Raw genomic sequence first — 230,686 nt, forward strand, 5'->3', positions numbered from 1 at the left:
CCCTCGTTGACGGCCTCGCTCGCCGCGAACCACCGCACCGTGGTGCTGTCCGAACAGGACGATCCGGCCGCCTTCCTCGCCGAGCGCGGCGCCGAGGTGGTCGCGGTCGTCACCACCGCTCGGATCGGGGTCAGCCACGAACTGATGGACGCGCTGCCCAACCTCGGCGCGATCGTGCACTTCGGCGTGGGCTACGAGACCACCGACGTCGCCCGCGCCCGCAGCAGGGGCATCGACGTCTCCAACACCCCCGACGTCCTCACCGACTGCGTCGCCGACCTCGCCGTCGGCGCGCTGATCGACGTGATGCGCAAACTCAGCGCCGCCGACCGCTATGTGCGCCGAGGCGACTGGAAACCCGGCGCCTATCCGCTCACCACCAAGGTGAGCGGCAAGCGGATCGGCATCCTCGGCCTGGGCCGGATCGGCCAGGCCGTCGCCCGCCGACTGACCGGCTTCGACGCCGAGATCGTCTACCACTCCCGCCGCCCGGTGGCCGAGGCCTCCTACCGGTACGTCGATTCGGCGACCACGCTGGCCGCCGAGTCCGACGTCGTGGTGGTGACCGCGGCAGGCGGGGCGAGCACCCGTGGTCTGGTCTCCGAAGAGGTGCTGACCGCCCTCGGGCCGCAGGGCTTCCTGGTCAACGTCGCCCGAGGCAGCGTCGTCGACGAACCGGCCCTGGTGGCAGCGCTGGTGGCGGGCCGCATCGCGGGCGCGGCACTGGACGTCTTCGTCGACGAACCCAACGTTCCCGCCGAGTTGCTCGGGCTCGATTCGGTCGTGCTGCTGCCACACATCGCCAGCGGCACCACCGAGACCCGCGAGGCCATGGGCGATCTGGCCTTCCGCAACCTGCACCACTTCATGGCCGAGGGCACCCTGCTGACTCCGGTGCCGACCAGCTGACCGGGCGACCTCGGCGGCTCGGCGGCGTTCGCGCGGTCAGTCGCCGTGGTCGTGGCCGCCGTGCTGCGGCACCCGACCGATCTCCTCATCCTCGCCCAGCACCACGAACTGCCCCATCATCCCCTCGTCCTCGTGCGTCAGAAGATGGCAGTGGAACATGTAGGGCACATTCGGATCGGTGTGGTCGCTGAACCGCATCGCCAACCGATAGCGCAGATCCGGCACCAACAGCACGGTGTCCTTCCACCCGCGCAGCTGCGGCGGCGGCTCGACGCCATCGACGTCCACCACCTGGAACTGCACGTCATGCACGTGGAAGTTGTGCAGATAGCCGTTGTGGTTGGTGACCTCCCAGACCTCGGTGTCTCCCTCGCGAACCCCGAAGTCGATGCGGTCCATCTGCATCTGCTGTCCGTTGATGCTGCGTCCCTCCAGATCGAAGGTGCGCACCTCGGCGACGTTCTCGGTACCGAGATCGGGCGCGGGCGCCAACGTCTCGGGGATCTCGGTCTCATCGGCCAGGGCATCGGCGGCCCGGAACTGGACGATGTCGAGCTCGTCCTGCTCCCCACTGAGCCGATCGGCTGTCTGGTCGCCGAGGTCGAACTCGGCCGCATACGACCGCAGCTCGACGGTATCGCCCGGTTCGAAGGCCACCACGATCTCCGCGCGTTCACCCGCCGACAACTGGATTCGATCGGTCTCCCATGCTTCGGGGAGCAGCCCGCCGTCGGTACCGATGAGCTGGAATGGTCGATCATCGGAGAAACCGAAGTTGTACATCCGCGCATTCGAGGCATTGAGTAACCGCAAGCGCACCAGTCGGGTCGTCACCTCCCGATAGGGGCCATGGGAACCATTGACCAGAATCTCGTCGCCGAGAGTTCCCGAGGTGCTGCCCAACGGAATGGAGTCGTCGAACTGATTGTCCGCATCGAACTTTCGGTCCTGCACGATCAGCGGGATATCGTCGACGCCATAGTCCGCAGGAAGATTCAGGCTCGCGGTGTTCTCGTCGTCGAGAATGAACATGCCCGCCACCCCGCGATAGGTGTGCGCCGCGGTCTTGCCGTGCACGTGCGGGTGATACCAGAGCGTCGAGGCGGGCTGGTCCACCGTCCAATGCGGACGCCAGGTCTCGCCCGGCATGATCGGTTGGTGCGGGCCGCCGTCCATCTCGGCAGGCAGCCGCATCCCATGCCAGTGGATCGAGGTCTCCTCGTCGACATCGTTGGTGACGGCGAACTCGACCCGTTCCCCACGTTGCGCGCGGATCGTCGGGCCCAGGAACGTGCCGTTGACGCCCCAGGTGTCGGTCGCACCGCCCGCCACGAACTCGGTCGCACCGGACTGAATGGTCAGGTCGAACACCCGCGCACCGGAATCGTCCTGCTCCGATTCGGCCAGCGGCGGAATCGTCAGCTCGGTATCGAAATCGACAGCGCCGACCGTATCGATTCTAGCCTGGAGAAAATAGATCCCGGCGGCGCCGAGCGTCCCGGCGAACAGTGCCGCCATCGTGATTAGACTCCATCGCGCCCAGCGCCTACGGGGACGCTCGGATCTCGTTTTCGGGGTCACGGAATTCCTTTCCATGCCAAGGATTCATCGCACGGAGAAACGCGTGCGGGAGAAGGGAGAAGGGCAGGCTCGACCAGGGCGGGTCGCCCGGGGATCGCGGTCGATCGTGCGAGAGGAGCTACCCGGCCCGAAGAACGGGCCGACGCGGCCGGTCGGCTCGACAGCGGCTACGCAGCGAGCCGACCGGGTGTCGCAAGAACAGGTGTTCGGTCAGCGGTGGATATTCTCGGTCCGAGTCCTAACGCGAGCCGGCCGTCAGGGTCGCGACGATCTCGGCGGGCGTGGGTCGAAGCTCGTTGTCCGCCGCCACCTGCGCGGCCCTGGTGTGCAGCTGCTCATCCTGTAGGGCACGGGCCACCGCCTCGCTGGTCTCGTCCGCCGAGCCCGCCACCAACGCCACGCCCGCCGCAGCCGCCCGGGCCGCGTTGATCGGCTGGTCGGCGCCCTGCGGCCACAACACCAGCGGGATGCCACGGCTCAGCGTGCCCAGCACCGTCCCGGAACCACCGGCGGCCACCACCAACGTGACGTCCTTCAGCAGCTCCTCCAACGGCGCGAACGGCACGAACCGAACCTCACCACGACCGGTGACCTCCGGCGACTCCTCCAGAACGACCCCGAGCGTGGCCAGCACGTTGACATCGGCCTGCGCGACCGCCGAGCAGAGCGCAGCCAAGGTCGACGCCTCGGAGAACACCGTCCCCAGGGTGAGCAACACGGTGGGCTTCGACGGATCGGTGAAGCGGGGGAGCTCGATGCCCGAAGGGTTCGGCCTGCGATGGGCGCCCACCCGAACCGGGAGCACCGGAATCTCGCTGACCCACTCCGGGTCCTGCAACGCAGCCGGACAGGTATCGAGGTAGCCGGCGGCGGGTACGGGCTTCACGCCCGCGCGCTCGTAGTGCGGCAGCACGGATCGGTCGATCTCACCGGCCAGCACTGCGGGGAGCGCGGGCCCGATGCCGACCTGGTACCAGGGCAGTTCCATTCGCGCGGCGATCATCGGTCCGACGGTGTCGAAGAGTTCGGCGACGATCAGATCCGGTGCCCACGTCGAGGCCGCCGAGAGGCCGTTCTCCGCGTCGAGGATCAGGCGGGTGTTACCGAAGACCTCGCCGATCACCTCGGGGGTCGGGTGGAAGGGATCGCCGCCGGACCGGCGGGCCGCCTCGGCGATATGGTCCTCCGCTTCGGCGCAGACCCCCAGGAGTTCGACCTCGGCGGCCAGTTCGTTCGCCGCCAGCGGCCGGACGCCCTCGCTGGTTAAGAGGGCAACGTCGTGACCTGCATCGACAGCCGCCTGCATCAGCGGCGCCAACGGCAGGATGTGCCCGTAGGCGGAGACGGCACTGAAGAGCATTCGCATGTGTTGGGCTCCGGGTTCGGAATTCGAGCATCATCGGCTGCGAACGTGGTGAGTCCACCAGTCCGCAAGATCAAGTGTCCTGATCTTTGCTCGCGTCTGCATCGCGCCGCCGTACCGACTGCCTTCGGGGGTCGGCTACGCGACGATGACGACCTTGCCCGCGACGGTGCGCGACTCGGCCAGCTGCAGCGCGGACGCGGCCTGGTTCAAGGGGAACTCCGCGGCGATCTGCGGGGTGAGCACCCCCTCGGCCACCAGCCGGAGCACCGTGGTGAGGTCGCCGCGCAGCCGAGCTCGGAAGGTATCCAGGTCCCGCCTACCCGCCCAGAAGTTGTAGAAGTAGGCGTTCTTGCCGTTGGGCAGCGCGTTCCACATCCCCAGCCGGGCGAAGGACTGCAACACCGGGAGCTGCGAATTGCCGGCGACGTCCTTGGTCGCCGCCGTGCCGTAGGAGACCAGCGTCCCGCCCCTGCGCACCAGCTTCCATGATTCGGTGAGGCCGGGTCCGCCGACGTGGTCGAACACGGCGTCCACGCCTTCGGGGGCGAGCGCCCGAATCCGCTGGTACATGTCCGGTTCCCGATAGTCCACGGGCGTCGCACCCAGCTCGCGCAGCAGGTCGTGATGCCGTGTCGACGCCGTCCCGATCACCGTGATTCCCGCCTGCCGGGCCAACTGCACGAGCAGTGAACCGACACCGCCGTTGGCGCCGAGCACCACGATCGCGCCGCCTTCGGCGACCTTGGCGGTGCGATGCAACATCTGCCACGCCGTGACCCCGTTGACCGCGACGGCCTCGGCGGCGGCCGAGCCCACCTCGTCCGGTACCGCGACCAGATCGGCGGCGTCGAGCAGCAGATGGCTGGCCCAACCGCCGATCTTGGTGACGGCGGCGTATCGGTGGCCGACCATCGCGGCGTCGCCCCGCGCTCCGACGGCCGTCACCGTGCCGACGACGTCGTAGCCGAGGACGAAGGGATACGGCGGCTGGTCGTAGTACTTGCCGCGTCGCATCTGCTGCTCGGCGAACGACACCCCGGTCGCCTCCATCCGCAGGGCGACCTGACCGGCGGCGGGTGCGGGCAGATCGCGTTCGGTGACCTGCAGTCCGGTCGGCTCGACTTCACCGGGCAACACGATCTCGGTGGTGCGGGTAAGCGCGGTGCTGGTCATGACGGACGCTCCTGGGTCGGACTCGAATGCTTACAGGCGTAAGGCTACGACCGTAAGGTCACGTACCGCAAGAGCTAACGGCTATAAGCTTTCAGGTGTAACCTCAGGGGATGGCTGATGACTCGGGCACGACTCCGACGCGGACCCGCAACCGTCGAGGTGAGGGGGGCCGACTGCGCGACGAGATCGTCGCCGCAGCCACGGAACTGCTCGACGAGACCGGCGATGAAAGTGCCATCACCCTGCGCTCGGTCGCCCGCCGCGCCGGGATCGCCGCCCCGTCGATCTACCGACACTTCCCCGATCAGCCGAACATCATGCTCGCCGTGGTCCAACAGATCTTCGCCGAACTCGCCGCGAAACTGCACGTCGCGGCGGCCGAAGCAGGCGACGACCCCCGCCGCCGCCTGTTCGCCGTCTGCGATTGCTACCTGGATTACGCCCAGCAGCGGCCCGGCCGCTACCGCGTCATGTTCGGCGGCGTATGGATGCCCGCCCTGAGCGAGACCTCCGTGACCGCCGACGACATGGCCGCCCTCGGCGACGAATGCATGGGCCTACTCGGCACGGTGCTCGGCGAATGCGTCGCCGCAGGCTATTCCACGAGCAACGACCTGGCCGTCGACACCGTCGCGCTGTGGTTGGGACTGCACGGCCTCGCCCACCAACGCGCGGTGACCGTCGCCTTCCCCTGGCCCCAGGACATCGCCGAACGCGTCATCACGTCCCTGGCCCACCTGGAGTGAGGGGTGGGTACGTCGGACCGGGGAGTTATGTGCGGCCAGACGTGTCTGCTAAGCCGCAGAATGAAGGAACGAGTGAATCCGTTGCCGTAGTTCGATGATCTCCGGGGCGGGGGCGAAAGGGGCGGCTACGGCATCGAGTACTCGTAGGCGAGCACGGCCACGGGTCGAGGAGAGCTCAGCGATTGCGCTCACTGCCTGATGACCGGTGGCGACTGCCGCCGTCAGATCGCCGTTCCGAAAATGTGTGCATGCCAACGGTGCCAGCACCATGGCACGACTTCGTTCGTGGTCGGCGCTGTACTCGTCCACGGCGAAGGTCAGCTGATCTGCGGCTTCGGCCGCGAACTCGGGGCGGTTCAACGAGAGTAGATAAAGGGCGTGGCCCTGCTGCGCAGTGATCTCTGCGTCCGTGACGAACGAGGCCCACGGCGGCACCGCGCCGGGTTCGGTGCGCCCGTATAGCTCCTGTGATTGGCTGATCGCGCGAACTGCGGCCTGCGGCTCGTCCAGTGAAGCCCGGCACCACCCGAGCACGGTTGATATGTATCCCTCGGTGATCACGTTGACCGGAAACTGTCGATTCGAGGCCGTCGCCGAAGCGAGCTGCGTCAACCGAAGGGCCTCGTCTGGGCGTTGGAGATGCAGGGCTTGATGCGCCATGTCGAGCAGAAGCCCGACAGCAAGGTCCGCAGCCCGAGGGTGGTTCGCGCTGTGCTGAGCTTCGGCAAGCGCAAAGGCCCACAAACGACGCGCCGTGTTGTGATCATCGACGTCGTAGGCCATCCAACCTGCCGTCGAGGCGAGTTCCGCCGTGGCTACGACGAGGCGTGTCTGAACCGCAGGGGAGCAGATGGCATCTCTCAGTCGTCGAACCTGCTGAAGTTGGGCGATCGCTGCTGCTCGACAGAACCCACCGCCATGGGCGAGGTCGAGGCGACGGAAACCGTCGGTCATGGCTTCGATCGCATCGACATCGGCTGCCCCGATGCGTGATCGGGGAACCGGTTCGGTACTCCAAGGGAGCAGTTCGCCAAGCCGCGAGATCTCCGGATGCAGGTTTGATCCGAGCGCGGCCGCTGTGACCAGGTTGAGGAAGTCTCGGCGTTCCAACCAACTCGCCTCCTTGACATGAGCATTATCGAGTTCATCGGGTCGGCTTGGGAATCCGAAACGCTGAGCTGGGATACGCAGGGCAGTGGCCATCCGGGCAGCCAGCTTCACATGCGTGAGTCTGCGTTCACCACGCTCGACGGCGGAAACTCGAGACTGAGAGAGTCCGAGCAAATCGGCGAGTTCCAGTTGCGACATCCCGGTGTGGCTCCGCACGGCGAGGAACACAGCCCCGAAGTCGTAGTGGGCCAGCGCTGTGCGCATACCCGGATCATCGAAGAACCCCGGGGGAATCGGCTTGCACACGCTCAACTCGGCCACGTACGTGCTGCACGCCGTACTGGTGTGTGTCGATGCTCCACAGAACTGGCAGTGCTTTCGTCGGCTGCTCACGGTCTACCGCCGTTGCTTAGTCGAGACGCGGGAATTCATACCGTATCGGCTGTGGCCGCCCAACGTCCGCACTGTACGAGCAAATCCCGTTCTCGAAGGTTGGACGCTCGGAGAAGCCCCGATGGGGCTAGACCCAATGGGCGTCGAAACTCCCGTATCCAACGGTGATCATGGAGTGCATGGCTGGATCTCGATTACTTAGGCTTGTTCTCCGACCTATCGACGATGGGCACCCTGTGCGTCGATGAGTTGTGACCACACGCAACTTATCCGTGATTCAACCAGAATGGAGGTGAAACCACATGGCCGAGATGGAAGACCTCTTCGACAGTCCGCCTATCATCGAGACCGTTGAGGCAGTCGAGCGTTACCTGCGCAAGCCTGCTGGAAGCGAAGACCAGGGGTACAAGGACGAGGATTGACGGACCGGGGGTGAGTCGGCAGTACCGGCTCGCCCCCGAACCTGGAGGTTGTGTGCTCAAGCTTCAGCTGGCGATCGTGCCCGATCGGCCGCTCTGGTCGTGGTCGTCCGGACGATGGACGGCTCGATGTGGCTGGATAGAGCCGCTCAGTAACCCAGCCCTCGAATCGCTGCTCGTGACGGATGGGGTCCGAACAGCCGTGATAGTTCGGGAGCGAATGCCGGATACGGCGCCATGGCAAGGACCGATCAGCCGCATCAAGCCTGAAAACTGGGTGAACGCTCTCGACCAACTGCGGCGTACCTCGGTCGAGTTCGTCGTGGTCGAATTCGAATGGCCTGCTATTCGGTTGCATGCCGGAGCGTGGGGCACCGCTCCGCTGTATCTGGCTGCTCGCGACAGCCGCCTGCATGCATCATGGGATTTCGACGATCTGCGGCCACATATTGTCTCGTCCGAACTTGATTTCCGCGAACTCAGTCGACTCTTGACACGGCGGCACCGCTACACCCGGAACACCATAGCCCGATCGGTCGTTCAACTCACAGAACGATCTTCTGTCGAGTTTCGAGCGGGCAGCCTGGAATCCTGCTATCCGCAAGCTGCTCCTCGATATCGGGCACGGAGTGTCGGTCCTGACGCTCCGGTTCTCGATGCGTTCGACTCACTGCTCGGTCAGGCGGTGCGCCGCCGTGAAGTGACCAGCGAGAGTGCGGTCGCGGAACTCTCGGGCGGACTGGACTCGGCTTTGGTCGCGTTGACCTTGGCTGCGGGAAGTCCTGGTCTAGCAAGCTATGGCCTGAGTATCGAGGGAGAAGCAGCAGCCCAGCAACGCCGTCGACGCGCTGAACTCGTCCGGTTTCGCTCATTGCGTGATGTGTCGATCCCGGCGTGCCGGCCATTCGATCCAGCTGGTCCCAGGGCTGCGAACCCAGGCGAAGAGCCCTATGCCGAGGCCCTACATCGGATTCTCATGACGTCGTCGGAGCCCGTTGTGTTCACCGGCATCGGCGGCGACGAGATGCTTGCGTTACGGAGTGCCGAACGGTCCGATTTCGGCCGCCGGTGTGCGCAGAAACCACCACGCTGGCTAGGACACCGAGCACGAGAACAGCTTCCGTCGATCGACGAGGATCTAGCGCCGGTCAGCGTCCTTCACGAGACATCCTTGTTGGCCTTCGCCTGCCGCAACCCGATCTTTCTCCGCGCCGGTAGGTGGCCGGTCTCCCCGTTGTGCGATCCGGAGCTGGTCTTGTTCGGGCAATGGTTGCCTATGGATTGGCGGGTTTCGAAGCGGTTGGCGCGGGTCTGGCTCGAGCGACTCGGCCTGAGTAATGACGTGGTCTATCCGGCGCTGCGGGAGAACTTCGCGGGTGTGATGCAGCGTGGATTACGTCTCGGTGGACTGTCGTTAGCGAAGCAGGTGATCGAGGAGTCGGTATTGGTGGACTTGGGTCTCGTCGACGGCGACGCGATGCGCGCCGCCGTCGACGAAGCCGAGATCGAGGCGGTGATCGATACCTCGTTGTACGATTTCCTCGCGGTGGAGCGAGGCCTACGCAGTCTGCTCGGTGCCTGAGCTTCCCGGAGAGCGGCTCACGACACCACCGTCAGACCGGGGATCGCCTTCAGCTCGGCGGCGAAGGCGCCGCTGAACTCGACCGGGTACTTCTCGACCTCGTAGGTCTCCTCGGCGTCGTTGTGCACCAGGACCAACCGCAACGGGGCATCGCCCCGGTGGGCCAGCAGGGTGCTGCGCAGTTCGCCGACGACGTCGCGGGTCAGTCGGTGGGCCTCGGCCCGCAACATCACGGCAGGTGCCACCCCGGGATTGGTCTCGGCCGCGCTGATGTCGAGCTGGACCACACCCGAGCCGAAGATCGACATCTTGTCCTCGCGCCAGTTCACCCGGCCCTTGACCGCGACCGAGGAGTCGGGGATCAGATCCTCGTGCAGGACGCTGTAACTCTTGTGGAAGAACAGCACCTCGATTGCGGAATCCAGGTCCTCGATGGTGACGATCGCCCACGGCTCGCCCTGCTTGTTCACCCGGCGATCGACGCTGGAGATCATCCCGGCGACGACGACCTCACCCTCCTTCGGCGCCTCGTTCACAATGGTCGCGATCGCCTTCGGCGCGTGCTTGCGCAGGATGCGTTCCGCACCGTCCAAGGGATGCGCCGACACGTAGAGGCCCAACATCTCCCGTTCGTAGGCGAGTAGCTGCTTACGCGGCCATTCGTCCGAGGAGAAGTTGAGGTGGGCCAACGGCGAGGCCTCGGCGGACGCACCGCCGTCCTCGTCTCCGCCACCGAACAGGTCGAACTGGCCGAGCGCCTCCTGGCGCTTGAGCCCGATCACGGCATCGACCGCCGCCTCGTGATGTTCGAAAAGGGAGCGACGCGAGGTATCGAAGGAGTCGAAGGCACCTGCCTTGACCAGTGATTCGATAACCCGCTTGTTACAGGCCACGATCTCGGCCTTATCCAGGAAATCGGTGAACGAGGTGTATCGGCCCTTTTCCTTGCGGCGAGAGACGATCGATTGCACGACGTTGGCGCCCACGTTCCGTACCGCGCCCAAGCCGAAGCGGATGTCCTTGCCGACGGCGGCGAAGTGCAACCCGGAGTCGTTCACATCCGGTGCGAGGACCTTGATGCCCAAGCGCCTGCACTCCGCCAGGTACACGGCGGACTTGTCCTTGTCGCCGCCGATGGACGTGAGTTGAGCTGCCATGAACTCAGTCGGGTAGTTGGCTTTGAGGAAAGCGGTCCAGTACGCCACGAGCCCGTAACCGGCGGTATGGGACTTGTTGAACGCATAGCCCGCGAAGGGCAACATGACGTCCCAGAGCGTCTGGATCGACTCCTCCGAGTAGCCGTTGCCGAGCATCCCCTTGTTGAACTTCTCGAACTCCTGCTCCAAGACCTCTTTCTTCTTCTTACCCATGGCCCGTCGCAGCAGGTCCGCGCCACCCAGGGTGTATCCGGCGAGCTGCTGGGCGATGGCCATGACCTGCTCTTGGTAGACCAACAGGTGGTAGGTCTCACCCAGAATCGGCTCCAGAGCGTCCTTCAGCTCCGGGTGGATGGGCGTGATCTTCTGCCTGCCGTTCGAGCGCTCGGCGTAGTTGATGTGCGCGTTCGCGGCCATCGGACCGGGTCGGTACAGGGCGATCACAGCGGCAATGTCACCGAAGTGTTTGGGTTGCATACGGCGCAGCAGGTCCCGCATCGCGGCACCGTCGAGCTGGAACACGCCCAGGGTGTCGCCCCGACTCAGCAGCTCATAGGACGCCTTGTCGTCGAGTCCCAGGGTCTCGAGGTCGATCTGGATCCCGTGGTTGCGTTCGACTTCCTTGATCGTGTCGTCGATGACCGTCAGGGTGCGCAGCCCGAGGAAGTCCATCTTCAACAGGCCGATGTCCTCGCAAGCCGGGTAATCCCAGCCGGTGATGATCGACCCGTCATCGCGCTTCCACAGCGGGATGACGTCGAGCAGCGGCTGCGAGGAGAGGATCACCGCACAGGCGTGCACGCCCGCGTTACGGGTGAGACCCTCCAAACCTCGGGCGGTCTCGAAAATGGTCGAGACCTCCTGATCGCTCTGGATCAGAGAACGGATCTCACTGGCTTCCGCATATCGCTCGTGACTGGGGTCGACAATGCCTGCCAGCGGGATGTCCTTGGCTGCTACCGGCGGGGGGAGCGCCTTGGAGATCCGGTCGGCGATGCTGAATCCGGGCTGGCCGTAGTGGACGCGGGCGGCATCCTTGATGGCGGCCTTGGTCTTGATGGTGCCGTAGGTGATGACCTGTGCGACGTTCTCCGCGCCCCATTTCTCGACCGTGTAGTCCATGACCTCGCCGCGCCTGCGCTCGTCGAAGTCGAGGTCGATGTCGGGCATCGAGATGCGCTCGGGGTTCAGGAACCGTTCGAACAGTAGAGAGTGCTCGATCGGGTCGAGGTCGGTGATCCGCAGGATGTAGGCCACGAGCGATCCGGTGGCAGAACCCCGGCCCGGACCCACGGCGATCTTCTGGTCCTTGGCCCACCGGACAAGGTCGCCGACCACCAGGAAGTAGGCCGGGAATCCCATCTGGGCGATGACGCCGAGTTCCCGCTCGATGCGGTCCTGGTACTCCTGGGTCAATCCGTTCGGAAAGCGGGCTGGCGTGAACTGTTCGACCTCGGCCCGTAGAACGCTGTTCTCCGTCTCTCCCTCAGCGAGCGGGAACCGGGGCATTCGGTCGACATGGGCGTAGACCTCGTCGTAGGACTCGACACGCTCGGCGATGAGCAGCGTGCTATCCGTGGCGCCGGGTACCTCGGTGTCCCAGTAGGCCCGCATCTCATCGGCGGACTTCAGGTAGTAGCCGTCGCCGTCGAACTTGAAGCGGGTCGGGTCGGTGAGGGTTTTACCCGACTGGACGCAGAGCAACGCGCCGTGGGTATCGGCTTGATCTTGCGTGACATAGTGCGAGTCGTTGGTTGCCAACGGCTTCAGTCCGAGTTCGCGACCGATGTGCAACAGGCCCTCGCGCACCGATCGCTCGATGGGCAGCCCGTGGTCCATCAACTCCAGAAAGAAGTTCTCGGCGCCGAAGATGTCCCGATAGTCCGACGCCGCCTGCATCGCCTCGCGCGGCTGGCCCAGCCGCAGCCGGGTCTGCACCTCGCCGGAGGGACAGCCGGTGGTGGCGATGATCCCCTCGGCGTGCTCTGAGATGAGTTCCCGGTCCATTCGGGGCTTGCGGTAGTAGCCCTCGTAAGAAGCCAGACTCGAAAGCTTGAACAGGTTGCGCAGCCCGGTGGCGTTGCCCGCGAGCATCGTCATGTGTGTGTAGGCGCCCGCGCCGGAGACGTCGCCGCCCTCACCGGATTGGTCGCTGGAGCGCTGGTTGCTCTCACCCCAGAACACCGGCTTTTTGTGAAAGCGGCTCACCGGGGCGATGTAGGCCTCGATACCGATGATCGGCTTGATGTCCCGCTTCTTCGCCTGCCGGTAAAACTCGGCCGATCCGTACATGTTGCCGTGGTCGGTCATACCGACGGCGGGCATACCCAGCCGCTCGGCCTCGGCGAACAGCGGCGCTACCTTGGCGGCTCCGTCCAGCATCGAGTACTCGGTGTGGACGTGTAGATGGACGAACGAGTCGGACACAACTCTCCCTGGCGGCGAGGAACGGGCGAGGCTGTACCGCCGCGCGTGCGGGAAGAGAGGTCGGCCGAGGGGTCCCCGCGTGCGCGGGGGCAGACGTGTAGACGGCTGGGGGCGGGCACCGATTCCTCCCCGCGTGCGCGGGGCTAACGGTTCATCCTGTCTTACGACGTCGAGCCTCCGCATAAGGGCCCGGCATTTTCCTCAAAGGGTGCGCTGACCTGTGATGACGTCTGTCTCGGCGTGTTGCGCTCAGGTCCCCGAGCACGGGTTCGTGGCGTGCGGGGAACCCTGGGGTTCTTGGCCACATGCTCCACGGCGTGCCGGTGGTGCCGTGCTCTGGCCGGTAACCATGCAGCTGGACGAGGGGATATCTCGCCGACGCCCTACCCCGCTCCGACCACTCCCCGCAGAATCTCCCCCGCTCGCTTCCACAGCAGCGATCCGCCCTCGTCGGGTAGTTCGCTGCGCTGGGCGTTGGGCAGTCGCTCGGCGAGGGTGCGGCCGAGGTCGGGGGAGTGGGTGGGGTTGGTGTCGTGGGCGCCGAACCAGAGCGTCACGGGGACGGTGATCTCGGCCGGGTCGAATGGCCAGCGGGACATGGAGAGCAGGGTGTCGCGGGCGTATCCCGCCGGGCCTTGGGCGAAGCCCTCGGCCAGCGCCCGGCGGTAGGCGGCGTCGAATTCGGGGGCGGTGTAGACGGCGCGGTCCACCGGACCGCTCATCTGAGTCACCATCTCGCGCATCGACGTCGCATCGGCGAAACCGGCGAAGGAGGCCTCGGCCGCAGCCGGGTCGGTGGTCGCCATGGTGATCAGGTCACGGACCTGCGGCGGGAGCAGTTCGACGATCGCGGGCGCGGCGAGTTCGTCGGTGGGGGAGACCAGTGCGACGGCCGAGACGAGTCCCGCTGCCGCGCAGGCCAACGCGAAGGGCGCACCCTGGGAGAAGCCCACCATCGAAGGCCTACCGCCGGAAGCCGTGGTCAGCTCCAATGCCTCGATCACCTCGGAAACATCCGAGGCCCAATCGGTCAGAGTCCTACCTGGCGCGGGATCGGAGGCGCCGAGACCGGGCCGGTCCAGCGATACCAGCCGCACGCCCAGGGTGTCGACGTCGTCGCCGCCGAATCCGAGGGAACGCCCGGTCGCCGCGCCGGGACACAACAGCACGGGACCACCATCGCTCGGACCCCACTCGGCCCATGCCAGCCGACGGCCATCGCGCAAGGTATGCGATCCCAATCGATCAGGCTCTCGAACCCCGCTCACGCTGATCCTCCCCAACCTGCGCCCACCGACCCCATACGGGCGCAGACGTTCGCAGATTGCTCCAATCGGAGCAACCGAATTTCCCGAGTCCGCAGGCAGCAGGCGCCCGTCAACCGAGCCCCCGCAACCGTTCCGCCCGTCAAGCCATCGGCTCAGCACTCGTCCCCAACCCGACCCGCCGGAACCCCGCCGTCGCCAGCTCGGCCGCATCGAGCACGTTGCGCATGTCGACCACCACCGGATGCCGCACCGCCCTGGCCAGCGCCGTCCAATCCAGGGTGCGGAACTCGGGCCATTCGGTGAGCACGACCAACGCTGCCGCATCCTCCGCGACGAGGTACGGGTCCGAGACCACGCCGACCCCGTGGATGCCGAGACCGACAGCCGCCCCCACCGCCGGGTCGTAGGCGGTGAGGATCGCACCCTGGCGGGCCAACGCCTCGACGATCGCGATTGCAGGGGAGTCGCGGAGGTCCCCCGTGCCCGCTTTGAAGGCCAGGCCGAGGATGCCGATCCGCGCCCCGACCAGTGAACCGTCGGCCGAGCCGGTGACCGCGCAGCGCACCTTGCGCACCACCGTCGCCTGCTGCCGCGCATTGGCCTTCACCGCATCGCGCACCAGCGCGAAGTCCACGCCTGCCTCCTCGGCGGCCCGCAGCAGCGCGCTGGTGTCCTTGGGCAGGCAGGACCCGCCCCAACCCGGCCCGGCGGTGAGGAAATCCGGTGCGATCCGATCGTCGAGGCCCATGGCATGGGTGACCTCGGTGACGTCGGCGCCGACGCGTTCGCACAGCTCGGCGAGCACGTTGACATAGGACGCCTTGATCGCGAGGAAGGCGTTGCTGGCGTACTTGGTCACCTCGGCGGTCGCGGGGTCGGTGTGCAGCACGGGGGCCCCGGTTTCGGCATACAACGCGGCGACCTCCTCGGCGGCGTCCCGATACGCGGCGTCGGCGCCGATCACGACCCGGTCGGGATGCAGGAAGTCCTCGACCGCGTGCCCCTCGCGCAGGAACTCGGGATTGCTCACCACCGGCAGATCCGCGCGGCCGAGCAACCGGGGCACCCGGCCTGCGGTGCCCAGCGGCACGGTGGACTTGGTGACGATCACGCAGCCGGGGCGCAGTACGCCGCCGAGGATCGCCAGGGTCGATTCGAAGACGTCCAGATTGCAGGCGCCGTCCGGGCCCATCGGGGTGGGTAGACACAGCAGAACCAGGTCGACGCCGGCGAGCGTGGTGATGTCGGTGGTGAAATCGAGACGGCTCCGGGTCCGTCCGGCCACCACGAGATCGGCCAGTCCCGGCTCGGCGATCGTGACCTCGCCCGCGCACAGTCGGTCGACCTTGGCGACGTCGTTGTCCACACAGGTCACTCGGAAACCGAGGTGGGCCAGGCATGCGGCACTGGTGAGTCCCACATACCCTGCGCCGACCACGCCGAGATGGCTAACCATGGTGCACCCGGTCGGGCAGCAGCTCGTGTGCGGCGGCCAGGACCCGGTTCGGCAGCAGCATGAGCAGCCCCGAATGCGGCCGGTCCGCGTGCGGGTCGCCGACGTCGCCCACCCACAGGGCGATGTGCTGCTCGGCGGTGGCCGGCGGGCCCCACAGCTTCGGCGGCGTCGGGCCGAACAGCAACACCGAGGGCGTGCTGAAGGCGGTGGCGAGGTGGCCGACTCCGGTGTCGCCGCAGATGACCAGCGTGGCGTCGGCGACGAGCCTGGCGAGTCCGGCGAGGTCGGTCCGTCCGGCCAGTACCGCCGAATCCGGTAGTCCGGCGGCGCGGGCGATGTCCGTGGCCGAGTCCTGTTCGGCCGGGCTCCCGGTGATGACGACCTCGTGTCCCTCGGATCGCAGGGCGCGGGCCACCTCGACATAGCGATCCGGCGGCCAGCGGCGGGCCGGATACGCCGCGCCGGGATGGATGACGACGGCTCCCGGCCGGGGGCTCGAACCGGCCGGTCGCGGCAGGTGGAGGTCGGCGCGATCGGCATCCATCCCGCCGAAATCCAGCAGTCTGCACCAGCGGTCGACCTCGTGGACGTCGTCCCGCCATTCCAGGCCGGGCACCCCCCGATAGTCGGGGTGGCGATGGGTGAGCAGGGTGCCGGGACGCACCTTGCGTAGATCGCGAATGCTCTGCGGACCCTGGCCGTGCAGGTTCACCGCCACCGCAGGCGGGGCCTCCGACCAGTGCAGGGCGCCGAGTCCGGCGGTCGGCAACAGTTCGTCCACCGCGTCGATGAGGTCGACGAGGGCACGCAGGTTCTCCGGCGCCGCCAGCACGAGGCGGGCGTCGGGATGGTGGCGGCGCAGCGCGCGCAGCGCGGGAATCCCGGTCAGCAGGTCCCCGATGCCCAGCGCCCGCAACACCAGAACGGAGTCGCTCACGGCCACGAGGACTCTTCCGACGAGCAGACGACGAGTTCCCTGATCTCGCATCCCGGCGGCTGGCTGAGGACGAAGGCCACGGTGCGGGCGACGTCCTCCGGCTGGTTCAGCTTCGCGTCCGGCGGCGGTTTGTACTGCTCGGTGCGGTTGTCGAAGAACGCGGTGTGCATGCCGCCCGGAATCAGCAGGGTCACCCCGATCTGGCCTGCGGTCTCCGTGGCCAGCGCTCTGGTGAAGCCGACGACGCCGAACTTCGCGGCGCAGTAGGCGGTCGCATCGGAAACGGCCTTGATGCCCAGGGTGGATCCGCAGGTCACCACGGTTCCCTTGCTCTGTTTGAGAAAGGGCAGGGCGGCGCGGACGACGGCGACGGTGCCGAGCAGGTTGACGTGCACGACGCGTTCCCAGTCCGCGACCGAGACCTCGTCGAGCGTGCCACACGCGTCGGTGCCCGCTGCGGTGAAGACGCCGTCGATGCGGCCGCCTGCGCGGCGGGCCAGTTCGTTGACGGCGGCTTCGGCCGAGGCGGTGTCGGACAGGTCGGCTTCGACGAACTCGACGTCGGATTTGGGTTTGGCACGGTCGATGACCAGGGGCGTGCCGCCGTTCTCCCGCACGACCTCGACGGTTGCCGCGCCGAGTCCGGACGCGCCGCCGGTGATCACGATATTGCCGAGGGTGGACATGGGATGCTCCTGTCTCCGTCGGGTTTCAGCTCCTCGCATGTGCTGCGGCCACCAACCGGGAGGTCGAGTAGCCCGCGACCGTCGGGATCAGCACGGTCTCGCCGCCGTAGCCGTGCACGACCCGGCTCTCGGGTAGCTCGGCGTTGGCGTAGTCGCCGCCCTTGACCCACACATCGGGGCAGAGCCGCTCCAGCAGGGCGGCGGGCGACGGTTCGTCGAACACGGCGACCGCGTCCACCGAGGACAGCTCGGTGAGTAGCCGTGCGCGGTCTTGCGCGGGAACGATCGGACGTCCCTCGCCCTTGAGCAACCGCACCGACTCGTCGGAGTTCAGGCAGACCACCAGGGCATCGCCCAGTGCTCGGGATTGCCGGAGCAGGCTCACATGGCCGGGATGGAGCAGGTCGAAGCAGCCGCCGGTGGCGACGAGTCTGCCGCCGGTGGCGCGGATGCGGGCCGCGATTTCGAAGGCGGAATCCAGTTTCCGCGATGCGGCGGCCGTCAACCTCGGCTCCACGCTGATGGACAGGGCTCCCGCGCCGCCTGCTCCGATGAACCGGGCGGCGGTCTCGACGGCTCCGGCCACGGCGGCGGCGACGTCCTGGCCGAGGATCAGGCCGGCGGCGACGGCGGCGGCGAAACAGTCCCCCGCGCCGCAGGCGTCCGCCTCCACCGAGGCCAACAGCCGCGCGTCCTCCGGCACCGACACCGTCGTGGTTCGCCCGCCGTGGGCGAGCATGCCGCCGTCGGCCCCGGTGGTCACCACCACGGCGCCCGCCGCCCATTCGGCGCACAGCACACTGGCCAGTTCGGTGTCCTGCCCGCAGGCCGGGGCGAAGCGGCGTGCCTCCTCGAGGTTCGGCGAGATGAGCCAGGCGCCCGGGGTGGGCGCGGGGCCACGGGGATGCGGGTCCCAGACGATGGGCACGGTCGCGGCGAGTTCGGCGAGCAGCCGTCGGATGTCGGGGTGCGCGGCGACTCCTCGGCCGTAGTCGGCGACCACGATCGCGCCCGCTCCGCGCAGCACGCTCTGCACCCGTTGGGCCACGGGTGCCGTGGAGGCCATGCCATCGCCGGTGTCCAGTCGCAGCAGCGATTGGTTTCCGACACGCACCCGTGCCTTGCGCACGGTCTCGCCCTGTAGGGGCAGTGGGAGCACCTCGACCACCGGATCCAGCAGGCCGATGAGGGTTCGTCCCGCGTCGTCGTCGCCGATCGCCGTGACCAGCACGACCTCGGCGGTCGATCGGGATGCCAGCAATGCCGCCAGACCCGCCCCGCCGGGTCGACGCAGCTCCCCGCCGACGTCGACCACCGCTGCGGGGGTGCCGGGGCAGAATCGCTCCACGGTGCCCTCGATGTCGACGTCGAGTAGTGCGTCACCGAGTACGACCAGCGGTTTCACGTCGTCACCCCCAATTCCCCGTCGAGTGCCGCGCAGAGTGCGTGGACGAGGGCGAGATGCACCTCTTGCACGGTGGCGACGTCGGGTGCATCGACGGTGATGGCGTCATCGCAGAGGGCGGCCAGCGGATTGGGTGCCGGGCCGGTCAACGCCCAGGTGGTGACGCCGATGTCGTGTGCCGATTTCGCCGCGGCGACCACGTTCTCGCTTGAACCGCTGGTGGACAGTGCGACCAGCACGTCGCCGCGCCTGCCGTGGGCCCGGACCTGGCGGGCGTACAGCTCGCTTCCGCCGTAGTCGTTGATGATCGCCGTTCCCGCCGAGGTGTCGGCGTGCAGCGCGATCGCCGAGAGGGGTTGGCGTTCGTCGCGGAAGCGGCCGACGAGTTCGCCGGTCAGGTGTTGTGCCTCGGCGGCGCTGCCACCGTTGCCGCAGGCCAGTAGTCGGGCCCCGGCGGGCAGGATCCGGGCCAGCTGGGCGGCCCACTGCCGTAGTACGGGCGCCGCCGAGTCGGTCCGCCGCAATGCTTCGCACAGTGCCGCGAAATGCTCCTCGATCACGAGACACCTCCCGTCGTCAGGCGGCACTGCGGCGCACCTGTGGTGGGCTCCGCGAGTCGTGCGACCGCGGTGACCACCTCGTCAGGCTGAATGGACTCCAGGCAGGGATGTCCGACGATGGGGCATTCCCGGACCCGGGTTCCCCGGCAGGGGGCGGATTGGTCGCCGAGCAGGACGGTGGGCACGCCGTGTGGCGCCCACCGCTGCGCGGGGACGACCGGCGCGAACAGGGAGATCACCGGGGTGCCGACGGCGGCGGCGAGGTGTGCGGGTCCGGTGTTGGGCACCACCACCGCACTGGCCCGGTCGAGCACCGAGGCCAGCTGCGCGAGCGTGGTGGTGCCGCCGAGGTCGAGAGCTCGGTCCGTCGCGACCTCGGCGGTCAGTGCGCGGTCGGCGGTGCCGCCGGTGACCACGACTCGATGTCCGGCGGCGAGCAGTGCCTCGACGATCGCGGCGGATCGCGCGGCCGATGGCTGTCGGGCGGGCACCGAGGCACTCGGATGCACCACCACATAGCCGGGCGGGCCGGTCAGCGCGGCGACCTCGGGCAGTGGCCGCCGCACGGCGAGTGCCCCGCGATCCCCGGCGGGTAGCGGGAAGCCCGCCGCCTCGGCCAGCGAGAGGGCTCGTTCGCTCTCCGGCGGATCACCGTCGACGCTGTGGCGCAGATCCAGCAGCGATCCCGGATAGTCCTCGCAGATCGCCCCGATCCACGGCACCCCGGCCAGCCGGAGCAGCAGCGCCAACGGCAGCGGGGACTGGTGGAAGGAGGTCAACACCAGGGCGCGGTCGAAGCGACCCGCCCGGATTCGTTCGACGAGTTCGGCCACCGCTGCGGGGCCGACCGGTTCGGGTTGCGGGTCGATCCAGGGCGCCCGCCAGATCAGGACCTCGTCGAGGTCGGGCAGCAGCGGGCCTGCCGCCGCGCCGAGCGGGCCCGCCAACAGCGTGACGGAGTCGGCGCCTGCGGCGACGGCTCGAATGCAGGGCCCGGCCAGCAGGACGTCTCCGAGGCTGTCCAGGCGCGCGATGAGTACTCGCTGCGTCATCGGACACCTGCCAGGGCCAGTGCCACGGCCTCGGCGAGATCCCGGGCGACCCGCGCGTGGCGGTGTGCGTCGTCGATCTCGTTCTGTCGGGTGGCGGCCGTGGGCACCAGGATCGCGCGGGCCCCTGCGGCTCGTGCCGCCGCGACGTCGGCCCCGGTGTCGCCGATCACGACGCAGCGGGCGACGTCGACGCCGAGGGCCCTGGCGGCCTGTTCGACCATGCCGGGCGCCGGTTTCCGGCAGACACAGTGTTCCGCCGTGTCGTGCACGCAGATCTGCCAGGTCTCGATCGGGCCGAGCAGTTCCTCGACGCGGGCGTTGACCGCCGCGAGCTGTGTCTGGCTGATCAGGCCGCGCGCGACGCCGGATTGGTTGCTGACCACGCCGATGCGGATGCCTTCGCGGCGCAACCAGTGCAGGGCGTCCCGAGCTCCGGGCATCGGGCGCACCGCCTCGGGGTCGGCAAGGTAGGGGACGTTGACGATCAGCGTGTCGTCCCGGTCGAACAGCAGCGCCAGTGGCGGCGGGTCGCCCCTGTGCCGTCGGGTTCGGTAGCGGAGTTCGCCGCGTAGGCGTTGCCAGCAGGCGACCGGTGGGATGAGGACGCTGGTCAGCAGCATCCGGCCGATCTCGTCGGCGGTGCGGGGGCCGGGTGCGATGCGGCTGGCGGCGAACCGACCGGTCAGGGCCGCCCATCCCGCGCCGCAGGCCGCTGCGGCCCGTCGATGGCCGAGGGCGAACAGGATGCCTGCCGCCGCACCGGCGGCGGTGGTGACCGCGTGCCAGCCCAGTCGGCCGTGTCCCTCGCCGATGCGGGAGCGCCAGCGGACGCCGTGTTTGCGGCGCATCAGCACGTCATCGGCGTTGCCGCGCTGCGCCCGAACACTGGCCAGCACGCCCGATCGGCGGGCCGGATGCGTGGTGACGCGATGCCCGGAGACGATGGCGTAGCCGTCCTCGATCACGCGCAGCGCGAGGTCGGCGTCCTCCCGGTAGGCGCGGGTGAAGCGTTCGTCGAAGCCGCCGACCACGGCCAACGCGGTTCGCCGGTAGGCCATGTCGGCGGTGATCCAGCGGGCGCCTGCCAGTCCGGCGGTGCCGCGTTCGTCGTCGGTGGGGCGTCGATCGTCCGGCAGCGGGACCTCGATGCGCGCCTGCGAGGCGCCGACCGTTGCGTCCAGACCGGTCAGGTCGGCCGCCAGCCGGGCGGGCCACCGGGCGTCGGTGATGACGTCGTCGTCGAGGAAGGCGATCCACTCGGCGGTGGCCTGTCGCCAGCCCACGTTGCGGGCGGCGGCGGGGCCGCGTCCGCCGGAGCGCAGCAGGGTGATCTGGGCTGCCGACGCGGGCAGCGCGAGGTCTTCGAAGGCCTCGGCTCGGTCGTCGACCACGATGATCTCGCGCGGCGGCGGCCCGTCGGCTTTCCGCAACGCGGTGAGCAGCCGCCACAGGTTGTCCCGGCCGGTCGTGGGGATCACGATGCTGTAGTCGATCATGATCGACGCACCACGAACGGTCCGATGGCCAGCAGGTCGACCGGCGCCGAGCCGAAACACTCCAACGCGTCCCTCGGCGAGTCGACCATCGGCCTGCCTGCCGTGTTGAGACTGGTGTTGACCACCACCGGCAGCCCGGTCCGGGCCTCGAACTCCCGGAGCATCCTGGCCAACAGCGGGGTGTGCTGCGGGGCGACCGTCTGTACGCGGGCCGTGCCGTCGACATGGGTCACCGTGGGGATGCGGTCTCGCCAGTCGGCCGCGACATCGTGCACGAACAGCATGTACGGGCTGGGCAGCGGTCCTCGGGTGAAGATCTCGGCGGCCCGGTCGGCGAGGACCATCGGGGCGACGGGTCGGAACTGCTCGCGCCCCTTCACATCGTTGAGCCGCCCGAGGTTCGCGGTCGGCCCGGGGTGGGCGAGCAGCGAGCGGTGTCCGAGGGCGCGCGGCCCGAATTCGGCGCGGCCCTGGAACCAGGCCACCACCTGATCGTCCGCCAAGGCCTGCGCGACCTCGACGGCGACGTCCGCCGGCCGTTCGTAGCGGACCCGTGCGACCCGCAGGATCTCCTCGATCTCGTCGTCCGACCACTCCCGGCCCAGATCGGCGCCGGGCATGGGGCCGGTGGGCTCGCCGAGATCGGCCGAGAGCTGCAAGGCCGCGCCCAGCGCGGTTCCCGCGTCGCCGGAGGCGGGTTGCACCCACACCTGGTCGAAGGGGCCCTCGGCGTACAGGCGGGTGTTGGCGACACAGTTCAACGCGATGCCGCCCGCCAACGCGAGGTTCTTCGCGCCGGTCCGGTCGTGCAGCCAGGTCGCCAGATCGAGCCACACCTCCTCGATGCGGCGCTGCACGCTGGCCGCCAGGTCGGCGTGCGCGGAGTCGAGTTCGGTGTCCGAGCCGTGCCGGGCGGGGGCGAATTCCGTCCAGGACACGGGATCGGTGTGGAAGCCGCCGTCTCCGGTGGGATAGGCGAGTTCACGGAAGCGGTCGAGAAACCGTGGCTTTCCGTACGAGGCCAAGGCCATGATCTTGTACTCGTCGCTGGATCGGGCGAAGCCGAGGTGTTCGGTGAGGTCCTCGTACAGCAGGCCGAGGGAATGCGGGAGCTGTTGCGCGGCGTGTTCGGTGAACTTGCCGTCACGATATTCGCCCGCCACATACGAGGTGCTCTCGCCGCGCCCGTCCGCGACCAACACCGCGCAATCCCCGAAGGGCGCGGCCAACGCGGCCGAGGCGGCGTGTGCGACGTGGTGTCGGACGAAGCGCACGATCGACGGGTCCAGCCCGGGCATCGCGCTGCGTAGAAAGGCGGGTGCTCGCCGGACATAGTCGGTGCGCAGTTCCTCACTGCCGGGGTCCAGGCCGCCGAGGGAGTGGTCGACGAGGTCGGGATCGTAGGAATAGCCGACGGCGTCCAGCTGATCGGGACGCAGCCCCGCGCGGTGCAGACACCAGGCGATCGCCTGCTCGGGCAGTTCCCAGGTGGAGAACGGCACCGGGCTCTTGCCGTGTTTCCGACGGCTGAACCGCTCTTCCTCTGCGGCGGCGACGATGTGGCCGTCCACCACGAGCGCGGCAGCGGGATCGTGGAAGACCGCGTTGACCCCGAGGATGCGCATCGTCTCGCCCCTCTCGTCGGCGCCGCTGTGGTCGGTGGTCGAACCAGTCGCGATGTGCCTCTACAGCGTTGCCCGATCGGGTCACCGGTAAACGGTCCTGCGGCCCGCCCGGATCGCGGTCATGCGGGGTGAGCAGCGCGAATACCGGTGTTTTCCTCGAACCAGTCGATGGTTCTGCGGAGCCCGTCGGCCAGTGCGACCTCGGGTCGCCAGCTCAGCTGCCGCCGGGCCAGGGTGATGTCCGGACAGCGGCGGCGCGGGTCGTCCTCGGCTGCTTCGACGAAGGTCACCGGGGATTCACTGCCCGCCGCCGACCGCACCTCGGCGGCCAGGTCGCCGACCGAGAGTTCCACCGGATTTCCAAGGTTGATCGGGCCTGGATGGTCGGACCTGCCCAGTGCCAACAGGCCTCGGGCGGTGTCGGCGACGTAGCAGAGCGACCGGGTCTGGGCCCCGTCTCCTGTGACGGTCATCGGCAGCCCGGCCAGGGCCTGGCGGATGAAGGTGGGCACCATCCGGCCGTCGTCGGGGCGCATGCGGGGGCCGTAGGTGTTGAAGATGCGGGCGATCCCGGTGTTGGCCCCGCGATGACCGCGATAGGCGTTGGTCAGCGCCTCGGCATAGCGTTTGGCCTCGTCGTAGACGCTGCGCGGGCCGATCGGATTGACGTGGCCCCAATAGCTTTCGCGCTGTGGATGCTCTGCGGGGTCGCCGTAGACCTCGCTGGTGGAGGCGAGTACGAAGCGCGCGCCATCGCGCAGGGCGACGTCGAGGGCGTGGGTGGTGCCGAGTGATCCCGCCCGCAGGGTCTCGATCGGTAGCCGCAGATAGTCCTGCGGTGAGGCGGCCGAGGCGAGGTGGAACACGACGTCGAAGGGTCCGGGCGTGGTGATCGGTTCGGTGACGTCCTGCCTGTCGACTCGCAGGTTCGGCCGGTTGCCGAACTCGGCGACGGTGCCGGGGGCGGCGGTGACGAGGTTGTCGAGTATCAGCACCTCGCTGCCCTCGGCCAACAACAGTTCGCACAGGTGGGAACCGACGAAACCCATGCCCCCGGTCACCAGGGCCCGTTCGATGCGTCGAGTCACACCAGCGATTACCCGACCCCATAGCGGTCCACACGCCGGTACTTCCATGTCGCCCAGGAGGTTCGGCGAGGTGGCGTGCGGGGTATGCGGCTGGATATGGCTGCCTTCTCCGGGATGCGACGGGCTACGGCGTTCTGCGGGTGGTCGTCGAATTGCCCCGCAGGTCGGCCGGTTGCCTGGTGCGATGGGGGCGCCCCGAGGGCGACGGCGGGCTTCTCATGAGCGAGCCCAGGACCACGGTGGTCATCGCCACCCGTAACCGAGCCGGGGAGCTGCGACACACGCTCGCCCGACTGCGCGCGCTGCGGCCGACCCCGCCGATCATCGTCGTGGACAACGCATCCACCGATGCGACGGCCGCCGCTGTCGCCGAGGTGGCGGGCGTACGACTGATCAGGCTGCCCGCCAACCGTGCTGCGGCGGCCCGGAATCTGGGCGTGGTCGCCGCCACGACCCCGTACGTCGCGTTCAGCGACGACGACTCCTGGTGGGCGGCCGATGCGCTGCCCGCCGCCGAACGCCTGTTGGACGCCCATCCCAGCGTGGGATTGTTGGCCGCCCGAACACTGGTCGGACCCGGTGACACCGAGGACCCGATCAACACCCTGTTGGCAACGAGCCCGCTGGGCCACCAGAGCGAGCTGCCGGGGCCGTCGGTGTTGGGTTTCCTGGCCTGTGCCGCGATCGTCCGCCGGACGGCGTTCCTGCGGGTCAATGGGTTCAGTCGGCTACTGCACTTCGGCGCCGAGGAACGACTGCTGGCCTTGGACTTGGCCGCCGACGGCTGGGATCTCTGTTACGCGGCCGAACTCCGTGCGCACCACCATCCCTCGACGAACCGCCCGCCTTCGGCGTGGCGCAAAGATCTGGAACGTCGGAACAACACGCTGATCGCGTGGATGCGCCGGCCGCTGCCCCGCGTTGCCGCCGAGACCCGCCTGCTGCTGCGCGAAGGCGATCGGCGACAGCGTTCCCGGATCGTGGCAGGCCTGCTGCGGCGGTTGCCCTCGGCGCTGTGGCAGCGGCATCGGTTGCCCGCCGAGGTCGAGCGGCGGGTGCGGGTGCTCGAACGTGCCGAGGAGAGGAGCAGGCAGCCATGGGCGGCGACCGCATCACCCTCGTGATCATCACCTGTGACCGGCGCGAACAGCTGTTGGAGACCCTCGCGCAGGTGACCGCGCTGCCCGATGCCGCGCCGATCGTGCTGGTGGACAACGCCTCCTCGGATGGCACCGCGGATGCCGTCGCGGCGGCCTATCCGCAGGTCGAGTTGATTCGCGCCGACCGCAATCTCGGCTCGTTGGCCCGCAATGTCGCGGTGCGGCGAATCGACACCCCTTATGTGGCGTTCTGCGATGACGACACCCGATGGCAGCCGGGCGCGTTGACCCGCGCGGTCACCCTGCTCGACCGGCATCCCGGCCTGGCCTCGGTCACCGGGAGATGCCTGGTCGAACCGGAGCTGGCGGAGGACCCGCTGACCCCGGAACTGCGGGCGTCCCCGGTGCGCGGCCCGAAGTGGCTGCCGGGCCCGGCCCTGCTCGGGGTGATGGCTGGTTTGTCGGCGTTCCGCGTCTCGGCCTTCCGGCAGGTGGGCGGGTTCTCGTCGCGCATGTGGCTCGGCGGCGAGGAGGAACTGCTGGCCCTGGACCTGGCGGCGCGCGGCTGGTGGATGTGTTGGGTGGAGGACATGGTGATCCACCATGCGCCCTCGCGGGTGCGCAATGCGCGGCGTCGGCGCCAGCTCGGCATCCGCAACACCCTGTGGACGCTGTGGTTGCGCCGCCCGCTGCGCAGCGTGCTGCGTCGAAGTCTCGTCGTCCTGCGCTCCGCCCCGGCCGACCGTGCGACGCTGAAAGCCGTGTTGGAGGCACTGCGTGGGCTTCCGTGGGTGCTGCGCGAACGACAGGTGGTGCCGGTGTCGGTGGAACTGGGGCTGATGCGGTTGGAGGCGCAGCAACGCCGTTCCTCGGCCCGGCGATATGTGGGTTGAGTCAGGGTGCTCCCGACTTCGGCCCCGAGGGTTCAGACCACCGCCTGGCCGCCGCCGATGCCTTCCGTAGAGGGCGCGCAGACCAGCCGATAGGCGCGCAGAGTCTCCTCGGCGACCCGATCCCAGCAGTAGCCTTCGCGCACCCGCTGCCGACCGGCGAGCCCGTATCGCCGTCGACGTGACGGATCGGCCAGCAGGTCCCACACCGCGGCAGCCAACTCGGCGGGGTCGCGGGGTTTCACCAGGGTGCCGGTGACCCCGTCGACGACGGTGTCCATCAACCCGCCGACCGAGGCCGAGACCACCGGAACACCGCAGGCCATCGCCTCCAACGGGGTGATGCCGAACGGCTCGTACCACGGCGTGCACACCACGACGTCGGCCGAGCGAAACAGGCCGGGCATGTCGCCTCGGGGCACCTGCCCGAGCATTCGCAATCGGTCTCCCACGCCGAGTTCCGTCGCCAGGCCACGGAGTCGGCCTGCCTCGGGGTCCTCGTCGAGTCGGCCGTCATCGGGACCACCTGCGAGCACCAGTTCGGTGTTGGGCAGCTCGGCCAACGCTGCCACGGCGATGTCGAACCCCTTGCGCGGCACCAACCTGCCGACGCTGACAATCCGATGCGCCTCGGTGAGGCGCGCGCGCGGCCCGATCGGGCTGAAGCGGTCCACGTCCACGCCGCAGGGCACGACGGAGGCCCGCGACCCGTCGACGCTCAGGTCCGCCAGCTCCAACACCTCGTCCGAGCAGGTCGCGATGATGTGCGCCACCTGCTGGGCAAGCAGCTTCTCCACCGGGATGCGTTCCGGGGGACTGGTGTCCTCCGCACCCTGATAGCGCCGTTTCACCGCGCCGAGCGCATGAAAGGTCTGCACGACGGGGATCTCGGTCCCGACCACGGCCAACATCGCGGCGAGGCCGGACATCCAGAAGTGCCCGTGCACCACATCGGGCGGCTCGACGGACCACTGCGCGCGCAGGAACGCCGCGAACTCGCCCATATAGGGCAGCAGCAGGTCCTTGGGCAGTGGTCGGGCCGGACCGGCCGGTACGTGCACCACTCGACAGTTCGGTTGGGTGACGACGACCTCGGGCACCAGCGGATCCTCGCGGCGGGTGTACACCGTGACCTGGTGGCCCTGCCTGCACAACGCAGCCGACAACTCCGCGACGTGCACGTTCTGCCCGCCCGCGTCCACCCCGCCGAGGGCGGCCAACGGGCTGGCGTGCTCGGAGATCATCGCGATGCGCAGCCGGTCTCCGCCGCCGACGCCGTGCGCGCGACTCACCGGACGACCTCGTCGAGTAGCGCCGACCAGTCGCGCAGGAATCGATCGAGCCCGTATCGGGTGAGGGCGTATTCGCGGGCCGCTTTCCCCGCCAGCACCGCGAGATCGGGTTCGTGCAGCAGTTCATGGAAGGCGCGGACCAGTACCGAGATGTCGGTGGACACCGCCCCCGCCTCGGCGGGCACGGCCATCGGGGCCTCGGTGGCAGCCAGGGACACCACCGGCATCCCGAGGTGCATGGCCTCCAACAGCGACAGCCCGAGCGAGGTCCACCGTGCGGTATGCAGGTAGACCCGCCGCCGGGCCATCTCGGGATGCAGCCGGTGATGGGGAAGATCGTCGATGCCGTGCACCGGATGGGTGCCGCGTTGCCGGGTGTCGAACTCCCGCGCCCCGATGCCGTACAGGTCGATCGGACCCGCCTCGGCGAACATCGGCAGCAGGTCGCTGCCCGTCACCCGGGCCCGCCGGGTCGGTTCGTTGATCAGGGCAACGCCATGCGGCAGTTCACCGGTGTAGTGGTCGCCGGGGTCGACGATGCCGTGGTCGATGACTCGGGTGGGTGCGCGCCCGTTGTCCCACATGAGGTCGTTGAAGTGGGTGACGTGCACGATCGGGATGTCCGGTCGGTCGGCCATCGGATGCCGGGCGGACACCGGGTCGGCGCGGGGCACGTTGTGCTCGACGTAGACGGCGGGGATGTCCTTGCCGGGACGTCGACCGAGCCACTGTTCGACGAGGTCGAGTTCCTGCGGGCGTTGCAGGATCACCACGTCCGGTTGCGATTCGCGGATCTCGGTCACGGGGACCTCGACGGCAGAGCGCCAGTCCCGGCCGCAGCGGCCTCGACCCCATTCGCCGCCGCCTTCCACGGTCGGCAACAGGCATCGATGCGGGCCGCGCACGAAGCTGTCGGTCCACGAGCCGTGCACATGCCACAGCAGCACGCGCAGGCCCCGGGTCGCGGTCACGTCCTAGCAGTTACCGCTGGGCACCGGCCCGAAACGTCTGCAGGTGGGTACTGGTTTTCCCAGCGCAACACGGGTTTGGGGCAGATAACGCACCGTCCCACCAGCCCCCTGGCTCACAGCGGTATCGGCGACGAACAGCGGCCCCATCGGCAGTCGATGCCCGCGGCCGGAGGCGGTTCGGCGGGTCCGCAGCGGGTAGCCATGCCGCATGGGCAGCGATGACCAGACGACTCCGGCGGTATCCCGGCTGTTGGCCGAGTTCGACTTCGATCCGAGGCTCCGCAGGCCGCTGGCCGCACTCGGGATCTCCCCGAGCACCGCCGTGCTGCTGTTGGACGAGACCGGGCTGAAGGTGCGCTTCGGACTCTGGCGGTTGCAGACACCGCTGGCGAATCTGCGCTCCGCCACGGTTGGCGGGCCGTTTCAGCTGTTCAAGGTCGCCGGTGTCCGGCTGTCGGCGGCGGATCGCGGCCTCACCTTCGGCACGGGCCCCGGTCCCGGGGTGTGTATCCGATTCCACCGACCGGTCTCCGCCATCGAACCCTTCGGCATCGTCCGTCACCCCGGCCTCACCGTGACCGTCGTCGATCCGGCCGCGCTCGCGGACCGGGTGAATCGACTTCATGAACCGACCTCGAAACGGAGTGCCTCATGAGCGATATCCACGCACTGGCCCTGGTGTGCAGCCTGAAGGCATCCCCGGCGCCCTCCAGCAGCGAGCTACTGGCCAAGCAGGTGTTGGAGCAGCTCGCGACCCACAAGGTGACCGGCGAGTCGATCCGCGTCGCCGATCATGACGTGCGGCCGGGCGTGGAGACCGACATGGGCGAGGGCGATGCCTGGCCCGAGATCCGACGGAAGATCGCCAAGGCCGACATCCTGCTGCTAGCCACCCCGACCTGGCTCGGCCACCCATCCAGCATCGCGCAGCGAGTCCTGGAACGTCTCGACGCCGCGCTGTCCGATACCGACGACCAGAGCAGGCCCGCCATGTTCGGCAAGGTCGCCCTCGCTGCGGTCGTCGGCAACGAGGACGGCGCGCACAAGATCATCGCGGACGTGTTCCAGGCGTTGAACGACATCGGGTTCAGCATCCCCGCGCAGGGCTCCACCTACTGGAACAGCGAGGCCATGAAGCCGGTCGACTACCAGGACCTCGACTCCACTCCCGCCGCGGTGGCCTCCACCAACGCGACCGCCGCGCGCAACGCCGCCCATCTGGCCCGCTTGCTGAAGACGAACCAGTACCCGGCCGGATAGCTCGCTGGCGGCCGATGCCGAGCGCGCACCCGAAGAATCGTCCGCGCGCTCGGCGTCGGGTCAGCCGGGGGTGGTCTCACCGCCGAGCGCGGCGATGACCTCGCCGCTGTAATAACCCGAGAGTCGGTTCGAGGCGAGGAACACATAGGACGGCGCGAGGTCGGCGGGGTGCGCGGCCTCGGCGAACGGAACCTGTAGACCGAACTCCTTGACCTTCTCCGGCGGGAAGGTGGACGGGATCAACGGCGTCCACACCGGACCGGGCGCCACGCAGTTCACGCGGATCCGTCGGCTCGCCAACGCCTGCGCCATCGAGAAGGTCCAGGCGTGGATCGCGCCCTTGGTCGCCGAGTAATCGATCAGGGATTTGTTGCCACGCAGGCCGTTCACCGAACCGGTGTTCACGATGACCGCGCCGTCACCGAGGTGCGGCAATGCGGCGCTGGTGACGCGGAAGTAGCTGTGAATGTTGACGTCGAAGGTGTGCAGCCACTGTTCCTCGGTGAGGTCCTCCGGCGCGTCGAGCGGCCATTGCGTCGCAACATTGTTGACGAGGATCTCCAGCCCGCCGAGCTGCTGGACGGTGTTCGCCACGATGTCACGGCAGTGCGCGGCGCCCGCTAGGTCACCCGGCAGCAGCACGCAGCGTTTTCCCTCCGCGCGAACGAGTTCGGCCGTCCGCTCGGCGTCGTCGTGTTCGTTGAGATAGGCGATGGCGATGTCGGCGCCCTCTTTGGCGAACGCCACCGCGACGGCCCGGCCGATGCCGGAGTCGCCGCCGGTGATCAATGCGCGTTTGTCGGTCAGTAGCCCGCGACCCTCGTAGTCGGCCATGGAATCACGGGGCTGCGGATCCATGTCCTTGGTGACACCCGGCGGCCGTTGCTGCTGCCGAGGTTGTTCCCCGCCTGGACCAGTCATCGGGGGTTCTCCTCTCCGGCTCGGTTGCGCTGCCTGGAAGACATCGCGCCGCGCGATCACCTCGGCGTCGGTTGCAGTCGCTCGGTGCCGAAATCACGCGGACCCAACTGCCCAGATACCCGGTGCAGGCAGGGGAGAAACGAGTCACGAGCGGTTGCCGCAGCGGCATAACGGGTGGTCGCCGTGGGAATCCGGTGCTCACGCGGGCCCGGAGGCGGTGGTAGTGCCGAGAGCCAACGCGCTGGTCTGCGGAGTCGGTGCCCCGAGGCAGGTGCCACACAGCAGCACCTCGCTGACGCTCGCCAGGTCCACATCGGACTGCGACAGCGCCAGCCCGCATCGGTGCGCGCCGAACTATCGAACCACAGCCAGCCGAATGGTTCCTGTGTAGAGATCGGGATCGGGCTAGAGGCTGCGGACTGGCGGAAATCCAGCCGTAGTACCGGCACCAACGGCGGTTGCGTCGAGATCGGTCACGCCTCCGGACTCGTCGGCATCCGCGACACTAAGAACCGTGCGGGTGGCACGCTCTCCGTGAGCGGGACAGCGTTCGGCTCTCTAATCCTCGCCATCAAGGAAGGCAACCTTCGCTAGGCCTGCGTGAGTGCGTTGCCGGACCGTCGATGTCTAGTGGTTCGAGCGTGTTGCTCGTCCTCTTGGTCGAGAGTTCGATGGGCTTCAATTCTCAGGGCAGGGCTCAGAACCTAGTGGACGAAAAACCTGTTACCCGCCAGTAGAACACCAGGTCAGGAAGTGTCTGCCCCGCGCACGCGGGGGTGTTCCCGGGCGCGGGTGAGCCGTCCGACGCAGCGCGGGGTCTGCCCCGCGCACGCGGGGGTGTTCCTCACCACGGGAGCCGAGTTGTCCCTGCAGAGCGGTCTGCCCCGCGCACGCGGGGTGTTCCTGCGCTTCATGTCGACCTTGCCGACGTTGGAGTGTCTGCCCCGCGCACGCGGGGGTGTTCCGACACTCCGGCTCCGGCCGCGAGCACGCATCACGTCTGCCCCGCGCACGCGGGGCACCCATACACAACCACAAAGTCCGCCAAGCAAGATCATCGGGATCTGTGCCCCACGTCACTTCCATCTCTGTCAGGTTTCGCCGGGCCACCTGGTCAACACGGTGTATCCAGCAAGAACGGCAAGGGAGTGCATCGTGGAACATCGTTTCGATCTCTTGAAGAATCAGGGTTCCGCCAAGTCGTTGCGGCACCTGGTTGCGGCGGGGAAGGCGACCCTTGAGTCGACCGTGCCCCCTGAGACGCAGGAGTTGGTGCGCATTCGGGTCAGCCAGATCAACTCCTGCGCCTTCTGCACCGACATGCACATCAAAGAGGCGCTCCACGCAGGGGAGGACGCCCAGCGGCTCCACCTGGTCTCGGTGTGGCGGGACGCCAACGTGTTCACCGAGGCCGAGCGGGCGGCGCTGGAACTGGCCGAGCAGGGCACCCGCATCGCCGACGCGGCGGGCGGCATCACCGACGACGCCTGGGCGAACGCCGCCAAGCATTACGACGAGGAACAGTTGGCGGCCCTCGCTGCGCTCATCGCCGTGATGAACGCCTTCAACCGGATGAACGTCATCGCCGGGAACCCGGGCGGCGATTACCAGGTCGGCCAGTTCCGCTGACGCGACCTGCGTCGGCCAGCCGCTGGAATGTCTGAATCAGCCCTGATCACGGGATGACGTGATCTCGCCCGCAACGACGTCGGCCGGTCCGGTCGCGACGTTGCGGGCCTGGCGGTTCGGGGTGCTCGATCTGCTCGCCTGCGAGCGTGCGATCCCCACCGTCAACGTGCGACAGACCGTTCGATCATCTGCACGGCGGCGGTCTTGACCCGACGTAGTTCGGCCTCGTCGATCCCCGATTTGTGCAGGGCCTCGATGCCGAATCGGATGGAGATCAGCGTCCGGGCGGCCTGTTCGGCGTCCAAGTCGTCGTTGACCTCGCCGCACTCCTGGGCACGGATGATCTGCCGGGTGAACAGTGCGAGGGCCTGGTCGAATGACTCGATCGCGCGCTGGCGGACCTGCTCGTCCTTGGCGCTCAGCGCGGAGACGCTGCTGGCCATCAGGCAGCCCTGGGGCGGCAGTGCAAGGCTCTCGCTGCTGTCGAAGGTGACCGCCTGGAGCAGGCCGTTCCACGGGCTCGGATTCGCGGCGAGTGCCGCTTCCAACTCGCTGGACTGCCAGGCCCGGTAGTCGTCCAGGATCCGCAGGAACAGTTCGTGTTTGTTGCCGAATGCCCCGTACAGGCTCTGCGGCCGGAGTCCCGTCGCCTCGGTGAGGTCCTGGATCGAGGTGTCGGCGTAGCCCTTGCGCCAGAAGAGGGCTTGGGCGGCGGCGAGCACGGCCTGCTCGTCGAACTTCCGAGGCCGGGGCACGGGCGCGACCCTATCGATTGTTGAGCGAGCCCTCAAGTTTGACAAGCGGACCCCGTGATGGCATTTATTGAGTGATCACTCAAAAATATTGGGGGCGACAGAACATGACCGCAAGAACGCTGGAAGGCAAGACCGCACTGGTGACCGGGGGTTCCCGTGGAATCGGCGCGGGCATCGTCGCTCGGCTGGCCGCCGAGGGGGCGAACGTGGCGTTCACCTACGCGAGCTCGAAGCAACGCGCGGAGTCCGTGGCCTCGGCGGCCATCGAGGCGGGCGGCATCGCACACGCGATCCACGCCGACAGCATGCGTGAACAGGATGTGGCAGACGCCGTCACGGCGACCGTCGACCGATTCGGCGGACTGGACATCCTGGTCAACAACGCGGGCGGCGGCGTCTTCAAGGCGATCGAAGACCTGACGATGGCGGAGATCGACACCATGCTCACCGTCAACGTGCGGTCCGTCGTGGTCGCCATCCGCGAATCCCTGCCCCACCTGGGCGAGGGCGGCCGAATCATCAACATCGGCAGCGTCAACGCGGTCCGCAATCCGTTCCCGGGCCTGTCGGTCTACGCCATGACCAAGGGCGCGATCGCGAGCCTGACCAACGGACTCGCGAAGGAACTAGGCGCGCGTGGCATCACCATCAACAACCTTCAGCCCGGCCCGGTGGACACCGAGGCCAACCCGGCCGACGGGCCCAACGCGTCGAACCTGCTGACAGCCATGTCGACGGACCGCTTCGGCACCGTGGCGGAGATCAGCGCCTTCGTGTCCTACCTCGCCGGGCCCGACGCCGGCTATATCACCGGTGCCAACCTGAACATCGACGGTGGATTCGTGTGACCAGGGGAGATCACGTCGCCCGTCGGTGCGAGTAGGAGATGACGGCACGCCAGGACAGCGACCGCGGCATTGCGTAGTCGGTGTCCTGGCGCGTCCGATTCGCGGCGGCTGCGCGGATCAGGAGAAGTCCAACACCACCCGACCGCGCAGCCCGCCCGCCTCCACCAGTCGATGCGCCGTGGCCGCCTCCTCGGCGGGCAACACCTCGGCGACCCGCAGCGTCAGGGTGCCGTCGTCGACCTGGCGCCGCAGCGCATCCAGCTTCGCGGTGTCCTCCATCCCTGCGGTCACCATCAAGGGACGCACCCGGATACCGCGTTCCGCCGGACCCGACCAGCCACGCAACTCGACCAGCGTTCCACCATCGGTGAGTGCGGGAAGCAGCTCGGCGGTCTGCAACGAGCCGTCCACCACGCCGCGAACACCCTCGGGCACCAGTGCACGAATACCGGCGGCCACCTCGGGACCACGTTCGACGACCCGGTCGGCCCCGAACCCACGGACCAGGTCGACATCACGTTCGGCGGCGTCGGCGATCACCGACAACCCATCACTGCGCGCCAATTCCACGGCGTAGCCGCCGACGGCGCCGGCCGCCCCGGTCACCGCGACGGTATCGCCGGGGGACAACGACAGTTCGTCCAAGGCCAGCCGTGCCGTCAAAGCATTCATCAGCACAGTGGACGCGGCCGGGAAATCGGCGTCCTTCGGAGCGGGGACCACCGATGCGGCAGGCACCACGACCTGCTCGGCATAGGCACCGCCATGCGGGCCCACGAACAAGACCATCGCGATCACCCGCTGCCCCACCCAGAGCCGTCCATCGACCTCCGGCCCCAGCTGGTCGATGATGCCAGCGGCATCCATCCCCGGCACGAACGGCGGTTGCCGATCCGGCATGCGAACCGCATGACCTCCGGTGCGCAACAGCACATCGGTGGCGCTCACTGCCGCCGCATGCACCCGGATGCGAACCTCACCTGGTCCCGCCTGCGGTTCGGGTAGATCGAGAACGTGTAGCGCTTCCGGCCCGCCGTAGCGGTAAACCCCAATCGCCTTCACATGCCGATACAAAGCGCCGCGATCCGACGCTATTCCGGCGACGTGCGTGGGTCCGGGGTGTCTCGCTGGGTGGGAACCGGCCGCATCGGCTGGCACCGCTGCACCCCCGGAACCCCGCGCCAACGAGGACAGCACTGCCCGCCCCGGTTCGGATACTCGGACGCCCTGCGCACCGTGGTTCGAGGCTCGGCACACCGTCTGCGGCGGTTAGATCCCGCCCGCGATTCCCATGGCCACCGAGGTCGCCGAGCGTTCCATCTCCTCGCGGGCCCGGCGCATGGCGGCGATGATGTCGGCCTCGCGGGCCGGGGTCAGCCGGGCCAACGGCACCGAACAGCTGATCGCGTCCAAGGCAGGCGTGGCGTAGCGCATCGGTAGGGCGACGCAGTGCAGGCCGACGCTGTTCTCCTGCTGGTCCACGGCGTAGCCGCGTTCCCGGACCTTCGTCAGTTCCTCGGTGAGTGCGGCGCGGTCGGTCAGGGTGTGTGGGGTCAGCGGGGTCATGACCTCGGGTAGATGCTCGCCGAGTTCGTGCTCGTCGCGTTCGGCGAGCAGCGCCTTGCCCAGCGACGTCGAATACGCCGGAAGCCTGCGCCCGACCCGGCTGTAGGGGCGCAGATACTGGCCGGACTCGCGGGTGGCGAGGTAGACGACGTCGGTGCCGTCGAGCCTGCCGAAGTGGAAGGTCTCGTCGAGCTGCTCACCCAGGTGGTCGAGCACCGGTTTTGCGATACGCAGGTACGGATCGGTGTCCAGGTAGCTGGTGCCCGCGATCAACGCCCGGATTCCGATCCCGTACATCGTGCCGGAGGTGTCGGTGCGCACCCAGCCGTATTTCGCCAGGGTGCGCAGCAGCGCGTAGCAACTGCTCCTGGGCATGCCGAGCGCCTCGCTCAGCTCGCGGAGTCGGGCGGGGCGGTTCTGCCGGGCGGCCAGAAGTTCGAGCAGTTCCAGGGTTCGGGCCGCCGACTTCACATCGCGGACCCCGCCGGGGCGCTCCTCGGGCTTGGCTTCGGCCGCGCCATCCGCCTGCCGTGCCTCGTCTGGACGGTCGGCCGATGCAGCCATGAAGTGAGCCTCCTGGTCGAACGCTGATCCGTCCGGGGTCGGCGCGGACCCGGGCGAACTGCCGAACGGTTGTCCCACGTTACCTCTGAAGCCCGTTGGCTCACTCAAGACCGCCGAATGGACCAGAGATCAACGCCCGCCCGAATCAGCCGAGCAACCGAGCCACACCGCCGCTGACCTGTTCGATCAACCGGCGGGAAGCAACCACCCGGCCGCCTCCCGCCTCGGCACGACGACGAGACGCCTATTCGGCTGCCTTGCGTGCGATCAGCTTCTCGCCTGCCTCCACCGACACCGCGATCCGATGTCCGGACGGCGGCAGCGGGCAGTTGTAATGCGCGGAGAACGCACACGGCGGCAGGTAGGCACGGTTGAAGTCGATGGTCACGGGCACCGCCTCGCCCGGCGTGGAAGCAGGCAGGTCGAGCAGCACGAAGCGGCCCGGCTGGTAGCTGCTCACGCCGGTCGTGGCGTCGGCGAACACCAGCATCAGCCGGCCGCCGGAGATCATCGGCGTGGTGACGTATTCCTGTCCGGCCACGGTGAAGCGGAGTTCGCCGGGCACGGCGGTCTCGACGGGTTCGTCCTCCAGCATCTTCTCGTAGTTGACCGTGGTGTCCGTCGCGAACTTCGTGAAGGTCGCGGGGATGTGCCACGCGGCCGCGAAATCGAAGGCCTCGATGGCTTCGAACTCGTCGATCGCGACTGCCTGCGGGTCGAAGCGTCGGATGCCGAACTGCTCGCCCCGCCGGACCACCGTGGCGCTCCCGCCGGCGAAACGCAGCATCGGCGCGGGCTTCTCACCGGCGGAAACCTGGAGTTCACCGATCACCGGCTTGCCATCGCGGGTGTGGATCCCGTCCTGCTCGGTGGCCGTCAGCCACACCGCGTCGTCCCGCACGCTCCAGGCGCCGGGCAGTTCGGCGAATCGCGAGTCGGTCTCGGGCCAATGGGTGTCCACCAGCGCCAGATCCCCCTCGGCACCGATGACCCGCCGCCGCCGGGCCTCCCGCCACGCGTTCCACGCCTCGCGCTCGGCCGTCTCGTCGCGGACCGTCTGCGTCATATCCAAGCTCCTTGTCGTCGGCTGCCATTCCAACAGGCGCGCCACGGCGGAGGCGAACCCGCCGCAGCACCAAGCGCTCCGGCCGGGCCGCTACGCCGTGCTGCGATCGGCCGCACCGGACAGCGTGCCCTCGGGCAGCCTCGGCACGGCCGCCAACAACCGCCGGGTGTAGTCCTGCGTCGGCGTCGAATAGACCTGCTCGGTCGGGCCCGTCTCCACCACCCGGCCCTGATTCAGCACCAGCACCCTCGGACACAATCGGCCGACCACCGCCAGATCGTGCGAGACCAGCACCAGCGTCATGGCGTGTTGATCGGCCAGGGTGCCTAACAGGTCGAGGATCTGAGCCCGCACAGACACATCCAGCGCACTCACCGGTTCATCGCCGACCAGCACCTTCGGCCGGGGCGCCAAGGCCCTGGCGATCGCGATGCGTTGGCGTTGTCCGCCGGAGAACTCGTGCGGAAAGCGGGTGGCCGCGTCGGCGCCCAACCCGACCTCCGCCAACACCTCGCGCACCCGCGCCTGGTGATCGCCGGGAATCCGCAGGCTGCGCAGCGGCTCCGCCACGATCGACGACACCCGCATCCGAGGGTTCAGCGAACCGCGCGGGTCCTGGAACACCACCTGCACGTCCCGGCGGAAGTCCCGCAGCGCGCGGCGACTCGTGCCCAGCGGGGCCCCTCGGTAGTGCAGCTCGCCCGCGTCGGGCCGGTCCAGTCCCAGCAACAGGCGAAGCAGGGTCGACTTGCCCGCCCCGGACTCGCCGACGATGCCCAGCGCCTCGCCCTCGCGCACCGTCAGATCCACCTCGGACAGCGCGGTGCGCAGGCCCGCCCCACCCCGACGATTGCCGCTCGGCGCGCGGAACCGCCTGGTCAGGCCGCGCGCCTCCCAGAGCGGTGCCGCAGGTTCGGTGTGCTCGGTCATCGTGCCTCCCCAGACGAATCGTCGGGCACCGGATCGCCGGGCAGTCTGCCCGCCGCCAGCGCCGCCGTCAGCAGCTCACGGGTGTACGGATGCTCCGGATCGGCCAACACCGGGTGCAGATCGCCGTGCTCGACGATCCCGCCGTCGCGCATCACCGCGATCCGATCGGCGACGGTGGCGATGACCGGCAGGTCATGGCTGATGAACAGCAGACCGGCGCCCTCGGCCGCCACCGACTCGGTGATCAGATCCAGGATCTCGGCCTGCACGGTGACATCCAGCGCGGTCGTCGGTTCGTCGGCGATCAACAACCTCGGCCCGCAGGCCAAGGCGATCGCCAACCCGACGCGCTGCCGCTGCCCGCCGGACAGCTGATGCGGATAGGCCCGCGCCGACTCCTCGGGATCGGGCAATCGAACCCGCCTGCACAGCTCGACCGCCTCGGCCTCGGCCTGCCGTCCGGTCAGCCCGCGATGCCGCCGCAGACCGCTCGCGATCTGCCTTCCCACCCGCATCAGCGGGTCCAACGCGGTCAGCGGCTCCTGGAACACCATCGCCACGCCGCTGCCGCGCACCTTCGCCAGCTCCGCTTCGGCCAATCCCAGCAGTTCGACCCCGTCGAGCTGCACGGAACCGGTGGCGGTCATCCCCTCGGGCAGCAGCCCCGCCACCGCCAAGGCCGTCAGCGACTTGCCGGAACCGGATTCGCCGACCAGACCGAGCCGGTCGCCCGCCGCGAGATCCAGATCGATGTCCTCGACCAGCGGGTGACCGTCGCGCCGCCGCACCGTGAGGCCGCGTACCCGCAACAAACCCATGTCCCGCTCCTTCCCGAGTTCCGTCGGCCCGCTCATCGGGACAGCTCCGGGTCGGCGTACTCGCGCAGGCCATCGCCCAACAGATTCAGGCCCAACACGGTGATCACGATCGCCAACCCGGGGAAGAGCGCCGGCCACAACTGCACGCCGAGCACCGCCTGGGCGTCGCGCAACATCTGCCCCCAGGACGGATTCGGCGGCGGCGAACCCAGGCCCAGATAGGACAACGAGGCCTCGGCGACCACCGCCAGCCCGAATTCCAGGGACAGCTGCACCAGCAGAATCGGATAGATGTTGGGCAACACGTGCCGCAGCAGGATGCCGAGCCTGCCGGTGCCGGATGCCGTCGCCGCCAACACGTAGTCCTGCACCAGGACCCGGCGGGCCGCGATCCGGGTCAGTCTGGCCACCACCGCCGAGGTGGCCAGGCCGATCGCCAACACCGCGGTGAACGTCGACGCTCCCCGGACGGCGACCAGCACCATCGCCAACAGCAGCGTCGGGAAGGCGATGAGCACGTCGATGCCGTGCACCACCGCGTCATCGGCCTTGCGCGGCGCCAACGCGGCCAGCAGACCCAGCGAGACGCCCACCACGGCGGCGATCAACACCGACGCCGCGCCGATGCCCAGCGCTAGCCGAGCGCCCACCAGGAATTGGCTGAACACGTCCCGGCCCAACCGGTCGGTGCCCATCCAATGCGTGCCGCTGGGCGTCTCCAACCGGCCGCCCGCGCCCGTCGCGTCATAGTCGAACGGCGTCCACACCAAGGACACCAGCGCCGCCAACACCACCAGTCCGACCAACACGGCCCCCGCGATCAACGAGGGACCGCGTCGACGACTCGTCCTGGCCCGCACCCGAGCCGCCGCCGTACTCGCCGTCGGTTCCGCGCCGCCCGGCTTCGATCGCAACGCCGGGCTCATCGGGCCGCTCGCAATCGCGGGTCCACGGCGCGCTGCGCCACATCCACGGCGAAGCCCACGATGAGCACGACCGAGGTCATCAGGAACACGGTGGCCTGCACCTTCACCAGATCTCGGTTACCGACATCGGTCAACAGCATCCTGCCCAGCCCGGGCAGGGTGAACACGCTCTCCACGATCACGGCGCCGAGCAGCGAACCCGCCAGCTGGACGCCCAGGATCGACAGCACCGGCACGCTCGCGTTGCGCAACCCGTGCCGCCACAGGGCCTGCGAACGGGTCAGCCCCACCGACCGGGCGGTGCGCAGGAAGTCCTGGTTGACGACGTCCAGCGTCGCCGAGCGGACATACCGCAGCAGCGAGGACGCCTGCGCCACGGCGAGCGTGATCACCGGCAACACCAGGGATTGCAGCGCGGCCACCGGCTCGGCCCACCCCGCGACCGGGAAGCCGCCCGGCGGCGCCCAGCCCAGGTTCAACGCGAACACCGCGACGAGCATGATGCCGACCCAGAAGATCGGCACCGCCACCCCGAGCTGGCTGATCGCCGATACGACCAGGCCGACGACACTGCGATGCCGCAGCGCCGCCCACACGCCCAGCGGCACCGCGATCAGCACCGACAGCACGAAGGCCGACAGTCCCAGCGGCAACGTCACCGCCATCCGGGACAGGATCTCCGGCCCGACCGGCTGTCCGCTGGCATAGGACTGACCGAGATCGCCGGTCAGCAGATCGCCCAACCAGTTCAGGTAGCGGATCGGGGTGGGCTGGTCGGTGCCGAGCTGCCTGCTCAACTCGGCGACCTGTTCCTCGGTGGCCTCGACGCCGAGCATGGTCCGCGCCGGGTTGCCGGGCAGCGTCGAGAGCAGCAGGAAGGTCAACGCGCTCGCCGCGAGCAGCGAGGCCGCCAACAACAGCACCCGCCGCAGCACATAGCGGATCATCGGCGTCCCCCGGCGCGGGTCTCGGCGATCGAGGTCATGTTCAACCCGCCTTGGTGATCTCGGGTAGGTACAGGCTGTCGGCCAACGCGGTCTGCGGGTAGCCCTCGATGCCCTGGCGGGCCACTCGGACCAGCGGGTTCAGGAACAGCCAGTCGCTGGCCGCCTCCTCGGAGATGCGTTCGCCGACCTGCCGCAGCAGCTCGACGCGCTCCTGTTCGGTCTCGGCCACGTCGGCCTGCGCGACCCACTCCTGCACCTGCGGGTCGTCGTAGCGCCAGTAGAAGTCGGGGTTGGCGTACCAGAAGACGTCGTGCGGGTTGACGTGGTTCTGAATCGTCAGGTCGTAGTCGACCTGGGTGAAGACCTTGTCGTACCAGGTGGCGCTCTCGATGGTGTTGAGCTCCACCGTCACGTCGACCGCCGCCAACTGGTCCTGCACCAGCTGCGCCACCGTCAGCAGCTTGTCCTCCGACGGCACGTCCAGGCTCAGCGTGAGGCCGTCCTCGAAACCCGCGTCCGCCAGTAGTTCCCTGGCCTGCTCCGGGTCGTGCTCGATATTGGCGGTCAGATCCTCGTACCAGGGGTCGGTGGGCGGGATACCGCTGCCGATCAGCTCGCCGTAGCCGTCCCACACCGCGTCCAGCACGGCCTGGTGATCGATGGCGGCACGCAACCCGCGCCGAACGCGGGGATCGGTCAGCGGCTCGCGCTCGTTGTTGAACGCCAACAGGGTCTTGGTGTTGGACGCGCCCTCGGTGACCTGGTACTGCGGATTGCCCTCGAAGGCGGCGAGCAGTTCCGGCGAGGGCACCGAGGCCAGCAGATCGACCTGGCCGCCCTGAAGGGCGTTGCTCATCGCGGTGGCGTCATCGAAGTAGCGGAACACCACGCCCGCGGAGGCAGCCGGTTCTCCCCAGTACTCGGCATAGCGGGACAGCGTGATGCTGTCGCCGCGCTTCCACTCGTCGAGGGTGAAGGGGCCGGTGCCGACGGCCTGCTCGGCCACGTCGGTCGCATCCTCGGGGAAGATCAGCCCCGCCGAGGTGGTCAGGCCGAACAGGAACTCGTTGCTGCGGTCGGCCAGGCTGATCTCGACGGTGTTCTCGTCGGGCGCGGTCACCGAGGTGATGCCCGCGAGGCTCTGCTTCTTCGGGTTGACCGAGTCCGGGGCGATGGTGCGCTCGATGCTCCACACGGCGTCGGTGGCGTCGAACTCGCTGCCGTCGTGGAAGGTCACGTCGGTGGCGAGGTGGAAGGTGTAGTCGCGGCCGTCCTCGGAGATGTCCCAGGACTCGGCCAACGCGGGCACGATCTCGCCCTCGTCGTCCAGCGCGACCAGGCCCTCGTAGACGTTGCGCAGCAGCACCTCGGACAGGCCGGAGGAACCCCCGACGTTGTTGTCCAGGCTGGTCGGCTCGTTCTGCGAACCGATCACCACGATCGCCTCGGGGTCGGGCTCGCCCGTCGACGCGGTGGTGCCGCCACCGCACGCGGCGGCCAGCAACAGGGGTGGCAGGGCCAGGGCGAGATACAGCGCGCTGCGGCGCATGGAGCGCTCCTTCAAGCGGGTGGAAACCGGATTCGGCCAAGCCGGATTGGTCGGCCGGGGTTGATCAGCACAGGACGCGGCGATGTGACGGTTCATCGCGCGACGTGGAGTGCGTCGCGGCGGGGAACGGACACCAGAGATCGGGTGGCTCGTCGGCGAGGGCGATCGCGACGCGACAGGCGGGCGGCCCAGAAGTGGGCGCATCCCGAGGGAGCGGTGTGGTCAGCTCCGGTCGGCGGCGGGCGACGCGGTCATCGGGCGACACGCCATGCTGCACACCCGCAGCAGGTCTACGTGTCGCCGTGAGACGGCATAGAAGTGTTCACCCACACGCGCGAGTATGCCCGCCCGGCCCGGCGTCGGTCGCTCCCTGTAATGCGAATGACATCAGTGCTGCGTGTCGGTGGTCCTGAGAATGGCTAACAGTCTCGAATGCGATACGGACAGTGAGATTCAGCGGGTGTCCGGCAACTCCAACAGTCGATCCAGCAGCGCCCGCTGACCGCCGACGATCCGCTCCCGCGCCGACGCCACCGTGCACCACTCGACCCGATCCAGCTCCGGGAACCGCGCGATGCGCCCGGAGCCACGCGGCCATTCCAACTCGAAGGTGCCCGGAATGATCGAACTCGGATCGAGATCGGCCTCCAACGCCCACGCCGTGACGACCTTGCCGCCCGACTGACGGACCTCCCCGAGCGGCCGCAGCTCGCCGGCGGGCACCGGCAGCCCCAACTCCTCCCGGAACTCCCGTCGCGCCGCCGCCTCGGGGGTCTCGTCGTCGGAATACTCGCCCTTGGGAATCGACCAGGCGCCCGCCTCGCGCCGCGCCCAGAACGGCCCGCCGAGATGCCCCAGCAGTACCTCGATGGTCGAGTCCGTTCTGCGGAACAGCAGGAGTCCGGCGCTGCGTCGTGGTGCCACCGGGCCAGTCTGCGCGGCGAAGTCGGCCGAGGCGGCCACACTCGCCGTTGACCCTCACACCGTGTGAGGCCGTATCCCTGAGGTCGTCATGTTCGGAATCGGAGACTTCGCCCGACTCGGCCGCGTGTCGGTGCGCATGCTGCGTCACTACGACGCGATCGGTCTGCTGCGCCCCGCACACGTCGACGAGTCCACCGGCTACCGCCGCTATCACGCGGCGCAGCTCGCAGTGCTCAACCGCATCATCGCCCTGAAGGATCTCGGCTTCACGCTGCAACAGGTGGGGGCGATCCTCGACGAGAACGTCGAGGTCGCGGAGTTCCACGGGATGTTGCGGTTGCGACGTGCCGAGTTGGCGGCCGGGTTGGCTGCGGATCTGGCACGGCTGGCCAGGGTCGAGGCGAGGCTCTCGTTGATCGAGAAGGAGGGACTCATGTCCATCGACGAGGTTGTGGTGAAACGCGTTCCGGCGGTGCGGGTGGCCGAGTTGACGGCGGTCGCGGCCAGCTATCAGTCGCAGGACATCACCCCGGTCGCGCAGCCGTTGTTCGCCGAGCTGTACCGCAGATTCACGGCGGAGGGCCTCACCCCCACCGGCCCGGGCATCGCCTATTACGAGCCCACCGAGGGCGGCGTGCTGATGCACGCGGGCTGTCCGGTCGCCGCAGAACTGCGGCCGGGATCCGAGGACGCACTCGCCATCGTCGATCTGCCCGCGATCGAGGCCGCGACGGTCCTGCACCGAGGCTCGATGGACCAGTCGGATGACGCGGTGCAGAAGATCGCCCGATGGATCGAATCCGAGGGGCGGACCAGCGCGGGCTACTCCCGAGAGGTCTACCTGGAGGCGATGGGCGATCAGGTCGACTGGGTGACGGAGTTCCAGGAGCCGCTGGCCTGATGAGGGCGTGGGGTCGTCGTTCGGCGGCCCCACGTCGTGCTCTGTTCCTTTCGACCATTCAAGGTGCGGCTGGAAGAGCACCTAGGCCCGATCTCCGTGGAGAGTTGAGGGATGAACTCGATGACTGTTGGGATGGCGAGCCCGCGCAGGTCTGCGGAACCGAGGCGGCTCGCCGCCGAAGCACAACATCCTGAGTGGACTCGGCCCGGGCTCCCCGTCGCCGTCTCGATGACTCGGGGTGGTTACTGATGCGCCGCGTGCTGTTGCTGGCCACCGGGGACACCATCGCGTTCCGCCACCACTACGGCCCGCCGAGTGTGGCCCCGGGCGCGGAACTGGTGGCCGCCCTCGGTTCGATCACGCTGTCGGTCGAGGTGGTCGCCGAGGACGTCATCGCCGAGCCGAGTTGGGATACCTCCGAGGCCACCCAGAACGCGCTGGCCCGCCGGGTGCGCGGCGCGATCCTGGACGGCGGATTCGACGGCGTCGTGGTCACCCATGGCGTCGACACGATCGTCGAGACGGCCTTCCTCACCGACCTGGTCGCGGGCCGCGCCGCCACCCGAGGCGCCATCGTGTTCACCGGTTCCGTCCGCTGCCTCGACGACCCGGCGGGCGACGGACCGGCGGATCTGGACGCCGCCATCTGCGCGGCGGCCGACCCGGCGCTGCGTGGCATCGGTGCGGTGATCTGCCTCGGCGAGGAACTCCACGCGGCCCGCTGGGCGCGCCTGACCGACGTCACCCGACGCTCGTCGTTGTCCTCGGCGCCGCATCCCACGCTGGGCCGGGTCAGCGGCGGCGAGGTCGTCGTCCGGGCCGCCCCGCCCGTGCGTCCGCCGCGATCCGTCGACGCCGAGAACAAGCCGGCCGCCGAGGTGGCCTTGATCAAGACCTATCCGGGAATGCCGCCGACGCTGCTCGACGCGGTGGTCGATGCGGGGGCCCGGGGCATCGTCCTGGAGGGCACCGGTTTGGGCAACGTGCCGGTCGAGTTGTTCGCCACCATCAACGGACTCAGCTCGGCGGGCATCCCGGTGGTGGTGGCCTCGCGGGCGGTCACCACCGACACCGTCCCGGACCTGGACTGCGCGATGGGAATGGCCGCGCAGCTGGGGGCCATCCACGCACGGGGGCTCGCCCCGGAGCAGGCCCGAATCGCCGTGTCGGTCGTGTTGCGCGGTGGTGGTGACGTGGAGGACGTGCGCGGCTGGTTCGACCGGATCTGATCGGAGGCTTGGTCAGGTCGTCTCGCCGGGTAGCGGCGGCGCGTCCTGACCGAGCACGGCGGTCAACCGGTCCCGGTCGGCGCGGCGCAAGCCGGCGATGACGCGCTGGTAGGAGTGCACCGTCATCTCCACCAGCTCGTCGTCGGGCACGGTGCCATCGAGGACGATCGTGTTCCAGTGTCGCTTGTCGGTGTGATAGCCGGGGGTGATGCTCGGGAACTGCGCCCGCAGCTCCAAGGCCAGATCGGGTTCGCATTTGAGGGTGATCCGGGCAGGCTCGGTCTCCTCGTCCTCGGCGGCGTCGGCGCCCGCGAGGATCGCGAAGGATTTCCCGGCCACCTTGTAGACCAGGGCATCGGGCCCGTAGGGCTGGTCCTCGGTCGCCTCGGGGAACCAGAGCGCGATGTCGATGAACTCCTGCGGGGTCATGGGTGCGAACCTTCCTCCGGCGACTTGATCATCTGCGACGGTAGCCGGCCCGATGCCCCGCAGCCCATCAACCCTTGGCTTCGCTGCGCAGCCGAATCAGCTGCGCCAGCTGGTGCGGCCTCAGGTGCGGGAGGTGGGCATGGCCGATGGCATAGGCGACGGCGGGCAGCGCCGCCGCTTCCGGGTAGGCCAGGTACAGCGGGTGATAGTCCGGCTGGAACTTCGCTTTGAACGCCAGCAGGGAGCGGAATCCGTAGACCGGTTCCAGTTCGTCGGCCAGCCGATCCAGCAGCCGCAGCAGCGCGGCGGAGTCCTCCGCGCGTTCCGAGGAACCCCGGTGCGCCAGCGGCACCGCGGACAAGCTGAGGAACTCCAGGCCGTCGCCCTTGAACCGCAAGGCCGCCGAGGCGATGAGGAACTCCATGACCCCCGGCATCGCGTCATCGGCCCGGCGCATGAAATCCAACGTCCACCCCACCGGCCGCTCATCGCGGTACACCGGCAGCCAGCTGGTCACGCCGTGCACCCGCCGATCGCCGTCCACCGCGATCAACAACCGGGTGCCCGGATCGGCCAGTTCGTCGAAGCCGCCGAGGGTGAATCCCATCTCCGGCAGTCCTTTGCTCGCGACCCATTCCTCGGAGATCGCCCGGATCTGGGTGCGCAGGGTCGAGGGCAGCTCGGCGAAGGAGCTGTACTCGGCGATCACACCGAAGCGCTCGGCCCGGTGCAGGGCGCTGCGAACGTGCTGCCACCGCTTGCCGGTGAACGACAACTCGCGCAGCGGCAACACGGTCTCCTCCGCGATGCGCACGGTGTCGAAACCCGCGGCCGCGCAGTGCCGCTCGACCGGCCCGGTGATGGTGTAGAAGCAGGGCACCAGCCCCTGGTCCCGGCAGAAGGCGGTGAAACCGCCGATTGCGGCGGCATCGGTGCCCGACGCACCGAACGGACCACCCAGCGTCAGCGCCACCGAGCCGACCACCCGATAGGCCACGGCGGTATCCCCGGCCGGGGTGAACCAGTAGTCGTTGCCCGGCCAACCCACCATCTGCGCCAGATTCGACCTCGGGTCGATCCGCACCAGCTCGCGTGCCCGCTCGCCCCGCTGCCCGCCGACATGCGGACGACCGAGGAACAGCCGGGCCAACAGCACCGCGACCGCCAGCCAGCACAACACCCCGATCCACTCGGTCACCACCACCGCAGCCCAACTCGCGGGCAGCATGCGCGGCGACACCGCCACCAGATAACCCGGCGGCACGAATCGGGCGGGCAACTCGATGAGCAGATCGAGGAAATTCGGCGGCGGCACGAAGCCGTTGCGGCTGATCAGCCCGCCGATCAGCCACACCGCCGAGGTCGCGAGCAGCACGTCGACCACGGCGTCCACCGTGCGGCGAACCCCGGCCTGCCGGACCTCGAAGCGGTGCCGATTCGCCACCAGCACCACCGCGACCAGCGCGGGCACCACGGCGGGCACCCACACCATCGGCATCGACGGCCAGAGCGGCGCCAGCTGCACCTGGCGCTCGACGGGATCACGCAGCACCAGGACGGCCAGCAGCACCCCGAGCACGGCCAACGAGACCTGCAACACCACCGCGCACACCCACGCCGCCCGCCGACCCCGCCGCAGTCCCGCCGCGATGACCAGCGACAACAACGCCGGAACCGCGTCCAACAGGGCCGAACCGAAGCCCGAGATCCGCCCACTGGTCGCCAACTGTCGACAACGAGCCTGCTGATCCGGTGCCGCGCAGACCCGCCGCCACTCGTTCAGATCGGGCAACGCCGGATCCACCACCTCCCGCAGCACCGACAGCGGGCCGATCGGGGCATGGGTGAGCGCCGCCAGGAGCGGGCCCAGCGCCGTCACCGTCACCAGCAACGCGATCAGCGCGCGAGCCTCCGGGGTGGACGGTGCGCGGGGCCGGGGCCGGCGGTCGACATCGGGCCACAACAGCATTCCGAGCAGCACACCGGCGACCCCGACCACCAGGCGCAGGACATCGCCGAACAGGCCGGAATACAGCGCGGCCATCACCAACCAGCCCAACAGCAACAGGCGCAGCCGTCGGCGCCACAACGCCCCGAAGCGCGCCGTGCCCGCCAACGCCGCCCCGAGGATCGCCGCCCCGGCGCTCACCGAGGTGTCCCGGGACAACTGCTGCGCCCACGAGCTGCCCAGCTCGGCGCCGAGGGTCACCACGCCCACCGCCAACAGCGAACCGACCACCGGGGCCAGGACCAGCAACGACGCGGTGCGAACGCTGCCGTTGCGGCGCTCGACAGCGGGCAGCAACAGCAGCGCCAACACGGTCGCCAACAGATAGCCGCCGATCCCGGGCGCGAAGAACATCGACGTCAGGGGAGTCCACCACCGGCCTGCCTCGAAGGCGGGCACTCCGGTGGCCACCATGTCCCGCAGTGCCTCGGACGGACCCGAGACGACCGAGCCGGTGAGGATGGCGATTGCCCAGACCGGCAGGACCGTGGCGATGGTGACCGGATAGTCGGACACCCGGCCGAGACCTCGCCTCACGGGGCGACCCCGAGCCCGATGAGCTCCCCGGGGCGCGGAGCCGTCGAGCAACGACCAGTCGAGCACGGAATCATTCTGACCAGCACAGACGTCTGGTGCCCGGTGATAATCACCTGGTCGATGACCGCCGCCGAGGGGCGGCACGTCGGCGTCGAAGGCGGAGGTCGTCCATGCCCGGTCCGGCACCGCGCCACGGCGAGTGGTGGTTCCGACTCGCCATGGTCGTCAAGGCCCTCGACGGCGTGCTCGAACTGCTGGCCGCCGGTCTGCTGATCGTCGTTCCCGGAGCGACGGTGCGCCGATGGGTCGCGGAGATCCTCGCCCACGATCTGCTCGGGCCGCCCGATGATTCGCTGGCCCGGCTTCGCGACCGGGGCCGACACCTTGACCTCGGGCTCGCGGGCCTTCGTGGTCGTGCTGCTGATCGTGCACGGCGTTCCCAAGATCATCTTGGTGGTGGCCCTGCTGAGGAGGTGGCTGCCGGCGTACCCGATCTCGGTTTTGGTCCTGGGTGCCTTCGTGGTCTACCAGGTAGTTCGGGCCGCGCACACAGGTTCGGTGGCGTTGATCGTGCTCACCGTGATCGATCTCGTCGTCATCGCCCTGATCGTCCGCGAATACCGGTATCTGCGGGCCAGGCGAGCGGCGAGCCGATTGCGCCGGCGAGACCGGAAATAAGTTGGCGTATGGCAGCCGGGTCCGATCGGATGCGGGGATGGACGACCATCAGTTCGCCGACGCCGATCTCGCCGCGCTATACGACGTGCTGCACCCCTGGGACCCACGGGGTGACTTCGGCTTCTACCTGCCGCTGGTGATGGCCGCCGAGTCGGTGCTGGACGTCGGTTGCGGCACGGGCGCGTTGCTGCACCGGGCTCGGGCGGAGGGCCACACCGGCCGGTTGTGCGGGCTCGATCCGGCCGCCGGGATGCTCCAACAGGCGCGAACCCGCACCGACATCGAGTGGGTGCAGGGCGAGCTGTCCTCGGTCGATTGGGCCGATGAGTTCGACCTGGTGGTGATGTCCGGCCATGCCTTCCAGGTGTTCGCGACCGACGACGAGCTGCGATCCTCGTTGGCCGCGATCTCCGCCGCGCTCACCGAGGACGGCTGTTTCGCCTTCGAGACCCGCAATCCGGCCGCCCGCGCCTGGCAGCGCTGGACGCCGGAGCATGTCCGAGAGGTCACCGATCAGCAGGGCGCCGTGGTGCGGAGCTGGCATGAGCTGGAGGAGCCGGTGACCGGCGACGTCGTCAGCTTCGTCACCACCTACAGCAGCCCGCTGTGGCCGCAACCGCAGCGCAGCCGCTCCACGCTGCGTTTTCTCGGTGCGGTCGAGCTGGCCAAATTCCTGACGGACGCCGGTTTGCGCGTGGTCGAGCAGTTCGGCGACTGGGATCGGACACCGGTGACCCAGGACAGCCTGGAGATCATCACGCTGGCCAAGCCCAGCTAGGCCCCCTGGCGGTGGCAGCGGGACGGCACGCCGACGTCGCCGTGTCCCCGGCGTTCCGTTCACGCGGGGACCGCACTCGCCGGGAAGGCGAGGCCGAGAAGCATGGCCAGGGTCGCCGCCGACAACGCGGCCGCCCGTCGCATCGAGGTCGTCGTCGTGGAGTCGTGCGCTGCTCGACGAGAGGACGATCGAGCGGGGCGGGCCGCGTCGACAACGGATCACGATGTCCGCGACCATCCGGAGCCGTCCCGCACAGGGTCCTGAGCTGTGCAGATTCCCGAGGGAATCGACCCGGTCAGAGCGTCACGGCCAACGACATCAGCCGCCAGGTGCCCGGGTCGGGGCTGCGCTGTGGGTTGCCTGCGATCGCCAGATCGGGGAAGCGACGCAGTAATCCGGCCAGCGCCACCTCGGTCTGCACCCGGGCGATCGCCGCGCCGAGACAGAAATGCGGTCCGTGGGCGAAACCGAGATGGCTCGCCGAACCGGCCGGGCGCCGGGAGAGGTCGAGGCGATGGGGATCGTCGAACACGCGCGGATCCCGGTTGGCGGCGACCAACACCGAGGTGACCCGCTCGCCCTTGCCGATCCGCACGCCCTCGACCTCGACGTCCTGTGTGGTCTCCCTCGGAAACGCCAACAACTGCGGCCCGGCCCACCGGGTCAGCTCCTCGACGGCACCCGGCATCAGCCCCGGATCGGCGCGCAACGCAGCCAGTTGTTCGGGATGCTCGAACAAGGCCGCGACGGAGTTGGCGATCAGATTCGTCGGCGTCTGCCCCGCCAACACGATGTTCCAGACCAGGGTGACCAGCTCGACGTCGGAGACCCGGTCGCCGTCCTCGGCCTGGGCTCGGATCAGATCGGACAGTAGATCGTCGGCGGGCTCGGCGCGCCGCCGGGCGACCGCCTCCCGGGCGCCCTCGATGATGCCCGGAATGGCCTTCAACAGGCCCGGCCCGGAGCCGGTCTGGACGGCGACGCCGTACTCCCGCCACTGCGGCCGGTCGGAGTCGGGGATGCCGACGATCTCGCAGATCGTCTCCATCGGCATCGGCCGGGCGAAATGGTGGAGCAGGTCGATGGTGCCGTCCGCTTCGACGTGACCGGGGAGTTCGTCCAGCAGGCTCTCGGTGAGCCGGGTGAAACGAGGACGGAACTCGTTGGCGCGGCGAGGGGAGAACGCGGGCCCGACCAGCTTGCGGAGCCGATGGTGTTCCGGCCCGTTCATCTCCTGCATGGTGTTGAGGTAGGGCTGTAGGTCGGCGGCGACCTCCGGCTTGAACGCGAAGGTGCCCGCATTGAGTTCGAATCGCGCATCGCCCAGCATCGCCTTGGCGCTGGCGTAACGCAGTAAGCCCCACATCGGCGCGAGCCCCGGAACCATGAGCTTGGCGACCGGGAACCTCTCCTGCAGCCGCCCGTAGACGCCGACCGGATCGCGGATCAGCTCCGGATCGGTCATGTCGATCTCCGGTACCTCGATCGTTAACGGGTTATCGCTGGTCATAGCCACTCCAGATTTCAGATGTTCAGATCAGATGTTCTCATCATATGCATGATGACAGTATCTTGAATCGAGGTGGGGTGAGGCGTCGAAGGCGGAGGAAGCGCGAGTGGCCAGGCTCAGCAGGGCAGAGATGCAGGTGCGCAACCGGTCAGGCGTGTTGGCGGCCGCCAAGGAGGAATTCGCCGAACGCGGCTTCCGCGACGCCAAGATCGACGCCATCGCGGAGCGCGCCGAACTGACCAGGGGCGCGGTCTACTCCAACTTCCCCGGCAAGCGCGCCCTCTACTTCGCCGTGCTGGCCGAGCTGGCCGAACGCCCGCTGGAACCGCCGCATCCCGCCCCCGGACACACCCCACGGGAAGCCCTGGGCGCGCTGGCCCGAGCCTGGGTCGCAGGTCTACCGCTGGCCGACACCGACGAGCCCGCCAACGCCGCAAGGCTGGCCATGGACCTGATGCCCGAGATCCTGGCCGATCGCCGCACCAGGCAACCCTTCGCGCAGCTCATGCAGCTCGACGCGACCCTGCTGGGGCTTGCCCTGGAACGCCTGGAATCGGGCCGCAGCCGTTCGAAACGCCGGGTTCGACTGGCCGAGACCGTGCTCACCACTCTGCACGGCGCCAGCGGACTGGCCGCCGCCGCACCGGGGTTTTTGGAGCCCTTCAACGTGGTGCGAGCCTGCGAACACCTGGCCGCCCTCGAACTCGACGACGGCTGGACCGTGCCGCCCTTCCTCACCCAGCCGCAGCCGGTGGACGAGCCGTGGTCGCCACCCGCCGCCACCGACGCCGTCCGAGGTGAACCGGCCCAGCTCGACCGGGACGGCGTGGTCGCAGTCCTGGGCCTGCACCGACTCGCCGCCGCCGAGGACGCCGTGCGCGCACTGCCACCGGGCGGCCGGGTCACCGCCGTGCTGGTCACCGGCGACCCCGGCGAACTGGTGCCGCTGGCCCGACTGGCCATCGCCGACTTCTCCCGCTGCCTACGGCAGGCGTTCCCGCGTTCGGCCTGGCCGGAGGTGCAGGTCGTGGTGGGCGACTCCGACGCGGTGGCCGCCGCCGCAGGCGTGCCCTCGGTCAGTGACGGAACCGAGGTGGCCGTCCGCATCGAAGCCGGACGAATCGTGGCCCGCGCCGATGGCCGAGGCGCCTGCCATGTGGTCGCCGCGGACCCGGCCGTACCCGCCCCAACAGAGTGGCCCTCGCACCGGGGATGGTCCTGACCGACGCCCGGCACCGGCCCGGCCGTGACGGGGGCGAAAACCGGTCGAACCGACCGCAGGCCTCTTGGCAAGATCGAGTCGACGCGTCCCCGGCCGCGACCAGCCGCCGACCCCGAACCAGGAGGGCATCTTCATGATCAATCCCGGTCTCGAAGGCAGGACCGCGATCGTCACCGGGTCGAACAGCCCGCTCGGCATCGGCGCGGGGATCGCCCGGTCGTTGGCCGCCCAGGGCGTTCGGATCGCACTGGTGTTCTGGCCGACTCCGCAGCCCGCCTCCGGCGCGTCGGCGGTCGATGAGGCGGCGGAGCCCGGCGAAGAGCTCTACGCCGCCGCAACCGCCTCCGATGGTGCCGAGGTACTGGCCGAACTACGGGCCAGCGGTGCGCAGGCAGAGATCATCACCGCCGATCTCGCCGATCCCACCGCCTGCCGCGAGGTCTTCGACCGAGTGGAAGCAGCCCTCGGCCCCGTCGAGATCCTGGTCAACAACGCCGCCTACTGCACGGTCGACTCCTTCGTGCCGGACAGCGGACCGTTGTTCTACTTCGAGTCCACGACGGTCGACGAGACGAGCCTCGATCGGCATTTCGCGGTGAACACCCGAGGACCCGCGATCCTGATGGCCGAGTTCTACCGACGACACCTGGCCCGCGAGGCGTCCTGGGGGCGGGTCGTCAACATCTCCACCGACGCCGCCCCACAGTTCCCAGGCGAGGTGTCCTACGGGGCCAGCAAGTACGCGCTGGAAAGCCTCAGCAGGTCCGCCGCCCAGGAGATGGCGCCCGCCGGGGTCACCGTCAACATCGTCTCGCCGGGCCCCATCCAGACCGGGTGGATCAACGCTGAGATGCAGCCGACGGTGAACGCGCTCAGTCCCTTCGGGCGGACCGGCGAGCCCGAGGACATCGCCGACGTCGTCGTCTTCCTCGCGTCCGAGCAGGCCCGCTGGCTCTCGGGGCAGATCCTCTACGTCGGCGGCGGCAAGCGGACCTACTAAGGCACGGCTGGCAGCGCGTCGACCAGCGGATTCCTCGGCGATGGGTGAGGATTCGGCGGTGCCCGAGGCTTCCGGTAGCAGCCGCCGCGACCACGGCGAGCAGCGCAGATCCCCGATTCGGCCCATGCTCGCCAGCGGCGGGCAGCCGATGCCGCAGGCGGGCCCGAGGTGGAGCTGGGAGTTCAAATTCGACGGCGTCCGCGCGATCGCGGTCGTCGAGAAATCCGGCCGCACCCGGTTGATCAGCCGCAATGGCCTCGACGTCACCTCGCACTATCCCGAACTCACCGTCGTCGGCGAGGTGCTCGATGGCCGGGCGGCCATGCTCGACGGCGAGATCGTCGCCCTGGACGAGCAGGGCAGGCCGTCGTTTCCGCTGCTGCAACGGCGGATGCACGTCGCGCACCCGAAGGCCGGCCTGACCGCCGAGATCCCGGTGTTCTACTACCTCTTCGACCTGCTGAGCCTGGACGGCACCGAGCTGACGGCCGAGACCTACCTGCGGCGCCGCGAACTACTCGACGATCTAGGTGTGGAGGGCCGATCCAAGCTGGTCCGGGTGCCGCCGAGGCAGCAGGACGTCGACCCGAACCTGCTGCTGGACGTGGCCAGGGACAACGGCCTGGAAGGCATCATCGCCAAGCTGAACTCCTCGCGATACCGGATGGGGGAGCGCAGCCGAGACTGGCTGAAATTCCCGCTGCTCAACACCCAGGAGGTGGTGGTGGGCGGCTGGAAACCCGGTTCGGGCAGCCGAGCCGACTCGGTGGGCTCCCTCATCCTCGGTGCCTACGACTCGCCCGGCGTCGGACTGCACTACATCGGCCACGTCGGCACCGGCTTCACCCAACGGATGCTCGCCGACCTGCTGGACCGACTGCGCCCGCTGGAACGCCTGACCAGCCCCTTCGCCGCCCCGGTGCCCCGCGAACACGCCCGGCACGCTCGTTGGGTCGAACCGAGGCTGGTGGGCGAGGTCGTGTTCCGCACCTGGAGCCCGGACAGGCGGCTGCGGCACTCAGCGTGGCGCGGGCTGCGGCCGGATCGCGACGCCGCCGAGATCGTCGTGCCCGCTGCGCAGTAGACACGTCTGCGCTGGTCGCCGACGGTGCTTGCGTGTCATCGACGGCGTACGCTCGTCGGTTGTGCAATTCTGCTGACCCGGGTACCCCTCGACCACGAAAACGTTCCACCAAGCGCCCCCGGACACCTGCCGGGCTCGGATTCGCCAGACCCACCCCGTCGACCACTGGGGGAATCATGACCGACCCCGCGAACCCACAGATCCCGTTCCCCTCGGCGCCCGACGCGACGGTGACCGGGGTCGGCGGCACCGAGTTCACGGCCCCCGTGCGACACACCGTCCGCCGGGGACCCGTGGACATCTCGCTCTGGGTGTCCGGCCCGGTCGATGCGCCGCTCGCGTGCCTGCTGCATCCCCTCGGGTTGGACCATCGCGTCTACGACGAGGTGGTGGCCAAGCTCAACGACCGTTTCCGGCTGGTGGTGCCCGATCTGCGCGGCCATGGCGAGACGCGGGCTTCGGCGGGCGAGGTGCGATTGCCCGCGATGGCCAGGGACGTCCTGGCCGTCCTGGACGCCTTGGACCTGCTCCAGCGCAGCGGGTCCCGAGACCTACCGAGACAGGCGCCCTCAACTCCTCCGCCGCCACCGCCGGGGGCGTCCGGTGCGGCCAGGCCCGTCCACCTCGTCGGGCACGCGATGGGCGCGATCGTCGCCGCCCTGACCGCCGCCAGCGATCCGGGGCGTTTCCCGTCGCTGCACCTGCTCGCCTCGCCCGCGCAGGGCGCGCCGGTCTTCCGCGATCGCGCGCAGGCGGCCGTGCGCTCCGGGATGAAGGGCGTGCTGCAACCCACGTTGGAACGGTGGTTCACCCAGCAGAGCCTGGCCGAGGAACTGCCCGTGGTCGACTACGTCCGCCGCTGCCTGCTGGCCATGCCGGTGGAGAACTGGACGGCGGTCTGGGAGTCGATGGCCGAGTTCCCCGGCTACGAGCCGCTCGCCGAGCGCCTACCCCGTACCTACTGCATCTCCGCAGGCCAGGATGTGTTCACCCCGCCGTCGGTCCTGGCGCAGATCAGCCACACCATCCCCAGCGCCGTCGCGCACCGGGTGATCCCCGGCGCGGGCCATCTGTTGACTCTGGAGCGGCCCGCGGCACTGGCCGAACTGCTCGGCGACGACTGGGAGGAGTCCGGCCAACCGGTCAGACGCAGCCACGACCTGGCCTGATTCTGGCCGCCTTCGCACCCCGGCGCCGGTGCGGGACACTGCCCGGACCCGTTCGACGATGGAACGCGAGAATGAGGCGTGGACATCGAGGAAGAGATGCACGGCATCGTCGAACAGCGGGAACGCTTTCGCGACTTCATGCTGGGCTACAAGTTCGCGATCGACGAGATGATCACCAAGATCAACATCCTTCGCGAGGACTTCAATAACACCAACGAGTACAACCCGATCGAGCACATCGGCTCCCGGCTGAAGTCACCGGAGAGCATCATCCGGAAGGCTCGCCGGAAGAACCTGCCGGTGAACTTCGAGAGCCTGCGGGACAACTTCCTCGACATCGCGGGCGTGCGGGTGACGTGCAGTTTCATCTCCGACATCTACAAGATTCGCGACATGATCTCCGACCAGGAGGATGTCAAGATCGTCGAGGAGCGGGACTACATCGCCAAGCCCAAGGCCAGCGGCTATCAGAGCCTGCACCTGCTCATCGAGGTCCCGGTGTTCCGCGCCCGAGGCACCCAACGGGTGCCGGTGGAGCTGCAGATCCGCACCATCGCCATGGACTTCTGGGCCAGCCTCGAACACAAGATCTTCTACAAGTACGACCGCCACGTCCCGCTGGCCCTGCGCCAAGAACTGACCCAGGCCGCCGAGGCCGCCTCCAGCCTGGACCGGACCATGGAGAAGCTGCATGAGTCCGTCCGCGCAGGCGCCTCGCCGCAGGACGTGATGGACCGAACCAACGAGAATTTGTTGCCGAAGGCGTGAGAGTGCGGCGTGGGCGGCCGTCATCCTAGTCGCATGCAAGGGCCCCGGATCGTTCGTCTTCGATGCCCATTCGAGGCGGATGGCCGGGGTCCCGCTGCGCGGGGCCGGTGGGGAATCTTGTCCTCAATGGCTAAGGCGCTCCCTGCGGGCGTGCCCGCCGCCGCTGGTGCACGTGATGAATCGACTGCAAACCCTTAGTGTGGAATACTCGGATGGAGTAGTCTCCGTCCGGAAAACATACCGAGAGTCACGTGGTGGGTCTCTCCTTCTCGGGGTGTTCCCGAGAATTCTTAATGCTGATAAAGGTCGGTTAGTTTCCCCTTATTCTCCGATATTGAAAGTATCGGCTATGGTTCGGCGGGTACTCGATTCCGTAGCGAGCAATCGCAATGCTCGCTACGGCCACGCTCATGTTCGGCGCTACTCCGCTGGTCGCTACCAGTGCCGGAGCGCAGGAGACGCCGTTGCTGCGCTGTAGCACCACTGCTCAAGTATTCGATGTCAATCAGGCGGGTGAGCTCAGGCGATATCCCCATCGTGACCCAGTCAATGGCGCTGATAGCTGGGAAGTGTCGCACTATCTTGGCGATGGATTCCTTGGTCGGACGTTGGCTGGCCCGGCCGGAAAGATTCATGAACTCGAAGCCGATGGTCTGCTGAGAAACTATGAATTGAGGGGAGGCGCCTGGATACGGTACGGCGAGGACCAGGCATATTCTCGTGATATCCAGACCGACTGGGCCGACTATACGACAGAAGATCGCCGCCATAAGATCACGGTGGACGCCGAGGGTGACATCTATCTGATTCAGGATGATGGTCAGCTCGTTCGCGCCACCGTCAATGTGGATGCGTCGGCGCTCCGGACTGAAGTTATCGATACCGGCTGGGATCGCTACGATCTTATCGTTGCGGCTGGCGACGGAGTCATCTACGGCCGCACGCCGGACGGCACTCTTTACCGCAATCACTACAATTTCGGCGGGCAACGTTGGCTTGAGCTGGGTGTCGAGGTCGGAACGGGATGGGAACGCTACAGCCGAATCACTTCGACGGGCGCCGATGTCCTCTATGGGACCGATCGTAGTTCCGGACATCTTCGATGGCATCGTTTCGTGCCGCATAGTGGCGAGATGGTCGAGGACCGAACAGTCTCGACCGAGGGACATTGGGCTGAAGGCCTCGACACTTCGATCAGGTCCGATACTTGCGATTGGTCATTTACGCCGCGACCAAATCGACCTGGCGTGACCCAGGATCCAGACGGCAGGCCGGTACTGTTCGAGAGTGCCGATTCGCACGTCCAGATCGCCGCCCTGACCCCGGAAGGGGAACTGCAGCACGGTCGAATGTCCGACCCGCTTCTCCCTGACAGGGTGAGCTGGAGCACCTTCCCCAGCACTGTGAAGTTCCGCGGCAGTCCCGCGATCGGACAGAGCCTCGGGGACAGCCGCCTGTTGATCGCCGCTCACGATCGACACAGTGAGATTTGGAGCAGTCGGGAGATCTTTCGGCTACAAGGCTGGATCCCGCTGGAACCGGAAGGTGGCTTCATGGTCGCCGCGCCGAGCCTGCTCCAAGGCCCGGACGGCACCATGGTCGCCTTCGCCGTCGATGAGGATGGTGGGCTGTGGACAGCGGACCAGATGGGCGCCGGTCATCTCGGCGGATGGAGACAGCTCGCCGGTACGCCAGCCCTGGCACCGGAACCCCCTACCGTGATCAGTACCGAGTCCGAACTGCACTTCGTGGTGCGAACGGAGACCGGAGAGCTAGTCGAGAATCGACTTCAGGGCGGCGGCTGGGTCGACACGACGTGGCAGTCGTTGGACCTGACGGCGGACCATCCGGCGGCTGCGGTTCTCCGTGCTGATGGCACTGTGGCCATCGCTGCGGTTCATGAAGGCGCCGTGCACCTTCGCGAAACGGGTCAGGGCTGGTCTGTGCTCGACGGAGTGACGGCGACCGGACCTGCGGCTATGGCAGAGAGTGTGTGGGGAACGCTGGAGCTCCTGGTTCGAGGGTCGGACGGTTATCTGTTCGCCACGGGCGAGGTCGAGTCCGACAGCGTGGAACTGCGTCCTTGGGAAACCGTCAGCTTGCAGCCATCGGCGACGGATCCGGCACTCATCAGTTCCGACACGGGACGGCTCATCGGTGCATACCGCTCGACCGAATCGATCATGCACATCCTCTATCGCCGTCCTCCCGAGGTAAGAACGACCTCCGTCGTGGGCCAAGACGCAGAGTTCGTTGACGTGCCCGTTAACAATCCGCACAACGGATAGCCGGAGTTCCGTAGCGACGCGGCCGTTCACGGTTACCGTGAACGGCCGCGCATCGTTGACCGCAGTACTCACAGCGAGCGGTTCGCCGATGGAGGAACCCGTGTCGGATTGGATGCCCGATGAAGTGGCCGGATGACACTCTCAACGCGATACGCACCAGGGATGACTTAGCTCGATTCCTGAGCGACCTAGCGGAGGACATCCGCGATGGGCGTCTGTCGCCGGAGAACACGACGACAGACGCCTTCATCGACGCAGCCGGGCGCTGGACCGGGTCGATGGACGGGTTCTTCCAGAACGTGATGAAGGAACCCGTGCCCGAGACTCCGGATTGGGCGCTGGTCGCCGCGATCTTCCGAGCCGCACTGGTCTACGAGTAGATCGAGCCGCTCCTGGACCCCACGAACACCGCATTGCACTCTCGCTGCAACGCCACATCGCTCCACATCGGATGCTGGGGCGCCGCATTCGAGCACACCAGGGTGCCTCGGGCGCCGACCCGCGCCGACTCCGCCACCGCGAAGCGGCTGAAACCGGCACCGATCGGACCTTCCTCGAAGGTGCCGTACAGCGGCGTGTAGCCGATCCAGCCTTCCCCGAAGACCAGCGGGATGCCGCGTTCCGCCGCCCAATCCGCCGCAGCCTCGATCCACACCGTCAGCTTCTGGCGCATTGCCAGCCGGTGCGGGCCGTAATGCTCGTACAGCCACGCATCGAACTTGGTCGGATCACACCAGTCGTGCAGGTAGACCTCGCGGTCGCCGACGACCGTCGCCTCGTTTCGCCAGCTTTCCGACTCCACCGGCCCCCAGTCGGCCAGATCTGGGGCTCCGGGGCGCAACAGTTCGCGGCGGGCGCGCTCTTGCGGGAACGGGCGGGACGCATCGCGCAGGGCATACGCGTCGATCAACTCGTCCAGAACGCCATAGACGTACGGGTGGAACACGGCGACATCCACCGCTCGCGGCACCCCGCGCAGCGAGCCCACCGGGACCTCCGCGTAGTTCACCGTGACCGGGCGGTCCGGGTGGCGCTCTTTGAAGCGTGCGATGCCGCGTTCCAGTCTCGGGCGCAGGGCGACCACGACGTCGTCACCGGCCAAGCCCTCCGTGAGGTGACCGGCCTGGACCTCGTTGTGCAGTTCGGTGAAGGCGATGCGGTCGTCTAGGCCATGCTCGGCGAGGTAGTCGACGAGGTCGGCGAGCGCGGAAGCCAAGGCATCGGCCCGCCGCTCCGGGTCGATCGCGTTCACCGCGTCCAGCCAGGCGCGGTCGGCTGCGAAGGCCGGGCTCTGCTGGTACTCCCAACTGGACAGGATCACGTAGCAGTCATGCTTTCGGGCCGCCTCGAAGAGCGCGAGCAGGTGCGCCCGGCCGTCGATCTCCGTCGCTGCTTTGACGTCGTACCACCGCACCCGCTGGCCGTAGCCGCCGCCTTCGCCATCACGCGGGCCCAACGGTCCTAAGCGCAGCCTGCTGGTGTCCAGGCCCGAGCCGAACAGCAGCAGCGGCATCGCGCAGATCCGAATGGTGTTGTAGCCACGGTCGACGGCCTCGGCGAAGGCGACGTCGAGATCGGCGAACGGCTCGCCGGGGCCCGTACGGGTGTACCAGCTGAAGTCCCACAGCGAGATCGTCAGTTTCGCGGGCAGCGAATCGGGCAGCGGCGTCGGCACGGTCGGAAGTCTCCTTCGGAAGAAGTGGGAACACGAATCTGCATCGCACGGGCGCCGCGAGGCGGCTCAGCTCTTCACCGCCCCCGCCGTCAACCCTTCCAACAACTGTTTGCGCAGCAGGAAGAACACCAACAGGCTCGGCACGGCCGCCAGCACCGACGCCGCCAACACCAGGTCGTACTGCCTGCCGGTCGCACCGAACAACGCTTGGATGCCCAGCGGCAATGTGTAGTCGCCGGGCTCGCTGATCACGATCAGCGGCCAGATCAGGCTGTTGTAGCTGTTGAGGAACGACCACACCGCCAACGCCCCCAGCGCGGGCCGCAGCAGCGGCAGCACCACCCGGCGGAACAGGCCGAACTCGGTGCAGCCGTCCATTCTGGCCGCGTCCAACAGCGCATCGGGGATGGCCTGTTCGGCGAACTGGCGCATCATGAAGATCCCGAACGCGGGCGCCACCCATGGCACCACCAGCGCGAAGTACGGTTCGGTCAGTCTGGCCTTGGCGATCATGATGAACAGCGGCACGACGATCACGGCGAACGGCACGGCCAGCGAGCTGAACATGATGTTGAACAGCACATTCTTGCCCCGGAACCGGTATTTGGCGAAGGCGAAGCCCGCCAGCGCGCACAGGCCCACCGCGATCGTCGTCGACAGCAGCGCCACCAGGGTGCTGGTCACGAACCAACTCCAGAACGGCTGTTCGGCCAGCAACGTCCGGTAGTTGTCGAGCACCGCGGGGATCGGCAGCGGTTGTGGGGGATAGCTGAAGATGTCGGCCCGGTCCTTGAACGACGCAGACAGCGCCCACAGCAGCGGCAGCGCGAACACCAGCAGCAGGCTGATCAGGAACCCGTACAGCAGCACCCGGCCGCCGGTGACCCGAGTGGTGGCCTTCATCGGTGGTCCCTTCCCACGCCGAACGCGCGATTGGCGAGCAGCCCGAGGACGAGGACCACGGCGAACAACAACACCCCGGCGGCAGCGGCATAACCGAGTTGTTGGCGCTGGAAACCGGCGCGGTAGATGAACATCGCCACCGACAGCGTCGACTCGCCGGGCCCACCCTGGGTGAGCAGGAAGGGCTCTTCGAAGATCTGCGCGGAGTTGACCAGCACGGTGACGCCGATGAACGCGGTCACCGGGCGCAGCGAGGGCAGCGTGACGTCGACGAACCGGCGCACCGGCCCGGCGCCGTCGATGGCCGCCGCCTCGTACAGCTCGCGCGGCACGTTCTGCAAGCCCGCGAGGAAGAAGATGGTCAGATAGCCGGTCCACCGCCAGATGACCAGCAACGCCACGCTGACCTTCGCCCACAGCGGATCGCCGAGCCAGTCGATGCCGCCGAAGCCGAACGTCGCCCGCAGCACACCGTTGACGATGCCGAACTCGCGCTCGAAGAACAGCCCGAACACCAGGGTGATGACGATGGGCGAGATGACCACCGGCATGAAGTAGGCCAGCCGGAACATGTCGCGACCACGCAGGCCCCGCGCGTTCAACGCCTGTGCGATGAGCAGCGCCACCGGCACCACGACACACATGGTGAACACCACGTAGATCCCGGTGTTGCCGACCGCCGTCCAGAAACTGCGGTCGGCGAGCAGATCCTGATAGTTGCGCAGGCCCACCCACTGCGGGGCGCCCAGCCCGGCCCACTCGGTGCCGCTCAAATAGAGCCCGACCAGGATCGGCACCACGAAGAACAGGCCGTACAGCAGGAAGAACGGCGACACGAACACATACGGCGCCAACCGCACCTGATGGCGGGACCACCAGGACTCGGTGCTGCTCGACGTGCGGGTCATCGTTTCACCTGCTGTCGGTAGGCGGTGATGCCTGCGTCGATCGCGGCGGCCGGGCTGGTGCGACCTCGTAGCGCGTCCAGCACCGGGCCGCCGAGGACGTCGGTGAGGATCTGCATGGAAGGCGCCTGGTGGAACAGCGGCAGGTCCTCCGCCGCCGGGGCGTAGACGTCGAACACCCGCTGGTCACCCAGGTATTCGTCCCGTTCCTCGACGAGTTCGGGGTCGCGATACAGCGAACGCAGCGTCGGCAGGAAGCCGCCGGAGCGATACCGCAGCAGTTGCCCCTCTCGGGTGAGGAAGACCCGACTCAGCAGGTCCAATGCCGCCGCCGTGCCTGCCTGGTCCTTGAGCACGGTGAACCCGGTGCCGCCGAGGGTGGAGGCGATGTGTCCGCCGCCCGCGAAGGGCGGCAGGGTGCGCATCCGCCACCGGCCCTGTTGATCGGGGACGTTGGCCTGCAACCCGTAGGCGTTGTACCAGTTCGGCATGGCCGTGGCCGCCAGCCTGCCGGACTTCAACGCCGCAGCGCACGCGCTGCTGTAGGGATCGGGCAGGCCCAGCAGGAAACCGGTGCGCACCCCGGTGGCCATGAATTCGAGGACTTCGACGGCTTCGACCGAGTCCAACCGCAGTTCGCCCGCCGCGTCGAACACCTGGCCGCCGCGTTGCAGGAAGAACTGGAAGAAGCTGTTGGACACCGCCAGGTTGTCGCCGGTGGAGACCATGCCGAGGCTGATCTCGTGATCCCGCGCCAGCCGTTCGCCGTGCTCGGCCAGCTCCTCCCAGGTGGCGACCTCCTCGGGGACGCCGTGTTCGGCGAACAGGTCCTGCCGGTAGTAGAGGACGGTGATCGAGTTGTCGGCGTCCAGGCTGTAGGGCTTGCCCTCGACGGTGTAGGGCGCCAGTTTCAGCAGCTCGTCGCCGAGCGGGGCCACCGTGTCGGTGAGGTCGACGAACAGGTTCTCGGCGATCGAGGAGCCCATCACCCTGGCGAACTGGTCGATCACCAGCCCGGCCAGGTCCGGGGTGTTCCCGTCGGCGATGGCCTGGGCCATCATCCGGGTGATGAGGTCGGTGGGTGCCACGTTGGTGATGTCGAGCCGGAACTCGAAACCGGAGTCGCCCATCAGCGCCGGGTCGGCGATCGCGGTCTGGAAGGTCGTGACATAGCCGGGATCGTGCGTCCACAGCCGGACCCCCACCGGACCCGAGGTGATGGGTGAACGGTCGGAGGTGGCGCAGGCGCCCAACAGTCGACCGCCGAGCAGCCCGAGCCCGGCGACTCCCATGCCGCGCAGCAGGGTGCGTCGTCCCAGATCAGACATCGGTTTCGCCTCCGCCGATGGCTAATGCGGTTCGATACACGCGCGCCAGGCGGGCCGAGTGGATCGCGGCGGAGCCGTCGAAGTCCGCGCGCACGGCCGGGTCGACGTAGACGGGGCTGGCCGGGTCGCGGGGGAGCACCCGGATCTCCAGGCCGTGCGCCACGACCTCGGCGGCGTGCTGGCGCAGGCCGATCTCCCACTCGGGGCCGAACCAGAAGTGATCGGCCAGCAGCCGACCGGCGAGGTAGGCGCGGGCGACGTCTCCGGTGTAGCGCAGGCGCAGGAGGACTTCGGCTGCGTCGTCGAAAGCGTGCTCGTCGATGGTGAGGTGGAAGCGGGCGGCGTGTTCGAAGTCCTCGTCGGTCGGTGCCGACGCGCGGCCGTGCGGGCCGCCGGTGCGCGGGACGGCCGGACGAGGATCACCACCCAACGGGGACACCCGCACCGACACCGATGACTCGGCGGGCCCGGCGAAGCGCCACCGGGAGAACACGCCGTCGGTGCCTACCTGGCGCGCGCCGACCAGAGCCTCGGGCGCGGGCAACAACGCGAGTGTGTCGACGTCCGAGGCGCCCTCGACCCGGAGCTCGGCGCCTTCGGCGGTGACCAGGCCGTCCGACAGGGCGAGGGTCGTCGATCCGGCGACCTCCACCACGTACAACCGGTGGGCGCTGGCTTCGTCGAGCACGAGGACGTGCTCGGTTCGGCCGTTCTGACCCGTCACCGCGAAACGAGCCTCGGTGCCGGGATTCGCCACGCTCACCACCGTCGTCCCGTCGACCGACGTGCTCGCGGCGGTGCCCTCGACCGTCACCGGCTCGGCGAAGGCGAACTGCGCGACGATCCCGGCCGTGGCCAGGAAGACGGAGGTGGGCACGCCGTCGATCGGCAGCCGAGCCAGCGGTTGCGCACTGGCCCACTCCACCCGCAGGCCGCCCGCGAGGCGGTAGCCGATCGGCCAGACGAAATGCGCCCCCGAGGGGATCGTCACGGCCTGGGCGGGCAGCTGCACGCGGGTTCCGGACAGGGCGACGTCGAAGCGGACGTCGGGCTGGGCGGGCAGCGACTCGTGCGGTTGATGGTTGTTGACGAACAGGAATCCGAGGTCGCCCGCCCCGCGCACCGACCAGCGCAACGTCTGGCGGTCGTCCAAGCCGGCGGGCTGCCGGTCCGGTAGGTGCAGCGGCAGCTCGGCCAACGCGGCACCGGAGTCCCGGACGAAAAGATGCTGCACCCGCAACGCATGGAAGACCGGGCGGACCTGTCCGAACTCGCCGAGCGGCGCCTGGAAGTCGTAGTTCGTGACAGGCAGATCGTTGGGATAGCCGGTGGCCTGCGACTCCTGGTTCGGCGTCGGGAGGTCCTGCCGCTGGGTGCAGCCGTGGTAGAGGTAGTAGCCCTGCCACACCGAGCCGCTGCCGAGTTTGGCCAGCGCCAACGCCGAGACGTCGGCGGCCGGGATCAGCGGCCTGCGGTGATAGGCGATGGCCATTCCGCCGCCGAGTTCGCAGGTGGCATAGGGATAGCGGCGGTCATCGGGCGGATCCGGGGTGGCACCGACGGCGGCCGGCCGCAGGTCGGCGCCGATGGCGTGGTCGTCGCGGATCGGGGTGAAGAAATAGTGCCTGCGCATTCCCCGCGCCCAGCCCTGGCTCGCGTCCTCCCAGAACGCCTCCGGGTAGCCGCCGTACAGCGGAAGCACCTGGTCGGCGGGCAGCTGCGCCCCGCCCCAGGCGGTCGCCGTCCACAGAGGCGCCGTGATGCCCGCGGCCTCGGCCATCGTGCGCAGTGTGGCGAGGTGCCCCGGCTGGTCGTAGAGCTCGTTCTCCACCTGGGCCGCGACGATCGGCCCGCCTTCGGCCCAGGTCAGGCCCGCTAACTCCGCACCGATCCGGTGGTAGTAGGGCTCGACCAGCGCCAGGTAGTCGGGGTCGTCGGTGCGGGGGACGCAGTCGATCTCGGCCAACCAGTCGGGGAAGCCGCCGTTGCGGCACTCGCCGTGCGCCCACGGGCCCAACCGCACGGCCACCGCTAGATCCAGCTCCGCACACAACCGGACGAATGCGGCGATGTCCCGGGAGCCGTCGAAGCGGTAGTCACCGCGCGCGGGTTCGTGGTGGTTCCAGAACAGATAGGTGGCGACGACGTCGATCCCGCCCGCCCGGATCTTGGCCAGCTCGGCCCGCCAGTCCGCCGCCGGATACCGGCTGAAGTGGAACTCGCCCATCACCGGCAGCCAGGGGCGTCCGTCTCGGCGGATGACCCGGCTATCGACGGAGATCTGCCGCCTGTCGCCGGCCGGGGTGCCCATCGGTAGATGGCCGGCCAGCGGTGTGACGGGATCGTGGGCCTGCAACGACAGCATGTCGGCTCCTGAACAGCGACGGTCAGCGGCCGGCTCATCGTGGGCAGCGTCACACCCACTGTCAAGATGTATTCATAATTAATGATCAGGGCTGCGGGTGGGCTGATCCGCTGCGTCGTCCTTTCGGATTCGGGGTGCGGGCCGGCGTCCACGCTGCCCTCCGACTGCCCGTTTACCTGGAACGTGCGCGATCGACGGGTGCATATCGCCTGATAGCGGCCGGTGCCTCGGGCGAAATCGGAGCGGGCGGCACCCCGGCCGGACTAACGCGCGGCCGCCGCCGACCTTCCCGAAACGGAACTATCGGAATCGGTTCGGGCCACCGGCGTACTCGGTGGCCCGAACCGGCCGCGCCCACCACCGTCAGCGCCGCCGCCGGATATCGCGAACCTTGCGTGCCAGCTGATGCGTCGCACTCAGATCCCGGCCCAGTTGCGTGCGCAGCCGGTCCGGGATGTCGTCGAGGTTTCGGTACAGCACCAACAGCCGTTGCAGGAAGCCCATCAGCGCGGCGAGTTCGTCGCAGAGTCGATCCGGCCCGCCATTGGCGGCCACGGCAAGCGGCAACGGATAGTCCGCGACCACCCGTTGCAGCGTGCTGTGGTGCTCGGCGAGTTGGTGGAGTACCGAGGGCAGCGGATAAGCCTGGCCGCCCAGGACCGGATGGCGGTCGAGGATTTCGGCGATCCGGCCTGCGGCCGCCACCGAGGCGGTGGTGAAACGGGTTCGGTCGTCGCTCATCGATCCTGCCTTTCCGGCCCGCGCGCACCCCGATCCGGGAGCGCGCGGGCCGCGTAGTCGCCTCAGCCGCGCAGCGAGCGCCGCAGATGCTGCGCAGTCAGCGAACCGGGCACATCGAGCAGCGCCTGAGGGGTGCCGCCGAACAGCAGGTTGCCGCCCGCGCTGCCGCCACCCGGGCCGATGTCGATCACCCAGTCGGCGTGCGCGACGACTTCGAGGCTGTGCTCGATGACGACCACCGTGGCGCCCCGGTCGTCCACGAGACCATCGAGCACGCCCAGCAGCCGGGCGGCATCGGACATGTGCAGACCGGTCGTCGGCTCGTCCAACACATACACCGCACCCCGTTTGTGCAGTTGGGTGGCGAGTTTGATCCGTTGGCACTCGCCGCCGGACAGGCTGGTCAGCGGTTGACCCAACCGCAGGTAGTCCAAGCCGACGTCCACCACGGACTTAAGGATCGGCGCCAGCTTGCGATTCTTGGCGAAGAACTCCGCCGCCTGCCCGATCGACATCGCCAGCACATCGGAGATCGACGCCCCATCGAGCCGATGCGCCAACACGTCCTTGTTGAACCGGCGGCCCTCGCAGCTCTCACACGGCGTGGTGACCCCGTCCAGGAAACCGAGATCCGTGTGGATGACGCCGGTGCCCTCGCAGGTCTCGCAGGCGCCCGCCGAGTTCGCGCTGAACAGGGCCGGACTCACCCCGTTGGCCTTGGCGAAGGCCTGTCGGATCGGGTCGAGCGCGCCGGTGTAGGTGGCGGTGCTGGAGCGCCTGTTGGCCGTCGGCGCCGACTGGTCGACCACCACCGCCTCGGGATGCTGCGCGCAGAACACGCCATGGATCAGCGAGGACTTCCCGGAGCCTGCGACCCCGGTGACCACGGTGAGCACCCCGGTGGGGACGTCGACGTCGAAACCACGCAGGTTATGGATCTTCGCGTCGGTCACCGGCAGCCACCCGGTGGGGGTGCGCACGCGATCCTTCAACGTCGGCTCGATGCGCAGATACCTGCCGGTTCGGGTTTCCGAGTCGGTCAGCGCGGCGACATCGCCCGCGAACACGACCCGTCCACCGTCGCTGCCCGCGCCAGGACCCACATCGATCACATGGTCGGCGGCGACGATCACATCGCGATCGTGCTCGACCACCAACACCGTGTTCCCGTTGTCCCGCAGCGTCTGTAAGAGGTCGGTGACCCGGCCGACATCGTGGGCATGCAGGCCGATGCTGGGCTCGTCGAAGACATACAGCAGATCGGTGAGGGTACTGCCGAGCTGCCGGACGATCTTGATGCGCTGCGACTCGCCGCCGGAGAGGGTGTCGGTGCGCCGCCCCAACGTGAGGTAGCCCAGGCCGATGTCGACCAGGTGGCCGACGCGGGTGATCAGTGCCTCCAACACCGGGGCAACGGCGGGCAACTCCATGCCGAGCAGGACCGTCAACAGTTCCTTGCTCTCCAACGCCGACAGCTCCGCGATGCCATACCCGGCGACGCGCACGGATCGGGCCGCCGGACCGAAGCGACTGCCGCCGCAGTCCGAACACGGCATCGAGGTGGTGAACCGCGCCGCCATCTGGCGGGTCCGTTCGGCCATCTCGGCGCTGTCCTTCTGGATATAGAGTCTTCTGAACTTCGCCGCAGCACCCTCGTAGGTGGCGTTGATCGCGCCGTAAGGCGTGTCCACCGGCACCGAGCCCACGGTCTTGTGCAGCAACAGCTCGCGTTCGGCGTCGGTGTAGTCGCAGATCTTCTTGTCCGCGTCGAACAGCTCCGAGTTCCCGTAGATCTGCCAGTTCCACGTCCCGACCTTGAACGCCGGAGCCAGCAGCGCACCCTCGTTCAACGAGCGCTGCGGGTCGAGGAACCGATCCATCTCGATATCGACGACCTCGCCGATGCCCTCGCACCTCGGGCACATCCCGGCGGGCAGATTGAACGAGAAGGCATCGGCCTGACCGATGGACGGGGTGCCAGCGCGGGAGAACAGCATCCGCAACATCGGGGCGATGTCGGTGATCGTGCCGACCGTCGAGCGTGACCCGCCGCCGAGTCGTCGTTGGTCGACCAGGACCACGGCGGACAGGTTCTCGATCAGGTCGACATCGGGTCGGCCCCGGCCGGGCAGGAATCCCCGGACGAAGGCGGGCAGCGTCTCGTGGAACTGCCGTTGGCCCTCGGCGGCGACCGTGTCGAACACGAGCGAGGACTTGCCGGAACCCGACACCCCGGTCACCACGGTCAGCTTGCGCTTGGGGATCTCGACGTCGACATCGACGAGGTTGTTCGCCCGGGCGCCGAGCACGCAGATGTTCTCGCCCGCGCCGGAAGTCGAGGCGGCGGTGTCGTGTTCCTGCGCCGTCGGCTGGGCGAGGTTGTGCTCCGGCACTACCGCTAGTTGATCTCTTCTCGATTTCTCCGCGACATCCATGCTTAAAGCTTCTCATTGAATAACATATCTAGACTTTTTCTCAAAACTCCTGCGGATATAGTGGATACAATGTGAAAAGTCTCAAACCCCACGTAGAGCTGCGGGAAGGCTGAGCACTGATGAGTACCCGGAGCGGGCGGCTGCGGCCCATCGATCTGGCGCGGGCGGCGGGCCTCTCCACCCAGCAGGTCCGCAATTACGCGGAAGCGGGCATCCTGCCGCCGAACGACTGGACCGAGAGCGGCTACCGCGTCTTCGAGGAGCGACACCGTCGTGCGCTGCTCACCTACCGGGCGCTGCTGCGAGGTCATCACCTCGCCGAGGCGCAGGCGATCATGCTCGCGATCCACGCGGGAGACGTTCCCGGCGCGCTCACCCTCATCGACGCGGGCCATGCCGCGTTGCACCAACAACGCGCTGCCCTGGTGGCAACCGGCCGGGCATTGGAGACGACCGCTGAACGCGGCCCGGACGCCGCCGAACTCCCGAAAGGCGATTTGCGGATCGGCGAGGTGGCCGCGTTTCTCGGTGTCCGAACCTCCGCGCTGCGGGTCTGGGAGGCGGCGGGCCTGCTGATTCCGCAGCGCGCGCCGGGAACCGGATACCGCAGCTACACCCCGATCGACGTCCGTGACGCCCGCATGATCGCCATGCTGCGGCAGAGCCACTATCCGCTGTTGCAGATCAAGCCCGTCCTCGACGACCTCCGGCACGCGGGCAGCAGCGAGGCGCTGCGGGCGGCGATCGCGAACCGGCATGAGGTGCTGACCGCGCGCGGCCGCGCCATGCTCGCGGCGGCCGCGCTGCTGCATGAGTACCTCGGGGCGGCAGGGGGCGTTGCGTTCGAGGAATCAGGGGAGCAGGAGCGACGCTGCTGAGCGGAGCGGTGAGCAGCCCCGCTCAGCGCGACCGCTGGTTTCTCGGTCGGATGGTGGTGATCAGGGGAGGGCTCGGTTTCTGGAGCTTCACTGGACGTTTCCTCGACCTATCAACCGTGTTTCGGTAGTGCGCCCAGCGGGCGCGATCCTTACGGCGAATCCTGGTACGTGCCGCCATGATGGCGCTGATCACTGTTGTCGCCAGGCAGCTGAACACGAATGGATTCAGCCAGGGCGGAATCAGGTCGGTTGATGTTCCATCATTCCAGTAGCAGATGTAGTTGCGCGGAAGAATCGTGTCTGTGACGCTGAGCAGTATGTCTTCATTGCGCCCAGCGCGAAGCGAGCAAAACCACGCCTGGGTTCGTAAACCATCAGTGTACAAACTGTATCCGTGTGCGGCATGAGCTGCCAAGAAGGTCAATGACCCTAGTTCCAGTCATTGGAAATGGAGTCGGGAAGAGAATAAGAGACTACCGCTGGCAAACACTCCGACGAACTTGAAAAGGAGAATCATCACCGCGACAGTGGGTGTAATGAAGTACAGAATACCGAGCACCTCGTATACCCATGAGCTAGTCGCGAGTTCCATTAGGCAGAGTATCCTACGGTGAACCGGGTCCATTCTTGGGTAGCGTTCGCCTGAATGGACGCGCGTCTTAGCCCAATCGCGGTTGTGCGTTACCCGGGTGGGTTCCTACGGTCGATAGGTGTCGGCGCGTTCCGAGCCAAGGGACGAGGTGCATCGTTGTGGAAGGTTAAGAATCCTACACTGTCGCCGGTGTTCCGATGCGAATGATCGACGGTTATTGGGCCGTCAATGCCGGACAAAGCGTATGGAATTTTCACGTTTTTCCGATCTTTGTTACTCCCTTCGAGTGGCGCGGGATCCTTCTTGCCTCTGGAACGAGTCGTCCTCGCTTCAATGGGCGAGTCCGCAAAAAACTCCAAGGGGGAGTTCGTATGTCTGTTTTACGAAAGTTCGCCACAGCGGCGATGGTGGTGTTTCTGATGGTCGCAGGAGGGGTTACGGCCAGCGCCGACACCGAGTCGACCAACCCGCAGGCGGTTCAGACCTGCTACGGCGGCGCGGTGCAGGTCAGTGGCTCGGGTACCCGCTTTCCGTCCAGCGGGTATTACCGAACGACCTCGCGATGTGCCGATATCAATTTCCGTTACGGCCTAGGTCCTTCCTTCGTGATGGCGCGGGTCTGCTTCCGTTCGACCGGAGCCTGTAACAAGTACCGGCAGATCCCGCGCGGCACCGATTGGCGATTGGTCGCCACCGACGTGCTCGACGGCACGGACTTCTACATGCAGTTCAACAGGAGCTACAACATGAGGGTCGGGCGGCTGGCTTTCTGAGTCGGCTATGCGGTGTACGCCGGTACCTTCGGGGGAAGGTACCGGCGTACACCGCGAGTAATGCGGCGCAACCGAAATCAGTCGGCCACGATCCCGTAAGCCCGAATCATGGTCTGTTCGGCGGTGTTGCCGTCGGTGTCGGTGACGGTGGTGCGCAGTGCGGCGAACTCGGCACCCTCGGGGTGGGTGACCTCGACGGTGGCGCGGCCCTCGGCGAGTTCCACCGGGACCGATTCCCAGGTTTCGCCATCGTCGTAGGAGATCTCGAGGGTGACCTCGGCGGCGGTTCCACCGGTGAGGTGCTCCAGTTCGAGTTCCAGCGAGTAGGACCCGGCGGGTGCGCGTCCGAGGTCGTCGACCTCGCCTCTCGGCCGGAGGCTCATCATCGGCAGCGCTTCGGGCGTCTCACCTGCGGTGTCCGAGGTGAAGGTCCAGGTGGCGTCGGCCTGGGTGCCCAAGACGGCGGACTCGCGGGCTGCCGTGATCGCCACGGTGTATTCACCCGGACCCGCCGGGACGTCGAAGACTGCGTAGCCTGCGTTCTCCGATGTTCCGATGATCTCGCCGTCGCGGGACAGCGTCATGCTGCCCGTGGGCACAGCTGGCGCCAGATAGGTCTCGTCGACCGGCGAGAAGGTGCCGGAATGGATGCTGATCTGATCGCCGACTCGCTGATTGCCCCGGAGATCCGGCAATGCCAGCGACATGCCCAACGGGGCCGCATTCCATTCCGCCTCGTAGTCGCCTGCGGTGGGGTAATCGGTGTATCGGTTCGTCATACCGCCGTCAGCGGCCAGGACGCTGCCCTGCCACTCGATGTCGTCGCCGGGGGTGAAGAACTCGGTGCGTTCCGAGGGCAGCTCGGTGGGAATGAAGCTGCTCGCGAGGCTGGCCCCTTCGTCGGCCGACGGGATACCGAGTGTGGCCGTGTGAGCGCTCGAGGAGACGCCCTGCGCTCGGTAGCGAGTGGACACCCGCGCCAGTTCCTCGTCGGTCACCGAGTACGCGACCGAGGCGGGCAGACCGGCGGGTTCGTCGAAGAGCAGCGAGTAGAGGTGTTCCTCGGCGGCGTCCGGAGTGGACACCAGGGCGGGGCGATACACGAACCGGAGACCGCCCTTGCCCGCGTCGTCGTCATCGGGAGCCACCACGTACACCGGGATGGATTCGGGCAGCCCGATGGTTCCGGAGATCTCCCCGCCGAAGTGCAGGAAGATGCTCGACGTCGCCAGTACCGATTCGCGGTCGGTGTCGACGGTCAGCCGCTCGCCTGCGGTGCCGTCCATGGCGATGGTGGTATCCGTCGTGACGTCCACCGCCATGTCCGAGATGTAGGTCATCGCGGAACCACCATCCTCGGTGGTCTCGAAGTACGTGCCGAGCACGTCGTAGCGGCCCACGGGTAGCCGCGCCTCGAACACACCGGGGGCGACCTGGTACGCGGAATAGTCGAGTGTCCCGGTCGCGTGGTCGACGAGCTGGATGGAAGCGCTCGCGACGGGCGCCCCGGATTGTTCGGTGGCCTCGATGGTCAGGTTGTAGCTCTCCGGTTCCAGGGTGGCGGCGACCGCAGTGGAGATCCTGGTCGTTCCATCGGCGGAGGCCGCGATCAAGGGACCGCTGACGTAGTCGAGCAGTTCGTTGACCGAGGGGTCGACGGTGACATCGACGGTGGTCTCGCCATCCGCTGGCACGGTGATCTGCTCGGCGTTCAGGGTGAACAGACCCGCCGGTGCTGCGGTGCCATCCGAGCCGACGGGCGCGAAAGACAGATCCAACACCGCATCCTCGCTGCCCGAGTTGCGGTAGGTGACGGTCTTCGTCTGGGGCCCCTGGTCGTGCGGGTAGGCGATGACTCCGAAGCCCAGCGAGGAGACGTCGGTGTGCACCTGCGCGGCGATGGCATTGGCGACATCGAGCCTGCCGGAGCCCTGCTCGGTGGTGTCTAGCCCCGGCAAGGGCTCGGCGGAGCCGGTGAGCGCGGCCTTCAGTTCCGCGGCCTCCCACTCGGGGTGTTGCGCGGCGAGGATCGCAGCGGCGCCGGTGACATGCGGGGCGGCCATCGAGGTGCCGCTCTGCGCCATGTAACGCTCGTCGGCAGGCAGGTTGGGTATGACTCCTTCGGCGCGGGCGCCGATGATGTCGGAACCGGGTGCGGTGAGGTCGGGCTTCACCGCCTGGTCACCCAGCCTCGGGCCCCTGCTCGAGAACGGGCTCTGCTCATCGTTCTTGGTGACGCTACCCACGGCCAATGCCGCGTCCGCCGAAGCAGGAGAGGCGACCATGAAATCGTCGCCGTTGTTTCCCGCGGCGACCACGAACAGCGTGCCGCTCTGCTCGGTGAGGGTGTTCAGCGACTCCGACAGCGGGTCGGTACCGCTGGTGGGGCTACCGCCCAGACTGAGGTTGGCTGCGGAGACGCCCTGCTCCGCGGCCCATTCCATGCCTGCGATGACGGCGTCGTCGGCGCACGAGCCGTTGTCGTCGCAGACCTTGCCCACCAACAGGCTCGCCTCGGGCGCCACACCCCGATGTGCACCGTCGGAAGCGGCTCCGTTGCCGAGAGCCGTGGAGGCGACGTGGGTGCCGTGTCCGTTGACGTCCTGCGGGCCCACCGGGCTGTCGGTGAAGTCGACGGCGTCGACCACCATGCCATCCAGATCCGGGTGCTCGGCGTCGTAGCCGGTGTCGAGCACCGCGATGGTGGCGCCGTCGCCGCTGAAGCCGGCTTCCCAGGCTTCGGGTGCGCCGATCTGGGCGTTGCTCTCTTCATCCAGCACGCGGGAACGGCCGTTGAGCCAGACCCGTTCCACGCCGGTGGCCAGGGTGGAGTTCTCGGCGGTCAGCGTCGACCACAAACCGGCGGCCTCGCCCTCGTCGACCGCCAGCGAGACGGCGTTGAGGCTGGGCAGCTCACGGACGACCTCGGCGTCCGTCGAGGCCAGTGTGCGCGCGGCACCCTCGGTGTGGGACACGATCAACGGCAGCGGGCCGGAATCGCCGAACCCTTGATCGAGCAGCTGCGTCACCTGGAAGAGCCGGGGATCGAGCGTGCCCTGTTCGACCAGTGGTAACGCGTCGACCGGTGTCACCGACAGTGTGTCGCCCTCGCCGGTCTGGTGGAAGGCGATGCCCTCGCGCTTTTCGGCAGGCAGCACCGTGACGGTCTGGCGACCCCCCGACGACGTCACCAGCAGCCGATCGCCGGTGATCAGGGTGAGAATCTGTTGTCCTTCAGCGTCAGCTGTCGCCGCATGTGCGCTCGACCCGGGGACCTGGGCGCTTCCCGCTACGGCGGTGAGCCCGGCGGTCAAGGTGGCGACGGCCACGATGCCCGCTACTTTCCTTCGTCGCATGAATTACCGGCTCCTCGGTGGACCGATCTGTGGGCTCAGCGCCATCTTGAGCGCGACCTCTCCCAGATCCAGATCCGTACAGGGGAATTCGTGAACAGCGACTGCAATCTATCGATCAAGGGCGTGCATAACAAACCGAATGACCTGGATCACGCTGGGGCAACCGGATTTAGGGCTGGCTTGTCCCAATGTCGGATGCGATTCTTGAGTAGCGTTTCAAATGAATTGTTTTCCATTGTGGACAGGCGTATTTCTCAATGCGCATTCTGGTCCGATGACCTCCGTGTAACAGTCCGGTCAGAAGAGAAGGCGGTGCCGTCCGATCTGCGCAGACCGGACGGCACCGCCTTGTGCTATCGGCTCGGTTCAGCCCGCCACGATCCCGTATGCCCGGATCATGGTCTGCTCGGCGGTGTTGCCATCGGTGTCGGTGACGGTGGTGCGGAGTGAGGCGAATCCGTCGCCGTCGGGGTGGGTGATCTCGACGACGGCCTCTCCCTCGGAGAATTCCACCGGCACGGCTTCCCAGGAATCGCCGTCGTCGTAGGAGATTTCCAGGGTGGCCTCGGCGGCGGTTCCGCCGGTGAGGTGCTCCAACTCCAGGATGAGCGAATAGTCGCCTGCGGGTGCCCGACCGAGGTCGTCGATCTCGCCGCGCGGCCGGACACTCATCATCGGCAGCGGCTCCGGTGTGTCGCCTGCGGTGTCCGAGGCGAACGTCCACCGTGCGGTGGCCTGCGTGCCGAACACCGCGTTATCGCGGGCTGCGGTGAGGTCCACGGTGTATTCGCCGGGTCCGGCAGGCACATCGAATTCGCCGAATCCGGCGTAGGCCGATTCGCCGATGACCTCGCCGTCCCTGGACAGCGTGAGGGTCCCCTTGGGAGCCCCCGGTGCCAGGTAGGTCTCGTCCACCGGGGAAAACGTGCCTGTGTGGATGGCGATCCGGTCCCCGACACGGTGGTTGCCGCGAAGATCGGGCAACGCCAACGACATTCCCAACGGGGCCGCGTTCCAGTCTGCTTGGTAGTCCTGCGCGGTGGGGTAGTCGGTGTAGCGGCTGGTCATACCGCCGACGGGTGCGAAGACGCTGCCCATCCAGTCGATGTCGCCGGGCGTGAAGAACTCCAGGCGTTCGGAGGGCAGTTCGGTGGGAACGACTCCGCCCGCGAGGCTCCGGCCAGCATCGATTGCCGGAATGCCCAGCGATCCTGCTTCCGCGCTGGCTGCGACGCCCTGCGCACGGTATCGCGTGGCCACCTGGGCCAACTCCTCGTCGATCACCGAGTAGTCGACCGAGTCTGGCAGGCCGTCGAGTTCGTCGAAGAGCAGTGTGTAGACGTGTTCCTCGGCGGCGCCTGCCGTGGACACCAGCGTCGGCCGATAGGTGAAGCGCAGGCCGCCCGCGCTGGTCTCGTCGGACTCGGACGCCACCACATAAACCGGGTCGGCCTCGCCCATCCCGATCACCCCGGACGAATGCCCACTGAAATCGACGTAGACGCTCGACGTGGCGAGCACCGATTCACGTTCCGTCGCCACGGTCATCCGTTCGCCTGCGGTGCCGTCCAGCGAGATCGTGGCATCGGCGGTCACGTCCACCGCCATGTCGGACACATAGGTCACCGCCCGGAGGTTCTCCGGCGAGCGCCCATACAAGACTGCCAGCACGTCGTACTCGCCTGCTGGTAGCTGCGCCCCGTAGACACCGGGCTCGATCCGCGTGGCGTAGAAACGGTTCGAGCTGTCCGCCCGGTCGACGATCTGCAGGTTCGCGCTCGTGGCGGGCTCGCCGGACTTGTCGGTCGCTTCGATGGTCAGGTCGTAGCTCTCCGCCTCCAGACTGGCGGCGACCGCGGTGGCGAGCCGGGTCGTGCCATCGGCGGACACGGCGGTCAACGTGCCGCCGAGATAGCCGAGCAGGTCGCCTGCAGAGGGTTCGACGGTGACGTCAACGCTGGCCTCGCCGCCTGCGGGCACGGTGATCTGCTCGGCGTCCACCGTGAACAAACCCGCCGGGGCCGGTGTGCCGTCCGAGTCGACCGGCGCCAGGTCCAGATCCAACACGGTGTCCTCGTCGCCGGAGTTGCGGTAGACGACGGTCTTGGTCTGCGGTCCTTGGTCGTGTGGGTAAGCGAAGAGGCCGAAGCTCAGCGAGGAGACGTCGGTATGCACCTGAGCGGTGACCGCATTGGCGACGTCGAGCCTGCCGGAGCCCTGTTCGGTGGTGTCCAGGCCGGGCAGCGGTTCGGCGGAGCCGGTGAGGGCTGCCTTGAGTTCGGCGGCCTGCCACTCGGGGTGCTGCGCGGCGAGAATCGCGGCGGCGCCGGTGACATGCGGCGACGCCATCGAGGTGCCGCTCTGCGTCGTGTACGCCTCGTCGGCGGGCTGATCCGGCATGGTCCCGGCGGCGCGAGCCCCGATGATGTCGGATCCGGGGGCGGTGATGTCGGGTTTCACCGCGTGGTCGCCGAGCCGGGGGCCACGGCTGGAGAACTCGCTCTGCTCGTCGTCCTTCGTGACACTGCCGACGGCCAGCGCCGCATCCGCCGCCGCAGGCGAGCCGACCATGACCTCGCCGCCGTTGTTGCCAGCGGCGACGACGAACAAGGTGCCGCTCTGCTCGGTGATCGCGTTCAACGCCTCCGACAGCGGGTCGGTGCCATCGGTGGCCCAGCCGCCGAGACTCAGGTTGGCTGCGGCGACATCGTTGCCCGCCGCCCATTCCATGCCCGCGATGACGGCGTCATCGGGACACCAGCCATCGTCCCCGCAGACCTTGCCCACCAGCAGATCTGCTTCGGGCGCGACACCCCGGTGCGCGCCATCGGAGGCGGCCCCGGTGCCGACGGCCGTGGAGGCCACGTGGGTGCCGTGTCCATTGATGTCCGTGACACCCACGGAACTTCCGGTGAAGTCGGCGGCGTCGACGACCACCTCGGTGAGGTCGGGGTGTTCGGCGTCGTAGCCGGTGTCCAACACCGCGATGGTGGCGCCCTCGCCGCTGAATCCGGCTTCCCAGGCCGCTGGGGCCCCGACCTGGGCGTTGCTCTCCTCGTCCAGCACGCGGGAACGCCCATTGAGCCAGACCCGTTCCACGCCGGCCGCCAGCGTGGAGTTCTCGGTGGTCAACCTCGACCACAACTCGGCGGTCTCGTTCTCGTCGACCGCCAGCGAGACGGCGTTGATGCTGGACAGCTCGCGGACGACCTCGACGTCGGTCGAGGCCAGCGGGCGCGCGCCGTCATCGGTGTGCGAGACGATCAACGGCAGCGGGCCGGAGTCGCCGAAACCCTGCTCGATCAGCCGTGACACCTGGAAGAGTCGGGGATCGAGGCTGCCTTGGTCGATCAACGGCAACGCATCGATCGGCGTGATCGACAAAGTGTCGCCGTCGCCGGTCTGCTGGAACGCGATGCTCTCGCGGCCCTCGGCGGGCAGCACCGTCACGAGCTGACGGCCGCCGGTCGACGTCACCAGTAAGCGGTCACCGGTGATCAGGGTGAGGGTCTGGTGTGGTGCCGAATCCGATGTGGCTGCGTGTGGGGATGATCCGGGGACCTGGGCGGTTCCGGTCACGGCGGTCAGGCCAACGGTAACGGCGGCGATCGCCACCACGCCCGCTACTCTTCTTGGTCGCATGTATTACCGGCTCCTCGGTGGACAGTTTTATGGGCTCCCAGTGCCAGGTGCGGGTGAACTCAATAGATCGCGATCCGTTGTGCTCGGCAACTGGAATCCTATGTGGCGGTTTCGATCACGATTAATAGTCAATGATCTAGCTCACGGTGAGGCAACCGGCTGCTTGTCATCGGACGGATAATGTCCAGATTGGTCATTCGGTAAACAATCCGTATTGCGAAGATTCTGCGACGGTCGATCAACCCTAATGCGAATGTGTTGTTGAAGTCGTCCCGGTACTGCTCCGGTGGTGGGGTGGCGTGAGAGCTTACCTGTGATGAAGGTAGTTTGAACTCATCGGTTCAATTGGTGGGCTCGGCCAGCTGCGATCGCACGGCGGGCAGTGTCAACCTCGACGGGAACGGAGACCGACCATGGCACGAACGATCGTGATCACCGGCGGGACCGACGGCATCGGCGCGGCGCTGGCCACGGCATTGGCGCGAAGCGGTGACCGCGTGGTGGTGCTCGGAACCAATGAGCACAAGGGCGGCCGGCTGGTTGCCGACGCTGGCGACTCGCCGGGCACGATCACCTTCGTCCGGGCTGATCTCAGCCTGACATCGAGCACCCGACACGTCGCCGCCGAACTCGCCGAAACACACCCACGAATCGACGGGCTCGTGCTCGGCGCGCGTTTCTTCCAAACTCGACGGCGGATCACCTCCGACGGCTTCGAACACAACTTCGCGTTGTCCTACCTCAGCCGACTGCTCCTCGCCGACGGGCTGTACGAGTCGATGGCCAGGGCCGATCGCCCGGTGGTCGTGAACATCTCCGGTCCCGGCCAGGACACGCCTATTGACTGGACCGACCTGCAGAGCGCGCGTGCCTACGACGGTGTTCGGGCGATGTCGGTGACCGGGCGGTACAACGACCTGCTCGGCGTCGACTTCGCCCAGCGCCACGGCGGCGGCCCGGTGCGGTACGTACTCCTGCATCCCGGGACGACCTCGACCGCCTTTGCAGGGGAGTACGACCCGCCGACCGCCGACTTCATCCGACGGCAGCAGACAACGGCGAAACCCGCCGCCGCCGTGGTGCCCCCGCTTCGCAGACTTCTCGACGACCCGCCGGCCGAACCGCTCAGCGCATTCCACCTCGACACGAGAATCGACCTGCACAACGGCCTGTTCTCAAAGGTCGACGCAGCCCGACTGGCCGCCGCGACGGCCGAACTCCTCGCGGCGCCACCTGAATGAACAACGCGGCCGAGTGGGGCGAGGAGCACGCCCACCCGGCCGCAACACCCGCGACGTCACCGAACGACGCGGAACCACAGATTCGTCGACTCCGGCCCCTCAGAAACGCTCAGCCGCTCCAACCGGATACTCGTCCCACCCGGGTGATCGAACAACCGGACTCCATCGCCGATCAGCACGGGCACCAGGAACACCAGCACCTCGTCGACCAGCCCGGCCGCCACACACTGTCGGGCGACATCGGCACCCAGGATGTTGACGTATTTCTCGCCTGCTGCGGCCTTCGACTTGGCGACGGCGGTCTCGAAGTCGTCGACGAAGTGGATATCGGGCGGTGAATTCTCCGGAATCCGATGGGTGAGCACGAATTGTTGGCCCGACCAGCCGCCGCCGAATGCCTCGCCCTCGCCCTCGGTTCCCTTGTTGGGGTCGTCGCCGTCGTAGGTGTTGCGGCCGACGAGTAGCGAGCCGACGTCGCCGATCAGGTTGGCGATGGTCGGGTCGGGGCCGGTGAAATCGGCCAGCCAGGACATGTCGCCGCCCGCACCCGCGATGAAGCCGTCCAAGGACATGCTGACCGAATACAGCATCTTGGCCACGAGAGTTCCCTTCGTCGAGATCGGTGTCGTCCCGGGATAGACCTCGGGCGCGACCAGAACTCATCGCCTCGCCCGGCACGGAATTACCGGATCCGCCCCCGCCAGCATCACAGCAGGGCGAGAGCCTCGGCCATCATGAGGCGACGTGTCCGGCCACGGCCAACCGAAGGGCGACATAGTCCACCTGTTGGCCGTCCTTGACGATGGCGTGTCGGGCCAACACCGTGCGATGGAATCCGGACGCCTCGATGAGTCGATGCAGGTATTCGAGGTCGCCGGAGCTGCCGAAGAAGACCAGGAGCCGTCCACCCGGCTTGAGGTAGTCGCGTGCCTGATTGAAGAATCTGGTCATGGCGCCGTAGTTCTCGTCGGTGGTGGCGGCCTCCAGCAGGTCTCTCGGCGCGAACCAGCGGAACGGTGGGTCGAAGACCATCACGTCGAAAACGCCGTCGACGAACTCGAAGACATCGCTGTGGCGGACCGTGACTCGCGCGGCCACCCCGTTGCGCACCGCATTGGAGCGAGCGGCCGCCAGTGCGTGGGGGTTGATGTCCACCGCCAACACGTCGGCTCCGGATGCGGCGGCGAGTACGGCGTTGACCCCGCTGCCGGTCCCCATATCCAGTACCCGGTCCTGCGCGCCGACCTCGGCGAGCACCGCCTCCCCCAGTAGATGGGAGACGGGAGTGATCGGCATGACCTGCGGCGGCACGACGATCGTTCGGCCGAGGTAGGCGAAAGTCTGTTCTTGTTGCAGAGCGGCTCGGGCTTCTCGATAGGCCCGGGCATGCCAACGCCGGATCTGCTCCACGCGCTCGGCGGGCATCTGCGGCACATGGACGCGTTTCCCGGCCTGGTCCTGGCGCTCGGACTCCATCGCCTCACGGTAGGGCGTGGCCTGCCCCATCGGCCGGTCATTTTTCCAAGGGTCGCGCTGCCCATCGGCGCCGCGATCTCCTTGACACCAAGGCAACACAGGGCAGAATCAGACAATATCCAACACAGATCGGAGTCAACCGGGCATGTATGGAGCGGAGCGCCGACAGTTGTTGGTGCAGCGGGCCCGGCGGGACGGCCGCATCGACGTGATGGCCGCATCCGACGAACTGGCCGTGGCCCCGGAGACGATCCGGCGCGATCTAGGCGCGCTGGAACGCCAAGGCCTGGTGCGGCGCGTCTACGGCGGCGCGATCCCGGTGGAACGACTGGACTTCGAGCCGGGCGTGCCGCAGCGCGACGCCACCAACGCCGCCGAGAAGGAACGCATCGCCCGCGCCGCCGTCGACCTGCTTCCCCCACGGGGCACGGTGTTGTTCGACGCGGGCACCACCACCGCGCGGCTGGCCGGACTGCTGCCCTCGGAGGCGGAGCTCACGGTGGTGACCAACGCGCTGCCGGTGGCCAACCAGCTCGCCCCGCGATCCAACTGCACGCTCTACATGCTCGGCGGGCGCATTCGCGGCACCACGCTGGCCGCCGTCGAATCCTGGGCGCTCGACGTGTTGGCCGGTCTCACCATCGACGTCGGATTCTTCGGCGCCAACGGTTTCTCCCCACAACGCGGCTGCACCACGCCCGACGCGGTGGAGGCCGCCGTGAAGACCGCGATGATTCGCGCCTGCCGCAAACGAGTCCTGCTGGCCGACCACGGGAAGTACGGCGACGACCAGTTCAGCCGGTTCGCCGAGATCGCCGACATCGACGTCGTGGTGACCGACGACGGACTCGATCAGGCCGCGGTCGCGGCGCTCACCGAGGCCGGGACCGAGGTGGTCCTCGCGTGATCGTCACGGTGACGCCCAACCCGAGCCTGGACCGCACGATCCTGGTCGACGACGTGGTGCTCGGCGCCGTGCACCGGGCGCGGCAGGTGCGGCTGGACCCCGGTGGCAAGGGCGTCAACGTGTCTCGTGCCCTCGCCGCCGCCGAGGTGGCCACGCTGGCCCTGCTGCCCTCGGGCGGGCCCGACGGATCACGGCTGGCCGAGTTACTCGCGCCCGAGTCGGTTCCGGTGGTGGAGGTGCCGATCGGTGCGGCCACCCGCAGCAACATCGCGGTGGTGGCGGCCGACGGCACGACCAGCAAATTCAACGAACCCGGCGCCGAACTGACCAAGACCGAGCTGCGCGCCCTGGAGGCGAAGGCCGCCGAACTCGCGGGCCGGGCCGACTGGCTGGTCTCCTGCGGCAGCCTGCCACACGGCTGCCCGGACGACCTGCACGCCCGGCTCCTCCACGCGGCCCGCCGCTCGGGCGCGCGGGTCGCCGTCGACACCTCCGGGCGACCGTTGGCCCTGGCCTGCGCGGCGAATCCGGAGCTGATCAGTCCGAACCTCGCCGAACTCGCCGAGCTGGCGGGCCATCCGCTGCCCACCCTCGGCGAAGTCCTCGATGTCGCCCTGCGACTGCGTAAGGCGGGCGTGGGTGCGGTGCTGGTCAGCCTCGGCGAACAGGGCGCGCTGCTCGTGGAGGACGCCGGAACCTGGCACGCCGTCAGCGAGGCCACGGTGGTGCGCAGCACCGTGGGCGCCGGCGACGCGACCTTGGCGGGCTTCCTGCTCGCGGGCGCGGCAGGCCCGGAAGCGCTGCGCACCGCCGTGGCCTATGGCACGGCGGCGGTCGAACAGGTGGGCACCCGGATGCCCCGCCCGAAGGATCTGCGCACGGCCACCGTGCGAGTGACAGAAGCAGACCCATCTTCGAGCCTCAACGGAGCGGCGTTATGACAGAGGAACCATTGATCAGCGCTGACCTGGTCGACCTCGAATTGGTCGACACCGACCGGCGTGCCGTGGTGCGCTCGCTGGCGAATCGCCTGGTCGCCGCAGGCCGGGTCACCGACCTCGAACAGTTCCTGGCCGACGTCGAGGCCCGCGAACAGCAGATGGCCACCGGTCTGGAGGGCGGCATCGGCATCCCGCACTGCCGTTCGACGGCGGTGACGCTGCCTGCCCTGGCCTTCGGCCGCAGCAGCGCGGGGGTCGACTTCGGCGCGGAGGACGGACCCGCGAAGCTCATCTTCCTCATCGCCGCCCCGGACGGCGCCAACGCCATCCACCTGACGGTGCTCGCCGCGCTGGCCCGACGGCTGATGCGCGCGGAGTTCATCCAGACCCTGTCGACCGCCACCGACCCCGAGGCGGTCGCGGCCTATGTGCGCGGGGAGGTCTTCGCGCCATGAGAATCGTCGCGGTCACCGCATGCCCGACCGGCATCGCCCACACCTACATGGCGGCCGAGGCACTGGAGCAGGCGGCCAAGGCCGCCGGACACGAGATCCAGGTGGAGACGCAGGGCTCCGCAGGCTCGACGCCGTTATCGACTACGGACATCCAGGCCGCGGACGCGGTGATTTTCGCCGTCGACGTCGGCGTGCAGGACCGGGAACGGTTCGACGGCAAGCCGCGCGTGGATGCGACGGTCAAGCAGGCCATCAACGGCGCGGCGGGCTTACTCGACCGCGCGATCGCGGCGGCGGAACAACGGTCGGACGAGCCTGCGCCAGCTTCGGCCCCGACGGACACCGACCCCGATTCTCCCGCCAACACGGGCTTCGGCACCCGGCTGCGGCAATGGTTGATGACCGGCGTGAGCTACGTGATCCCGTTCGTCGCGGCGGGCGGCCTGCTGATCGCGTTGAGTTTCGCGATCGGCGGCTACGACATCACCGAGGCGCCCCCGGTCACCGAGCAGTTCGACGCGGGCAGCCTGGCGGGGTGGGCCGCGCTGGCCAACCAGGTTGGCACGATCGCGTTCGACTTCCTGGTCCCGGTGCTCGCCGGTTTCATCGCCTTCGCGATGGCCGACCGGCCCGCGATCGCCCCGGGTTTCGTCGGTGGCGCCATCGCGGTGGTGGTCGGCGCGGGCTTCCTCGGCGGTCTGGTCGCCGGTTTCCTCGCGGGCGCGGTGGTCGGTGCGCTGCGCAAGATCGCCGTGCCGAAGGCGCTGGCCGGGGTGATGCCGGTATTGGTGTTGCCGCTGGTCGGAACGGCGGTGGTCGGCACCCTGATGTTCGTGGTGATCGGCCAACCCATCGCTGCGGTCACCCTCGGTCTGACCGACTGGCTTAACGGGTTGGCGGGCGTGAACGCGGCGTTGATCGGCTTGATCGTCGGCACGATGATCGCCTTCGACGCGGGCGGCCCGGTCAACAAGGCCGCCTACACCTTCGCCGTCGGGGGCCTGAGCACCGGCAGCGACACGGCCTTGGAATTGATGGCCGCCGTGATGGCGGCGGGCATGGTCCCGCCGCTGGCCCTGGCGCTGGCCGTCACCGTGCGAGCGAAGCTGTTCAGTCCCTCGGAACGGGAGAGCGCCCGATCGGCCTGGCTGCTGGGCGCATCGTTCATCACCGAAGGCGTGATCCCCTTCGCCGCGGCGGACCCGCTGCGGGTGCTGCCCTCGATCATGCTCGGCTCGGCGACCACGGGTGCGTTGTCGATGACCTTCGGCTCCACCCTGCGCGCCCCGCACGGCGGCATCTTCGTGCTGCCGCTGGTCGGCGGTCCGCTGCTGTATCTGCTGGCGATCGCCATCGGGATGGTGGTCTCGGCGGGTGCCGTGATCCTCAGCAAACAGATCGGCCGAGTGACCACCACGACGACCACCGCGACGCCCGCCGTCGCGCAGTGAGAACGGAGAACACGATGCATCGACGCCGGGTGAAGGTCGCCGCCAGTTCGGGCCTGCACGCCCGACCCGCCGCGCTGCTGGCCAAGGCCGCCGCAGCGCAGGGCATCCCGACCACCATCGCGAAGGTCAGCGACGGTGTGCCGGGGGAACCGGTCGACACCGCAAGCATCATCGGCCTGATGACCCTGGGCGCCCACCAGGGCGACGAGGTCGAGATCGCGGCGGACGAGGAAGCCGCCGTGGATGCGCTGGCGGAGTTGGTATCCCGAGACCTCGATGAGGATGTGGTGCTCCGCTGAGGCGGTGCTATCGGCCGGCGTCGGGGGTTGGGCATTGGCGAACCCCTGCGCCGGTCGGGTCGTGGCGGCTTCGGTATAAAGAGATCGATACGGCTGAAGCTGGGGAAGCGAGCACTCGTGTCGGCCCTGAGCGATGTGGTGGCGTGGAGCGGCACTGTGGATGGTCACGAACTGGTCACGGCGCTCTGACGTCGCAGGTCGCGAAGGGTCTGCCCCGCGCGAGCGGGGGTGAGCCGGGAGGCTCGGAGTTGTCGTGTCGCCCACCGGGGTCTGCCCCGCGCGAGCGGGGGTGAGCCGCCGGAGAATTTCCAGCCGGCCGTGATGGCGGAGTCTGCCCCGCGCGAGCGGGGGTGAGCCCGGGTGGACGGTGAGGGTGGTGATCGTGGCGGCGTCTGCCCCGCGCGAGCGGGGGTGAGCCCCCGCGCCGAGTGATTCCGTATATTGCTACGTCGTCTGCCCCGCGCGAGCGGGGGTGAGCCGGCTCGGTGTGGGTGTACGGGACCTCCGGGAACGTCTGCCCCGCGCGAGCGGGGGTGAGCCGCGGCTGTCGAACGCGGAGTCGTCGCTGGCCTGGTCTGCCCCGCGCGAGCGGGGGTGAGCCCTGGAATTGATTTTCGGGCGAAAGAAGGTCTGAGTCTGCCCCGCGCGAGCGGGGGTGAGCCGCCGTTGCGGTACACGGTGATGCCCCGGATCGAGTCTGCCCCGCGCGAGCGGGGGTGAGCCGGGGGTGGTCGGTCAGCTGTCGATCGAGGCGTCGTCTGCCCCGCGCGAGCGGGGGTGAGCCGGCAGAGCGCGCCGGGAAGGCCACCGACGACCCGTCTGCCCCGCGCGAGCGGGGGTGAGCCAGTGCTTTCGTTCTTGTGCTCCCTGTGGTGCATCGTCCGCCCCGTGTGAGCGGGGGGCGAGCCAGCCCGGCTGGGTGACCGCACTGCCACTTGCAGTCCGCCCGGGACAAGCGGGGGTATGCCAGCTCAACGGAAGTCATATCCGCTCGACGGTTGTTATCGACACGATCGGCCGAACCCGCTCAACGCGAGTCATCAGCGAACCGGGCATTGACCGGCCCTGGCACCGCGTGCCCTCCTCGGGCGGGGCGAGGGCCGTCCTGGGGCAGCGGCAGGTCGGGACACGCCGAATGCGCTACGAGTAGCGCTTGCCGATGCAGGCCTTCACCACGTTCGTCTTCTCGCCCATAAGAGGCAACCGGTTGGCCGACAGAGTCGGGACGACTGCGAAATTCACGACGAGGCTGCTCACGGTTGAGGGTTAACGTCATCGGCTGCCCACTCGTGCACCATCTGCGAGCCTCGTCGAGAACTTCGTCCACTGTGTTGGACGGAAACTCGCTGGTGATCGGAAAATGCGGCGAGGAATGCCCGCACCTGCAAGTAATCGTCGACGCAGTTATATCTGATCAGCCGCGTAGCCGACCAGCACCAACGATGGCCCGAGCAGCACTTCCGTGCGCAGTCCCGAGCAATTGGCCGACTCCGATTCGTGGCAGCCCTGCGCCTCGTACTCTTCGTACGAACCCACCATCGATTCCGCCGCTTCGGCCAGTTGCGGCCATTCCGTTGCCGACGCGGCATCGGACACCGACAGCACGTCCCGCACCACTCCAGCCAAGTAGCGACCACATCGCGGTTGATCCCAGCCTTCTTCGTAGCACGCTTCGGCGCGGGTCGGATCGTCGATGTCTTCGAGGTGCTCGCGCCATCGTTCCTCGGCCACGATCAGCGTCCCCCCGTCCGTGCCGTACCGGGTAGGGGCAGAACCCACCTCGGTGGCCGACTCCGTCGAGTTAAAGGTCCCCTCCGTGGTAGGCGGCTCCTCACGAGCGGAGGAACAGGCGGTAAGCAGCAGTAGCAGGGCGGGCAACACAAGCAGACGACGATGGGACATCGCTACTCCGATCGGCCCGTCTCGATTGCCGCGTGGTAGGCCATCGCACGCTCGCTGAGGTGGTCGCGTATGCCCACCTAAGCTACGCGGACGCTGCTCAGCTCGTTAGAAGAACCAAGCTACGCGGCGCCGTCCTTTTGCTGTTCGTCGTTCAGGCGAGCACCGGAAGGGCGGCCGGTCTAATCCCACCCGAGCAGGCCGAAATCGACGCCGTCGCGGTAAGCCCGGATACCTGCCAGCGGGTACGGAATTACGTCGTCCGGCAGGGTGTCGAAGGGGAACCACTCGACTCCGGAGCACTTGTCGGGTTCGCAGTTGACCGGCTCGCCGACCCATTTTCGTGTCTCGAAGAACAATCCCAGCCGAGGCGCCGGACCGGAGCCAGCGACATGCACGGTGTGGACGTGGCGCAGATCTGCTTGCTCGATCAGCACGCCAACCTCTTCGGCTGCTTCCCGTGCAGCGGCGTCGAGTACGGATTCGCCGGGATCGAGCTTTCCGGACGGCAGATGCCACATGGCGTCCCAGTCTCCGTGTCGCCGTCGCGTGAGCAGCACGTCGTTGTCGCGTACGAGCAGCACATGAACGTCGATGACCGTCAATCTGGACGACTGGTATTCCGCCGCAGGACTCGTCACGTCACCGGTGCTGGCGGGTTGGTGCACCATGCCGGAAGGTTACGTCGTTGCATACGATCGATAAGTGATGGCTGAGCAACCGGAAAACTGGATCGCCGGCAAGGCCAACAGGACTCAAGGCGACGCTCTTTCCTATTGGACCCGCGAGAGAATGCTGAATGCTCAGCCCATGCCCCTTGAGACGGTGGAGGTGGGTGCGGAGGGACCGCCGGAGGTCATCCTGGTTAGCCGCGAAGAGCTTGAAGCCAGGCGAACCCGCTCGCGCCGGGGCACGCCTCCGCTGGATGACTCAGGCGAACCTGTTCAGCCAGCCGGTGGAGCCGAGTTTTGAATAATCCTCCATAAGCGAGGAACAGCGCCGATCCGCTCGGCAGCTCACCGAGCGGATCAGCCACCGGCACAGGTCCATCGGTCAGACGACGGTGACGCCGCCGTCGACCCTGAGTATCGAGCCGGTGATGTAGGTCGCGCGGTCGGATGCCAGGAACAGCACGGCTTCCGCGATCTCCTCCGGCTCACCGATGCGCCGCAACGGCAGGGTTGGCACGAGTTGCTCGAATGTCTCGCCCATGAGGTCGAGCGCCTTCTCGGTACGGATCGCGCCGGGGGCGACGGCGTTGACGCGGATGCCCTGCGGCCCGAATTCGACCGCCAGTGCGCGGGTCAGCGAGTCGATCGCGCCCTTGGTGGCGTTGTAGACGGCGCCGAGCGGGGCGCCGATCACCGCACCGCCCGAGGAGATGTTGACGATCGTTCCACTGCCGCGCGCCACCATCTGCGGCGCGAGCGCGGCGACGAAGAAGTAGGCGGCGCGTACGTTGACGTCGAACACTTGCTGGTAGATGGCCGGGTCCTGCTCCGGGACGGGGGTGTGGGAGGTAGTGGCCGCATTGTTGACGAGGATGTCGACGTCGCCGACCTCGTGGGCGAGACGGGTGATGTCGTCGAGCTTGGTGACATCCGCTGCGATGAAGTGCCCCGTCCCGCCCGCCTGTTCGATCAGTGCGACGGTCTCCTTGCCGAGGTCGGCGCGTCTGCCGGTGACATAGACCGTTGCGCCTTCTTGCGCCAGCCGCACCGAGGTAGCCCGGCCGATGCCGGAGGTTGCGCCGGTGACCAGTGCCTTCTTGCCTTCGAGTTCCTTGGTTGCCATGGCTGCGACAGTGGTGACGTCCCATCATCGGTTGATAAATCCGCGATATACGACCAGCTCAGGCCAGGGTCGCCGCCGTAGCGCCGAAGTAGGAGCGAACGAAGGTCGGCAACCGGTAGCGACCGCGCACCACCGGGTCGATCAGGTGGACATCGGCCAGCGCTTCCAAGGTCATCTCGATCACACCCAGCCCGCACCCGGACAGTGCGGTGGCCTCCATGCTGGTGATCTCCTTGGCTCCCCGCTCAGCGAACACCAACAGCAGCCGCCGTTCGTGGTCGGCGAGCCGTTGTGCCGCCTTGGCCAAGGGGTTCAGCACCGCACCGCAGTCCGAGGGGATGGATTCGCCCATGCGGTAGCCCAGGTCCGCCTGCTGTAACAGCATGTCGATCGTCCAGTGCGGCCTGGCAGCCAACTTGCTGCCCGCCACTCGGATCGGGCCCGGCAGACAGGATGCCCGGTCTAGCAGCTCCTCGGCTTGCGTCAGTTCCGCATCGAACCGCGCATCGCCAAGCAGGGCGCGAAAGAACTCGCGGGCCTCGCCCGATTCCAGCCCTGCGATCTTCACCCAGGTCATGCCAGGTATCCCGTTCAACCTGCGTACGCTCGTGACGATCAACGCCGAACCGGGCGTTGCAAGATCGTGGACCTGCTCGGCGCATTCGATGTCATCCAACACCACCAGGAACCGCTTGCCGCGCGCCTTCTCCCGCCACAGCGCGGCCTTGTCACCGGACGCACTCTCCACGCCCACCGCCCGGAGTAAATCGTCGACGACATTGGCACCTCGCACGAAGAACCAGCCATCCGGGTAATCGTGCTTGACGGCATGCGCCACCCGCACAGCCAGCGAGGTCTTGCCGCTGCCCTGCATGCCGGTGATGCCGACCGGGCCCGGCAGCGCTGCCACGAGCTGCGCGATCTCGCGCGCTCGTCCGGTGAATTCGGCGAAGTCGAGCGGCAGCTGGTCGGGCTTGGCGACGTGCTTCAGTGTGCCGTCCAGGATCGCCTGGTGGACCTCGCGTAACTCCGGCCCCGGCTCGATGCCGAGTTCGGCAGCGAACAGGACTCGTGCTTCATGGAACTGGTCGAGTGCTTCGGCCTGTCTTCCGTCGCGGTAGAGCGTGTGCATGAGCAGGGCTCGCGGATGTTCCCGCAGCGGATGCTCGTCGACGTGCCGCTGTAGTTCGAGGGTGTTCAATTCGCGTTCGAGCCGATCCTCCTTGGCCTTGAGCCCGCGTTGGGCGAGCCGGAGGCGTTGCGCGTCGAAGTATCTGCTGTGCAGGCCTTCCAGCGGTTCGCCCGCCTCGTCGTCGACGATCTCGGTTCGGATGGTGTAGCCGCCGTCCTTCGCAGTGAGGTCCAACTCGGGCAGCAGCTTGCGCAGCTTGTACACATACGTCCGCACCGCCATCACTGCGCTGGGCGTCGGATCGTCCCAGACCATGCCGATCAGCTGGCCGACGCTCAGTCGAATGCGGTTGTTCAACAACAACGCCGCCAGGATCGCGCGCTGTTGTCGTGGCCCGAGCGGAATCTCGTCCTCGTTCCGCCAAGCGCGGACCGGACCCAGCAGGCTGAAGCGCAGACTCATACCACCGTGCAACGCGCGGCGGGGTTGGTGGCTTCCCGCGATCCGGCGGTGGGGTTCAGTCGTTTGCAGGCGTCACGCGAAGACCGGGCGGTACCCGGAGCCATACGGTGGATTCCGCATCCCAGCCTCGGAGTTCGGCAATCCCCAGTGGAGTCGACACCGGGAAGTTCTGGACGGTCAGAAGTCCTTTGGCGGTCAGATGTACGGCGTGAAAATCGGCAGCGACAGTCGACCAGTCGATCCCCACCCGGCCGTTCTGCGTGTCGCCCGGATAGCGCAACACAAGCCGGGTGAAGTCGTCGAGGGAATCAATCTGGTAGAGCGCGCAACTGCTTGCATCGAAATGAACTGACCACGGATCTCGGCTCTCATGAGAAAACTCGGCTTGTTCCCATCTTGCCCAAGCGCTCTCGCCGCTGGGAAGGTATGACGAGGTCCAGGCCCCACCTGCGGGCTTCTCGGAGATTTCTGCCCCGAGGTGCGAGGCCAGACTTCCGATGGGCCCGAATTCGCCCGTCTTGGAGAACCGAGACTGCGGAGTGCCCGGTGTCGGCTGCGCGAACCAGCCGGTACTCATCCGCCCCAGGACGACGTCAGCGACGGCATCCAGGTCGGGAGCAAGGTGCGGCAGGAATTCGTCCCGCGAATGTCGAAGGCTTGCGGCGAAGGTTATCTGATGATAGAGATGAGCATCGTCAAAGCGCCGCAAGCTCTCGACGTCATCCGCGAATCGCTTGCATAGTTCCACGAGAACCGGTCCTTTAAGAGTTCCCGAACAAGATCCTTTACTCAATGCGAAGAGCCCCTTCAGCTGCGGTTGTTCCCGACACTCGGTCGCGCAGTGCCTCCAGACTCGCGGCTTTGGTGGCCAGTAGTACGAACAACCGCGCCGTGACCAGAGCGTCATACGTCGCCCGGTGCGGGTTGAGACCATCCGGCAGGCCCTCGGCCAGGTCGTATGCCTGGACCAGGTTGCCGAGTCGTTAGCTGCCCAGGCCCGACACCAATCGCCGCGCCAGCTTCAGCGTGTCGAATACCTCAGGTGATTCCCACTCGGGGAGCTTGCGGCGCAGCACACCAAGGTCGACGTGTGCGTTATGCGCGACCAGTGCGTCAGCGTTAAGGGCAGCCAGCACGTCGCTGGCGATGTCTCGGAATGACGGGGAGTCCGCAACGTCCTTGTCCGTCAAGCCATGAATGCGCGTGGCGAAAGGTTTGATCGCGGTGGCTGGCTTCACCAGCCAGCTCAGAGGCTCCCCGACGATCCCACCAATCACCGGCACCGCAGCCAGCTCCACAAGGTCAGGCGGATGCTGGCCGTTGCCCTCGACGTCTACGACCACGAAACTCAGGCTCGTCCAGTCAGTCATCGTGCTTCTTGCCCTTCCAACCGATTTCGGCACGCCCGTGCCGATGCTTATGGTGCGGGTGGCGTACGTCGTGAACCTGAAAACCGAGGGCTTGCTGTAGGGGTAGCAGCGGCCAGACCACGCCCGCTGCTCAATCCTCGATAGGCGCGTCCTTGGGCTTCCGGCGGACCGGGACCTCGTGGGTTTTCTCGTGTTCGATGCTCTCGTTGACGGTGGGGTCTTCGCGGGGGCAGTAGTAGCAGGTGCGGGAGCGGCGGTGCATGACCTCGCGGTCGGTTTCGTCGGGGCGCTTTTCCATCCAGGGTTTCAACATCGGTGGTTTCTCCTCGCCGGAGGCGTTGGGGTGTCGGGAAGGCGCGGTCAGGCGGCTGTTTCCGCTGTTAGGTGGGTGACGACGCGGTTCATGGCGGCGGCGAGTTCGGGGCGGTGCGCGATGTTCCAGTGCCGGACGACGGCGTCGCCTGCGGTGAGGGTGAGGGCGGCTTGCGGTCCGAGGATGCTGATGCGGAGCTTGCCGATCTGGTGTTGCCTGCCGATCACGGGGACTTCGACGGCGGAGGCGGGGCGCTCGGTGATCAGGGTCGCCAGGGCGACGCCCGCGGCACGGCGGGTGAGGGCAGCGAGTCCTCGGCCTCGGACGGCCACGGCCACCGATTTGCTGGGGCGGTCGGCGACCAACACCAGGGATTCGGGGCCGGTGGTGAGGGAGCGGACTCCCACGGTGATGACGCAGGGGATGGTCACGACTGTCCTCCGCAGGTGGGGCACGATTGGTGGGCTGTGAGGTAGGGGCGGATGCGGCGGGCGCGCAGGCGGCGCAGGGTGCCGATTCGGCGGAACGCGGGCGGCTTCGTGGTGCTGGTCATCGGGCTACCGCCAGGTGTCGGACGGGCGTGGGCTCGTGGTGGGCGGCGAGGCAAGCGGCGCAGGGCTGCCAGTCGTAGAAGCAGATTTGCAGCGGAGTTCGGTTCAGTGGGCGGAATGGGCTGCGGGGATCGCAGACGGGGACGACCTCGGGGCCGCAACCGTGGCGGGCATCGGCGAGGTGGGTGTCACCTCGGCCGAGGGTGCGGACATAGAAGAAGCGCATGGCGAGGTCTCCGGGAAACAGGACGGACAGGGCGGGACGGGTTCGTTCGGGCCGATGCGCTTGACCATCGCCCCGCACACCGCGACGGCAACCGAGCCATAAGCCGGATCGTGGACGTGTTCCAGCCGCCGAAACACCCCGGCATAGCGGCGAACCGGCGTTGATGTGACGGGCAACCGGCCCTCGGAGAGAACGGTCATTCGGACACCGCCCAATAGAGCTGGAGGGCGGCGTAGGTGGCGCCCATGAGGCACAGGACGATCAGAACTACGGTCATGCGATCAGCTCCCGTGTGACGATTCCTGGCTGTTCCGGGTCACGAGATCGATGCTGATGCCACCGTGGCATCACGGTCAAACGGTTGAAACTCTTTCACGGAGTGGCAGATCGATTACGGTGTGCCACATGAGCCGTGTCACGAGAACACCTCGGGCCCGGGCGCTCGGGCATTCGCTCCGAACGCTTCGGGAGCAGAAGGGAATGTCAGCGCGGGAGGTAGGGCGCCGGATCGGGGTCCACTCGAACACCATCTCCCGCTACGAGAACGCCACCAAAGTGATCTCAGTGAACGAGGTCTCGGCTCTCCTGGGAGCAATGGAATGTTCACCCGAAGAGCGGAACCACGTACTCAAGTTGACCGAGGACATCGGGCGCCCCAACTGGTACGTGTCTCAATCACACATCCCTGATCAAATGTCGACGCTGATCATGTACGAGCAGGAAGCGGCAGCGATCACTGCCGTCTCTCTTGTGCTGATACCAGGGTTGTTGCAGACACGCGACTACGCTCGTGCGGTCATCTCGCCTGTTGTTCCCGCTTCAGATCCGCTGGTTATGTCGCGCATGGGCCGTAAGGACGTTCTAGATCGCGAGAACCCAGTCCGGTTGACGGCGGTTCTCGACGAGGCTGTCCTCAGCCGCGCGGTCGGCGGACCTGCGATCATGGCCACCCAGCTGAGGTACCTGCTTCGTCAAGTTGAGAGGGGCGTAGTTGATGTGCGTGTCCTGCCCTTCAGCGCTGGTGTGCACGCTGCAATGTCGGGGCCGTTCGACGTGCTTGAGTTCGCCGACGCCTCGCCGATCATCTACGTGGAATCATTGGCACGGGGAGAGTTCGTCGATGAGGCCGACGATGTGAACCGCTTCCTGGCAACGCGGGATACCGTCATCGGTGCTGCGATGAACACTGCCGATTCTGCTGCGCTCATCGCCGCTCGTGCAGAACTTCACGCTGAGAGCGAGGCATCGTGACGTTACACCTGAAGGGTTGGCGCAAGAGCACCTACAGCGGAGCGCAAGGCGGCTGTGTCGAGGTAGGACATTGCGCTGACATCGTTGGCATCCGCGACACCAAGAACCGTGATGGCGGAACGCTGATCGTCGACCGAGCGGTGTTCGGGGCCTTGCTGTCCTTAGTCAAGGCGGACAGTCTGAGATAGCTGACGGCAGCAGCCCCGGCCGCCGCACCATCGACGAATCGAGGCACGATGACGTTGCATCTCACGCCGGATCGTTGGTGGACCTCCACTCGGACAGCCCAACTGGGAGCCTGCGTCGAGATCGGCGTAGGAGTTGGTGTCATCGGCATCCGCGATACCAAGGACCGCGATGGCGGGACGCTGCTTGTCGACCGTGCGGTCTTCGGCGCGTTCGTGGCCTCGATCAAGGCCGATCGGCTCGATTGACCTGGTAGCAAGGCACACCGTCAGCGGCTCCGTCGCCTCCGGGTGGCGGAGCCGCTGTGTTCTGCCGAACCAGGCTCACCCGGTCGACTCATTCCGCCGAAGCAGCCCCGCGACTGCGTTCGTAGTGCCGTCTGGCCTTCATTCGGTTGCCGCAGGTCGCCATCGAGCACCAACGGGCCTTGTTGGGTTTGCTGCGGTCCAACAGGAACAGTCGGCATTCCTCGTTGCCGCACGGGCGTAGTCGTCTGGGAAGGTTCTCGGTCACCCATGCCCAGACCAGCACCACCCGCGCCGACAACCGCGCGTCCGGTTCGGTGACGAGTTCCCAGCTCAGGCCATCTTCACTCAACCTCGGCCGTTGATAGGTGCCGTCCAGGGTTTCGGCGAGCACGGTCGCTGGCGCCTCGCCCAGTACGACTCGGGTCAGCTCGGCGCGAAGGTGTCGCAGGTTCTCCGCCTCGCGCGGTGTTCCGGTGCCGCCGTGCGCCGTCGACCATTCGCGCGCCGCCCGATCGTCCGACAGCGCATCGTGTTCGACGCCGTCCTTGATGGGGCGGGAGTTGAGCAGCGCCAGCAGTAGTTCGGTGTCCTCGACCATCGTCAACCTAACCAGTAAGAGTCGTTGACAAGGTTAGCACGAGCGGTCTACGGTCGACCGCATCAAAGCTAACCGATAAAAACATGCAAAGGGGTTAGAATGGCTGAGGTTCATTATCGGACCGCGACCGTCGCAGGTCATCGAGTCTTCTACCGGGAGGCCGGGCCGAGTCAGGCGCCGACCGTGGTGCTGTTGCACGGCTATCCGACCAGCTCACACATGTTCCGCGAACTCATCCCCGCCTTGGCCGACCGCTATCACGTCATCGCCCCGGATCTCCTCGGCTTCGGCCAGTCCGACGCCCCCTCGGTCGACGAATTCGACTACAGCTTCGACGCGCTCGCCGATGTCACCGCTGAGCTGCTGGACACACTCGGCATCACGAAGTTTGCGATGTACGTGCAGGACTACGGCGCCCCCATCGGTTGGCGGCTCGCGCTGAACGCGCCCGAGCGCATCACCGCGATCATCAGCCAGAGCGGCAACGCCTACGAAGCCGGTTTCGTCGAGCCGTTCTGGGCGCCGATCTGGGCCTACGCGGCCGATCCCAGCCCCAGCAACGAGGCCGCGCTGCGTGGCGCCCTCGGCCTGGATGCGATCCGGTGGCAATACCTGCACGGCGTCGCCGATCCCAGCCTGGTCAGCCCCGACACCTGGACCCACGACCACGCCCTGATCCAACGACCCGGCAACGACGCGATCCAACTGCGTCTGTTCCGCGACTACATCACCAACGTCGCCGGCTACCCGCGCCTGCACGAATACTTCCGCGAGAGCCAGGTGCCACTGCTGGCCGTCTGGGGCGCCAACGACGAGATCTTCGGCCCCGACGGCGCCCGCGCCTTCGCCGGAGACCTCCCGGACGCCGAGATCCACCTGCTCGACGCGGGACACTTCGCCCTCGAATCCGACTTCGACACCGTCACCGGCTACATCCGAGGATTCCTCGGGCGAGTACTCGAATAGGCGTCGGACCAACGAAACACCGTGGACCGGCGCCGATGTGGTCAGCCCATCGGCGCCGGTCGTGGTGGCTGAGCCAGTGGAAATCCCTCCGCGGTGGGCTTCCCCGCTGTCCCCGGTGATCAACACCTACCGGGCACGGCAGGTCCTGAGGTAGCTGAGGAACGAAGCCGATAGGCCGGTCACGTGCGTTTCGCGCAGGACTGCGCTGGTGACGGCTCCGCTACGGGAGCCGAGGCGGTGCAGGAGGGTGGCCGTGTTCTTCGTCATGCTTTGGTAGATCGGCAGCTCCCCGAGGAGTTCTTGCTCGTTGAGGGTCACGTGGAGCTTGGCGGCCTGCCGACTGTCACCCATCTCGCGGAGCTGAGCGAAGACCTGACTGTCCGCACTGGCAACGCCGGGACTGCCCGCTCCGATGCTCTCGAAGAGTGTGCAGCCGCTGAGCCAGGTGTAGAGACTGAAGAGCCCGCCGTAGGAGTAGCCGAACAGGCCGTGACCGGTCGGGGCGGTGTCGTAGTCGCGTTCGATCCTCGGGTGCAGTTCCGTGGTGAGGAAGCTCAGGAAGGCATCGGCGTGGGTGTCGCGCAATGCGGCGAGGTAGGCATCGGATTCCTCGCGCGTCCTGGCACCCGATTGGAATCCCAGCTCCACGGCGTCGATGAACTCCTGGGCGACGGGCTCGCCAGGTGGCACGAGGTCCCTGTTGCGCAGTCGATCCCAGTGCTGTGCTTCCTCGCCTGCGTAGCCGACGCTGACCTGGATATAGGGCTGGAGCGGGCCCATGGGGTCCAGCTGGGTGACGATGAGTGGAGCCGTCATGCCCACGGCGAAGTTGCCGTCGAGCACATAGACGGCAGGCGTTCTCGTCGCGGCGGGATCGTAGCCCGGTGGCGTGGTGACCCAGATGCCGTAGTCATGCCCGCCGCTGGAACGCATTTCGAAGTAGTCGGTGTTGGCGAGGCAGCCCTGCCACATCGTGCTCATCGGAGGTCCTTCTCAATTCGGCCGGCCTGGAGAACCAGGACGGGATCGGCGAACGGTTGCGGGTCCTCGCGCGGGTTGCCTTCGCGGAGCACGGGGTCTGCCTGCCGGGAGCGCTGACCTTCCCCTCGCCGGCGAGGCCGGGGGTCGACCAGGCTCGTCGACGACCGCCGCGCCGACTACCTGAGCAGGTCCCACGGTTGTTCCCTTCACCGTTGCGAGCCTGCTGCGACCATGGGCGACGCAACCCGGCACGCAGCTTCTTTTCCAATGGATAAACTTCGGGAGTGGTCTTGTCAAGCGCAGAACGCAGAGGCGATGCACGCGAGCGTCTGCTGGCTCGGCTTCTCGACGCCTTCGATCAGGCGCTTCCCGCGCCGGAGGTGTCGCTCCGCGAGATCGCCGCCCGCGCCGAGACCAGCCATGCTCTGCTGCGATATCACTTCGGCTCGCTCCCGGGTGTCCTGGCAGCCATGCTCGAAGCGCAGCGAGCTCGGGACAACGAGGCGCTTCTCGAGACCGCTCAGCAGGGCACCTTCGACGACCTCGTCATGGCGATCTGGCGGACCTACACCCGTCCGGAACAGCTATCGCGGGTCCGAGGCTATTTTCACGTCGTGGGACTGGCCGCGTACCGCCCCGCGGACTTTCGTGAGTTCATCGACTCGAACGACGACCTGACCAGGATGCTGGCCTCGCTCGCGGAACGCGAGGGGCTCGACACCGAGGAAGCGCTGACCCTCGCCACCGTCACCATTGCCGCGATTCGTGGCCTGCTCCTACAGGAGATTCTGACTCCAGCAGTCCAGCCGGAGGACGCGGTCGCCTTGATCCTGCGCATGAGCCAGGGTCGATCCGTTGCGCGGACGCGTTCGGAGCCGTGAATAGGGGGATTCCTTGTGCCATTCCGTGAGCCCTCGTGTGGTGACAGCCGAGGCTTCCGCTAGAACCGCAGCGGCGATCGTCCCGAATCCGCCGGCCGGTCGGCCGAGACGCTGATATCGCTGTGAACGAAGGAGAAATCCATGCGTCCGATGCCTCGCCCCGCCGAATACGGGCAGTGGGACGAGTTGCCGGACGTCCCCGAGGTCCCGACGTCCCGAATGGGCGATCTTGCGGTACTCGACGTCCGGGAACGACTGATCCGGCTGATCGACCGGCGGCGGTCCGAGGACGCGCGCATCGCCGAGTTGGAACAGCAGTGGCGGGAGCGCGGCGGTGTCGGCGAGAGCCCGTACGAGGTGTCCCGGCAATGGGTTCGACGGCAGACCACCGAGGGCGCCCTGATGTTGGCGGGCATCCTCGACCGACTCCTGCGCAGCTGATGAGCGCGACCCCCTTGAAAGCCGAGGAAGGCCATGCATCAACGGGGCACAGGTGGTTATCGAATAATGCACGTCCCCTTGGTGATGCTGCCGTCGGCACGATAATCAACCGCGCTTACGACCGGAGAACCTTGGACGATCCGTGCCGCCAGCACCTTGCCCTTCTCGATCCAGGCACGTTCGGCCTCGGGTGACGAGAAATCGGACTCTCTTGGGTCAGCAGAGTTGTAGATGCTCTGAAATTCGTTGTCCCAGTCGGTGATTTGCGAGATGAGCTCATCGTTGAGTTTCAAAAATTCACCGGCATCATCTATATCATGATTAGTCCCTGATTCGTGTGCGTCCCCGGCATCGTAGTAAAACGGTCCCTGCGTGAAGCCGGCAAGCATTGATATCATCATGTGGTTTAGCCTTTGCTAGTTTCGCTTTGGTTTCCATTTCCGGCTAACTGGATACGCGGTTACAATGTAACCATTTTCGCCCACGACGATGCATATGTAGCGCTTTTCGCCGTCGTGGTCTACTTCGTAGACTGCACCGTCCTTTCCTTTGCTGCCAATTGGGCTAGATTTTTTGACAAGGTCGAAAATAACTTCGACGATGCGATCTTCAGGTATGCCGATCTTGGCAAAATCTCCCGGCCGATCATCTCGCAAAATGTGCGTTATCCCAGATCTTTTTGGATCCCCCGTTTCTAGTCAAACCAGGTGACCCAGTCGGTGTCGACCCATTCTGAGAAGTTTTGCTGGGCTGATTTTCGTTCCATTTTTTCGTAGTTCCGCGATTTCCTTAGCATAGCGGCCGGTAAGCGCTGGTGGATCGGATTCTTCGCCGGTCGATGCTGGCACGCGGCCCGTCCTGCCAGTGTTAGCGGCTGATGGCCCGATCAGCTTGCCGGTCTCGGCAAGGCCGTGTCCGGCGAGCGTATGGCAGTAGCCATCGAGTAGGTCCCGGGCCTGGCCGAGTAGGGCATGGGCAAGTCGGACGTCAGCGGTGGCGGCGGTGCTGCGGTGGTGCGCCGAGGTGACGCAGTCCTGAGTGGATCCGGCTGTCGCGGCGGCGAAAACAGCAGTGGCGTCCTCGATGGCGTTATCGGCTCGGGCTGTAGCTCGGCGGGCCTCGGTGAGCAAGGCATGGGCTTGGCGGAGCTGTTCCACAACGTCGGTGACCGACACCGTTCAGGTCCTCACTCTTCGTGTCGATCCAATGGTGTCGTATCGACACGGACAGTGGTCATCCGGGGTCCGGTGCTGCACATGAATACCGCTGGCCTGCTAAGGACTGCGGCCCCACCCCGCGCGAGCGGGGCCGCAGTCGAACATCAAGCGAGATCTCTAACCCTGCACCGACTCCGCCACCCGCAGCGGCACCCCGGTGCCCGCGCGCACCTCGTCGACCGAGACGCCCGGCGCGCACTCGACGAGTTCGAGGCCGTCCGGGGTGACGTCGATGACCGCCAGATCGGTGATGATCCGATCCACACAAGCCTTACCGGTCAGGGGAAGCGTGCATTCGGGCACGATCTTCGGGCTGCCGTCCTTGGCCAGGTGTTCCATCATCACCAGCACCCGCGCCGCGCCGTGGACCAGGTCCATTGCGCCGCCCATGCCCTTGACCATCTTGCCCGGCACCATCCAGTTGGCCAGATCGCCTGCCGCGCTGACCTGCATCGCGCCCAGTACCGCGACGTCGACATGCCTGCCTCGGATCATCGCGAAACTCTCCGAGGAACCGAAGAACGCCGCCCCCGGACGCACGGTGATGGTCTGCTTGCCCGCGTTGATCAGATCGGCGTCCACCTCGTCCTCGGTGGGGAACGGGCCCACCCCGAGCACGCCGTTCTCCGCGTGCAGCACCACGGTGATGTCCGCCGGGATGTATTCCGGGACCAGCGTGGGCATGCCGATGCCGAGATTCACGTACTGCCCATCGGTCAGTTCCTCGGCGACCCGGCGGGCGAGGTCCTCCCTGCTGCGGCTCATCGCGTGGTCCTCTTCTCGATCGGCTTGGCGATATCCCCGACATGCACGACGCGGTGCACGAAGATCCCCGGCGTGTGGACCTCGGCCGGATCCAGCTCGCCCGGCTCGACGAGGTTCTCCACCTGCGCGATGGTGATGCGACCGGCCGCCGCGCACTCCGGGTTGAAGTTGCGGGCGCTCGCCCGGTAGACGAGGTTGCCGTGTCGGTCGCCCTTCCAGGCGTGGACCAGCGCGAAGTCGGTGACGATGGCGTGTTCCAGCACGTACTCCCGGCCGTCGAAGGCCCGGACCTCCTTGGGTGGGCTGGCCACCGCGATACCGCCATCGGGGGCGTAACGCCAGGGCAGTCCGCCGTCGGCGACCTGGGTTCCGACGCCGCTGGGTGTGTAGAACGCCGGGATGCCCGCGCCGCCCGCGCGTAACCGCTCCGCGAGGGTGCCCTGCGGGGTCAACTCCACTTCGAGTTCGCCGCCGAGGAACTGGCGGGCGAACTCCTTGTTCTCGCCGACATACGAGCTGATGGTGCGCCGAATGCGCCCGTCGGCCAACAGGATGCCGAGGCCGTGGCCGTCGACACCGCAGTTGTTCGACACCGTCTCCAGATCGGTGGCGCCCTGCTCGTATAAGGCGGCGATCAACTCGGCGGGAATGCCGCACAACCCGAATCCACCGACCGCCAACGAAGCGCCGTCACCGATGTCGGCGACCGCCTCCGAGGCGCTGGCCAGGACCTTGTCCATCATCGGACACCTCGCCGAGCCGAGAGGGACTGCGGCGCGGGCCGGGTCACGGCGCGGGCCGAGATACCGACGGGGCGCGCGGATCCGGTGGGAGCCGCGACGGCGTCGGGGTGGGGAAAACGTCCGGGGTGAACCCGAATCATGTCGTCCTCCTAAGAAAAGTGGTCGAGGACAGTCTCGACCTCAGACAGCTAGGGTCAACAGGTGATAGCCGAGGGTTTTGCCGTGGCCGTCGAGCACCGGCGACCCGGTGACCCCGCCGCCGAGCACCCCGGGCAGCTCGAACACCAGCGCGGGCAGGTTCTCCAACGCGGTGCGCCGGACCTCGCCGGTGACCAGCGCGCCGTAGTGCGCGGCCACCCGTTCCGGGGTCAGCGACTCCACGAGCAGCGCGAAATCCTCGGCGCGGCGCGGGAAGACCCCGACGATGAGGGTGTCGCCCTTGTCGCCCGCGCGGACATCGGCGAACTCGTCCAGCGTGCGATCGGCGGCCGTCACAGCGCGACATCCATGATGTGAACCTCCGGGTGCACCAGTTCTCTCGGCAACAGACAGGATCGAACGGCCAACACCTCGGTCGTCGAGCGCCGCGCTCCGCCGCCGCCCGCAGGCCCGTTGGTGTAGAGGCCCTCGACCTCCCAACCGATCGCCTCCGCCGTGGCGCGGTCGCCGACCGTGGCCGACACCCGCAGCCGCACCTCGGGCAGGTCGACGCCGCCGACGGTGCCGTCCTCGTCGATGGGCACCAGACCACGGAAGGCCGCCCCGGCGCCGATGAACTCGACGGTCACCGCGTCCTGCTCGACGCCGTGCAGCGCGACGAGCCTGCGAGTAACGACCTCGGCGGCCAACCGTGCGCGACCCAACGCGCGGGGCCCGGCGTAGGAGATCTGGCCCTCGCCCAACCAGCCGCCCCGGAAACCGAGGGTCACCTTCAGTTCGTTCGGCCGGGCTCGGCCGGTGGCGCCCTCGATGGCCACCCGGTTCGGGCCGATCTCCCGGAAACGCACGTCCCGGAAATCGGCGGTGACATCGGGCGTCAGATAGGCGGCCGGGTCGCCGACCTCGTAGAGCAGCTGTTCGGCGCAGGTCCGGGCGGTGAGCAGGCCGCCGGTCCCGTCGAGCTTGCCGAATTCCGCGGTGCCGTCCTCGGCGACCTCGGCGAAGGGGAAACCGAGAAACGCCAGGTCGTCCACCGGCTTGGTGCCGGGGTCGGCGTAATAGCCGCCGGTGAGTTGGCCCGCGCACTCCAACAGGTGTCCGATGGCGGTGCCCGCGCCGAGCCTGACGTGGTCGGTCCAGCCCCACCCGAACTCGTGCAGCAACGGCGCTAGATACAGGGCCGGATCGGCCAGCCGCCCGGTGAGCACGACGTCGGGGCGGCGGGCCAGCGCGGGGAGCACCGCATCGGAACCGAGGTAGGCGTTGGCCGAGACCAGCTCTTCGGAATGCTCGGACAGCCTGCGGCCGGTCTCCCAGACCACCGGGTCGCGGGTGCGGACGGCGGCCAACACGTCGTCGCCGGTCACCGTCGCGATGCGCACCGGCCTGCCCTCGGGGCCCTGTACGCCGAGGTCTCGGACGCAGTCGGCCACCACCTCGGCCGCCGCGAGTGGATTGGCCGAACCGGAATTGGTGACCACCGTCGTCCCCGCCGCGAGCACGGGAGCCAGCACGGCCCGCATTCGGGCCGCCAACAGCGGGTCGTAGCCGGTGTTCGGATCGCGCAATCGCTGCGCCTGCCCGGCGGCCACGGTCCGCTCGCCGAGACATTCGAAGATCAGGTAGTCGAGCTCACCGCGTTCGGCCAGGTCACGCGCGGGGTCGATGCGGTCGCCCGCGAAACCCGCGCCCGCGCCCAGCCGGATCCGGCGGTTTGTCACGATGCCCACAGCGGAACCACCCCCGTAACGACCGCGACGGCGGTCATGCCCGCACTCGCCAGCCACAGCCAGCCGATCGAGTGCCGAATGTGTTGGCCGATATCGACCTTGGCCAAGCCGACCAGCAGATAGAACGACCCGGTGAGCGGGCTGATCGGGAACCCGACGGTCTCCTGACCGATGACCGAGGCCTGCGCCAACTCCAAGGCACCCACGCCGAACTCCGCGCCCACGCCCACCAACACGGGCAGCACCCCGAAGTAGAAGGCGTCCGGGCCGAAGAGCAGGCTCAACGGGACGCCCAGCAGCGCCACCATCAGCGGCAACGCCGGGGCGATCGCGGGCGGAATGATCGAGGCGGCGCTCTCGGCCATCGCGGTGATCATCCCGCTGCCCTCCAACACGCCCAGCAGCACACCGGCCGCCAGCAGGGTGCTGGCCATCAGCATCGCGCCGTTGGCATGGGCATTGAGCCGGGCGGTCTGTGGCTTCATGCCGGGGTAGTTCACCAGTAGCGCGATGATCGCGGCGATCAGGAACACCATCTCCGGGGAGGCGATCGCCGAGATCAGGGCCGCCAGCGTAGCGACGGTGAGCAGCGCGTTGAACCACAGCAGCCGGGGTCGCCGCAGGTCGTCCTGGGGATCGGGCGTAGTCGGCTCGGCGGTCCCGGTCGTCGGTTCGATCGAGGACTCGTCGTCCGCGTTGCCTGCATCCGAGCCGGCCGCAGTACCGGCACCGACCTGCGCCGGGCTCTCCTTCGCCAGCCGCTTGCGCTCCCGGATGCCCAGGTAGTAGGCGATGGCCAGCGCGAACACCACCCCGGCGATCTGCGCGGGCAGCAGCGGAATCCAGATCTCGTTGGCGTCGACGCCGATCGTGGTCGCCGCGCGGGCGGTCGGTCCGCCCCAGGGCACCAGATTCATCACGCCCGCGCCCAGTGCGACACAGGTCGCCAGCACGAGACGGCGCATACCCAGTCGTTCGTAGATCGGCAGCATCGCGGGCACGGCGATCAGGAACGTCACCGCGCCGGCGCCGTCCAGGTGGGCGACGACCGCCAAGGCGGTGGTCGCGACGGTGACGGTGGGCGGGGCGTTACCCGCGAAGCGGACGATCCGGGCGATGATCGGGTCGAACAGGCCCGCGTCCCGCATCACGCCGAAGAACACGATCGCGAAGACGAACATCGCGGCGACGCCGACGACCCCGCCCAGCCCGTCCGAGACGAACCCCGCGACCTCCGAGGGTGAGTTACCCGCGAGGAAGGCCGCGACCAGCGGAATTCCCGCCAGCGCGACCACCGCCGCGACCCGCTGGGTCAACAACAGCACCAGCAACACGGCGATGGTGGCGTAGCCGAGGAGTGACAACATTGTGAGCTCCTTCTCTGATGCGCCCGATAGTGAGGCGCACCACACCGCCATGTCCAACACTAATAGCCGATAGTTTTATGCGTTATGAGCATCAATGTGGGGGTGCATCACCTGCGGTCGGTCGTCGCCGTGGCCGATCACCAGAGCTTCACCACGGCCGCCGAGACGCTGGGCGTGGCCCAGTCCTCGCTCAGCCGCACCATCGCCGAGGTGGAACGACGCCTGGGCGTTCGGCTCTTCGAGCGCACCACGCGCAAAGTGGTGGCCACCGGCGACGGCCGTGAGGTCGCCGCGCACGCCCGCCGCATCCTCACCGGCTTCGACGACGGACTCCGCGAGATCGAGGGCTTCATCACCGGCGACCGAGGCTCGGTGACGGTGGCCTGCCTGCCCTCGCTGGCCGCCACCTTCCTCCCGCCCTATGTGCGGGCCTTCCGGGAGAGCCACCCACAGGTGCGGCTGCGCATCCGCGACGGACTGCGTGAGGAGGTGCTGACCTCGGTGCGCGCGGGCGCCGTCGAACTGGCGTTGGTCTCGCTGTCCGGGCCCATCGAGGGATTGCGACACGAACGGATCACCGCCGACTCGTTCTTCTGCGCGGTGCCGCCCGGCCACCGCTTCGCCGACCGCGACACGCTGAACTGGGCCGACCTCGCCGGGGAGCCGTTCATCGCCTTCGGCCCGGAGAGCAGCATCGAAGGGCCGGTGCGGCGCGCCCTGGACGAGGCGGGCGCCGAACTCGGCACCGTGGTGCAGGCGCAGAACGTCGGGGCGGTGGCCGGACTCGTCGCCGCCGGCCTCGGCATCACGGCCGTGCCGGAACTGGTGCTGCCGATGATCTCCTTCGCCGGCCTCGTCCACATCCCGCTCACCCCGGTCGTCGAGCGCAGCATCTCGCTGGTGTGGCTGGCGGACCGCTACCAATCGGCCTCGGCGAAGGCATTCGCCCGCCAGCTGCGGGCGGCGACGGCGTCAGCGAAACCGGGTACCTGATCGGTGGCGAGGAGACTCAGTTGGCGGGCTCGGTCACCAACGGCAGAACGTGGTCCTCGTAGTCGGCGCGATCGGGAACGGTGTCGTACCCGCCCTCCTCGACGCCTTCGTCGACGGACACCAGATAGTCGCAGGTCGGCGCGACCCCGTTGACCGGAAAGGAGTCGATCTCCCGGCTGGTGCCGACCTCTAGTACGTCGACGCGGTATCTGCCCTGATGGACCGTCTGCACGAAGTCGCCGTCGTACCGGCATTCCCTCGGAGCGGACTGCCCGATGGGCCGCACACACCCCACCAGCTGCACGTCGCTCGCAGCCGGTTCGGCACCGCCCTCGCCGCCCCAGACCTCGACCGGCTCGGTGACGATGCCTGCCACGGCCATCGGGTGCGGACCTGCGCCCTCGTATCTCGGTGCCCCGGGGAAGGGGTCGCCGTCCTCGCAGAGATCCGTCAGCCGGGCCAGGCTCGACGGACGCCAATTCTCGAATGCGCTCACGGCCAGCGGAAACCCGATCAGCCACAGCACCGCGACCGCGACGAGCCCACGCTGAGGCCAAGCGGGTAGCCACCGCAACGTCGACGGCACGACTCGACGGCTGCGTAACGACAGCATCAGATCCGACCGACCAGCGACGGGCGGGATCTCCAACGGCACAGACTTTCCGGCTACCCGTTGGCGTAACCCGCCCGATTCAGTGCGACGCAACGCCTTCCACGGAATCGCGATGATCGGACCAGCTGGGGAGTACACCAGCAGCCCTCCTGATGCGACCGCGTACCAGCGGCGGTGCCGGACCGGCGCCAGGTACTGCCACAACAGTGCCGCGCCGATCGGCACGGACCACGCCAGCGGCAACAGCTGCCAGAACGGAAAACTCGCCTCCCGTAGAAAGAAGGGCACCGGGGTCAGTAGGACTGCGGTGACCCCACCCGCCCACCACGGCCACCTGGCCCCTCGGTACTCCCGGTGGAGTCGGACGGCGTTGCCCAAGCCCTCCCGCTCGGCCCATCGCGTGATCTCGTCCCACATCCGCGCCATGTCTAGCTCCTCGATCGTGCCCGTAGCCCGACGACACCGCGCCACCGTCAGCTGAGAAGACCGTGCGACCGAGACTAATGATCAGTGAGCAGCGCGAGGAAGACATTCTCCGGTGGGCAGGGGAACCGGGGCGATAGTGCCGAGTGGACAGTGCTCCGGCGCAGACGCGGCGGCACGTCCGTATGCCTAGCCAGTACCACCCAGCGGCGCCCGATGGCCATGCCACCTCGAAGCCATCGGACGCCATCGACCGACCAGCGCCTACCGCTGTTGCCCCAGCACCCCGCACACACGTTGCGGAAGGACCAACCCGACCTCGTAGGCGTAGGAGGCCGCGCTCGTCCGGTTCTTGATGCCGAGCTTGATCAGCAGGTTCTGTACATGGGATTTGACCGTGCTCTCGCCGAGTCCCAGCGAAGTGGAGATCTCGGCGTTGGTGTGCCCCCTGGCCAACAGCACCAGGACCTCGCGCTCGCGCACCGTCAGCGGGCCCCGATCGTCGGCGATCGGCGGGTCTATCTCCGGATTCTCGCTACCGGTGACGAACAGGCCCGGCAGTACGCAGAAACCCGCCGCCACCAGCCGGACGGCGGCCACGAACTGGTTCTGTCCGGCCCAACGAGGCAGGAAACCCACCACGCTTCCCGGCGGTCGAACCGCACCGGGCCTGGGCTCGTCGCCGACCACCAACACCCGGACCGGCCACGCAGGTAGATCCTGGCTCAGTCGGCGAAGCACGATCTCCGGATCATCGGCGTCGGTGAGCACCAGCAGATCCGGCAACGGGCTCCCGACCGACAACACCGCCAATGCCTCGTCACAGTCCGCCACCTCCCCGATGATCTCCAGATCTCCTAGCGGTTCCAGCGCGGAGCGCATCGCGCTGCGGGTGAACCACTGCCGGTCCAACAACAACACCCGCGTCGGCTCCTCCCCAGGGCCGTTCGCGTCGTCGTTGCCGTTGATGATGTCGTCCACGATGACGATCCCCCTTTTTTGCTCACGGTCGCCGGTACGCGGGGCGTACCGGGCGCCGATCAGGTCGCAGCGCGTTTCAGTAGTTCCTCGAAGGCGTTCGGGTCGTCCTTGCCGACCACCGGCCAGCCGACTCCGTAATCGCCCTCCCAGTGCACCTCGATACCCGGATTCGCGTGATCGGTTCCGTCCGGCAGGAACAGATGCGGGCTGCACACCACCCGTTCGGTCGCCGAGATCGCCGCGTCGTCGGACAGCGAGCGACGGGCCCGGCCGTCGTCGAGCGCCTCGGTCAGCGCCGCGACGTCCACCGCGTCCGTGGACTCGGCCGCGGCCAGGATCACCGCGCGATTGCTGATACACCGCGACTCGGCCCAGAACGCCCGGCGCAACGCCAGATCGAGCTGCTCCGAGGCGTGCAGGCTCTGCTCCTTCGCCGCGATGACCGCCTCCAAAGCGGGCAGCGTCGTCGACGGGTACAGGTACTCCTTGTCCTGCCACAGCTGCCAGCCCGCGGCCGGTTCCTGCTGTCCCATCCGACCGACCTCGCTGTCGGTGCCCGCGCGTGGGCTGGGTGCGCCGTTGAGCAACTCCAGCGGGAACGCGCGCAGGTCGAAGCGGACCCGGTCGGTCAGGCCGAGCCGGGCTCGGGTGGTGTGCAGTCGGTGCACGGCGATGTGGGCGAACGAGCACCAGATGTCGGAGAAGACGACGATCACACCCTGCTGCGGGGTGAGGTCGACATCGGTGGTGGCCGTCATGGTGTGGTCCTTTCGCTGGGGTGCGGCGCTGCCGGGTTGTCGGCGGATGGGGCGGGCTCGGTGAATCCGCCCTGCTGCTCGTAACGGGCGAGCACGGCCTCGACCTCCAGGTCCTCCTCGGGAAGCCAGGGGTCCATCGAGGGCACGGCCAACACCGTCTCGATCAGTTCCTGCGTGCGGTCGTGGGCGGTCGGGGAGTGCGAACTCAGGACGGTGGCGGGGCCGAGTCGACGGATCTCGTCGAGCGATCGATCCCACTTGGCCTGGTCGGCCAGCGCGGTCCATGGGGCGTTCGCCCTGGTGAACAGCGCCATGCCCTGAAGGAATTCGTCGCGGTCGGCGTCGCGGGAGTCCTCGACCATCTCGGGTAGCACGGTGCCGAAGGAGTCGGCGGTGAACAGTGCCGTGCTGCGATGGTCGTACACGCCGATGGTCGAGGGTGAGTCGTAGGACGGCGGTCTCAGCAGGCTGAAACCACGGTTGCCCAGCTCGATCGTGCGGCCGGGATTGACGGTGCGGACCCGATGGCGGGGAACGTCCCATTCCTCGCCGAGCCGGGACACCGATAAGGCGTTGGTGATGACCGTGGCCTGCGGGGCGGCCATCAGTACCTCTTTGAGGTTGCCGCAGTGATCCCGGTCGTCGTGGGTGATGAAGATCCAGCGCAGGTCGCGCGGATCGACCAGCGACCACAGGGCGTTCTCGAAGTGGGCGCGGTCCACGGCCAGGCCCGTGTCGATGAGCACGGGCTCGCTGCCGGTGATCAGGAAGGCGTTCACCGGCAGCAGGCCGAGCCCGCCGAGCGGCAGATGCGAGGGCAGCACGTGGACATCCGGGGCGGCACGGTAGGACTCTCGGAAATTCGACAGCACCGAAAACGACTCCTTAGCACCAGAATCACGACGGCCACCGCCGCCGATCAGGTCAATTGGACGAGGACCGACCCCGCGATCAGCAGAACGAGCCCGATGCCGCGCCGCAGCGTCGGCGTCCGCCGAGGCATCCGGAACAGGCCGAAGTGGTCGATCAACGCGGAGAAGAGCTGCTGGCCGGTGACGGTGAGGGCGATGGTGGTCGCCGCACCGATCTCCGGGATGAGCAGGAACGTCGCCGTCACGTAGGCGGCCGCGCAGGCGCCGCCCAACCAACCCCACCAGGGCATCCTGCTCAGCGGGGCGAACTGCGGCCTCGGGGTGCGGCGTAGTGCGAGCATCACCAGCAGCACGATCGCGATGGTGATGCTGGCGACGATGAAGCTGAACAGGGCAACGGTGATCGGGGCTTCCAGGTCGGCGCGAAGCCTGCCGTTGATCGCACCCTGGATCGGCAGTACCGCGCCCGCCACGATGCCCAGCGCGATCCAACCGATGCCCGCCACCGGCGACGGAGCCGCCGGGGCCTTGACCGCCGCGCCGAGCGACTTGCCGGACGTGGTGCTCTCGGCGGCGGCGGCGGTCGGGACGGGTGCCGGCGGCTTCGGTCGACCGATGATCGCCACGATGCCCGCCAGCACCACGAGCGCACCCAGCACGATGCCGGGAGTCAACGGCTGTTGCGGGACGCCCAGCAGCCCGAACAGGTCCAAGGCCAGCGAGGCGAACACCTGTCCGGTGACGAACAGGCCCGCGGCGGCCAGCGCACCGAGTCGAGGGAACAGCAGGATGCCGCTGGTGATGTAGAGCGGGCTGGCCAGACCGCCGAGCAGGTGCCACCAGGTGACATCCGGGATCAGGGCCAGCGCGCCGATGGTGCCGACCGCGATCGCGAGGATCGCCAGCAACACGGTCGCCACGATCAGCTGAACGGTCGATGCGCCGTACGGGGTCTTGATCGCCGCGTTGAGTTGGAGGTTGACGGAGGCCTGCACCGCGAGGAGGCAGCCCGCGAGTAGCGCGGTCGCGAGTAGTGCGAGGTACATGTTCCACCCTGCCGAGATTCCCGGGATCGAAGTGAACCGTCCGTCCACTTAAAGTGGAGCACGTGTCCACTTCGGAGTGAACTGTAGGTGTAAATAAGACGGGTGTCCACTTAGTTGTCCGCGTACTGTGTCCGGCATGGTCACGGACGACCACGCTGGTAGCTCCAACGGTCTGCGACCGCACACGGCGGCGCCGCCCGAGGACCACCGCGTGAACCTGCTGGCGGAAGACCCCTCGGACAGGCGTCAGGAACGCGCCGACGCGGCCCGCAACCGCGCTCGGGTACTCGAAGCCGCCGAACGACTGTTCTCCGAGCGCGACCCCAGAACGGTCACCATGCGCGACATCGCCCGCGCCGCCAAAGTCGGCCGCGCGACGCTGTACCGCCGCTACCCCGACCCCGCCGCCGTGGCCGTCGCACTGCTGGACGAACACGAACGCATCCTGCAAGACCGGCTGATCTCCGGACCGCCGCCGCTGGGCCCCGGCTGCGCGCCCACCGACCGGCTGATCGCCTTCATCGAGGCGATGCTCGACCTCGTCGACCGACACCTGCACCTGGCCCTGCGCGCCGAGACCGGCGCCTCCCGGCTGAACACCGGCGCCTACCGCTTCTTCCGCTCCCACGTCCGGTCGCTGGTGCGGGAGGCCGACGTCGGCAGCCCCGAGGCGATGGCCGACATCCTGTTGGCGCCGCTGGCCCCCGACGTCTACGAGTTCCAACGCGGTCGCATCGGCCTGACCAAGGCCGAGATCCTCGACTCGCTGACCCTCGTCGCCCGCCGGACCATGACCGTCCCCTGACCGCAGGCCGGACTCGGCCGACGGGAGCACTCCCGCCCCGTCGGCCGAACCCCAGAACACGCTGGTCACCTCGGCGACTCGTGCTCGGCCACCGACACCCGCAGCGGGCCGCAGGGCGGACCGCTCAACTGCTGACCGGTCAGCAGATCGAAGGTCGAATAGTGCAGCGGACAGGTGATGCTCATCCGCTTCGGATCGACCCGGCCGAAGCGCATCCGACCCTTGCGATGCGGGCACTCGCTCGCCGCGATCACCCGCCTCTCGGGTGTCTCGACCAGGATCTCGTCGGGACCGATCTGCCGAACCACCACGGACCCGCGTCTCATGCGGGAACCCGTTGCCTGGCCCGGCCGAACGACGCCTCGGTCGCCTCGGCGACGATCCGACTCGTCAGCTGCACGCCCGCCCACACCTTCGCCAATTCCACGGGCCGCTCCCGCTGCAACGCATAGATCGCGGATCGCATCTGCGTGCTGTGGAAACTGTCGATGTGCAGGTGCTCGGTGTAGTAGGTGCTGTCGATGCCCAACCGTGCGCCCGCGTCGGCGTAGCACCGGAAGGCGTACAACACGCTGGACTCGAAGTAGGCGTACGCGCCGAGGAAGTACTCGGGTTCCGGGGCGCGGTGGGCGAACCAGTGGAAGACGTTGACGTAGGCCAGACATTCCGCAGGGGCCTCGGCCACGTAGTGAGCCAACTCCGTCGGCATCCCCAGGCCCGCGACCAGCCGCCGATACAGCTCGGCGTGTTCCTGGTCGTTGTTGCCGCAGCCGAACTCGTCGATCAGCACCCGCATCACCGTGTTGCGAGCCTGGCCGGGCAGTCGGGGGATGATCCCCAGATGGGACTGGGACTCCACCAGACCGTCCACGGCGAAGTCCGCGACGACCATCTTGAACTGCTCCAGGCTGGCCTCCTGGGCGAGGAAGCGCTCGTGCTCGCTGGGCCCCTCGCGCTCCTCGAACTCCAGGAGATCGCGCAGCGCCGTCATCAACTCCGGCAGGGATTCGAACGGCGGTGCCTGTGCCACCTCGCGCGCGGCCGCCGGGACCACCCAGCCGCGTTCGAGATCGAGCAGTTCGGCATAGCCCTCGGCGTCGAGCACCCGGTGATTGAGCGCGTAGAGCCGCCGCTGCGGGTCGTCCACCGGCGGTCTCATGCCGGTCTCCGGATGTCGGCGACGGCCAGGTCGGTGCCGATGACGCCCCGGGCGTGCAGCTCCTTCTTGACCGTGCGATACCACTGCTCGTCGAAGATCCCGTAGCGCGCGCAGGCCGCGTCGACCTCGTCCTGATGCGCGCGGGTGGGCTCCCGCAACATCGTGTTGCACAGCTGCGGGTGCAGATTGGCCAGCGGGCCGATGAAGCCGGCCACGCCCTGCTCACCGGCCACGTCGATCAGCAGGTTCTCCCACCCCTCGAAGACCGGGACCGAGTGCGGGGCGGCCACGATGTCGCGGGTCAGCTCCGCAGAACCGCTGGACTCCTTGACCCCGACGACCCCGGGTAGCGCGAAGATCCGCAGCAGGGTCGCCAGCTCGATGGAATTGCCCGACACGGCCGCCTCGTTGTAGACGAACAGCCCGATGTCGACCGATTCCCGCAGCGTCCGGTAGTGCTGGTAGATCTCGGCTTGGCCGATCTCCGAACCGAACGGCGTGGTGACCACGACCGCGTCGACGCCGAGCTCCTTGGCCAAGCGGGCCCGTTCGACGACCTGCGCGGTGGTCGGCAGTTGGATGCCCGCGAACACCGGCAGCCCACGAGCATGGCTGACGGTCGCGGTCACCATCTCCCGCCACTGGCCGGGATCCAGCTGCCAGCCCTCGCCGGAGCTCAGCGTGGGCATCAGCCCGCTGACGTCGGAGTGCAACGACTCGATGAGGCGGTCCACGCTGGCCGCATCCACCCGACCCTGTTCGTCGAGCGGCGTGATCAGTGGAACGATCGTTCCCGCGTACATGTCAGAAGGTCCTCTCCCTGCACACGCAGTGCCAGTGATCGCTGATACAGCTCTTCGAGGGGCTTCGGGAATGCCAGTTCCTCGCCGACCGAGGGCGCCCGGGTCGGTGCGTCGGCGAGATCGAGCAGCCGAGGACTGATCGTCACCAGCTCGCCGCCGTCGGCCAGCACCATGCCCACGGTCAGCCGCTCGATCAGGTCGAGCCCGGTGAGGTTCGCCGCCTGCGCCGCCTCGACGTCCCGGAGTCCATACGGCCTGCGCTGGATGTCCATATCGGTGTGCAGGACGTCCATGAACGGGTAGTAGTCGTCCTGCTCCGCGCGGCCGTATCGCCACACCAACGCATCGCAGCGCCCGACCTGCTCGAAGCTCATCACCACGGTCGAATCGGCGAGTCGCTCGACGAAGAAGTTCTTGCACGCCCGGCGAATCGATTCGTCGAAGGCGTGCATTCCGAGGAACAGGGTGGCGTCGATATGTTCAGCGCGCATAGTCGCTCAACGCCTTCGTCATCGCCGCCATCGCAGCGGCGAACTCCGCGGGCCTGCGGGCCAACGCGATGCGAATGTATCGCTCGCCCTTCTGCGGATCGTCCCAATAGAAGAACGTGCCCGCGAGCACGTAGATCTCGTGCTCGAAGAGACGAGCCTGCAATTCGGTGGAGGTCAGCCCGGGTCGATTGATGCGGAACCAGGCCACGCTGGTGTCGACGACCGGTTCGACATAGTCCAGGACGGTGCCCGACAGGGCGGCCCTGGCGGCGGCACGGTTCTCGCTGATGACATCGCGGACCGAGGCGAAACCATCGTCGATGGAATCCCGGACATAGCTGGTCAGGAAGTTGAGCACGAATGGCGAGACGTTCAGAAGCACGGCGGTGTGAATGTTGTAGATCGCCTCGCGGATGTCCTCGCTAGCGGTGATCATCGCGCATTTCGCGTCCTGCACCGGCCAGGTCTTCCCGGTGTCCTCGATAGCCAGGTAGCTGACCCCCGACTCCTCCAGCATCCGATAGATGTCGACCCGGTCGAGATTCTCCGAGCAGAGCACGAAGGACGCGAAGCAGAAGTCCATGATCAGCAGTTTGTCGTTGTCCTTGCACCACCGGATCAGCTCGGCGAAGCCGCTCGTGCCGTCCTTGAGGAGGGTGAATCCGGTGGGGTTGTTCGGGTCGACCAGATAGACCGCATCGGTCTCGACGGCCGACATCCGCTCGTAGAGGTGGGCGACGTCGTGCAGCGACTCCTCCGGGAAGGAGCTGAGCTCCACGCCCATGTGTCGCAGCAGGTCGATCAGGTTGTCGAAGCACGGAGTCACCAGGGACACCGACATGTTCCGCTGCTGCAGGTACATCGCGGCGACCATGGTCGAGACGCTGGCGGAGTACGACAGCAGCGTCTTGGACATGGCTGCGGCGGTCGGTTGACCGTGCAATTCGAAGAATGCCTTCAGGAATCTCTTCTCGTGAAACTCCTGTAAGGTGTCCTCCGATTCCCGCCACAATTCGGGGAGCTGTCGGACGATCTGCTCCTGGGTCGGCGACTGGCGCTGGTGGGTATGCGCATCGGCGAGATTGTGCTTGGTTCGCAGGGCCTCGATCTCGTGTTGGGTGAGGTCCACGAAACGGCTGACATCGGTGCCCTGTTCCTCGGTGGCGTCCATGAACGCCGTCGTCTCATCGCGAATCACGGGTTGGCTCTCCAATTCGACAACATCAGGTGTGCTCGCATGGCGACGGATCGCAGACTCGCACCAGGGTGCGACCCGGGCAAACTGGACAGGCGGTTGCCGCTATCAATGGCAACGCGCCGCTTGAAATCGACTGCACCCCCGAGAGGGTTCACGGACTAGACACCCCAGTGGTTCCGTGTTCCCGATGCAGTGTGAAATGCCGTCTCAATTGCCGAATCCCTGGTCTGGATTGCGGCGCACGAGTCGACGCTGGTGGCCGTCACCCCCTGGCTTTAACTTCGGACACCGTGTAACCGATCATATAGACGGCTAGCTTCGGCTGTCCACCCGTCAATCTAATGGGTGCTAATTCATCAATTCTGTTTAGGCTGTTCGGGCTAGCGGTTTATCGCTTTTCGGTTACCTGATGGCCGCCTTTTAGATGCGGAGATTTCACGGTTTGATCGGAGAAACGAATGTAAGAAAAAAATGATTGATTGGCGGTTCAACGGTCGGCGAGTTTCATGACGGGTCAATCGTGCAGGCGGCGTTCTCGGGGGCGAGCGACCCGCAGCCGATCGGGCAATCGGCGGTATCGCCTGCCCCGAGGCCCTCGTACCGTCCTCTCCGGACGGTGCATACGTCGGTATGGATGCCGCCGAATGCCCGATCCTCGTTCCACCAGACAGCGAGGAGCTGACCGCCATGCGCCGTACCACTCGACTCGGCACGACTCTGCTTGCCGCCCTCGCCGCGACGCTGGTCGCGGTCGGCCTCGCCCCCTCGGCCGCCGCCCACAGCAGGGCCGAGGCCATCGAAGTGGGCTGTGGCACGGGATTCGTCGTCGTCAACGACGGGGTCCGCCAGGTGACCACACCCTCCGGTGCGACCTGGGGCGAGGTCTACCTGACCTACAACAACGCCACCGGACAGAACTGCGTCGTCACCAACAAGACCTCCCACCACGGCACGGCCACCCGCACGGTGGCCAATCTCTACGTGCAGCAGTCCGGCGGCACCGTGCGGACGTACTCGGATTCCGGGAGCTACAGCCACTACGCCAACGTCACCGCGTCGGGGGCCGCTGCCTGCGTGCTCTACGACGGTCACATCTGGGACGCCTCGGGCCGGGTGTTGGCCTCCGGCGGCCGCGAGACCTGGGGAAACTGCGGCTGATCCCGAGCGTGGCGGAATGATCGATCCGACCGCAGACGAGATCGGTCAGGGCTGCGGTTGATCCGAATGGCCTAGTTGTGCGGAAATCACGGGGGTGCTGGCTACCCCATGAACCCGGGTGCGCACTCCATCGTGGGTGTGATCGCGTTCGCGGATGCTTGGGGAGCCAGACAACGCGAACCCCGCAACGCCAACAAGGAGATTCTCGATCATGTTCGATCACCGCCAGCAGCAGTCACGAGCAGTCCGTCGTGCGGCGGCTCGGCGACGGGGCGTCGCCACGACGGTCGCCTCGATCGCCGCCGTGGCCTGCCTGGCCTCGTGCGGCAACGCGCCCTGGGATTGGGAGCAGGGCTCTGCGTCCGACAGCGGTGCGTCGCAACAGGACGGCGCCTTAGAACAGAACGACGCGTTGCAACAGGACCTGGACGGCGTCGTCGACTCCCTCGGCGTCCCGGCGGCCCTGGCGTCGGTGCGTAACTCCGAGGGCGAGGTGCAGGACTACACCGCCGGAGTGGGCGACATCGAGACCGACGCGCCGGTGCCGGTGGATGGGCAGGTGCGTATCGGCAGCAGCACCAAGACTTTCGTTGCCGTGGTGTTGATGCAGTTGGTGGCCGAGGGATCGGTGGACCTCGACGCCTCCGTCGAGACCTATCTGCCCGGCGTCGTACAGGGCGAGGGAGTCGACGGCAACGCCATCACCGTCCGCCAGTTGTTGCAGCACACCAGCGGAATCCCCAACTTCACCGCGTTCATGAATCCGGACTTCTTCGCCACCCGCGACACCTACTACGAGCCCACAGAACTCCTGGATCTCGCTCTCGCGGAGCCCGCCGCCTTCGAACCGGGTGCGAAAGCGGAGTACAGCAACACCAACTACGTCATCGCGGGTCTGATCATCGAGCAGGTGACCGGCGGGACCGTTGCCGAGGAGATCACCAGTCGCGTCATCGAGCCCGCCGAGCTGACCAAGACCTACTTCCCGGCGCCGCGCGACAAGGAGATCGAGGGCGAGCACCCCAAGGGCTATCACCCCACCGCCGAGGACGGTTCGCTGGGCGACATCACCTCGATCGACCCGTCGATGGCCTGGGCGGCCGGGCAGATCGTCTCCACGCCCAGCGACGTGAGCCGGTTCTACACCGCTCTCCTGGCGGGCGACCTCGTCGAAGCGGAACAGCTCGCGGAGATGCAGACCACCGTCGAGGCGAGCGACCTGCCGGGCACGGAGTACGGGCTCGGCCTGATGCGCAACGAGCTGAGCTGCGGCGGCGTCCGCTGGGGCCACGACGGCAACTTCCCCGGCTACTCGATCAGCAACGGGGCCACCGAGGACGGCCGGTCCGCCGCGATCGCGGTCACCTCGCTGCCCACCTCCGAGGAAGCCCTGAGCGCGGGCGGTGAACTGGTCGACACCGCTCTCTGCGGCTCCTGACCACGCTGGGAACGGGCGGTTGAGCGAGCGATCCTCGTCTCACCCGTCCGTTTCGGCGTGCGCGCGCATCGGCGGGCGGTTCACCACAGGGACGGCACATCCCAGGCGGTGCGCACCCGTTCCTCGGTGAGTACCTCGGCGGGTTCGCCCTGCGCGACCAAGCTGCCCCCGTGGAGCAGCAGGCAGTGATCCGAGGCGCGGGCGACGGCCAGATCGTGGGTGACCCGCAGGACGGTGGTGCCCGCCTCGGCCGTCTCGCGCAACGCCTCGTCGATGCGGTTGCGTGCCGTCATGTCGAGCCCGGCCGCCGGTTCGTCGAGTAACAGCACCTCGCTGCGCTGCGCCAGGCCCTGGGCCACCAGCGCCCGTTGCCGCTGGCCGCCGGACAGGGCACCCAACCGGCGGTCGGCCAGGTCGTGGATGTCCAAGCGGACCAGGCAGTCCTCGACGATCGCGCGGTCGTCCCTGGTCAATCTGCGCCACGGGCCGCGCTGCGCCCAGCGACCCATCTCCACGGTGGCCCGCACGGTGATCGGCAGCGTGTCGGACACCGCGCTGCGCTGCACCACATACGCCGGACGTCGGCTGTCGCGCCGCGTCACGGTGCCGCTGCTCGTCGGCAGGATGCCTGCGATCACATTGAGCAGCGAGGACTTCCCCGCGCCGTTGGCGCCCACCACGGCGGTGATGCGCGAGCGCGGGATCTCGGCGCTGACCTCGTGAAGCACCTGGTGCGCGCCGTAACTCGCGCTGACCTCGGACAGGGTGATCTGGGGCACTTGAACCGATCCATCCTTCCAGTGAATTAGTAACGAGAACCATTTTCACATATGGTGCCGGCATGGACTGGCTGTTCCTGCCCTTCGAGGTGTCGTTCGTGCAGCGTGCGTTGGTCGCGGGACTGCTCGTCTCGTTGATCTGCGCGCTGGTCGGCACCTGGGTGGTGCTGCGCGGCATGGCCTTCCTCGGCGACGCGATGTCGCACGGGATGCTCCCCGGCGTCGCGCTGGCGTCGATGTTCGGCGCGAACGTGCTGCTGGGTGCGGCCCTCAGCGCCGGTGTGATGGCGTTCGGCGTCACCATGCTCAGCCGATCGGGCAGGCTGTCGAAGGACACCACCATCGGTCTGCTCTTCGTGGCGATGCTGGCGACCGGCGTGATCATCGTGTCGCACTCGCAGTCCTTCGCCGTCGACCTGACCGGCTTCCTCTTCGGTGACGTACTGGCCGTGCGTCCCGACGACCTGGTCGGGCTCGGCATCGCGCTGGCCATCGCCGCCGTCATCTCGGTGCTCGGCTACCGCTCGTTCGTCGCGCTGGCCTTCGACTCCCGCAAGGCCCACACCCTCGGGTTGCGCCCCCGGCTCGCCGAGGGGCTGCTGCTCGGATTGGTGACCCTCGCGATCGTCGCCTCGTTCCACGTCGTCGGCACGCTGCTGGTGTTCGGGCTGCTGATCGCGCCATCGGCCGCCTCGGTGCTCTGGGCCCGCCGCATCCCGATGATCATGCTCGGCGCCGCCCTCGTCGGGAGTCTCTCGACGGTGATCGGCCTGCTCGTCTCCTGGTACTGGGGGACGGCGGCGGGCGCCACCATCGCCGCCTCGGCCGTCGCGTTGTTCTTCGTCTCCGCGGTCGCGTCCCGGCTGACCCGCCTGCTTCGCCCTGCACCGACCACGGCCACCGCTGTACCGGTTCCCACCAACGAGAAGATCGAGTACTCATCGTGAAAACAAGGAGAAATCCGCTGCTCGCCGGGCTGGCGATCACCATGACGGCAAGCCTGGCCGCCGCCTGTGGCGGTGGCGGCCCCGCCCAGGACACCGCCATCGAGGAGACCACCGAGGCCGTGCCGCACGGCTACGTCGAGGGTGCCGAGGAGACCGCCGAGGCCCAATCGCGGCTCATCGTCGGCGACGCCGAGACCGGCGCGGTGCAGGTGGTCGACCTGATCACCGAGGAGATCCACCAGCTGGACGGCATCGACGGCGGTGTGACCGGCATCCTCGGCGACGGTCGCTTCGGCTATCTGACCGGTGCGGACGGTGCCACCCACGTCGTGGACAGCGGCTCGTGGATGGTGGACCACGGCGATCACGTGCACTACTACCGGGCCGAGGTCCGCGACGTCGGCACCGTCTCCGACGAACCGGCGACCGGCGCCTACAGCGACCGCGTCGTCTCGGCCGTCTCCTTCGAGGACACGGTCGGCCTGTGGGATCGGGCCGAACTCGACGCGGGAACCGTCGCGGAGGCCGGCGAGATCCCCGACGTCGACATCGCCGTGCCCTACGAGGAACACCTCCTGACCGCGCGGGACTCCGCCGGAATCCAGGTGCACGACCGCGAGGGCACGGTCGTCAGCGAGATCGACGAGCCCTGTGAGGCTCCCCGAGGCCAGGCCGTCACCCGGCGCGGCGTCGTCTTCGGCTGTGCCGACGGGGCCCTGCTGATCAGCGAGGACGACGACACCTTCGTCGCCGAGAAGATCGCCTTCGACGAACCGGTGGCCGACGACCAGCGCCCGGACCGGTTCGAGCACCGGCCCGACAGCACCACGCTCGCCGCGATCGCAGGCGATGGCGTGCGAACCCTGGACGTCACCGAGGGTCGGTGGCGACACTTCGAACTCGAATCGGTCGTCGCGGTCAACGCCGTCGGCGAGGGCGCACCCGTGCTGGCCCTGACCGCCGACGGTGTGCTGCACGCCCTCGACCCGGAGACCGGCGAACAGCTCGCCGAGAACGCCTTACTCTCCGCCGAGGCAGCGGGCGGCGATCCCGCCCCGGTCATCCAGGTGGACACCAGCCGCGCCTACCTCAACGACCCGACCAGCGGTGAGCTGTTCGAGATCGACTACCAGGACGACCTGCGGGTGGCCAGGGACTTCACGGTCGACGGCAAGGCCAGCTATCTGGTGGAGACCGGGCGATGAGCCGCGCGACGATCACCCGCTCGGCGCTGGCGCTCGCGGTCCTGCTGACCGCCACCGCCTGCGCGGGCCCCGGTGACGACGAACAGGCCACCGTGGTGGTGACCACCAACATCCTCGGCGACATCACGGAGAACATCGTCGGCGACCAGGCCCAGGTCAGCGTGCTGATGGCCCCGAACTCCGACCCGCACTCCTTCGGGATCTCCGCCCAGCAGGCCGCCGCCATGGAACGGGCTGGACTGTTGGTCTACAACGGACTCGGCCTGGAGGAGGGCGTGCTGCGCAACGTCGAGGCCGCCGCCGAAGCCGGGGTCGCGACCGTGGAGGTCGGCGCGGCCGTCGACCCGATCGACTACACCTCGGATGAGTCCGAGGGCCAACCCGATCCGCACTTCTGGACCGACCCCGCGCGGGTCGCCGAGGCCGTGGACCTGATCGCCGATCAGGTGATCGACAACGTGCCCGGTGTGGACGAGAGCACCATCCGCGACAACGCCGACCGTTATCGGGGGGAGGTCGAGGACCTGGACGCGACGATGGCCGACCGCTTCGCCGAGATCCCCGAGCAGCACCGCAGGCTGGTCACCAACCACCACGTCTTCGGTTACTTGGCCGAGCGCTACGACTTCGAGGTCATCGGCGCGGTGATCCCCAGCGGCACCACCCTCGCCTCACCGAGCGCATCCGACCTGGAATCCCTGGCCAACACCATCGGCGAGGCGGGCGTGCCCGCGATCTTCGCCGACTCCTCGCAATCCGACCGCCTGGCCCAGGTCCTCGCCGAACAGGCGGGCATCGACGTCGCCGTGGTCTCGCTGTACTCCGAATCGCTCAGCGCCGAGGGCGGGGGAGCCGCCAGCTATCTGGAGATGATGCGCGCCAATTCCGACTCCATCGCCGACGGACTACTCGGCCAGGACTGAGCACCCCTGCACACCGGGACGCGGCCGGCTGCGGCGATCCCGATGACGCCCCACCCCGAGAAGAAAGTACGAGAGATGCCGAATCCGTTGCGCACCATGCGACGAGGACACACCATCACCGCCCTGTCCGCTGCGGCCCTGCTGGCTCTGACCGCCTGCGGCACCGAATCGACCGAGGAATCCTCGGCGGACGGTGCGGCCACCACCGAATCCGAGGCCGCCGTCACGGTCGCCGAGCCGATCGCCGTCACCTACGACGGCGGGCTCTACGTGCTCGACGGCACCACGCTGGAGGTCGTGCAGGACATCGAACTGGAGGGCTTCAACCGGCTGAACCCGGCGGGCGACGACCGCCACATGTTCGTCTCCACCTCCACCGGTTTCCAGCTGCTCGATGCCGCAGGCGCCGAGCTGACCGATCTCGAGTTCGAGGCGCCGAAGCCCGGCCACGTCGTGCGGCACGCGGGCAAGACCGTGCTGTTCGCCGACGGCACCGGCGAGGTGACCATCTTCGACCCGGCCGAACTCGGCGACACGCTGCCCGAGACCGAGACCTACACGACTCCGGAGGCGCACCACGGTGTCGCCGTCGAGCTGGAGAACGGCGAACTCGTCACGACCCTCGGCAACGAGGACGAGCGTCCCGGCATCGTGGTGTTGGACGAGAACCACGAGGAGATCGCCCGCAACGAGGACTGCCCCGGCGTCCACGGCGAGGCGACCGCACAGGGCGAAGCCGTGGTCATCGGCTGCGAGACCGGCGTGTTGATCTATCAGGACGGCGAGATCACCAAGGTGGACAGCCCCACCGACTACGGCCGGATCGGCAACCAGGCGGGCACCGACGCTTCCCCGATCACCCTCGGCGACTACAAGCAGGACGAGGACGCGGAGCTGGAGCGGCCGACCGAGGTGTCGCTGGTCGACACCGAGGCCGGGACCATCACGCTGGTCGACATCGGCGCCAGCTACACCTTCCGCTCGCTGGCCCGTGGACCGGAGGGCGAGGGCCTGGTGCTGGGCACCGACGGTGCGATCCACGTCGTCGACCCGGAGGCCGCCGAGGTCACCGACAGTTTCCCGGTGATCGACTCCTGGGAGGAGCCGCTGGAGTGGCAGCAGCCGCGACCGGCGATCTTCGTGCGGGGCGAGACCGCCTTCGTCAGCGACCCCGGCGCCAACGAGATCCACGCCGTCGACCTCGCCACGGGTGAGATCACCGCGACCGGATCGCTGGACTCGGCGCCGAACGAGCTCAGCGGCGTGCTCGGCTAAGTCGAGCCGACCGGACGGGGGTGCTCGCGGATCGCCATCGCGGTGGTCTGCGAGCACCCTTGCCGTTTCGGCAAGAAAGCTTGCCGATCATGCCACCGCTGGGCACGCTGAAAGCCGGACGACGTTCGACACGAGCGGGAGTGGATCGATGGATCAACAGTTCTGGGACGACCAATACCGAAGCCGGGACCAGCTCTTCAGCGGCAATCCCAACGGTGTGCTCGTCACCGAGGTCACCGGCATGACGCCGGGCGAGGCTCTGGACGTCGGCTGCGGCGAGGGCGGTGACGCGCTCTGGTTGGCCAGGCAGGGCTGGCAGGTCACCGGGGTCGACATCTCGCAGGTCGCGGTCGACCGGGCCGCGAGGATCGCGGCGGCCGAGGGCATCGAGAACGTGCGCTTCGCCCAGCTCGACCTCACCTCGGCGGCGCCCGCAGCCGGGGCCTACGACCTGGTGACCATGCAGTACCTCGCGCTGCCCGTCGAATCCGGCGAGGCGCCGCTGCGGGGCCTGCTCGCCGCCGTCGCCCCCGGCGGCACCCTGCTCGTCGGCACCCACGACCTCGCCGATCTGCCGCCCCGCAAGGGCGACGAGACCTTCGACCCCGCAGCCTTCCACGACGTGGCGCGATCGCTGGCCGCGCTGCTCGACGACGACTGGACCGTGGTGGTCGACGAGTCCAGGCTGCGGACCGCTCCCGCCCCGGAGGGAACCCCGCACGTGCACGACGTGGTGTTGCGCGCGCGCCGCGCGGCCTGATTAGTGGGACCGTCCTCGCTCGCGAAGGTGACGGGATACGGGCCTCGACCTCCGGCGATCGTGCACAGTCGACACGCCGGTTGCACTTGACTCTCACACCGATGTCAGGGGCGACGATGAGGACTATGACCGTGACCCAGTTCAATCCGCGTGCCCTGATCGCACAGACGAGCCTCAGTGTTCTGGCGACCATCAAGTCGGACGGCCGCCCGCAACTCTCTCCGGTGACGCACTACTACGACCAGGATGCGGGCGTCATCCTGATCTCCAGCACCACCAAGACGGCCAAGATCCGCAATCTGCGGCGGGATCCTCGGGCCACCCTGGAGGTCACCAGCGCCGACGGTCGGGAATGGGCCACCGCCGAGGGCGTCGCCACGCTCATCGGCCCCGGAACCGACCCACAGGGCCCAGAGGTCGAGGCGCTCGTCGACTACTACCGGCGGGCGGCGGGCGAACACCCCGACTGGGAGGAGTACCGCGCCGTGATGATCTCGGATCACCGGGTACTGATCACCATGTCGGTCGATCACGTCTACGGCGCGAACATCGGCTGAGTCGCAGGCCGATCGAGAGGTGCCCGATTCGACGCGGGGCTCGGGGCGGTGACCACCGCCCGCTGTGCCCCGCGTCGAAGCGTGATCAGTCGAGCGCGGCGTCCAGCGTGATCTTCGTGCCGGTCAACGCCTTGCTGACCGGGCAGCTCTCCTTCGCCGAGTTGGCGACCTTCGCGAAGCCCTCGGCGTCCAGGCCCTCGACCTCGCCGCGCACCGTGATCGCGATGCCCGAGATCAAAAAGCCGCCCTCGGGGTCCGGCCCGAGCGTGACGTCGGCCTTGACGTCCAAGGACTGCGGGGTCCCACCCGCCGCGGCGATGAGGGCGGACAGCTGCATCGCATAGCAGGACGAGTGCGCGGCGGCGATCAGCTCCTCCGGGCTGGTGGTGCCGTCCGCGTTCTCCGCCGCCCGCTTCGGGAAGCTGACGTCGAAGGTGGCGGCGCCGCTGCTGGTGAGTTCGACCTGACCGGCGCCCTTCTCCAGGGTGCCGTTCCAGGCGGTCCGTGCGGTGCGGGTGGGCATTGCAGAGCCTCCAAGCTGTGGTGGATCTTGCCGATCCCAGTATCGCACCGGGTGGCCGCGACGGCGGGACCGCCGAAGCCGCCAGCCCATGTCGAGTCGGGCCGAACCGAAGAATGGTCGGCCGTGCCAGGGATAGATAGACCCTCCCTAGGACCCGGCGGCGTTCGTAACGTCGAGATCGCGCGCTCCCATCTGGCAGCCGTTAGCGCGAGAGGACGAATATGGAACTCGGAATGCACATCGCCGACTTCACCTGGACCGGTGGCGCTCCCGTGTTGGGGCCTGCGCTCGCGCGCCACGTGCGGGAAGCGGAAGCGGCAGGCATCCGACGCATCACGGTGATGGACCACTTCTGGCAGATCGGCCCGGTCGGCCCGGTCGAGCACGAGATGCTGGAGGCGTACGCCGCGCTCGGTTTCATCGCGGCTCACACCGAGCACGCCCTGCTGCACACCCTGGTCACCGGGGTCATCTACCGCGAACCAGGCCTGCTGGCCAAACAGGTCTCCACACTGGACGTGCTCTCGGGTGGCCGGGTCGGCCTCGGCATCGGGGCGGGCTGGAACGAGGACGAGTCCCGTGGACTGGGTTTCGACTTCCCACCCACCGCAGAGCGATTCGAGAAGCTCGAGGAGACGGTCCGGATCTGCTTGCAGATGTGGTCGGACTCCGAGGAGCCGTTCGAGGGAAGGCATTACCAGCTGGAGCGCACGCTCAACTCGCCGCAGAACCTGACCCGGCCGCATCCGTACCTGATGATCGGCGGCGGCGGCGAGAAGAAGACACTGCGGATGGTGGCGCAGTATGCCGACGCCTGCAATCTCTTCGCCGGTCCGGAGGCAGCCCACAAACTCGACGTGCTCCGGACACACTGCGACACCCTCGGCCGCGACTACGACGCGATCGAGAAGACCACGATGTTCCCCATCGACCCGACGAGCACCGTCGACGACATCGTGGGCACCGCCGAGAAGATGGCCGAACTCGGATTCACCGCCGCCTACATCTTCGCGCGCGACATCGCCGAGCCCGATCACATCATCTCGCTGCTCGCCGACGCCACGGCGCGCTTGAGCTGAGGTGAGTGCCGGTGCTTCCACCGATCGGGTGGGAGCACCGGCGCGGCTCAGTCGGTGCCCAGCACCGCACGGCGGATGCGATCGGCGAAGCGCTGGTTGCGCACCATCTCGCCGACCCGCAGGCCCGCCGCTGTCTCCTCGAACTCCACGGCCCGGCCGATCAACGTCTGGAGTTCGACGCAGAGCCGTTCCGACTCAGCCGGGTCCCACATGATGTCCAGGACCTGTTTGCAGGTCGTCGCGGCCAGTTTCGGCGTCTGCGGGATGGCCGCAGTGCCCAGGACGCGGAGCCGGATCGCCGAGAGCAGATGGAACTTGGTCGGCGCGAGATCCTTGCGGAGCCTGCGGTTACGGAACAACCAATCCACCCGGTAGAGCGTTGCGGCGGCGGTGTAATACAGGATCGGCTGTTGACTTGCGACGAACAGTTCCTTGCCGCGTTCCGCAAGCAGCTCGGTGAGCCGTCCGACGCGGGCTGGCTCGTTCAGGAACATGGCCAGGTAGGCCTTGCTCAGCTGTTGCCGGTCGATGATGCGGGTCTTCTCGACCTTCGGGTCCGCGCTGTACTGCTTGGATCGCCGTTCGTAGTAGAGCCTGCGATCGGTGCCGTACCGATGCTGGAAGTCGTCCTCCAGCTGTTGGTGGAAGCGGTCACGGGCATCCAGATCGCCCTTGGAGACCGCCGTCTGGCGATTGGTGGCGGCGACGATGCCGGAGATCACGTCCTCGTCCTCGGAATAGACGATCCGAACGTTGACCAGCACCTCCTCGGTGAGCTGATCGCGGTGATCGAACAGGACATGGCAGGTCTGACAACCGTTGACGATCTGGAAATCGGTGAGATGAACGGTCTCACCTGCCACCGCGAGCTTCCGGGCGACGATCGTGATGCCGTTGTTGAGCACCGCGAAGCGCCGCCGCCGGATGGGGTCCATCAGGGTGTCGCGGATCTCGGCGTTGACGTCGTTGTAGCCCTGGAAGTCCCGCACATTGTCGTGGAACAACATCGTGCGTAAACCCTGCCGGTCGTCGGTGAGGATCTTCTCGACCAGCGTCGTAGCCGGGAGAAGACCGGTGTAGGCGGTTTCCACCCCGGGGATGTCGGGCATCGCCAGTTGCTTGGGCATCCGGAAGGAGGTGGATGCCTTCCGACCGGCCCGTCGATAGGCGTCGGCCAGCTCGGCCCTCGGGACACAGCGGAACTGCACGGAGTGGAACCGATGTAGTTCCATCAGCCGCGTCGTTGCCGACTGCGCCTTCTGCTCGACCATGTCGGAGACCTGTTCCCCGGTCGTGACGTAGTAGACGCTGAGCTTCGGAAGCTCATCGGCGAGCTTGCCGAGGTCCTCGTAGATGATTTCCAGGCATTGCCGCAGGTTGTCGATACTCGGCGAGGCCGGGTAGGGCAACGGAGCGGGATCGAGAACATGCCGCAGGTTCTCGGCCAGATCCGAGACCACCTTGGTTTCGAAACCCGCGCTGGTCTTGGCCTGGATGAGGACGATCTCCACCTCCAGCTTGCGGGCGCCGTGAACGTAGGCCTTGACCTCGGCTGCGTCCTGCAGCAGGTGGTTGTCGACCAGCAGCCCGATGGCGTCGATGCCCAGGTCGTTGCCGCCGCCGGTGCGGAAGGCGTCCGGAGAGAATGACGCACTGAAGTGCCTGCTCAGTAGGCAATAGGCCGCGAACGCCTCGAACGCCTCATGCATCGGGAGCGCGCCGAGGTCGTGGGCGTGTTGGAAATCGGCGACCAATCTCTGGATGACCAGATCCACCCGGTTCACTCCTCGTTCTGCTGCTGCTCGACGCCCGCCAGCGCGCGGGACATGACCTCTTCCGGGGCGAGCGGGCTCGGCGGGTGGTGGCTCAGACACATCGCCGAGTTCACCTTGTGGAAGGGCGTGCCCTCGGTGGCCACGTAGAACTCGCCCGCGGTCAGCCGTGAGATATCCAGTAGGGCACTGGATTTCGCCGCCGCGATCTCCTTGGCCGCCGCGACCTGGGTGGGGCTGTTGATGAACCCGAAATACTGGGTGGCCGCATTGCCGACGATGCGGTTGTGGATGCCCTTGGGCGCCTGCGTCGCGAAGACCAGGCCGAGGCCGTACTTGCGGGCCTGCGCGGTCAGCGCCAGGGTGCTCTCGGTACAGGCCGTCACCTGATTGGCAGGCGCCAAGGTCTGCGCCTCGTCCATCACGAACAGCCCGCCCAACGGACGGTCGTTCGCCGGATTGCGTTTCACCCAGGCGAACAGGGCCATCTGCAATTGATTGACGAAGCTGCGGCGCAGCTCGTCGGTGGGCAGTCCGACCAGACTGATGACCGACACCCGCGCGCGGCGGCCGGGCGCGGGCGTCATCAGCACGGCCGGGTCCAGGGGCGTTCCGGCCCCACCGAACAACGGATCGTTGATCATCGCGGCCTGGAGCGTCTGCGCCAGATCCGCCGCCAGCACGTCCGCCCCGGCCAGCGAGGTCGCATCCTCGGGTAGCTCGGCGAGGTAGTCGACGAAATCCCGCAACCCGGATCGACCGGCCTGGGTGAACGCGGTGAGGGCTTCCCGCAGCACCGCCCGGTACCGGTCGTTCTTGCGCGTCGCGCCATCGATCCGGGCGCGGGGGGCCAAGGCGGCCACGGCGGTATCCAGAGCCTGCTTGAACTCGTCCGGGTCGGACAGCACCTCGGCCAGATCCGGCAGCGGTTGGAAACTCAGCGGCCTGCCGCGCTCCATCCGAGGCGTCCACACCACGACATCGGTGTTCGCTAGGTAGTCGGCGGCCCGAGCCGGATCGTCGGCCGCCCAGGTCGCGGGCTGCTGCGGCCAGGCATCGCCCAACCGCGCGAGGTCGTTGTTGGGGTCCAAGACGATCGAGGAGACCCCGCGCAGCGCGCACTCCTCGATCAGCCTGCGTAGCAACACGGTCTTGCCGGAGCCGGAACCCGCGAAGATCGCGGTGTGCTTGCGCAGCGATTCCAGGGCGACGATCAGCGGCTCGCCGGTGTCGGCGCGGGTGCCCAACGACAGGGTGTCGGTAGAGAACGCGGCTGCGGCCGGGGCGTCGGGGCGTGCGGAACCGTCGGGATCCTCGGTCGGCCACTCGAAGCGGGTGGGGTGGCTCGCCTCGTTGCTCGCGGTGGGCTCCCGAGGTGGCGGCTCGGGGTCGGAAGCCTGCGGTAGCGGTTCGGGCTCGCCGAAGACGGTGCGGAACAGGGCGGTGTGGCCGGCCGGCCGCCGGCTGCGCAGCCAGGCGGCCAGGTCGTCCGAGGCCTCGCCCAACTGGCGACGCAGGTGTCCCAGCGCGACGAAGATCCGCAGATCCTCCGGATCGACCTCTTCGATCAGCACGCCACCTGCGGTACGGAAGGCGTCAAGCTTCTCGCGGGATACCCGCGTATCGATCGGCCAGTTCCCGGTGCGCAGGACGTAGGCATGCCGGTTGAGCAAGCCGGGACCGAAGGCCATCGCCTGGATCCGATCGATCCGTCGCTGCGCCTTCTGGGCGTTGCTCCCGCCGATCGCGCGGAAGCACCAGTGGGTCTGATCGTCCGGGTCCTGCTCATCGGCGAGGCTCAACCGGGCGTGCAGAGCCGGGTCGTCCGCGAACCCCCACTCGATTCCGTAGCGACCGTGATCCCCGCCGAGTTCTCGGACATAGCACCAGAGGGCGGTGTTGAGCGTAGGCGGAACCTCGCGGTCTTCGGACTCCTTGTCCATCAGCCGTTCGATCTCCGCCATGGCGAGACAGTCGTCGAATTTGCTGTCCAGCAGCGCGAGTACATCGTCGTCCGCCGCCACCGTCGGCGTCGATACGCGCGGCTGCGCGACGGGAGCGGGCTCGGCCGCGTCCAGATCGGTCAGTTCCACCAAGCTTCCGCTGGTCAAACAGGATTCGATGTGCCGGTCGATCCGCTTGAGCAGTTCGCGGGGCGAGAAGCCCGCCGTCTCGAAGGCCTCCGGTCGCACCGGCCAGGTCGGATAGGGCGGGACGAAGTCGTTGGCCTTGAACACCGGTTCGAAGCGGGCCGCGACCAGCGCCCGGCCGACCTCGGGGTCCTGCACGCCCATCAGCCGAAGCTCGCGGCGGAACCGGTCCTGGGCGGCCCGGGGTGCGTGGTCGCGGATGCCCTGCCACACCTGGGGTTGGCAGGCCAGCACCAACACGGTGCGGTGGATGGTCTCCCGCAGTTCCATCAACCCGTTGCCCATCTCGTCCAACAGGCGTTCCCGGGAGGACACGGCCCCCGGTGCCGCCGCATCGGTGGCCCGGTCGGACTGCGAGATCAGCGTGTCGACCTGGTCGATCGCGAACACGCACGGTCCGGCCAAAGCCAATAGTCGGGACAGTCCGTTCACCACCTGCTGCGGTGGCGGTGCCTCCGGGTGGATGCCCCACTCGCTGCGTTCGCCCGCCACCGCCTCGCTCGCCGAGTGCAGGTATGAATCCCCGATCTCCTGGGCGCTCTCGGCTTGAGCACCCGACAACACCAGCGCCCGCAAGGTCTGCCGGTATTCGCGACCGTGCATCGGGTCGACGATCCGCAGCCGTCTGCACACCTCGTCCAGCGTGTCTCTGCGGAGCCCGGTGCCCTCGACGACCTGGCGGTGGAGTTCCTCGGGTAACTCCAGACGGTCCGCGAGGCGCTCCAACACGGAGTTCAGCTGCGGCCTGCCATCCGGCCCTGGAATGTCCAGGCCGGACAGCACCGCGTGCACGATGTTGGGCCAGAAGCCGTTGCGCGGGGCCAGGCTCAGCAGGAAGAAGAATCCCGCCGAGCGCTGGACCTCGATGCGCACCGCGCCCAGTAGGTGGGTCTTGCCCGCACCCTGCTGACCGGTGACCACCAGCGCCGTCGGGGCGGCCATCGGATCGGCTCGCAACTGCTCGAAGGCATCGAGCACCCCGTCCAACACCGGGGCGTTCAGCTCCGCGACGTGCGCGGCCGGTGGTCGCCACACCTCGTCCGGGGTCGGCGCCCAGTCCAGGCGTAGTGCGGTCAAGACGCGGCGCTCGATCTCGTCCATCTCGTGGCCCTCAGCCCTTGTCGATCGCGATCAGGTGCTTGTCCTCGCCCCCGAGGTGGATTGCGGCCGCCCGATCCGCCTCGGTCAAGGTCTTCTGATTGGCCTCCGGAATGAGCTGCGTCGCAGGCTTGGCGGCCAGCTCACGCAGCGCGGCGTCGAATTCGGCGCGCGGCAGGAAATCGAGAGCCGCGCGCAACCGGGTCAGACTCACCCAGGAGCCCGATTCCGTTGCCAGTTCCGTATAAGTCTCGGTGATCCGAACGGGTGCGGGGATTCCGTTGTTTGCGGACACAATTGGTTGGGAATTGACCGACGGATTCTCGGTTGGTTCCGGAGCGTCGATGTCGTCCGGCGGCGGAATGAAGACATCGGCCATGGCGACGTTGGCGCGCTTCATGAAGGCCGCATAGTGATTGTTCGTGTCGTACATCAGCCGGTAGGCCTTGTGCGACCCGGAAGGCGCCTGCGCGGCCAGCTCTGCGTGGCAGATCCGCCAGCCCTTCTCGGTCAGTTCGTGGACGTACGCCCCTTTCCTGCTGCGGTCGAGATAGGCGCTGATCAGTCCTAATGCGATCAGCCGCTCCCGATCCTTCTTCTCGACGACGAACCCGTACCTCGCCTTGATCTCGGGATTGGACACCTCCGTGACGAGGTTCATGAGTGCCACTAGCACTGCCCGTTCGGGCAGGCTGAGTTCAACGGTCGTCGTCAATGGGATCTCCGAGTCGATGGTTGCCGCGGGAAACGAGCGCCGGGTCACCGTAACCAGCTGCGGGGAGCGGGCGCATCGATTTGCCCCATTCGGCGTAGTCGGGGTGGCTGGATCGAGATGGCCGCGTCGCGAAACGGTTATGTGCCTTCGCCAGATGATGCCCGCCCAGGGCGTGGTCGGTGTTTCCGGGGTCGATTCCACGGTGTGCCAACGGTATTCCGTCACCGGGCTATCCGGAGCGCTTCGCGGGTGTGCATGCACACCCGGTACGCCGCCCGATAATTGCGACCGCAATATTCTTCACCGATTTCGGGTGGCCCAAACACCACCGCAGTGCCGACACCGAGGAGTACTCACCCGGGTCGCCGAAGTCGTGCACCCGCAGCTGATGGGTCGCCGAGCCTGGTCGAGCAGCCGAGGCCGTGGCCCCGGCTGCTCGACGGACTACGCGGCGCCCGCCGCCGCCAACCAGTTGCGATGCGCGGCCGCCCGGCCGAACTCGCGACAGTGCAGGCCCGCCCGCAGCCAGGCCAGCGGGAAGTCCTCCCCGACATCGCGCACCACCCGGCCGAACACGTCGCGCTCCCGATCGCGGGAGAGCCTGGCCAGTTCGGTCAACAGCTCGGCTGTGGTGCTGAGCCCGTTGCGGACCAGGGCCGCCGCATCGGGGGCGGCCGAGCCGACCGCCGCGACCGCTCGGCCGCCCAGCGTCACCCGGTGCAGCACATTGGCCAGCGGTCGCAACGGCGGCGGCACCCGTTCGGCGCGGTCCGGGCCCGGTGGCAGACCCACCGGCTCGGATTCGTGCAGATACGAGCGTTGCAGCACGTCCAAGCCCAGATCCACATGCCGCCGCAGGGCAGTGGGCAGCGTCAGATCGTCCGGGCCTGCCGAGATCGCCAGCGCGGTCGCCGACCCCGGGCGATCCGGCAGCAGCCGGGCGATGACCCGAAGCCGCGTACCGGTCGCCCTGGCCAGCACCCGCAGGTTCTGCCTGGCCTGCTTGCCCGCAGCCACCAGGTCCACCGTGGTGTCGCCCGCCATCGAGAGCCGGAGCGCATCCTGGGCGATCCCCTGCACCGTCCCGGCCACGAAGAGCAGGTCGGCGCCCGCCCTGCGATGTGTCGCGACCCGGATGCCCGCCTCGAACGCCCGGGCAACCTGGTCGATCAACGGCTGGGCCCACAGCGTCGACAACGGGGTCGCCTCCCAGGAGGCGCCCGTCGCGGCGACCGCCCGCACCACGCGGCCCGCACCGAGCCTGCCGTCGGGGGAGGCCGTGCCGCCGGACAACAGTAGTCCGCCCCGACCCAGTTCGCGCTGACTCAACCCGGATTCGCCGATCGCCACCGGCCCGGCCGCCGCAGTCGCGACCCGTTCCGCACCGCCCGGCATGATCGCGGGCACCGTCCACAACTCGCCGCTCTCGTCGACGAGATGGGTGACGACCCCGCTGTACCCGGTGGCCGCCACGACCGTTTCGGTGCACAACCCGTACAACCGCAGCGTGCCGATCGGCCGATACTCGCGGCGGGCGGTGCCGCGAAGCTCCGCGAGGTCGGTCGGTCCACTACCGGTGACGAGTTCCCGACAGAGCAGCATCAGCTCGACCAGTTCGCCGGTGAGCGCCTCCCGATCGAAGGCCGAGGAGTTCGCCCGCGCGGCGGCCAACGCGGCCGCGATGCGCAGGCCACCCGCCGAGGCGCGGTGCAACCCGGCCACCCGCGCGCTGTGCGCGGCCCGCAGCAGCTCGGCCCGCGCCACCGCCCCACTGCCGGTGGCACCCGCGTAGACGACTCGGGAGCAGGCCTGCCACAGCGCCTGCGCCGCTTGCCGTTCCGGCTCCCGCACGGCGTCGTCGACGACCGGGTCCACTGTCGACGTCGAGCCCGCAGGCCCCCTCGGTCCCGGAGCCGTCTCGGCCGCCGGTGGCGCCTGCTCCACGGATTCCGGCTCGGCCGCGGACTCCACGGCCACCACCTCGGCGGCAGCCACCGCGATTCCCCGGTGCAGGCACTTCGGCGCGAGCAGACAACTACAGCTCAGCTCGTCCGCCGAGGTGAGCACCCCGGAGTGCAAGGACCAGGTCAGCGCCGTATCGGCGTCCAACTCGGCACGCGCGGTGTCGCCGTCGACCTCGATCGTCCAGCTCGCGGCCCGATCCAGTGCCCCGTCGATCCGCTTGCGCAACCTCGGCGGCAACGCGTCGAGCACCCCGGCGGGCACCTCGGCCGTGACCGGCGGCAGACTCCCGCTCATCCGTGCACCCGCTCTCCGACCCAGCGGGCCAACTCCAGCGGACTGAGCGCCGCCACCGGCATCCCGGCGGCGACCAGCGACCCCGCCACCGAGGTCGAGTAGCGCGCGGAACCGCTGTCGTCCAGGCTCGCGCAGCCCAGGACGGTGACCCCGGCGGAGACCAGCTCCCGGACCTGGGTGAGTAGATCGGCAACCGGGCCGCCCTCCTCGAAGTCGCTGACCAGCACGACCATCGTCCTTTCCGGCACGGTCACCAGGGTGCGGGCATGGCGAAGCGCGCCCGCGATGTGCGTGCCGCCACCGACCCGCACCTCCAACAACAAGGACAGCGGATCCTCGACCTTGTCGGTGAGGTCCACGATCTCCGTGGAGAACGCCAGGAAATGCGTCGACAACGTCGACACCCCGGCGAGCACCGACGCGGTGAGCGCCGACCACACCGTGGACGCCTCCATCGAGCCGGACACGTCCACCACCAACACCAACCGCCAGTCGATCGAGCGGCGGCCCAGGGTGCGGAACACCGGACGCTCCGGCACGACCACGACCCGACCGTCCTCATCCCGCCGAGCGGTGGTGAGGTTGGCCCGCAGGGTCCGGGCCAGATCCAACCGACCGCCGGGCCTGCGGGTGGGCCGAGGCAACTGAATGCCGGTCAGAGCAGGCCGGATGCGCACCGCGAGCTGTTCGGTCAACTCCCGGACGATCCGCGCCACCAACGGCCGCAGCTTGGCCATCGAGGACTCGGAGAGCCCGCCCGCCAGGGACAACATGGTGCGCAGCAACTCGACCGAAGGTCGCACCGTGGCCGGATCGATCTCCAAGGCGGCCTCGGCGCGGCCGTTCTCGGCAGCCTCGGCCAGCACTTCCTCGCGGACACGATCCCCGAAGAGCGCCTGCAACTCCTCGGACCACTCCCGGATTCCGGGGAACGGATCGGAGCGGTCGGCGCCGAGATCGTGGTTGTCGGCGCCCTCGCCGCGATCCCGCCCGTACAACTCGTCCAAAGCGGCGGCATAGCGGCCGCCGCCCGCCGGTCGCTGGCCGTGGGTGCCGAGCAGCAACCGCCAGCGCACCGTGGCCGACAGACCGATCGCGGACTGCGGTACGAGCGCCGAGTCCTCGGTCACGACCTCCGATCCCGGTGCGGCGGCCGAGATCTGCTCGGCCGCGACGGTCTGGCCCGTGAGCCCGTAGGCCCGCAGAACCGCCGCGCTCGCCTGCTCGGCGGCCAACCAGATCGCCAAGGCCTCGGGATCGGGTGCCTTCGCATCGCGGATCGTGTCGTCGATCCGTGCCTCGACCACGGTCAGGATGCGGGTGCGCGCTGCGGGGCCGATCGAGACGAACGCACCCCTCAGCGCGGGCAACCGATCGAGGAAGTCCTGATCCGGCAGCGACTCCACCCGATCCAACAGCGGATCCAAGGCCTCCGGTGTCTCCACCAACGGGGCCGCCGCCACCAACACGCCGGTGAGCGCGTGTCGCAGCACCCCGCGCCGCTCCGGAGTCGAGGCGCCGTCGATCCACGATGCGATCCGCTCGCCCAACGCGGCGGGCGGCACCAGACCGAGCAGCACCCGGGTGGCCCCGGCGGCCCCGGCGATCAACGGGGCCGCCTCGTCGGCCAGCTCACGCAGCGTCGCCGCCAAGCGCAATCCGGTGCCACGCGCATCGTGCCGCTGTCCCAGCTCGACCAGGTTGCGGGCATCGTCCGGGTTCTCCGACCCGGCCAATCCCGAGATCTGCGCGACCGCGGCATCCTCCAGCTCGTCCGCGAGCCGAGGCTGTGTCGCGAGGACCTCGGCGGAGATGTCCGGCAGATGCCCGCCACGCACCCGATCGAGCAGGTCCAGGGCGGTCAACAACTCCGGCAGCGTCGCGGTGGCGGGCAGCACCGAGGCCGCGTCCGCCAGTAGATCGCCGAGCAGCTCGGGCAGGGCGCACTGCGCGGCGGTCTCCAGATCGGCCAGCACATCCTGCGGGGTGTGTCCCGCGTGCTGTTCCCGCTCGGCACGCCGGGCCCGCAGCCTGCCTGCCACGGCCAGCGGCAGCGTGATGCCCCAGCGGCCCGCCACCGGCAGCGTCGCCGCCGTCGTGGGCGTCCAGGTGGCCTCCCACCGGGTGGTCAGGGCACCGCCCTCGCCGATCGTCGCGACCGCCGACTCCTCCGCGTAACCGATACCCAGCGCTGCGAGCCTGCGTAGCGTGATCTCGCGCCGGGCGTCCAGCGCCGAACGCAGCGGATCCAACCGCAGCGTGGCCGGTGCGGGGGACTGCGGACCGGGCATCCGAAGCTCGGAGAGCAGGGCCGCCACCGTCGGGCCCAGGCCGGACTGCGGCGTGCCCGGCGCCAACATGCCGTTGCGCTTGCCCACCAGCACCTCGCCTGCGGCCCGCGCCACCACGCGGCCCCGCCCCAACGGATCGGCCTGGGTCAGGACACTCTGGACGGCCTCCACGACCTCGCTGCGTCCCGGCGCGGGCAGCCCCCGCAACCGGGCGAGATCACCGGCCAACCGCAAGGCCTCCCGTGCCTCGCCGGGCCCGGCCGGATGGCCCAGTCCCCGGATCGCGGCGCAGATCCGCACGATCATCGAGGCGGCGACGGACTCCATCTCGGTGGGATCGCAGCCCACCGCCCAGATCGCCTGCTGCCACTCGGGATCGCGGATGCCCGCCGGATACCCGGAACGCTCATCGAGCAACGCGAACCCGTAGGGCACCAGCGCGGTGACGATCTTCGAGTCCGCCGGGACGGTCTTGACCGAGTCCTCGACCGAGCCCGTGAGCAGCGCGGCGGCGTGGAAGGAGCCGATCACTGCGGTGCAGCGCCGACCCGAGGCCTGGGCGATCGCCCGGCGCATCCACGCCTCACGCCGCAGATCGAACGGGTCGATTCCCCCATCCGCCGTGCCTACCGCGTCCTCCGAATTACCGAGCGCGGCCGACTTCGGATCGTGGCCCGCGTCGTCGAGGCCTGCCGGGACGTCGCCCGCCGCGTCGCGGCGCAGCGCCCAACCGACCAACAACGCCGCCCGTCGCACCGCCTCGGCCTGCTGCCCCGGCGCGGCCGCCTCGACCAGCCGATCCCACAGATCGTCGCCGTCCCGGCCGGTGATGGTGCCGCGCAGGGCATCGGTCAGCGGACTGGCACCCGAGGTGTGGTGGCCGCGGCGTTCGGCCTCGCGGGCCGCCAAGGGCAGATCGCAGGCCCGGACCTCGACGCCGTGGGCGTGCGCCCATCGGATGGCGACCAGTTCCGGGGAGAAGTCCGCGAACGGGAAGAAGGCCAGGCTGCCGCCCGCACCCGAGGCCGCCGACAGCGCGACCGGCGCCAACAACTCCGGGTCGGCCAGATACGGCAACCAGTCGCCCATGTCCTCGGGCAACTCGACCAACAACACCTCGGGGTCGGCCGCCGCCAACAAGGCGGGCATCGCGGCGGCCAGCGCGGGGGAGTGGTGTCGGACGCCGATGAGGTGTGGCTCGCGGTGGTCGACCAGCTGATCGAGCACCGCGAGCTCGTCGTCACGAGTCGAGGACGTCACGGAGTTCCCACAATCGCCGCCAGGTGTGCGCACCGGACTCGGCTCGACGCCGAACCGCGCCGTCCCAATAGCTCAGCAGCCGGGCCGCATCGCCGGGATCATCCTTGCGGACCACACCCAGCAGGTGTCCGGGCAGCAGCGCCAGCGGATCGCGGTCGCCGGGGAAGTAGGCGCCTGCCAGTCCCAGCGAACTGGCCACCGACACCGCCTCGGCGGTGCTCATCACCGTGGACGGCCGCTCGACCGCCCAACCCTCCTCGGAGATGCCGTTGCGCAGGTCGCGGAATGCGGTGACCAGCGCCTCCAACACCACGTCGTCGATGGCGAACGGCGCGTTCACCCGCTCCAGCGCGTTCGTCGCCTGGCGTCGCACCAGGTCCGTCTCGGCGGCCAGGTCGCCGATCGGGCCCACCGCCTCGAAGTTGAACCGTCGTTTCAACGCCGCCGACATCTCCGACACGCCCCGGTCCCGCAGGTTCGCGGTGGCGATCACGGTGAAGCCGGGTGCGGCGTGCACGGTGGCGTCCTCGGTGCCGGACAACTCGGGGACCGAGATCCGCCGGTCCGACAGGATCGACACCAGCGCGTCCTGCACCTCGGGCAGGCAGCGGGTGACCTCCTCGACCCGCACCACGCCGCCGCCCCGCATCGCGCTGAGCACCGGAGACGGCACCAGGGCCCGAGGGCTGGGGCCCTCCGCCAGCAGCAACGCGTAGTTCCAGCCGTAGCGCAGCTGGTCCTCGGTGGTGCCCGCGGTGCCCTGCACCGTCAACGCACTGCTGCCGGACACGGCCGCGGCCAACAACTCCGAGAGCATCGACTTCGCGGTGCCCGGTTCGCCGACCAATAACAGGCCGCGTTCCCCGGCCAGCGTCACCACGGACCGTTCCACCAGGGCACGTTCCCCGACGAACTTCGCGCTGATCACCATTCGCGCGGGTACCCCGTCGACCTTGCGGCCCTTGGGCAAGGCCAGGGATTCGCCGCCGCTGCCGGTCACGAACAGCACCACGGCACGCGGCGTGAGCCGCCAGCCGGGTGGTCGGATCCCGTCGTCGTAGGCGGCGAGGAAGGCCAACTCCTCGCGATAGGCATTCTCGGCAGGTTCGACCTGCCTGGGTGCGGCGGTGGTCACCGTCGTCCTCCGGTCTCGAGTTCTTCATAAGCGGGCGCATCGCCGTCGAGGACCCGCTGCCAGGCACGGGCGAACAGATCGGCGACGGGTTCATGCGCGGTGATCACGACGTCCGGTGTGGTGTCGAAGCCGAACATCGATGTCTTCCATGCCTCCCGGGGCAGGTGCGGGCGCGCGAGAACGCGCCAGCCGCCGGGGAGGAAGAGCGAGCGGCCCGCCCGGCTGCGTTTCGCCGTGACGACCAGCTCGGTCTCGGCGAGCGCTGCCCGGGCCTTGCGCATCCGGACGGGGTGAACCGCTGATCCGGCGCGTTGCTCCAATAGGCCACGGCGCCGTGGTAGGTGCGCCAACCCACCAACAGGACCCCGTCGAACCACCGCGCGATCGGCGGGGAGAACGACCACCGTTCCTGTTCGTCGAGACTGCACACCGCAGTGTGCTCGGCGAGGATTCCGTCCGGGCCGACGACGATGAACCGCGCGCCTCGGCGCAGCACCAGCGCGGGCCAGCCCTCGCCGCAGACCGTCGTCTCATCCCGGCCGCCTGCGTCCGTGGCGCCGAGGCGGGCGACCGCTTCCTCCAACGCGGGCCACCCGAGTTCATCGAGCAGACCTCCGCGCAGACCTCCGCGCAGGCCGGCGTGCACGTCGGCGGCGATATCGGTGGCGGCGATCGCCTCGGCCGCCTCCGGCACGTCGATGAACACCTCCGGTGCCCGAAGCCACGCCATCGAACTCAGCCACTGCCCCTGTGCGGGCAGGCCTGCGACGCCCTCCCGCTCCGACTCCGCCCTGATCCAGGCGCGTAGCGCGAGCCGCAGTCCGGGAACGGCCGCCACCGAGTGCAGTGCTTCCGGAACGACGAGGCCGTCGCGGGTACGGGTGCGTAGATAGGACCGCAGCCCGGAGACGAGCGCCGGGCGGAATCGATCGGACCGTGCCAACGCCAGCAGATCGCGTTCGCCCGGTGTCTCGTCCTGCCACCACCGATAGACATCGATGTCGGGCACATGATCGGCGTCGACGACGACCGGAACCCCGCGCGCCACCAGCAGATCCAGGACATCCGTCTCCATCGGATGCTCTGCGCCGTGGCTTCGCACGGGCACCCCGTCGCCGACGAGTCGGTCGGACATCGACTCGACCAGGCCCAACAGCGTCGCGGAACGCGGTACATCGCTATCGCGCCTCGACCGTTGCTTGATCCGGCACGCGAGCATGGCCGACAACCAATCGGCGGGCCCGAGCGCCTCGGGAGCCGTCGTCGTAGGCGGTCCGGTCAGCAGCACATCGGCCTGACAGCCGTGCAGGATGCCGAGCCAGACCCCGGGGATGGCCGCGCCATCGGGAACGAACGACAGCAGCAGTCCCCGGATCGTCTCGTCCCTGCCGCCCAGCTCGGTGAGCGATAGGCGATAGCTCGCCCAGAAACCCGCCGGAGCCTGCTTGATCGGCGGACACGGTAGGAGGGCGCGCAGCAGCCGTTCGTCCTCCACCGCGAGATCACGACCGGCCGCCTTCGCGAGTCGCCGCAGGTCCTCCGGCATGCCGGCATAGGGCGGCAGGCCGCCCCGCGTTCGCTGCACACAGAGCTCGAAGAAGAACTCGTAGTCGGGCCCCGCATCCTTGCGTTTCGCGAGCCGCTTGCCGAGTGTGGTGAACGCCTTCGCGGTCAGCGCGCCCGCGAAGGCGAACTCGAGGAAGACCTCCCGCGTGCGGTCGGGGTCGATGTCGAGATCGTGGACGTCCTCGGCCTCGCGGGCCCTGTTGAACATCGCCGCCGCATAGCCATCGTTGCCATGCCGCAGGAATGCCCGCGCGGCCTGTTCGTAGAAGGTGGGCAGGAAGTGCGGTGCGGAGCGGCCGAGCTGATCGGCCAGGGCGAGGTAGCCGTTCTTCGCCACACCGGCCCGGTATTCGGCCAACCGGGCGAGCCGTTCGAGGTCCTTGACGAGTTCGAGGGCGTGGTGGCCGTTGGTCGGGTCGTTGATCAGTGCCCAGGCCGGAAAACCGACGGCACTGCGGGGGGCGGTGCCGACGTCGATGGTGCTCGATGGCGCCGCGAAGCCGAGGTATTCGCAGGCGAGGTCCTCGGCAGGCCCGAGTTCGCCGGGGACCAGCCGGACGATGCTGCCCTCCGGCAGCCCCGGATGGGTGTAGCGGCGTGCGGTGAGGGCGGTGCAGCCTCGGCGGGCGCCGGGCGCGCCGGGCAGGATCTGCCCGGCGCGCAATCCGGCTGAGACATCCGCCGCTTCGGCGGAGGGCCGATGGCTCGACACCGCTGGGGGTGCCTGTGTCATCGGCGTTTCCCGGTCTGGAGTTCCTCGTAGGCGGGCGCATCGCCGTCGAGGACCCGCTGCCAGGCGCGGGCGAACAGATCGGCCACGGGTTCCTCCGGCACGACCGTCCCGGTCGTGTCGTACAGCGCGGACTTCCAGGTCTCCAAGGGCAGCCTCGGGGATTTGAAATCCAGCCAACCGCCGGGCAGGAACAGGCTTCGGCCAGCCCTGGCACGTTTGGCGGTGACGACCAGATCGGTCTCGGCGAGGGCCGCGCGTGCCTTGCGGAGCCGGGCGGGTTTCCACCCGGTCCACTTGGCGGTGTCGGCATCGGTGGGATCCGGCAGGGCCAGCAGCTGTAGGTACAGCGCTGCCGCGTCCTCGGGCAGACCGAATCGGGTGGCGACCTCGGTCACCAGCTGCGGGACCGACACGTTCGGATCCTGGGCGTAGGCGGCCGGATCGGTGTCCTCGGTGTGGCTGCCCGCGCAGGCTGCTTCCAGCCGCTCATCGTGCAGGATGTTCAGCTGATGCACGTGGATGCGACCGACGAAGCCTTCGAGGATGGCGGCGAACAGTTCGCGGTCCGCCGGTTCGACCAGGCCGGGTCGGACCGCTATTCGGCAGTGCCTGCTGCCGTTGAACGCCAACGTCATCCACGGCCTAGGCTCTGCGGTCGCGTCACCCTGGGTGTTGGTCCCCGTGGGCGTCACTTCGTCACCGAGCAGGGGCGCAAGGCGCTCCAGCTCGACCCAATATCCGACGAGGCTGAACTCGGGGCGGCTGACCCGCTCCCGCGCGGCGGCCAGCGACGCCGACAACTGCGACCGCAACGGTGAGCCGACCGGCAGCCGGTAGGCCAACCACGGCAACACCGTGGCCAGCGCCTGCAACGTGCTAGGTGTGAAACTCGATCGTCCGTTCTGGGCATCGGACTGCTCCGCTTCTGCGGCGAGCCACGGCGTGGTCGCCGGGTTGGTGACGCCGGAGATCCATTCACCCGTATCGCGCAGGGACAACCGCTTGGCCGCCTCCACCAGCACGTCCTCCGGTACCGGGTGACGGATGCCGAATTTCGCTCCCCATACCGCCGCGATCGCGTCCACCGCGGGCCCGACGGTCCATAGCTCGGCGGGATCGGCGGGCACGGCCGCCCCCAGCAGCTCGCGCCGCAGCGTGTCGTTGAGATAGCGGAACCGTTCCCGGACCGATTTCGCCTGTGCAGCCGAGACACCCAGTTGTTTGCGCAGGTCGGTGTCGAGATAGTTCGCTTCCCACGAATTGATGGAGGGCATTCCCGCCAACAGGATGGCGGCCTCGGCAATCCCCATCCCGGTGCGCTCGACCAACTGTTGCACCGCTTCGGGCCGCCAGGAGGCGGGGCCCCGCTCGATGATGAGATCCAGCATGTGACGCAAGCGGGTGCCATCCGGCGGCGTACCCCACGGCGTGACCGATTCGAGCTGCCAGCCCTCCGCCAGCGCGAACGACCCGGGTGTGCGGGCGTATTGCAGACTGGTCAACTGGTAGCGCTGGGTGCTTCGGTGGTATGTCCGGTTGCGTTCGAGGGTGACGAGGAAACCCTCGGGCGTCGGCACGACCCGGAGTTCCGATTCGTCGGCGCCCTCCGGCGCGGTCACCGTGACGATGCGCCACCGTCCGGAACCATCGGTGATGCTGCTGTCTGCGAGGGTGCGCAGCAGGAACACGAGTGCGTCGCGCTGGTAGGGCGGCGTGAACTCCGAGGCAGCCCGATAGACGAGCGTCTCCAGGTGAGGCAGCCAGCGGACCCAGTTCATGATCCCCGGGGCGATCAGACTCTTGCTACGGGGAGCCGATTCCGCAGCGGTCGCGTCGAGGGTGGCGAGGAACTTGGGCAGCACGGTGGGTTGGTTCCGGTTTCCTCGGCGATGGTGGTCCGAGGAATGCCGGAACCAGTCGAGCGCGGTCTGAATATCGGCCGCCGACATCATCGCGTCATCCGCCGAGGACGCTTCGAGGGTCGCGTCGAAATCACGGGCCTGCTTGGCGATGCTCGTGAAGGCGAGATAGGACCGCGACAAGTCGGCCGCCTGCCGCACCGAGGTGCTGATTCCGGCCACCAGACCGGGATGCGTGATGGCGGGTAGTGCGGAGGTGACCAGATCGGTGATCAGCGTGCTCAGCCTGCGGCCCGCCTCGGCGGCGGCGGTACCGTCCTGGACGACCCCGGCCTCGTCGGCGGCCTGGGCCAGCCGCGCGAGTTCCTCGTCGTGCCGATCCAGCTCGTCTCTCACCCGCCGGAGCAGCTCGTCCACCACCGCGCGGTCCAGCGTGCGTAAGGCCAGCGAGCCCGCCTCGTCGCGGGGAACCAGTAGATGCCACCAATCCAACGGCGGTACCAGCGCAGTGCCGGGAGCCGTGTGCGGGTGGTTGCTTCCCACGGAGACCTGGCCGACGGAGGAGCCGTGGGCATTGTGCAGCCCTACGAGCCGGGGCGGATTGGCCGCCGTCACGGTCAGCGCCCCGCCGTGCGGCAGCTGCAACTGCGCCACCGGAGCGTTGTGTCGACCGGCCAGGCGGACGCGCCTGCCATCGATGCCCTCGCCCAGCCAGGAGCCGTCGGTTTCCTTCCGGACCCGCCAGCCGTGCAGTCCGCCTGCCTCGCCCAACGGGCTGTTGAGCGTCTCGGGGACCGAGGGCCGCAGATCGCAATAGGCGTAGGAGAGGGCGGTGTCCTCGGCGGCGAAGTCCTCGATGAACGCGGGAACGCTGCTGCGGCCACGTTCCCCGGTCGCCGCGTCGACCTCGAACCAGCGCTGGGAGCGGCTGAGCCGGCCACTCCACAGGGCGCTGCCGTCACTGCGGGCATCCCAGAATCGCGGGATCGAGGTGTCGCCGGGCCGGACCGCGCGATCTCCGCTGAATCGGGACCCATCGGATAAAGCGATCGACGGCACCGGGATGTCGTATCGGCTGTAGCTGGTGTTCTTGGCGACCTCGAACACGGTCTCCGGCGCATCACTCCAGTAGGCGAGCTCGGCGTCGTCGGTCTGCCAGCGCACCAGCAGGACCCCGTCGAACCATGCCGCCGATGGGTGGAACCGCCAGTGCCGGCGGGCCTCCTTCGGGATCCGCGAGAGGTGTTCGAACAGGATGCCCTCGGGGCCGACGACGAGGAACATCTCACCCCGGCGCAGCACCAGCGCGGGCCAGCCCTCGCCGCAGATCTCCAACTCGTCGTTGCTGGACCAGTTCGGGCCGGACAGCCGCTCGACCGCCGCTTCGAGCGCGGGCCATGCCATCTCGTCGAACACACCGCTGCGTAAGGAGTCATGCAACGCGGCGCCCACGTCGACCGCACTCAAGATCGTCGCCGCCTCGGGCACGTCGGAGAACGCCCCCGGCGAACGCAGCACCTGGAGCGCGTTGAGCTGGTCTCGCAGATCGGGCAGGCTCGTCGGCTCGATCGCCGTCACCCGGAAGGTGATCCAGTTCCGCAATGCCTGGCGCAGGCCGGGAACGGCGAGAACCTCGCGCGTGGCGGCGGCGGAGATGGTTCCCGCATCGGTGTTGTGGCGGGCATGAGCGACGATGCCCTCGCCGAGGGCCATGGTGTATGGAGCGGATTTCCCGAGCGCGGCGAGATCACGACGTCCTGGCTGCGTGTCGCGGAGCCATTCCTCGACCCACAACTGTCTGGCCGACTGGTGCGACTCGCTGAGGGGCACGCGGGAGGCCACCAACAGATCCTGTAGGTCCAGCTCGCCGCGTAGCCAGGGCGGCAGCTCGACCGGGACGTCGTCGGCGGTCAGCCGTTCGACCATCGTCTCGACCAACTGCAGCAATGCCTGGGATCGAGGCGACCGCGCGCGCTTGTCCCGGGTCGCCAGTAATGCGGACAACCAGCGAGCAGGCAGGCCGATGTCCGTTTCATCGGCGGATCGGGGCTCGGTGAGCAACGTGCTGGCGCCGCTCTCGGTCAGGATTTCGAGCCACAGCTCGATGACCTCGTGCACGCCTGCGGTCGCCGGGAAGACCGCCAGCAGCTGTCGCCGGATGGACTCGTCGCGCCGAGCCAGTGTGATCAGCGAGCTGCGGTAGGACCTCCAGAATGCGAGCGATGCCTGGGTGATCGACGGACTGTCCAGCACGCCCCGCAGCAGTCGTTCGTCCTCGGCGGCCAGGTCACGCTTCGCAGCCTTGGCGAGCCGACGAAGATCCTCCGGCATGCCGGTGTAGGGCGGCAGCCCGCCCCGGGTTCGTTCGACGCACAGCGTGTGGAACAGCTCGTAGCCCGCGTCAGCGTCGCCCCGCTTGATCAGCTGCTTGCTGTAGGCCGAGAGCGCCTTGGCGGTCAGCGCGCCCGCGAAGGCGAATTCGAGGAAGACCTCGCGGGTGCGTTCGGGGTCGATGTCGAGGTTGTGCACGTCCTCGGCCTCGCGTGCCTTGCCGAACATCGACGCCGCGTAGGTGTCGTTGCCGTGAGTCAGGAAGATCCGGCCTGCCTGCTCGTAGAAGGTCGGCAGGAAGTGCGGGGCGGTGCGGCCGAGCATCTTGCCCAGGTTGGTGAAGCCGTCCTTGGCGTTGCCCGCCTTGGACCTCGCGGTGCGAGCGAGCCGTTCGATGTCCTTCACCAGGTTGAGCGCGTGGTGGCCGTTGGCCGGATCGTTGACCAGCGCCCACGCCGGGAAACCGAGGGCACTGCGTTTGCTCGTCCCGACCTCGGTGGTCGACACGGGTGCCTCGAAGCCGAGGAACTCGCAGGTGAGGTCCTCGGCTTGGCCGAGGGTCTGCGGTACCAGCCGGACCACGGGGCGGTCGCCGAGACCGGGATGGGTGTATCGGCGGGCGGTGAGGACGTCGCGGTCGTCGCCCGCGTGGTCGTCGCCGGGCAGGATCTGGCCTGCGGCCAGCCGCGCCGCGATCGTCGCCGGGTCGTTGTGGCGGTCGTGTGAGTGGTGCGGTGGCGTTGGCGCGGTCACCGTCGTCCTCCGGTCTCGAGTTCGTGGTAGGTGGGGGTGTCGCCGTCGAGGATGCGTTGCCAGGCCTGGGCGAACAGCTCGGCGACGGTGCCTTCCGGCACGACAGCCCCGGTGGGACGGGTGTCGAAGCCGAACATCGGCGGCTTCCACAACTCCAGGGGCAGATGAGGGCTGGTGAGATCAAGCCAGCCACCGGGGAGGAACAGGCTGCGGCCTGCCCTGGCGCGCTTGGCGGTGACGACCAGATCGGTCTCGGCCAGGGCGGCCTTGGCCTTGCGCAGCCGGGCGGGTTTCCAGGCGTTCCACCGGGCGACGTTCGCGTCGGTCGGATCCGGTAGGGCAAGCAGCTGGAGGTAGAGCGCCGAGGCGTCCTCGGTGAGGTCGAACCGGTCGGAGATCTCGGCGACCAGGCTTGGAACCGAGACCTGGGGGTCCTGGAAGTAGGCGGCCGGATCGGTGTCCTGCGGCGCGGTGGCCGCGCACGCGGCGGTGAGTCGCTCGCTGTCGAGCGGCAGACCATCGGCGATCCCGGGACCACTGGGCCTGTGTACGAGGGCGGTGTAAAGCTCCCTGTCCTGCGGCGGGACGAGATTGGGATACACCGTCAGCTCGACGGCGTCATCGGCATCGGACGCCACCGCCAGCCATTCCCGAGGCCGGAACGCGGTCCTGGAAGCCCGGGCCCGCTCGACATCTGCGTCGATGGCCTCACCCAGCAAGGCCGAGAGGTTGTCATAGGCCTGCCAGTCCCACCAGGTGAACTTGAAGTCGGGATTGGCTGCCCGCGCCCGGACGGCCGCGAGCGCCACCGTGAGCAGCGGACGTAGTGGATCACCGACCGGTAGGACATAGGCCAACCACCGCAGCACCGGGGGCGTCGCATGGATAGCGGTCGCCAGTTCTTCCGATGCGGCGCCGTCGGGTACCAGCCAGAACGTGCTCTCCGGGTCGGCGATCGCGCCGACATAGATGTCGGCATTCTGTACCGACGGCAATCGCTTCGACGCCTCGATCAGCAGTTCGTCGGGCACCGGACGGCGGCGGCCGGATGCGGCGACCCAGAGATCGGCGACCGCCTCCACCGCAGGCCCAGCTGTCCACAACCGAGCGGGATCGGCAGGAAGGACGGCCGTGAGCAGTTTGCGTCGGATCCCCGAGTCCACCCTGGACCAACACGATTTGGCGAACTGTGCCTGATCGGACGACAGTCCGAGTCGTTGCTGGACCTCGGGATCGAGGAAGCGTCGTTCCCAAAGGTCGACGCCGGGCAGGCCTGCGAGCAACAGCGTGGCCTCGGACCTGCTCAGACCGGTGCGTTCCGACAGCTCGACCACTGCTTGCGGGAACCAGGGCGCGGGACCGCGCTCCTCGAACAGTTCGAGCAGGCGTCGTAGGTCCGAGGTTCTGAACGAGCCGGTCAGCTCGACGATCGACGCGGCCTGCCACCCCACCGGAAGATCGAATACCCCTGGGGTGCGGGTGAACGCGAGTGCATCGACCCCGAGTCCCGCGTTGTTGCCCATGTGAATCCACTGGGTGCGCACCGGGACGAGGAATCCGTTCCGAACGGGGATGACGCGATGGATCACGCCCTCGGGATCGGGGCAGTACAGCGCGGCCCGCCGCCAACTGCCGTCATTGTCGGCGATTCCGCTGTCCGCGAGCGACCGCAACAGCAACAACAGGGCATCGCGATCCCGGTCCGGGGTGAAACCGGATACCGCGCGGTGCGCCACCAACGGCAGGTCCGGCAACCAGTTGAGCCACCCGACGCCCTGGCCGCCGTCCGACACCGTTGCAGGCCCATCGGTCGACCGGGTGGCGAGTCCGCCCAACTCGGCGAGCAGAGCGGGCAGGCGGGTTGGCGTGTTATCGAGGAAATTCTGGAGATGACCGGTGTCCGCCATCCAATGCAGCGCCGTCTCCAGATCGAGTTGCCCGACCTGCGGACCGCTGGGTGGGATCGGCTCGACATCGGCTCGGGTCCTGGCCTCGTCGGCGATGCCGCCGAAGGAACGGAAGGCCTGCGCCAATCTGGCTGCCCGGCGTACCAGGTCGACCACCGCCATGCGCAACGCGGGATCGGTGAGCGCGGGCACCGCCGAGGTCACGGCCTCCTGCGCGGCATCGGCGACGCCGTTCTGCTCCTCCGAGTCGGGTTGTCCGTTGCCCGCCAACCGGTCTTGCCGCAGTTGATCGCGTCGTTCCAGGGCCGCGACCACGGTGTCGATCATCTCGCCTGCCGCCGAGCGCGTGAGCTGCCGCAGCGCTAGAGAGCCTGCCTCGTCACGCGGCCGTAGCAGGTGAAACCAGTCCTTCGGCGGCAGGAAGGCGGTTCCCGGGGCGCCGTTGTCCCCGATCACGCCCACCACGATCGTGCTGTGCTGCCTGCCCGCCATATCGAGGAGCTGGAGGTGCGAACCGAACCGCACATCGGTCACCACGAGTTCCGCGCCGCCGGGCAGCCGCAGTAGAGCCTCGGGGACATCGCCCCGCTGACTGGGCAACCGGACTCGACGGCCGTCGATGCCTTCCCCGAGCGTCCAGTCACCGTCGGAACTGACCCGCCAACCGTGCAGACCATCGGCAGCGCCCAGCGGGCTGGCGGCCGTCGCGGGCACCGCCGGTCGCAGATCGCTGTATTGCGGGAAGCGGACCCTGCCATCGCCTGCGGAATTCTCGAAGAACCGCGCCTGGCTGATCCGCCCGATCTCCCCGGTGGCCGGATCGACCTCGGGGAACGCTCGTTCCTGGTAATGCGACGGGGCCTGCCACACGGTGATGCCATCGCCCATGACCCGCATCGGAGCGGGAATCGCGGTGTCACCCGGTCGGACGGCCCGGCCGCCCGTGAACCGGGCGCCATCCGGCAGGGCGATGGACGCGTGGGGCAGCTCCCAATAGGCGTCGAAATGGGACTCGTCCGTCAGCGAGAAGACCTCGGTGGGCGCGTCGCTCCAATACGCCTGATTTCCGTCCGGCCCTCGCCAGACCACGAGGAGCACGCCATCGAACCAGTGTGCCCGAGGTTCGAAGTACCACTGGTTGCGTGCGGCGGTAGGAATCCGAGAGAGGTGTTCGGCCAAGACGCCGTCCGGCCCTACCACCAGGAAGGTCTCGCCTCGACGCAGCACCAGCGCCGGCCAGCCCTCGCCGCAGTTCTGGATCTCGTCGTCCTCGGACCATCCGGGACCCGACAACCTGCCGACGGCCGCTTCGAGCGCGGGCCAGCCGAGTTCGTCGATGAGCCCGCTGCGCAGCGCCTGACGCAGTGCCTCCGTGACGTCGACCGTCGCGAGGGTTTCCGCCGCCTCGGGAACGTCGATGAACGCCTCCGGCCTGCGCAGCGCGGCGAAGGTGTCTTTCAGGTGTTTCTCGAGAATCGGCAGGCTTGATTCGCCTACCTCGGCGGTCCGCGTGGTGATCCAGTGCGCCAGGGCCGTTCGCAGGCCCGGTACTGCCCGCAACTCGGTCAGCGTCTCGATGGAGGCAGGTGCGTTCGGCTTCTTCGGTTCGAGATGCGCTCCGACACCCCGGGCCAGGGCTTCCTGGAATTGCGGCGAGGCTGAGAGGGCCACCAGATCGCGGCGTCCAGGCTCGCCGTCCGCAAGCCATTGCTGCACCGGGAGACTGAGTTCTTCCTGGCCGTCGGCGATCGGGACACCGTTGGCCAGCAGCAGGTCCAGCAGATCCAGTTCCCGTGCGGGCCACTGCGCTAGGCCTCGGACCGGCTCGCCGTCGGCGATCAGCCGAGCGATCATGGTGCCGACCGCGTCCAACAGGACGGCCGATCGCGACGCCGAATAGTCGCGGGCGTCGACTACTGCGGCTAACCAGACCGCCGGGGTGGGCGACGGCGCAGTGGCGTCGGCGGGCTCGGTGAGTAGCCGCAGGGCACCCGTGTCGCGGAGCAGATCCATCCAGAATGCCAGGCTGGCTTCGCTGGAATCCTGGGACGGCACGAAGGTCAGCAGGCGTCGCGGGATCGCCGGGTCGCGCTGGGCCAGGCCGATCAGCGGCTTGCGGTAGGACTTCCAGAACGCCAGCGAGGCGCGGGTGATCGCGGTGCTGTCCAGCACGGCGCCGAGCAGTCGCTCGTCTTCGACTGCGGCCTCGCGTTGCGCCGCCTTGGCCAACCGACGCAGGTCCTGCGGCATTCCCGCATAGGGTGGCAACCCGCCCCGAATGCGGTCCACACTCAGCCGGAAGAACAGCTCGTAACCGGCGTCCGGGTCGTCCTGGCGGGCGAGTCGTCTGCTGTAGGCGGACAGGGCCTTGGCTGTGAGGGCGCCCGCGAAGGCGAACTCCAGGAACACCTGGCGAACCCGATCGGGGTCGACCTCCAGTCCGTGGACCTCTTCGGCGTCCCTGGCCTTGCCGAACATCGTCGCGGCATAGGTGTCGTTGCCGTGTTCGAGGAAGATCCGCCCGGCCTGCTCGTAGAAGGTGGGCAGGAAGTGCGGGGCGGCGCGGCCGAGCATCGTGCCGAGGGAGTCGAAACCCTCCTTGGCCGCGCCTGCCCTGGACCTGGCGGTGCGGGCCAGCCGTTCGATGTCCTTGACCAGGTTGAGGGCGTGGTGGCCGTTGGCCGGATCGTTGACCAGGGCCCAGGCGGGAAACCCGAGCGCGCTGCGTTTCGCGGTGCCGACCTCGGCGGTCTGCGGAGTCGCGTCGAAGCCCAGGAATTCGCCGGTGAGGTCCTCGGCCTGGCCGAGGAGCTGCGGAACCAGCCGGACGACGACTCGGTCTTCCAGAGCGGGATGGCGATATCGCCGGGCGGTGAGGATGCCGCGGTCATCGCCGACCTCGTCGGCGCCGGGCAGGATCTGTCCGGCCGCCAACCGCGCCGCAACCGTGTCGTCCTCGGACACCGTCGCGCTCGTCGGGTTCGCGGCAACCATCAGGCGGCCACCGTCTCGTCCACCACACGTCCCGCGTAGATCGACGAGGCCATCCGCATGCCCTCCGACCAGGCCACCGGCCCGACCTCGGTCAGCGGCAGGCTGGTGCCGTTCTCCAGGGTCCAGCTCAGCGATTCGGTGGTGGTCTCGCTCTCGGGATAGTCCGAGCCGATCCAGAATCGTGCTTCCACGGTCCGCCCGTCCTCGAAAGCCGAATAGACCGCGTCACCGCCCCGTACCGGGTAGCCCAACGTGCGGCAGCGGGCAACTGCATGGTTGAGCTCGTTGAAACGCCCGCCCGCGAAATCGTCCACGCTTCTGCGATTGACGGGCTGATTCGCCGGTCGGGCGAAGGTCTGCCGGAACAGCTGTTGCACCTTCTGTTCCACGCCGAGTTCGGCGCCGAACTCCCGCAATTCATCGAGGTCTTCCAACAGCACCGGATGCGGGATGGACACCAGTTCGGGCTTCAGTCGCAGCGTGTCGCCATCGAGGGTGACCACGCCCAATCCACGCTCCGGATCGGCGTCCCGAAGGAAACCCGTCTCCGGCCCGCTGCCATCGTCGGCGGTGACCACCAGATCGCGCAGGGCGCCGGACCAGGCGGCGTCCGCCCATACCTCGGTGATCACCGAGGTCGGAACCGGAAGAGACCGCACCATCCAGCTGTCCACTGTGGCAAGGCACTCCTGGGAATGGCGAGTCAGCCATTCCGCGAGCTGACGTAACTGGACCACCTGCGGATCGTCCTTCAGCGACCCGGGTACCGACGCCAATAATCTTCCTTTGGCGTTGCGGCAGCGGACTCGTCCGTCTTCGTCAAGCCGCACCTGATATCCGGATGCGGCATCGAGCCAGCTCACGATTCCTCCTGTGGGTCGTCCACGATCTGATGCGCGCCGACGCTAGCGAGCCGAACCGACATTCGGCGTCACATGCGACCTTCGCGACCTTCCCGTGACCATCTCAGGCGTCCGCTGCCTGCGAAGACGACCATCTACAGTGGATTTCGCGGGCGCGATCACGCTCCGCACCCAGAGTTCGACGATTAGTCCTGATTTCGTCGGCAGGGATTCAACCGGCACTTCACGGCGTCTTCACTCATCCGCCCGCGCGCCGGTATCGCCGCACCGACAACGGCACGAAGATCGCCAGAATCACGCCGATCCAGATCAGCGAATACCAGGCGGGATGACGCAACGACCACGCCTCGGAAGTCGGCATACCGGGGCCGGTATTCCCGAAGAACTCCCGAATCGCCAGCGTCAACGCCGAAACGGGATTCCACTCCGCCACTTGACGCAGTCCATTGGGAAAGGTCTCCAAGGGAACGAAGGCATTGGAGACGAAGGTCATCGGCATGATCACGATGAACGAGGCATTATTGATGACCTCCACACTCGGAACCAACAGACCCACATAGCCCATCACCCAGCTGAAGGCATAGGCGAACAGCAACAGCAATGCGAAACCCGCCACCGCCTCCAGGATCGAACCCCGGATCCGCCAACCCACCAACAGTCCAGTCAGCGCCATGATCAGCACGGACAGCACGTTGTAGATCACGTCCGACGCGGTCCGCCCGACCAGCACCGCCGACGGGGACATCGGCAGCGAACGGAAACGGTCGACGATGCCCTTCTGCATATCCTCGGCCAAACCGGCCCCGGTGAAGGTGGAGCCGAAGACCACCGTCTGCGCGAAGATCCCACCGATGAGGAATTCGCGGTAGTTCACTCCGCCACCCACGTTGATGGCCCCGCCGAAGACGAAGGCGAACAACAACACGAACATGATCGGCGAGATCAACACGAATACCAACACCTCGGGCACCCGCTTGATCTTGATGGTGTTTCGTTTGGCGATGACCCAGCCATCGGCGATCGCGCGGGTGAACGTGTTCATCGAGGCGCCTCCGAGTCGGATGCCTGATCGGGGGAGTGCGCGGCGGGTTCGCCGTTCTCGGCGGCGGACCCGGTCAGGGTGAGGAACACGTCGTCCAGGGTGGGCCTGCGCAGCCCGATCTCGGCCACGTCCACCCGGTGTTCCTCCAGACACCGCAGTGCGGCGGACAGCGACTGCGAACCCCCGCTGACCTGGGCGATCAACTCGCGGCCATCGGCGTTGCGTTGGACCTCGCCGCTGGCGACCCGTTGTAGGCACCGCACCGCCTGCTCGCCGTGGGCGAGATCGACGAGGCTGAGTTCGATCCGTTCGCCGCCGATCTGGCGCTTGAGCTCACTGGACGTGCCGCTGGCGATGGCCCGCCCATGGTCGATGACCACGATCCGATCCGCCAGTTTGTCGGCCTCCTCCAGATACTGCGTCGTCAACAGCAGGGTCGCTCCGCCCGAGACCAGATCGCGGATGACCTCCCACATGCCCAGCCTGCTGCGCGGGTCCAATCCCGTGGTCGGCTCGTCCAGAATCAGGACCGGCGGCGAGGCCACCAACGCCCCTGCCAGGTCCAAGCGGCGGCGCATCCCACCCGAATAGGTCTTCGACGGGCGGTCGGCCGCGTCGGCCAGATCGAAGCGTTCCAGCAGTTCCCGGGCCCGCGAACGAGCCTTCGCGCGCCGCATCCCGTACAGCCGTCCCACCATCTCCAGGTTCTCGAAGCCGGTCAGGTGCTCGTCGACGGCCGCATACTGCCCGGAGAGCCCGATCCGACGACGTACGCCCTCCGGATCGGTCCGAACATCGGCGCCCGCGACCCGGGCGGTGCCGGCGTCGGGACGCAGCAGCGTCGCCAGGATCCGCACCGCCGTGGTCTTGCCAGCGCCATTGGGGCCGAGCAGACCCAACACCGTTCCCGTGGGCACGGCCAGGTCGAGATCGTCCACCGCGCGGACCCCGCCGTAGACCTTGACCAGGCCTTCCGCCCGGATCGTCTCGGTCATGCACCCCTCCCGCTCCTCGCCGGATGCCACCGCCCACGAGCCTGCCCGCGCCGGTCGAAACCCGCGACCGAGACGCCCGGCCGGGTATGGCGAACTGAGCGTGTCTCGACGTCGGCCAGCCCCGGATGGGACGCTCGATGGGGAAGATCGTCGACTTCGTGGGCGGAGCACCTCGGGCGATGAGGAGGACAGCCGCGATGCATCCGATAGCCGTCGAGTGCGGACCGAGCGACGAGAACGGGCGGACGCCGACATGACCGGCGAACACATCGCGATCGTCGGGGCCGGCATCGTCGGGCTGGCCACCGCGCACGCGCTGATCCGGCGGGGCCACACCGTCACGGTGCTGGAGAAGGAACAGCGGGTCGCCGCGCATCAGACCGGCCGCAATTCGGGCGTGATCCACTCCGGTCTCTACTACCGGCCCGGCAGTCTGAAGGCCGAACTGGGCACGGCGGGCGCCGCTTCGATGCGGGTGTTCGCCGAGGAGCGGGGCATCCCGGTCGAGATCTGCGGCAAGCTGGTGGTCGCCACCACGCCCGACCAGCTGCCCGCCCTGCACGAACTGCATCGACGCGGCACCGCCAACGGCGTGCCCTGCGCTTTGATCGACGCAGGCCAAGCCCGCGAGTACGAGCCGAATGTCTCCTGTGTGGCCGCGTTGCGCGTCGAATCCACCGGGATCGTGGACTATGCGGCCGTCAGCCGTCGGTTGGTCGAGCTGATCGAAGCGGCAGGCGGGACGGTGCGGCTGGGAGTGACGGTGACCGGTATCCGCGCCACGCGTGCAGGCGTCGTCGTCGAGACCGATGCGGCGCGAGACGAGATGGTGCGAGCCGATCGCCTCGTCAACTGCGCCGGTCTGCACAGCGATCGCATCGCCGAACTCGCAGGGCTCACCCCGGACGTGCGGATCATCCCGTTCCGGGGGGAGTACTACGAACTGACCGCGCGATACAACGGCCTGGTCCGGGGCCTGATCTATCCGGTGCCCGACCCGAGCCTGCCCTTCCTGGGCGTGCACCTCACAAGAAGCATCGACGGCTCGGTACACGCCGGACCCAACGCGGTGTTCGCCCTGGCCAGGGAGGGCTACTCCTGGGGTTCGATCCGGCCCGGCGAGGTCGCGCGCAGCCTGGCCTGGCCCGGGCTCTGGCGACTCGGCCGCCGCTACTGGCGGACCGGGGCCGCCGAGATCGCGCGGTCCTTCTCCCGCGAGCGCTTCGCCCGCAGCCTGCGAGAGCTGGTCCCGACCCTGCCCACCGAGGGCATCGTCAGGGCCCCCTCGGGCGTGCGGGCCCAGGCGTTGCATCGGGGCGGCCACCTGGTCGACGACTTCCACTACCTCCGGGCACCCCGGCAGATCCACCTGCTCAACGCCCCATCACCTGCGGCGACGGCAGCCCTGGAGATCGGCCGACGCATCGCACGGGAGCTGGCCGCCGAGCAGGCGGGCTGATCCGACGAGCCGGCCCGAAATGCCCCCGAAGCCCCCGGTCGTCTCACTGGATGGGAGTCCGGGGGGCGATTCGTCGACTCAGGAAGGGCCCTATCCGGCCGGCGGTTGGGACTGAGGGAAACCACCCAAGCCAAGAGAAAGCGATGGGACTCCCACACATGACTCCCTCGACCAGTTCCGCCACGGATGCGGGCCTGCTGGACGGCATCGACCCGGCCGTGCTGTTCACCCCGTTCCAACTCGGGAACCTGACCTTGGCCAACCGGTTCGTGATGGCGCCGATGACCCGCGTCCATTCACCGAACGGTGTTCCCGGCGAGGACGTGGCGGCCTACTACGCGCGGCGCGCGGAACACCTCGGGTTGATCGTCACCGAGGGCACCTACATCGACCACCCGTCCGCCGGGATGCTCGCCGACGTGCCGAGGTTCTACGGCGAGGACGCCTTGGCGGGCTGGAGTCGAGTGGTCGAGGCGGTGCACGCGGTCGGGGGCCGGATCATCCCGCAGCTCTGGCACATCGGGGTGACCCGACCCGAGGGCTCGCCACCGCATCCGGAGGCGCCCGTGCTGTCCCCGTCGGGCATCGCCCTGGACGGCAGCCCGGCCGGGGTCGCGGCCACCGGCAAGGACCTCGACGACCTGATCGCCTCGTTCGCGCGGGCGGCCAAGGACGCGCAGCGGATCGGCTTCGACGGCATCGAACTCCACGGCGCCCACGGCTACCTGCTCGACCAGTTCCACTGGTCGGTCACCAACCGCCGCTCCGACGCCTACGGTGGCAAGGCGGCCGCCCGTGCCAGGTTGTCCGCCGAGATCGTCGCCGCCATCCGCGCCGAGGTCGGCCCGGACTTCCCCATCGGCTTCCGCTTCTCGCAGTGGAAGGGCGGCCACTACGACGCCCGGATCGCCGAGACCCCGCAGGAACTCGACGAACTGCTGACGCCGCTGGTCGAGGCGGGTGTCTCGCTCTGGCACGTCTCCGCCCGCCGCTACTGGCTGCCCGGATTCGAGGGCTCCGACCGCACCACCGCGGGCTGGACCAAGCATCTGACCGGGCTGCCCACGATCAACATCGGCTCGGTGGGCGTCCGCTCCCCGTTCAACCCCTACGCCACCACGCCGGAGGCGACCGCGAGTCTCAACCTCGCGCCCCTGCTCGAACTGATCGACAAGGGCGAGTTCGACCTCGTCGCGCTGGGCCGCGCCGTGCTCTCCGATCCCGAGTGGACCGCCAAGCTCCGTGCGGGCCGAGTCGGCGAGATCCGGGGCTACGAGAAGGGGCATGAGAACACGCTGTTCTGACCGCCGTCCCTGATCGGGGCGGGCTTGGCACTCGATTCGAGCCCGCCCCGGTACCGCCTGCCGACGAGGTCGATCAGCCCCGCGCGGTCGCAGCCACTGGGCCGGTCGATCGTTCGGCCGCCCGCACCCCGCGATGCAGCGCCCCGAGGAAGAAGGCCAAGGCGACGGTCAACAGGATGTGGCCCAGCCCGGAGATGCCCGCCTGCATCGGACCGGTCTCATGGCCCAACACCGTCATGGTCCCGTTGACCGTCAACATCCCCGAGGTCAGGACGAGCCCCGCGTGGTAGGTCCAGAGGAACGGGGTGAACCACCGGCTACGCGACAGCACGAACACCTTCTCCAACATCAGCACGATCAGCAGCAGCACCGTGCCCAGCGTCAGAAGATGGGTGTGCACCACCGCCAACTGCGTGGATCCGGTGAAGTCGTTCGCCCTGGTCAGCTCGCGGTAGAACAGTCCGCTGGCCATGCCGAGCACGGTGTAGGCGACGATCGCGAAATACAGTTTCCTCATGGTCGACTCCGATCGCGGGCGCGCAGGGGCGCCGGTGGTCATGGGTGCAGGTCGAGCTCGATCAGGCGGCCGTCGCGAGTCGCAGCCGGCCATCGCGGATCTCCGCGACCTGGTCCACCCCGTCGAGGTGGGCTCGGTCGTGGGTCACCAGGACGGTCGCCGTGGCCCGCCGATGGGTGAGCGTGGTCAGCAGATCGATGATCGCCGCGCCGCGCTCGCGGTCCAACGCGCTGGTCGGCTCGTCCACGAGCAGCACGTCCGGGTCGTTCATCAGGGCGCGCGCGATGTTCACCCGCTGCCGTTGACCGCCGGAGAGCTGGTGCGGGCGATGGCCCGTCTTGTCGGCCAAGCCGACCGCGTCGAGCAACTCGCGGGCCCGGTCGCGGGCGGAGCGGGGTGCCCGTCCCCGTAGATGTGCCATCACCTCCAGCTGTTCGGCCGCCGAGAGGGAGCCGATCAGGTTGGGCTGCTGGAAGATGATGCCGATCTTCGCCAACCGCAGGGCGGTCATCTCGTCGCGGCTCATACCGGTGACCTCGGTGTCGGCGACGACCACCCGACCGGAATCCGGGGTGATCAGCGCGGCCGCCACCGCCAACAGGCTCGATTTACCGGAGCCGGACGGTCCGACCAGCGCGGTGACGGTGCCCGACGGCACGTCGAGATCGGCGTGATCCACGGCGGTCAGGCGCCCGTCGCCGTCCGGGTAGGTCAGCACGATGTCGTGCAGTTGCAGGCTCATGATCGAAGAAGCTCCTGGAGTCGTCTCGGCGGTGATGAAGGCGGTCAGCGGGTGGACAGTGCGGCCAGCGGGTCGACCGAGGTGATCCGGCGGACCGACAGTGCCGCCCCCAGCGCACCGAGCAGGATCATCACCACGGCGGGCAGCACGACCGTGCTCACGCTGAGCACGAACGGCACCGTGTCCGAGGCGAGCGCGCCGATCCCGGCCGCCAGAGCTGTGCCGATCACCGTTCCTCCGACGAGCAGCACCACGGCCTGGCCGAGCGCATCGCGCAACAGATAGCCGGTGGTGGCGCCCAAGGCCTTGAGCACTGCGATGTCGCCTGCGCGTTGGATGGTCCAGACGGTGAAGAACGCGCCGATGACCAGTGCCGAGATCGCGAACAGGAAGCCACGCATCAACTGCAGCGACCCGTTCTCCGAGCTGTAGGACCCGATGGCCGACAGCGCCTCGTCGCTGGTCACGGTCATGGTGGTCAGCTCGTCGTCGACGGTGGCCAGGTCTGCGCTGCCGTCGGTGATCAGACCGATCGTGGTCGCCTGCTCGGCGTCGCCCACACCCGGCGCGAGTCGTTGCCAGTCGGTCAGACTCGTCCAGATGACCGGCGTGTGGCTGTAGGACGCCTCCCCGGAGATCGCCGCCACCCGCATGGTGGTGCCCGCCAGCGTCACCGCCTCGCCGACCTGGGCCGACAGCTCCTCGGCAGCCTCGGTGGACAGAACCACGCGGCCCTCGTCGATGTGCCGCGCCTCCGGTGCCAGCGCCGAACCGGGCTGCACGCCGAACGCCGCCACGGCCGAGGTCGCGCCGCCGTCGGTGGTGGCCTTGGTGGTGGCGATGCCGAGCGGATCGGCCGAGGTCACCCCCGGCATCTCGGCCCAGCGCTGCCACTGCTCGACGTCCACGGTGGACTCGGTGAACGAGGGTGACCCGCCCTCCTGCGGCGCGGCGAAGGCCAGGTGGTCGGCGGGCAGGCCGGTGATTGCCGAGGTGCTCGCCCGGCCCAGACCGGCGGTCAGGCCGGACAGCAGCCCGACCAACAGCGTCATCAGGACGACGACGGTGCCCATCAACGCGAAGCGCCCCTTGGCGAACCGAAGATCTCTCCAGGCTACGAACACGGCGGACGTCGCCCCGCTTTCCACGATCCGGCCGGGACCGGTTCCCGACACGGGTTCCACCCTCGTCGTCGCGAACTCGGAGGACATCGCCCCGCAGATCGGCTCGGCCGCATCGAAACGCGGAGTTTGGAATCAACCTTTCGATCGATGCCGATCCGGCCACAGCCCGTAATCTGGCCTGTCATGGAACCGCACGCGCTGGCCCGGCCGCTGCGGGTGCTGCGCGTCTGCCTGCACCTGTTGATGCTGGGCCTGCTGGGTCTGGCTGCGGTGCGCGTGGTGATCGGCGACGGGCCGCACGCCGCCTCGGTGGTCACCGCCTCGGTGTTGATGGCCGCCGTGTACGTCGCGGGTCCGCTGCTGCCGAAGGTCAGCTGCTCGGATGCCGCGGCGGCGGTGTGGTTGGCCGCGCTGGGCCTGGTGTGGCTGGTGTTGCTCTGGTTGACCCCCGACGGGGTGTGGCTGGCGTTCCCGCTGTTCTTCCTGCAACTGCACCTGTTGCCCGGCTGGTGGGGCCTGCCGGTCGTCGGGGTGACCGCCGTCCTGGCCATCGCCGGCTTCGGCTGGCATCAGGAGACGTTCAGCATCGCGGCGGTGATCGGCCCGGCGTTGGGTGCGGCCGTCGCGGTGGCCACGGTGCTCGGCTACCAGGCCCTGTACGCCGAGAGCGAGCAACGACGTCGGCTGATCGAGCAGCTCACCGAGGCCAGGAGCGAACTCGCGGCCGCCGAACGATCCGCCGGGGTGCTCGCCGAACGCGAACGGCTGGCCAGGGAGATCCACGACACCCTCGCACAGGGCCTCTCCAGCATCCAACTGCTGCTGCGCGCCGCCGAGCGGGCGCTGCCGGATCGGGTCGAGAACGCCGAACAGCATGTGCGGCAGGCCCGCACCGAGGCACAGCACAACCTCGCCGAGGCCCGCCGATTCGTGCATGCCCTGACCCCGCCGGATCTGGAGAGCGGCTCCCTACCGGTGGCCCTGGAACGGCTGTGCGCCACCACGGCCGAGCGCACCGGCCTGGCCGTGCACTTCCACCTGGACGCAGAACCCGTCGCGCTACCCACGCCCTACGAGGTGGCCCTGCTGCGGATCGCCCAGTCCGCGCTGGCCAACACCGCGCAACATGCCGGGGCGAGCCGGGCGGAGGTGACCTTGTCCTACATGGACACCCGGGTCACCCTCGACGTCGTGGACGACGGGGTCGGGTTCGAGCCGGAGTCGCCGGCCGCCGCAGGCAGCGTCGAGGGCGGGTTCGGCCTGGCCGCGATGCGGGCCAGGGCCCGCGCGCTCGGTGGTCGGCTGAGCATCGAGTCGGCGCCGGGCCGGGGCACCGCGTTGGCCGTCAGTTTCGCCCGCCACGACGAGGAGGCCGAGTGACCGAGAAGATCCGCTTGCTGCTGGCCGACGACCATCCGGTGGTGCGCACCGGGTTGCGTGCCGTGCTGGCCACCGAGGCGGACTTCGAGGTGGTCGCCGAGGCCGCCACCGCCGAACACGCGGTGGAGTTGGCGGCCACCGAGGACATCGACGTCGTGTTGATGGACCTGCAGTTCGGCGCGGGCATGCACGGCGCCGAGGCCACGGCGGCGATCACCGCGCGGCAGAAGGCACCCCGGGTTCTGGTGCTGACCACCTACGACACCGATGCCGACATCCTGGCCGCGATCGAGGCGGGCGCCACCGGTTACCTCCTGAAGGACGCCCCGCCCGAGGAGTTGGCCGCAGCCGTCCGTACGGCGGCGGCGGGTCGCTCCGCGCTCGCCGCCGAGGTCGCACACCGGTTGATGGATCGGATGCGGACCCCGGGAACGGCGTTGTCCCGGCGAGAGATCGAGGTGCTGCAACTGGTGGCGGATGGACTGTCCAACGCCGAGATCGCCCGGCGGTTGTTCCTCACCCAGGCCACGGTGAAATCCCATCTGGTGCACGTCTACGGAAAGCTCGGGGTGGACTCCCGTACCGCCGCCGTCGCTGCGGCCACCGGGCGCGGACTCATCCGGCGTTAGGCGCCTGAACCGCTTTCCGTCGCCTTCCACAGTCGCGCCTCACCGCGATTTCACCGTCGACTCGGAATCAATCGAGGTACCTCGACCACGGTTGCCTCCGAGTAATGGCACGTCGGGGCCCGGAAATTTGATTGCGTCGGCAACTATTGGGAATTGAACGGCGAGGATATCTCGTTATCAACCCGATTCCATGGTGTCGACGGTGTCGAAGGTCGAGAATTCTTTCGAGTAGTCCGAGCGCAGGCATCGAGAGTGGATCTTGGCGGTGTGTGAGGTGGGGATCGGTGACTGATCAGGCCAGGCGCGGGCTGGCGGAGATCTCGACTCCGCAGTTGTACCGGCGTAACGCATTCCGAATCACCGGGCTGCCCACCGATGCCGACCGGCGCACGGTGCGGCAACGGCAACAGAAGATCAACACGATGCTGGAGGTCGGTGCGGACGTCGAGTTGGGCAACGGCCTGCCGGTCGACCCCACCGAGGTCAAACGGGCCTTCGACCTCATCCTCGGTGATCCGCGCCGTCGGCTGGTGGACGAGCTGTTCTGGTTATGGGGCGAGGACGTCTCGGCCTGTGGATGTCCGTCGAGCCTGCACCAGGCCCACGACCTCGCCGTTCGATCGCACAGCGCTGCCTTGGACGAACTACCGACGCTGGATCCGACCTCCGACGAGGCCGAGGCGAGGAACCGGTGGGAACAGGCCCGTCTGCACTGGACGGACGTCCTGCGGCGGGTGCCGCTGTGGGATCACCTGCGCCATCGCATCAGCGAGCTGGACGACCGCCAGCTCGACGAGTCGATGATCGATCTGCTTCGCGACGAGGCGCCCGCCGTGCTGATCAAACCGATGATCCAGACGCTGCTGGCCCCCGAGCCTGCTCCCACGTGGCTGGCCGCGCAGGCGCGGGACTGGCCGGGCCCGAAGACCATGCTGGTCGACCTGCTCGAAGAAGCCGCCGCCCCGCTGTACGAGACCGCGGACGACACCATCCGCGATGCGGCGAGCGATCTCCGGTCCGGGGCCGAGCCCAACAAGCTCGCTGACTCCACCTATCGAACGCTGCGCCCGATCTTCGAGCGGCTCCATCGCGCGGTCCCACACCGGAGGCATCGCCGGACCGCCGAACTGCGTGATCGGATGGCGGTGCTGCTGAACAACTGTGCCCAACAGCTCATCGAGAACCTCGGCCCGACCGAGGCCTTGACCAAGGCGGCGCGCTGGTTGGGGATGGCGCGGCAATACTCCGTCGACACCGAGAACACGGCGCTGATCTCGAACAACCTGAACGGGCTCCGGGAGACGGTCACCGCGCTGGAGGAGATCAAGCGCAACGTCGAGTACCTCGTGCGGACCGGTCAGGTGGCGCAGGCCAGGCGGATGCTGACGGCGATCAGATACCAGGCGGGCGATTCGGTGGAAGGCCGCGAGATCGACCGGATCATCGAGTCCAGCGGCATGAACACGACCGTATCGCCCTTCGCCGCGGTGGCCGGGTGCGTGGTGGCACTGCTGGTGGTGGGTCTGGTGATCTGGCTGGGCTATCTGGGTGTCCGAATGCTCTTCTTCAGCGACGAGGAGCCTGTCCGTCCGCCCGCCTCGGGTGTGGCGGTGGATCCGGTGACCGGCGCGACGCAGGAGGCCGCAGCGCAGGACGGCCCGCAGCTCGGCGAGGTCTTCCAGCCCGATCCGACCGACAACACGCCGATCGGCTCGTGCATCCAGAGCTTCGAGAGCTATGACCCCGAGCAACAGCAGGCCGCCATCGTGGACTGCGACGAGCCACATTGGGGTCAGGTCATCGGCTATCCGACCCTGTTCGCCTCCGATTCCGACTGGCCGGGCGACGCCATGGTCAGTCAGGTCGCCGAAACGGAGTGCACCCGGATCCTCGACGGCTTCGTCGCGGCGGATGCCTACCGCTACCTCGCCGTCCGGCCCACCGAGCAGCTCTGGAGCGAACGCGAGGATCAGCCGAGGTATGCGACCTGTGTGGCGGCCAGAGTCGACGACGAGGCGGTGACGACAACGCTGTATTGAAATCGCCTGCCGGTCTGGGGTAGTCGGCGACCAGCCGCGAGAAGGGGAACTCCGGTTGTCCCGGGCCCACCCGGACGTAACGGTGAGAATCCTCGGTAGAAGTGAGTGACGGGGTGCAAGGTGGCAACATTGAGGCCGATCATGGAGTTCTTTCCGGAACAGCGGTGCAGAACAGGTGAGAGGGACGAATCCGGCGGACCCGAGATCTCCATTGGTCCTTCCCCGGCGAAGAAAGGAGCGGACACGGTGGCCAGGGCCGCTGCCCTACGCATCAACTCACCCGACGGAACTCGCGCCAACTTCGAATTGAATCGGTGGCCGATCACGGTTGGTCGGGCCGCACACGATTCCGGCGCCGACGTCAAACTCGGGCCCGATCCACAACGGTGGGTGGGCCGATTACATTGCACCCTCGACTACGACGGCGGCCTGTGGTGGGTGACCGACAACTCCAGCGTCAACGGCACCCTGGTGCGGCAGAACGGCCGTACCGAACGACTACGGGGTCGACGACGGCTGCACCACGGTGATGTCCTGCTGGTGCTCGGGGACATGACCCCCGACGGCGCACCGCTCTACTGGGAGCTGATTTTCCTCGACCCGCACACCACTCGCCAGGCGCCGTTCGGCCTCCCCGCCGAGACAGCCGACAGCGGCCCGAGTCTGCGCTACGACTGGGTCGCGGCCAAGGCATACCGGGTCGAGGGCAACGGATCCCAGACCCTGGTGGAGGGCTTGCGACCCAAGGGGCATCAACTGGTGCGGTACATGGCGGGCCGCAGCTCCGATGGCGCCGCCGTCGCCTGCGATCACGCCGAGCTGATCACCGCACTCTGGGGCCCGCGCGAGGAATGGGCGGCCCAACGGGCCTACAACCGGATGGACATCGCCGGTGTGGTGCACGCCGTCCGGTTGGTGATCGAGATCGATCCGCGCAACCCGCGAATCCTGGAGACGGTCACCGGCATCGGCTACCGGCTCAACGTCAGCCAGTCGGAGCCGTCATGAACCTCGCTGCGGGACCGGCTGGGTGTTGGGGCCGCCGCCGGTCATGGGGGGAGGCGGGATGACACTGCTCAATCCCGGTGACCGAGTCAGCGACACCCTGGTCGTCGACCGGTTACTCGGGGAGGGCGCCTTCGCCGAGGTCCATCGGGTCCAACACGAGTTCCTCGGCTGGCAGGCGATGAAACTGTTCAAGCGGGTCGCCTCCAGCTCGGAGACCAGGGCCATGCTCGGTGAGGCGCGGCTGCTGTCGACCCTGGGCCATCCCAACATCGTCCGATTGTTCGAGGCCAGCACGGTGGTCACCCCGGAAGGGGTTCGCGGCTTCTTCACCATGGAATACGTGGCCGGTGGCAGCCTCGAACGGCTCGCCACCGCACACCGTCCCTCGGTCCCGACCGAGTTGGCCGCCGAGGTGATGACCCAGATCGCGACCGGGCTGGCCGTCGCACACATCCAGGACCCGCCGATCGTGCACCGCGACATCACGATGGCCAACATCCTGGTCGGATACGACGACGCGGGCCTGCGGGTTCGGGTGAGCGACTTCGGCCTGGCCAAACGGGCCGACCCGTTCACCCAGCTGGCCAGCGCACAGGGCACCTACGCGTTCATGGCGCCGGAGGTGCTGCGCGGCGACGGCTACTCGTGCGCAGGCGACGTCTGGTCGGTGGGCACCATCGGCTACCTGCTGCTCACCGACCATCTTCCGTTCCACGACGGCGAGATGTACTCGTCGTTCTCCCTCGCGCGGTTCAACAAACGCCTACTGCCACCGAGTAGCTACAACGAGACGGTGGACCGGGCGCTCGACGAGATCGTCATGTCCGCTCTCGAAGTCGACCCGGGAAACCGGCCGTCCACCGCCCGGGTGTTGGAGGAGGCCCTGCGCGCCCGGCGGGAGCATCGGGTCCGCAGGCCACCGGAGAACGTGGCGGACGGCGCGGCGCCGACCGGACGGCCGGTGGACGAACGGGCGACCGAGTTGGCCCGACAGGCGCTCGCCCTGTCCCGAGTCCCCGGCGAACTGGACCGCGCCGCCGACCTCATGGAGGAAGCCGTCAGCCTGTCATCGCGCACCAGAGACCGCTACCTGCCCGCACTCCTGCTGTGGCGTCGGGGGGTGGTGGTGTGAGCCGATACGCCGAGCTCCGCGCCCGCTGGCGGCAGCGCAGACACCATCGCGCCTTCCACATCGCCCCACCGGTCGACGCCGATGGACTACACAAGACGTGGGAACGACTGCTCGCCGAGATCGCCGATCCCGCACCCGAGCCGAGAGCCGAAACGCTCGACGAGAAGCAACTCGCCGCAGCCGCGACGAACCTGTGGCGAGCCCGACGCCGACTGGAACGAGACGACGGGGCGCCCACCAAACGGGAACGGCAGACCCGCAACTACCTGCGGACCTGTCACGACGCGCTGGTCGATGCAGGCGTGGTCATCCAGGACCACGACGGCGATGCCTTCCATTCCGGACGGTCCATCGAAGTCCTGGTCTTCGAACCGGATCCGACGGCGACCGAGGAGCGGGTCCTGGAGACGGTCCGACCGACGATCTACCTGCACGACCGACGTATTCAGATGGGGCAGGTGATCGTCACCGGCCCACCAGAGGAAGCGAAGAGCACACCGCCGACCGAGCCAGGTGAGGGATGACCATGCGGGACAGCGACACGATCGACTTCGGCATCGACCTCGGAACCACCAACAGCGCCATCGCCGTGGTCGAGGGCGGCGACGTCGTCATGATCAAGAGCAACGACGGCTGGGACATCACCCCGTCGGCGGTCTGGATGCCCAAACCGGATCTCATCCATGTCGGCCGGACCGCGCGGGAACGCGTGGAGACCGACCCGGACAACGCGGCGGCCGAATTCAAACTCGAGATGGGCCTGGCCGACGCCCGGCGCGATTTCGTGAAGGCGGGCAGGCAGCTGACCCCGCCGCAGTTATCGGCGGAGGTGCTCAAATCCCTGCGGGCCGACGCCGCCCACCACCAGGGCTCCTCGCCCGACTTCGCGGTGATCACCGTGCCCGCCGCATTCGCCCTCAACCAGAACAAGGCGACCACCGAGGCCGCGACCCTGGCCGGTTTCAACGCGGCCTGCCCGCTGGTGCAGGAGCCGACGGCGGCGGCGTTCGCCTACGGTTTCCACGATGCCGCCGACCGGGGCTACTGGATGGTGTTCGACTTCGGCGGCGGCACCTTCGACGCGGCGGTGGTCAGCAAACGCGACGGCGACCTGCGGGTGCTCAACCACCTCGGCGACCCCTACCTGGGCGGCAAGCTCATCGACTGGGCGATCGTCGAACGACTGCTGGCCCCGGCGGCCGCCCGAGACCTCGGCCTGCGGGACTTCCGGCGGGACAACCCCGCCTGGCGGGTCAACCTGGGCAAGCTCAAGGCGGCGGCCGAGGAGGCGAAGATCCAGCTGTCCCGCCGCGAGCAGATCCCGTTGACCGTCGACCTCACCGTGGCGGACGGCAGCACGGAGACCTTCGAATACCTGCTGCGCGGCGACGAACTCGACGCCGTCGCCGAACCCTTCTACGTTCGCGCCATCAACCTGTGCCGCGCCGCCCTGAAGGAAGCGGCCCTCGACGTGGACGACATGGACCGGCTGCTCCTCGTCGGCGGTGTCACCCTCGCACCGGGACTGCGCAAGCGACTGGCCGACCCGAGCGAGGGCATCGGCATCCAGATCGACACCAGCCTGGACCCGACCACCGTGGTCGCCCGAGGTGCCGCGATCTTCGCCGGCACGCTGCGCCGCCCGCAGACCGCCTCGCTGGCCACGGTGGCCCCCGGCGAGTTCGTCGGCGAGCTGGCCTACGAGCCCAGCGTCACGACCAGGACGCCGACGGTCGGCGGGAAGCTCACGAGTTCCACCGAGGTCGACTGGACCGAGTACCACGTGACCTTGAGCAATCCGGACGGTCAACCGCCGTTCCGCACCGCCAGGATCCGACTCAACGCCAACGGCGCCTTCGCCACCGAGGTCGACATCGACGCCCACACGACCTCCCGGTTCGTCATCGAACTGACCGACGGGACGGGCACCCGCCGCAGGCTGACTCCCGACACCATGTCGATCACCCATCGCGAGGTGGAGTTCGGCGGGGTGCGACTCGCGCAGTCGCTGGGGATCCAGCTCGCCGACCGGGCGTTCGCGCCGTTGCTGGCCAAGGGCGCCACGCTGCCCACCCGGGTGCGCGAGGTGTTCCACACCTCCAGCGCGTTGCGGCGCAGCGACACCGAGGCGGTGGTGCGGATCCCGGTGGTGCAGGGCGAACGCAGCCGAGGCGACCGCAACCGCGAGGTCGGGATGTTGGAGATCCGGCCCCGGGACGTGCGGATCGACCTACCCGCGGGCAGCGAGGTGGAGGTCACCTTCGACGTCGACGCGTCGAGCCTGGTCAGCGTCATCGCCGACGTACCGCTGGTACAGGCGCAGTTCGAGGCCGAGATCGACCTCGACAACGTGCGCACGGCGACACCGCAGGCATTACAGGTCCAGCTCAACGACGTGGAGCGCCGATTGACCTCGCTGCGGGAATCCTCCGCGACCTCGCGATCCCCGGCGGCGCAGGAGAATCTGGACAGGCTCGACGAGGAGAGCACCGTGGTGATCCTGCGCGAGCAGGTCGGCGCGGCCAAGGTCGACGTCGGTGCGGCGGCGGCCGCCGAGGAACGGCTGCGCGATCTGCAGGCCCGACTCGACGACATCGAGGACGCCACCGAACTCCCCGCCCTGATCGAAAGACTGCACGAGGGGCTCGACGAGGCCACCGTCCTGGTCAATCAGTCCGGCACCGCCTCGGACCGTCAGGAGTTGGCCGAGCTGCGTCGACGGGGACAGGCCGCCGCCGACGCGGGGGACGCCACCGCCTTGCAGGCCCAGATCGACCGGGTGACGAGCCTGATCGTCGAGATGGAACGGCGTAGCCCGGATTGGCCGGTGAAACTGTTCTACACGCTGCAATCCATGCTGCCCGCCTCCCAGGACGTGGCCGCGCTGACCGCCGAGGGGCAGCGGGCCATCGCCGCCCGTGACTCGCGGGCCCTGGATGCGGTGAATCAGCGGATGATTCGACTGCTACCCGCCGAAGCACAGGAGACGGTCATCGGATTGAGGAAGGCATGACCGAGACGCTGCGAACGGCGCTGGACAACCAACTGCTGCTCAATCGGGCGCACCGGGCCGCCTACCGGGGCGAACTCACCGAGGCGGCCCGGCTGCTCGACGGGCTCGACGCCTCGGGCGCCGCGACCGCGTACTCGCTGGATCTGCGGGCCAGGATCGCGGCGCAGCGGGGCGACCTGGCGTCGGCGGATGCGTTGTGGGCCAGGGTGTTGCTGCTCAAACCCGACGACGGCGACGCGCAGGCCGGCCGCGATGCCATCTCGCGCATTCTCGCGGGCGGCCGAGCACGGCCGTTGATCAACCCGGAACGGGTGGCCGCGCTCGCGCTGGTGGCGCTCGGCCTGACCGTGGCGATCGGGGTGCCGCAACTCGCCTCCCTGGAACTCGACCCGGAACCCGCGGTGCCCGCTGCGGTCGCGGGGGCGGTCGCGGCCAGTTCCTCGGAACAGGCCGAGGAACTGCGCAGGCTGCACGAGGAGCAGGAGGCGCTCGCCGCCGAACAGCAGGAAGCCGATCGAGAACTCGACGAGGGTCTCACCGCCATCGAGGCGGCCTTCGCGGAACTTCCCGGGGTGGTGGTCGAGCGTCGCGCCGAGGACGTCCGGCTGGTGTTCGAGGCCGGGGTGTTCCGATCGGACGCCGTGCTCGCTCCGGAGGCGACGCCGCTGCTGGTGGAGGTCGGGCGCCGACTCGCCGAGGTCGAGGCCTCGACGGCCGTGATCGGTCACGTGGTCGCGGTACCCGGCGGGCGCACCAGCGGCGGGTCCACGGTGGCCTTCGCCAGGGCGCAGAACGCGGCTCGAATGCTGGCCGAGGGCGCCGGATCGCCGTTGACGGATTTCGTGCTGATGACGGCGGACCAATCCGAGGGCCCTTTTCCCGATGCCCAGCGAAACCGCACCGTCACCTTGGTGCTGACTCCGGACAACTGACTCACGGCGCACCTCGGCACCGTCGGTTCATGCGACGTTTCGCCCACCGCAGGGCCTGCCGAAACGATTGTTCGTTCTCGGCGTCGGTGATCGGCGGCGACGACCCCGGTCGTCGCCGCCGCAAATGGGTTGTCCTTGCCCGCTGCGGGCGGTATTCGAGCAGGTAGCGGCGAGCATTGAGTAGAAACACCCACCCTGGCCCATCGATTACTTATAGCGGTTGTTTAGTTTCCTACGGTAAGAATTCGAGGTGTCTCGTTCACCGAGCACTCAGCCCGCGAATAGTCCGCACCCTCGCCCGGGTCCTTCGCAGGCGGCGGCATCGGTGGACGAAACGGTTGGTATCGCCTTTCGGCAAGGAGTCCCACCGTGCCACCGAGACCCGACTCGCCCCGGATCCCACCCGCTATCGGTCGCCGTGGTGTGCTCAGCGGCGCAGCAGCGCTCGCCGCCTCCGCCGCATTCGGTGGTGTCGCCGTCGCGGCCACCGCCGCAGGCTCGCCCACCGCAGGCCGGCCCACCACGGCAACGCAGACCGCCCGCTCCTTCCCCGCTCGTCCGGTGGCGCTGCTGGCCGGGCAGGGCGCCGACGACATCAACCGCACCGCCGACCGCTTCGCGGTGCACGCCACGGACCTGGGGACCATGTGGCGCGACAGCCGAGGCCGGGTAGCCATCGCCTTCGGCGACACCTACGGGGTGGGCTGGGGCGGCAACGGCGCGGGACCGCACACCGCCGACTGGCGATGCAACGTCCTGGCCTACGCCGTGAACACCGATCCCGTCGACGGGCTTCGCATCGAATCGATGGTCACCGACCGGCCCGGCCACGCCGCACAGATCCTGGCCAGGGACACCTCGTTACCCGAGGAGACGGTGATCCCCACGGCGGGCATCGCGGTCGGATCCCGCGACTACCTGCACTACATGTCGGTCCGGCACTGGGGAGCGCCGGGCACCTGGGTCACCAACTACGCCGGACTCGCCTACTCCGACGACGGCGGCCGAAGCTGGATCAAGCCGGTGAACAACCGCTGGTCCCCGGTCGGCGGCGGCGCCCGATTCCAACTCGCCGCCCTGGCCGCCCGGGATGAGACCGTCTATCTGTTCGGCACCCCGCAGGGCCGGTTCGGCGACGTCGCACTGGCCAGGGTCGACGGCGCCCGAATGCTGGATCCCGCCGCCTACGAGTACTGGACCGCCGCAGGCTGGGCGCGGGCGGGCATCGACCGCGCCATCCCCATCATGGCCGGACCGGTCGGCGAGTTATCGGTGCTGTACAACGACCATCTCCGCCGCTGGGTGGCGCTCACCCTCGACGAGAGCCGCGCGGCGATCGTGCTGCGCACCGCCCAGACCCCGATGGGCCCGTGGACGGGTGGGCGGATCATCGCGCACGGCCGCGACTACGGCGGGCTCTACGCGCCGTTCCTGCACCCCGGCAGCACCGGCCGCGACCTGTACTTCGCGCTGTCGCAGTGGACGCCGTACCACGTCCGCTTGATGACGCTGTCCCTGGCCGACCTGCCGATCGAGGACAACCCGGTGCAGGACGGCGGCTTCGAGGACCGGCCTGCGGGCGCAGGTGTCGGGCCCTGGCGGGTCAACGGCCGGGCCGGAGTGGACCAGGGGCTGGGCTTCGCCCATTCCGGTGCCAACAACGGGTGGATCCGAGCCGACACGGGCTGGAGTGACCTCTTCCAGAACGTGGCCCTGCGACCCGGCGCCTCCTACCGGCTGCAGGCCTGGGTCCGCAGTGCCCCGGCCACCGACGGTGGCTACTTCGGTGTCCGCAGGCCCGGCGGCGGGACGATCGCCGAGACCCGCTTCGGGCACCTCGCCGACTACACCCGGTTGACCGTGGACTTCACCTCGGGCCCCGAGGGCATCACCGAGGTGTTCTGCGGCGGCTGGCCCGCCGAGGCGGGCGAGGTGTGGATCCAGCTCGACGACGTCGTGATCAGTCAGCTCGGCTGAGTCGCACTCCCGCTGCGCACCCCGCGCCGCCTACCTCCAGCCTGCCGGGCGGCCCCGACGCCCCGTCCGTCCGAACTCGCCGATCGGCGACCGCATCGTCCGAGTGGTTCCCGGGAGGAAGGAAACCCATGTCCAGCCGAGAAAGACGCCAGGCCCGACGACACAGACCCCACCCAGTGGCCACCCTCGTCCTCACCGTCATCGGGCTGCTGCTCGGCCCGGTGGGCAGCGCCGTCGCCGACCCCGCCCCCTCGCGGACCGACACCGCGCGAACTGCGGTTTCCGACGGGGACCGGCCCACGACCAACGCCGAGGAGATCTCCCCGCTGGACTGCCCCAGCATCCCGCCGAACCACGACCCGGACGTGATCGCCACGGTCTACCGGGTCGGCCTGTCGATGTCGGTGTCGGACAAGGTGATGCTCGCGGGCTTCGAGGCGGGCTGGGTCGAGTCCCACATGAACAACCTGCCCTGTGGCGATCGCGATTCGCTCGGCGTCTTCCAACAGCGACCCTCCCAGGGTTGGGGCACCCCCGAGCAGGTCATGGACGTCTCCTACGCCTCGCGCAGCTTCTTCTCCGAGGCCAAACTCCTCGAACCGCGCTACCCGAACCTCAGCGCGGGACTGCTGGCCGACCGGGTCCAACGCTCCTGCTGTCCGTGGCGCTACGACGAGGCCGAGGGCCGCGCCAGGGCGATGATCGACGAGGCGAGAAGGGCCGTCGGCCCCGGCATCCCGCCCGTGCAGGATCTCCGCGACTTCACCACCAGCGGCTCCTCGGTGGCCACCGCCACCGCGTTGGACGGCCGGATCGAGGTCTTCTCCTCCGACGCCTCGGGCACGACGCACCGCTGGCAGACCGCCCCCGCCGACGGCCGACCCGGCGGCGGGAACTGGTCGGAGTGGACAGCGACCGGCGGTCCGGCCAACGCCGAGATCGCCCTCTCCCGCACACCGGACGGCCGCATCGAGCAGTTCGCACTGACCGCCGACGCGCTATGGCACCGCTTCCAGACCTCGCTGGAGGGCGCCTGGTCGGATTGGACGCAGTTCGGACCCGGCGGCGTCGATGTGGCCACCGCCGTCTCTCGGGACGGCCGCCTGGAGATCTTCGTCGTCCACGACATCGGCATCCGGCATCGGTGGCAGACCAGTCCGGCCGATGGCAGGCCGGGCGGCGGCGGTTGGTCGGAGTGGGTGGAGACCGGCGGACCCGGCGGATCGGAGCTCGTCGTCGACGTCGCACCCGACGGCAGGCTCGAACAACTCGCGGTGACCGAGGCCGCGACCTGGCATCGCTTCCAGACGACCATCGACGGCGCCTGGTCCTCCTGGGGTGAGTTCGGACCGGGCGGCACCGACGTCACCACCGTCGCCGCCTTCGACGGCCGCCTGGAGATCTTCGTCGCCTACGACATCGGCATCCGGCATCGGTGGCAGACCAGTCCGGCCGATGGCAGGCCGGGCGGCGGCGGTTGGTCGGAGTGGGTGGAGACCGGCGGGCCCGGCGCCGCCCGACTCACCATGGCGTTGGCCCCCGGTGGCAGGCTGGAGCAGTTCGCCACCACCGCCGCGGGTGTCCGGCATCGCTACCAGACCGACCTGCACGGCAACTGGTCCGCGTGGAGTGATTTCGGGCCTGGTGGCACCGATCTGGCGGCAACTCGCAACCCCGACGGGCGGATCGAGGTTTTCCTCGCCGTAGGCGATGGCACGTCGGAGATGCAGACCCGCTGGCACACCCGCCCCGCCGACGGCACACCCGGCGGTGGCACCTGGTCGGACTGGGGTGTCTTCCGAGCTCAGACCGTGTGACCACGGGTTCGTCGAGAAGACCGGACCGCTGGCTTAGACCCGAGGAGGACCATGCACCCGACCGTGATCGGCCTACGAAGATCCGTCGCCGCCGCAGCATCCGCCGTGGTACTCGCCGTCGTTGCGAGCGTCACCGTCCTACCCGGAGTCGGGGCCGCCGTGACCGACCCGCGTCCCACCACTGTCGATACCACCACCGGCCCACCGGAGACCTGGCCGGACGGCGTGGGCGAGCCCCGCGAGCCGGGGCCGCGCTCCGACATCCGCGAGGGCGAGGTCATGCCCCTGGCGGCCACCTCGATCACCCGCGACGAGATCATGGCGCGGGCCCACACCTGGGTGGCCGCAGCCGTCTCCTACAGCATCAACCGGTGGCGCGACGGGTACCGCACCGACTGCTCCGGTTTCGTGTCACTGGCCTGGAACACCGGCGCCTCCTACACCACCCGAACCCTCGACCAGGTCTCGCACGAGATCACCAAGGACGAGTTGCTTCCCGGCGACGCGTTGCTGTGGCGACGCTGGGATGGCGACCAGGTCGGGCACGTCCGGGTGTTCGGCGGCTGGCTCGACGCCGCCCGCAGCCGGTACTGGGTCTACGAGCAGACACCGCCGCGCGCCACCTACAACGAGTACAGCTGGTCGCAGACTCAGGCCCTCTACCAGCCCATCCGCTACGACTTCGTGGCCCACGGCCCCGCTCCGGCGCAGAACCTCCGCGAGTTCACCACCACCGGTTCCTCGGTGGCGGCCGCGACCTCCCCGGACGGCCGGGTGGAGGCGTTCACCTCCGACTCGTCCGGCGTGCACCACCGTTGGCAGACCGCGCCCGCCGACGGCAGGCCTGGTGGCGGCGGCTGGTCGGACTGGGTGCACGCGGGCGGACCGGCGAATGCGCGACTGGCGTTCTTCCGTGCCCCGGACGGGCGACTGGAGCAGTTCGCGCTGACGGCGGGGGAGCTGAGCCACCGGTTCCAGACCGACCTCGACGGGGCCTGGTCGCCGTGGGGCGTGCTCGGACCCGGCGGTTCCGACCTGGCCACCGCCGTGGCCTCCGACGGTCGGATCGAGGTCTTCGTGGCGCACGAGGGCGGGATTCGGCATCGGTGGCAGACCAGTCCGGCCGATGGCAGGCCCGATGGAGGCGGCTGGTCGGAGTGGGTCGATACCGGCGGACCCGGCGGAGCGCGGCTGACGGTCACGTTGGCTCCGGGCGGCCGGTTGGAGCAGTTCGCCACCACGTCGTCCGGGGTTCGACACCGCTACCAGACCGACAACGCGGGGAACTGGTCCGGCTGGAGTGACTTCGGGCCGGGCGGCAGCGATCTGGCGGACACCGTGAACGTCGACGGCCGGGTCGAGGTCTTCCTCGACGCCGCCGACGGCGTGCGGTCCCGGTGGCACACCCTGGCCGCCGACGGCACCCCCGGCGGCGGCACCTGGTCGGAGTGGACGGTGTTCCGTCCCGCCGTGATCTGAGGCCGGGGAGAGAACGTCGGGCGAGCCCCTTGTCGGGACTCGCCCGCAGGACCGAGCCCGTCGGTCCTGCCGTGCGGTGCGGCAGGAACGACGGGCTCTGGTTCGGCTATGCCCCGCCTTCGCCGGGAGCGATAGCCGATCAGTAGGTCAGGTTCGGGGACAGGAACATGAAGCTCCAGGCGAACCAGGCGACACCCACCAGGGCGAACAGCACCAGGAAGCCGCCGAGGATCCGGCGCAGGCCGATCCGGTTGCGGAAGCCGTCGACCAGGGACCACACCGCCGGGATGACCGCCAACGCACCCAACCACTGGAAGGCGACGAACAGCGACAACACCCCGCTGGGCGGATCCTGGAAACCGGTGATCAATCCGATCGCCACCACCCGGCCGACGATGCCGATCAGCGCGCTTCCCACGCCGATCCGGGTCAGGATGCGCATCAGCCGCCCGGCTCGGTCGATCTCGGCGAGTCGGTACCGACGACGCAGGATCGCCCCGCCCAGCCAGCCGATCAGGGCGCCCGACAACACGACCATGGACGCGATCAACACCGGCAGGGCCACCCCGGAGCTGTTCGCGGGCTCGACGCGGTTCAGCGTGAAGGCCGAGGCATAGCCGATGTCCTGCACCCGGCCGTCCTCGACCCGCATGGAGATGACCCGCTGGCCGCCGACCTCGCGCCACACCCAGGGCTCGACCTCCTCGTAGACCGCGGGCTGGGCCGTTCCCGGTCCGGGGGTGATCAGCAGGGTGTCGTCCTCCCGAGCGACCACCGAGGTCTCGTCGATCAGGTTCATCGCATCGAGGAAGGTGCTGTGCATCGACCGGGCGGGCTCGTAGACGCCTGCGGCCATCGCGGCGTGCTCTCCAGCGGTCGGCTCGACCGAGGCGTCCTGTGCGGGCAACAGCACCCCGGGACCGGCGGATTCCTCGGCGTCGGACGCCGGGTCGGCGGCCGGGAAGTAACGGTCGGCGAAGCCCGAGGTCACCGCGTCGCGGATCTCCAGGGTGTCGGGGCCCGCCCGGCCGCTGCTGTTGAACGAGACGAAGATGCCGGTGCGCTGACCGGGATAGATCTGCAGGTGGGAATGGAAGAAGTTGGTGTCGCCGCCGTGTCCGATGATGCGATGTCCGTTGCGGCTCTCATCGAAGAAGCCGAGGGTCATCCGAGGCCCGGCGGCCAGGTTGCCCAGTGCTGTGTCGTCGAGCCCGGGCTGGTGCATGAGCTCCATGGTCTCCGGCGACAACAGCGGTGCCTCCGGCGTGTCGCCCAGCTGGGCCAGCATGAATCGCGCCATCTCGGTGGGGCTGGCCGCCAGCGATCCGGCCGGTGCCGGGCCGATGGTCTCGAACGGCGCCGCCGCGCCCGCGTCATCGAGATAGCCGTTGGACATGGCGTCCTGAACCTCGGCGGGTAACGGCTGTTCGAAGGAGGCCGTGGTCATCCCGATGGGTTCCAGCACCTCGGCGTCGACGTACTCGTTGAAGGGCCTGCCGCTGGCGAGTTCCACCAGGTAACCGGCCAGCGCGTTGCCGTAGTTGGAGTAGGCGGGCATCGTGCCGGGCTCGTAGACCTGCTCGGGTGGGTCGATCGCCAGCACGTCACGCAGATCGGGAGTGGTGCCGTCGAAGCGGATCATGTCGTAGAGCCGCTCTTCGAAACCCGGGGTGTGGGTCAGCAGGTGCCGCAGGGTGATCGGGGTGTCGAAGCTGGTGGGGAGCTCGAAATCGAGGTATTCGTTCACGTCGGTGTCGAGGTCGAGATCACCGCTCTCGACGAGCTGCATGGCGGCCGTCGCGGTGAACAGCTTCGACACCGAGCCCACCCGGAACAGCGTGGTGTCGGGGTCCACCGGGACCGCATCGTGTCCGGCGGCCCCGTCGGCGGTCCCGGTGTCGGAGTAGCCGTACCCCCGCGAGGCCAGCACCTCGCCATCGTGCACGACGGACACGCCCGCCCCCGCGATCCCCGCCTTCTCGATGGCGCCGGGGATGAGGCCGTCGAGCCAGGCGTTGACGTCCTCTGTGGTCAGGCTCGCCGTCGTGGCAGGCGCCTGCACTGGCGGGGCAGGAGCGATCTCCGTGCCGAGCGAGGTGCCCGTGACTCCGAGGAGCAGGGCGCCGGTGGTCGCCAGTACGGTCGCGAGACCCGCAGGCCGGGGCAGCACCCGGCTTCGGGCCTTGTGATCAGTGGACACGAGGGACTGCTCCTGTTCGATGGACTCGCCGGTGGATCGACACCCCGAAGTCTTGTCGCGCAGCAGTCCGAGATCGATCGTGCAGGCTGGTGTGCCGGTGGTGTAGCGGGCTCCACCATCGAGCGGCGGTGATCGAGTTCGTCGGGATCGCGGGCCGCGTTGCCAGCGCGCGATGGCGTGTCGTCGACCTCGGCCTGCGGCTTTGCCGATCGGTTCGCGATCTCCCCCGATCGGCCGGCGACGGTTATCATCCTGTGATGACCAGCAGAATCACGGCCATCGCGATCGACGCGGCATCGCCGCAGGTCATCGCGGATTTCTGGTGCCAGGTGCTCGGGTGGCAGGTCGTCGAGGTGGAGGACGGGGGGATCGGCATCGCGCCGGTCGGCGAGACGGTGTCGCGCATCGACATCTTCCCGGTGCCCGAGGGCAAACAGGTGAAGAACCGACTGCACCTGGACCTGCGGGCCGACGGGATGAGCCCGGAGAACGAGTTGGCTCGACTGGTGGAGCTGGGCGCCCGGCGGGTGGATGTCGGCCAGCCCGCCGAGGTGTCCTGGACGGTGTTGGCCGACCCGGAGGGGAACGAGTTCTGCCTGTTGGACACCGGATCGCAGCCCTGATCGAGCCCTGAGCAGCGGGTGGCTCCGGACCGCCGCAGTACGCGGCCCGGCGCCAAATTCACCTGCTGTGGTGCGGTGATGAGAATGTGCCGACGAACACGCCCCCTTGTGACTTAGGTAAACCTCTCCTTAGTGTGTGGCGGTGTCCGCAACCCCACCGCACGCCCCGACCGGCGTCGCCGCCCGCGAACTCGACATCGCCTACGGCCGCGACACCGTGGTGCACGCCGCCTCGATCGCCCTTGACGCGGGCACCGTGACCGCGCTGATCGGTCCCAACGGCAGCGGAAAGTCCACTCTGCTGCGGGCGCTGGCCCGGTTGCACCCGCCGGTCGCCGGGGCCGTCACCTTCGCCGACGGCGCCGACCTGCGTGCGCTGTCCGGAAAAGACCTCGCCCGGCGGATCACGCTGCTATCCCAGCAACGGACCGCGCCCGGCGGCCTGTGCGTCCGAGAACTGATCGAGTTCGGTCGGCATCCGCACCGCTCCCGGTGGGGCGGCCACGACCCGGACGGCCCCGCCGCCGTGGAACGCGCCCTGACGCTCACCGGGCTCACCGCGCTCGCCGACCGCCCCGTGCAGGCCCTGTCCGGTGGGCAGGCCCAGCGCGTGTGGCTCGCGAGCTGCCTCGCCCAGGACACCGCGCTGCTCCTGCTCGACGAGCCGACCACCTTCCTCGACCTGCGATACCAGGTGGAGATCCTCGATGTGGTCCGCGACCTCGCCGACGCACACGGCGTCGGCGTCGGCGTGGTGCTCCACGACCTCGATCAGGCCGCCGCCATCGCCGATCGAATGCTGCTCCTCGAAGGCGGCCGGGTCACCGCCGGCGGCACCCCGGACGACGTCCTCACCGCCGAGAACCTCACCCGTGCCTACGGAATCCGCGTCGATGTCGCTCGCATCGACGGGCGCATCCACACCCGCGCGGTCGGCCGGTTCAACGATGCGGCCGCCGCGCTCGCCCAGGCGTGACCATCAACGCTTCACCCCAGCAAGTAGGAGAGACATGCGTAGCACCCGCGTGATGATCGGTTTGTCGGCCGCTGCGGCCATGGTGGTCGCAGGCTGCGGCACCACGGAGGAAGCAGGCGGTGACCAGCCTGCCGCCGGCGGCGGCGATCCCATCACCATCGTCGACTCACGGGGCCAGGAGGTCACCCTCGACGGGCCGGCGCAACGGGTCGCGGCCACCGAGTGGAACGGCGTCGAGCACCTGGTCTCGCTCGACGTCATGCCGGTCGGAGTCGCCGACATCGAGGGCTACAGCAAATGGGTCAGCGCCGTGCCACTGGATGACACGCCCACCGAGATCGGCACCAGGGGCGAACCGAGCATCGACACCCTCGGATCGCTGAACCTGGATCTGGTCGTGGCCACCGACTCCCTCAACGAGGGCGCCATCGAACAGATCGAGGCGATGGTCCCGGTCATCGTCATCGAGGGCGGCAACGGGGAGGACCCCATCGGCAGCATGTTCGCCAGCCTCGACATGGTCGCCGAGGCCACCGGCAAGCAGGACGAGGCCGAGCAGTTGCGGACCGACTTCGACGCGAAGATCGCCGAAGGCGCCGCCACCGTGGAGGAGCTGGGCGCGACGGGCGAGCCGATCGCCTTCTCCGACGCCTATGCCGATGCGGGCTCGGTCAGTATCCGCCCCTTCGTCGAAGGCGCCCTGGTCGTCTCGGTCTTCGAGGAGCTCGGCCTCGAGAACGCCTGGACGATGGAGGGCGACGCGTCCCACGGACTCGCCCAGGCCGATGTGGAAGGCCTCACCGAACTGGGAGATGTCCGGTTCTGGTACATCGCCAACGACGTGCTCGGCGACCCCTACACCGACGAACTGGCGGGCAACGCGATCTGGCAGAGCCTGCCGTTCGTGCAGGACGACAAGGTGTATCGCTTCCCGGACGGCCTGTGGATGTTCGGCGGACCGCTGTCGATGATGCAGTACGTCGACGCGGCCGTCGACGCTCTCGAGGCGTAGCACCACGGTGACTACGGCGACTCGGCCGCGCCCGCAGGCGGCACCGGCCACCGACACCCCCCGCCGAGGGCGCGGGCGGCTCGTGACGTTGAGCGTCGGGCTCGCGGCGTTCATCCTGTTGATCTCGGCGGTGCATCTCACCCAGGGCACCTCGGACCTCGACGCCCTCGACGTGCTGGGACTGCTGTTCGGCCAGACGGCGGACCACACGCTGGCGGTCGTCATCGAGTCCCGGCTTCCCAGGCTGCTCGCGGCGATCGTCGTCGGGGTCGCACTGGGAGTCGCGGGCACGGCGATGCAGTCGGTGGCGCGCAACATCATGGCGGCGCCGGACACGCTGGCCGTCGGCGCCGGTGCCCATCTCGCGATGGTGGCGGTCGCGGCCTTCGGGGTCTCGGTTCCGCTGCTGGGCTCGGCGGGCATCGCCTTCGCGGGCGGGCTGGCCGCGGCGGCCCTGGTGCTCACCCTGTCCGGCGCGGGTGGCACCGGAATCGTGCGACTGGTCCTGGCGGGCACCGCCACCGCCCTGGCCATGACCGCGGGGACCAACATCCTGTTGCTGCTGTTCGCGCAGGAGACCCAGGGAATGTATGCCTGGGGCGCGGGGTCGCTCGGGCAGAACGGACTCGACGGCGTCCGCACCATCGGACCGATCATCGGCGTCGCCGTGTTGCTGTTGTTGCTGGTGGCACGGCGACTGGACCTCGTCTACCTCGGCGACGACCACGCCAGGGCGCTGGGCGTCGGCGTTGGCCGGGTCCGACTGGTGACGATCCTGCTCGCCGTGCTGTTGTCCGCCTCGGCGGTGACCCTGGCGGGCCCGATCGGTTTCGTCGGCCTGGCCGCCCCCGCGTTGATGCGGCTCTCGGCCAACGCGATTCCCGGACTGCACCGGCATACCGCCCTGATCCTGACCTCCGGCGCGACCGGGGTGGCCCTGCTGTTGGGCGCGGATGTCCTGCTGCGCGCGCTGGTCGGTGCCCAGGGCGCGCTGGAGGTCCCCACCGGAGTGGTGACCAGCCTGTTGGGCGCCGTCTTCCTGATGGTGCTGGCCCGCAACATCCGGATCAGCTCCACCGTGGAGCCACCGGCCGCGGGCACCAAGGGCACGATCAGCGCCCGCCGCTTCCGGCTGACCCTCGGTGTCCTGCTGATCGCGGCGGTCGGGGTGACGGTCGGCTCGGTGCTGCTGGGCGATACCTGGCTGCTGCTGGGCGATGTGGCCAACTGGATCACCGGACAGGCCGGTCCCATCGTCAGCAACGTCATGGACAACCGTGCCCCCCGGGTGCTCGCCGCGCTGTTGGCGGGGGCCGCCCTGGCCCTGGCGGGTGCGGTGATCCAGTCGGTGGCCCGCAACCCACTCGCGGAACCCGGCATCATCGGCGTCGCGGGCGGCGCGGGTCTCGGTGCGATCACCGTGATCACCCTGGTCACGGGCGTCGGATTCTGGTTCCAGGCCGGTGCGGCGGCGGTGGGAGCGGCCGTGGCCACCGCCGTGGTGTTCGCGATGGCCGCCAAGGGCGGCTTCGCCAGCGCCCGACTGGTGCTGATCGGCTTCGGGGTGCAACAGGCCACGCAGGCTCTGATCACCCTGCTGATCACCGCGTCCGACCCGTGGAACGAGACCAAGGCGCTGACCTGGCTGGCGGGCTCCACCTACGGCCGGTCCTTCGAACACCTGGTGCCGATGGTCGTGGCGGTGCTGCTGATCGTGCCGCTGCTGATCCGAACCAGGAGCGAACTCGACCTGCTGTCGGTCGACGACGAGACTCCACGGGTGCTGGGCGTCCATGTGCCCCGATCCCGACTCCTGCTGTTGGTGTGCTCGGTCCTCCTGACGGGCACGGCGGTCGCGGGCGTCGGCGTGATCTCCTTCGTCGGCCTGGTGGCCCCGCATGCGGCCAGGGCGATCGTGGGTCGGCGGCACTCCAGGGCGCTGCCGGTGGCGGCACTGTTGGGCGGCATCCTGGTGTGCGCCGCCGACACCATCGGCCGCACCGTCATCGCCCCCGGCCAGCTTCCGGCGGGTCTGATGACCGCCCTGATCGGCGCGCCGTACTTCGTCTGGCTGCTCTACCGGAGCCGCACCCGCACCTGACAACCACCGCCTCGCGCCCCGAGTAACCCCGCGCCACTCACCCGTTCGTAGGAACCCGTCGCCGTCGGTGCGCGGCATACTTTCACGGGGGATCGACACGGGTCGGGGTGACATGGCCACTGTGCGTACGGGACGCGAGGTGGTGATCAGGCTTGCCCGGGCGGCCCCGCCCGACCGGCGCCGCGTCGGATCAGGGGCATCGCGCTGGGCGATCCGATGACCAGGGCGACCAAGCTCGACGAGCGGATGCTGAACGCGGGCACCACCGCGAAGTTCGTGCTGCTCGTCGTCCTGTTGATCGCCAGCAGCAGCATGATGGTGCTCAACGTGGCCCTCGCGTTGACCGCCTACGACGGCCTCTCCTGCTCGCTGGCCGCAGGCATCGCCCCCGGCGAGGACTCGCCCGCCGAGGTGATCGCCAAGCGCGGCAACCAATGGCTGGCCTACCGCGAATGCAGTGAACGCTATGCGGCGCCGCCGTCCTGGTGGGTCTTGGTCGTCTGGTGGGCGCTGCTGGCCGCGCTGACCGCCCTGCTGTTCCGCGTGTTACCCGCGTGGAAGGCGCGTCGCGGCCGGGTGGTCCCGTTGGCCGCCATCGACCACGACGGCGAGATCCACCGCACGGTGGCCGCCCTGGTGGCGACCGCAGGCCTGGAATGGTCGCCGCGCATCGTCGTCGACCTGACCGCAACCTCGGCAGGGGCCGTGGTCTTCGGCCGCAACAAACAGGCCACGGTGTGCCTGCACGGCGGTCTCATCGCCCTGCGCTCCGCCGCCCCGGACCGATTCCGGGCGGTGGTGCTGCACGAACTCGCCCACATCGCCAACCGCGACGTGACGATCACCTATCTGACCGTGGCGCTGTGGCGGGTCTACCTGGGCGCGGCTCTCCCGCCTTTCCTGCTGTGGTGTGCCTGGCGTTTCTGGTACATGTCCGACTCGGAGGTCGGCGGTATCGAAGCCCCGATCGTGTTCCGGGCGCTGCTGCTCATCGCAGTGTTGACCGTGCTGGTCTACCTCGCCCGATCCGATGTGCTGCGCAGCCGCGAGATCTACGCCGACCTCGCCGCGGTGCGGTGGGGCGCGGACCACGGTGGTTGGACGGCGCCAACGGAGGCCGAGGCCGAGCAGAGCCGGGGCCGTCGGGCGCTGCGCCGGTTCGCCGAACTATGGCACCCGCACCCCAGCTGGGCACTGCGTCGCCGGGCCCTGACCGATCCGGCGATGTTGTTCGGCGTCGACGCGCTGCCGCTGTTCCTCACCGGTGCGGCAGGTGCCATCGTGCACACCCATGGCATGTTCGTCCTCACCCAGTACGCCGCAATCACGCTGTGGGCCCAACATGCCATCGCACTCACCGCAGCAGGCCTGATCGCGGGGGTGGTCGGCACCGCGTTGTTCCGCGCGGTCACCCATCGAGCGCTGGGCGGCGGCGCCCCGCCGTCGGCGGTCCGCGCGGGCTGGTGGCTGGGCCTCGGCATGGTGGCGGGCGGGATCGTCACCGGTCAGGGCACCATCAACGAATGGGTCCCGCTCCGGCCCTGGATCCTGGGCCTGGTCGTCATGGCTGCCATGGCGTTCAGCTGGTGGCTCGTGCACTGTGCACGGCTGTGGGTCGCCGCCTGGCAGGGACGATCCCTGCGGGGCGTGATGGTGCTCAGTCTGTTGGCCTCGGCCTTGGCCCTGTCGGTGTGGTTCTACTGGTGGCACACCCAGGGCGTGGCCTTCGCGACGGGTTGGCTGCCCGATCTCGCCGGAGTCCGCGATTCGGTGGTCACCTTCCAGCTGGGCATCGAATCGGACCGACCGCCGCTACAACTGCTCGACCGGGTGTTCGCCCGGATGGTCAGCATGACGGACACCGTGGCCGGACTTCCCCTGGTCATCGCCGCCTTCGTCGGAGTCTGGTCGGTGCCGCTGCTCGCCTGGACCGCGCGAAAGCCCGCCGGCCGACCGGCGTGGGCCGGTGATGCGCCGTGGGCAGGCGGCGACCCCCGACCGGGCGAGGGCCTCCCCGCCCTGCAACGCGTGCTGATTCCGGGAGCCATCGGCGGGATCGCGGGCGGGTTGGCCTTGGCGGCGGTGGTCGCCGGCTTGCTCGCCGCTCGGGAGACCGAGACCTCGGTGGCCCGGTACGTGGTGGCCCAAATGGGCGGTTTCGTGCTGACACTGGTGATCGCCTCGGCCGTGGCCGCGCTGCTGGCCCGCCTCGCAGTCCCCACCCATCGGTTGCAGGCCGCGCTGATTGCAGGCGGGGTGGCGGCTGCGCTCGCCTTCGCGATCCTGCTCATGTGGGACGCCTCCGAGCTGTGTCTGCCGCCGTTGAACCTCGAGTTGGCGCCGTGCGCCACGGTGGCCAGCCCGCTGCCCCTGTTCAACTCGGTGTTCGTGACCGCGCTACCGATCAGTGCACTCATCGCGGCGCTGATCGCGGTGCCCCGGCCGTTGCGCAGGCCGAGACCGAGCCGGCCGGGGTTGACCGCACCGGCGCGCATAGCGGTGATCGTCCTGCTCGGGGTCAACCTGACGGTGGCCAGCGGCTACGTGTTCCAGCAGGCGTCGTTCGCCTCCCGATTGCCGGAGTCCGCCGACGTGCAACGCAACGCGGTACAGACGATGCCACTCGACGTGGGCACGGCCGCTTCGCCGCAGGCCAGGGCGCTCCAGGCCGATGCGTGGTTCGACCGGGGCGGGGACGACCTGCTGGACACCTATTACCGGTCCCGCGAGGAACTGTTCGACGCGGTCACCCTGCGGGTCGACGCCGGGTACACCGTCGACCTGCTCACCGACATCGGTCCACTGTGTGCGGAGCTGGTCGACTTCAGCTTCTCCGCATCCGACTACTTCCGGATTCCCGACGCCGAGGCCAACGTGCTCTGGGTGACCTTCCTCCTCCAGGTCTGGCAGGCGGGCGAGGACTGCCAGACCGGGATCGAGACCAATGACGCGGACCTGTTCAATTCCGCGATGCAGGAACTGGCCACCGCCCAGGACACCGCCTACGAGATCGACGAGGCTCTAGACGCGGTGATCAGCGCGGGCGAGGGGTGACGGACCGAACCCAGCGGATGATCACGATCCCGAACTGACTTCGAGCTGCGCCAACACTCCCGCCGGATCGGCGACATAGGTGTAGCGCGGGTCGGGATCGGTGTACATGCTCAGAATCTCGGCGAGGATGCCCCGTTCCTCCAAGGTCACCGGGATCTGCCGTTTCACCAGGGTCGCGCAGAGCACGTCGAGCAGTTCGGTCCGCTCGCCCGCGTTGAGGTACGACCAGTACGACTTGAGTTGCCGGGGCGGGAGTCGTTCCGCGAGGCGACCATCGAGCCTCTCCATCAATTTGCGGAGGTCCCTGCCAACTTTGACGACGTCCAACGGTATCTCCCTTGCACTAGCCGACCGGATTGCCGTGCTCGTCGTACCGGACTGGATCGCCCCGCTCGTTCTCGCCGACCCAATCGCCGTTCTCGTCCTGCTGAATCAGTGTGCCGTTCTCGTTGTACACACCCGGAACGCCGTTCTCGTCATTGTGGAACACGCCATGACCGCCAGGCTGCGGAAAGGCTGTCACGATGTTGCCGTCGGGATCGATGATGACCTCTACCGTCACACCATCCCGAGTCCCTTGGGCGTTCCAGTTGCCGTTGTCCTGTAAGAAGGGCGGTTCATCCGGGTTCCTGGCGATATCAAGAATGTTCTCGACGATCCGGTCACCGGGTCGGTTCTCATCGTAGGGCGCCCATCGCTCGGGAAACTCGGTCTTGTCGGACAGGCCGGTGCCAGGGAAGTGACCGCCACCCTCATCGTCGCCGTGACCGTCCAAGATGTGATTCCGACGGTCATCGCTGAGGCCGATGTCCGCAGGCTGGGGCGGCGTGGTCGAGCCGTCGGTGTTGTTCCATTGGTTGTCGGTGTCGGTCGGGGCGGCCGGATCGGTCGATTGTGGGCCGGATTCGGTGGGGCGGCCGCGCACCGCGATCTCACCGGTCGCCTCCTGTGAGCTCTTCACCCCGGAGCCGGGATTGGACGATGGGGGTTTTCCATCGCCGTCGGGCGTACGGCGGTGTAATGCGAATCGGACGATGAGCACGACTAACGCGAGCAGTCTCGTCATGGCCGCCTACTCGTTGAGAAGCTTGCTGAGGTTGGTGAGACTGTCGATCAGTCCCAGGGTGTACGTCAGAATGCGACCCGCCCACTTGACCACCGCAGCCGCGATCTGCGAGGCGATCACCGGGATCGTGACCACGAAGATCGCCTCGACGGCCCAGACGATCACCCGGGCGACCAGATCTGCGATGAGATCGCGGACCAATCCTCTGGTCAGCTCGACGAGCCCGCCCGCCCCCTCGGTGGCCACCGACATCGCCGTCGAGATCGCCGACAGACCCCCGAGCGCCTCGACGTTGTTGGCCATCATGCTGCGATAGGCCTCCGATGCCTCGCCGGTCCAATCCGGAAGGTCCGCCGCCAGGTGCGCGTCGAGATCGGTTGCCATGGCTGATAGCTCGGTAGACATGTTCTCCCAGGTGGCGGCGTGTGCGGCTACCACGTCCGGAATGCCGGTCAGCTCGTCGAGCATCTCTCGTAGCGGGTCGAAATACTCCATCGCCCAGCCGAGTCCATTGGCCAATAGCGCGCTGATCGGGTCCATCGCGGTCGCCGCGGCCTCGACGGCCAGCGTGCCACCAGCCAGCGCGGTGTCCACCCAGCTTTCGCCCGCGATGGCATCGATCAGACCCTCGACGCCCTCGGCCAACCCCGAGCCCGTCCACACCTCGCGGGACGACTCCACCGGTGCGATCAACGAGTCTTCACTCATCGCAACGCCTCGCCCCCGGCGGAACGGATCACGTCGGTATTCGTGTCCTCCATGCCCTCGTAGTTCGAAGCCGTGGTGCGCAAGGCCTCGGCGAGCAGATTGAGGTTCTCCTCGACGTAGGCGAACAACTCGTCCTGCTTGGTATGCCTAGCCTCCAGCACACCTGAGATCCAGCCGCACAACGTGCCGTAGGCCTCTTCGTTCTGCGCGATGTTCGAGCTGGCCGACCGCACCGCGTCGAACCGCGCCCGGACCGCATCCACATTGCCCGCATGGGTACGTAATTGCTCGACCTCGACGTCGTATCCGTCGGCCATGCTCACCGCCGCCCGAGGTAGGAGCGGTCGTCGAAGTCCTCGCCGTCCTCGTCCGTCGAGGAACCAGGGTGCGGTGGTGCCTCACCACGCAGTTGCCTGCCGACGCTGGCCGAGACGGCCTGTGCCGTCGGCGATTCGGTCCCCATCGTGTCGGCGATGATCTCCTGCGACTGCTCGGACAGGGTGGTCCTCGCCCGGCCGAGCGTCGCCATGATCGTCTCGGCTACGACGGTCGGGGGGACACGGTGAATCCGGTCGGTCAGTGTGAGATTCACCAGCGAGCCGGTCGAATCGATGGTGACCTCGGTCAGCCCGGTCGGATCGTTCGTGGTGATACGCACAGCTTGAAGACGGCTGCTCATCGTCTGGGTGTCGGCGGCAAGCTTGTCGATGCGGCCCTTCCACGCTTCGAGTCGCTCGCGGGCCCCGCCGGGGTCGAGGATGCGGTCGTTCATGTCGCCTCCGATCTACTTGCGGAGTGACGCTAAGGGCACCGAGAGTAACGACAGTTCTGTCGCTCGGGGGCGGATTGGTCGGATTGACGTCCGATCCGGTCTCCGCATCGATCCACGCGTCGAAGCGACGCGGCGCACGCCAGTGATCATCGACGCTTGTCGCCGCCCATTCGGCCGCCCGGTTATGCGATCCATTCGACGCGAGAGTCGATTGTGGGTTCGAACTCGATTCGATTCGGTGAATAGTTGACAGTATGTGCGATTAATTCGTATCGTGTCGATCTCCTTGCGATTGGCGGAATTCTGGTTCGTAATCGGTCGGGCAACCGACAGTGCGGCCGGAGAATTCCGCCGGTCGAATCGAACGAATCGATCAAAGGAGATCGTGATGACCAGGTTCGGAATTCTTCGGAACCCGGGGCGGCGACGGCGATCCGTCGTGCTGATCGCCCTACTGGCCACGGTCGGCGGGGTGGTGTCCGTGGCGCCCGCCACCGCCGACGCACCACCGGCCGGACAGGTCTACTCCGATGTCGCCGACGGATTCGCGGGCACCAGCGGACTGGGTGTCGAGCGCACCACCGGCGGCGAGGGCGGCGAGACCGTCACCGTCACCGACTATGAATCCCTGGTCCGCTACGCCACGGCCCCCGAGCCCTACGTCATCCGGGTCGGCGGCGAGATCACCGTCACGCCCTACGGCACCGAGATCCGGGTGGCCTCCGACAAGACCATCGTGGGCGTCGGCCTGGTGGGACACATCGTCAACGGCGGTTTCTTCCTCGGCGACGGCGTCCACAACGTGATCATCCGCAACCTCACCATCCGCGACACACTGATGGAGGAGGACGACCCCGACGACAAGGACTTCGACTACGACGGCATCCAACTCGACAACGCGCACCATGTCTGGATCGACCACAACACCATCACTCGGATGAACGACGGACTGATCGACAGCCGCAAGGACACCACCTACCTGACGGTGTCGTGGAACGTGCTCGCCGAGAACAACAAGTCCTTCGGTATCGGCTGGACCGACAACGTCACCTCGCGGATCACCATCCACCACAACTGGATCCGCGACACCAATCAGCGCAACCCCAGCGCCGACAACATCGCCTACGCGCATCTCTACAACAACTACCTGCAGAACGTGCGATCCACCGGAAACCATTCGCGTGGCGCCACCAAGATGGTCCTGGAGAACAGCTACTTCGACAACGTCAAGGACCCGTACTACCTGGACGCGGCCGCGGAATTGCGCGAGTCCGGCAACATCGTGGTCAACTCCACCGGAAAGCGGGATTCCGGCGGCTCGGCGTTCAACCCGAGCGACTTCTATTCCTACACCTTGGACTCGGCGGCCGACATCCCCGCATTGCTGGGCACCGAGGCCGGACCACAGGCCGACATCGGGCAGTGATCTCGCGCGACCACCGTAGTAGAGGACGGTCCATTCCGGCCCGTGAATGGCCGATTCCGGCTGCTGGACTCGATCGGGCCCCTCGACGCTGCCTATGGTGCCATGACTGAAGCGGACCAGCCCTGGGAGCGACGATGCGCCAGCGACCTGCCGTGATCGGGACAGCGTTATTCTCCGCCGTCGGCCTCGCCGTCGGTCTCGGGGCGCCAGTGGGAACGGCGATCGGTGAGATCCGCAACCGAGCCCCGCTGGCGCCATCGGTGCTCAGTGTCAACGACCAGGCCGCCCCACTCAACATCGAGGGCACCCCGGCATTCGGTTGGCAACCGCAGGATCCGGACCACCACGAATTCCAAAGCGCCTACCAGATCAAGGTCGAGCGGGCCGCCGACGGCACCCCGGTCTGGAACAGCGGCCGGGTGCGCTCCGCCGAGCAGTCCTACATCGACTACGCGGGCCCTGATTTGTTGCCGGGCCGCGAATATCACTGGACGGTGCGGACCTGGGACAGCGGCGGTCGATCCTCGCCGTGGGCCGAACCCGCCCGCTTCGAGACCGGCCTCACCGACGAGGACTGGGCAGGAGCGGAATGGATCCGCCGCGATGCCGCCGAGGCGGACGAGTACACGTTGGCGCGCACCGAGGTGACGGTCGCCGACAGCCCCATCGTCCGAGCCAGGGCCTACACCGCCGCCTCCCACACCTACGAGCTCTTCCTCAACGGGCAGCGTGCCGACCGGGGGCCCTCCTTCGGCTACCCCGGCGAGGGCTACTACCAGGCCGCCGACGTCACCGACCTCGTCGAGCCCGGCAGCCCACTCGCCATCGGCGTGCGCTACCACTGGTACGGCGACGGGCAGGGCCGACCGGCGGGCGAACCGGGCCTGTTGCACAAACTGTTGATCGAACACGAGGACGGCAGCACCCAGATCGTCGACACCGACGACAGCTGGCGGGTCACCCGCGACACCCGGTTCGTCGCCGAATCACCACTGCGCAACGGGGAAGGCGACCGGGTCGACGAACAGGACGCCCGAGGCATCATCCCCGGTTGGAACGACGCCGACTTCGACGACACCGACTGGGCGGCCGCGACCAGCCTCGGAGCACACCCCGCCGAACCCTTCACCAGCGTGACCGGCCAGGAGACCCGGGTCACCGAGACGGAGATCGACGCGGTCGAACTGCACACGGCCGCCGACGGCACCGTCGTCGCCGACTTCGGCGTGGTCGTGCCCGCCCGGCCGATCGTCCGCTTCGACGAGGGCGTCGACGGCCGGACCCTGCAACTGCGCGCGGGCTACGAACTCACCGAGGACGGCCGGGTCGACACGTCCCGACTGTCCACCCAGAACACCCTGATGACCTTTCCCTACACCCAGGTCGACGGGCCCCAGGAGTACGAGGCCTTCACCCACCTGGCCTTCCGCTACCTGGAGATCCCCGACGCGGCCGAGGACATCGCCCTCGACGATGTCGCCGCCGTCCTACTGCACACCGAGATCCCCGCCGACGCCGAGGCGACCTTCACCAGTTCCGACGACACCCTCACCGAGGTGTGGGAGCTGATGCAGCGTTCCGCGCTGTACTCCGTGCAGGAACAGTTCGTCGACACCCCGACCAGGGAGAAGGGCCAGTTCCTGCTGGATTCGGCCAACATCTCCTATGCCACCATGCAGGGTTTCGGCGAACGGGACGCCACCCAACAGGCCATCCGCGAGTTCCTCGCCTCCCAACAACGTCATTGGGCCGACGGCGCGGACAGCGGGCGGTACAACGCCGTCTACCCCAACGGCGACGGCAAACGCGACATCCCCGACTTCACCCAGATGTTCGTCAACTGGGTGTGGCGGTACTACCAGGTCACCGGCGACCGGTCCCTGCTCGCCGAGGCGTACCCGGCGATCCGGCAGACCGCCGAGTACGTGCTCCGACACATCCCCGGCGACGGCCCGACGGCGGGCCTGGTCACCGAACTCGCGGGCGGCAGCGGCGACTACGAGTTCGGGATCATCGACTGGCCCGCACCCGGTCGCTTCGACTACGACATGGCCACCGCCGCCCGCACCACCATCAACGCCCAAGGCGTGGAGGTGCTGCGACGCACGGCCCAGATGGCCGAGGAACTGGGCCGTCCCGCCGAGGAGGGCGAGCACTATCGAGCAGCCCAGGCGGCGCTGACCGAGGCCATGAACGAGCAGTTGCGTGCCGAGGACGGCGCTTACGTCGACGGCCTGTACGCGGACGGCACCCAGAGCGACGGACGCAGTCAGCACGCCACCTCATATGCCATCGCCTTCGGGATCGCACCGGAGGCCGATCACCCGGCGCTCGCCGAACACCTGGCCTCGATGGGGATGCGGCAGGGTCCGATGACCGCCCACTGGTTGCTGCAGGCACTCTCGGACGCCGAGCGACCCGACCTGGTACACGACCTGCTCACCGACCCGACGAAACTCGGCTGGGCGAACATCCTCGATCAGGGCGCGACCTTCACCTGGGAGGCGTGGACCCGGGAAGAGGGCTCGAACCACAGCCAGTCCCACGGCTGGGGTGCGCAGGCCGCTGTCGACATCACCGAGACGATGCTGGGCATCCGACCGGGCGATCCCGGCGCCGCGACGGTGCGGCTCGTCCCGCCCGCCGCCGGACCGCCGGACGCCGAGGGCACCGTGCACACCCAACGCGGACCGGTGTCGTTGGACTGGGTGCGCACCGATCGCGGCGTCCGGGCGACCGCGCAGCTGCCCGTCAACGTCACCGGCCGGGTCGAACTACCCAGGGTCGAGGGGATGACCTACCGCTCCACGGGTCGGTCGCGGGCTCGCTATATCGAGACGACCGAGGACCGGGTGATCTTCGAGGTCGGCTCCGGCGAGTCCCGGTTCGTGCCGGTGACCGGCGACGGACCGCGCTGATCCGAACCCCCGGTTCCTGACACGAGAAAGCCGGTGGGTGGCATCCGAGATGCCACCCACCGGCCTCGATCCAACGACTAGCTCAATCGCGACTCGATGGCCTCGATGATGCGGGGACGCAGCTCGGCCGCGCTGATGACGGCGTCGACCGAACCGACCTCGACCGCACGCTGGATGTTGTGCACCCGGTCGAACTCCGTGGCCACCTCGCCGAGTTTCTCCGCGCGTACCGAGGCCCGCAGCTCCTCCAGCTCGGCGGCGAGCGCGGCCCGATCGGCGCCGGTGCTCGCCGACACCCGCGCCTCCAGCTCGCGAACCCGCTCGTCGCCTGCGGCCCGGGCATTGACATCGCCCGCGAACACCACCGCCGCCGCCGGGGCGCCGCCGAGCACGGAGGCGAAGGAACCCTCCAGCGCGAGCACGGTCATGTTCGGGTTGAGCGCCTTGGAGAACACCACGAACGCGCCGCCGTGATACCGCGAGATCACGCAGAACACGATGGGCCCCTGGAAGTTCACGATCGCCCGACCGATCTCGGCGCCGTACTCTAGCTGCAGTTTGCGCATCGACTCCGGCGAGCCGTCGAAACCGGACAGGTTCGCCAACACCACCAGCGGCCGGTTGCCACTCGCCGAGTTGATCGCCCGTGCCGCCTTCTTCGACGACTGTGGGAACAGGGTGCCCGCGGTGTAGGTGTCCGGCCCGTCGGTGGGAGGGAAGCCTCGGCGCGGAATCGACCGCGACTCGATACCCAGCAGACACACCGGCATCCCGCCGAGATGCACGTCCTGCACCGCAGCCGTCTCCGCGTCGGCCATGCCCGCCCAGCGCTCCAACACCGGGTGATCCTGGTCCGACAGGGCCCGCATCACGGTGCGGATGTCGAAGGGCTTCTTGCGGTCCGGGTTGGACTCGGCCGAGAAGATCTCGCCGACCGTGGTGAAGTCGCTGCCCACCACGGCATGCGGGAAGTCGGAGACGTCGCGATCCACCGGGTCGGTCGTCCGCGCCCGGCGGGGCGTCTGCTCGCCGGGGACGACGTAGGTGTGGTCGTAGTGCGCCATCAGCACGTCCCGCGCCGCGGCCAGATCCGGCGCCCAGTACTGCGCCTGCCCGTTCGGGCCCATCACCCGGTCGTAACCGCCGATACCGAAGTTGTCCTCGGCCGAGACCCCACCGGAGAAGTCGAGCGACTGCTTGCCGGTGAGCACCATCGCCGACTCCGGCGCCATCACCAGGATGCCCTTGGTGTGCATGAGCATCGTCGCCTCGGCGTTCCAGTACGGCTGCGCACCGACGGTGATGCCCGCGACCACGATGTTGATCTCGCCGCCGTCCTGGGTGAACTCGACGATCCGCTTGAGTGCGGCGGCCACCCAGTCCATGTTCTCGGTGCCGGACTCCATGGAGATCCGCGCACCCGAGGACAACGCGTACCACTCCAGCGGCACCCCGGTCCGCTCGGCCAGATCCAGGGCGGCGATCACCCGACGGCACTCGGCCTCGGACAGCGCCCCGAGCGACTTGGTCGGGTCGCCCAGCAGCACGACCCGGGTGACGCCCTCCGGATGCCGCGCGGTCTTGGTGGTGACCATGCCCGCGACCAGGGCCGCGGTGTTGCGACCCTTGGGCCGGTCGACCGGCACCAGCACGTGGTTCTCATCGAGGTCGTGCTCGACGAACTCGCCGAGCAGACCGGTCAGCTCGTACGGGTACACCGTGTTGCGGCTGGCCGCCCGCAGCACCTTCTGCCGGTAGTCGTCGACCGGCTCGATCGGTTCGTCCGAGGGCTCGCCCACGGTGAGCTCCGCGTGGCCGGTGGCGTCGAAGGTGATGCGCACCGCGCTCTTGACCAGCTCGCCGGTCGCTCGATCACGCTGGCGGGCGATGAACAGGATCTCCTCCAACCCCGCGCCCAGGGTCGTCGGCAGCACGCGGCCCGCGATCGTCTCCAGCTCCGCGCGGGTGATGTTGCTCGGCGGCCAGACGTAGACCACGATCCGGTTGGTGTTGAAGCGCTTCTTCGACGGCCGCAGCGACTGCGCACGACGGATCGCGTCCAGGCAGGCGGCGACGGTGTCCTCCGCCGTCGGCAGCGAGACCAACCGACCGTCGTACTCCCGCAGCTCGGTCAGGTCGCGCACCTGCGCGAGGGCCACTAGCCGATCGTCGGCGGCGTTCTCCTTGGCCACGCAACGGAAGAGGTAGACCTCCTCGTCCGAGGACGGCACGCGAGTGAGGTCGAACCTGTTCAAGCGCTCCAACTGCATCCGCTGCGCGATGTAGGGATGCAGTCCCCGGATCAACCGGTCCTCGACCATGCCGGTCTCCGAGGCGCGGAAGGTGAAGTGCTGGTGCATCACCGCGCCACTGCGACCCGCCACGGTGGTGGTGAGCCTGCGGACCTGCTCGGGCAGCGGTTGCGCCCCGACGACCTCGGCCAGCTCGGCCGCCATCGCCGCGGAGTCCTCGGGCTGGTTCTCCCACGCGAGGTAGATGTCGGCATCGATGTCGGTGCCGCCCGCCAGCTCGGCAAGCCCCCGCAGCGCGCTGCCCAACTCGTCGAAGCCCACCGCAGCGTTGACCACCCGCGAACCCGCGCGCTCGGCGACCACGAAGGTGCAGCCCGCGACCTCGTGGGTGTGGATGCCGGTGAGGCCCTTGTTGCCGTAGTACCGCCGGGTCAACACCTCCAACATGACCGTGTTGTCCGAGGCGCCGCGCCCCAGCCGCTGACCGAGCAGCCGGACCAGCGGCTCGGTGCTGCGGACCATCTCGGCGATGCGCTCGGCACGGTCGGCGGCCTGCGGGTTCTCGTCCAGGTGCCGCAGGTGCCTGCGGACGTCGGCGTAGACCCGGGCCCGGTTGCGCCGCAGCAACGGCTGGCCGACCCAGGCGAACACCACGCCCCGGGCGAGGTCGGAGACCGCCGGGAACCGGACCTGCGTCGCGGCCACCAGCCGTTCCAAGGCCAGCCCGACCGGTTCCCGCAGCGTCTCGTCCGGCGGCGGCTCCTGCAACCAGGCCCGCAACAGGTCGGTGACGACCGTGGCATCCACCGTGGCCCGCTGCTGGGCCAGGAAGATCCGGAACACCGCGGCTTCGAGCTCGGGGGAGCGGTCCAGCTCGGTGACGCCGTAATGCCCCAGCGCCTTGGCGAGCTTGTCCTGGAACCTCTCCGGCAGCCGGGCCCGCTCGACGTCCAGGCTCTGCAGGTAGGTGTGGAAGTACTCGCGGGCACTGTGGACGTGGCTGTCGACGCCATCGTCGCTCGAGGGCCGATTCCGGCTCAGCTCGGCGAGATCCGCGAAGACGTCCATCAGGTCCAGTTCCCCGGACAGCGGCCGGTGGCCCTCCGCGATGGCCTCCCGGCGCGCGGCGAGATAGTCGTCGATCACCCGACGCTCGTCGTGTGGATCGACATCGAAGCCCAACAGCAGACTGCGTAGGTTCTCCTGGCCCCGGGTCAGGCGTTCCCAGGTCGGGATCTGCGCGGGCTCGGCGGGTAGATCCAGCTCGACGGCCTCGTCGGTGGCGGTGTCGGCGGACTCGGTGTCGCCCAACGGCTCCAGCCGCAGCAACGGCGCACCCGTCTCCACCTGGCCGCCCACCGAGACGACGCATTCCTTCAAGCGAGCCCGGAACGGCGCCCGCAGCACCGTCTCCATCTTCATGCTCTCCAGGACCAGCACCGGAGCGCCCGCCTCGACCTCGGCGCCGACCTCCACCGGACGGGCGACGACCAATGCGGGCATCGGCGAGCGGACGACGCCGCCCTCGTCCCGAGTGACGCGGTGCGTCACGCCGTCCACCTCGATCAGGTGGATCGGGCCGTGTGTTCCGGTGAGCAGGCGGTATCGGATGCCGTTGACCACGATCTGCCCGGTATGCCGATCGAAACGGTCGAGCACGACATCGGCGGTGCGGACCGAGCCGCCCGACTCGACGCCGACGCGGAACCGATCCGCCCCCACCCGTGCCACCCGCACCCGGTACCCGACGCCGCGCAGCTTCAGATCCAGCGGTCGGCCGCTCTCGTGCTGCACCTGCGGGCGGCCGCCGAACGCGGTGGACAGCAGACGCTGTTGCTCGACGTCCTCCTCCACCTCATAGGCCTCGATGGCCGCGGTGGCCAGGGCGACGGCGGAGTGCCGATGGGTGACCAACCTGCCCTCGGCGCGGACCCGGTCGATCCAGCCGGTGTCGGCGGTCGCGTCGATCACCTCGGGCTGGTCGAGCAGATCGAGCACGAAGCTCTTGTTCGTCGCACCGCCCTCGATGATCACCTTGGTCTGGGTCATCGCGCGACGCAGTCTGCTGAGCGCTTCCTCGCGGTCGCGGCCGTAGGCGATGACCTTGGCGATCATCGAGTCGAAGTCCGCGGGAATGGTGTCGCCCTCGCTGACACCGGTGTCCACCCGGATCCCCGGTCCGACGGGCAGATCCAGCCGCGCGATACGGCCGGGGGAGGGGGCGAAGTCGCGGTCCGGGTCCTCGGCGTTGAGCCGGGCCTCGATGGCGTGCCCACGTTCGACGGGCGGCGTGCCGTCGAGCTTGCCGCCCGATGCCACATGCAGCTGCGCCTTGACCAGGTCGAAACCGGTGGTGGACTCGGTGATCGGGTGCTCCACCTGCAGGCGGGTGTTGACCTCGAGGAACGCGAACAGCTTCTCGCCGGGGTGGTAGAGGAACTCCACGGTTGCCGCGCCGCAGTACCCGACCGCCACGGCCAACCGCTCGGCGGAGGCCTTGAGCTCGGCGGTCTGCTCGGCGCTGAGCACCGGCGACGCCGACTCCTCGATGACCTTCTGGTTGCGCCGCTGCACCGAGCAGTCCCGCACTCCCAGCGCCCATGCGGTGTCGCCATCGGCGATCACCTGCACCTCGACATGCCGGGCGCCGGTGACCTGACGTTCCAGGAAGACCACGCCGCTGCCGAAGGCCCTGGCGGCCTCCTGGCTGGTGCGTTCGTAGGCGTCGACGAGGTCGGCATCGTTGGCGACGACGCGGATACCGCGTCCACCGCCGCCGGCGGTCGCCTTGAGCATCAGCGGATAACCGATCTCGGCGGCTGCGGTGACCGCGGCGTCGACGGTCTCGACCGCGCCCCGGCTCCACGGCGCGACCGGCACCCCCACCTCTTCGGCGATCAGCTTCGCACCGATCTTGTCACCGAGCTTGCGCATGGCCGTCGCGCTCGGCCCGATGAAGGTGACACCGATCTCCTCGCACAGCTCCGCGAACGCCGGATCCTCCGCGACGAAGCCCCAACCGACCCACGCGGCGTCGGCGCCGGTCTCGACCAGCGCGCGTTCGAGCGCCTTCAGGTCGAGGTACGGCCGCGCGGCGGCAGCTCCGAGGTCGTAGGCGAGGTCGGCCTCGCGGACGAACGTGGCGGTGCGGTCGACGTCGGTGTGCAGGGCGACGGTCTCGATCCGCGTCGCGGTCTCTGCGGCCAGGTCGCGGACGGCATGGATGAGCCGCATCGCGGCCTCACCACGGTTGACGATGGCAACACGACTGAACACCCGACAAGCCCCTCCTGTTGACTGTGCGCGTCCCTGACGACATCCCCCACGCGCCCTACACAGCCTCTCCTCTAATGGCCTGCGGGGGAATGTCGCAGAGGGAGCATGACAGAGCCACTTCGGTTGTAGAGAACCAACAAAAGCGCGGCGGATCGCCGAGGTGTAGCGGTCGGCGATTACTCAGCGCACATATCGGCCTGCGCGGCACTCACAATCGTGGTCGACCGACCGGCCGGTCAGCGGGGCCGCCGACGGCGGACCGAGCGCGAGGTTCGCGCGGGCGGCAGGTGCGCGAGGCGAACTCGTCGTTGCGCAAGGTAGTGCCCCGGGTCGGCCGAGTAACCGGCGGGTCGACGGTGCGGAGACGGCTTGGACCCCGGTCAGGACGGCGGCGGGTCGGCAGGCGCGGCCCCGGGATCCCTCGTCGCCAGCCGTGCCACCACGGCGTCGGCCACCATCGAGGCCCGTGGCTCGTCGAGCCCGTGCGTGGCCGCCTGTTCCAACACCAGCCTGCGTACCTCGATGAGTTGTTCGGTGCTCAACGGCGGGACGACGGCGGCCGCGACCCGGCGTCTGCGACGGAATAATCGACGCAGCAGTGTGCGGGAACCCTTGGCCGCTCCGTCCACTGCGGACTCGGCGATCCGCTCGGCGGCGTGGTCCACCGCGAGCCACACCACGGGTGTGACGAGTGCGATCACCTCGACGAGGCCGAACCCCAGCGGTTCCCGACGGGAACGGGCCTCGGCCAGTCGGCGCCGGACCGTGGCCTCGTCCATGGTGGCCAAGCCGGCGACGATGGGGAGTTCCTCCGGTGCGACCTGCGCGACGACGTCGTGCACCACGGCACGCACGGTGTTCGGCGTGGTGTTCCCGCCGCCCGATGACGCGGTGTCGGATCCCATTTCCGGTGCACCTTTCCGCTCGACCCCCGGATTAGCATTATGGGACTCGCGTACCGGATGTTGGGCTCTTCGGTCACACGCCACTCGAAAGGATCAAAGGGGCGAGCTCGGCGTCATCACGCAGTGCTACTCGCGGCCTCATGTGGAAAAGCAGGCGGGGTGCCGCGTGAAGCGCTTCGAGGAATGGGTCGGGAAACGGGAATATCGATACTCGGTGTCGGGTTGATCCCGTTGTCCACCACATCATCGAATCGTTCGGGAGCACGGCTGTGCCGACAAAAGCAGAGTTAGACGCCATGAACACCCAGGTCATCGGCGAGTTCCGCGCCAATGAGGGACGCGCAGGCGGCATGTTCGAAGGCACGCCGCTGATCCTCGTCCACCATGTGGGAGCACGTTCCGGCGTCGCACGGATCGCACCGCTGGCCTACCTGGAGGAGGACGGCAGGCTCTTCGTCTTCGCCAGCAAGGGCGGCGCCCCCTATCACCCCGACTGGTACCACAACCTGGTCGCCAACCCGGAGACCAGCGTCGAGGTCGGGACCGAGAAGTTCAAGGTGACCGCAAAGGTGCTCACCGGTACCGAGCGTGACGAGGTCTACGCGCGCATGAGCGCGGTGCAGCCGCAGTTCGCCGACTACCAGGCCAAGACCGAGCGCACGATTCCCGTCGTGGAGCTGGTGCGGGCCGCCTGATCGAGGCCCGTCGGCCCCTGCGGGCGGCCCGGTCAGCACCAGCGCCGTCCCGCACGTCCATCAGGACTCCGTGCCGCGGCCTCCCCCCGTGGGGCAGGCCGCGGCACCATCCCCCCACCGGTCCGGTCGCCCCGAACGGACCGCCGGTTCGTATGCCGCACCCGGTCTGCCTCGAACCGGATTCGCACCCGAACCCTTTGTGCGCCGCGGTGCCCAGGAAAGACCCTGACGCCACGGCATACTCAAGTAGAGCCGGGCGAGATCTGTATCACCGTCGTCGAGTGAATACCCGACGATTTCCTCCGACGGTGCGGCACAGGGGTGCCGACTTCGGTCGGTTCGGCGGGTGAACGGATACGGTCGGTAATCGCGACTATTGCGCCGGAACGCCGTTCTCCATCAGAGGAAGCGAATGCGACGCAGATCACCTCGGTCGATGTATTGACCATGCCGTGACGGCAGGGTTTCCACTGGGGCAATGGCAGCACCGGAATCCGTGAATAGTCGACGCGAGGCGAGGACCACCGCGTTGACCACGAGCGATGACCGCTCGATGCGGGACCGACTATTCGACTGCCTTCCCATTCACCCGCAGGAGAAACGCGGTCTGCCGACGCGTCCGCTCCGAGGCGCCCCGGCCGCTCGGATCGGCGTGCGGCCACCCGACCCCACTGTTGCTTACGGAGGTAGATCGTGACCGGCGACCACGGAATCGAGGACGGGCGGACGCTTCGACCATTCCGCCGCCGCGAGGTGCTGCACCGCTCGGTGTACAGCATCACCCACGACGGCCCGAACGGACTGGGGCACACCTGGACCGTCGACATCGACATGGGCCAGGAGGACGGCGGTTGGGACGCCGAGCTGTATCTCGACGGGATCTGGCAGGCCAAGCGCGAGATGCCCGCCGAGTTCGCGATCCCGGGCGGGAGGATCGAGGTCAACGCGGGCATGTACGGGGTCACGCGCGTCCACCTGGTCCGGGACTCCGGTGTGGAACAGCGGATGAAGCCCGCCCGGGGCACCGCAGAGGACCTGCGGTTCCGCCTGCAGCGACGCAATCCCACGGTCAGCCGGTGGATCGGGGGAGCCGCCATCGTGGTCCTGCTGGTCAACCTCGTCCTCGTCGTTCCCAGGGCGATCGAGTTGATCACCTCGGTGCCCCGGATCGCCGAGCTGGTGGGAACCTTCGAGTCTCCGATCGTCCTGCCGGACTGGCTCTCCGTCGGGCTGCTGGTGGCCGGAATCCTGGCTGCGGTGGAGCGCACACTCACCCTGCGGCACAACGCGATCATCGACGCCGAGACGAACGGGGCCAACGAATAACGCCGGGCGAATCCCACGTCCAGATCGTCGATCTTGCAGGTAACCGGAGCTTCGCGGCTGCCCCGGAGCTCCGGTCTCGCCAAGCCCGACTACCAGCCCACGGGTCCGGCCACATCTCAACGAACTCGCCGGGATCAGCCGCATGCCCCGCTCCGCGTTCGCCGCCGCATTCAAGAAGCAGGTCGGGACCGCGCCGCTGCAGTATCTGATCGAATGGCGGATGAGCCTGGCCCGTGATGCCCTGCGCCGGGGAACCCGGTCGATCACCGAGCTCGCGGCCGCGACCGGCTACGAATCCGACAGTGCGTTCAGCAACGCCTTCCGGCGGGTGGTCGGCTCCTCGCCCCGACGATTCCGCGACACCGCCCACCGCACCGCAGCCTGCGGGTAGCGCCTGCGGTACGACGGACGGGTCGCCTTCCCGGCCCAACGGGCGTCAGCGCACCGCACCCGCGGGCTCTGTCGCGCTGGAACCAGGCTGTTCCTCGGCCGAGGGTTCCTGGGCGGCCGGCTCCTCGGGAACGCTCGACGGAACCATCGGCGGATTGAGAGCGGCCTGCGCGACCTCCATCGGATCCGCGTCGACCACGGCAGGCTCGTCCTCGGCCCGCACGTCGTCCAGCGAACGGAACACCGGGATCACCAGTGCGATGAGCGCCGTGATCCCGGTGATCGCGGCGAGGACGATGCCTGCGGCAGGCAGCCCGACGCCTGCGGCGATGGCGGCGATGGGCGCGGTGACGAGGGCGGGTGCACCGAGTACGAGGGCGTTCTGCGCCCCCAGGATCCGACCGCGCAGCTCGTCCGGGGTGGCCTCGATCGTCAGGATGCCCAGGACCGCCGAGACCGGGGCATTGGTGAGTCCGATGAACGCGGCCGCACCGAACACCACCCACGGGGAGAACATGGTGCCGAGCGCGGCGAACCCGACCAGGGTGCCCAGCATGCCGATCACGAACCAGGTGCGGCGGCTGACGCGGCCGCGTGCGGTGGTGAAGATCAACGAACCGACGATGCTGCCCGCCGCCAGCGCACTCAGCGTCAGACCCGCCAGCGCGGGCAGGTTCTCCGAGGTGAAGTAGGCGGGCATCAACGTGGTCTGCAGCGAACTGATCGCGGCGACGAGTGCGGAGCTGATCAGCGTGGTGCCGAGCACGATCCCGCTTCGACCGAGGAACCGCCACCCGGCGAGGAGATCGTGCACCGCGCCGCGAATCGCACCCCGGGCGGGGGCCGGTTCGGCGGTGTTGGCTGCGGGGCGGACGATGACGCCCGCCCTCGGGTCGATCACCGTCGTCATGGCGGCGGCGAGCAGGCTCGTCCCGGCGGTGGCCAGCAGTAGCGTCGGGTTCAGGCCGAAGAGCCCGATGAAGAGCCCGCCCACGCCGGGCCCGGCCAGCAACAGGACGTTGCTCATCGTCTCGCGGATGGCGACCAACCGGTCCAGGGCGCCCTTGCGACCCGAGCCGAGTCGGACCATGGCGGGCAGCAGCGTCTCGTGCGCGGTCATCCCGGGCACCCGGAACAGCGCCCCGATGACGGCCAGGGTGAGGAACCACGTCAGATTCAGGCCCCAGACCGCGTCCACGATCGGCAGTGCGGTCAGCGACAGCGCGGAGAACAGGTCACCGGCGATCGAGATCCTGCGGCGGTCGACTCGGTCCACGAGTAGTCCGCCGAAGATCCCCACCACGGCCGACACCGCCGTGGTCACCGTGGCCAGCAGGCCTGCCGCCAGCACATCGCCGGTGCGTTCCAACACCAGCAGCGGCATGATGACGCCGGCGATGCCCTTTCCCAGCAACGAGAATCCGTATGAGCCCAGATAAATCCCGGCATGACGACGCATTTCTCTCCTAGAAGTGTGTTTTCTGCGAATCCACCCGCCTGCAAACCAAGGAATCGGTGGGCCACGCGAGAATGACGACGAATCGGTGGTCTCTTACCGGAGGCGCGCGGAATCCGTTGGGGGACAACCGAGGCGCGCGTGCGATGTCCATCGCGGCGGCGGTGGCTGCTGCCAGCGTGAACGCCGGATCCGGTGGCTGATCGTCATGATCGCCGTCGCCTCCTCGCCGATGTCGACCGTGGTGGTCGGGTGCGGTCTAGAGGTAAGGAGAAACGGTGACGCAAGGGCAGGCTCAAGTCGTCGCGGAGTGATTCGGGACACATGCGTCGGATTGGTGTCGATTCCCGGGCATTCCGGGGCGCAGCGCTCCCGATAGGAGCGCATTCGGTGACGGCCGATCGCCGACTTCTCCCAGGCTCATAACGCCCGCCGGAGACGCGGCGGACGGACCCCACCGGCAGCTGCCCGTGGGGTCCGACTCGCCTTGATCGACATGCTCAGCCGATGGCGCGACCACCCAGATGCCGGGCCAGGAAGCGTTCCACCGAGCGATACAGGTCGATGTTGTTCTCCGGGTTCGCGAAGCCGTGACCCTCGTCGTCCTTCACCATGTACTCGACCTCGACGCCCCGGCCGCGCAGAGCCTCGACGATGTTGTCCGATTCGGCCTGCACGACCCGGACGTCGTTGGCGCCCTGCACCACCATCAAGGGCGTGCGGATCTCGTCCACCCGGCTGATCGGCGACCGCGCCACCATGTCGGCTCGTTCCTCGGGAACGTCGGGATCTCCCACGTAGCGGAACCAGTTGTTGGCGATGTGTCGTCGGGCGAGCGGCGACACCGTCTCCATGAAGGTCGCGAGATTGGAGATGCCGACGTAGTCGATGGCCGCCGCGAACAGGTCGGGCGTGAAGGTGACCCCGACGAGCGCGGAGTAGCCGCCGTAGGAACCACCGAAGATCGCCAGCCGTTGCGGATCGGCATAGCCCTGGGCGACGGCCCATTCCACGCCGTCGACCAGGTCGTGGTGCATCGCCCCGGCGAACTCGCCGATCGCGGCCACCGTGTGGGCCTTGCCGTACCCGACCGAACCCCGGAAATTGACCTGCAACACCGCATAGCCCCGGTTGGCCAGGAACTGCGCCGTCGTGTCGAAGTGCCAACTGTCCCGCGCCCACGGGCCGCCGTGCGGCAACAGCACCAGCGGCAGCCCCTCCGGCTCGACACCGATCGGCAGGGTCAGATACGAGGGCAGGGCCAGCCCGTCCCGCGCGGGAATCGTCACCGACCTCATCGGTGCGAGCCGCTCGGGATCCAAGGTCGGGAATCTGCGGAACAGTCGCCTGCCCTCGCCGGTGGTGTGATCGTAGAACCAGGTGGCGGGCTCCCGATCGTGGACGAAGTCGACCACCCAGCGCTGCCCACTCAGGTCGGAGGAGACCTCGCCCAGGTGGCCGTCCGAGAGTGCCTCCAGCTTCGCCAGCACCTCGGCGAAGTCCGGATCCAGTGCATGAATGTCCTGCCGATCACCGAGATAGCGGACCCCGATCAGCTCGTCGGTGGCCCGACTGCGGATCAACGGCGACGGGAGCTCGTAACCGGCGCGGCGCTCCCCGTCCAGTGAGAGCGTCGGGTGGCTGTCGACCGGGGTCTCCTCGCCGGTACGGATGTCGATCCGCACCAACCTGGCCAGGTCGGACTCCCGGTAGGAGGCCAGCCAGATCCCCGTTCCATCGGCGGAGATCTCCATGGGATGGACACCGAGCGGATAGTCGACGCCGTCGAGTTCGATGATCCGGTGCAGCTCACCGGTCGCACGATCCCAGCGGGACAGTACGATCTCCCTGCCCGTGTGCGTCGTGCGGGCGATCAGCTCGCGATCCGGGGTGACCAACCAGCTCAGTACGTGACCTGGGTTCTGCGCCAGGGTCGTGATCTCGCCGGTGGCGATATCGAGCTCGGCGACATCGAGTTCGGCGGGATTGCGGTTGTTGAGCTGCAGGAAGAGCTTTCCCGGCTCCTTGGGCCGGACGCGATCGGCGATGCCCATCGCTCCGGGGAACGGAGTGAGATCCACCGGGAGCGCGGTCGGATCGTCCAGATCGACGCGGAACAGGTGGTAGTTCTCGTCGCCGCCACTGTCCTGGTAGTAGAGCAGCCACCTCGGGTCGACGTCCCACTCGTAGTTGAACACGCTGCGGGTCTCATCGGCGGTCACACACCGCGCCTGGGCCTCGTCGTCGAGGTCCTGTACCCACACGTTCATCCGGTTGCGCCACGGTGCCACGAAGGCCAGCCGAGAACCGTCCGGCGAGATCGACGCGTTCCGTCGTTCGGGCGCGCCGAGCAGTTCCTCGGCCGAGATGAGGTCGGGTAGTGCCATGCCGTTCCTTCCGTCGTTCCTGCGCGATCGATGACTGCCGCCGTGGGATCGAGCGCGGTGAGAACAGGAGAAACGCTGCCGTAGGGTCAGGCTCAAGTCCGGGAGTCGGTGATCCCCGTCACCTGCGGGAGTGCGTGGCACGCTTGACCGGGTTGTCACGGCATGGTGTGCACTGTGCTGGGTCGGCCGGTTCACCCTCGATCCGAGCCTCGCAACCCACAAGGAGTGGCCACCATGGCGTGGAGCACCAGTCAGATCGCCGAACTCACCGGCACGACGGTGCGGGCGGTGCGGCACTACCACCAGGTAGGGCTGCTCGCCGAACCAGAACGCAGCTCCAACGGCTACAAGCGTTACGGCGTGGCACACCTGGTCCGGGTGCTGCGGATCAAGCGACTCACCGACCTCGGGTTCTCCCTAGCCCAGATCGCGGACCTCGGCGATGCCGACGAGCATCCCCAGGAGGCCCTGCGCAAGCTGGACACCGAGCTGGCGGAGACCATCGAGCGGCTGCAATCGGTCCGAGAGGAACTCGCCACCATCCTGCGGGAGTCCGCGCCGACCGACCTGCCGATGGAACTCGGCTCGATCGCCGCCGAAGCCGGCCTCACCCCGACCGACCGCTCGTTGGTCGTCGTCGCCTCCAGGGTGCTCGATCAGGAGGCGATCGACGCCTATACGGAGATGTTGCGCGATCTGCCCGACGACCCGCACGGGCAGGCGTTCGAGGACCTGCCCGAGGATGCCAGCGAGGAGGCCCGGCAGGAACTGGCGGAACGGATTGCGCCCTTTCTTCGGGACATGCTTCTCGACTACCCCAATCTGACCAAGACCAAGGGGCCGCAACACACTGCGAACACCATCGGTCTGGCCATGCGGGAGCTGTACAACTCCGCGCAACTCGATGTCGTGAAGCGCGTACTGGGCCAGATCGGCCGCGAGCGGGGGAACTGAGCTCAGTCGGCGATGGGTGCCACCACTCGGCGCACGCTCTCGCGGAGCAGCCTCCGGCGCTGATCGTGCAGCTCCGCGGCCTCCTCGGCGGTTGCGGAGTAGACATTGCTGACCGGCGACCACGCCATGGACATCGCGATGACCATGGCCATCACATCGAACGGATCGCCGTCCCGGACCGTACCCGCCGCCTGTGCGTCGGCGATGGCGCGCAGCTTGTGGTCGTCGACCCGATCGTTGTCGGCGACGAGATAGCCGGTGGGGCGCCGTTCCAGGCGTGCCCAGGTCGCCAACCGAATGAGATCGGGGCGGCGGAGATATTCGTCGTAGAGCCGCACCGCCCAGTCGGGCAGGTCCGTCCCGTCGATCGGCACGACGTTCATGATGCGCTCCAGCGAGCCGAAGAAGATCGCGTCGAACAGCTTGTCCTTGCTGCCGAAATACGCGTAGAGCTGCGCCTTGTTCGTCCTGGCTGCGGCCACGATCCGGTCGATGCGGGCCCCGGCGATGCCGTGGGTCGCGAACTCCTCCGTCGCGGCCTCGAGGATGCGCTCGCGGGTCGCGACGCCACGGGAGGTCAAGGGCTGGTCGACCATGCAGGTCAGCGTATCAAACAGACCAGTTGGTTTGCTTTTCCGGCGCGGTCGTGGCTCACTGGAATAGACAGAACAGTCTGTTTATTTGAGGGAGTCGGAAGCTATGAGATCAACGCTCGGCTGGTCCGCCGACAGCGACGCGGCGACGCTGCGTCGGACCCCGCTCGAACGGCGCGACCTGCGACCGGACGACATCGCCGTCCGGATCGACTACTGCGGCGTATGCCACACCGACGCGCACAGCCTCCGAGGGCACCAGGGCGCCACCCCGCTCGTTCCGGGACACGAGTTCACCGGAGTAGTCACCGAGATCGGGCCCGAGGTCGCGGGTTTCACCGTCGGCGACGCGGTAGCGGTCGGCAACATCGTCGACTCCTGTGGCACGTGCGATATGTGCGAGGTGGGCCAGGAGAACTTCTGCCGCGAATTCCCCACACTGACCTACGGCGGGACCGACCGCGAGGACGGCACGACCACGCTGGGCGGCTACTCCCGCGAGTACGTCGTGCGGGAGAGCTTCGTCTATCACCTGCCCGCAGGCCTGAATCCCGCAGCCGCCGCCCCGCTGCTCTGTGCGGGCGTCACGGTGTGGGAGCCGTTGCGTGCTCTCGACGTCGGGCCGTCGACCCGCGTCGCCGTCGCCGGGTTAGGCGGACTCGGTCACCTCGCGGTCAAATTCGCCGTGGCGCTCGGCGCCGAGACCTCGGTGATCAGCCGCTCGGCGGACAAGGCCGAGGACGCGCGGGCCCTCGGTGCAACGGGTTTCGTCCTCTCCACCGATCCGGAACAACGGGCCGCTGCCCGAGACCGGTTCGACGTCGTGATCGACACCATCGCCGTCTCCCACGACGTCGGTCCCTATCTGCGCATGGTGGCCATGGACGGCACGCTCAGCCATCTCGGCTACCTCGGCGAGATCACCGTGCAGACCATGGAGCTGCTCGGCGGCCGGAAGAAGCTCAGCTCCGCAGGCAGCGGCGGCAGGCCGGCCACCGCTGCGATGCTGGAGTTCTGCGCGACGCACGGCATCACCGCCGACGTCGAGGTTCTTCCCTCGGCACAGGTCAACGCGGCTCTCGAACGCCTGGAACGCAACGACGTCCGCTACCGATTCGTGCTCGATATGTCCGATCTGGACTGAGACGGGCGGCCTGCCTCGGCGAGGCCACGCCGGCCCGGGATCGAATAGTCTCGTCGGGTGAGCGCAGTCCGCGTCGTGCTGATCGGCGGAACCTCGAACACCGGGAAGTCCACCGTGGCCAGGCTGGTCGCGGATCGGCTCGGGTTCGAGCTGGTCGCCACGGACCGGTTGGCCCGGCATCCGGGACGTCCGTGGCCGCAACCGGATTGGATACCGCCACCGCATGTCGCCGAGCACTACCGCACGCTCTCCCTCGACGAGCTCATCGCCGCCATGCTCGAACACCATCGGCGACTGCGGCCCCGGATCGCGGAGCTGATCACCGGTGCCGCGTCGAGAACCTCGGCCGGCCCGGCCCGCTCCTCGGTGGACCGGCCGGGGCTCGTGCTGGAAGGCTCCGCGCTGTGGCCTGCGGACATCGCGGCCCTCGACGTGGCGGGAACGGCTGCGGTATGGCTCGGCGCATCGGAGGAGGTACTGACCGCCCGAATGCATGCGGCCAGCGGGTATCACCGGCTGCCCGCCGACGACCGGCTTCCGATCGACGGCTTCCTCGCCCGCAGCCTGCGTCACCAGACGATGCTGCTCGACAGCGTGTCCCGACTGGGCTCGGAACACCTCGACACGGGTGACGGTCGGCCCCCCGAGGCACTGGCCGAGACGGTACTCGCGGCCGTGGCGCCCCACCCGTCGTGACTTTCGAGCATCGACGTCCTACCAGGGCGGTCCGGCCAGATCGAGCATCCCGCCGACCGGTGCGGGGCCGCCGATCGGCAGGACCATCACCCGCGAGAAGTCGAACTTGCTTCGCTTCCCGAACTGCGTCACCGACAACCGGCCCTCGAACTCCTGCCAGCCCAGCGCCGCGTAGTAGCCCAACAGCGGCGGATCGCAGACCAGCAGCGCGAAGTCGATGTCACCACGCGAGCGGAAGAACTCCTGGGCGGCCCGCATCGCCAGCGCCCCATACCCGCGACCTCGGTGATCCGGATGTGTCTTCACCCCGCCGACCCCGGCGATCGTGACCTCCGCATCGTCGAACCGACCGGTCCGCACCAGCAGTCCGGCATGGCAGACCAATTCGTCCTCGGCAGCCCAGATTCCGACCCGCCATCTCGCGGCGGCCCACTCCATATCGGCCCCCGACCACTCGGCGTCGGCCGCAGGCGGATACACCGCGTCCCGCAGCTCGACCAACTCCGCGCGCTCGGAATCGGAGAGCCCCGCCAGGAGATCCACCGAGGTCGCCGGATATCCGGCGACCGCCCGCTCCAGCTCGTTGTCCATGGGTGCGTACTCCGATCTCTCCGAGGTCGTGACGGCCTCGCATCGGCCATCGACCCAGGCAAGGTACGGCCGTGGACCGACGGGAAGGCCCGTCTCAGTACCTCGGAGGGTGACCGTGCCACCGTTGCCGCCGGGCCGAGAGCGCTTCGGGCGGTCGTCGCTGGTGAGAAGTCGAGCGGCGCGGGAACCATGGCAGGATTGATCGAGTGCTGATCGCCCTGCTCGGCCCCCTGGAGGTCCGCACCGCCGACGGCACCCGCATCGAGATCCGGGGCGCCCGACTACGCGGCCTGCTCGCCGCCTTGGCGCTCGAACCCGGCCAGCTGGTCCCGACGACCACCCTCGTCGACTGGATCTGGGGCGAGCATCCGCCTGCCGAGGCGACCAACGCTCTGCAACGCCTGGTCTCCCGTCTTCGCAAGGCCCTGCCGAACGAATCGATCGACGGACGCCCGAACGGCTATCTGCTGCGGGCTGCCCCCGAGGACGTCGACGCGGCCCGCTTCGAGCAGCTGCTCGATCAGGCAGGCGAGGGCCCACGAGTGCAGCGGGTGCGGCTGCTCCGAGAAGCACTCGGCCGGTGGCGCGGCGACGCCATGCAGGACATCGGCCTGCGCGACAGCGCGCGCCTGGATGCGGCGGTGACCCGGCTCGAAGAACGGCGCCTGGCCGCGCTCCAGGAACGGTTCGAACTCGAGATCCGCCTCGGCCACGGCCCCCGCCTGATCGCCGAGCTGACCGACGCGGTCGCCACCCATCCGCTACGGGAAGGTCTGGCCGCCGCCCTGATGCGTGCCCTCGGCGCGGCAGGCCGGGGACCCGAGGCCCTGCTGGTCTACGAGCGGACGCGAACCGCCCTGGCCGATGCGCTGGGCGTCGACCCATCGCCGGAGTTGTCGGCCCTGCACCTGACCCTGCTCCGAGGCGGGTCGATGCGACAGGACGAGCACCGAGGCGGCAACATCCGGGCCGAGCTGACCAGCTTCGTCGGCCGAGACACCGACCTGACCGGCATCGCCGCACTCATCGCCGGACACCGCCTCGTCACCCTCGCCGGACCCGGCGGCGCGGGCAAGACCCGGCTGGCCACGGAGACCGCCCGACACCTGCGCGACGACCTGCCGGACGGGGTCTGGCTGGTGGAACTCGCCGCCATCGGCGCCGACGGCGACCCGGCCCAAGCCACCCTCGACGCGCTCGGCCTGCGCGACCCGCTGCGCGGTGACGCGCCGAACAGCGAACCGACCGACCGAGTCATCGCCGCGATCCGCGACCGCGAGACCCTGCTGGTGCTGGACAACTGCGAGCACCTGATCGACGCGGCGGCCGCGTTCGCTCATCGAGCGCTCGGGGAGTGCGGGCGACTGCGCATCCTCGCGACCAGCAGGCAGCCACTCGGCATCACCGGCGAGGCACTGTGGCAGGTGGCACCGTTGGTCGTCCCCGGACAGGACGCCACCGCCGGGGAGATCGCCGCCAGCTCCGCCGTGCGACTGCTGCGGGATCGTGCCGCAGCCGTGCGCACCGACCTCCCGGAGGATGCGGCCACCGTGTCGACGATGGGCCGGGTGTGCCGCGCCCTCGACGGGATGCCACTGGCCATCGAACTGGCCGCGGCCCGGCTGCGCACCATGTCGCTCACCCAGCTCGCGGACCGGCTCGACGACCGGTTCCGCCTGTTGACCGGCGGCAGCCGGACCGCCCCGCCCCAACACCGGACCCTGCGCGCCGTGGTCGACTGGAGCTGGGAGCTGCTGACCGAGGACGAAGGTCGGGTGCTGCGAAGACTCGCCGTCTTCTCCGGCGGTGCGAGCCTCGCGGCCGCCGAACAGGTCTGCGCCGGTGTCGATATCCAACCGACCCAGGTATTCGAGCTGTTGACGGCGTTGATCGAGAAATCCCTGGTGGCCACGGCCGACGACGGTGCGCCGCGCTACCGGATGCTCAGCCTGATCCAGGAGTACGCCGCCGAACGACTGGCCGCAGCCGGGGAGACCGAGGCAACCCGGCAGGCGCATCTCGCCTACTTCACGCGACTCGCCGAGCAGGCCGACCCGAACCTGCGTCGCGCCGAACAGCTGGAGTGGCTCCCGATTCTGGTGGGCGAACACGACAACCTCGGTGCCGCGATGCGCGGCGCCCTCGCGGCAGGCGAGGCAGACCGCGCCATGCGGCTGGCCTCGGTCGCCGGTTTCTATTGGTGGCTCAGCGGACACAAGGCCGAGGGAATGGAGCTGATCACCGCCGCCATCGATCTTCCCGGCGAGGTACCCGACGAGACTCGGGCCCTGGTCTACGCCCTGATGGTGATGTTCGTGGACTCCGGCCCCGGCGACGAACACCAGGCCGAGGAGTGGATCCGCCGAGCACACCGATTCAGCAGCCACAGCCCAACCGGCAACCACCTGCTCGCCCTGGTCCGGCCGATGGAACGCATGCTCCACGGCCTGGACGTCGCCCTGCCCGAATGGGAATCCCTGCTGGACAACGCGGATCCGTGGGTCGCGGCACTGGCCCGGCTGCAGCTGGGCAAGACCTACATCATGCTCGGCCACGCAGGGGAGGAGGCCGACCGGCACCTCGCGATGGCCCTCGACGACTTCCGATCGATCGGTGAACGTTGGGGAATCTCCTTCGCGCACAGCGAGTTGGCGGATCGAATGGGCATGCGCGGCGAGTTCACCCGCGCCTGCCGACACTACGAACAGGCCATCGAGGCCGTCGGCGAACTCGGCGCGATCGAGGACATCAGCCGGATGCGGGCCCGCCAAGCCCAGCTGCACTGGCTTCTCGGCGACGCGACGGCCAGCGCGGCCGCCCTCGCCGAGGCCCAGCGCACCGCCGAACGGGTCACCTGGCCGGACGCACTGGCACTGCTGGCCGTGGCCATGGCGACTCTCGCCGGTTGGCGGGGCGACACCGAACAAGCCCGCCGACACCTGGATGCGATGCGCACCTTCCTGGGCGGTGCAGCCGACCGAGCGATCAATCGGGTGAGCCTGCACGATCTGTCCGGCTACCTCACCGAAGACCTCGACGAATCCCGCGCTCATCGACGCGCCGCCTATCACGCGGCAACCGAGGCGGGCCACGCACCGCTGGTCGCACAGGCACTCGTCGGTCTCGCCGACCTCGCACTACGCGGCGGCGAACCAGCACAGGCCGCCAGACTGCTCGCGGCGGCAAGCCGCGTGCGTGGCCTACCGGACCGCGCCAACCCCGAGGAGAACCGCATCGCGCGGACCGCCCGAAGCCTGCTCGGCGCGGCTGGGTTCGCGGCGGCCTCCCGCGAGGGCGCGGCGGCCGAGGTGGATCAACTGACGCCCAGCCACGCTCGCGAACTGACCGGGGTTCGGTCGGTGTCGGCGCCGTGTCAGCCGGATGTCAGCGACATCGTTGATCGTGACGGCGACAGCAACGGGCTGCCACGAGAGGAACCCCGATGAGCCAACCCATCCCGCACGGACTGCCCACCCAGCGCGACGCGGGTCCCTTCAACCCACCGCGCGCCATCACCCGCCTGCGGGAGACCCGGCCGGTCAGCCCGATGATCTTCCCCGACGGACATCAGGGCTGGATCGTCACCGGCTTCGACGCGGTCCGAGAGATGTTGGCCGACACCGGATTCAGCTCCCGGCAGGACCTCGGCGTCCTGCACCTGCCCTACGAGACCCCCGGAATGCCGACCTTCACCGAACCGGCACCGCAGGCGCCCGGCCTCTTCATCGCCATGGATCCGCCGGACCACACCAGGCTGCGACGGATGCTCACCGGCGCCTTCACCCTGCGGCGGATGCGACAACTCGAGGAACGCATCGTCGACATCACCGAGCACCTACTCGACGAGATGGCCCGCCGTCGCGCGCCGGTCGACCTGGTGACCGAGTTCGCCCTGCCGCTGCCGTCCCTGGTGATCTGCGAGATGCTCGGCGTCGCCTATGCCGATCGGGGGAACTTCCAGGTCAACACAGCCAGGTTCCTCGACAAGGAGTTGCCCTTCGACCAGCAGCAGGCCGCGTTCCTCGAATTACACGGCTACCTGACCGAACTGGTCACCCGGAAACGCGCGGAACCCGGCGAGGATCTGCTGTCCGACCTGGCCCGACACGACGCGCTCACCATCGAGGAACTGGCGGGCATGGCCTTCCTGCTGTTGCTCGCGGGCCACGAGACCACCGCCAACATGCTGGGCCTCGGCACCTTCGCGCTGCTGGAGAATCCCGACCAGCTCGCCGAACTCCACGCGGACCACGAGCTGCTGCCGGGAGCCGTCGACGAGTTGCTGCGCTATCTGTCCATCGCCGACATCCACTATCGCTACGCCTCGGCGGACATCGAACTCTGCGGTGAGCAGATCGCCGAGGGCTCGACCGTGCTGGTGTCGCTTTTGGCCGCCAACCACGACCCACGACGCTTCGACGACCCCGACGTGCTGGATATCCACCGCAAGGCACGTGGTCACCAGACCTTCGGCCACGGCATTCACCAATGTCTCGGCCAGCAGCTGGCCAGGATCGAGCTGCGGGCGGGTTTCGGCGGTCTGATCCGTCGTTTTCCGACGCTGCGTCTCGCCATCCCGGCTGCCGAGGTCAGGCTCAAGACCAACATGCAGATCTACGGCGTCCACGAACTCCCGGTCACGTGGCGGGAGACCCCGCAGTAGCGGCGCGGACCGACGGTTCAGGTTCGCTCGGCGAGCCGGTCGCGCAGTTCGGTGTAGTCGCCCGGGAACAGCTCCGGGAACACGTCCACCATGCCCTGCAGATAGCCGGCGACCTCATGGAAGTCGCCGCGCCGCAGCGAGATATCGGCGAAGAGGAACTGCCAGCCGTAGGTGCCCTTGGTCGGCAGCAACGCGTCGAGTCACTGCGGGAAGGTGATGTCCAACTTGATGTACCCGGGCGGATACGGGGGCTGCGCCAGGTCGGCGATGGCGCTGTACCAGATCTCGTGATGCTCGTTCTCGGGGTCGAAACGCAGGTAGCTCAGCTTCCCGGAATCGGACCGAGGGGTGTGGTCGAAGCACCGCAGCTAGCTCAGGAACTCATGCTGGTGAGCGGTGGAGTACGCCGGATGCGTCGACCGGTCGTCCTGCAGGCTCAACACATCGTCCAGGTGCAGGAGAGCGAAATCGCCGAGGATCCGGGGAAACCGCCTCCCCTTGGTTCGCCAGAGCGCACCCGTATCGGTGAGCCTCGGCGAATGGTCGAGCAGTTCGCGATCCAGGGGGGGCCGTCGTCGCGTCTCCCTCGGCATGCACCACCCGGACGGACGTCTCTGTCGTGCGAGCAAGGAAAGTCGGGCTTCCACACTCGGCAGCCAGCCGTGGGCTGGAGCGGATCGCCGCCTCCGAATCCACGTGCTGCTGTTCATGCGAACCAAGCCTGTCCATCGATCCCGTTCTCCCGGATGCAACCAGGCTTCGCCGGGACCGCTTGCGTTCTCGAACCACCCCGAAGGCGTGTTCCAGGTGAGGGGTCTCGGCTTCGGGCGATCGTAGTTCGCCGTCCTTGGTGGCGGTTCGGTCGAGGCCGGCCGCCGCCTGCTGTCGACGGTGCCGAGGAGAGCAGCGCCCGCGATGTCCGGCACTACGTTTGCCCGCCCTGGCTTCGGGTACGTCAAGGCTGCCACCTGCGTCGAAGGGACTCCGATGCACGCGCTGCCTGCTCCGCGAGGCGAGATCAGTGCTCAGGTGATCGAGGCGTTGCGCAAGTCGCCGCACGAGTTCGCCGTTGGGCACACCCACTGGGGTACCACCGGGTCGGCAGTAGAGGACGAGGACCTGCAACTGACCCTGTTCGTCGCCTACGAGCTGCACTACCGGGGTTTCGAGGGGGTATCGCAGCGGTGGGAGTGGTCCCCGTCGTTGTTGGCGCTACGAGCGGCGGCGGAGGACGCCTTCGAGGCCTCGCTGCGTGCGCTGGTTCCTTCGATGGAGCCGGTGAGCCCCGACGGTCTGCCCGCGAGTCTCTTCGCCCTGGTCGCGGCCGACGAGTCGCCGTCCGTGGCCGCGCATCTGCAACGGGACGGCTCGCTGGAGGAGCTCCGAGAATTCCTGATCCACCGGTCGCTGTACCAGCTCAAGGAGGCCGACCCCCACAGCTGGGGCATCCCGCGCCTGTCCGGGCCCGCCAAGGCAGCGCTGGTGGAGATCCAGAGCGACGAGTACGGCGGCGGCCGGGCGGAACGGATGCACTCGGAGTTGTTCCGCACGACCATGCGCGGCGTCGGGCTCGACGACACCTACCGTGGCTATGTCGACGTCGTCCCCGCCGTCACCCTGGCCGTGGGCAATGCCATCTCCCTCTTCGGGCTGCACCGCCGGTTGATCGGCGCCCTTGCGGGACACCTGGCCGCCTTCGAGATGACCTCGTCGCTGCCGAGTAGACGGATCGCGGCGGGCATGCGCAGGCTCGGCTTGGACGATGACACGGTGCGCTTCTACGACGAGCACATCGAGGCCGATGCCGTCCACGAACAGGTGGCCGCCCACGACCTCTGCGGAAACCTGGTGCGTGCCGACCCCACGTTGGTGGGGGACGTGGTGTTCGGCGCGGCTGCGGCCTTGGCGCTGGAGGGTCTGCTGGCCGACCGACTGCTGCGCAGCTGGAGCCGTGGCGAATCCTCGTTGGCACCCGTGGTCTCGCCGAGGCGTCACCAGGTGGCCGAGGCACTGCACTAGCTGCCGACCCGCGGGTGAGGTGGCTCCCGGCTACGGTCGATGTCGCCGGACGTCGTGGCATGCCTGGCTCGGCACCTCACCGGGTGCAGTGTCCGGGCGCCCGGAAACGGCCGGCCTTGTGGCTCCCGTCGCAGAACGGTTTCACCGCCGATCGCCCGCAACGGCACAGTGCGATCGTCTTTCGGCCCGCCTCGACGGGCGTGCCGTCCTGGCCGACGATCTCCACCTCCCCGCGCACGATCAGCGGTCCGTTCTCGTACACCACGACCTTCGCCGCATCCGAACGATCCGACATGACGAGCGTTCTCCTCCCGGTCGCCGACTCCGAACGCAGGGATACCCGTGCCGAGGCGGGTCGACGCCTTCGACAGGTTCTGAGAAGCGGGGGTGGGGGCGGGAGAGTGTGATCACGCTGGACGCGGTCGTCGATCAGGCTCGGCGGGACAGCTCGCCGTCGGCGGCGTCGACGGTGCGCTGCAGCAGAATCGCGAGTTGCCCCAGTTCCTCAGCGGTCAACCGCGCGAACGGGCTCTTCGCCATGGCCGTGTCGACGAGTTCCTCCCGGACCCGGCGGCCCTTGGCCGTGAGGACCAGCAGACGGGACCGGCGGTTGCCCGGGTCGACGACCCGCTCGACCATGCCTCGATCGACGAGCTGGTTGGTGATGAAGGTCAGGTTCGGCGCGTTGCAGTACAGGCGCGCGGCGATCACCTTCATCGACGGTGGTGATTCGTCGGGGTCGATGACCCACAGCGCCTGGAAGGTGGCCGGGGTCAGCCCGTGGCCTGCCAGCGCTTGCGTGATCAGGTCGTTGGTCAGCATCCAGATGTCGTGTGTCGCGGCGACCACCGCGGTGAGGTCGGACGCGGCCATGCAGGCAGTATATCGATAGTTCAAGTCTCGAAGTATGGTGCTAGCCTCTGATGCTTCAAGTCTCGAAATATGGAGGAATCCGGTGAAGAACGACTACCGAGGCGTCACCGCGCTCATCACGGGCGCGTCCAAGGGGCTGGGGCGCGAGTACGCCCTGGAACTGGCGCGTCGGGGCGCGCGGGTGATCCTGCTGGCCCGCTCCGGCAGCGACCTGCGGGAACTCGCCACCAGCATCCGGGAACAACCCGGCGGCGCGGGCGTCGACGTCGTGGTCGGCGACCTGGCCACTCCCGACGGGACCGACCGCATCCTGCGGGAGCTACGCGAACGCGAGCTGACCGTCGACCTACTGCTCAACAACGCGGGCGCGGGCAGCGTCGGGCCGTTCCTGGATCGTCCGCTCGAACCCCAGCTGCGCACCGTGGGCCTCAACATCGGCGGACTCCTCACGCTCACGCACGCGATCGGCGCCGAGCTGGTCGCCCGAGGCGCCGGCGGCATCATCAACGTCGGTTCCACCGCCGCCTTCCAACCGATGCCGTACCAGGCCAGCTACGCCGCGACCAAGGCCTTCGTGCTCTCCTTCACCGAGGCGCTGGCCGAGGAACTGCGCGGCACCGGTGTCCACGTCATGGCCGCCCATCCCGGCGCGATCGCCACCGGCTTCTTCGATGGCACCTCCGCCGAGATCCGCTCCGGTGCCGACAAACCGGCCACCATCGCGGCCCGCACCCTCGACGACTACACCAGGCGGCGCGCGGCGTCCTATCCCGGCGCGTTGCTGAATCGGATCACGACCTGGCCCGCCCGCCTGCTGCCGCGCACCGCCGTCGCGCGGATCACCGGGAAACTCAACCGGACGCTGCGGTTGGACAAGGTCGTCGACGTCGGCTGACCGAGCCCGCGGGGGTCGATCCCGGAGTGGGGAGACCGACCGCAGGGCTCGGCCTCCCCACCGACATCACGGTCAGAATGTCTGGTTGAGGCTGAACCAGTTCCCGGAATCATCGCGGAACACCGCTTCGATGCCGTAGGGCCGTTCCATCGGTGCCTGGAGGAATTCCACGTCGTTGGCCCGCAGACGCTCGTAGTCGCCCCGGCAATCCTCGGTCGCGAGCGACCCGCCGGAGAACGCGCCCTTGGCGATGAGGTCGCGCAGCTGATCGGTCGTCTGATCGTCGTGGCCCATCCGCACATCGGCCAGAATGATCTCGACGTCGGGCTGCTCACGCGGTCCCACCGTCAACCAGCGGAAGTTCTGGCCCGCGCCCTCGAACTCGGCGCCCATCAGCACATCGGCGCGAACCTCGAAGCCCAGCCGTCGGCTGTAGAAATCCTTGGCGGACTCCTGATCGAGCACATAGACACAGGTGTGGGTCAGGCGTTGCGGCATGGTCGCTCCTCGGTGTCGATCGGTGTTTCACCCGACCGTATGGAGGTACCGGCGGCCGCGCTTCTCTCAGCTTGCTCAGGTCGCCGGGCCGGGTCGAGACCAGGCCAATACGAAGCACCCGGGGACGATCACCGTTGCGGACCGGGCCCGATGATGGCGTTGGTATTCGCTCGGCGACCGACCCATGAGCTGGTGAAATCTGGAGCTGAACGAGCCGAGACTGGCGAAACCAACCAGGAAACAGACCTCGGTCACGGTCAGATTCGCCGCCCGCAGCAGATACGCGGCCCGTTCGATCCGTCGGCGGGTGAGATAGGAGATCGGCGTCTCCCCGAAGGCGGCCCGGAAGCGTCGGGCGAAATGGTGCCGGGAGTACCCGGCCGCAGCGGCCAGCCGATCCAGGTCCAGTGCCGAGGCGAAGTCACGGTCGATGACGTCCTTGGCGCGCCGCACCGCCTGCGTCGTCTCCCATCCCGGCATCGGGTCAGCGTAGTTCGCAGCCTTCGCCACGTACGTGAGTCGGGTCCGGGTGTGCGGGAACTTCAGTCCGCGAGCAGCTGCTCGCGCAGGATGTCGGCGTGTCCGCAATGGTGGGCCCAACTCCCGCAGGACCTGCAGACACACCCAGGTCGAGGTGCGCTTGCCAGCCCAATGGCCCGTGGCGATGGCAGGCGCACCGGCTCGCGCGGTCAAGATCGAAGAGTCTCCACTACGGAAAAGCGCTGCTTGACGTTGTCGGTAAGTCGCACGAAACCAAGTAGTCCCAGTACATCGCGCTGCAACGCCACCGCGTCTGCGTTCGGGTTGCCTTCGGCGGCATAGTCGAGCAAGGCCGCCAACTCGCTCGGGGGTATCTCGTCGAAGGACCTCGGCCCCCGGTGGCGAAGCCGCGTCTCCGGCTGATCGGGCAGTCGGTACGTGCGATGCTTGTTCCCACCCTCTCCGAGCGGATCCTCCTCCACGAGCAGCCCTTGGTGCACCGCTTGAGCGACCGCCTTGTCCAACTCGCCTGCGACCGACTTGGTCACCCTGACGGCGCCCGAGGCTCGGACGTAGGCCGTGTGCAGCCGATTGCCCACCACCGGCCCCTCTACGTGGACGAGACGCACCAGATTGTCGAGCAGCTCCGGCCGTGATGTCTGGGAGATCGGCGTGACCGGCCCGCCGAATGTCTCGTACGGGGCGAGTGTGGCGTTCGCCGGAGTCTGCATACGCTTCTCGACCACTGCGGGTGGCACCTCGGTCCGCTGCTGCACGGCCACCGGCGCCAATGACTCCGGAGTCTGCGCAACGACCGCGGGTTCCGGTACCTCGATGATCGGCGCGACCGCCATCGTTGCGGCGACCGCAGGTGCCGGAGTGACCTCGTCGATGGTGAGCGGTGCGGGACCGACCGCCACCGCTGCTGGGGCGTCGACGGGTGGAGCCCACCCGGAGACGTGGATGTCCAGGTCGGTCAAGGCATCCCAAAGCCTGTTCAGGACCGCCAGACGATCGGCGTAGAACTCCGACTCTCGGATGCGGAAGAATCGCCAGCCACACCGCTCCAGGTCGCGCTGCCGAGCGAGATCCCGCTCGTACGCCTCGGGCCCGTGCCACGCGTCACCGTCGCACTCGACCGCCAGCCTGGCCTTGGCACCGACGACCACCAGATCGATCCGATACCCCTCGGCGGGAAACTGGGGGACGACGCGGTAGCCACGCTCGATGAGGCAATTGAACACCCGCTGCTCGAAAAGCGAGTCGAAGGGCTCCACCCGCCGGTCCTCGGGGACGACCGAGCGCTCCACACCGTCCGCATCGTCCTTCCGCGCCGAGGAAAGGCAATAGTCGAGCAGTTGGAACCGCATGTCCTCCGGGTTGCCCAGGTCGGACAGGCGCAGGGAGTGGAATACCCACATCTGGTCCTTGGCACGGGACGCGGCGACGTTGAAGCGCTGGACGTGCATGTCCTGAGTCAGTGATCCGATCCGTTCACCGGGTGCGGGAGCCTTCACCATCGACAGGAACATCACATCGCGCTCGGAGCCCTGGAAGTCGGCCGAGTCACCGCACCGCAGGTCGCGCGCCTTCCACTCCTCCGGCGGAATGCGCTCCAGCAGACGCTTCTCGATCCGCTTCGCCTGTGCGCGGCCGAGCAGCGAGACGACCCCGAAAGTCAGGCCGTCGTACCTCGGATCAGCGATGCACTTCTCGATCTGATCGACGATGGCGTCGGCCTCCACCGGATTGACCTTGTAATCTCCGCCGCGTTCGTAACCATCGGCGAGGAACACCGGCCTGATGGGTTCCAGGCGGTCCGCGCCGTACTGGCGCACGGGCATCAGTCGGATGCCGTCGGGCTCGTAGGCCACCCGATTGGAGAAGCCGATGATCTCGGGCACACAGCGCCGGTGCTCGATGAGAGTGGTGATGCCCTCGAAGCGCATCTTCGCCTCGTCGAACAGACTCCGCCTGGGGTCCTGCCACGATGCGCGATACGGGTCGTCCCACAGATACTGCTCGGCGAGGTCGCGCAACTGCTGTTGATCGGTGCCCACGGCCGAGGGCGACACCTGCTTGTCATCGCCGATGACCACGATCTTGGGCGCGAGATATTGCAGGAACGTCGCTTCCAACCCCGCCTGCGAGGCTTCGTCCACCACGACGACGTCGAACATGTCCGGCTCCACCCGGACCTGCTCCGCGATGCGGTAGACCGGCATGATCCACACCGGCACCGCTGTACGACAACGGTTCATCGCAGCCCTGATGTCGGCTCTGCGCTGATTCGCGTAGATGCCGGTGCCCTTACCGAGCAACTTGACGAGCTGGGCGTACTGGAGCAGATCGGCGCGAGCCTGGCCGGACAACCGCTCCGGTGACACGGCATGGCTCCAGGCCCGTTCGGCCGCCAACTGCCCGACTCGGCTGCGCACCTGTGTCTCGACGTTCGACACCTCGGCCTGTAGGGCGTTGACGTCCTCATGGCCGCGCTCGAGCACCCAGGTCCGCGCCACGGTCCACGACCACGCGTCCTCCCAGTCGGCCAGCCTCGCCGTCCAGTCCGCGTGATGGGGTTCTGCCGACACGGCCTCGTGCACCCTCGGCAGCAGACGGACGAGGTCCGCCGCGATCTCATCCCGGCGACGCGCCGCCGCGACGACCTCGTGGAGGCGCGCAAGCCGCTGGTGCGCGATCGCGTACGACTCGTGGTCGCGCTCCGCGACAGCCCGTTCCAGTTGCCTTACACACGGCGTGGCATCGGCCCACTTCGCCAACCCGGCAATGGTCTGGCCGGTCTCCTGCAGTGGCGCGGTGGCGGCGATGCGTGCATCCGCCGCTGCGGCGGCGTCGACGACCTTGGCATAGGTCTCGACGGCGTCGAGGTCGTTCCAGTTCGGAAGAGGCAGACCGAGCTGTGTCAGGCCGTACTTCTCCTGCTCGAGCGCCCCGCCGAGCATCAGCACCCGGTGCAGCTGTTCCAACTCGGTCACGTGCCAGTGGAATCGTTCGCTCAGCGTGTCCTCGGCGGGAATGTGCACCGAGTCGGGCCACGCTCGGTCCAGGGCGTCCAGCATCCTGGTCGCCTCGGCCCACATCAGGAATACGTCGAGATGGCCGGCGGTGGTAGGCGGCACACCGTTGACCCGCACCGCCTGGAAGAGCGGCTGGGCCTGTTTCACCGCCTTGGGCGCGAGCACACCCGTCTTGGGCGAGCCGTCCGGATTGGTCTTGAGGCTGCCGCCGTCGCCAACGTGCACCCGCAGCGCCCTGGCCAGGGCGACGAGCATGCCTGTGTCGGCGGTGTCGACCAGCACCTCGGAGAGCGGTCCGAGTCGTTCTACGAGCGGACCGGAGTGACCGATGAGCGTGGCGACCTGGTCTCGACGCGACCGCCAATGGTTCGCACGGCCTTGGAGCACATCGGAGAGGGCGTCGTTCATCCACTGCTCGCGCCGCCGGGACAGATTTCGTGCCTCCCGTGCGAATCCGTCGAGTCGCTGACGCAGCATGGCCCGGATAGGCCGGTCCAGACGACGGATGGCGCCGAAGGCGGTGTGCTGCGTGAGGTCGCCGTGTCCCTCCTCGGCCGCGATGGCCTGCCGTTCTGCTGCCACGAGGTCGGAGAACGCCTCGGGGGTGGGCACATCGGCGAGGGCCAGCAGCTTGAGTCGGGCTTCCGGCTCATCGGCGTTCAGCGCATCATCCACGACGTATCGGTGCCATCGGACGATGTCGTCCGCCGGGATCGGGGACGGCGCGACACCGATCACGGTAGTCAGATCGGCCAGCCAACCGAAACGCTCTCGCTCGGCATCCACCCGCTGCGCGATGGCGGCGAGTGTCCCGAGGTAGTTGCCCACCTGGTGCTCGACGACCTCCTCGCCGCGGGCATCGAGCAGACGTCGGTACAGGTCGGCACGGCGTAGGCGAAGGCGCTCGATCGCCGTGGCGTGGTCGTCGATGGTCCGCTGTGCGACCTCGGCGTCGTACTCACCGGCCACCTGACTGATCCGCTCGACGGCGACCTTGAGATCCGCCAGGTCCGAGCGCGAGGAACCGGCAAGCGAAACAGCCAGTGGCGCGATGGCCTCGGGCAGCTTGGCTCGAACCTCCTTCAGCGCGCGATCGGTGTGCGCGGTGACCAGCACTCGCTTGCCCTGCGCGAGAAGATGCGACAGCAGGGCGGCCACGGTGTGGGTCTTGCCCGTTCCCGGCGGCCCCTGAACGAGAGTCTGGGCCTTCGCGTCGACCTGGGTGAGGACACGCAGCTGTCTGTCGTTGACCGGGAGCGGCAAGAACGGCTCCGCGTCGAGTTCCACCAGGGCGCCCGGCTCCGGTGAGAGCCCGGTCGTGCTGGGTCGATGGTTCGAGTCAACGAGCGGCAACAGACCGTCCGGGACGAGTTCCGACGTGCCGACCCGATCGGCGACCGTGTCGAGGATGTCGACGATGCCTTGCCGTGAACGCCTGCGCAGGATGACGGCCGGGGCGAACGCCGCCACGGCGTGCGGGCCCGGCTTGGTCGGCTCGTCCTCGTCGAGATAGGTGGCGTCACTGTCGAGGGCATGAACCAGCCGACGCAGCACAGTCCCCACGGCATCGCGGTGCAACACGGCGGAGGTGACGTCGCGGGCCTCGTTCCGGATCTGCACGACATGCTGTGGATTGGCCACCTGACCTGGATCGAGCATGTCCAGCTCCACCAGCAGGCCGTCCGCAGGTTCGGCCTGCTGGACGGACAGCATGCCGGTGCCCTCATCGAAGTGGATCACGGCGGACACGGTGACGACGTGCCTGCGGACCACGTAGTGGCCGGGCTGCGACCACGACAGGCAACCCACGCCGAGGACCAGTTCGAATTCCTCGGCGTGCCCGGCGGCGGTGACGTAGGCGGAGAAGAGCTCGTTGTAGAGATCGCGGGCTGGCTGGTCGCCTTGTTCGAGCTTCGCCCATTCCGACCAACGCGCTGCCCACTCGGCGTGGGCGCCACGGATCTCGGGCACGTCGTCGAGTGTGGTGCGCTGCTCGCCCTCTCCGATGGCCTCGCTCAAGCGTGGCGGATCGTTTGGATCGTCCCACTCTCCGTCCAGCCAGGACCGTAGCTTCGCCGCAGGTTCGGGCGCTTCTCGGTGGGAGACCCGGTCGACCGTGAGCAGCGTGGTACCCGGCTGCGGCGCGCCCTCACGGTGTGCGGATCGGATAGCGGGATGCTGAGGTAGATGCCCGAACCACAGCACCGTGTCGTAGCTGTCGGTCGTGCGGGGCGGATTCGATTTGAGCTGCTGACTCCGTGCGAGGAACCGGAAGAGCCGTACCGTCCGATCGACTGCTGCATCCTGCGAACCCGGAGCAGCGACGTCCTCCGCCACAGCCGTTCACCTTCCTTATCGCCGAACAGATCACGCTGCTCATCGCCAATGGCGTGTGCAGCGATACAGCTGACACCACACTGTTATGAAACCCGTCCGCAATCCTTGCGGATACCGAGACAGGACAGACCTGTTCGCCTGCATGGAGCTACGTCAGCGTGGAAAAGGCGGAACACCGCACGGGATGTCGAGCGTGCGATGTTCCTGGATAGTCCGGGTACCAACGAGCAGTGATTATGACACGGCATCGATCCGTGCCACTTTCAATAATTCAACGTAGAGTCGCCGCCCGGCCGTAATGCCTTCGTTCAGGTGGTGGCACGGCGGGCTTCGCCTACGTCGAAAGACGTCGATCCGATACGGCAGTCGGCGATTCGGCGATTCGGCGAAGGCAGCGAAGCCGTTCATCGGAGTCGAGTCGATGGTGCGTGCTCTCGTGGCCGGCTATTGTGTGCTCGTCCGACGTGGTGAGGCGGAGTCGGAGAACTCAGTCCGCGAGTAGCTGTTCGCGCAGGATGTCGGCGTGTCCGCAATGGTGGGCCAATTCCCGCAGGACCTGCAGATACACCCAGTTCAGGGTGCGCGGGCCCGACCAATGGCCCGTGGCGATGGCGTCCAAGGGCAGGTCCGCGACCACCGCACGGGCCGTGGCGCAGGCCGCTCGATACGCAGCGGTGACCGAGGCGATGGAGTCGTCGTCGGAGAGCTGGAAGGACTCGTCCGCGCTCGATACCAGACCGAGTTCCTGGCGCGATGTGCCGCCGACACACTCTTCGAACCACACACGCTGCATCCACGCGACGTGCTTTAGCAGCCCGAGCAACGTCGTCGCCGATGGAACGAGCCTGCGACGGGCCTGTTCCTCGCTGAGGCCCTCGAGGGTCGCCTCGATGGCACTGCGGTGTTCCTCGACGAATGCATCGAGCTGGGTGCGTTGGTCGTCCAGGGGGACGTCGAAGGCACCACGCTGCGCAACCCGGTCAACAGCCACGAGAAGAGTGTACGGACCGACCGCATACCGTGATCAGGACCGCAGCGAGGTTCGGCTGTCTCCGTGGCCGCCGTCAACCGATGCAGGATGCCGGTCCGCGGCCCCGGGACAACCGCGTTGAGAAGCTCAGTTGCAGTCCTCGCGGTAGGTGATCGTCAGGGGGACGGCCTGGGTCACCGTGCCATCACTGGCCCACACCTCGGCGATGTACACACCGGCAGGGGCCGGCCCCAGCGAGAGCTGGACCATCCCGAGCGTGGTGTCCGATCCCTCGGTCGATCCAGCCTCGATGATGCCACCGCTGCTGGACGAGCCCGCAGGCAGATTCCGCACTCCGGTATTGAGCCTGGGCCATTCGCCGTACACGCCGGCCAGAACGTAGGTGTTGGGCTTGCCGTAGGAAGGCCTGCCGCACACGTGCTGGTCGGCGTCCACCATCGTCCAGGTGGCCGATTCCGTGCTGTGGGGAGTCGACGCGGCGGCGGGTGTAGTCGAGACCAGCATTCCGGCGGCTAGCAGGACTGCCGCGCTCGCGACGTTGAATATTGCTCTCATCTGGCTTCTCCTCAGGGCTCGCCTGGTTTGGCCGGGGCCAGATTAGGCGCGCGGCGAAGTCGATGTCAGTCGCCGATGCGCGCCGTTCACCTGCACGGAGCACTGTCGGATGTCAATTCATGATGCTTCGACAAGCAGCTAGGACTGCGGCCACTCAGGCCGATGCAGCGCCGGAGCCCGTCCTTCTCCGACGAGAACGACGAAACCGCCGCAGGATTGCGTAACGCGGCCCGGAAAACGGCACGGCGTTGCGAAGCGCTTCGTAGCGAGAACAGTGCCCTCGCGTCGAGTTGCAGGGGAGAGAATGCAGGTCAGTCCTGTTCGGGGTGGACGAGGAGTCCGCGCCCGACTGGTCATCGAGGGCCTCGCCGAGCCGTTCGCATCAGTTGCGCCGGTATCGGTTGTGCAGGCGAGTCGACCGCCGCCGAGATCGTGCAGGAGGTCCAGATGGCGGTGTGACATCTCCCCTTTCCTGCCTCTTTTCGGCCCGACTCCCCGCTTCTCCCGTGCGCTATGTTGCCAAGAGCAGACCGCCCGCCGAGGGAGGGAATGTCCATGACCGAGCAACGCAGCTCGCAGTGGTACGCCGGAGACGATCGCAACGCCTACATCCACCGAGCCTGGATGCGTCGGGGCCTTCCGCAACACGCCTTCGACGGGCGGCCGCACATCGCGATCGCCAACACCGCCTCCGATCTGACCCCGTGCAACGCCCACTTCGACGAGGTGGCGGCGAGCGTCAAACAGGGCGTGTACGAGGCCGGCGGCATCCCCGTGAACCTGCCGGTGGTCTCCCTGGGGGAGACGCTGATGCGTCCCACCGCGATGCTCTGGCGCAACATGGCCGCGATGGCCACCGAGGAGCTGTTCCGGGGTAACCCGATCGACGGTGTGGTGCTTCTCGGTGGTTGCGACAAGACCATTCCCGCACTGCTGATGGCGGCCGCTTCGGTGGATCTGCCCGCGGTGGTCGTCCCCGGTGGTCCGATGCTCACCGGCACCTTCCGGGGCAGACCGCTGGGCTGTGGAACCGATGTGTGGCGGCTCAGCGAGGAGACACGCGCGGGCAGCCTGTCGCAGGAGCAGTTCGCCCGCTCCGAATCCTCGATGATCCGCAGCCGAGGCCACTGCAACACGATGGGCACCGCATCCACGATGGGTCTGCTCGCCGAGGCACTGGGCATGGTGATCCCCGGCCTCGCGGGAACACCCGCCCCGGACAGCAGGTTGTTAGCGGCCTCGCACGAATCGGGACGGCTGGCCGTCGACCTCGTCCGGCAGGATAGACGCCCTAGCAGCATCCTCACCAGGGCCGCCTTCCACAACGCCATCGTCGCGTTGGCCGCGATCGGCGGCTCCACCAACGCCGTCGTCCATCTGCTGGCGATCGCGGGGCGGCTTGGAATCACCCTGAATCTCGACGACATCGACCACATCGGCGCCGAGGTACCGCTGCTGGTCGATCTGCAACCGGCAGGCCGCTTCCTGATGGAAGATCTCCACCGAGCCGGGGGACTACGCCCGGTGCTTCGCGAAGTTCGCGATCTGCTCGATGCGACCGCCCGGACCGTCACCGGCGGGCTGCTCGTGGACGGTCTCGACGAAGCGGAGATCTGGGACACCGAGGTGATCCGGCGCCGCGCCGCGCCGATCCGGGAGTGCGCGGGAATCGCCGTCCTGCGGGGAAATCTCGCCCCATCGGGAGCCGTCATCAAACCCGCGGCGGCATCTCCAGAGCTGCTGCGGCACCGAGGCCGCGCGGTGGTGTTCGACTCCATCGAGGACATGAACGCGAGGATCGACTCGCCCGAACTGGACGTCGACGCGGATTCGGTGCTCGTACTGCGCGGCTGCGGACCGCGCGGCTATCCGGGAATGCCGGAGGTGGCGAACATGCCGCTACCGAGGAAACTGCTCGAACGCGGGGTCCGCGACATGGTCCGCATCTGTGATGGACGAATGAGCGGCACCGCCTACGGAACGGTGGTGCTACATGTGGCGCCGGAGGCGGCGGCGGGCGGACCCTTGGCACTGGTGCGTACCGGCGACCCGATCGTGCTCGATGTCGAGGCCCGCACCATCGACGTCGACATCGAGCAGGCCGAGCTGGATCGTCGCAGCCCACCTGCGGAGCTGACCGATGCGTTGGCAGATCCGGCGCGCGGCTGGGAACGGCTCTACGTCGACCACGTCATGCAGGCCGACACCGGCGCGGACCTGGACTTCCTGCGTGGATCGACCGGCGACCGGGTCAGTCGCGAGTCGCACTGATCTATTCACCGACTCGAGGTACCCCGCGATGTCATCGCCCGAACCTTTCGACCCGTGACCAGCAGGGGCTCTGCTGATCGGCGCGGCGGCAGGAAGGTGCGGGCTCAGCATGTGCTCCGCGCCGAATCGGACCGCTCACCAACGACGTTCGACCGCCCGGTCTGCTTTCGGCGCCCCTGCCCGCCCGACGTCGCAGCCCGACCCCGATCAGGGTTCCCGGTCGACGACGAGGGGCCTGCCCACGGCGGGCAGCACCGCCTCGTCGACGATCCTGGCGAGCAGCGACGAGTCCGGCGGGCTGCCGTTGTCGGCGAGGTGCTTGAGCACGAGCGCCTCGCCGATGTCGGTGACCACGTCGGTGACCAGCGCCGGATCGAGGTGCCCGTGCTCGGCGTAGTGCAGCAGCACGGTGCGGGTGAAGCGGCCGCCGTTCCGGTCGAACACGCGCTCGTACAGTGCCTGAGCCAGCTCGGGATGGCGGCCGCGCTCCATGAGGATCGCTTCCACCGCAAGCGCGGTAGGGGTGGTGACCCAATCGGCCAGGAATCCGAGTGCGCGGATCAGATCGCCGCGTAGATCGTCGAGGCCGGGCGAGACCGTCTCCTGAGGATAGTTGTCCTCCACCGCCTCAAGCAGTATCTCGGTGGGGCTGGACCAGCGGCGATGCAACGAGGTCCTGGCGGTCCCCGACCGCTGGGCGATGCCCGCCATGCTCATCCGACCGATGCCGACCTCCGTCAGCTCCGCCAACGCGGCGGCATGGATGTCGGCCAGCATCTGCGCCTGGCTACGACGGGCCCTGGCACTCATCGTCACTCCTCACCGGTCGGATACCGCTGCTGCTCAACCTAGGAGGGCGGCCCGCCGCAGCCACGCGCGGCATGAACGGGGCGTCATGCCAGGCCATGCCTGGCGCTCGACCGGTGCCCGCAGCAGGCGGGCGCGCGCCGCCCCACCCGCGACCGTCAGGCCAACGCGACCACAGCCGTGGCGAACGGCCCGATGACCACCACGGAGTCGTCCGCCACGGTCGTCACGGCCGGTCCGTCACCCGTACCGGTGTCCACTGCGGTGATGCGCTCGGGCCGTCCCGCGGCCTCGATGTCCACCGTGACGGCCTCGGCCGACCGGTTCACCAGCAGGAGTCGCCGACCGCGCTCGGTGTGGAAGGCCTGCGCGTGCACGGGAGGCTCCGGGGTCAGCTCACCGCCGGCGCTCGTGGTCACGAGCTGGTCGCCGGGACCGAACTCGTCCAGCAGTAATTGAAGGACCCGGTAGCGAGCGTTGGGTTCGCCGGTCTCCCAATCGACGAGGGTCGTGCCGGGGATCACCGTCGGATAGCCGAGGAACTCGGCGACTCCCACCAGCTCGATGCCCATCTCCGCCATCCGCGACCACAGATAGGCCACCACGGCCCCGCCGAGCGCCCAGTACTCCTCGGGGATCTCGGGTTCGGCGGCCATCACGTCGGGCGCGAAACTGCCGATCTCGTTGATGTGGGTCTCGGTGTGCGGACTCAACCGGCGTTTGATGGACTCCACGAGTTCGACCTTGTCCAGGAACCCCTCGGCCTGGGCGAAGAAGGTCGCGGGCCAGGTGTCGAACGGCGCATTGCCCTCGGTGCCGACGGCGTTGCCGAGGGCCGGTGCGGCGTAGAAGTGGTGGGAGACGGCGTCCACCGTGACGCCCGGCGCGTGGTTCGCCGGGTCGAGGAAGTGCCAGAAGTAGTCGGCGTTGCGCGTGATCGGGCTCAGCGACAGCCCGACGAACCGCATCTCCGGGTCGATCCCGCGCAGCCGCTGAACGACGAGGTCGTACAGGCGGGTGTAGTCGGCGGGCGTCCAGCCGTGGCCCACATCCGGCTCACACAGCACCTCCCAGAAAGCGAACCGATAGGCGTGCTCGGAGACATGACGACGGCCGCGTTCGTCGGTGAAGCCGCCATCGATGTACCACCGGGCGATCCGTTCGAAGTAGTCCGCGATCTCGGTGAGCGACTCGTCCCTGGGCGGGCCGCCCTGCTCGTAGTCCCAGATCGCGACGTCCGGATCGGTACCCAGCTCCGGCGCGGAGTCCTTGAACATCCAGCTCGGGATCGCCGCCAGATTCGCCACCACCGGGCGTCCCTCGGCGGCTGCCATGAAGTCGACCAGCATCGGGTCCAGGTGCGTGAAGTCCCACGAGGTCTCGGTCTCGGTCGGTGCGTGGAGCGCGGGAACGCCGAGGTGCGGGTGGGTCCAGAACGACAGGAAGCGGGCGTTGTCGGCGCGGAGGTCACGCAGGGCCGCATACGCGCGCCGGCTGACCGGCGAGCTGCGCCGCAGCGGCGGCGCGGCCCACAGGTGCGTGGTCAGCGTGGTGCGGGAGACCCGCGTGACCGTGTCCCAGTCGACGTGTACCGGGACCGGGGTTGGGGCTTGCTCAGGCATGGGTCCGTCCTTGGAAGTACCGGGTGTCCGAAGTAGATGAACGCAAGAATAGCTACAGGAATGTAGCTACGCAACTGTAGCTAAAGGTAGTCGGGGTACTCCGCTCGGTGGGACGACGCTTCCGGTGGAGCGCCACCTGTGCGGGACACCGTGCGTCGGAGTCAGGAACGCAACGGCAACTCAGTGGGCCTCGAGGGGCGGATGCGGCCGATGCGGCGAGCCCTTTCGGCAGCTCTGCTGACGAGCTCCGGTCCGAGCGGTGCGTTGCATCGCCATGGATTCGGCTCGTCGGTCGGACGTCGGTTGCCGAGACTCTCCGCCGGGTGTACTCGGCACTCTGGTGAGACCCCGCACCGACGAGGACATGCGTGCTGCCTGTCTCGCCCTTCTTGCCCAACACGGGGTGGCGATGCCGACCGACCTGCCCCGGCTGCTGTCCCGCGTTCCGCTCCGGCGATACCGACGGGGTCGCCGATCTTCGGCGACGATGATCTTCTAGTCGGTAGTCATGGTGCCGAGCCTGCCGGGCTGAGATCATGCTGTCGCGTGGCGGTTGGGACGTGCGGCGCCAGCATGCATGTCGTCGAAGTTTCCTCGTGTGTCGTGGCGCGACCGACTTCATCAGGGAAGATTCGGCGAACCAATTACCACCGACGGATCCAATGGTCCGCTGGACTTCCGGGCTGCGTTGATGCGAACCGGCAGCCCCTCTACGGCAATGCATCGACGATGCTACTTATTCTCGATCCAGAAGTAAGACCTCAGAATTTTTTCCCAGCACGGTGGGCAACGAAGCCCACCTGTACCAGGCCATTCAAAATTTCAGGGTCGATATACACCATTTTCCCAGCCGAATGACCTCAAAAACTCGGTCAGCTCGTTATTATTCATCTTGAACGGACTGACGGTCGGGAACGCGGATAGTGCGGGGCCGTCTCCTCCGAGGCGCAGCCCGCCGATGGGATCCCCGTGCCGAGCTGGCGAGGCCGGCGTGATGTGTGTGGTCGGGCGAGCACCGTGGGCCCTTCGTGGCAACGCTAGAGCGGCAACAGGTCCTTGACGAGCCGGTATCGCACATCCCACTGACTGTCCTCGCCCGAGGGCCAGGGGAACCCGCCCTCGCTGAACACCCAGTTCAGGTATGAGACGAAGGGCATGGGGGTTTCCCAGGCGAAGAGCCCGTCAGCGCAGCCATCGGGAAGGACGATCCCGTAGGGCCCTCCTCCGCTGACGTTCTCCTTATGGAGTCGGTCGGGCGCGAGCGGGAGCACGAACAGGCCTGCGGTGTCGGGGTCTTCCTCGCGGTGCTCCAACCATTCGTTCCACTCGCCATCGAAGTAGCTGCGGATCGACGACTCGCCTGGATAGCGGGAGCCTTCCACGTCGATCACGAGTGGGTCGGCACTCGCGGAGGTCTTCCATCTCGGGTGCGTGCCCACCAGCCAGACATCCCCGACGATCCGTAACCACGACGACAACGTCATGGGTATCGTGCCGAACCGCTGCTCCAGCCAGTTCACCAGTTCAGCCGCACCCGGTGTGGGCGGAACGTGCGGCAGCATCGGGGTCTGGTCGTCGTCGTTGGCGTGGAAGCGGTAACCGTCGGCTGTCAGCCGTTCGATGATGAGTTCGATGTTGTGCCGGGCCCGGCGGGCCATCTCGTCGCACACGAGTTGGGCCTCTCCGAACCAGGGGGACTCCCGGATCCCGTCACCGAACTGGCGGAGTTCCTGCCACACCTGGTCTCGTTGCCCGTTCTGGTACCGGATGAGCCAACGTGGCGAAGATCCCATGCCGCAATTTTTCCCGATCGACAGCGTCCACCCACAGCGGGGCCAGCGCTGGCGGGGTGGTGCTCTCCGAGGACGGGACATCCGGGCTGTCGCAGGTATGCCGCGCGTGCAACCACCGATTCGGGGAAGGTCCGCTTCGTCAGGTGGACCGGAGAAGAGCGGAAGGCGCCGCTTGTCCGCTCCGGCGTTGCTGAGCAAGACCGACCAACAACTGTCTGCCGTGGGATCGATGTCACACCGATAAGGCATGGGCGATCGAGGGCGCAATTCCCGCGATCACCCGACACGGCTCGGACAGCGCACATGTGTGGTGTTCATGGAATTTGCCCGCACGTGACGAAGGTCATGGTTGGCGGCATTCTTGTCGGGCTCGTCCGGCAGGTGGGAGATTCTGCGGTGGAGCGTGATATCGATAGTGCTCAGAGCTGGTCTCCCGAGATGCCTTCCATAGACGCAGAAAACCCCGTCAGCGAAAATCGCTGACGGGGTTTTCTGACCAGTATCTATCACTGGTGGGCGATACAGGGATTGAACCTGTGACCTCTACCGTGTCAAGGTAGCGCTCTCCCACTGAGCTAATCGCCCGAGGCGGAGACGGGAATCGAACCCGTGTACAGGGCTTTGCA

General features: G+C 68.2%; 190 protein-coding genes, 2 tRNA genes and 1 CRISPR repeat array (2 of these 193 cut by a window edge). Of the genes, 79 read left to right on the forward strand and 113 right to left on the reverse strand.

Going from position 1 to position 230,686, the window contains the following annotated elements:
* Positions 1-909, forward strand: partial view of a 2-hydroxyacid dehydrogenase gene (locus BKA25_RS07555; RefSeq protein ID WP_069853920.1) — the 3' portion only. It extends 54 nt beyond the left edge of the window; 909 of the gene's 963 nt are visible here — the last part of the coding sequence; its start codon lies off the left edge, out of view; it ends in the stop codon at positions 907-909.
* Between the two features lie 36 nt (positions 910-945).
* Here BKA25_RS07555 and BKA25_RS07560 read toward each other — a convergent pair whose 3' ends face one another.
* The 3 genes from BKA25_RS07560 to BKA25_RS07570 all read right to left on the reverse strand — a co-directional run bounded on the left by BKA25_RS07560 (position 946) and on the right by BKA25_RS07570 (position 5,029).
* Positions 946-2,427 carry a multicopper oxidase family protein gene (locus tag BKA25_RS07560; RefSeq protein WP_069850999.1) on the reverse strand — a complete coding sequence of 494 codons (1,482 nt, stop codon included), beginning with the start codon at positions 2,425-2,427 and terminating at the stop codon, positions 946-948.
* 301 nt (positions 2,428-2,728) lie between these two features.
* Positions 2,729-3,856, reverse strand: coding sequence for a glycosyltransferase (locus BKA25_RS07565; RefSeq protein ID WP_069850997.1), 1,128 nt, complete (start codon positions 3,854-3,856; stop codon positions 2,729-2,731).
* A 135-nt stretch (positions 3,857-3,991) separates the two neighbouring features.
* Positions 3,992-5,029 carry a medium chain dehydrogenase/reductase family protein gene (locus tag BKA25_RS07570; RefSeq protein ID WP_069850995.1) on the reverse strand — a complete coding sequence of 346 codons (1,038 nt, stop codon included), beginning with the start codon at positions 5,027-5,029 and terminating at the stop codon, positions 3,992-3,994.
* A 110-nt stretch (positions 5,030-5,139) separates the two neighbouring features.
* Here BKA25_RS07570 and BKA25_RS07575 point away from each other — a divergent pair, with 110 nt between their 5' ends.
* On the forward strand, positions 5,140-5,775 hold the full coding sequence (locus BKA25_RS07575; protein ID WP_069850993.1) for a TetR/AcrR family transcriptional regulator: 636 nt from the start codon (positions 5,140-5,142) through the stop codon (positions 5,773-5,775).
* Positions 5,776-5,823: 48 nt separating this feature from the next.
* On the opposite strand, the gene BKA25_RS07580 is transcribed toward BKA25_RS07575, so the two are convergent.
* A complete protein-coding gene (locus BKA25_RS07580; protein WP_157421188.1) occupies positions 5,824-7,149 on the reverse strand; it encodes a helix-turn-helix domain-containing protein in 1,326 nt (441 codons plus the stop codon).
* A 603-nt stretch (positions 7,150-7,752) separates the two neighbouring features.
* Here BKA25_RS07580 and BKA25_RS07585 point away from each other — a divergent pair.
* Positions 7,753-9,279, forward strand: coding sequence for an asparagine synthase-related protein (locus tag BKA25_RS07585; RefSeq protein ID WP_157421187.1), 1,527 nt, complete (start codon positions 7,753-7,755; stop codon positions 9,277-9,279).
* A gap of 17 nt (positions 9,280-9,296) precedes the next feature.
* Here BKA25_RS07585 and dnaE read toward each other — a convergent pair whose 3' ends face one another.
* The 11 genes from dnaE to BKA25_RS07640 form a co-directional block, all read right to left on the reverse strand.
* Entirely contained in the window at positions 9,297-12,863 is a 3,567-nt protein-coding gene (gene dnaE, locus BKA25_RS07590) for a DNA polymerase III subunit alpha (RefSeq protein WP_257786067.1), read from the reverse strand.
* Positions 12,864-13,246: 383 nt separating this feature from the next.
* Positions 13,247-14,104, reverse strand: coding sequence for an alpha/beta fold hydrolase (locus BKA25_RS07595; protein ID WP_236750335.1), 858 nt, complete (start codon positions 14,102-14,104; stop codon positions 13,247-13,249).
* Positions 14,105-14,270: 166 nt separating this feature from the next.
* On the reverse strand, positions 14,271-15,587 hold the full coding sequence (locus tag BKA25_RS07600; protein WP_069850987.1) for a UDP-glucose dehydrogenase family protein: 1,317 nt from the start codon (positions 15,585-15,587) through the stop codon (positions 14,271-14,273).
* Entirely contained in the window at positions 15,580-16,530 is a 951-nt protein-coding gene (locus BKA25_RS07605) for a glycosyltransferase family 9 protein (protein WP_084643262.1), read from the reverse strand. The genes BKA25_RS07600 and BKA25_RS07605 overlap by 8 nt, the downstream gene beginning before the upstream one ends.
* Positions 16,521-17,210 carry an SDR family oxidoreductase gene (locus tag BKA25_RS07610; protein WP_069850985.1) on the reverse strand — a complete coding sequence of 230 codons (690 nt, stop codon included), beginning with the start codon at positions 17,208-17,210 and terminating at the stop codon, positions 16,521-16,523. Before BKA25_RS07610 ends, BKA25_RS07605 begins: the two co-directional genes overlap by 10 nt.
* 25 nt (positions 17,211-17,235) lie before the next feature.
* Positions 17,236-18,615, reverse strand: a complete 1,380-nt coding sequence (locus BKA25_RS07615) for a PfkB family carbohydrate kinase (RefSeq protein ID WP_069850983.1) — start codon at positions 18,613-18,615, stop codon at positions 17,236-17,238.
* Positions 18,612-19,175 (reverse strand): D-sedoheptulose-7-phosphate isomerase, encoded by a 564-nt coding sequence (locus tag BKA25_RS07620; protein WP_069850982.1) that lies wholly within the window; start codon positions 19,173-19,175, stop codon positions 18,612-18,614. Before BKA25_RS07620 ends, BKA25_RS07615 begins: the two co-directional genes overlap by 4 nt.
* Positions 19,172-20,227, reverse strand: coding sequence for a glycosyltransferase family 9 protein (locus BKA25_RS07625; protein ID WP_069850980.1), 1,056 nt, complete (start codon positions 20,225-20,227; stop codon positions 19,172-19,174). Before BKA25_RS07625 ends, BKA25_RS07620 begins: the two co-directional genes overlap by 4 nt.
* Positions 20,224-21,723, reverse strand: coding sequence for an HAD-IIIA family hydrolase (locus BKA25_RS07630; protein WP_069850978.1), 1,500 nt, complete (start codon positions 21,721-21,723; stop codon positions 20,224-20,226). The genes BKA25_RS07625 and BKA25_RS07630 overlap by 4 nt, the downstream gene beginning before the upstream one ends.
* A complete protein-coding gene (locus BKA25_RS07635; RefSeq protein WP_069850977.1) occupies positions 21,720-23,348 on the reverse strand; it encodes a carbamoyltransferase family protein in 1,629 nt (542 codons plus the stop codon). The genes BKA25_RS07630 and BKA25_RS07635 overlap by 4 nt, the downstream gene beginning before the upstream one ends.
* Positions 23,349-23,467: 119 nt before the next feature.
* Positions 23,468-24,397, reverse strand: coding sequence for an NAD-dependent epimerase/dehydratase family protein (locus BKA25_RS07640; protein ID WP_069850975.1), 930 nt, complete (start codon positions 24,395-24,397; stop codon positions 23,468-23,470).
* Positions 24,398-24,654: 257 nt separating this feature from the next.
* Between BKA25_RS07640 and BKA25_RS07645 the strand changes: the two genes are divergently transcribed.
* Both BKA25_RS07645 and BKA25_RS07650 read left to right on the forward strand, forming a co-directional pair.
* Complete coding sequence (locus BKA25_RS07645; RefSeq protein WP_069853917.1) at positions 24,655-25,560, forward strand: glycosyltransferase family 2 protein; 906 nt, start codon at positions 24,655-24,657, stop codon at positions 25,558-25,560.
* Complete coding sequence (locus tag BKA25_RS07650; protein ID WP_069850974.1) at positions 25,533-26,429, forward strand: glycosyltransferase family 2 protein; 897 nt, start codon at positions 25,533-25,535, stop codon at positions 26,427-26,429. The genes BKA25_RS07645 and BKA25_RS07650 overlap by 28 nt, the downstream gene beginning before the upstream one ends.
* 32 nt (positions 26,430-26,461) lie before the next feature.
* Here BKA25_RS07650 and BKA25_RS07655 read toward each other — a convergent pair whose 3' ends face one another.
* Together BKA25_RS07655 and BKA25_RS07660 are read right to left on the reverse strand one after the other, a co-directional pair.
* Positions 26,462-27,682, reverse strand: a complete 1,221-nt coding sequence (locus BKA25_RS07655) for a glycosyltransferase (protein ID WP_069853916.1) — start codon at positions 27,680-27,682, stop codon at positions 26,462-26,464.
* Positions 27,683-27,714: 32 nt separating this feature from the next.
* Positions 27,715-28,689, reverse strand: coding sequence for a glycosyltransferase (locus tag BKA25_RS07660; RefSeq protein WP_069850972.1), 975 nt, complete (start codon positions 28,687-28,689; stop codon positions 27,715-27,717).
* A gap of 208 nt (positions 28,690-28,897) precedes the next feature.
* On the opposite strand from BKA25_RS07660, the gene BKA25_RS07665 reads away from it, so the two are divergent.
* Both BKA25_RS07665 and BKA25_RS07670 read left to right on the forward strand, forming a co-directional pair.
* On the forward strand, positions 28,898-29,344 hold the full coding sequence (locus tag BKA25_RS07665; protein WP_069850970.1) for a hypothetical protein: 447 nt from the start codon (positions 28,898-28,900) through the stop codon (positions 29,342-29,344).
* The gene (locus BKA25_RS07670) at positions 29,341-29,949 is read left to right on the forward strand and encodes a flavodoxin family protein (RefSeq protein WP_069850968.1); all 609 of its coding nucleotides are present in this window, start codon (positions 29,341-29,343) and stop codon (positions 29,947-29,949) included. The genes BKA25_RS07665 and BKA25_RS07670 overlap by 4 nt, the downstream gene beginning before the upstream one ends.
* A gap of 60 nt (positions 29,950-30,009) precedes the next feature.
* On the opposite strand, the gene BKA25_RS07675 is transcribed toward BKA25_RS07670, so the two are convergent.
* A complete protein-coding gene (locus BKA25_RS07675; protein ID WP_069850967.1) occupies positions 30,010-30,870 on the reverse strand; it encodes an SDR family oxidoreductase in 861 nt (286 codons plus the stop codon).
* 342 nt (positions 30,871-31,212) lie between these two features.
* On the opposite strand from BKA25_RS07675, the gene BKA25_RS27605 reads away from it, so the two are divergent.
* The gene (locus BKA25_RS27605) at positions 31,213-31,464 is read left to right on the forward strand and encodes a DUF397 domain-containing protein (protein WP_311734457.1); all 252 of its coding nucleotides are present in this window, start codon (positions 31,213-31,215) and stop codon (positions 31,462-31,464) included.
* 561 nt (positions 31,465-32,025) lie between these two features.
* The gene (locus BKA25_RS27610; protein ID WP_069850965.1) at positions 32,026-32,499 is read left to right on the forward strand and encodes a carboxymuconolactone decarboxylase family protein; all 474 of its coding nucleotides are present in this window, start codon (positions 32,026-32,028) and stop codon (positions 32,497-32,499) included.
* Positions 32,500-32,660: 161 nt separating this feature from the next.
* Here BKA25_RS27610 and BKA25_RS07690 read toward each other — a convergent pair whose 3' ends face one another.
* Entirely contained in the window at positions 32,661-33,254 is a 594-nt protein-coding gene (locus BKA25_RS07690) for a TetR/AcrR family transcriptional regulator (protein WP_069850963.1), read from the reverse strand.
* A gap of 104 nt (positions 33,255-33,358) precedes the next feature.
* On the opposite strand from BKA25_RS07690, the gene BKA25_RS07695 reads away from it, so the two are divergent.
* The gene (locus BKA25_RS07695; protein WP_069850962.1) at positions 33,359-34,102 is read left to right on the forward strand and encodes an SDR family oxidoreductase; all 744 of its coding nucleotides are present in this window, start codon (positions 33,359-33,361) and stop codon (positions 34,100-34,102) included.
* A 117-nt stretch (positions 34,103-34,219) separates the two neighbouring features.
* Here BKA25_RS07695 and BKA25_RS07700 read toward each other — a convergent pair whose 3' ends face one another.
* The 9 genes from BKA25_RS07700 to BKA25_RS07740 form a co-directional block, all read right to left on the reverse strand.
* The gene (locus tag BKA25_RS07700) at positions 34,220-35,164 is read right to left on the reverse strand and encodes an NADP-dependent oxidoreductase (protein WP_069850960.1); all 945 of its coding nucleotides are present in this window, start codon (positions 35,162-35,164) and stop codon (positions 34,220-34,222) included.
* Between the two features lie 207 nt (positions 35,165-35,371).
* Positions 35,372-36,232, reverse strand: a complete 861-nt coding sequence (locus tag BKA25_RS07705) for an IclR family transcriptional regulator (RefSeq protein ID WP_084643763.1) — start codon at positions 36,230-36,232, stop codon at positions 35,372-35,374.
* A gap of 244 nt (positions 36,233-36,476) precedes the next feature.
* The gene (locus BKA25_RS07710; RefSeq protein ID WP_069850959.1) at positions 36,477-37,298 is read right to left on the reverse strand and encodes a DUF1684 domain-containing protein; all 822 of its coding nucleotides are present in this window, start codon (positions 37,296-37,298) and stop codon (positions 36,477-36,479) included.
* 90 nt (positions 37,299-37,388) lie between these two features.
* The gene (locus BKA25_RS07715) at positions 37,389-38,228 is read right to left on the reverse strand and encodes an ATP-binding cassette domain-containing protein (RefSeq protein WP_069850957.1); all 840 of its coding nucleotides are present in this window, start codon (positions 38,226-38,228) and stop codon (positions 37,389-37,391) included.
* Positions 38,225-39,046, reverse strand: a complete 822-nt coding sequence (locus tag BKA25_RS07720) for an ATP-binding cassette domain-containing protein (protein ID WP_069853914.1) — start codon at positions 39,044-39,046, stop codon at positions 38,225-38,227. Before BKA25_RS07720 ends, BKA25_RS07715 begins: the two co-directional genes overlap by 4 nt.
* A gap of 32 nt (positions 39,047-39,078) precedes the next feature.
* Positions 39,079-39,960 (reverse strand): ABC transporter permease, encoded by an 882-nt coding sequence (locus BKA25_RS07725; RefSeq protein ID WP_375791847.1) that lies wholly within the window; start codon positions 39,958-39,960, stop codon positions 39,079-39,081.
* Between the two features lie 8 nt (positions 39,961-39,968).
* Positions 39,969-40,919, reverse strand: a complete 951-nt coding sequence (locus tag BKA25_RS07730; RefSeq protein WP_069850954.1) for an ABC transporter permease — start codon at positions 40,917-40,919, stop codon at positions 39,969-39,971.
* A 40-nt stretch (positions 40,920-40,959) separates the two neighbouring features.
* On the reverse strand, positions 40,960-42,468 hold the full coding sequence (locus tag BKA25_RS07735) for an ABC transporter substrate-binding protein (protein WP_069850952.1): 1,509 nt from the start codon (positions 42,466-42,468) through the stop codon (positions 40,960-40,962).
* A 453-nt stretch (positions 42,469-42,921) separates the two neighbouring features.
* Positions 42,922-43,392, reverse strand: a complete 471-nt coding sequence (locus BKA25_RS07740; protein WP_069853913.1) for an NUDIX hydrolase — start codon at positions 43,390-43,392, stop codon at positions 42,922-42,924.
* Between the two features lie 88 nt (positions 43,393-43,480).
* Here BKA25_RS07740 and BKA25_RS07745 point away from each other — a divergent pair, with 88 nt between their 5' ends.
* Positions 43,481-44,293, forward strand: a complete 813-nt coding sequence (locus BKA25_RS07745) for a MerR family transcriptional regulator (RefSeq protein ID WP_069850950.1) — start codon at positions 43,481-43,483, stop codon at positions 44,291-44,293.
* Between the two features lie 248 nt (positions 44,294-44,541).
* Positions 44,542-45,522: an asparaginase gene (locus BKA25_RS07750; protein WP_069850948.1), complete on the forward strand. Its 981-nt coding sequence runs from the start codon at positions 44,542-44,544 to the stop codon at positions 45,520-45,522.
* Positions 45,523-45,534: 12 nt separating this feature from the next.
* Here BKA25_RS07750 and BKA25_RS07755 read toward each other — a convergent pair whose 3' ends face one another.
* Together BKA25_RS07755 and BKA25_RS28320 are read right to left on the reverse strand one after the other, a co-directional pair.
* Complete coding sequence (locus BKA25_RS07755; RefSeq protein WP_069850946.1) at positions 45,535-45,951, reverse strand: MmcQ/YjbR family DNA-binding protein; 417 nt, start codon at positions 45,949-45,951, stop codon at positions 45,535-45,537.
* 67 nt (positions 45,952-46,018) lie between these two features.
* Positions 46,019-48,475, reverse strand: coding sequence for an MprF family protein (locus BKA25_RS28320; protein ID WP_157421185.1), 2,457 nt, complete (start codon positions 48,473-48,475; stop codon positions 46,019-46,021).
* 366 nt (positions 48,476-48,841) lie between these two features.
* Here BKA25_RS28320 and BKA25_RS07765 point away from each other — a divergent pair, with 366 nt between their 5' ends.
* Positions 48,842-49,174: a DUF2127 domain-containing protein gene (locus BKA25_RS07765; RefSeq protein WP_084643256.1), complete on the forward strand. Its 333-nt coding sequence runs from the start codon at positions 48,842-48,844 to the stop codon at positions 49,172-49,174.
* A 37-nt stretch (positions 49,175-49,211) separates the two neighbouring features.
* Positions 49,212-49,952, forward strand: a complete 741-nt coding sequence (locus BKA25_RS07770) for a class I SAM-dependent DNA methyltransferase (protein WP_069850944.1) — start codon at positions 49,212-49,214, stop codon at positions 49,950-49,952.
* 295 nt (positions 49,953-50,247) lie between these two features.
* On the opposite strand, the gene BKA25_RS07775 is transcribed toward BKA25_RS07770, so the two are convergent.
* Complete coding sequence (locus tag BKA25_RS07775) at positions 50,248-51,462, reverse strand: cytochrome P450 (RefSeq protein WP_069850943.1); 1,215 nt, start codon at positions 51,460-51,462, stop codon at positions 50,248-50,250.
* Between the two features lie 106 nt (positions 51,463-51,568).
* Here BKA25_RS07775 and BKA25_RS07780 point away from each other — a divergent pair, with 106 nt between their 5' ends.
* The 7 genes from BKA25_RS07780 to BKA25_RS07810 all read left to right on the forward strand — a co-directional run bounded on the left by BKA25_RS07780 (position 51,569) and on the right by BKA25_RS07810 (position 59,373).
* Entirely contained in the window at positions 51,569-52,684 is a 1,116-nt protein-coding gene (locus BKA25_RS07780; protein ID WP_069850941.1) for a TetR/AcrR family transcriptional regulator, read from the forward strand.
* Positions 52,685-52,817: 133 nt separating this feature from the next.
* Complete coding sequence (locus BKA25_RS07785) at positions 52,818-53,684, forward strand: SDR family NAD(P)-dependent oxidoreductase (protein WP_069850940.1); 867 nt, start codon at positions 52,818-52,820, stop codon at positions 53,682-53,684.
* 58 nt (positions 53,685-53,742) lie between these two features.
* Positions 53,743-54,768 (forward strand): non-homologous end-joining DNA ligase, encoded by a 1,026-nt coding sequence (gene ligD, locus BKA25_RS07790; protein WP_311734458.1) that lies wholly within the window; start codon positions 53,743-53,745, stop codon positions 54,766-54,768.
* A 176-nt stretch (positions 54,769-54,944) separates the two neighbouring features.
* On the forward strand, positions 54,945-55,937 hold the full coding sequence (locus tag BKA25_RS07795; protein WP_069850938.1) for an alpha/beta fold hydrolase: 993 nt from the start codon (positions 54,945-54,947) through the stop codon (positions 55,935-55,937).
* Between the two features lie 78 nt (positions 55,938-56,015).
* Positions 56,016-56,705 carry a GTP pyrophosphokinase gene (locus BKA25_RS07800; protein WP_069850937.1) on the forward strand — a complete coding sequence of 230 codons (690 nt, stop codon included), beginning with the start codon at positions 56,016-56,018 and terminating at the stop codon, positions 56,703-56,705.
* Positions 56,706-57,115: 410 nt separating this feature from the next.
* A complete protein-coding gene (locus BKA25_RS07805; RefSeq protein ID WP_172803837.1) occupies positions 57,116-58,993 on the forward strand; it encodes a tachylectin-related carbohydrate-binding protein in 1,878 nt (625 codons plus the stop codon).
* A gap of 119 nt (positions 58,994-59,112) precedes the next feature.
* Positions 59,113-59,373, forward strand: coding sequence for a DUF7660 family protein (locus tag BKA25_RS07810; RefSeq protein ID WP_069850932.1), 261 nt, complete (start codon positions 59,113-59,115; stop codon positions 59,371-59,373).
* Here the strand turns inward: BKA25_RS07810 and BKA25_RS07815 are convergent.
* The 7 genes from BKA25_RS07815 to BKA25_RS07845 form a co-directional block, all read right to left on the reverse strand.
* Positions 59,364-60,668: a cellulase-like family protein gene (locus tag BKA25_RS07815; RefSeq protein ID WP_069850930.1), complete on the reverse strand. Its 1,305-nt coding sequence runs from the start codon at positions 60,666-60,668 to the stop codon at positions 59,364-59,366. The two genes, BKA25_RS07810 and BKA25_RS07815, sit on opposite strands and share 10 nt — an antisense overlap.
* 66 nt (positions 60,669-60,734) lie before the next feature.
* Positions 60,735-61,571 carry a carbohydrate ABC transporter permease gene (locus BKA25_RS07820; protein WP_069850928.1) on the reverse strand — a complete coding sequence of 279 codons (837 nt, stop codon included), beginning with the start codon at positions 61,569-61,571 and terminating at the stop codon, positions 60,735-60,737.
* Positions 61,568-62,479 carry a carbohydrate ABC transporter permease gene (locus tag BKA25_RS07825; protein ID WP_069850926.1) on the reverse strand — a complete coding sequence of 304 codons (912 nt, stop codon included), beginning with the start codon at positions 62,477-62,479 and terminating at the stop codon, positions 61,568-61,570. Before BKA25_RS07825 ends, BKA25_RS07820 begins: the two co-directional genes overlap by 4 nt.
* Complete coding sequence (locus BKA25_RS07830; protein ID WP_069850925.1) at positions 62,476-63,804, reverse strand: ABC transporter substrate-binding protein; 1,329 nt, start codon at positions 63,802-63,804, stop codon at positions 62,476-62,478. The genes BKA25_RS07825 and BKA25_RS07830 overlap by 4 nt, the downstream gene beginning before the upstream one ends.
* Entirely contained in the window at positions 63,797-66,169 is a 2,373-nt protein-coding gene (locus tag BKA25_RS07835) for a beta-galactosidase (RefSeq protein ID WP_069850923.1), read from the reverse strand. Before BKA25_RS07835 ends, BKA25_RS07830 begins: the two co-directional genes overlap by 8 nt.
* 363 nt (positions 66,170-66,532) lie before the next feature.
* Positions 66,533-66,910, reverse strand: coding sequence for a hypothetical protein (locus tag BKA25_RS07840; RefSeq protein ID WP_069850922.1), 378 nt, complete (start codon positions 66,908-66,910; stop codon positions 66,533-66,535).
* A 62-nt stretch (positions 66,911-66,972) separates the two neighbouring features.
* Positions 66,973-69,345, reverse strand: coding sequence for an ATP-binding cassette domain-containing protein (locus tag BKA25_RS07845; protein ID WP_084643254.1), 2,373 nt, complete (start codon positions 69,343-69,345; stop codon positions 66,973-66,975).
* A gap of 119 nt (positions 69,346-69,464) precedes the next feature.
* Between BKA25_RS07845 and BKA25_RS07850 the strand changes: the two genes are divergently transcribed.
* Together BKA25_RS07850 and BKA25_RS07855 are read left to right on the forward strand one after the other, a co-directional pair.
* Positions 69,465-70,223: a MerR family transcriptional regulator gene (locus BKA25_RS07850; protein WP_069850920.1), complete on the forward strand. Its 759-nt coding sequence runs from the start codon at positions 69,465-69,467 to the stop codon at positions 70,221-70,223.
* A gap of 789 nt (positions 70,224-71,012) precedes the next feature.
* Positions 71,013-71,588, forward strand: a complete 576-nt coding sequence (locus tag BKA25_RS07855; RefSeq protein WP_157421184.1) for a hypothetical protein — start codon at positions 71,013-71,015, stop codon at positions 71,586-71,588.
* Positions 71,589-71,665: 77 nt separating this feature from the next.
* Here BKA25_RS07855 and BKA25_RS07860 read toward each other — a convergent pair whose 3' ends face one another.
* Both BKA25_RS07860 and BKA25_RS07865 read right to left on the reverse strand, forming a co-directional pair.
* A complete protein-coding gene (locus BKA25_RS07860) occupies positions 71,666-74,944 on the reverse strand; it encodes a S8 family peptidase (protein ID WP_084643252.1) in 3,279 nt (1,092 codons plus the stop codon).
* A 366-nt stretch (positions 74,945-75,310) separates the two neighbouring features.
* The gene (locus BKA25_RS07865; protein ID WP_069850915.1) at positions 75,311-78,586 is read right to left on the reverse strand and encodes a S8 family serine peptidase; all 3,276 of its coding nucleotides are present in this window, start codon (positions 78,584-78,586) and stop codon (positions 75,311-75,313) included.
* Positions 78,587-78,999: 413 nt separating this feature from the next.
* Here BKA25_RS07865 and BKA25_RS07870 point away from each other — a divergent pair, with 413 nt between their 5' ends.
* A complete protein-coding gene (locus tag BKA25_RS07870; RefSeq protein ID WP_069850914.1) occupies positions 79,000-79,827 on the forward strand; it encodes an SDR family NAD(P)-dependent oxidoreductase in 828 nt (275 codons plus the stop codon).
* 56 nt (positions 79,828-79,883) lie between these two features.
* Here the strand turns inward: BKA25_RS07870 and BKA25_RS07875 are convergent, their stop codons facing one another.
* A complete protein-coding gene (locus BKA25_RS07875) occupies positions 79,884-80,426 on the reverse strand; it encodes a dihydrofolate reductase family protein (protein WP_069850912.1) in 543 nt (180 codons plus the stop codon).
* A gap of 133 nt (positions 80,427-80,559) precedes the next feature.
* A complete protein-coding gene (locus BKA25_RS07880; protein WP_069853909.1) occupies positions 80,560-81,303 on the reverse strand; it encodes a methyltransferase in 744 nt (247 codons plus the stop codon).
* A 145-nt stretch (positions 81,304-81,448) separates the two neighbouring features.
* On the opposite strand from BKA25_RS07880, the gene BKA25_RS07885 reads away from it, so the two are divergent.
* Genes BKA25_RS07885 through BKA25_RS07905 form a run of 5 tightly spaced genes read left to right on the forward strand, consistent with a single transcriptional unit; the run spans position 81,449 to position 85,356 of the window.
* Positions 81,449-82,210, forward strand: a complete 762-nt coding sequence (locus tag BKA25_RS07885) for a DeoR/GlpR family DNA-binding transcription regulator (protein WP_069850911.1) — start codon at positions 81,449-81,451, stop codon at positions 82,208-82,210.
* Positions 82,207-83,151 carry a 1-phosphofructokinase gene (pfkB, locus tag BKA25_RS07890; protein ID WP_069850909.1) on the forward strand — a complete coding sequence of 315 codons (945 nt, stop codon included), beginning with the start codon at positions 82,207-82,209 and terminating at the stop codon, positions 83,149-83,151. The genes BKA25_RS07885 and pfkB overlap by 4 nt, the downstream gene beginning before the upstream one ends.
* A complete protein-coding gene (locus BKA25_RS07895) occupies positions 83,148-83,606 on the forward strand; it encodes a PTS sugar transporter subunit IIA (RefSeq protein WP_069850908.1) in 459 nt (152 codons plus the stop codon). The genes pfkB and BKA25_RS07895 overlap by 4 nt, the downstream gene beginning before the upstream one ends.
* Complete coding sequence (locus BKA25_RS07900; RefSeq protein WP_069850906.1) at positions 83,603-85,057, forward strand: PTS fructose transporter subunit IIC; 1,455 nt, start codon at positions 83,603-83,605, stop codon at positions 85,055-85,057. Before BKA25_RS07895 ends, BKA25_RS07900 begins: the two co-directional genes overlap by 4 nt.
* Positions 85,058-85,071: 14 nt before the next feature.
* On the forward strand, positions 85,072-85,356 hold the full coding sequence (locus BKA25_RS07905) for an HPr family phosphocarrier protein (RefSeq protein ID WP_069853908.1): 285 nt from the start codon (positions 85,072-85,074) through the stop codon (positions 85,354-85,356).
* 207 nt (positions 85,357-85,563) lie between these two features.
* Positions 85,564-86,201: a CRISPR direct-repeat array (repeat unit 28 nt; unit sequence GTCTGCCCCGCGCGAGCGGGGGTGAGCC).
* A gap of 559 nt (positions 86,202-86,760) precedes the next feature.
* Here BKA25_RS07905 and BKA25_RS07910 read toward each other — a convergent pair.
* Both BKA25_RS07910 and BKA25_RS07915 read right to left on the reverse strand, forming a co-directional pair.
* Positions 86,761-87,087 carry a hypothetical protein gene (locus BKA25_RS07910; RefSeq protein WP_157421183.1) on the reverse strand — a complete coding sequence of 109 codons (327 nt, stop codon included), beginning with the start codon at positions 87,085-87,087 and terminating at the stop codon, positions 86,761-86,763.
* Positions 87,088-87,437: 350 nt separating this feature from the next.
* Positions 87,438-87,926 carry an NUDIX domain-containing protein gene (locus tag BKA25_RS07915; protein WP_084643251.1) on the reverse strand — a complete coding sequence of 163 codons (489 nt, stop codon included), beginning with the start codon at positions 87,924-87,926 and terminating at the stop codon, positions 87,438-87,440.
* A 37-nt stretch (positions 87,927-87,963) separates the two neighbouring features.
* Between BKA25_RS07915 and BKA25_RS07920 the strand changes: the two genes are divergently transcribed.
* The gene (locus BKA25_RS07920) at positions 87,964-88,227 is read left to right on the forward strand and encodes a hypothetical protein (RefSeq protein ID WP_157421182.1); all 264 of its coding nucleotides are present in this window, start codon (positions 87,964-87,966) and stop codon (positions 88,225-88,227) included.
* Positions 88,228-88,308: 81 nt separating this feature from the next.
* Here the strand turns inward: BKA25_RS07920 and BKA25_RS07925 are convergent, their stop codons facing one another.
* From BKA25_RS07925 to BKA25_RS07950, 6 genes are all read right to left on the reverse strand, one after another.
* Positions 88,309-89,049, reverse strand: coding sequence for an SDR family NAD(P)-dependent oxidoreductase (locus BKA25_RS07925; protein WP_069850903.1), 741 nt, complete (start codon positions 89,047-89,049; stop codon positions 88,309-88,311).
* Positions 89,050-89,107: 58 nt separating this feature from the next.
* Complete coding sequence (locus BKA25_RS07930; protein WP_069850901.1) at positions 89,108-90,643, reverse strand: AfsR/SARP family transcriptional regulator; 1,536 nt, start codon at positions 90,641-90,643, stop codon at positions 89,108-89,110.
* Between the two features lie 55 nt (positions 90,644-90,698).
* Positions 90,699-91,391, reverse strand: a complete 693-nt coding sequence (locus BKA25_RS07935) for a hypothetical protein (protein WP_157421181.1) — start codon at positions 91,389-91,391, stop codon at positions 90,699-90,701.
* A gap of 235 nt (positions 91,392-91,626) precedes the next feature.
* On the reverse strand, positions 91,627-92,013 hold the full coding sequence (locus BKA25_RS07940; RefSeq protein WP_236750332.1) for a 3'-5' exonuclease: 387 nt from the start codon (positions 92,011-92,013) through the stop codon (positions 91,627-91,629).
* Between the two features lie 130 nt (positions 92,014-92,143).
* The gene (locus BKA25_RS07945; RefSeq protein ID WP_157421180.1) at positions 92,144-92,326 is read right to left on the reverse strand and encodes a hypothetical protein; all 183 of its coding nucleotides are present in this window, start codon (positions 92,324-92,326) and stop codon (positions 92,144-92,146) included.
* Positions 92,327-92,373: 47 nt separating this feature from the next.
* Positions 92,374-92,757: a hypothetical protein gene (locus tag BKA25_RS07950; protein WP_069850898.1), complete on the reverse strand. Its 384-nt coding sequence runs from the start codon at positions 92,755-92,757 to the stop codon at positions 92,374-92,376.
* Between the two features lie 208 nt (positions 92,758-92,965).
* Between BKA25_RS07950 and BKA25_RS07955 the strand changes: the two genes are divergently transcribed.
* The 4 genes from BKA25_RS07955 (at position 92,966) to BKA25_RS07970 (ending at position 94,788) form a co-directional block, all read left to right on the forward strand.
* Positions 92,966-93,205 (forward strand): hypothetical protein, encoded by a 240-nt coding sequence (locus BKA25_RS07955; protein ID WP_157421179.1) that lies wholly within the window; start codon positions 92,966-92,968, stop codon positions 93,203-93,205.
* Between the two features lie 303 nt (positions 93,206-93,508).
* Positions 93,509-94,354, forward strand: coding sequence for a helix-turn-helix domain-containing protein (locus BKA25_RS07960; protein ID WP_069850895.1), 846 nt, complete (start codon positions 93,509-93,511; stop codon positions 94,352-94,354).
* Complete coding sequence (locus tag BKA25_RS07965; RefSeq protein ID WP_069850893.1) at positions 94,351-94,542, forward strand: DUF397 domain-containing protein; 192 nt, start codon at positions 94,351-94,353, stop codon at positions 94,540-94,542. The genes BKA25_RS07960 and BKA25_RS07965 overlap by 4 nt, the downstream gene beginning before the upstream one ends.
* 48 nt (positions 94,543-94,590) lie before the next feature.
* Complete coding sequence (locus tag BKA25_RS07970) at positions 94,591-94,788, forward strand: DUF397 domain-containing protein (RefSeq protein ID WP_069850891.1); 198 nt, start codon at positions 94,591-94,593, stop codon at positions 94,786-94,788.
* Between the two features lie 88 nt (positions 94,789-94,876).
* On the opposite strand, the gene BKA25_RS07975 is transcribed toward BKA25_RS07970, so the two are convergent.
* Positions 94,877-95,386, reverse strand: coding sequence for a CGNR zinc finger domain-containing protein (locus BKA25_RS07975; RefSeq protein WP_069850890.1), 510 nt, complete (start codon positions 95,384-95,386; stop codon positions 94,877-94,879).
* Between the two features lie 99 nt (positions 95,387-95,485).
* On the opposite strand from BKA25_RS07975, the gene BKA25_RS07980 reads away from it, so the two are divergent.
* Positions 95,486-96,352, forward strand: coding sequence for an alpha/beta fold hydrolase (locus BKA25_RS07980; protein WP_069850889.1), 867 nt, complete (start codon positions 95,486-95,488; stop codon positions 96,350-96,352).
* A gap of 126 nt (positions 96,353-96,478) precedes the next feature.
* Here the strand turns inward: BKA25_RS07980 and BKA25_RS07985 are convergent, their stop codons facing one another.
* On the reverse strand, positions 96,479-97,333 hold the full coding sequence (locus BKA25_RS07985) for an alpha/beta hydrolase (protein WP_069850887.1): 855 nt from the start codon (positions 97,331-97,333) through the stop codon (positions 96,479-96,481).
* Between the two features lie 284 nt (positions 97,334-97,617).
* On the opposite strand from BKA25_RS07985, the gene BKA25_RS07990 reads away from it, so the two are divergent.
* Together BKA25_RS07990 and BKA25_RS07995 are read left to right on the forward strand one after the other, a co-directional pair.
* Positions 97,618-98,214: a TetR/AcrR family transcriptional regulator gene (locus BKA25_RS07990; RefSeq protein ID WP_069850885.1), complete on the forward strand. Its 597-nt coding sequence runs from the start codon at positions 97,618-97,620 to the stop codon at positions 98,212-98,214.
* 141 nt (positions 98,215-98,355) lie between these two features.
* Positions 98,356-98,655: a hypothetical protein gene (locus BKA25_RS07995; protein WP_069850883.1), complete on the forward strand. Its 300-nt coding sequence runs from the start codon at positions 98,356-98,358 to the stop codon at positions 98,653-98,655.
* Positions 98,656-98,711: 56 nt separating this feature from the next.
* Here the strand turns inward: BKA25_RS07995 and BKA25_RS08000 are convergent, their stop codons facing one another.
* From BKA25_RS08000 to BKA25_RS08030, 7 genes are all read right to left on the reverse strand, one after another.
* Positions 98,712-99,044 carry an immunity protein CdiI family protein gene (locus BKA25_RS08000; RefSeq protein WP_157421178.1) on the reverse strand — a complete coding sequence of 111 codons (333 nt, stop codon included), beginning with the start codon at positions 99,042-99,044 and terminating at the stop codon, positions 98,712-98,714.
* A 309-nt stretch (positions 99,045-99,353) separates the two neighbouring features.
* The gene (locus BKA25_RS08005; protein ID WP_157421177.1) at positions 99,354-99,830 is read right to left on the reverse strand and encodes a hypothetical protein; all 477 of its coding nucleotides are present in this window, start codon (positions 99,828-99,830) and stop codon (positions 99,354-99,356) included.
* A gap of 159 nt (positions 99,831-99,989) precedes the next feature.
* Positions 99,990-100,637 (reverse strand): CoA transferase subunit B, encoded by a 648-nt coding sequence (locus tag BKA25_RS08010; protein WP_069850880.1) that lies wholly within the window; start codon positions 100,635-100,637, stop codon positions 99,990-99,992.
* The gene (locus tag BKA25_RS08015) at positions 100,634-101,380 is read right to left on the reverse strand and encodes a CoA transferase subunit A (RefSeq protein WP_216637749.1); all 747 of its coding nucleotides are present in this window, start codon (positions 101,378-101,380) and stop codon (positions 100,634-100,636) included. Before BKA25_RS08015 ends, BKA25_RS08010 begins: the two co-directional genes overlap by 4 nt.
* A gap of 180 nt (positions 101,381-101,560) precedes the next feature.
* Complete coding sequence (locus BKA25_RS08020; protein ID WP_069850876.1) at positions 101,561-101,875, reverse strand: AtuA-related protein; 315 nt, start codon at positions 101,873-101,875, stop codon at positions 101,561-101,563.
* Complete coding sequence (locus BKA25_RS08025) at positions 101,872-103,260, reverse strand: acyclic terpene utilization AtuA family protein (RefSeq protein ID WP_069853906.1); 1,389 nt, start codon at positions 103,258-103,260, stop codon at positions 101,872-101,874. The genes BKA25_RS08020 and BKA25_RS08025 overlap by 4 nt, the downstream gene beginning before the upstream one ends.
* Complete coding sequence (locus tag BKA25_RS08030) at positions 103,257-104,636, reverse strand: CitMHS family transporter (RefSeq protein ID WP_069850875.1); 1,380 nt, start codon at positions 104,634-104,636, stop codon at positions 103,257-103,259. The genes BKA25_RS08025 and BKA25_RS08030 overlap by 4 nt, the downstream gene beginning before the upstream one ends.
* Positions 104,637-104,720: 84 nt before the next feature.
* Here BKA25_RS08030 and BKA25_RS08035 point away from each other — a divergent pair, with 84 nt between their 5' ends.
* Positions 104,721-105,629: a LysR family transcriptional regulator gene (locus tag BKA25_RS08035; protein WP_069850873.1), complete on the forward strand. Its 909-nt coding sequence runs from the start codon at positions 104,721-104,723 to the stop codon at positions 105,627-105,629.
* Between the two features lie 16 nt (positions 105,630-105,645).
* On the opposite strand, the gene BKA25_RS08040 is transcribed toward BKA25_RS08035, so the two are convergent.
* The 5 genes from BKA25_RS08040 to BKA25_RS08060 form a co-directional block, all read right to left on the reverse strand.
* The gene (locus tag BKA25_RS08040) at positions 105,646-106,668 is read right to left on the reverse strand and encodes a hypothetical protein (protein ID WP_157421176.1); all 1,023 of its coding nucleotides are present in this window, start codon (positions 106,666-106,668) and stop codon (positions 105,646-105,648) included.
* 261 nt (positions 106,669-106,929) lie between these two features.
* Positions 106,930-107,646, reverse strand: a complete 717-nt coding sequence (locus tag BKA25_RS08045) for a response regulator transcription factor (protein WP_084643249.1) — start codon at positions 107,644-107,646, stop codon at positions 106,930-106,932.
* A gap of 59 nt (positions 107,647-107,705) precedes the next feature.
* Complete coding sequence (locus tag BKA25_RS08050; protein WP_069850870.1) at positions 107,706-108,404, reverse strand: DsbA family oxidoreductase; 699 nt, start codon at positions 108,402-108,404, stop codon at positions 107,706-107,708.
* On the reverse strand, positions 108,401-109,276 hold the full coding sequence (locus BKA25_RS08055) for an MBL fold metallo-hydrolase (protein ID WP_184285079.1): 876 nt from the start codon (positions 109,274-109,276) through the stop codon (positions 108,401-108,403). Before BKA25_RS08055 ends, BKA25_RS08050 begins: the two co-directional genes overlap by 4 nt.
* A gap of 47 nt (positions 109,277-109,323) precedes the next feature.
* Complete coding sequence (locus BKA25_RS08060; RefSeq protein WP_069850868.1) at positions 109,324-110,322, reverse strand: DMT family transporter; 999 nt, start codon at positions 110,320-110,322, stop codon at positions 109,324-109,326.
* Positions 110,323-110,458: 136 nt separating this feature from the next.
* Between BKA25_RS08060 and BKA25_RS08065 the strand changes: the two genes are divergently transcribed.
* Entirely contained in the window at positions 110,459-111,127 is a 669-nt protein-coding gene (locus tag BKA25_RS08065) for a TetR/AcrR family transcriptional regulator (RefSeq protein WP_084643248.1), read from the forward strand.
* 65 nt (positions 111,128-111,192) lie between these two features.
* Here BKA25_RS08065 and BKA25_RS08070 read toward each other — a convergent pair whose 3' ends face one another.
* Genes BKA25_RS08070 through BKA25_RS08090 form a run of 5 tightly spaced genes read right to left on the reverse strand, consistent with a single transcriptional unit; the run spans position 111,193 to position 114,778 of the window.
* The gene (locus BKA25_RS08070) at positions 111,193-111,453 is read right to left on the reverse strand and encodes a Rieske (2Fe-2S) protein (protein ID WP_084643247.1); all 261 of its coding nucleotides are present in this window, start codon (positions 111,451-111,453) and stop codon (positions 111,193-111,195) included.
* Complete coding sequence (locus BKA25_RS08075) at positions 111,450-112,286, reverse strand: iron-containing redox enzyme family protein (RefSeq protein ID WP_069850866.1); 837 nt, start codon at positions 112,284-112,286, stop codon at positions 111,450-111,452. Before BKA25_RS08075 ends, BKA25_RS08070 begins: the two co-directional genes overlap by 4 nt.
* A complete protein-coding gene (locus tag BKA25_RS08080) occupies positions 112,283-113,089 on the reverse strand; it encodes a dihydrodipicolinate synthase family protein (RefSeq protein ID WP_069850865.1) in 807 nt (268 codons plus the stop codon). Before BKA25_RS08080 ends, BKA25_RS08075 begins: the two co-directional genes overlap by 4 nt.
* Entirely contained in the window at positions 113,062-113,580 is a 519-nt protein-coding gene (locus BKA25_RS08085; RefSeq protein ID WP_069850863.1) for a DUF6190 family protein, read from the reverse strand. The genes BKA25_RS08080 and BKA25_RS08085 overlap by 28 nt, the downstream gene beginning before the upstream one ends.
* The gene (locus BKA25_RS08090; RefSeq protein ID WP_236750330.1) at positions 113,570-114,778 is read right to left on the reverse strand and encodes an aminotransferase class I/II-fold pyridoxal phosphate-dependent enzyme; all 1,209 of its coding nucleotides are present in this window, start codon (positions 114,776-114,778) and stop codon (positions 113,570-113,572) included. The genes BKA25_RS08085 and BKA25_RS08090 overlap by 11 nt, the downstream gene beginning before the upstream one ends.
* A 687-nt stretch (positions 114,779-115,465) precedes the next feature.
* On the opposite strand from BKA25_RS08090, the gene BKA25_RS08095 reads away from it, so the two are divergent.
* Positions 115,466-115,936: a hypothetical protein gene (locus BKA25_RS08095; RefSeq protein ID WP_157421175.1), complete on the forward strand. Its 471-nt coding sequence runs from the start codon at positions 115,466-115,468 to the stop codon at positions 115,934-115,936.
* A 211-nt stretch (positions 115,937-116,147) separates the two neighbouring features.
* Entirely contained in the window at positions 116,148-117,374 is a 1,227-nt protein-coding gene (locus tag BKA25_RS08100; RefSeq protein WP_069850859.1) for a serine hydrolase domain-containing protein, read from the forward strand.
* A gap of 80 nt (positions 117,375-117,454) precedes the next feature.
* On the opposite strand, the gene aztA is transcribed toward BKA25_RS08100, so the two are convergent.
* Positions 117,455-118,153: a zinc ABC transporter ATP-binding protein AztA gene (aztA, locus tag BKA25_RS08105; protein ID WP_236750329.1), complete on the reverse strand. Its 699-nt coding sequence runs from the start codon at positions 118,151-118,153 to the stop codon at positions 117,455-117,457.
* Positions 118,154-118,215: 62 nt separating this feature from the next.
* Here aztA and aztB point away from each other — a divergent pair, with 62 nt between their 5' ends.
* From aztB to BKA25_RS08135, 6 genes are all read left to right on the forward strand, one after another.
* Positions 118,216-119,100, forward strand: a complete 885-nt coding sequence (gene aztB / locus BKA25_RS08110) for a zinc ABC transporter permease AztB (protein WP_069850857.1) — start codon at positions 118,216-118,218, stop codon at positions 119,098-119,100.
* Positions 119,097-120,305 (forward strand): hypothetical protein, encoded by a 1,209-nt coding sequence (locus BKA25_RS08115; RefSeq protein ID WP_236750328.1) that lies wholly within the window; start codon positions 119,097-119,099, stop codon positions 120,303-120,305. The genes aztB and BKA25_RS08115 overlap by 4 nt, the downstream gene beginning before the upstream one ends.
* Positions 120,302-121,228 carry a zinc ABC transporter substrate-binding protein AztC gene (gene aztC / locus BKA25_RS08120; protein WP_069850856.1) on the forward strand — a complete coding sequence of 309 codons (927 nt, stop codon included), beginning with the start codon at positions 120,302-120,304 and terminating at the stop codon, positions 121,226-121,228. Before BKA25_RS08115 ends, aztC begins: the two co-directional genes overlap by 4 nt.
* A gap of 75 nt (positions 121,229-121,303) precedes the next feature.
* Positions 121,304-122,503 (forward strand): zinc metallochaperone AztD, encoded by a 1,200-nt coding sequence (gene aztD / locus BKA25_RS08125; RefSeq protein ID WP_236750327.1) that lies wholly within the window; start codon positions 121,304-121,306, stop codon positions 122,501-122,503.
* Between the two features lie 148 nt (positions 122,504-122,651).
* Entirely contained in the window at positions 122,652-123,263 is a 612-nt protein-coding gene (locus tag BKA25_RS08130) for a class I SAM-dependent methyltransferase (RefSeq protein ID WP_069850854.1), read from the forward strand.
* Positions 123,264-123,388: 125 nt separating this feature from the next.
* Entirely contained in the window at positions 123,389-123,820 is a 432-nt protein-coding gene (locus BKA25_RS08135; protein WP_069850852.1) for a PPOX class F420-dependent oxidoreductase, read from the forward strand.
* An 85-nt stretch (positions 123,821-123,905) separates the two neighbouring features.
* Here the strand turns inward: BKA25_RS08135 and BKA25_RS08140 are convergent, their stop codons facing one another.
* Positions 123,906-124,343 (reverse strand): OsmC family peroxiredoxin, encoded by a 438-nt coding sequence (locus BKA25_RS08140; protein ID WP_069850850.1) that lies wholly within the window; start codon positions 124,341-124,343, stop codon positions 123,906-123,908.
* A gap of 221 nt (positions 124,344-124,564) precedes the next feature.
* Here BKA25_RS08140 and BKA25_RS08145 point away from each other — a divergent pair, with 221 nt between their 5' ends.
* On the forward strand, positions 124,565-125,422 hold the full coding sequence (locus BKA25_RS08145) for an LLM class F420-dependent oxidoreductase (protein ID WP_069850849.1): 858 nt from the start codon (positions 124,565-124,567) through the stop codon (positions 125,420-125,422).
* Between the two features lie 47 nt (positions 125,423-125,469).
* On the opposite strand, the gene BKA25_RS08150 is transcribed toward BKA25_RS08145, so the two are convergent.
* From BKA25_RS08150 to BKA25_RS08210, 13 genes are all read right to left on the reverse strand, one after another.
* The gene (locus tag BKA25_RS08150; RefSeq protein WP_069853897.1) at positions 125,470-127,197 is read right to left on the reverse strand and encodes an AIPR family protein; all 1,728 of its coding nucleotides are present in this window, start codon (positions 127,195-127,197) and stop codon (positions 125,470-125,472) included.
* Between the two features lie 5 nt (positions 127,198-127,202).
* Positions 127,203-130,445, reverse strand: a complete 3,243-nt coding sequence (locus tag BKA25_RS08155; RefSeq protein WP_069850847.1) for a helicase HerA domain-containing protein — start codon at positions 130,443-130,445, stop codon at positions 127,203-127,205.
* A 10-nt stretch (positions 130,446-130,455) separates the two neighbouring features.
* The gene (locus tag BKA25_RS08160) at positions 130,456-131,382 is read right to left on the reverse strand and encodes a hypothetical protein (RefSeq protein ID WP_157421174.1); all 927 of its coding nucleotides are present in this window, start codon (positions 131,380-131,382) and stop codon (positions 130,456-130,458) included.
* A gap of 219 nt (positions 131,383-131,601) precedes the next feature.
* Complete coding sequence (locus BKA25_RS08165; protein ID WP_069850846.1) at positions 131,602-133,416, reverse strand: hypothetical protein; 1,815 nt, start codon at positions 133,414-133,416, stop codon at positions 131,602-131,604.
* Positions 133,413-136,967, reverse strand: coding sequence for a DUF5682 family protein (locus BKA25_RS08170; RefSeq protein WP_236750326.1), 3,555 nt, complete (start codon positions 136,965-136,967; stop codon positions 133,413-133,415). The genes BKA25_RS08165 and BKA25_RS08170 overlap by 4 nt, the downstream gene beginning before the upstream one ends.
* Positions 136,948-138,102: an ATP-binding protein gene (locus BKA25_RS08175; RefSeq protein ID WP_069850844.1), complete on the reverse strand. Its 1,155-nt coding sequence runs from the start codon at positions 138,100-138,102 to the stop codon at positions 136,948-136,950. The genes BKA25_RS08170 and BKA25_RS08175 overlap by 20 nt, the downstream gene beginning before the upstream one ends.
* Positions 138,099-138,239, reverse strand: a complete 141-nt coding sequence (locus BKA25_RS08180; protein WP_157421173.1) for a hypothetical protein — start codon at positions 138,237-138,239, stop codon at positions 138,099-138,101. The genes BKA25_RS08175 and BKA25_RS08180 overlap by 4 nt, the downstream gene beginning before the upstream one ends.
* A complete protein-coding gene (locus tag BKA25_RS08185) occupies positions 138,206-140,401 on the reverse strand; it encodes a hypothetical protein (RefSeq protein WP_157421172.1) in 2,196 nt (731 codons plus the stop codon). The genes BKA25_RS08180 and BKA25_RS08185 overlap by 34 nt, the downstream gene beginning before the upstream one ends.
* Positions 140,398-145,344, reverse strand: a complete 4,947-nt coding sequence (locus BKA25_RS08190) for a hypothetical protein (RefSeq protein ID WP_236750325.1) — start codon at positions 145,342-145,344, stop codon at positions 140,398-140,400. Before BKA25_RS08190 ends, BKA25_RS08185 begins: the two co-directional genes overlap by 4 nt.
* A complete protein-coding gene (locus tag BKA25_RS08195; RefSeq protein ID WP_069850841.1) occupies positions 145,341-150,245 on the reverse strand; it encodes a hypothetical protein in 4,905 nt (1,634 codons plus the stop codon). The genes BKA25_RS08190 and BKA25_RS08195 overlap by 4 nt, the downstream gene beginning before the upstream one ends.
* Positions 150,245-151,108, reverse strand: a complete 864-nt coding sequence (locus tag BKA25_RS08200; protein WP_069850840.1) for a DUF4132 domain-containing protein — start codon at positions 151,106-151,108, stop codon at positions 150,245-150,247. The genes BKA25_RS08195 and BKA25_RS08200 overlap by 1 nt, the downstream gene beginning before the upstream one ends.
* Before the next feature lie 238 nt (positions 151,109-151,346).
* On the reverse strand, positions 151,347-152,150 hold the full coding sequence (locus BKA25_RS08205) for an ABC transporter permease (protein WP_069850838.1): 804 nt from the start codon (positions 152,148-152,150) through the stop codon (positions 151,347-151,349).
* Complete coding sequence (locus tag BKA25_RS08210) at positions 152,147-153,145, reverse strand: ATP-binding cassette domain-containing protein (protein ID WP_069853893.1); 999 nt, start codon at positions 153,143-153,145, stop codon at positions 152,147-152,149. Before BKA25_RS08210 ends, BKA25_RS08205 begins: the two co-directional genes overlap by 4 nt.
* Before the next feature lie 253 nt (positions 153,146-153,398).
* On the opposite strand from BKA25_RS08210, the gene lhgD reads away from it, so the two are divergent.
* Both lhgD and BKA25_RS08220 read left to right on the forward strand, forming a co-directional pair.
* Positions 153,399-154,604, forward strand: a complete 1,206-nt coding sequence (gene lhgD / locus BKA25_RS08215; protein ID WP_069853892.1) for an L-2-hydroxyglutarate dehydrogenase — start codon at positions 153,399-153,401, stop codon at positions 154,602-154,604.
* 158 nt (positions 154,605-154,762) lie between these two features.
* Positions 154,763-155,908 (forward strand): NADH:flavin oxidoreductase, encoded by a 1,146-nt coding sequence (locus BKA25_RS08220; RefSeq protein ID WP_084643244.1) that lies wholly within the window; start codon positions 154,763-154,765, stop codon positions 155,906-155,908.
* A 73-nt stretch (positions 155,909-155,981) separates the two neighbouring features.
* Here BKA25_RS08220 and BKA25_RS08225 read toward each other — a convergent pair whose 3' ends face one another.
* The 3 genes from BKA25_RS08225 to BKA25_RS08235 all read right to left on the reverse strand — a co-directional run bounded on the left by BKA25_RS08225 (position 155,982) and on the right by BKA25_RS08235 (position 158,291).
* Entirely contained in the window at positions 155,982-156,425 is a 444-nt protein-coding gene (locus tag BKA25_RS08225; RefSeq protein WP_069853890.1) for a DUF2871 domain-containing protein, read from the reverse strand.
* Between the two features lie 61 nt (positions 156,426-156,486).
* Positions 156,487-157,167 carry an ABC transporter ATP-binding protein gene (locus BKA25_RS08230; protein ID WP_069850837.1) on the reverse strand — a complete coding sequence of 227 codons (681 nt, stop codon included), beginning with the start codon at positions 157,165-157,167 and terminating at the stop codon, positions 156,487-156,489.
* Positions 157,168-157,211: 44 nt separating this feature from the next.
* Complete coding sequence (locus BKA25_RS08235; protein WP_069853889.1) at positions 157,212-158,291, reverse strand: ABC transporter permease; 1,080 nt, start codon at positions 158,289-158,291, stop codon at positions 157,212-157,214.
* Between the two features lie 183 nt (positions 158,292-158,474).
* Between BKA25_RS08235 and BKA25_RS08240 the strand changes: the two genes are divergently transcribed.
* From BKA25_RS08240 to BKA25_RS08290, 11 genes are all read left to right on the forward strand, one after another.
* Positions 158,475-159,671, forward strand: coding sequence for a sensor histidine kinase (locus tag BKA25_RS08240; protein ID WP_069850835.1), 1,197 nt, complete (start codon positions 158,475-158,477; stop codon positions 159,669-159,671).
* On the forward strand, positions 159,668-160,300 hold the full coding sequence (locus tag BKA25_RS08245) for a response regulator (RefSeq protein ID WP_069850834.1): 633 nt from the start codon (positions 159,668-159,670) through the stop codon (positions 160,298-160,300). Before BKA25_RS08240 ends, BKA25_RS08245 begins: the two co-directional genes overlap by 4 nt.
* Before the next feature lie 284 nt (positions 160,301-160,584).
* Entirely contained in the window at positions 160,585-162,339 is a 1,755-nt protein-coding gene (locus BKA25_RS28325) for a septum formation family protein (RefSeq protein WP_069850832.1), read from the forward strand.
* A 246-nt stretch (positions 162,340-162,585) separates the two neighbouring features.
* Complete coding sequence (locus tag BKA25_RS08255; protein WP_172803836.1) at positions 162,586-163,347, forward strand: FHA domain-containing protein; 762 nt, start codon at positions 162,586-162,588, stop codon at positions 163,345-163,347.
* Positions 163,348-163,405: 58 nt separating this feature from the next.
* Positions 163,406-164,479, forward strand: a complete 1,074-nt coding sequence (locus BKA25_RS08260) for a serine/threonine-protein kinase (protein WP_069850829.1) — start codon at positions 163,406-163,408, stop codon at positions 164,477-164,479.
* The gene (locus BKA25_RS08265) at positions 164,476-165,003 is read left to right on the forward strand and encodes a hypothetical protein (protein WP_069850827.1); all 528 of its coding nucleotides are present in this window, start codon (positions 164,476-164,478) and stop codon (positions 165,001-165,003) included. The genes BKA25_RS08260 and BKA25_RS08265 overlap by 4 nt, the downstream gene beginning before the upstream one ends.
* On the forward strand, positions 165,000-167,492 hold the full coding sequence (locus BKA25_RS08270) for an Hsp70 family protein (protein ID WP_216637748.1): 2,493 nt from the start codon (positions 165,000-165,002) through the stop codon (positions 167,490-167,492). The genes BKA25_RS08265 and BKA25_RS08270 overlap by 4 nt, the downstream gene beginning before the upstream one ends.
* Positions 167,489-168,424, forward strand: coding sequence for a coiled-coil domain-containing protein (locus BKA25_RS08275; RefSeq protein WP_069850824.1), 936 nt, complete (start codon positions 167,489-167,491; stop codon positions 168,422-168,424). Before BKA25_RS08270 ends, BKA25_RS08275 begins: the two co-directional genes overlap by 4 nt.
* Before the next feature lie 369 nt (positions 168,425-168,793).
* Positions 168,794-170,401, forward strand: a complete 1,608-nt coding sequence (locus tag BKA25_RS28330) for a glycoside hydrolase family 183 protein (protein ID WP_311734459.1) — start codon at positions 168,794-168,796, stop codon at positions 170,399-170,401.
* A gap of 176 nt (positions 170,402-170,577) precedes the next feature.
* A complete protein-coding gene (locus BKA25_RS08285) occupies positions 170,578-172,218 on the forward strand; it encodes a PLL family lectin (protein ID WP_069850821.1) in 1,641 nt (546 codons plus the stop codon).
* 51 nt (positions 172,219-172,269) lie between these two features.
* Positions 172,270-173,697 carry a DUF8189 domain-containing protein gene (locus BKA25_RS08290; protein WP_069850820.1) on the forward strand — a complete coding sequence of 476 codons (1,428 nt, stop codon included), beginning with the start codon at positions 172,270-172,272 and terminating at the stop codon, positions 173,695-173,697.
* Between the two features lie 139 nt (positions 173,698-173,836).
* On the opposite strand, the gene BKA25_RS08295 is transcribed toward BKA25_RS08290, so the two are convergent.
* Positions 173,837-175,897, reverse strand: coding sequence for a serine hydrolase domain-containing protein (locus BKA25_RS08295; RefSeq protein WP_172803835.1), 2,061 nt, complete (start codon positions 175,895-175,897; stop codon positions 173,837-173,839).
* Positions 175,898-176,154: 257 nt separating this feature from the next.
* Between BKA25_RS08295 and BKA25_RS08300 the strand changes: the two genes are divergently transcribed.
* The 5 genes from BKA25_RS08300 to BKA25_RS08320 all read left to right on the forward strand — a co-directional run bounded on the left by BKA25_RS08300 (position 176,155) and on the right by BKA25_RS08320 (position 183,663).
* The gene (locus BKA25_RS08300) at positions 176,155-176,520 is read left to right on the forward strand and encodes a VOC family protein (protein ID WP_069853887.1); all 366 of its coding nucleotides are present in this window, start codon (positions 176,155-176,157) and stop codon (positions 176,518-176,520) included.
* 142 nt (positions 176,521-176,662) lie between these two features.
* The gene (locus tag BKA25_RS08305) at positions 176,663-177,496 is read left to right on the forward strand and encodes an ABC transporter ATP-binding protein (protein ID WP_069853886.1); all 834 of its coding nucleotides are present in this window, start codon (positions 176,663-176,665) and stop codon (positions 177,494-177,496) included.
* Positions 177,497-177,530: 34 nt separating this feature from the next.
* Positions 177,531-178,508, forward strand: a complete 978-nt coding sequence (locus tag BKA25_RS08310) for an ABC transporter substrate-binding protein (protein ID WP_069850818.1) — start codon at positions 177,531-177,533, stop codon at positions 178,506-178,508.
* 7 nt (positions 178,509-178,515) lie between these two features.
* Positions 178,516-180,609 (forward strand): iron ABC transporter permease, encoded by a 2,094-nt coding sequence (locus tag BKA25_RS08315; RefSeq protein ID WP_069850816.1) that lies wholly within the window; start codon positions 178,516-178,518, stop codon positions 180,607-180,609.
* A gap of 216 nt (positions 180,610-180,825) precedes the next feature.
* Complete coding sequence (locus BKA25_RS08320) at positions 180,826-183,663, forward strand: M48 family metallopeptidase (RefSeq protein ID WP_069850815.1); 2,838 nt, start codon at positions 180,826-180,828, stop codon at positions 183,661-183,663.
* Between the two features lie 21 nt (positions 183,664-183,684).
* On the opposite strand, the gene BKA25_RS08325 is transcribed toward BKA25_RS08320, so the two are convergent.
* The 5 genes from BKA25_RS08325 to BKA25_RS08345 form a co-directional block, all read right to left on the reverse strand.
* A complete protein-coding gene (locus BKA25_RS08325) occupies positions 183,685-183,951 on the reverse strand; it encodes a hypothetical protein (RefSeq protein ID WP_069850813.1) in 267 nt (88 codons plus the stop codon).
* A 55-nt stretch (positions 183,952-184,006) separates the two neighbouring features.
* Positions 184,007-184,438, reverse strand: a complete 432-nt coding sequence (locus BKA25_RS28605) for an EndoU domain-containing protein (RefSeq protein ID WP_184285080.1) — start codon at positions 184,436-184,438, stop codon at positions 184,007-184,009.
* Between the two features lie 297 nt (positions 184,439-184,735).
* On the reverse strand, positions 184,736-185,437 hold the full coding sequence (locus tag BKA25_RS08335; protein WP_069850810.1) for a WXG100 family type VII secretion target: 702 nt from the start codon (positions 185,435-185,437) through the stop codon (positions 184,736-184,738).
* Positions 185,434-185,754: a type VII secretion target gene (locus BKA25_RS08340; RefSeq protein ID WP_069850808.1), complete on the reverse strand. Its 321-nt coding sequence runs from the start codon at positions 185,752-185,754 to the stop codon at positions 185,434-185,436. The genes BKA25_RS08335 and BKA25_RS08340 overlap by 4 nt, the downstream gene beginning before the upstream one ends.
* 2 nt (positions 185,755-185,756) lie before the next feature.
* Positions 185,757-186,209, reverse strand: a complete 453-nt coding sequence (locus BKA25_RS08345; protein WP_069850806.1) for a YbaB/EbfC family nucleoid-associated protein — start codon at positions 186,207-186,209, stop codon at positions 185,757-185,759.
* Positions 186,210-186,597: 388 nt separating this feature from the next.
* Between BKA25_RS08345 and BKA25_RS08350 the strand changes: the two genes are divergently transcribed.
* Both BKA25_RS08350 and BKA25_RS08355 read left to right on the forward strand, forming a co-directional pair.
* Positions 186,598-187,635 (forward strand): pectate lyase family protein, encoded by a 1,038-nt coding sequence (locus tag BKA25_RS08350; RefSeq protein WP_084643747.1) that lies wholly within the window; start codon positions 186,598-186,600, stop codon positions 187,633-187,635.
* Between the two features lie 134 nt (positions 187,636-187,769).
* Complete coding sequence (locus BKA25_RS08355; protein WP_069850804.1) at positions 187,770-190,553, forward strand: family 78 glycoside hydrolase catalytic domain; 2,784 nt, start codon at positions 187,770-187,772, stop codon at positions 190,551-190,553.
* 77 nt (positions 190,554-190,630) lie between these two features.
* On the opposite strand, the gene BKA25_RS08360 is transcribed toward BKA25_RS08355, so the two are convergent.
* Positions 190,631-196,081, reverse strand: a complete 5,451-nt coding sequence (locus BKA25_RS08360; RefSeq protein ID WP_069850803.1) for an ATP-binding protein — start codon at positions 196,079-196,081, stop codon at positions 190,631-190,633.
* A gap of 380 nt (positions 196,082-196,461) precedes the next feature.
* Complete coding sequence (locus BKA25_RS08365) at positions 196,462-196,986, reverse strand: hypothetical protein (RefSeq protein WP_184285081.1); 525 nt, start codon at positions 196,984-196,986, stop codon at positions 196,462-196,464.
* 296 nt (positions 196,987-197,282) lie between these two features.
* Between BKA25_RS08365 and BKA25_RS08370 the strand changes: the two genes are divergently transcribed.
* The 3 genes from BKA25_RS08370 (at position 197,283) to BKA25_RS08380 (ending at position 199,398) form a co-directional block, all read left to right on the forward strand.
* On the forward strand, positions 197,283-197,681 hold the full coding sequence (locus BKA25_RS08370) for a nitroreductase family deazaflavin-dependent oxidoreductase (protein ID WP_069850801.1): 399 nt from the start codon (positions 197,283-197,285) through the stop codon (positions 197,679-197,681).
* Positions 197,682-198,374: 693 nt separating this feature from the next.
* The gene (locus tag BKA25_RS08375; protein ID WP_084643242.1) at positions 198,375-199,007 is read left to right on the forward strand and encodes a hypothetical protein; all 633 of its coding nucleotides are present in this window, start codon (positions 198,375-198,377) and stop codon (positions 199,005-199,007) included.
* Between the two features lie 133 nt (positions 199,008-199,140).
* Entirely contained in the window at positions 199,141-199,398 is a 258-nt protein-coding gene (locus BKA25_RS08380; RefSeq protein WP_257786122.1) for a helix-turn-helix transcriptional regulator, read from the forward strand.
* Between the two features lie 45 nt (positions 199,399-199,443).
* On the opposite strand, the gene BKA25_RS08385 is transcribed toward BKA25_RS08380, so the two are convergent.
* Together BKA25_RS08385 and BKA25_RS08390 are read right to left on the reverse strand one after the other, a co-directional pair.
* On the reverse strand, positions 199,444-200,856 hold the full coding sequence (locus tag BKA25_RS08385) for an MFS transporter (RefSeq protein ID WP_069850796.1): 1,413 nt from the start codon (positions 200,854-200,856) through the stop codon (positions 199,444-199,446).
* A gap of 497 nt (positions 200,857-201,353) precedes the next feature.
* Positions 201,354-203,240 (reverse strand): S9 family peptidase, encoded by a 1,887-nt coding sequence (locus tag BKA25_RS08390; protein ID WP_069850795.1) that lies wholly within the window; start codon positions 203,238-203,240, stop codon positions 201,354-201,356.
* Positions 203,241-203,474: 234 nt separating this feature from the next.
* On the opposite strand from BKA25_RS08390, the gene BKA25_RS08395 reads away from it, so the two are divergent.
* Positions 203,475-204,194 carry a helix-turn-helix domain-containing protein gene (locus BKA25_RS08395; protein WP_069853884.1) on the forward strand — a complete coding sequence of 240 codons (720 nt, stop codon included), beginning with the start codon at positions 203,475-203,477 and terminating at the stop codon, positions 204,192-204,194.
* Positions 204,195-204,196: 2 nt separating this feature from the next.
* Here the strand turns inward: BKA25_RS08395 and BKA25_RS08400 are convergent, their stop codons facing one another.
* Positions 204,197-204,790 carry a TetR/AcrR family transcriptional regulator gene (locus tag BKA25_RS08400; RefSeq protein WP_069850793.1) on the reverse strand — a complete coding sequence of 198 codons (594 nt, stop codon included), beginning with the start codon at positions 204,788-204,790 and terminating at the stop codon, positions 204,197-204,199.
* Between the two features lie 103 nt (positions 204,791-204,893).
* Between BKA25_RS08400 and BKA25_RS08405 the strand changes: the two genes are divergently transcribed.
* Together BKA25_RS08405 and BKA25_RS08410 are read left to right on the forward strand one after the other, a co-directional pair.
* Complete coding sequence (locus BKA25_RS08405; protein WP_069850791.1) at positions 204,894-205,931, forward strand: NAD(P)-dependent alcohol dehydrogenase; 1,038 nt, start codon at positions 204,894-204,896, stop codon at positions 205,929-205,931.
* A 57-nt stretch (positions 205,932-205,988) separates the two neighbouring features.
* A complete protein-coding gene (locus BKA25_RS08410; RefSeq protein WP_069850789.1) occupies positions 205,989-206,627 on the forward strand; it encodes a hypothetical protein in 639 nt (212 codons plus the stop codon).
* 18 nt (positions 206,628-206,645) lie between these two features.
* Here BKA25_RS08410 and BKA25_RS08415 read toward each other — a convergent pair whose 3' ends face one another.
* The gene (locus tag BKA25_RS08415) at positions 206,646-207,218 is read right to left on the reverse strand and encodes a GNAT family N-acetyltransferase (RefSeq protein WP_069850787.1); all 573 of its coding nucleotides are present in this window, start codon (positions 207,216-207,218) and stop codon (positions 206,646-206,648) included.
* 206 nt (positions 207,219-207,424) lie between these two features.
* On the opposite strand from BKA25_RS08415, the gene BKA25_RS08420 reads away from it, so the two are divergent.
* Positions 207,425-210,664, forward strand: a complete 3,240-nt coding sequence (locus BKA25_RS08420) for an AfsR/SARP family transcriptional regulator (RefSeq protein ID WP_069850786.1) — start codon at positions 207,425-207,427, stop codon at positions 210,662-210,664.
* Entirely contained in the window at positions 210,661-211,881 is a 1,221-nt protein-coding gene (locus tag BKA25_RS08425) for a cytochrome P450 (RefSeq protein ID WP_069850784.1), read from the forward strand. The genes BKA25_RS08420 and BKA25_RS08425 overlap by 4 nt, the downstream gene beginning before the upstream one ends.
* A gap of 17 nt (positions 211,882-211,898) precedes the next feature.
* Here BKA25_RS08425 and BKA25_RS08430 read toward each other — a convergent pair whose 3' ends face one another.
* On the reverse strand, positions 211,899-212,072 hold the full coding sequence (locus BKA25_RS08430; RefSeq protein WP_157421170.1) for a hypothetical protein: 174 nt from the start codon (positions 212,070-212,072) through the stop codon (positions 211,899-211,901).
* 177 nt (positions 212,073-212,249) lie between these two features.
* On the reverse strand, positions 212,250-212,474 hold the full coding sequence (locus BKA25_RS08435; protein ID WP_069850782.1) for a hypothetical protein: 225 nt from the start codon (positions 212,472-212,474) through the stop codon (positions 212,250-212,252).
* Between the two features lie 322 nt (positions 212,475-212,796).
* Here BKA25_RS08435 and BKA25_RS08440 point away from each other — a divergent pair, with 322 nt between their 5' ends.
* A complete protein-coding gene (locus BKA25_RS08440) occupies positions 212,797-213,900 on the forward strand; it encodes an iron-containing redox enzyme family protein (RefSeq protein WP_236750324.1) in 1,104 nt (367 codons plus the stop codon).
* Between the two features lie 76 nt (positions 213,901-213,976).
* Here BKA25_RS08440 and BKA25_RS08445 read toward each other — a convergent pair whose 3' ends face one another.
* Positions 213,977-214,195, reverse strand: coding sequence for a CDGSH iron-sulfur domain-containing protein (locus BKA25_RS08445; RefSeq protein WP_069850779.1), 219 nt, complete (start codon positions 214,193-214,195; stop codon positions 213,977-213,979).
* A gap of 134 nt (positions 214,196-214,329) precedes the next feature.
* Positions 214,330-214,773, reverse strand: coding sequence for a MarR family winged helix-turn-helix transcriptional regulator (locus BKA25_RS08450; protein ID WP_069850777.1), 444 nt, complete (start codon positions 214,771-214,773; stop codon positions 214,330-214,332).
* Positions 214,774-214,855: 82 nt separating this feature from the next.
* Between BKA25_RS08450 and BKA25_RS08455 the strand changes: the two genes are divergently transcribed.
* A complete protein-coding gene (locus BKA25_RS08455; protein ID WP_236750323.1) occupies positions 214,856-215,668 on the forward strand; it encodes an SDR family NAD(P)-dependent oxidoreductase in 813 nt (270 codons plus the stop codon).
* A 72-nt stretch (positions 215,669-215,740) separates the two neighbouring features.
* Here the strand turns inward: BKA25_RS08455 and BKA25_RS08460 are convergent, their stop codons facing one another.
* The 5 genes from BKA25_RS08460 to BKA25_RS08485 form a co-directional block, all read right to left on the reverse strand.
* Positions 215,741-216,166 (reverse strand): VOC family protein, encoded by a 426-nt coding sequence (locus BKA25_RS08460; protein ID WP_069850774.1) that lies wholly within the window; start codon positions 216,164-216,166, stop codon positions 215,741-215,743.
* A 75-nt stretch (positions 216,167-216,241) separates the two neighbouring features.
* On the reverse strand, positions 216,242-216,646 hold the full coding sequence (locus tag BKA25_RS08465) for a helix-turn-helix transcriptional regulator (protein WP_069853883.1): 405 nt from the start codon (positions 216,644-216,646) through the stop codon (positions 216,242-216,244).
* Between the two features lie 209 nt (positions 216,647-216,855).
* Entirely contained in the window at positions 216,856-222,021 is a 5,166-nt protein-coding gene (locus BKA25_RS08475; RefSeq protein WP_069850772.1) for a PDDEXK-like endonuclease domain-containing protein, read from the reverse strand.
* A 487-nt stretch (positions 222,022-222,508) separates the two neighbouring features.
* Positions 222,509-223,012, reverse strand: coding sequence for a DinB family protein (locus BKA25_RS08480; RefSeq protein ID WP_069850770.1), 504 nt, complete (start codon positions 223,010-223,012; stop codon positions 222,509-222,511).
* Between the two features lie 126 nt (positions 223,013-223,138).
* Entirely contained in the window at positions 223,139-223,567 is a 429-nt protein-coding gene (locus BKA25_RS08485) for a DUF5980 family protein (protein ID WP_157421169.1), read from the reverse strand.
* Positions 223,568-224,116: 549 nt separating this feature from the next.
* Between BKA25_RS08485 and BKA25_RS08490 the strand changes: the two genes are divergently transcribed.
* Complete coding sequence (locus tag BKA25_RS08490) at positions 224,117-225,838, forward strand: IlvD/Edd family dehydratase (protein ID WP_446323459.1); 1,722 nt, start codon at positions 224,117-224,119, stop codon at positions 225,836-225,838.
* Between the two features lie 207 nt (positions 225,839-226,045).
* Here BKA25_RS08490 and BKA25_RS08495 read toward each other — a convergent pair whose 3' ends face one another.
* The 5 genes from BKA25_RS08495 to BKA25_RS08515 all read right to left on the reverse strand — a co-directional run.
* Positions 226,046-226,648, reverse strand: coding sequence for a TetR-like C-terminal domain-containing protein (locus BKA25_RS08495; protein ID WP_069850766.1), 603 nt, complete (start codon positions 226,646-226,648; stop codon positions 226,046-226,048).
* A gap of 155 nt (positions 226,649-226,803) precedes the next feature.
* Complete coding sequence (locus BKA25_RS08500) at positions 226,804-228,267, reverse strand: hypothetical protein (protein WP_069850764.1); 1,464 nt, start codon at positions 228,265-228,267, stop codon at positions 226,804-226,806.
* A 1,037-nt stretch (positions 228,268-229,304) separates the two neighbouring features.
* Positions 229,305-230,060 (reverse strand): hypothetical protein, encoded by a 756-nt coding sequence (locus BKA25_RS08505; protein WP_069850763.1) that lies wholly within the window; start codon positions 230,058-230,060, stop codon positions 229,305-229,307.
* Positions 230,061-230,570: 510 nt separating this feature from the next.
* Positions 230,571-230,645 (reverse strand) — tRNA-Val (locus BKA25_RS08510).
* Position 230,646: 1 nt separating this feature from the next.
* Positions 230,647-230,686: transfer RNA gene (locus tag BKA25_RS08515), tRNA-Cys, on the reverse strand; it runs 32 nt beyond the window's last position.

The organism is Actinoalloteichus hymeniacidonis (genome assembly GCF_014203365.1).
Lineage (GTDB): Bacteria > Actinomycetota > Actinomycetes > Mycobacteriales > Pseudonocardiaceae > Actinoalloteichus_A > Actinoalloteichus_A hymeniacidonis.

Bases quoted from the DNA above. Each gene is read 5' to 3' on its own strand.
- BKA25_RS08440 (WP_236750324.1), top strand. From the start codon at position 212,797: ATGTCCGGCACTACGTTTGCCCGCCCTGGCTTCGGGTACGTCAAGGCT.
- BKA25_RS07820 (WP_069850928.1), bottom strand. From the start codon at position 61,571: ATGAAGGCCACCACTCGGGTCACCGGCGGCCGGGTGCTGCTGTACGGG.
- BKA25_RS08290 (WP_069850820.1), top strand. From the start codon at position 172,270: ATGCACCCGACCGTGATCGGCCTACGAAGATCCGTCGCCGCCGCAGCA.
- BKA25_RS08370 (WP_069850801.1), top strand. From the start codon at position 197,283: ATGAACACCCAGGTCATCGGCGAGTTCCGCGCCAATGAGGGACGCGCA.
- BKA25_RS07625 (WP_069850980.1), bottom strand. From the start codon at position 20,227: ATGACGCAGCGAGTACTCATCGCGCGCCTGGACAGCCTCGGAGACGTC.
- BKA25_RS08325 (WP_069850813.1), bottom strand. From the start codon at position 183,951: ATGGAGAGGCTCGATGGTCGCCTCGCGGAACGACTCCCGCCCCGGCAA.
- BKA25_RS07870 (WP_069850914.1), top strand. From the start codon at position 79,000: ATGGCACGAACGATCGTGATCACCGGCGGGACCGACGGCATCGGCGCG.
- BKA25_RS08385 (WP_069850796.1), bottom strand. From the start codon at position 200,856: ATGCGTCGTCATGCCGGGATTTATCTGGGCTCATACGGATTCTCGTTG.
- BKA25_RS08140 (WP_069850850.1), bottom strand. From the start codon at position 124,343: ATGCCCACCCGCACCGCACGGACCGCCTGGAACGGCACCCTGGAGAAG.
- BKA25_RS07675 (WP_069850967.1), bottom strand. From the start codon at position 30,870: ATGACTGGTCCAGGCGGGGAACAACCTCGGCAGCAGCAACGGCCGCCG.
- BKA25_RS07645 (WP_069853917.1), top strand. From the start codon at position 24,655: ATGAGCGAGCCCAGGACCACGGTGGTCATCGCCACCCGTAACCGAGCC.
- BKA25_RS07865 (WP_069850915.1), bottom strand. From the start codon at position 78,586: ATGCGACCAAGAAGAGTAGCGGGCGTGGTGGCGATCGCCGCCGTTACC.
- BKA25_RS08505 (WP_069850763.1), bottom strand. From the start codon at position 230,060: ATGGGATCTTCGCCACGTTGGCTCATCCGGTACCAGAACGGGCAACGA.
- BKA25_RS08365 (WP_184285081.1), bottom strand. From the start codon at position 196,986: ATGGGATCCGACACCGCGTCATCGGGCGGCGGGAACACCACGCCGAAC.
- BKA25_RS08030 (WP_069850875.1), bottom strand. From the start codon at position 104,636: ATGTTGTCACTCCTCGGCTACGCCACCATCGCCGTGTTGCTGGTGCTG.
- BKA25_RS07565 (WP_069850997.1), bottom strand. From the start codon at position 3,856: ATGCGAATGCTCTTCAGTGCCGTCTCCGCCTACGGGCACATCCTGCCG.
- BKA25_RS07600 (WP_069850987.1), bottom strand. From the start codon at position 15,587: ATGGTTAGCCATCTCGGCGTGGTCGGCGCAGGGTATGTGGGACTCACC.
- BKA25_RS08225 (WP_069853890.1), bottom strand. From the start codon at position 156,425: ATGAGGAAACTGTATTTCGCGATCGTCGCCTACACCGTGCTCGGCATG.
- BKA25_RS07810 (WP_069850932.1), top strand. From the start codon at position 59,113: ATGAAGTGGCCGGATGACACTCTCAACGCGATACGCACCAGGGATGAC.
- BKA25_RS08075 (WP_069850866.1), bottom strand. From the start codon at position 112,286: ATGAGACCGCCGGTGGACGACCCGCAGCGGCGGCTCTACGCGCTCAAT.
- BKA25_RS08500 (WP_069850764.1), bottom strand. From the start codon at position 228,267: ATGCCTGAGCAAGCCCCAACCCCGGTCCCGGTACACGTCGACTGGGAC.
- BKA25_RS07845 (WP_084643254.1), bottom strand. From the start codon at position 69,345: ATGGATGTCGCGGAGAAATCGAGAAGAGATCAACTAGCGGTAGTGCCG.
- BKA25_RS08080 (WP_069850865.1), bottom strand. From the start codon at position 113,089: ATGTACGCGGGAACGATCGTTCCACTGATCACGCCGCTCGACGAACAG.
- BKA25_RS07970 (WP_069850891.1), top strand. From the start codon at position 94,591: ATGACGTTGCATCTCACGCCGGATCGTTGGTGGACCTCCACTCGGACA.
- BKA25_RS07715 (WP_069850957.1), bottom strand. From the start codon at position 38,228: ATGACCGAGCACACCGAACCTGCGGCACCGCTCTGGGAGGCGCGCGGC.
- BKA25_RS07665 (WP_069850970.1), top strand. From the start codon at position 28,898: ATGGGCAGCGATGACCAGACGACTCCGGCGGTATCCCGGCTGTTGGCC.
- BKA25_RS08095 (WP_157421175.1), top strand. From the start codon at position 115,466: ATGCGCCGTACCACTCGACTCGGCACGACTCTGCTTGCCGCCCTCGCC.
- BKA25_RS07770 (WP_069850944.1), top strand. From the start codon at position 49,212: ATGGACGACCATCAGTTCGCCGACGCCGATCTCGCCGCGCTATACGAC.
- BKA25_RS08015 (WP_216637749.1), bottom strand. From the start codon at position 101,380: ATGATGGACAAGGTCCTGGCCAGCGCCTCGGAGGCGGTCGCCGACATC.
- BKA25_RS07610 (WP_069850985.1), bottom strand. From the start codon at position 17,210: ATGTCCACCCTCGGCAATATCGTGATCACCGGCGGCGCGTCCGGACTC.
- aztC (WP_069850856.1), top strand. From the start codon at position 120,302: ATGAGCCGCGCGACGATCACCCGCTCGGCGCTGGCGCTCGCGGTCCTG.
- BKA25_RS08405 (WP_069850791.1), top strand. From the start codon at position 204,894: ATGAGATCAACGCTCGGCTGGTCCGCCGACAGCGACGCGGCGACGCTG.
- BKA25_RS07755 (WP_069850946.1), bottom strand. From the start codon at position 45,951: ATGACCCCGCAGGAGTTCATCGACATCGCGCTCTGGTTCCCCGAGGCG.
- BKA25_RS07980 (WP_069850889.1), top strand. From the start codon at position 95,486: ATGGCTGAGGTTCATTATCGGACCGCGACCGTCGCAGGTCATCGAGTC.
- BKA25_RS07885 (WP_069850911.1), top strand. From the start codon at position 81,449: ATGTATGGAGCGGAGCGCCGACAGTTGTTGGTGCAGCGGGCCCGGCGG.
- BKA25_RS08340 (WP_069850808.1), bottom strand. From the start codon at position 185,754: ATGGCCGACGGATACGACGTCGAGGTCGAGCAATTACGTACCCATGCG.
- BKA25_RS08050 (WP_069850870.1), bottom strand. From the start codon at position 108,404: ATGACGGCCACCACCGATGTCGACCTCACCCCGCAGCAGGGTGTGATC.
- BKA25_RS08435 (WP_069850782.1), bottom strand. From the start codon at position 212,474: ATGCCGAGGGAGACGCGACGACGGCCCCCCCTGGATCGCGAACTGCTC.
- BKA25_RS07710 (WP_069850959.1), bottom strand. From the start codon at position 37,298: ATGACGCAGACGGTCCGCGACGAGACGGCCGAGCGCGAGGCGTGGAAC.
- BKA25_RS08130 (WP_069850854.1), top strand. From the start codon at position 122,652: ATGGATCAACAGTTCTGGGACGACCAATACCGAAGCCGGGACCAGCTC.
- BKA25_RS08275 (WP_069850824.1), top strand. From the start codon at position 167,489: ATGACCGAGACGCTGCGAACGGCGCTGGACAACCAACTGCTGCTCAAT.
- BKA25_RS07560 (WP_069850999.1), bottom strand. From the start codon at position 2,427: ATGGCGGCACTGTTCGCCGGGACGCTCGGCGCCGCCGGGATCTATTTT.
- lhgD (WP_069853892.1), top strand. From the start codon at position 153,399: ATGACCGGCGAACACATCGCGATCGTCGGGGCCGGCATCGTCGGGCTG.
- BKA25_RS07775 (WP_069850943.1), bottom strand. From the start codon at position 51,462: ATGACCAGCGATAACCCGTTAACGATCGAGGTACCGGAGATCGACATG.
- BKA25_RS07795 (WP_069850938.1), top strand. From the start codon at position 54,945: ATGACCGACCCCGCGAACCCACAGATCCCGTTCCCCTCGGCGCCCGAC.
- BKA25_RS08485 (WP_157421169.1), bottom strand. From the start codon at position 223,567: ATGAGAGCAATATTCAACGTCGCGAGCGCGGCAGTCCTGCTAGCCGCC.
- BKA25_RS08320 (WP_069850815.1), top strand. From the start codon at position 180,826: ATGACCAGGGCGACCAAGCTCGACGAGCGGATGCTGAACGCGGGCACC.
- BKA25_RS07825 (WP_069850926.1), bottom strand. From the start codon at position 62,479: ATGACCCGCACGTCGAGCAGCACCGAGTCCTGGTGGTCCCGCCATCAG.
- BKA25_RS07850 (WP_069850920.1), top strand. From the start codon at position 69,465: ATGAGTACCCGGAGCGGGCGGCTGCGGCCCATCGATCTGGCGCGGGCG.
- aztB (WP_069850857.1), top strand. From the start codon at position 118,216: ATGGACTGGCTGTTCCTGCCCTTCGAGGTGTCGTTCGTGCAGCGTGCG.
- BKA25_RS07695 (WP_069850962.1), top strand. From the start codon at position 33,359: ATGACCGCAAGAACGCTGGAAGGCAAGACCGCACTGGTGACCGGGGGT.
- BKA25_RS08100 (WP_069850859.1), top strand. From the start codon at position 116,148: ATGTTCGATCACCGCCAGCAGCAGTCACGAGCAGTCCGTCGTGCGGCG.
- BKA25_RS08135 (WP_069850852.1), top strand. From the start codon at position 123,389: ATGACCGTGACCCAGTTCAATCCGCGTGCCCTGATCGCACAGACGAGC.
- BKA25_RS08165 (WP_069850846.1), bottom strand. From the start codon at position 133,416: ATGAGCGGGAGTCTGCCGCCGGTCACGGCCGAGGTGCCCGCCGGGGTG.
- BKA25_RS07640 (WP_069850975.1), bottom strand. From the start codon at position 24,397: ATGGGTTTCGTCGGTTCCCACCTGTGCGAACTGTTGTTGGCCGAGGGC.
- BKA25_RS07705 (WP_084643763.1), bottom strand. From the start codon at position 36,232: ATGGCTGCATCGGCCGACCGTCCAGACGAGGCACGGCAGGCGGATGGC.
- BKA25_RS07880 (WP_069853909.1), bottom strand. From the start codon at position 81,303: ATGGAGTCCGAGCGCCAGGACCAGGCCGGGAAACGCGTCCATGTGCCG.
- BKA25_RS08035 (WP_069850873.1), top strand. From the start codon at position 104,721: ATGAGCATCAATGTGGGGGTGCATCACCTGCGGTCGGTCGTCGCCGTG.
- BKA25_RS08345 (WP_069850806.1), bottom strand. From the start codon at position 186,209: ATGAACGACCGCATCCTCGACCCCGGCGGGGCCCGCGAGCGACTCGAA.
- BKA25_RS08180 (WP_157421173.1), bottom strand. From the start codon at position 138,239: ATGTTCGGCTTCGACACCACACCGGACGTCGTGATCACCGCGCATGAA.
- BKA25_RS08185 (WP_157421172.1), bottom strand. From the start codon at position 140,401: ATGACACAGGCACCCCCAGCGGTGTCGAGCCATCGGCCCTCCGCCGAA.
- BKA25_RS08085 (WP_069850863.1), bottom strand. From the start codon at position 113,580: ATGCGCGCTGAACATATCGACGCCACCCTGTTCCTCGGAATGCACGCC.
- aztD (WP_236750327.1), top strand. From the start codon at position 121,304: ATGCCGAATCCGTTGCGCACCATGCGACGAGGACACACCATCACCGCC.
- BKA25_RS08205 (WP_069850838.1), bottom strand. From the start codon at position 152,150: ATGAACACGTTCACCCGCGCGATCGCCGATGGCTGGGTCATCGCCAAA.
- BKA25_RS08450 (WP_069850777.1), bottom strand. From the start codon at position 214,773: ATGGCCGCGTCCGACCTCACCGCGGTGGTCGCCGCGACACACGACATC.
- BKA25_RS08260 (WP_069850829.1), top strand. From the start codon at position 163,406: ATGACACTGCTCAATCCCGGTGACCGAGTCAGCGACACCCTGGTCGTC.
- BKA25_RS07630 (WP_069850978.1), bottom strand. From the start codon at position 21,723: ATGATCGACTACAGCATCGTGATCCCCACGACCGGCCGGGACAACCTG.
- BKA25_RS07670 (WP_069850968.1), top strand. From the start codon at position 29,341: ATGAGCGATATCCACGCACTGGCCCTGGTGTGCAGCCTGAAGGCATCC.
- BKA25_RS07995 (WP_069850883.1), top strand. From the start codon at position 98,356: ATGCGTCCGATGCCTCGCCCCGCCGAATACGGGCAGTGGGACGAGTTG.
- BKA25_RS08230 (WP_069850837.1), bottom strand. From the start codon at position 157,167: ATGAGCCTGCAACTGCACGACATCGTGCTGACCTACCCGGACGGCGAC.
- BKA25_RS07860 (WP_084643252.1), bottom strand. From the start codon at position 74,944: ATGCGACGAAGGAAAGTAGCGGGCATCGTGGCCGTCGCCACCTTGACC.
- BKA25_RS08425 (WP_069850784.1), top strand. From the start codon at position 210,661: ATGAGCCAACCCATCCCGCACGGACTGCCCACCCAGCGCGACGCGGGT.
- BKA25_RS07945 (WP_157421180.1), bottom strand. From the start codon at position 92,326: ATGTTGAAACCCTGGATGGAAAAGCGCCCCGACGAAACCGACCGCGAG.
- BKA25_RS07575 (WP_069850993.1), top strand. From the start codon at position 5,140: ATGGCTGATGACTCGGGCACGACTCCGACGCGGACCCGCAACCGTCGA.
- BKA25_RS07960 (WP_069850895.1), top strand. From the start codon at position 93,509: ATGAGCCGTGTCACGAGAACACCTCGGGCCCGGGCGCTCGGGCATTCG.
- BKA25_RS08070 (WP_084643247.1), bottom strand. From the start codon at position 111,453: ATGAGACGCGGGTCCGTGGTGGTTCGGCAGATCGGTCCCGACGAGATC.
- BKA25_RS07975 (WP_069850890.1), bottom strand. From the start codon at position 95,386: ATGGTCGAGGACACCGAACTACTGCTGGCGCTGCTCAACTCCCGCCCC.
- BKA25_RS07985 (WP_069850887.1), bottom strand. From the start codon at position 97,333: ATGAGCACGATGTGGCAGGGCTGCCTCGCCAACACCGACTACTTCGAA.
- BKA25_RS08495 (WP_069850766.1), bottom strand. From the start codon at position 226,648: ATGAGTGCCAGGGCCCGTCGTAGCCAGGCGCAGATGCTGGCCGACATC.
- BKA25_RS07905 (WP_069853908.1), top strand. From the start codon at position 85,072: ATGCATCGACGCCGGGTGAAGGTCGCCGCCAGTTCGGGCCTGCACGCC.
- BKA25_RS07570 (WP_069850995.1), bottom strand. From the start codon at position 5,029: ATGACCAGCACCGCGCTTACCCGCACCACCGAGATCGTGTTGCCCGGT.
- BKA25_RS08040 (WP_157421176.1), bottom strand. From the start codon at position 106,668: ATGGCGCGGATGTGGGACGAGATCACGCGATGGGCCGAGCGGGAGGGC.
- BKA25_RS07750 (WP_069850948.1), top strand. From the start codon at position 44,542: ATGCGCCGCGTGCTGTTGCTGGCCACCGGGGACACCATCGCGTTCCGC.
- BKA25_RS08000 (WP_157421178.1), bottom strand. From the start codon at position 99,044: ATGCTTGCCGGCTTCACGCAGGGACCGTTTTACTACGATGCCGGGGAC.
- BKA25_RS07580 (WP_157421188.1), bottom strand. From the start codon at position 7,149: ATGCGCACAGCGCTGGCCCACTACGACTTCGGGGCTGTGTTCCTCGCC.
- BKA25_RS07930 (WP_069850901.1), bottom strand. From the start codon at position 90,643: ATGAGTCTGCGCTTCAGCCTGCTGGGTCCGGTCCGCGCTTGGCGGAAC.
- BKA25_RS08010 (WP_069850880.1), bottom strand. From the start codon at position 100,637: ATGAGCCGCAGCAGGGAGGACCTCGCCCGCCGGGTCGCCGAGGAACTG.
- BKA25_RS08155 (WP_069850847.1), bottom strand. From the start codon at position 130,445: ATGGACGAGATCGAGCGCCGCGTCTTGACCGCACTACGCCTGGACTGG.
- BKA25_RS08195 (WP_069850841.1), bottom strand. From the start codon at position 150,245: ATGGTTGCCGCGAACCCGACGAGCGCGACGGTGTCCGAGGACGACACG.
- BKA25_RS07915 (WP_084643251.1), bottom strand. From the start codon at position 87,926: ATGGTGCACCAACCCGCCAGCACCGGTGACGTGACGAGTCCTGCGGCG.
- BKA25_RS08335 (WP_069850810.1), bottom strand. From the start codon at position 185,437: ATGAGTGAAGACTCGTTGATCGCACCGGTGGAGTCGTCCCGCGAGGTG.
- BKA25_RS08400 (WP_069850793.1), bottom strand. From the start codon at position 204,790: ATGGTCGACCAGCCCTTGACCTCCCGTGGCGTCGCGACCCGCGAGCGC.
- BKA25_RS07940 (WP_236750332.1), bottom strand. From the start codon at position 92,013: ATGACTGACTGGACGAGCCTGAGTTTCGTGGTCGTAGACGTCGAGGGC.
- BKA25_RS07835 (WP_069850923.1), bottom strand. From the start codon at position 66,169: ATGCTGTCGTTGCAGGCCCACGATCCCGTCACACCGCTGGCCGGCCAT.
- BKA25_RS07900 (WP_069850906.1), top strand. From the start codon at position 83,603: ATGAGAATCGTCGCGGTCACCGCATGCCCGACCGGCATCGCCCACACC.
- BKA25_RS08240 (WP_069850835.1), top strand. From the start codon at position 158,475: ATGGAACCGCACGCGCTGGCCCGGCCGCTGCGGGTGCTGCGCGTCTGC.
- BKA25_RS08490 (WP_446323459.1), top strand. From the start codon at position 224,117: ATGTCCATGACCGAGCAACGCAGCTCGCAGTGGTACGCCGGAGACGAT.
- BKA25_RS07920 (WP_157421182.1), top strand. From the start codon at position 87,964: ATGGCTGAGCAACCGGAAAACTGGATCGCCGGCAAGGCCAACAGGACT.
- BKA25_RS07895 (WP_069850908.1), top strand. From the start codon at position 83,148: ATGACAGAGGAACCATTGATCAGCGCTGACCTGGTCGACCTCGAATTG.
- BKA25_RS08210 (WP_069853893.1), bottom strand. From the start codon at position 153,145: ATGACCGAGACGATCCGGGCGGAAGGCCTGGTCAAGGTCTACGGCGGG.
- BKA25_RS08065 (WP_084643248.1), top strand. From the start codon at position 110,459: ATGGTCACGGACGACCACGCTGGTAGCTCCAACGGTCTGCGACCGCAC.
- BKA25_RS07730 (WP_069850954.1), bottom strand. From the start codon at position 40,919: ATGATCCGCTATGTGCTGCGGCGGGTGCTGTTGTTGGCGGCCTCGCTG.
- BKA25_RS08460 (WP_069850774.1), bottom strand. From the start codon at position 216,166: ATGCCGCAACGCCTGACCCACACCTGTGTCTATGTGCTCGATCAGGAG.
- BKA25_RS07855 (WP_157421184.1), top strand. From the start codon at position 71,013: ATGCGAATGATCGACGGTTATTGGGCCGTCAATGCCGGACAAAGCGTA.
- BKA25_RS07650 (WP_069850974.1), top strand. From the start codon at position 25,533: ATGGGCGGCGACCGCATCACCCTCGTGATCATCACCTGTGACCGGCGC.
- BKA25_RS07925 (WP_069850903.1), bottom strand. From the start codon at position 89,049: ATGGCAACCAAGGAACTCGAAGGCAAGAAGGCACTGGTCACCGGCGCA.
- BKA25_RS08300 (WP_069853887.1), top strand. From the start codon at position 176,155: ATGACCAGCAGAATCACGGCCATCGCGATCGACGCGGCATCGCCGCAG.
- BKA25_RS07720 (WP_069853914.1), bottom strand. From the start codon at position 39,046: ATGGGTTTGTTGCGGGTACGCGGCCTCACGGTGCGGCGGCGCGACGGT.
- BKA25_RS08390 (WP_069850795.1), bottom strand. From the start codon at position 203,240: ATGGCACTACCCGACCTCATCTCGGCCGAGGAACTGCTCGGCGCGCCC.
- BKA25_RS08310 (WP_069850818.1), top strand. From the start codon at position 177,531: ATGCGTAGCACCCGCGTGATGATCGGTTTGTCGGCCGCTGCGGCCATG.
- BKA25_RS08060 (WP_069850868.1), bottom strand. From the start codon at position 110,322: ATGTACCTCGCACTACTCGCGACCGCGCTACTCGCGGGCTGCCTCCTC.
- BKA25_RS08465 (WP_069853883.1), bottom strand. From the start codon at position 216,646: ATGCCGGGATGGGAGACGACGCAGGCGGTGCGGCGCGCCAAGGACGTC.
- BKA25_RS08395 (WP_069853884.1), top strand. From the start codon at position 203,475: ATGGCGTGGAGCACCAGTCAGATCGCCGAACTCACCGGCACGACGGTG.
- BKA25_RS08270 (WP_216637748.1), top strand. From the start codon at position 165,000: ATGACCATGCGGGACAGCGACACGATCGACTTCGGCATCGACCTCGGA.
- BKA25_RS08145 (WP_069850849.1), top strand. From the start codon at position 124,565: ATGGAACTCGGAATGCACATCGCCGACTTCACCTGGACCGGTGGCGCT.
- BKA25_RS08445 (WP_069850779.1), bottom strand. From the start codon at position 214,195: ATGTCGGATCGTTCGGATGCGGCGAAGGTCGTGGTGTACGAGAACGGA.
- BKA25_RS07785 (WP_069850940.1), top strand. From the start codon at position 52,818: ATGATCAATCCCGGTCTCGAAGGCAGGACCGCGATCGTCACCGGGTCG.
- BKA25_RS08220 (WP_084643244.1), top strand. From the start codon at position 154,763: ATGACTCCCTCGACCAGTTCCGCCACGGATGCGGGCCTGCTGGACGGC.
- BKA25_RS07765 (WP_084643256.1), top strand. From the start codon at position 48,842: ATGATTCGCTGGCCCGGCTTCGCGACCGGGGCCGACACCTTGACCTCG.
- BKA25_RS07840 (WP_069850922.1), bottom strand. From the start codon at position 66,910: ATGAGCGACGACCGAACCCGTTTCACCACCGCCTCGGTGGCGGCCGCA.
- BKA25_RS08355 (WP_069850804.1), top strand. From the start codon at position 187,770: ATGCGCCAGCGACCTGCCGTGATCGGGACAGCGTTATTCTCCGCCGTC.
- BKA25_RS07805 (WP_172803837.1), top strand. From the start codon at position 57,116: ATGTTCGGCGCTACTCCGCTGGTCGCTACCAGTGCCGGAGCGCAGGAG.
- BKA25_RS08350 (WP_084643747.1), top strand. From the start codon at position 186,598: ATGACCAGGTTCGGAATTCTTCGGAACCCGGGGCGGCGACGGCGATCC.
- BKA25_RS07635 (WP_069850977.1), bottom strand. From the start codon at position 23,348: ATGCGCATCCTCGGGGTCAACGCGGTCTTCCACGATCCCGCTGCCGCG.
- BKA25_RS07745 (WP_069850950.1), top strand. From the start codon at position 43,481: ATGTTCGGAATCGGAGACTTCGCCCGACTCGGCCGCGTGTCGGTGCGC.
- BKA25_RS07830 (WP_069850925.1), bottom strand. From the start codon at position 63,804: ATGTCTGATCTGGGACGACGCACCCTGCTGCGCGGCATGGGAGTCGCC.
- BKA25_RS07735 (WP_069850952.1), bottom strand. From the start codon at position 42,468: ATGCGCCGCAGCGCGCTGTATCTCGCCCTGGCCCTGCCACCCCTGTTG.
- BKA25_RS08415 (WP_069850787.1), bottom strand. From the start codon at position 207,218: ATGGACAACGAGCTGGAGCGGGCGGTCGCCGGATATCCGGCGACCTCG.